Raw genomic sequence first — 225661 nt, 5'->3', positions numbered from 1 at the left:
GGTCCTCAACAACGCGACCGTCGGCGGGGACATCCATCTCGACAGCAGCTTCGTCAAGGCGACCGGCGGGGACTGCGGAGTGCTGATGCTCGACGGGAGCGCCGGTGCTCTGCACATGATGGGCGCGGTGGTGCGCACCGCCGCGCACTGCGGGATCTGCCTCGACGGCAGCCGGTTCCAGGCCGACGTACGGCTCAACGACGGCTTCGACGCGCGCTCGACGCGGGCCCCGCTCGCAACGATCCGGATGGTCGACACCCGGATCGGCGGCAGCCTCCTCGTCCAGGGGTCGATCCGCAACGACGAGGGCCCGGCCGTGATCGTGCAGAAGGCTGCGATCGGGGCGACGCTGAACATCAGCGACACCGTGCTCGAGGCCACTGCCCAGCGGCCCGCGGTGGAGATCGACGACACCGACGTGAGCGGCAACCTGATCCTCTGGCCCGAGAAGCTGGTCAACCACGGTGACGGCTACGAGCTCAGCCTGGCCGGCACCGAGGTCGGCGATCTGCTCGTCTTCAACGTCCCCAAGCTGGTGCAGACCGACGTCTTCACCGTGACGGTGAACGGTTTGACATACCCGGAACCCCCGAACGACACCGACGCATGGCTCACCATGCTGCGAAAGCACAACTTCAAGTACGAAGCTCAGCCGTACCAGCAACTCGCCGCCGTGCACCGCGCCGCCGGCCACGAGCACACCGCACGGCGCGTCCTGATCGCCCAGCAGGAGGACCTCCGCCACCGCGGCGACCCCGGCAACAGGCTGTGGCACTGGTTCCTGGGCGTCACGCTCGGCTACGGCTACCGGCCCTCCCGGGCGGTGATTGGCCTACTCGTCACGTTCCTGCTCGCACTCTGTCTAGTGTGGACGGCCGACGCCCATAACGGCCTGACACCGGCCAAGGACCGCCCCGCGAACTCCTGTTCACCTGTGAACAGGATCAGTCTTGCGGCGGATCTCGCAATCCCGCTCGTGAAGCTCGGTGGCACACCGAGATGCGAACTGGCGAACGGACCAGCAGGACAGTGGGCGACCGGAGCAGGCTGGGTCGTGCAGATCCTGGGTTGGTCGTTCGCCACGCTCAGTGTCGCGGGCTTTACCGGACTCGTTCGCAAAAGCTGACGACCGTGCCGCCGGAAATGAGACGAGGGTCCGCCCACCTGGGCGAACCCTCTTCCCCAATAGAGCCGGCGAGGGGAATCGAACCCCTAACCTTTCGCTTACAAGGCGTACCAGCACTAGCGCTGTACTTACCTGGTCAAACGCCAGCATACAGACGAACGCAAGTGGCATGTGTGAGGGGTGAGATGTGGATCTTCAAAGCCACCCCAGAGTCACCTATGAAGCCCTCGCCCGAGCAACCAAAAATCACGAGCCCACGCGACGATGCACGCCGACGAACCCAAAGAAAGAACGCTCGTACACCGAACTAACGGCAGGCATTACTTAGCGACGACAACAATTATCCCCTACAACTCGCACGAGTCGCAGCACGCAAACCGCCCGAGGTAAACGAGTCAGTCTTGTGTTTTGCGTCACTGCATCTGCTCGATGTAGCCGCTACAAATGAGGTCAATTCCCGCTAAGGGTTGACTAACCGTGCCGCGCACGCAAGTAAGCACAATGTAGTCATTCGAACGCAGACGACTTGTCGACAAGTCCTAGAATCTGGGACGCAGTCACGATCTTCCCGTTGCGTCACATGATCTTTGACGCTTCAACCAAGCGCCTCCCTTACGGTTACGCTGCGGCAATGTCTCGCTCCTTGTCATCGACACGACACAGAGAGTGCCGCACACAGCTCGACCCATTCGGCGTAGTCCGTTACGCGAGTACGTGCGTCCTCGGTCCGTTTCGTCAGATGCTTCCACTAACGCAATCGTTGAGCACTGTCCAGATGCGCACGTAGGGTCGTGATCGTGAACGGGAACGTTCCGTACACGAATCGACCTGGGGGGTTGAATGTCTGCGCACGTGCGTGTCCGCCCGGACGCGCTGGAGAGAATCGGGATTGCACAAGGGCTCAAATCAAGGTACGCGCTCGCCAAGCGTCTTGGCGTGTCGCAGTCGACCGTTGGTCGCGTGTTGGACGGAGAGCAGTTGCCGGGCAACTCCTTAATCGCCGCCACCTTGAGCAAGCTCGATGTTTCGTTTGAGGACGTGTTCGAGGTTGATGGGACGGACAGCGGAGCCGCCGCGTGAAGGCATCCGCTGTACGTGTTGGTTCGTTCGAGCCTGGTTCTCGCGAATGGAATGCAGTTCGGTCAATGGGCCTGGGGGGCTCGGAGATCGCTGCGGTTATGAATATCTCACCGTACGAATCAGCGTTCTCCTTATGGAATAGGAAACGGGGCCTGATCACCCCGGCGCCGAGCAATGACGCGATGCGCCGGGGTCATCGGCTTGAGTCGGTCGTCGCCGAGTGGTTCGCCGAGCAGCACCCCGAGTACCGCGTGCGCCGCACGGGCATGTGGGCGAACCGCCAACGGCCGTGGCAGCTCGCGACGCCCGACCGGATGCTGACCGGGCTCGCCGAGCGTTCGGTGCTGAAGGTCAAGACCGCTGCCGACCTGTTCGAGTGGGGTAGGCGTGGCACTGACGAGGTGCCGGATTACGTCCGATGTCAGGTCATGTGGCAGCTCGACGCGCTCGGTTTGAACCGTGCACACGTCGCGGTGCTGACCACGAACCTTGAGTTCCGCGAGTACCTCGTCGAATGGAACCTCACCGAGGCCGAGAAGTTGCGCGCCGCCGCCCGTGAGTTCCTCGACTCGGTCGACCGTGGTGTGCGACCGGAGATCGACGAGCACGCCGCGACGCATCGGGCGGTGCGGGAACTGCATCCGGATATCGACGACACCGAGGTCGAGATCGAGGCAGGGCTCGCCGAGCAATACCGGGCTGCGGTCGCAGACCACAAGCGCGCCGAGGCCGCGAAGCTGCGAGCAACGTCCGAGGTCCTCGACGCGCTCGGACGGCACCGGCGCGCACTGGTCGACGGTGAGTCGGTGGCGATACGGGTGCCTGGTCGCAACGGCGCGGCGCCATCACTGCGCCCATCGCCCATGCGGGCAGGTGCCGCGTGACCGCCGGTCTTGTTCCTGCTGGGGTGGTCGTCGCGTGCTGCGGCGACCACCGCCCCGGCGGCTGCTGCGCGGCCGTCGACTGCGTGCCCCTGCTGCCCCGAGTGCCCGAGCTGTCCTGTGCTCGCCGGGCTCGACCCCGCCGAGCGGGCCGTCGAGGTCGCCCGGCATCACCGCCTGCTCGCCGACCTTGGCGAGTGGGCTCGCTACCTCGACCACAACCCGCCGCGATGGGAGGTACCTCGTGACTGATCAGCTTCAGCTCGGCCTCGCCGACCGCAAACGCGGACAAGAGGCCAACCTCGCCGCCGCCGTGGCCGCGCACCGCCGCTACCGCGAAGCCGCTGAGATCGTGCTCGACGAGTTGGTCGCCTCGGGTCAGCCATTCACCGCCGAGGACATCCGCCGTGGTGTCCCTACGGGGATCGAGCCGCACTCGCCGAACGTGCTGCCGAGTCTGATCGGCAACTGGGCCGCCCGACGCCTAATCGTGCCCTGCGGCGAGTACCGCAGCCGACGCCGTAGTCGGCGAGCAAGCCGTAACCGCGTCTGGGTCGCGAACCCGGCGCAGTCGGCCGCGTAGCCAGTCCCACCCCGCATCACCACGAAGTCCGTCGCCGTCTTGCGGCGGGCGCGATGGCGCACGCCCGCGCTCGCCGCTTCCTGGGGGATTCACCGTGACCATCAGCTCTACCGGCGTGCCCGCCGAGCCGAGGCTGCTCGACGCGCTCGCCGTCGAGGCCGCTCTCGTCGGCCGTCGTCCGCTCGACCAGTTGGCGCCCGCCGAGGTCGCCGAGGTGACGCGCATCCTGCGCCGCCGAGCCGCTTGCACCCGCACACTTTCGGCTCGCTGGGCCGGCAACAGCACCGCGTCGCACCACTCGCGAGGTGCATCCGCATGAGCCGCGAACACGCACGCATCCTCACGGCGATTTGGCGTGACGACGACTTTCGCGCCCTCTCGCCAGAGGCACAGCGGCTGTACTTCCTGCTGCTCTCGCAGCCGACGATCAACCAGGCCGGAGTCTTGCCGCTCACGGTGAGCAGGTGGGCGCGCGGCTGCTCGGCGACCGACGTCGCCGACATCGAGGCCGCGCTCGCCGAGCTGGACCGCACCCGGTTCGTCGTGGTCGACGCCGACACCGACGAGGTGCTCGTGCGGGCATTCATGCGCAAGGACGGCGTAGCCAAGCAACCCAACGTGCTCAAGGCTGCGTTCCGGTTCGCTCTCGCGGTCGAGTCGCCGAGGCTGCGCGCCGTGCTCGCCGACGAGCTTCGTCGCCTCGACCACGTGCACGCCGACGCGGTCGCCGAGACCCTCGACGGCACCTCTACCTACCACCAGACGAAACCCACGAGCTCACGTTCGAACCCGTCCTCGCCTACCCCTGATGAACCTCCGTCGGAAGGGTTCGCAGAACCCTTCGCCGAAGGGTTCCCGTCAAACGCGGGGGTAGGGGGTAAGGGGAGTAGTCACCCAGACTCACTACCAACTCAAGAAAAGCGTCACGCGCGCACACGCACGCGAGGCGCCGGGGTCACCGCGGGCACTCTCGCCGCGACCGCCGTGCGCCCGGACGCCTACCGGCTCACCGCCGGGTGGCACAGCTCGGTCGGCACCCCGTACCCGACGAAAACCGTGCGGGCGCTCGGTAAGCAGGTCGACGGGCTGCTCGCCGACCGCGCCGACCCCGACACGGTCACGGCCGCGCTCGACCTGTGGCACGGCCGCCCCGGAGCCGCGCCCGGTCTGCTGCCCCACCTGTACGCCGACGCCGTCCGTACCCGGCACGTCGAGACCACGCCTCCGCCCGCCGGACTGTCCAAGCGGGATGCCAAGGCCGCCGGGTGGTTCGCGCTCGCAGCCGAATTCGAGCACGAGGGCCAGGACGACGGGCACGTCGTCGACGGCACGCTGCTCATGCTCGACGGGCCTCGGCGATGAACGCCGCCGAGGTCGCCCGGCTGCTCGGCATCGCCTCAACGCTCGACAACAAGATCAGCGCCGGAAGCACGATGCAGGTGCGGACGTGGGCGCACGTGCTCGACGACGTGCCGTACTCGGCCGCCGAGCGAGCGCTGCGCGAGCACTACCGCCGTAGCACCGAAACCGTGATGCCCGCCGACATCGTCGAGTCGTGGCGCAACGCCCGACGCGAGGACGCCGAGCGCGAGCACAACGCCGCACTGCGCGCCCGCAGCATTGAGCAGCGGCCCGAGGACCTCGTGCGCTCGATCCGCTCCGGAGTCGCACGCGTCACCGCCGCGCTCGCCCTCGCCCGTGGCGCTGATCCCGAGCACGTCGAGGCCGAGGCCGAGGCCCGCCGCGTGTACCTCGCCGTGCCCTGCCCGTGGTGCAAGGCCCAGCCGGGCGCCCGCTGCACCGGACCGGGCGGCAAGCCGCTCACCAAGCAACCCGCGCACGACGCCCGGCTCGCCGAGGCGTTCACCGCCGCGCGATGACTCACGACCTGGGGGACGAGATGGACACGCACAAGGATTTTGGGGCGGCGGCGCAGACCGGTCGCGGGCCGCTCCGCGCGCACGCGAGCGCGGTCTCACCGAACCTGGCATCGCCGCAGCCCGACGAGGCCTCGCCAGATTCACCACGTCCGGCGCCAACTTCGGTGAGACGAGACAACGTCGGCGACGCTGCTCGGCGCGAGGTCTGGCCGCCGGTAAGCCTCATTTATCGGAGGCCAGAAACACCCACCGGAACGGGCTCGGCGAGCGTCCTCGGCAACGTCGATCTGCTCGGCGACAACCCGACGATCGGGTCGTTGTTCTCCGGGTTCGGCGGGCTCGACCTCGGCGTGCAGGCCGCGCTCGGCGGCACCATCGCGTGGCACGTCGAGAACGACCCGGACGCTTCGGCGGTGCTCGCGCACAGGTTTCCGGGCGTGCCCAACCTCGGTGACATCACGGGCGTGGACTGGGAGCAGGTCGAGCGCGTCGCCGTGCTGCTCGGCGGGTTCCCCTGCCAGGACTTGAGCGCAGCGGGCCGGCGGGAAGGCCTGCGCCCGGACAACCGTTCGGGGCTGTGGTCCCAGATGGTCTACGCCGTGAGCGTCCTGCGTCCTCGGCTGGTCATCGCCGAGAACGTGCGAGGTCTACTGAGTGCGCGAGCCCATAGCCAGGTGGAACCCTGCACGTGGTGTCTGGGAGACGACGCAGGCCCAGCTATGCGGGCACTCGGCGTTGTTCTCGCGGACCTGGCCGACCTCGGGTACGACGCGGCGTGGTGTGGCTTACGCGCTGCCGAGGTGGGCGCCCCTCACGAACGCTTCCGGGTCTTCGTCGTTGCTGCCGACTCCGACCTCGTCGGATCGCTTCGGGCCGGGACACCACGGGGACGGCAGTCCGAACCTGCGCACGATGGTGCAGCTCTTGCCGACCGCGAGCGCCACCCCCTACGGCACCAACCAGTCGCCGACGCCCGGCGCGGCGGTGCGTCCGTCATTGGAGACGATCGCTCGCGAGTTCGTCGCGTCGACGCCGCTTCTGCCGACGCCCCGCACGGCGACCAAGCGCACCGGGGTCCGGTGGGCGCAGCGTCCAGCCGAGCAGGGCGGCGCCTCGGGGGCGAGCCTCGAACAGGCTCTCGAACTGGCCGCCGGGACGCTGCCGCACGAGTTCACGAGCTGGGACCAGGTTCCGGCCGCGTGGATTTCGGCGGCTACGCACCCGCCATCGCGAGATGGGAACACCTCCTCGGACGAGTCGCCCCTGCACCCACTGTGGACGGACGACGAGCCGACCGGGTCCTGAACCCGGCGTTCGTCGAGTGGATGCAGGGCGTTGAACCGGGCTGGGTAACTGCTGTGCCCGGCATCTCGCGCAGTGCCGCGCTGCGGATTCTCGGTAATGGCGTTGTGCCGCAACAGGTTTCGGCGGCGTTGCCGTGGCTGTTGGCCGCGCTCGCCGAGCCGGCAGGCGAGGCCGCGTGATGACCGACGAGACCCGCGCCGCGCTCACCGGCGTGGCCAAGACCCTCGACCGCGCGCTCGCCCACCACCAGGCCCGCGACCGGCACGACGCCGAGGTCGCGCTCGCGCGGCTGGTCGCCTACTCCCCGATCACGCAAGCGATCGACGACGCGCTCGACATCGTGCGGAGGCTGCTCGATGCTGCCCCGACTGCCTGAGTGGCAGATCCGAGCGGCGTGCAAGGGCCGCATTGACCTCGACTTTATCGAGCCGAAGTCGCCCGCCGAGGACGCCAAGTGTCGCGCGCTGTGCGCCGGGTGCCCGGTGCGCGAGCAGTGCCTCACCGCCGCGCTCGCGTCCGGCGAGGCCTGGGGGTTGTGGGGTGGGCTCGACGCCGAGGAACGCCTGCGGGTCGCCGAGCGCGACGGGCACGAGTTGCCCGCGGTGCTGCCCGCGCACGGCACGAACCCCCGCTACGCCAAGCACGGGTGCCGCTGCGACCTGTGCCGCACCGCCCACACCGACTACGAACGCACCCGCCGAGCCCTACGCCGTCGCCGGGCCGAGCCTGAACCCGAGCCGATCATGCTCGCCGAGGCGGTGCGGATCGGTCGCGTGTGGGCGGGCGCCGGGCAACTCTTGCTCCCCCTTCCCGGCGTGCCGAGGCCTCGCGAGGCGGAGCCCGTCGAGCTGCTCGCCTCGGCAGCGTGAGCCGAACCGGTGCGGTGCCGTCCGCGACAAGCTGCGGACGGCACTGTCTCCAGTTAGAACACACCGCTTTCGTGCAGCTTCACGACGGCGAGGACAAGGCCAGCGAGTCCCGTAGTACCCCACACCAACTTGAGTACCTTCACGGCGTCCGCTCGGCGTTGCTTGTCCGAATTGGACAGAGCGACGCGGGCGGCACAGCCGCTCACCGCGATGACAAAGACAACGCAGGCGACCAGCAGGGACAGAAGCAACATGGACACTCCCAGGACGGATGGAGTGTCCCGCCGCCTACGCCTCGCCTGCCGATCCGGCTTCGTAGTGCTGGGACTGCAATGGCTCCAGGGTCCTGGGTACCTGCAACGCTGGGACTCGGGCACGATCCCGTACTGCGCGTGCACCCACGAGGGTACCCCCGTACCCGACGACGTAGAGGCGTACGACGGCGTCGAGCTTGCAGAACAGAGCACACGGAACGCAGTATCGAACACATGGTCGACGTCCAAGCGGAGCAGCCCTCACCGCTGTGGCGTGTGTGCGATCCGCCCGAACTGGTGTGGGTCGACGTCGCCGAGGTCCACAAGAGAGCGATCGGGCAAGCCGTCGGAAGGCCGACAAGCCTGATCGCACATCGAGGCTTCAGCCCGCGAGCCTTGGCCGTGACCGACGGGCAGGGCTTCGCGAAGGGCGAGGTACACCGGTGGCTACGAGTCGCGAACAACTCATGGATGGGCCTGACCGCGTACCAACCGGGTGTGCCGTTCTTCGGCGAGGACTGGGTGCGTCACTGGGTCGCACGCGACTTCCTGCGTCCTAGGGCCGAGAGCGACGACGTCCCGCCGTTCTGATCGCTTCGCAGCCACAGATAGAGATGACTAAGTTACCTGCCGATCAAGTTAGACAACTCCATCTCTAACCCCATCTCTAACTTGACGGACAGACATCATGACGTCTGTCCAGACTTCATCGCTGGTCAAAAGCTGCGTAATAACATCGCACCTAACTTGACCTCATAACATCACGCCATTAATAGGTGCGGTAGTGTGATGCCGTCTCGGAGGTTCCGTAACGTTTCCGCTCTGAGCAACAGGGGGCAGCGACCGGACATCTCCCGGCCGAGGTGTTGCATCACCTCGACCGAGACCGGTCACCGCCCCCGTCAGGAAAGCGCTCGTGCTGCTAGGCCACCAGCGGGTAGCCGCTCTGTCCTAGCAGCGCGAAGCCCTGCAACACCAGGGCGCCCGCCAGGACCAGCGCGAGCCGCACCGTTCGGTGCACCTCGACGCAGCAACACTCCTTGGGTTTGCTTCCCATTCCACCTCCCTCTGCCGTCGACGATCTGACCACAGCAGATTAGTGTTGGGGTTTCGTGCCCACGAAACCGGGGTCCCATCCGAGTTTCGTTCGGACGAAACCCAGAACGTTTCGAGTTTCGCGTAACTCGAAACTCCGGGACGACCTCTGTTCAATTGAACGCAGAGCACCGCAGAGCACCGCAGAGCGGCACCGCCAAAGGGTTATCCACACCGGACTAAGGCGACGGCCGCACGTCCTCGTCGATGCAGGTCACGACCTCCGAGCCGGTGACATCGGCGGGCGACGGTCACAGGGTGATCACCTGTACCTCGCCGACCTGCGAGCACCCGACCGACCCCGAGGCCTACGTGTGCGGGGTGTGTCTCGGCAGGCTCGACGGCGACCTCGCCGACGTGGCCGACCTCGCCGAGGAACTCGACACCACGATCGCCCGGCAGGCGCGAACCGGGATGCCCGTCGGTTCGCGCAGTGCCGAGGTAGGGCTGCCGTACAACGACGGCGCCGCCGAGGTCGGTCGCGACCTGCGGTCGGTTCTGTCGACCTGGGTCCGTGACCTGTGGGAGACGCACGGGCCACGCCGCGTGGTCATCACCGCGGACAAGACCAGGGCGACCGAGCTGGACCCGCTGGACCTCGACGACACCCTCGCGGAGATGGCCGCGTGGTTGCGGCGCCACCCGTCATGGATCGAGTACCACCCTGCGGGCGGCGAGCTGGTCGACGAGATCGCCGACGCCGTCGAGCGGACCCGCCGAGCGGTCGACCTGGCTCCGGCACGGGTCTACTGCGGGCCGTGTCCGGACTGCGGCGCCGATCTCTACGCGCGCCCGGACCGCGAGACGGTTCGGTGCCGCGAGTGCGAAACCCGACACGAGGTCGAGGCGCTGCGGGCCGAGTTGCTCGATGCCGCGCGCGGGCACCTCGGAACGGCCGCCGAGATCGCCCGCGCGTTGCCGAAGCTGCTCGGCCGCGAGCTGTCGGCAAACTCGCTGCGCACGTGGGCACGAAGCGGCAAGCTCACTCGACGTGCGCCGGACGCGCAGGGCCAGCCCCGGTACCTGGTCGGCGAGGTGATCGACGTCGCGCTCGCGACCCCGACGAGGTCGCGTGTCACCCGCGCTGAGTCTTCATGTGCCTAAACTGCGAAACCGCAGCGGGTGAACTGTGCCCATCTCCCGGCACAACGGCCCCGAGACCCACCTCCCCCGGTCTCGGGGCCGTCGCATTTCTGGCCGCAGGCGAGGTGATTTCCCTTGCCTCGCAACCTGGTCACCGACGCCGACCGCGACCGCGTGCGCGAGTTGCACTCGGAAGGCAAGAGCCGCAACGACATCGCCCGTGTAACCGGGCGCTCGGCATCGACGGTGACCGTGATCGCCCGCGAGTTGGGCCTGTCGTTCGACCGCAGCAAGACGGCCGCCGCGACGCAGGCCCGGCAGATCGACAACCGCGCCCGGCGCACGGAGATCACCAGCAGGCTCTACGGCCGCGCCGAACAGGTGCTCGCCCGACTGGAGTCGCCGGGCTACAAGTTCACCGCGACGACGGTGCATGGCATCGAAACCAAGACCCTCGACCACGTGCCCGCGCAGGACGAGAAGTCACTCGCGAGCGCGCTGTCGACGCACCTCGGCGCAGCCGCCCGGCTCGAAGCGATCGACGCCGAGAAGGGCAGCGAGGGCGCCAAGAGCATGTTGGGCGGGCTCGCCGTGGCCCTGGGAATCGTCACCGCGCCGTAGGGTTCGCGGGTGACCGCCGATCAGGAGAGAAGCTCTGAATACTGGGCCGCGCGCGACCTCGCACAAAGTTGGGCGCAGGGCACGGCCCGCCAGGTGCAGCGACTTCGTGCAGCCGTCGAGCGGGCTTCCGCGCTCGACGATGCGTTCGCACGTGGTCAGGCTGGAGACCTCGACGCCTTCGACGATGCCGAGGTGTTCGGCGCTGCGTGGGTTGAGCAGCACCTGCTCGCCGTCGCCGTTCAGCAGTTCCACAAGTGGGCCGGACGAATGCTCACGGCGCGCGGAGAGGTGAGCCCGACCGAGGACCGGCTGATGCGCCTTGTGCGCAACAGCCTCGAACACCTCGACGAGGCTGTGCTCACCGGTGACGAGGCGTTGCCTGGTCCTACCGGCAATAGCTCGCTGCGCAGCCTGCCCGGTAGTCGTCTGTCTCTCCGCGTCGCGACCGGAACCGACCGCCTCATGATCTGCGGACTCGTCGACGTCGAGACGATCGAGCAGGCTTGCCGCGCTCTCGCCGAGGAGATCATCGACGACATCCTCGGTCCGTCTGACGATCTGTCGTTCGATCCGGCCGCCTTCATGTCGCCCGAGACCGAACCCGATAGGTAAGGCCGGTGAGGTGAGTCGTTGCAGGTCGACTCACCTTTATCACCGAAACAGCTCGAATCGCTGCGCGAGTCGACGACGCGCGTGTCGATCTGGTCCGGGGCTATCCGCAGCGGCAAGACCATCGCAAGCCTGCTGCGCTGGTTGATCTACGTCGCGAACGCGCCGCGTGGTGGTCAGCTCGTAGTCGTCGGCCGCACGCGGGACTCGGTGGCGCGCAACGTGTTCGCACCGCTGCAGGACCCGTCGCTGTTCGGGCCGATCGCCGATCTTGTGCACTACACGCCGGGGGCGCCTACCGCGCGCATCCTCGACCGCGTCGTGTACGTGCTCGGCGCGAGCGACTCGAAAGCCGAGAAGGTGCTGCGCGGCCTGACGTGCTGCGGTGCCTACGTCGACGAGCTAACCGTTATCTCAGAAGAGTTTTTCGTGCAGTTGCTCGGCCGGATGAGCGTCCCCGGTGCGCAGCTTTTCGCCACGACGAACCCTGACTCGCCGGCCCATTGGGTGCGGCGCCGCTACCTCGACCGGCTCGCCGATCTGCCCGACTGGCGATCGTTCGCGTTCACGCTCGACGACAACCCAGCGCTGACGGAGTCCTACAAAGACTCGATCCGCCGCGAGTACACGGGCCTGTGGTTCCGGCGGTTCGTCAAAGGCGAATGGGTCGCGGCCGAAGGGGCTGTGTTCGACATGTGGTCGCCCGCCGAGCACGTCGTGCCGTGGGCCGAGCTGCCCGACATGGCCCGACTGCTCGCCGTCGGGATCGACTACGGCACCACGAACCCGACGTCGGCGATTCTGCTCGGCGAGGGTATCGACGATCGGCTGTACCTGGTCGACGAGTGGCGCCACGACCCGGCGCACGCGCAGGCGCGGCTCACCGACGCGCAGCTGTCCGCCGGGCTGCGCGACTGGCTCACGCTTCCGCATCTGCCGCGCCCGAGTGCGCTGCGTCCGCAGTGGATCGTTGCCGACCCGTCGGCCGCGTCGCTGCGGGTGCAGCTCCACAACGACGGCGTCACCACGGCCGCCGCCGACAACGACGTCGCATACGGCATCCGCGTCGTATCGAGCCTGCTCGCCGAGAAGCGGCTCAAGGTCGCTGACCGGTGTACCGGGTTCGTCGCCGAGGCGCCCGGCTACGCGTGGGACGACAAGGCGACTACCAAGGGCGAGGACCGCCCGATCAAGGTCGCCGACCACTCGCTCGACGCCGGTCGCTACGCCATCACCACCACTGAGAACCTGTGGCGAGCAACCTTGGCGCTCGCCGCCTAACCGTCACGTCGAACTGTCAGACCTATCGGCTATCTTCCGTCGATCCAAGTCGATGTAGAGCCGTGGGAGTGTTCCAGTGACGGACTGGACTCAAGTTGGTGCCATCGCTACTGGCGCCGGAGCGCTTGTGACGGGTTTGAGCGCTGGGTTGATCGCCTGGCAAGCAAAGGAAACGAGGCGAACAGCCGAGGCAGGTAATGCCGGGGTCGAGGTCGGCCGTCGCTCACTTGAGGTTTCACAAGGCGTCGCAGTCGATTCGACGAAGGCCCGCCTCGATGCCCGCGCACCGCGTCTTTGGGTCAGGGCAGCGTCGACTCGCAATGAGGTCGTCATGGGTCATGGTGGAAGCGGACTTCCACAGCCGTGGCCAACAGAGCGAAGCTTTCGCCGGACGGATGACGACTTTCAGCAACTAATCTTGGGCGCTCAAGTCGATGTCAAGAACGAGGGAGATCGTTCGCAGCGTGTCTGGATCGATGGCGACACCGAGCTTCTCCGTCCTGAGGGCGGCAACATCACGCCCGGTTCAGGTCGCATCACTGTTTTCTTGAATCCAGGCGAAAGCTGCGAGTTCAGGCTGACAATCTCAAAGCCGCTTCACGAGTGGGCCGCAGCGTGGGACGCGCGCAAGGGAGGCAACACAGACGCAGCGAAGACCGTTGGCCACGTGATATGCAGCGATCCGTATGACGAGGGAGTGATCGACCGCTGGGCCATCGAGTTGTGGGCCTATCCGGTCGAGAACATCCCCGGTGATCTGGCGGGATGGAGGATCCGGAACGGCGGGACGAATCCGCCACTTGTCGATGTCGCCGTGTTGCAGCAGACGCGCGTCTACTACCTTTCAAAGCACGAAGATCGCAGGCTGGAAACACCGGCCTTGCCCGCGTGACTCGAACCCTCAATAGAGGAAAAACCAAGAAAGACAACTGAATACTGAATCACACGTTCACCTCCTCCTAGTAAGAGATTGGAGGGGTGAACGGTGAACTCATGGCCGCCTAAGCCTTTCGATCAGGCTGCGACCAAGATGCGCGAGTGGAACGCCTGGTACGTGGGCAAGGCCGAGGACCTCGCCGCGCACTACGGCAATGGCCCGGTGGTCCACTCGCGACCGTCGCAGTACCGGGGTGGCCTGGTCGGTGCGGTGAGCCGCTTCTTCTGGGGGCGCCCGGTCTCACCGCGTGGCCAGCAACGAACCCGCGTGCACATCCCGCTCGCCTCGGACCTGGCAACCATGTCGTCCGACCTGCTGTTCGCCGAGCCGCCCCGCGTGCGCGTCGAGAACTCCAGCGCGCAGGCGCGGCTCGACCGGATCATCAACACCCCGCAGACGCACAGCGCGTTGTTGGAAGCGGCCGAGGTCGCCGCCGCGCTCGGCGGGGCGTACCTGCGGGTGGTGTGGGACGGCGACGTTCGCCCGCACGCGATGCTCGACGCGGTCGACGCCGACGCCGCCGTGCCCGAGTGGCGTTGGAAGACGCTGCACGCGGTCACGTTCTGGCAGACCGTCGCACAGTCGGACGGCGCCGAGGTGCTGCGCCACCTCGAACGGCACGAAGCGGGCCGCATCGTGCACGCATTGCACCTGGGCACCGAGGATGAGCTCGGCCGCGCGATCCCGCTCACCGAGCACCCATCGACGGCGTGGGCCGCCGAGCTGGTCGACGCCAACGGGGCGATCGAGACCGGCACACGCCGACTGACTGCGGCCTACTGCCCGAACATCCGGCCGTCACGTGAATGGCGGTCGGTGCCCGCGCTGCGTCCGTTGGGGCGCAGTGACTTCGACGGCGTCGAGCCGCTGCTCGACGTGCTCGACGAGGTCTACTCGTCATGGGTCCGCGACGTCCGGCTCGCCCGCGCACGGCTGATCGTGCCAGCCGGATTCCTGCAACCGCTCGGCCCCGGTCAGGGCGCAATGTTCGACGACGACCAAGAGGTGTTCACCGAGCTGAACATGCTCACCGGTCGCAGCGAGTCCAAGCCGATCACCGCGACGCAGTTCGAGATCAGGGTCGCCGAGCACAAGGACACGGCCGAGCAGATCACGCACGACATCTTGCGGGCCGCCGGGTACTCGCCGTCCAGCTTTGGCGAGACCAACGGCCGCGCGACCGGGGTCACCGCGACCGAAGTCGTCGACCGGCGCGAACTCTCGGAGACCACTCGCGACAAGAAGTCGCGTTACTGGTCAGCTGCGCTCGCACAGATCACCGCGGCGTTGCTCGACGTCGACCGGCACGTGTTCGGCACGCCCGGCGTCGCCCTGGACGAGGACCCGGTCGTGAGCTTCGGCGACCAGGCGCAGGCCGACGTCGGCGACCTGGCGCGCACCGCGCAGGCGTTGCTCGCCGCCGAGGCCGCGTCGACCGACGTGCGGGTGCGGATCGTGCACCCCGACTGGGACGACGACCAGGTCGACGCCGAGGTCGCCCGGATCTTCACCGAGACCGGCCGCAACGTTCCCGACCCCGCCACCTGGCGAGGCCCGCAGGACGGGGGCGCTAATGGCCTGGGAACCGTCGCCTGAGGCCGACCCGCGCGACGTCGTCGAGCAGCTCGCCCGCGACATCCTCGCCGTGTTCACCGAGGCCGAGGCGCGGCTGCTCGCCGATATCGCCCGCCGCGCCCGCATCGGGCACGACGTACCGGAGTGGGCCGCTCAGAAAGCCTCTGCGGTGCGCGAGGTCCGGCTCGCCGTCGAGCGGATGCTCACCCAGCTACGCGCCGAGACCGGGACGGCCGCCGCCGAGGCGGTGCTCGCCGCCTGGCGCGCGGGCGCCGCCGCAGGCCTCGCGCAGCTCGCCGACGCCGGGGCACTCGACCGCTCGCAGCTCGCCGCACTGCGCGACGTGATCCCCGGCATGGACGCCGCCGCACTGCTCGCGGCCGACCTGACGTCGCGCCTCGACGCCTTGTATCTGCGGGTGCTGCGGTGGGCGCAGGACGCCTACCAAGTCGCGGTAGCCGCAGCAGCGCCGTTGCAGTTGCTCGGCATGGCGACGACCCGCTCGGCGCAACGCTCCGCCTGGGACCGGCTGGCCGCGCAAGGCGTGACCGGGTTCGTTGACCGGTCCGGCCGTGCGTGGAACCTGGCGAGCTACACCGAGATGGCCACCCGGACCGCGACCGCGCGAGCGTGGAACGACGGGCACCTCGCGCGCATGGAGCAGCTCGGTGTCGAGCTGGTCACCGTCTCGAACACCACCGACGGGTGCGAGCTGTGCTCTGTGTGGCAAGGAAAAATCCTTGCCAGGGCCGGCGATGCAGGCCGGCGGACCGTCGAGAACGAACTCACCGGCGAGCCGATCGAGGTCGAGGTCGCCGCCACCGTGGAGCAGGCCCGCGCCGCCGGGCTGTTCCATCCCAATTGCAGGCACACGCTGCTCCCGTACATCCCCGGCGTGACCCGGCTCGCCGCACCGGCCGAGCACGACCAGGCCGCCGAGGACGAACGCGAGCACCTGCGCGAGCTGGAACGCAAGGTACGGCGCGAGAAGCGCAAGGAGTCCGGCGCGCTCGACGACACCGACGCGCGCAAGGCGCAGGCCCGTATCCGCGAGCTGCAAGCCGAGATCCGCGAGCACGTCGACGCCACCGGGTTGAACCGCAAGCGCTACCGCGAGCAGACCAACCTCGGCCACGGCACCGCGGGCACAGCCCGCGCCCGCCGCAAGTCCGTCGACGAGCAGGTCGCCGAGGGCACCGTCGAGCAGGCGCGACTCGACGCCGTCGCAGCCGAGCAGGCACGGCGACGCGAGCAGGAACGCCTCGCCGCTGAGCAAGCCGAGCAGGCGGCGCGCGAGCAGCTCGCCACCGAGCTGGCCGCGCTCACCGACGACGACCTCGACGCCCGACTCGCCGAGGTCGCCGACGACGAGGACGCAGTCGACGCGGTGCTCGCCGAGATGGACCGCCGACAGGCCGAGGCCGACGCCGCCGAGGCCCGCCGCGAACGCGACCGGGAACAACGCGAGCAGCAGCGCGAGCAACGCCGCGCCGAGCAGCTCGCCGAGTACGAACGCCTTGTCGCCGACGGCATGGACGACGAACAAGCGTGGGCGCAGGCCACCGGCACCACGGTCGAGAAGCTGCACCGTGAGGACGCCATCCGGCGACTACGCGCCGACGGCTACACCGGACGAGGGTTCGACGAGTTGGCCCGTGCCGCGTATCGCGACTACGTCGCCGAACAGGTTTGGCAGGCCGAGGCCGACACCAACGGCTACCTGCTCAACAACGCAGGCGAGGCCGCAGGCGTCGACCCGCGCGAGCTGTTCACCGGCCCCGTTCGCCGGGCGCGCAAGTGGGCATCCGACGAGCTGCTCGGCTGGTGGGACGACCACGGCCGCATGTCCTTCGACGAGTACGCCGCATGGCTGCTCGGCAACGCCGCCATCGCCCGCGACGCCGGGCGCCGCACCGGCGGGGAGGACTGGTTGCAGTGACCCGCACCGCCGATGTCCTCGCCGCCTACGACGCCGGACGGCTCGCCGCCGAGCAACGGCGACCAGCCTCGAACCCGTACCGGACCGCTGAGGGGGCAACTCGAGCTCCCGCTCGATCGCTCGCTATCGCGTGGCGGGCCGGGTTCCGCCGAATCACCGCCGCGTTGCCCGTCGACTACGCGACCTAGCCGCGCGACCGCTTTCTCCCCACAAGATGTGGTCAATACCCCTGGGTATCAACCACATCTTGTGGTGCGCCCGCCGCTCGGCTCGGCGCACTGTCTCCCCTTCCCCACTGCTGGCCTAGGAGGTCTGCCCATGTCCGCACCCGTCTCCGCCGAGACCGGCGAGGGTGCCCCGACCGAGACGTTGCCGGAGTCCACCGGCGACCCGATCGCCCCGCCGCCTGGCGACGAGGGCACCGGCGCAGCGACCACGCCGCCGGAGCAGAACGCGCCGGACGTCGAGGCGCTGCGCGCTGAGCTGGACGAGTGGCGCAGCAAGGCCGAGGGGCAGCAGGGCGTCGTCGACAAGATCGCCGCCGCACTCGGCATCGGCACCGCGGGCACCCCGCCGACCGTCGAGCAGGTCACCGACCAGCTCACCGCCGCGCAGACCGAGGCGCGCGAGCGCGCGGTCGACCTGGCCGTGTTCCGAGCCGCGCCCGCCGCGAACGCCGACCCCGACGCGCTACTCGACTCGACCGCGTTCCGGCGCCGCGTCGCCGACCTCGACCCCGCCGACGCGAAGTTCGGCGAGCAGGTCGCCGCCGCCATCGCCGACGCCGTGAAGGCAAACCCAAGGCTCGCAACAACTCCCGCCGCTCCGCAGCGCAGCGGCGGAGAGATCACCGGCGGCTCGCCGACCACCTCCGACGACCTCGGCTCGCTGTCGGTCGAGGACTACATCAAGCGCACCCGGAAGAGGGGTAACTGACCTTGCCCAACCAGCTTCTCACCGTGGACGTGATCGCCCGCGAAGCGATCGCGACCCTGTACGAACAGACCGTCATGGCAGGGCTCGTGCACCGTGACTACGAAGGCGACTTCACGGGCAACAGCGGTGACACGATCACGATCCGCAAGCCTGCTGTGTTCCAGGTCAACGAGTTCAACCGTCAGACCGGAATCCAGTTGCAGGAGGCCCGCGAGGGCTCGACCACGCTCACGCTCGACAAGGTCCCCGACGTGTCGTTCGCGGTCACGTCCGAGGACTGGACGATGCGCATTACCGATTTCCGTGAGCAGTTCCTACAGCCTGCGATGGAGGCCATTGCGCAGTACGCCGACCGGCTCGTGCTCGGCCTGCGCGCCGACATCACGCAGACCGTCGAGTACAACGCGACGGCACCTAACCCGTCGGATGTACTGGTGGACGCCGGGCTGATCCTCAACAGCGCGAACGTTCCGACCGCTGAGCGCCGGGCGGTCGAAAGCCCGACGTTGACGGCACTGTTCCAAAAGGACCCGCTGTTTGTTCAGGCGCAGCAGGTCGGCGACGACGGGACCGCGCTGCGCGAGGCCTCGATCGGCCGCAAGCGTGGTTTCGACAACTACATGAGCCAGAACATCAAGGACGACGTTTCGGTCGCGTTCCGGCGCGAGGCGTTCGCCCTCGCAACCCGCACGATGGCGCTACCGCGAGGCATCGGCGCCGGGCAGGGCTCCGTCGTGAACTACAAGGGCCTTGGCCTGCGGGTGATCTACGGCTACGACATGAGCAAGAAGCAGGACGTCGTCAGCATTGACGCGCTCATGGGCGTCAAGACGCTGGACCCCAAGCGCGCCGTTCTGATCAAGCGCAAGGCGGGTGCCTGATGCTCTCCTACCGCAACCGCCGCACCGGCGAGGTGCACGTGCCCGAACCGGGCTCGTGGATGGCCGACCGGCTCGACGGGCTCCCGCAGGTGTGGGAGCCCGTCGAGTCCGTCGAGGGCACCCTGCCCCCGGTGAGGCCGGCCCGCAGCGCCCGCAAGTCCGAATGGGTCGCCTACGCCCTGACGCGCGGCTACACCCGCGAGGACGCCGAGAGCCTCTCGCGCGACGACCTCGCCCGGCTGCTCGACGACCCCGACGCCGAACCCGAGGCGTAGCCGTGCGGGTGTACGCCACTGTGGACGAGCTGCGCGACTACGCGGGCGCCCACGTGGTCACCGAGGACTCGCCGCGACGCCTCGCCCGTGCCTCGGAGCTGGTCGACTCGCACCTGCTCGCCGCCGTGTACGCGGTCGACGCGCAGGGCTACCCGACCGGCGCCGAGGAACGCGACGCGCTGCGCCGCGCGACCTGCGCGGTGGTCGAGTGGTGGCACGAGACCGGCGACCCGGTCGGCGCCGCCGGGCAGTACAGCGAGTCGCAGATCGGCACGGTTCGGCTCAAGCGTGCCGACCCCGCCGTGCCGTCCGACATCGCACCGAACGCGGTGCGCATCCTCACCACGGCTGGGTTGCTCTCGCAGTTCCCGATCGCGCCGGATCGGTGGGCAACTGGTTACGGAAAACCACTGTGACACAACAGGTTACGAGGTGAAGCCGTGCAGATTCCCGCCGTGCTGCTCCCGCACACCGTCACCGTTCGCCCCTACCTCGGCACCGGCGCCTACGGCGACGTGTGGGGCGACCCGGTCGTCGTCCGCGAGGTGTTCGTCGAGGACCGGCGCCGCCTGGTCCGCAACCAGTCCGGCGAGGAACTCGTGAGCGAGTCCACCGTGCGCACGCGACCGGGCGTGCGCATCCCGGTCAGCTCGAAAGTCACCGTCTGGCAGGGAACACCGCTCGAACGCACCGGGCGCGTGATCACCACGAGCGTATTCGAACACCTGTCGACGTGGTCGCACATCGAGATCGCGCTGTCGTGACCGCGACCGACGAATCAGTCCTCGGGCAGGTTTTGCATTTTCCAGTTCATCGCTTCGTCGTCGGCGATAGCAGCACTTCGCGTGTAGCCGCATACGACACAGGTACCGGCACCGATTCCCATTCCAAACACGTCGGAGCTGCCGCATACCATCGTGTCGTTCCAACACACCGGGCACTCCTGAAGTGGCTCGGAAGTCAACCGGTCCTTTGGGTCAAACGGCAGGTAGTCATCAGCGGTTTCGATTCTACGCGCGACCTCCTCGTCACCTAGGAATGTCACGTAATCAGCTGCACTGCCCTGTAGCCACGCGTCACGAGCGTGTTCCGTTAGCAACTGGTCGTCAATTTCCTCGTTTAGGAATCCGCCCAATATCGGGTGTTCGGACAGCGCGACGAGAGCCTCAACGTGGGATATGTTGAGTTCGCCTTTCGAAAGTCGGCCATGACGTACCGGGTAGACGATCTCGATCGCAGCACGCAGGGTCACGGTGTCGATCTTCACCACGTCATGCGGAGGATAACTGTCCCAATGCGGAATCTGAGACGGCTTCGGCTCATCGACCGCAGACCACCGCGACACCGTAAGCGTGATGACACCCGCGCTGTCTACACTGATTCCAACCACGCGCACCCGATAACGATCCAGTTTTTCGGTCGGATCGGTTGTGGAACCGTTCTTCGCTTTCTCTGAAAGAACATCCAGAAGACCCTTTGCCGCTTTCACCTGTTTGCCGGAAAGTTCGTCACCCGGCCACGCGCTAGCGACAATCGCCGCCAAACCGTTGTTGAGCGCAGTGTCGTAGAGCGCCTCAACGCCCGCGACATCGCGACTCTTCTTCACAACGTAGGCACATCTCGAATAGTGGTAGCTCCGATAGAACTCGATTGACGGCTGGTGCAGCGGCGTTTGCGGGGTCGACATCGGTCAATGATGCCCCTCCGGCGCGCCTTCTTCCAGCGAGATTCACGGCAGGAGGAGAACGTGCCAGTAGAGGTCACGGGCAGTGGTCAGGTGCGCGTCGAGTGGAGCGGCGCGGCTGTCACTGAGCAGGCCCGCCAGGGCGCCGCGCGCGGCCTGGCGCTCGGCGCCGAGCACGTGCGCGGCGTGTCGGTGGACCTGGCGCCGCTGGACACGGCGGCGCTGCGGAACTCGGCGACGGCGAGCCACGACCCCGACGCGCTCACCGCGGCCGTTTCCTACGACACCCCGTATGCCGCAAGGCAGCATGAGGAACTCGACTACCACCACCGCACCGGTGGGCCGAAGTACCTCGAACGTGCGCTCGCGTCCGAGGCCGACGTCGTCGCCCGCCTGGTGCAGGCGCAGCTACGCAAGGCGCTCGGCACGTGAGCTGGACGCGCACCCTCGCGCACGGCCTCGCCGAGCACCTCGCCGCCGAGGGCATCGGGATCTACCGCCGGGCCGGCAGCTACCTCGAATCCGAGGTCGGCATCGTCATCGGCACCGTGCCCGCCGCACCGGCGCGGGTCCTGGTGCTCTCCCTGTATCCGCTGGTCGACGACGTCGACCAGGCCGACAGCGTGCTCGGCCTGCAAGTCCGCACCCGCTGCGGCGGACCCGACCCGCGCGAGGCACTCGACCGACTCGACGACGTGTTCGACCTACTGCACGGCGCGACTCACCTCGACCTCGGCGGCGCCTTGGTCCACCTCGCGATGCGCACCTCGTCGGTGCCGATGAGCCGCGACCAGTCCGGCCGCTACGAGCACGCCGACACCTACCAACTGACCGCCCATCGGCCCAGCCGACACCGCAGCTAGGAGGCTGCCTAGTGGCTCTACGTTCTTTGCTGGCAAAGGATTGGACCCTTGAAGTCGACACCCGTGCCGCAGGGGCGACCGCACCCCAGTGGACGCGCATCGGTGGCTTGACCAGCTTCACCGAGACCACCGACGACAACACCGAAGACGACGGCTCGTTCGACGATGACGGCTGGGGTAGTTCCGTTGTCACACAACGGACCTGGTCGATCGAGGCCGAGGGCAAGCGCAAGCGCACCGACGCGCAGGCGTTCACCCCGGACCCCGGACAGGAAGCCATCCGCAAGGCCGCGCGCATCGTCGGGTTCGCCGCGAACCTGCACGTCCGCTGGTACCGCAAGGACGGCTCACCCGACGCCTACGAGGGCACCTCGACGGTGTCCGGGTTCACCAAGGGTGGCGGCAAGACCGACCTTGAGCCGTTCAACTTCACCCTGAACGGGCAGGGCGCCCCGGTCGAGATCCCCAACCCAGCAACAGCCCCGGCGGGCACGAGCGTCGCCGAGACGGGCAAGGAGGTCGCCTGATGGCGTTCGTTGATCTGTCAGAGGTGCTCGACGCTGATCTGTCGTTGCCCTACAAGGGAAAGACCTACGTCGTGCCACCGGTGGACGCCGAGACCGGTCTGCGGTTTCAGCGGCTCGCTGCTGTGGCGGCGCAGGCCGCGAAAGCCGCCGAGGCCGGCATCTCGTTCAACCCCGACGAGGTCGCGCTCGACGACGACGAAGAGGCCGACCTGTTCGCGCGGGCGCTCGGCCCGGTCTACGACGAGATGCTCGCCGACCGGGTGCCGTGGCCGGTGCTCAAGGTCGCGGGCATGACGGCGTGGCTCGATGCCGCGTTCAACCGGGAGACCGCAGAGGCCTACTGGAACGCGGCAGGCTCCCCAAACCAGACGGCCGGGAATCGGACGACGCGACGCGCGGCGGACCGATCGACCCGGCGACAGGGCTCCGCGAGTGGTACGACCCGGACCCGCTCGACCACGACGAAGGCGACGGCCGCACGTGGGCGGAAGTCCTAGAACGCCGGCAGCTCGTCGAGGCTGACCTGCATCAGGTCTACGGCGTCGACGTCGAGTCGGGCATTCTCGCCGCCCGGTCGTGGCGGTGGCTGCGGGTCCGCGTCGCCGGGCTGCTGTCCTGCGAGTCCAGGCTCGCCCGCGCGTTCGCGCCCCCGGAACACCAGCCGCGCCACCGGTAGGCGCCCGTCCAGCCGCCGGGGGTGATGCCCCGTGGCGTTGACCATCGGCGAACTGGTCGGGTTCCTCAAGATCGACGGAAGCGGCTGGAACCGAGGCCTCGCCAAGAGCCGAGGCGACCTCGACAAGTTCAGCCGCGACGCCAACGGCCGCCTGCGGGACCTGCGCGGGCGGTTCGTCGCCGAGGGCGAGGCCTCGGGCAAGGGGTTCGGCGCCGGGCTCGGCAGGCTCCGCGAGTACGCCGACAAGGTCGAGGACGTCGGCAACCGGGCGGGCACGTCGTTCGGGCGCCTCGCGCTGTCAATGTCCAACGTGGCGACCGCGTCGTCGGTCGTGCACGGGGTCGTGCCGATCGTCGCCTCGCTCGGCGGCGCCCTGGCGCTGCTGCCCGCTATCGGTGTCGCGGTCGGTGTCGGCATGTTCGCCGCCAAGGTCGGCATGTCCGGGTTCGGCGATGCCATGTCCTCAATGGACGATCCGGAGAAGTTCGCGCAGAGCCTCGAAAAGCTCTCGCCCGCAGCACGTTCTACCGCGCTCGCCGTGCGGGACCTCGCTCCGGCGTGGAAGGCCGTCAAGCAGGAGACGCAAGAGAACCTGTTCGCCGGGCTCGCCGACGACATGCGGGCACTCGGCAGCGGCTACCTGCCCGTGCTGAAATCCGGGCTATCGGGGATCACCGCGGAGTTCAACACCGCAGCGCGCGGGACGGCCGGTTTCCTCGCCGAGGCCAACCAGGTACAGACCGTCTCGGGGATCTTCGGGCAGATCCGGACGTCGATCGGCAACACCACCACGGTGGTGCAGCCGCTCGTGTCGATCCTGCTCGACCTGGTCGCGGTCGGGACGACGTTCCTGCCCGGCATGACGGACGGGTTCGGCTCGGCCGCACAGTCAGCGGCCGAATTCGTAAGCCAGGCAAGGGAAAGCGGTCGGCTCGGCGAGTGGATCTCGGCCGGCATTTCCACGCTGGGGCAGCTCGGCGACGTGTTCGGCAACCTGTTCGGCATCGTGGGCGCCGTCTACGGCGCGTTGGACACCGGCGGGGCGAGCCTGCTCGACACGCTCACGCGGGTCACGGGCATGGTGCGCGGGTTCCTGGAGTCGTTCGAGGGACAGCAAGCGCTCGCCTCGCTCGCGTCACTGCTCGGCACGGTCTCGGGCGTGGTCACCGGCGTGGTGCTGACCGCGCTGCGGCAACTCGCCCCGGTGGTCGTCGCGCTCGTGCCCGGTTTCGCGCAGCTCGCGACGCAGCTCGGTTCGGTGCTCACCGCCGCCCTGATCGTCGCTACTCCGCTGCTGCTGGACCTGGCGACGTTCCTCTCGGAAAACATGGTGTGGCTCGGCCCGCTCGCGATCGGTCTTTACGCTGCGGCGCAAGCGTTTCAGGTCGTCGGCGTCGCCGTCCGCGTGCTGAACGTCCTCATGATGATCAACCCGTGGGCGCTGCTGGTCGCGGCAACGATCGCACTCGTCGTGCTGATCGTGACCAACTGGGACACCATCGTTGCGGCCGTCGGCGCCGCCTGGGACTGGCTGGTTCAAGCCGGACGCACAGCGTGGGAATGGATCGTCAACGCCGTGAAGTCGGCCGTCGACTTCCTGCTGTGGCTGTTCCTCAACTGGTCCCTGCCGGGCCTGATCATCAAGCACTGGGACCTCATCGTTGCCGGGGTCCGGCTCGCGGTGCAGTGGGTGCTCGACGCGGTCGGCTGGCTCGGCTCGCTGCCCGCCAAGGTGGGCGCCTGGTTCGGCCAGGTCAAGGACTGGATCGTTCAGAAGTGGTCCGAGGCGGTCGACTGGCTGCGGGGCATCCCGCAGCGCATCCTCGGCGCGCTCGGCGACCTCGGCCGTCTGCTGCACGACACCGGCGTGAACATCATCCGAGGCCTGCTCAACGGCTTCTCCTCGATGGCGGGCGCCATCCGCGACAAGCTGCTCGGGATGGTCAAATCGGCGTGGGGGTCGGTGCTGGACTTCTTCGGCATCCGCTCACCGTCGAGGCTCGCAGCCGAGGCAGGCGTGCACGTCGGCGAGGGGCTCGTCGTCGGACTTGGCCGCATGTCGGGTGCGGTGGACCGCGCTTTCCTTGACATGGCAGCACTTCCGCCGATTCCCAAGGTGGTCATTCCGGCGCCACGGCTTGCCACGCCGACCGGTACAGGCTCGGGCTCGCTGGATCCGTTCGACCCGCGTCGTGCTGCGGGTCCGGTGGTGCACGTGACCAACCACTACCCGCAGGCCGAACCGACCTCGACGACGGTCAACCGATCGTTGCAGTACGCGGGCGCGCTGGGGGTGATCTGACCTGGCGACGTACACAGTGGACGGTGTCACGCTCGATCACCCCTCGGGCTGCTGGAAGTTGCTCACCGGGACGCAGGTCCGCCCGTTGCCCGGCGTGCGGGCCGCGTCCGTCGCCGTGCCCGGTCGCGCTGGTGTGCTGCCGATGGTCGGCGAGGACGTCGAGGCGACCACGATCGGCCTGCACCTCGGAGTGCGGGGCGTCGGCCCAGACGGCGTCGACCGTGGCGCCGCCGGGCTCGACGCCAACCTGCAAGCCCTGTACGCGCTGTTCGGGGTGCGGCACCGGCTGCTCGACGTCCGATACCGGGCCGCACCCGGTACCGGCGAGGTCGCCGCCGAGGCCGCGGTGATCTCCGCGTCCGAACCGCAGGTGTGGATCGGTGCCGCTCGTGCCCGGCTCGCCGTGGTGCTGCGCGTGCCCGGCGTGTACTGGCGCGATTCGACGGCGTCCGCCTGGACCACGCGCACGATCGGCGCAGTTCAGCGGGTCGAGATCCTCGACGGAGCGACCGCGCCCGTCGTCGACGCCGTCCTGCGGATCACCGGACCGGTGACCGATCTGCGGATTACCGACACCGCCACCGGCGGATGGGTCGGCTACTCCGGCGCCCTCGCTACCGGGCGGGCGCTGCGCGTGCACTGCGGACGGATGGATGCGCACGAGGCGCCGTCGGTGTCGCTCGACGGCACCGAGGCGAACGCGACCGGGCGCGTCGTCACCGGTGGCCCCGGCTCGGGCTCGCGGTTCCTGGCGCTCACACCACGGGCGGTGACATCGGCACACGACCGTGGTGTGCAGGTGCTCATCGAGGGCACCGGCACAAGCGACACCACGCTCGTCGAGCTGCGAGCGAGAAGGGCGTACCTGTGAGCTTCGACGTGCGTCTCGTCGCACACGCGCCGAACGGTCCGCGTCTCGGCGTGCTGCCGACGCCGCTCTCGCTCGACGTGGCCGTGCCGCTCGACGACGTCGGCTCGCTGCGGCTGTCCTACGCGCTCGGCGCACCGGGCGCCGCCCTGCTCGCGAACCCGGTCGAGGTCGCCGTCGAGGCCTACGACCCGACCGCCGGGGCATGGTCAGAGATCCTCGGCGGGCGGTTCCTGCGCATCAAACGCACGGGCAACGTCGTTGACCCGACCGGGACGCGGTCGTTCGAGCTGCCCGCCTACGCGTGGATGCTGCGTAAGGCCCGGTTGTTCTCCTCCCAGCACGACAACGCCGAGGGCAAGCGCCCGTTCCTGTCGGCGACGGCGGGCACCGTGCTCGCGACGCTGCTCGGCGAGGCCAAGGCCCGTGGCGTGCTGCCTGGTCTCGCGGTCGACTTCACGCCGAGCACCGACAGCGGCGGGCAGCCGTGGGCGAAAGTGCTCACGATCGCTTACGAACCCGGTATCGACGTGCTGACCGTGCTCGACAATCTCGCCGAGCAGGGCGTCGTCGACTGGGTCATGACCGGCCGCACGCTGCGGGTTTTCAACGCCGACACCGTGCTCGCCCGTGACCTCGCAGCCGGCGACGCACCCGTCGACCTGCGCCTCGGTCGCGACGTCACCGACGCCCCGGACGAGGGCACGTTCGAGGAACTCGCGTCCGCTGTCTACGTCAAAGGCGAGGGCACTGCCCGGCTCGAACTCACCAACCCCAACGCTCCAACCCCCTGGGGCCGTTGGGAAAGCTTCATCACTCAAGGCGGCGTGCGCGACGAGGGCACCATGCGGCTGCTCGCGCAGGCCGAACTCGACCGCACCGGCCGCGAACGCGTGCAGATCACCCGCGCCGTGTCCTTCGGTGCCGCGAAGTGGTTGCCGCTACGGGACTACCAGCCCGGCGACTACGTGCTCGCCCCCGGCGACGGCGGGGTGCTCGCGTCACTGCGGGTCCGGCAGATCACCCTCACCCGCGACCAGGCGGGCACGCTCGGCGGCAACCTCGTCTTGAATGACCGGTTCCTCGAACGAGACTTGCGGCTCGCCAAGCGCACCGCGGGCATCGTCGGAGGCTCGACCGCAGGCGGCGGCTCGGGCACCCGTCCGGCACCGGAAGGCCCGGACCCGCGCGACCCCGCCGCACCGGCCGGGCTGATCGTCGCGACCTCGGCCTACCTCGACTCCGACGGCGCCGCGCGAGGGCAGATCACCGCCACGTGGGGCACCGTCGATAAGGCCACCGACGGCACGGCGATCGAGGTCGCTCGCTACGAGCTGTACCAGCGGCCCAACGTCGCCGGGCTCACCTGGTCCAAGCTCACCGAAACCCAGCATCCCGACAACACAGCGACCAGCTCGCCCTACGACGTCGGCACCGAATGGGCGTTCAAGGTCCGCGCCATCAGCCGCGCCGGGGTCATCGGCCCGTGGTCGAACACCTACGCCGTCACCATCGCCGCCGACGCCGAGGCACCACCGCGGCCATCGGCGCCGCGCCTGTCGACCAGGCTCGGCGTAATCCATGTCGACTGGGACGGCAAGGGCGCCGCAGGTGAAGTCATGCCGAGCGACTTCTCACACGTCGACGTGTGGATGCAGGCGAGCAGCGACGCCCCACTGTGGTCGGACACCTGGACCTACAGCGACAACAAGCTCGATCCTGCACTGTGGACGGTCCTGCACTCCTCCAGCGGTGGAGCGCCCGCGTACACCGTGGCGGGCAACAAGCTCACCATCACCGGTGGCTCGGACCTGTTGGCGACCAGGGATACCGGAGCGCGGGACTACACGGTCACCGCCGCTGATCTCAAGGTCGGCACGCAGTACCGCGCCGGGGTCTACGCCCGGTACGCCCCAGGACCGTCACAGGAGTGGCCCTACAAGGAACGGGCCGTGTATGCGTTGGTACGCCGCAACAACACGGCGAACCCACTTGTGCTCTACGTCGACGCTGCGACCAGCAACCGCGAGGTACTGCTGACGTTGCCCGCCGGGGCATCGCTCGACGGGCTCACGCTCGCCCTAGCGGTGCGCGGCCGTGCGGTTGAGGTGTTCGTCAATGGAACTTCCGTGCACACCGACACGCTCACCGAGTCCGAGGCCGCCGAGCTGGACGGCACGGCCGCCGGGGTTTACCTCGAATGGCCGCAGGCATCCGTTGGCACGCTCACCGTGCAGCCGCCCGCCTCGACCGGTCCGGTACGCGTCGGGCAGCTCGAAGGCGCCGGGGGCATCGTCGTCACCGACCAGCCGTACAACCAGGGCCGCCGCTTCCTCTTCATCGCCGCCGACCGCAGCGGCAACACCTCGGCCGCGTCCGACCCCGCGACGATCAGCACGCGCCCGCTCGTGCCGCCCGACCTCGTCGGCAAACCGATCTACGGCGACAAGATCGTCGCGAACAGCATCACCGTCGATCAGCTCGCCGTCGGCTCGGTCACCGCCGGAGCCATCCGCGCCGGAGCGATCACCGCGAGCAAGATCGCCGCCGATGCTATCGACGGCAAGACCATCACCGGCGCCACGCTCCGCACCTCGGCCGACGACCCGCGCGTGCAGCTCGACGAGGACGGCATTCACGCGTGGAACTCCGCCGGGACCCGCACCGTCGAGATTTCCGGGGCGACCGGCGCCGCCGACATCGCGGGCACCCTGCGCACCGGAACGACTGGTGTCCGGGCAATCGTCACGTCGAGCGCGTTCGGCGGCTATCCCGGAATCCACTTCACGGGCCTTGCCGGGGCACCAGGGTTCGAGCCGACTGTGCACGCTCGTGAGGACGGCACTCTGTGGGCGCTGTCCGCCGAGCAGGTCGGCAACAGCTCGGGCCGCGTTGACCTGATCCTGCGCAAGGGCGGCTCTTGGTTCCTGGGCAAACAGTTCGGCGACGCCAACGCCTCGGCGAGCCTGAACGCCGAGGGCGGCGGAAAGCTGTTCATCGACGGCGTGATGCCGCGTGGCATGTCCGCCACGCGCATGATCGGCGTCGGTCTCCTCCACATCGCGCCGGGCGCGTTCTCGGTGCGGATCGACTACGGCGCAGCGATCACCGTCGGCAGCCCGGTCCCGCACTGCTCCCTCATCACTGGTGCGCCGCAGGACGGCGTCACGTGGGGAGTCAGCCGCTACGACAACCGGGGTTTTCAGTTCAACTGGTCTCGCGGCGCCGAGATCGACATCCATTGGCTAGCCGTGAGGAGTGCCTGAATGCGCGTCGAGATCATCGGCACCGAGATCACCGACGAACCGGGCCTCGGCCCGTCCTACCGGATCACGCAGCGAACCGACCTCGGGATCGAGCTGTACGTGCTGCCACGCTCGGCCCTCGCCGCCGACCTTGAGCTGTACGGCGTCGACAACCCGCTGATCGTCCTCGACTGGCGCCTGCACGGCTACCGAGGCGAACCACTTCCCCCAGGAACGATCGAGGCCTCGCTCTACACAGCCGCCGAGGCGCAGCAGGCACGCGTGTTCGCCCTGTACGCGCGGGCGCACCTCGGCGGTGCCACGGCCGGCAGCGACACCGAAATCAGCGACGACCTGCGAGCGAGGATCACGCAGGAAATCGAGCTAGCCGAGACCGACGTCGAGGACCTCACCGCCAAGGCTCGCCGGATGCGCGCCGACGAGATCGACGCCATCCGCGCGAGCGTGACCATCGTCGACGACCGCGGGCTCGCCGAGCTGCGCTCGCTCGTCGCCCGCGACGCCGAGCAGATCGCCGTCGACCGCAACGTCGTGCGCGAGCAGCTCGCGCCGAGCCTGCACACCGGCACCTAACCCAGCCTCGCCGACCAGCCGACGCACGCGGTGCGTCGGCTGATGTCGCGCGCCCTTCAACAGTCCCGACCGGAGAGGAACGCATGACCGCACCGACCCCCGACACCGGCGACGTCGTCGGCCACGACGCACCCGACGTCACGCCCGAACCGATCACCGACCCGGCGCACGCCGACTACGTCGAACCGTTCGCCGACGCCACCCCCGTCACCGAGGAGGCCTGAACATGGGCATCTACAGGGGATACGAGGGAGCGAGGTCCTGCACCGGAGGACCCACCAGCGGCGCGCAGTCGCTCATGGCGTGGCTCCTCGGCGCCTACGGTAAGCAGGGCGGCTACAACCTCGGCATCTACAACTGCGCGACGATTCCCGGCAGCAACACGACCAGCCTGCACGGCGAGGGCCGCGCGACCGACCTCGGCGTGCCCGTCGGCGCCGGATGGGCGCAGGTGCTCGCCGGCAAGCTGATCAACAGCTCGGCCGAGCTGGGTGTGCAGTGCGTCATCTACAACCGGCGCATCTGGTCCGGCTCCTACCCCGATGCCGGGTGGCGCCCGTACAGCGGCACTCACCCGCACCACGATCACCTGCACGTCGAACTCTCGTGGAACTCCGCGCGCACGCTCACCGCGCAAGGCGTGCAGCAGGTTCTCGGCGGTGGTGGCGGTGGTGGTGCACCGACGCCACCGACGCCCGGTCAGCGGCCAACGATCCGCCGGGGCTCGACCGGTTCGGTGGTGCGCGAGGTGCAGCGCATCCTCAACGCCTGGTATCCGAGCCTGCCCGCGCTCGACGTCGACGGCGATTTCGGGCCGCTCACCGACGCTCGCGTGCGCTACATGCAGAGCCGCGCCGGGCTCGCCGTCGACGGCGTTGTCGGGCCGGCAACGTGGCGCCGACTGCTCGGCGGATGACCGCCGTGCGCACCGCGGTCATCGCCGCTTTCGCCCTGGTCCTCGTGCTGCTCGGCGCGCACGCCTGGCGCCGTGTCGGCGAGATCGAGGAGTTGATTCGCGCAGCCGAGGAAGAACTCGCGCACCGCGACTGACCCGAAACCGCCGAGCTCACGTTCGCGCTCGGCGAACCCAAACCGCAACAGGAGGACCATGTCCGACAACGTCATCGCGTGGCTTCGCACCGTCGTACCCGGCGCGTGGGCCGCACTCATCACCGGCCTGGTGAGCATCGGCGCACCGGCCTACCTCACCGATGCACTCGGCAACGCGACCAACCTCGTCGTGCTGCCGATCGTGCTCAGCGTCGTGTACCCGCTGCTGCGGAAGATCGAGGCGAGCCTCCCCGACTGGCTGACTCGCATCCTGCTCGGCTCCGCACAGCCGCCGAGCTACCTCGGCAAGCACGAGACCCCGTAACGACGAACGCCCCGCGCCCATCATGGGCGCGGGGCGTTTCTCTCGTGTTCAGGGTCAGGCCGAGGCGAGCTGTCCGTCGGCCCACTGGCGAGCAGCGTCCGCCATGCGCTGTTTCCACGGCTGCGGGTCACTGGCTGCGATGTCGGTCCACATGTCTACGTTGGCACGGGCGAACACGCCGACCGCCGTTCGAGGCGCAGAAGCCCATGCGCGCGTGCGGCTCACGAGTTGCTCGGCCTCTGCGGCAGAGTGTCCGGCAGCAATCAGCCGGAGCGCGAGACAGCACGGGTCGATCCATGCGGCTCCACGCGTCGGCCACGCCCAGTCGATCATCCGGGCCGCGCCGTTCTGAGGGATCAGGATGTTGTCCGGGTTGTAGTCGGTGTGCAGCAGCGTCTCGCCGCCGAGCTGCTCGGCCTCGGCTGCGTCGAGGTACCGGCTCCACCTTTGGCGTGCGTCCTTCAGCGGCAGGTCCGGCAACGGAAGCGACGCCAGAGTGTCGACGGCCGCCAGGACGGCCGGGAGATCCGGCGAGCCGGGGGCGTAGCTCGGGTGACGTCCCTCGACGTACTCGAACGCGAGCACGTCCCAGCCGTCGGCGTCATCGAGCCGCCACAACAGGGCGGGGGCGAGTGGCCGCACGTGCGGATTGATCGTCGCTTCCCGTTGCTGCGCAACGACACCAGGGTGATCGGTGCGGATGCCCTTGACGAACACCTGCCCGCCGACGGTGTCCAGCACAGCGGCGAGAGCTGAGTTCATCCCCTGCGAGAGAGTGCGAGCCGCTGTGATCTGCCCGGCCTGCTCACCGATCGCGTTGCGCAGACCGGCGGGAAGGCTGTCCCACTCGATGCGTTCTTGCATGATCCTCAACCATCGTCGTTCGCCCGTGAACGGGGCGAGGCTAGCCGACATGACAAAGGGTGGCCGGACGCAACGCGCGTCCGGCCACCCGGTTTGGCGACTACCCGATCAGTACGGGTTGTCGTCCGATGCTTCGCAGTTGCAGCGCGCGTATGCGCCGAGCACCTCGACGTCGTCGAGCATCACGACGGCGTCAGGTGCGACGCGCGGTGCGACGGGCATCTGTGCCGCCGCCTGCCTTTCCTCCTCCTGCGTCTCGTCGACCTCGCGGTCGGGAGCAGCCGAGGGAGGCAGCAGTTCGAGCATCACCACGGACATGTGTTCACCTCCCCCCATGTTGGCAGTAGCGCTCAAGGGGGGCGTTCGCCGTCTGGTACAGCTTCGCCAGAGGACGGCAGGTGAAGCAGCTCCCCGACAACTTGCAGCCGGAGCAGCCGCCGGTACGCCCCATCAGCGAGTCGGCGACTCCGGCGAGTTCTCGCAGCGCATCGAGGCCCTTCTCGACGAGCGAGAACTGCGCGTCGCGCCCGACCTTGCAAATGCTCGCCAGGCCGAACGGGTCCACGTGAAAGTGCGTGTGTCCAGCACCGCACCCGGTGAACGGCTTGCGAGTGTGCAGGAACTCGGACGACTGCGACGGCAGCGTTTCCGCGCCGCCGTAGATCGTGGGCGAAATCTTCGAGTACACGTGGTACGAGACGCCGAGGTCCTCGGCAAACGCCTTCATCTCGTCGAGTTCGTGGGCGTTCCGATCCGTCATCACGAGGTTGAAGCGCAGCGGCAGCCCGTTCTCGTGCGCTGCCTTGATGCCCTTCCTGAACAGCTCATGCGAGCCGGACCGTTGAGTGACCTCGTCGTACACACTCGCGCTCGCGCCATAGACACTCACGGTGATCCGATACGGACGCCGTTCGGTCAGCAGGTCGAGAATCCGAGGCGCGTGCAGGGCAGACCCGTTGGTCGACAGGGTGATCATCATCCCGAAGTCCCAAGCGGTCGTGTAGACCTGCGGGAACAGCTTGTCGACCGTCGGTTCGCCGCCGGTGATCTGGAACCACAGTGCCCCGGAGTCACGGACCGTGTGCAGCATCTGCTCGCGCTCGGACCAGGCGAGTCCCTCGAACGTCTTCGTTCCGAGGTAGCAGTGCGGGCACTTGTAGTTGCAGCCGAGGTTCACCTCGTAGGACGCGCGGCCGTACCCAAGTGGCGACGGCTCGCGCACCTTGACCGACTGCGCGAGCGGACCACATGTGAGATCGAGGTCCCAGCGCTTACGAGCTGCGTCAACGAGCCACTGTGGGCAAGAGGCGTCCGGGCGTGACGACGCGACGAGCAACTCGTCGAACAAGTCGGAGCCGATTTGGACTGCCCCCTGTTCATCTGGTTTCACCACAACGAAGTCAGTCAGAAACGGACTCGCGATGAGCGTGTGCATCAATGTCCCCCGATGTGGGCGCTAGGAGTTCCCTGCACCTCGACCACGTTGGGCCGCAATGCAGTCAGGACACGCGTGGTCTGGATCGGTCGGCTCTTTCGGCGAGACGGTCGGCACGAACGGCTCGCGGTCACACAGTGGGGTGACTTCCCGACCACTGATCGACCGTGCTCGGTGCAGATCACCGGTGCGGATTGACGCGCTATGCCAGCGATCGTCGGCAGCGCGGAGCTTGGCAGCCATGTCCTACGCCGCAACCAGTTCAGGCAGCGTCCACACTGATGCTGGAGGTTCTCGCGGCGGCTCAGGCAGTCTCGGGAACAGTCGCTCTGGAGAGATTGGTCGGGTCGTATCGACCAACACCTGTACCTCAGCCCTAATCCTGTCTTCCAGGGCTCCAACAGAAACCGCCTCGTTCCTTGCCCCGGCGTGCCGCCCGTACGCCCCGGTGACGACCCACCAAAGAATGAGTGCGGCCACCGACAACACGCCGAGCACGTACACAGCGGTAAAGAGCAGAGCATCACCGAACACGTCGATCTCCTTGCGTAGTTGGGGTTCCATCACTGCCACTACCTCAAGTGGTCACCTGGAGGGGTCCACAGGAAGCGCTGTTCGAACGCAGCGGCGAGTGGTTCGAGTGGCATCGGGCGAACAGGCCCCCCGGCCGTCGGCGTGAAGGGGCTTTCCCACGCCCGCTGCGGAGGCAGGCGCGTCGCAACCGCGTAGTCATCGTGAAAGACGGCGACAACGTCGAGGTACAGCCGGTTCGGGTCCCAGCGCCAGAACTGCAACGCGTGGTCGACGCCGTCTCGATCAAGCAGGGGCAAGACGTCGAAGCCGACAGCCCGGAGGCGTCCGACACTTCCGTTCGAAGTCACCGCGGTTTCCTTCGCTTGGCGTGCGTCACTGCCGGCGCAGGCCACTGCGTCGGTGGAAGCGGAACCGGCGACCGCGTCCGTGTTCCCGTCGCCGGTCCCGCTTGCTCACCATCCCGAACCGACTGATCGAATGCAAGCAATCCGAGCAATCTTGCGCATACTTGCCCCAGTTGGCTTACGTGATGACTACTCAGAGCAGCAACCAAAGCACGAGGTCACTCGGTATGGCGTTGACTCAGAGAGAGATTGCGCAACAGGATGCAAGCAAGCGCGCAATCTCTGGAGGAGACATGAAACTGGAGTTCCTCGGCACGACCAGCAACAGCGGGTCCTGCCCGACCTTGTTCCTGACTGACCGTGGTACCGCCGTCGTGCAGGGGTACGTCGTCACCGACCCCGAGGCCATCGCGACGGCTCAAGCCCGCGAGGGCGGGTTGCCCGATGGAGAGATGCTCGTCGAGGTCCCGGTCGAGCTGCTGAAGTTCGCCCCGCAGGGCGTGTAATGCCTGAACTGATCAGCGGCGAGGCGTTCAGCGCACTGTTCCGCGAGTTCGACAGTTCGGCATGGCGGTGGGAGGCGCAGGGAACCTACAACCAGCCTGATGAAGTCGAGCCCTGGCAACGATGGCGGGATGGCGTTCCCGTCCTTCAAGACCTCGACTGGCTGCGCCCCTGGCTCGACGAGATCCGGGCTGCGACCGAGAGCGGCAAGGTATTCCAACGCGTTCGGATGCTCACCGAGCCGTTGACGGAGTACCTGCGTTGGCAGATGGAGGTGACCCCAGCCAACCTCGCAGCCGGGGAGGAAATCTGGCTGCTCACGCAGGCTGCGGCGTCGCGCCTCGGGCTACCAGAGCACGACTTCTGGATCTTCGATCGGGTGAAGGTCGCGGTACTCCACTACGGGGCACAAGGCCTCATAGGCGCGGAGATCGTGACCGAACCCGCTACGGTGGCGCGGTACGAGCAATGGCGCAAGATTGCTTGCGTTGAGGCAGTCTCGTACGAGGATTTCGTCAAGACCTAGCCACCCACGAGGAGCCCGTGAGCACGCCAGAGGAGCGCCGCGCCGAGTTCGCCGATGAACTTAAGCGAGTGCGGGTCGAGGTCGCCAAGCTGAACGGCAAGGACTTCGCCGCTCGGCTCGGTTGGGGTGCGACAAAGGTCTCGAAGATCGAGAACAAGCGGCAACCTCCCACTGACGCCGATGTCCTCGCCTGGATGACCGGGGCGGGGGCATCGGCTTCTGAGGTCGAGCACATGCGCTCGTGGCTGCGCGGCATCGTCATGGACGAGGCGTCATGGAAGACCCAGCTACGTAAGGGACACAGCGCCAGACAGACCTACAGCAAGCATGTCGAGGCATCGGCAAGACGCATCCGAGTGTTCGAGTTGGTCATCGTGCCGGGGCTCGTGCAGATCGCCGAGTACGCGCGCCACGTCTTCGACACCGCCGCCGCGTTCCAGCAAGTGCCCATCGACACCGAAGAGGCGCTCAGCATCCGTATGGAGCGGCAGCACGCTCTGTACGACAACGCGAAAGAAATCGAGCTACTCATCTGCGAGTCGGCTCTGCTCTATTACGTTTGCCCACCAACCGTGATGGTCGCGCAGATCGACCGATTGCTCGCGTTGCTCGGTCTTCGACCACGGTTCGGGATCATCCCGTTGGGCACCCGCCTCCCGGTCGTGCCGCCTAATGGCTTCTGGATCGTCGGCGAGAGGGTGCTGATTGAGACCGTCGATACGGAGATCAACACCGAGACGCCCTCCGACATCGAGACCTACAACCGTCTTATGGACGAGTTGTGGACCGTGGCGGCGGAGGGCGACGAGGCTCGCAAGATCCTCGTTCGTTGCTCGGAAGCCGCAGCAGCCGCCGCCACGGCTGTCAGCGTCTCGCCACAGGAGGTAACCAGCTAGATGGACCATGTGCAGTTCAAGAAGTCGAGTTACAGCGGCGGGAATCCCGAGGCGTGCGTCGAGGTCGGGTTCGGTACCTCTGGCGTGCTCGTGCGCGATTCCACCGACCCAGAGCTAGCAACGGTGCCCTTCAATCGTTCTGCTTGGGCCTGTTTCGTCGCATCCCCCAGCATCACGAAGTCGACCTCTGCCTGACGCGCCCGCCGAGTTCGTCGAGGCTCGGCGGGTCGCTTCATCGGCCAGGCCGCCATCACGCGTCGGCCTGAGAGCCCCTCTGGCGCGATCTCGCACTGAGGAAGGCCATCCGCGTGTAGTGCTCGCGTTCAAGAGCCTGTGCGCGCTCCTCGACCATCTCAGGCGGCAGCACGCCGTCAGGGTCTGCCAGGACCCGAAACCGGTTCTTAGCTGCCTTCCGGGCTGCGTCGGTGCGAGCCGTACGGTTTGTCGTGTTGGCCCACGACGTGTAGGCGCCGAGCTTGGCGCGCAAGGTGCGCTGTGCTGGTGTCAGTTCCTCACTCACTGCATCAGCACAGCGCACCTGTGTCACCTAGGTAGCTCACTACTTCCGGCTAGACCCGATCGCCGAGCCCCATCGAGCGGTGAGACGAGTGCGCCCGCTCGTCTGCTGCACTGGCTCCGTAGCGTCGCAACATTTGATCCGACTTCCACCCCATAATCCTCATGAGGTCCGTTTCGTTTCCGCCCTTGAGTTGCCAGGTGTGCGCGAAGGTGTGTCGCAGCCTATGCGCGAACATGTTGCCGATCCCCGCCTGCTGACCGCGACGTTTGATCATTTGCTTGATTCCGTCCGCAGTCATCGGCCCGCGCAAGCCGAGCCACAGGTCGGGCTTGCCCGCGTGCTTGTGCTTGGCACGCGCTTTCAGATACCGGGTGATCGCCGTACCGGTCTTGGGACCGAACGGGATCGTTCGATGCCTGCGTCCCTTGCCAAGTACGCGAATCACGTCGACATCGAGGTCGAGGTCGTCGAGGTTGATCACCGCTTCGGAGAGTCGAGCGGCCGTGTCGAAGTACAGCCGGATGATTGCGGTATCCCTGACCGATTCGAAGTCCTTGCCCTTGCAGACGTTCAGCAGTTCCGTCATGCCTCCATCGGTGACGATCGGCACGGGCTGCTCAGGCAGGTCAGGAGCCTTCGTGCGGTCCATCGGCGAACGGTCCATCTCTTCTTCGGACTCGACCATCCACTTGAAGAACGTCCGCAAGGCTCGGTAGTTGGTGTGCCCGTTCGGCGCCGACGTCTTCTCGATCAGAGCAGCGATGAATTGGTTGATGTGGTCCGGCGTGGTCTCGTCAGCCTCGAACGGCTCGGCTTGCGAGCAGGCCCACTCTCCGAGCTGACGCACCGCATAGATGTAGATACGGATCGTGTTGTCGGACTTGTTCTGAGCCTTCAGTGCGCGGTGCCATCCACGCGCGTGGAGTCCCCAGCCACCAGCGGGGAAGATGATCGACTTCGTCACGCTCAAACCCTCCAAGCGGAGTGTCACTGAGCGCTGTGCTTGGAAGCACCTTGAGCGAGAGTGCTCCCTGACCAACCGTCGTTGCTGGTCAGGGAGCGAGTTGAGCCGGCGAGGGGAATCGAACCCCTAACCTTTCGCTTACAAGGCGAGTGCTCTGCCAATTGAGCTACGCCGGCCGGCCAGTGTTCGCGAACATCGTAAGCGCCCGTTGCGGGTGCTACCTGCGGCGAACGGTCTGCTCTCAGTGTGATCGGATTGCTCCGACAGGAGTCAGACCAACCAACCGAGTGGATCAGTGCGTCGCGATGACCGCCTTGACCAGGTCAGGAGGGTAACCAACAGACAGTGATCATGTCCTCCTTTTCGGGTCGCCCGATCGGAGGTGGCAGACGACACAGCAACAGTCGAAGGCCCTGTCACGATCACACGACGGAGGTGCCCAAGATTTCCACTAACAGCCTGCATGGCCCGGCTCTGCCCGATGACACCACGGTTCACCTGGTACTCGATCTCGCCCTCAAGATCGGTGAGGTCCAAATGGCCAGTGGGGCCGGTGCGGCCGATGTGACAGCCACGATTCTCTCGGTCACCGAGAGCTATGGACTCCCGCACACCGAAGTCGACGTGATCTACACCTCGATCAGCGTGTCGTGTCATCGCGGCACGGAGGCGTTGCCGATCACGTCGATTCGCGTCGTCCGGCAGCGCGGTCTCGACTACACGCGGCTCGCCGATGTCGAACAGCTGGTGCGCAATCTGGGGCCGATCGAAGAAGCCCACGCACGGCTCGAAGACATCACGAACGCCAAGCACCCGTACCCGCGCTGGATCGCCACCGTGGCATGGGGCGGAATGGCGGCCGCGGTCGCGTTCCTCGTGGGCGGCGGGCTCGTGCTCGCGCTCACCGCCGCGGTCATCACGGCGGTGGTCGACCGGGTCGGCCGCATCCTCAACCGCCGCAACCTGCCGTTCTTCTTCCAGCAACTCGTCGGCGGCGCGCTCGGCACGGCTGCCGCACTGGCGATCTACTCGACCGGCTTGCTGCCGGTGCGGCCGAGTCTGCTCGTGGCCGTCGGCATCGTGGTGCTGCTGTCCGGGCTCGCACTGGTCAGCACCGTGCAGGACGCGATCTCCGGCTACAACGTCACCGCCGCGGGCCGCACGGTCGAGACCGTGCTGCTCAGCGCCGGCCTGATCGCCGGTGTCGCGCTGGCGATCCGCGCGGCCGTCCACTTCGGACTGGACATCCGGCTCAGTGACCCGTTGCCCGCCCTGATCTCCGCGGTGCCGATGCAGTTCGCGGCCGGAGCGGCGACCAGTGCGTTCTTCGCACTCGCCTGTTACGCACGGCCACGCGCGCTCGTCGCCGCCGCCATCTCCGGCGCGATCGGCACGGCCGCGTACGGCCTCATGACGAGTCTCGGCCTCGACGCGCTGCTGAGTTCCGCCGTGGCGGCCGCGATCACCGGGTTCGGCGGCGCCACGATGACCCGCCGGTTGCGCATCCCGACGCTCGTCGTCGTCCAGGCCGGCGTGGTCCCGCTGCTGCCCGGCTGGACCACCTACCGAGGCCTGTTCCAGCTCACCGCCGAGGGCGATCCGGCCGGTTTGAGCACGCTCGTCTTCGCGAGTGGCATTGCTCTCGCACTGGCCGGAGGTGTCGTGTTCGGCGAGTACCTGGCCCAGCCGGTGCGTACCGGACTGGGGCGTTTGGAGCGTAAGTTCGCAGGTCCGCGTATGTCCGGGCCGCTCAAACCCAGCAAGCGTCGTTTGGAGTGAAACTCGCTGTGACGGGGGTTACACGACACGCCGAGAGCACGGGTCCGCACTAGCCTCGTTTTCGTGAGCATGGACATTGGCGAGAACGGGGCGGAATTCGTAGTCGTGGCCAACCGGCTGCCGGTTGACCTGGAGCGCTTGCCCGACGGAACCGAGCGGTGGAAACACAGCCCGGGCGGGCTCGTGAGCGCGCTCGAACCGTTCCTCCGCTCACACAGCGGCGCCTGGGTCGGCTGGCCCGGCGTCTCGGACACCGAGGTGCCGCCGTTCGAGGACGACGGCCTGCTGCTGCACCCCGTCGAGCTCTCGGCCAAGGAGGTCGAGGACTACTACGAGGGCTTCTCCAACGGCACGCTCTGGCCGCTTTACCACGACGTCGTGGCGCAGCCCGCGTTCCATCGGCACTGGTGGAACGCCTACGTGAAGGTCAACCAGCGGTTCGCCGACGCGACCGCGAAGGTCGCCGCCCAGGGCGCGACGGTGTGGGTGCAGGACTACCAGCTGCAGCTCGTCCCGGCGATGCTGCGCGAGCAGCGGCCCGACCTCAAGATCGGCTTCTTCCTGCACATCCCGTTCCCGCCGGTCGAGCTGTTCATGCAGCTCCCGTGGCGTACGGAGATCATCCGCGGCCTGCTCGGCGCCGACCTGGTGGGCTTCCACCGGCCCGGCGGCGCGCAGAACTTCCTCTGGCTGGCCCGCCGGCTCGTCGGCCTGGAGCCCAGCCGCGGCACCGTCGGTGTCCGGACCCGGCCAGGTGTCGTGCAGGTCGGCGACCGCACCGTGCGCGTCGGCGCGTTCCCCATCTCGATCGACAGCGCGGGCCTCGACGCGGTGGCCCGGCGCAAGGACACCCAGGCCCGCGCGAGGCAGATTCGAGAGGATCTCGGCAACCCGAAGCGCATCCTGCTGGGTGTGGACCGCCTCGACTACACGAAGGGCATCGACGTCAGGATCCGCGCTCTGTACGAGCTGATCGCGGACGGACGCGTGGACCCGGAGGACGTCGGGATGATCCAGCTCGCGACACCCAGTCGTGAGCGGGTCGACCACTACAAGACGATGCGCCAGGACATCGAGCAGTCGGTCGGGCGGATCAACGGTGAGTTCGGACGGGTCGGCAAGCCCGTCGTGCACTACCTGCACCAGTCGGTGAACCGCGAGGAGCTCGTCGCGTTCATGAGCGCGGCGGACGTCATGGTCGTCACGCCCGTTCGGGACGGTATGAACCTCGTGTGCAAGGAGTACGTGGCCTGCCGATATGATCTTGGTGGAGCTCTGGTGCTCAGCGAGTTCGCCGGCGCTGCCGCAGAACTGACCAGTGCGTTCCTGGTGAACCCCCATGATCTGGACGGTGTCAAGAACGCACTGCAGGCCGCCCTCGACATCGATCCCGCAGAAGGCCGCCGTAGGATGCGCGCGCTGCGCCGTCAGGTCCTCACCCACGACGTTGACCGTTGGGCAAGGTCGTTCCTGGAGGCGTTGGGCACGCAGACCTCGGTCTGAATCCTTTCAGATCCCATGACCCATCGAGTGCTCCAGGAGGGGCGTTGACCGCCGAGGCCCTCCCCGCCGAACTGCGCCGTGCCATCGTGCAGCTGGCCAGGACCCCGCGACTGCTGGTCGCAAGCGACTACGACGGAACACTCGCGCCGATCGTGAGCGACCCGGAGCAGGCCCGCCCGCTCCCGGAGTCGGTGAACGCGCTGCGTTCACTCGCGTCGCTGCACGAGACCACATCGGCCGTGATCTCGGGTCGCGCGCTGCGCGACCTGGCCACCCTTTCCCGCCTGCCGGGCGAGGTCCACCTGGTGGGCTCGCACGGCTCCGAGTTCGACGTCGGTTTCGTGCACGCGCTGGACGCCGACGCCAAGGCGTTGCTGCGGCGCATCGAGACCGACCTCGAAGAGATCGTCGACGGCCAGGAGGGCGTGCACCTCGAGGTGAAGCCCGCCTCGATCGCCGTGCACGTCCGCCGTGCGGCGAGCGAGGCCATCGGCGCGGCGGTGCTCGACGCCGTCCGCTCCGGCCCGTGCACCTGGGAGGGTGTGCAGGTCACCGAGGGCAAGGCCGTCATCGAGCTCGCCGTCGTCGAGACCAACAAGGGCCACGCCCTCGACATCCTGCGGCACCAGGTGGGCGCCACCGCGGCGATCTTCCTGGGCGACGACGTCACGGACGAGAAGGCGTTCGAACGCCTGCACGGCCCGGACCTCGGCATCCGCGTGGGTGCCGGTGAGTCGCTGGCCCAGCACTACGTGGCCGATCCCGCCGACGTGGCGACGGTGCTGGCGTTCCTCCTGGAGGAGCGCCGCGCGTGGCTGCACGGCGATCAGGCCGTGCCGATCGAGCGCCTGACCATGCTCGCGAACGAGCGGTCCGTGGCTCTCGTGACGCCGGACGCCAAGGTCAACTGGCTGTGCCACCCCGAGCCGGACTCCGCGGCGATCTTCGCGGACCTGCTCGGCGGCCCCGCCGCGGGTCACTTCTCGATCAAGCCGGAGCACGGGTCGCTGCCGCTGGGCCAGCGCTACCTGCCGGGCACGATGATCGTCGAGACCCGCTGGTCGCGGCTCCTGGTGTCGGACTACCTGGAGCACGACCTGGCCTCGCACCGCACGGACCTCGTCCGGCGGATCTCCGGCTCGACCAACGCGGTGATCACGTTCGCGCCGCGCCCCGAGTTCGGGCAGGTGCCGGTGCGGCTGCTGCGCGAGCGCGACGGCCTGCGCATCGTCGGCACGTCGGACCCGATGGTGCTGCGTTCCCCCGGTGTCGACTGGGAGATCACCTCGGACGGCGTGCAGGAGACCGCACGCGCCGTGGTCCGGCCGCGCGAGGGTGCGCCGGTGTTGCTGGAGCTGCGGTGCGGCACCGACGACCTCTCCGAGCACGCCCAGCCCGAGTCCGTGCGCCGTGACCGCGCCGCGGGCTACTGGTCGGACTGGGCGGCGGGCCTTCGCCTGCCGACCGTGCAGACGGACCTGGTGCTGCGTTCGGCACTGACGCTGCGCGGCCTGGTGCACAAGGACTCCGGCTCGATCATGGCGGCGGCCACCACGTCACTGCCCGAGGAGCTCGGCGGCGTCCGGAACTGGGACTACCGCTACTGCTGGCTGCGCGACGGCGCGATGACCGCCGCCGCGCTGGTGTCGGTGGGCTCGTACGCGGAGGCCGACGGCTTCCTGCTGTGGCTGCACGGCGTCCTGGAGACCATTCCCGGCCCGGAGCGGCTGCACCCGCTGTACACGCTGCACGGCACCCAGCTGGGCGCCGAGGCCGTCATCGAGTCGCTGCCCGGCTACGCGGGCTCGCGTCCCGTGCGCGTCGGCAACCTCGCGAACCAGCAGGTGCAGCTCGACGTGTTCGGCCCGGTCGTCGACCTGGTCGTGCACCTGGCCACCGCGCGCGGTGCGTTGTCGGACGCCGACTGGGCGATGGTCCAGGCGATGGCCGAGGCCGTCTCCCGCCGCTGGCACGAGCCCGACCACGGCATCTGGGAGGAGCGGCACGCGCCGCGCCACCACGTGTACTCCAAGGTCATGTGCTGGCTGACCATCGACCGCGCCATCAAGCTCGGCGAGCAGTTCGGCCGCGAGCTGGACCCGTCGTGGGTGCCGCTGCGCGACACGATCTCCAACGACGTGCTCAAGAACGGCTGGAACGACGAGGTCCAGTCCTTCACCACGGCCTACGACGGCGACGACCTGGACGCCGCCTCGCTGTTCGTGGGTCTGTCGGGTCTGATCGACCCGGCCGACGAGCGCTTCCAGTCGACGGTGACGGCCATCGAGGCGGAGCTGCGGTCCGGCTCGACCGTGTACCGCTACCACCGCGACGACGGCCTGCCGGGCGACGAGGGCGGCTTCCATCTCTGCGCCGCCTGGATGATCGAGTCGTACCTGCTGACCGGTCGCCGCGACGAGGCCGAGGAACTGTTCGCGCAGATGGTGGACGCGGCCGGCCCCACCGGCCTGCTGCCCGAGGAGTACGACCCGGTCGCCGAGCGTTCGCTGGGCAACCACCCGCAGGCGTACTCGCACCTCGGGTTGATTCGGTGCGCCCAGCTGCTTTCGCAGTGATTTAGAGGTTCTGCCGCCGCCGCCGCGGTCCTGTTTTCAGGGCCGCGGCGGCACTTTTTCGATGATCTTCGCGGTGCCCGGTGAGCCACCGAGCAACGTGATCACGTCGCCGCGGATGAGATGCGCCCACGCCGGCGGCACGAACGGCCTCAGCCGTGCCGTGGCGCGTTCACCCGGACCCAGCACGGGCTTGGACTCGATCCACAGCGCGGCCACCCGCTGGTGCTGGCCCGTGACGTCCCACATCGGACGTTCTCCCCTGGCCTGCAACGGTTCCGCGGCGACAGCCAGCGTCAGCTCGACCCGCAGCACGCCTTGGATCGACTCCACGCACCGCCACTGGAACCAGGCGTCGTCCTGGTCCATCTCGGTCGCCGCCTCGGCCAGCAGGGCCCAGTAGCGCGGTGTCTGCCAGGTGTGGCCGTCGAACTCCCCCAGCAGCTGGAGGACCAGCTCCCACTCCTCGAGGTCCAGGTAGTCGAGCAGGTCGGCGCTCTGCACCTCCGAGGGCACCAAGGCCGCTGCGAACCGCAGTAACTCACCGATCTCGCTGTCGTGTCTCCCCAACACCCGCGTATTCGATCACGGCCTGCGCAGCCGCACGCGCCCGGCCGCTCGTGAGCGCGGTGGGCTCAGTCGTCGTCGGTGTCGCTCTCGTCGCCCTTGGCCTCGCTGCCCTTGCTGCTGTGCCGCCTGTTCAGCCCCAGCACCTCCAGCGCCGACACCAGGTCGTGCGCCACCAGCGCCCGCACCCCGTCCGGCAGCGGCCCGTGGTCCGGCGGCACCAGCGCCTTCTTGAAGCCGAGCCGCGCGGCCTCGCTGAGCCGCTTGCCGACGCCGTTCACGCGCCGGATCTCACCGGCCAGCCCCACCTCGCCGAGCACCACCAGGTCGGCCGGCAGGGCGATCTCGCGTTCCGCCGACGCCACCGCCAGCACCACGGCGAGGTCCGCGGCCGGTTCGACCAGGCGCATGCCGCCCACGGTCGCGGTGAAGACGTCCTTCTGGAACAGGTTGACCTTGCCGCGCTTCTCCAGCACCGCCAGCGCCATGGCGATCCGCGCGGAGTCGAGCCCGCTCACCGCGCGGCGGGGCGCCGGGAGGTTCGTCTTCGCCACCAACGCCTGCACCTCGCCGAGCATCGGCCGCTTGCCCTCGACGATCACCGTGACGCAGGTGCCCTCGACGGCCTTGTCGCGCCGCGTGAGGAACAACCCGGACGGGTCCGGCACGCACGCGATGCCGTCGTCGCGCAGCTCGAAGCATCCCACCTCGTCCGCCGCGCCATAGCGGTTCTTGATGCCGCGCAGCAGCCGCAGACTGGAGTGGCGATCACCCTCGAACTGCAGGACGACGTCGACCAGGTGCTCCAGCACCCTCGGTCCCGCAACGGATCCGTCCTTCGTGACGTGTCCGACCAGGACGATCGGCAGCCCGCGTTCCTTGGCCATCGCGATCAGCCCGGAAGCGACGGCGCGCACCTGGGTCACGCCTCCGGGCCCGCCCTGGGCACTCATCGTCGACATGGTCTGGATGGAGTCGACGATCAACATCGACGGCTTCACCTCGTCGACCTGCCCGAGCAACGCGCTGAGCTCGCTCTCGGCCGCCAGGTACATCTCGCCGTGGAGGTTGCCGGTGCGTTCCGCGCGCAGCCGCACCTGCCCCGCCGACTCCTCACCCGTGACGTAGAGACAACGCCCGTGGCTCTCGGCCCACCGGTGCGCCGCCTCCAGCAACAACGTCGACTTGCCCACGCCGGGCTCACCGGCGAGCAGCACGACGGCACCGGGCACCAGCCCACCGCCCAGCACCCGGTCGAACTCGCTGACGCCCGTCGGGAGCGCCCGCGCCGACTCGATGTCGACCTCGCCGATCGGCCGGGCGACCGACGACGGCGCGCCCGCCACCACCCGCGTCACCGGCGCGGTGCCTCGTTCCTCGATGCTGCCCCAGGCCTGGCACTCGGGGCAGCGGCCGAACCACTTCGCCACCTCGTGCCCGCACTCGGCACAACGGAAGATCGGCCGCGCTGTCTTCACCACGAGCCGAACGTTAGAGCACGGGTACGACAAGATTTTTGCCGCTGCTGCGCAGACGGCGGCGAGTTCGCCGGGAAGTCGGTCGCGAACTCGCGATCGCTGGTCAGGGTGGGCGCGGAAAACTTCTCAAGATTTCTGAGGGTCTGTGTCGATCCGGCACGGGGGCCGTTCGACGCATCAGTGGAAGGACACGACACACCTGGAGGACACAGTGAGCACCGCAACCGCTTCCGCGACGAAGACCCGCAAGTTCGCCATCGGCCGCTACGCCACCGTCGTCACCCGCGTGCTGACCGGCCTGCTCTTCGCCACGACCGGCCTGAACGGCTTCATCATGTTCATGCCCGCCCCGGACCCCAGCACGATGGCACCCGAAGGTGTGGCCTTCAGCGGCGCCCTCTACGCGACCGGGTACATGTTGCAGCTCGCGTCCGGCGTCCAGTTGCTCTCCGGCATCCTGCTGATCGTCGGCCGGTTCGTGCCGCTGGCGCTGGCGCTGCTGGCACCGATGGTCGTGAACATCTTCCTGTTCCACGTCTTCCTGGAGCCCAGCGGCATGGTGATGGCGCTGCTCGTGGTCGCCGCCGAGATCGGCCTCGCGTGGGCCTACCGCGACAAGTTCCGCCCGATGCTGCAGGCCTCCTGAACGCACGAAAACGCCGCCCCCTGATGTCAGGAGGCGGCGTTTTCGTGCGTCGGAAGGCTAGTGGCCGCCCGACTCGTGGTTCTCGCTCGTGCGCTTGTGGTCGGACGGCGCCATGGGCACCTCCAGCGTCAGCGAGCCGGCCTTCTCGAAGAGGAACGTGATCTTGATGGTCTGGGCCGCCACGACCTCGCGGTTCAGGTTCTTGAGCGTGCAGCGGATCTGCAGCACCTCAAGATCCGGGTCCACCGCCGTCGGCGCGGCGGAGGAGTTCGACGGGCGGCCCGTCGAGGACGCGGCGGACGACGCAACCGAGGACGGCGGCACCGAGCCGGTGGACGAAGGCGCGCCAGACGAGGACGACGGCGGCACCGAGCCGGACGACGACGGAACACCCGAGGTCGGCGCGACCGACGAGGCAGCGGAGGACGAAGGCGCGGAGGTCTTCGCCGGCGCCTTCGAGGCGTCGTACTCGGCCCGCAGCGCGTACTGCGCCGGGATGTCCTTCGAGCCGACGACCTCTGCCTCGGCGTCGGAGGCCTCGGACTTGATCGACAGCAGCTTGTCCGGGGTGGACCCGGTGTTCGCGATGACGAACGTCAGCGGTACGTCCTCACCGTCCTTGTACCGGTTGCCGTCCGCGGGGAAGGCGAGCATGGCGTTGCGCACCGCGATCGGGCCGGCGTTGCCGCTCGCACCGTCGACGGCGGCCACCTGGGTGTCGGTCTGGGTGACCTGACCGGCGCTGCAGCCGACCGCCACCAGGCCGAGGCCAGCGGCCAGCGCTGCCGTCACGATAAACCGGCGAGACACTCCTGAATTCACGGCTCCAGCGTCCTTCCTAGGGAACAACCACCAGGCAAGGAGCCTAACCGGGACCCGAATCGAGGCCGCGTCGGGCTGCCAGTCGATCTTCGATGAGACGTACCTTGCACGCGAACAGGTGGTTTGTCAACCCCCCGCATGGCCCTGACCAGCACTAACGGATCTTCGAGCAGCAATCGGAGGGTTGCTGGACGTGTTAGGATGGAGGCATCGAAAGGGGCAGAGGACACATGGTTTTCAAGGTCGGAGAGACCGTCGTCTACCCGCACCACGGTGCCGCTCTCATCGAAGCAATCGAGACCCGCGTGATCAAGGGCGAGGAGAAGAAGTACCTCGTTCTCAAGGTAGCGCAGGGCGACCTCACCGTTCGGGTTCCCGCTGACAACGCCGAAATCGTAGGCGTGCGTGACGTTGTCGGCCAGGAAGGGCTCGACAAGGTTTTCGAGGTCTTGCGTGCTCCCCACACCGAGGAGCCGACCAACTGGTCTCGGCGGTACAAGGCCAACCTTGAGAAGCTCGCCTCCGGCGACGTGAACAAGGTTGCGGAAGTGGTGCGCGACCTCTGGCGGCGCGAGAAGGATCGCGGGCTTTCCGCCGGCGAGAAGCGGATGCTGGCGAAGGCGCGGCAGATACTGGTCAGCGAGCTGGCGCTGGCCGAGGGCACCGACGAGGACAAGGCCGAGGTTCTCCTCGACGAAGTTCTCGCCACTGCCTCATAGTTCTCGACAAGTTCTCAACAAGAGCATCGGATGTAAGTCGCGAACATGAGTGTTGTCGCGCTCGTGCCCGCGGCAGGGCGAGGTGAGCGTCTGGGCTACGGGATGCCCAAGGCGCTCGTGCCGGTCAACGGTGTACCGCTGTTGACGCGTGCAGTGCAGGGTCTGTTCGAGTCAGGCCAGGTTCAGCACGTGGTCATCGCCGCTCCACCGTCCGATGTGGATCAAGTGCACACCGCAACCGCCTCGCTGGCCCCGGCCGGCGGGGCGGTGCACGTGCTTCCAGGGGGCTCGCAGCGCACCGACTCGGTGCGGCTCGCCCTCGAACACGCGCTCCGCGTGATTCCGGACACCTCGATCGTGCTGGTCCACGACGCTGCTCGTGCCTTCACCCCTCCCGAGGTCATCGCCGGTGTCGTCGCCGCCGTGCGCGGCGGGTACGACGCCGTCATCCCGGTGCTTCCGGTCGCCGACACGATCAAGCAGGTGGACGAGGCCGGAGTGGTCGTCTCCACACCTGATCGAGCCGCGCTGCGGGTCGTACAGACCCCGCAGGGTTTCCGCGCCGAGACTCTCAAAGCCGCCTATTGCTCCGGTATCGCCGCGACTGACGACGCTGCTCTCGTAGAGCAGAACGGTGTCGCGGTCCACACCGTTCCCGGGCACCCCCACGCCATGAAGATCACCACGCCGTTCGACCTCGCGGTCGCGGAAGCACTGTTCAGCGGAGGCCAGGAGTGAGGATCGGCCAGGGCGTCGACGTCCACCCGATCGAAGCGGGTCGTGAGTGCTGGATCGCCGGGCTGCTGTGGGAGGGCGTCGACGGGTGCGCAGGCCACTCCGACGGCGACGTGGCCTCCCACGCGCTGTGCGACGCGCTGCTGTCCGCGGCGGGCCTGGGCGATCTGGGCGCCGTCTTCGGCACGTCGGACCCACGCTGGTCGGGCGCGCACGGCGTGGTCCTACTGACGGAGGTGCGTCGCCTCATCGAGGAGGCCGGCTTCCGTGTGGGAAACGCCACAGTGCAGGTCATCGGTAACGAGCCGCGCATCGGCAAGCGCCGCGAAGAGGCCCAGCAAACGCTTTCCGACGCGATCGGCGGCCCGGTCTCGGTGGCCGGCACCACCACGGACGGCCTGGGTCTCACCGGGCGAAACGAGGGCATCGCGGCGATCGCGACAGCCCTGCTGTTCCCCCTGGCCTGACCACCGCCTAACGCGGCTGCCTCTGCGCGGGCACCTTCAGCACGGCCGTGCCGCCCTCGAGGTCCACCCGGCTGCGCGGCGGTGCGTGGTCGCCCTCGTCGTCGCGCAGCTGCCGTTCCTCCTTGCGGAACTCCAGTTCGTCGCGCTTGCCCGCCTCGAAGGTGGCGCCGAGCTCGCTGATCCCTGCCGTCGACATCGGCGTCCCCTTCCTGCCGCGGAAGAACCGCTCGATGACCGCGAGGAAGAACAACGCCGCGACCAACGCGGGTAACGACATCGCGAAAAGGAACCCCAGGCTCATACCTACCCAACTCCCCGCACAGCGGTGTGGTTCCCGCCACTAACATGCGCCTCGTGCCCAAGTACGACGTGTGCCTCTCCTTCGCCGGCGAAGACCGCCCCTACGTCGACGAGGTGGCCCGCCACCTCACCGAGCTGGGCGTGACCCGCTTCTACGACACCGACGAGCAAGCCGATCTCTGGGGCAAGAACCTCATCGAGCACCTCGACCAGATCTACCGCCACGACTCGCGCTTCTGCGTGATGTTCGTGTCGGAGCACTACGCCAGGAAGATGTGGACCAAGCACGAGCGGCAGTCCGCGTTCGACCGCGCGCTGGTCTCCGACACCGAGTACGTGCTGCCGGTCCGGTTCGACGACACCGACCTCCCGGCGCTGCGGGTCGGCACCGGTTACCTCGACCTGCGCCGCCTCACCCCGCGCGAACTGGCCGGGATGATCGCGAAGAAGGTCGGCGCCGCGGTCGCCGCACCGCCGGCGGGCTGGGAGTACCAGCTGTTCTCCGACACCGTGGGGCTGCACATGCGCAACCTCAAGGACAAGCGGATCAGCCACGAGATGGGCTTCGCCGCGGCCGGACGGACGATCACCACGGACACCGACGCGCTGGACTACTTCACGGCGCGTTCGCGGACGTTCGACGGGATCATCAACGCCATCTCGGACCTGCTCTCGCCGGGCAGGCAGCAGTGGGCGTTCGGACCGGCGGGCCGGCCGGGCGACAAGGACAAGATCCGCCTGCTGGCGAACCGCTTCGTGGAGCAGTACGAGAACCTGCTCGACTGGTCCGCCGACCTGCGCGGCACCACGACGCCGGACCGGTTCACCGCCCTCTACGCCACCGCCGCGCAACTCCCCGACCAGCCGCTCAAGCAGATCGAGCAGTTCGTCGAGGAGTTCACGGCCGCCAGCGAGCGCGGTGCGGGCGATCTGGAGCTCACCCTGTCCTACGACATGTCACCGGTCGAGGCCGAGCTCAAAAAGGTCCAGACCACCTAGCCGTTCGGCACGTAGAGTCGGGGGCGTGACGATCCGCGCCGCGCTCTTCGACTTCTCCGGCACGCTGTTCCGGCTCGAGCATCCCGAGCTCGAGTCCAACGGTGCCCTGATGCGTGCCCTCACGGCCCCGGTCGGCATCGCCGACGGCATGGACCCCGAACTGGTGGACGCCTGGCACCGCCGCGACCTCGACCCCGACCTCCACCGCTGGGTCCACGTCAGGGTCCTGAAGGACTCCCTGGTCGCGGACGCCGAGGCGTTCTACGACCAGCTGCTGAACCCGGAGTCGTGGGTGCCCTACCCGGACACCAGGGCCACGCTGGAACACCTGAAGGACGTCCCCGTCGCGGTCGTCAGCAACATCGGCTGGGACATCCGCAGCGTCTTCGAGCTGCACGGCCTGACGCACCTCGTGGACGAGTTCGTGCTGTCCTACGAAGAAGGCGTCATCAAGCCGGACCCGAAGATCTTCACCACCGCGTGCGAACGGCTGGGCGTCGATCCCCGCGACGCCGTGATGGTCGGCGACAGCGAGGAGGCGGACGGCGGAGCCGAGGCGATCGGTTGTGCCTTCCGGCTCGTCAACCCGGTTCCTACGAGTGACCGGCCAAATGCGCTGTTGGATGTGGCCCGTACCATTCCCGTGTGAGCCTCCACATCTACGACACGGCGAGCCGGTCCATGCGGGAGTTCCACCCGCAGGTCAACGGAACGGCGTCGATCTACGTGTGTGGGGCGACCGTGCAGGGTGTGCCGCACATCGGCCACGTCCGCAGCGGCCTGAACTTCGACGTCCTGCGCCGCTGGCTCGCCCGCGACGGCGCTGACGTCACGCTGGTCCGCAACGTCACCGACATCGACGACAAGATCCTCACCAAGGCCGCCGAGCACGACCGGCCGTGGTGGGAGTGGGCGTACACGCACGAGCGCGCCTTCGAGGCCGCCTACGACGCGCTGGGCTGCCTGCCGCCGTCGTACGCGCCGCGCGCCACCGGCCACGTCACGCAGATGGTCGAGCTGATGCAGCGGCTGATCGACAAGGGCCACGCGTACGACGTCGGCGGCGACGTCTACTTCGACGTGCGCTCGTTCCCCGAGTACGGCGCGCTGTCCGGGCAGCGGCTCGACGGCGTGGAGCAGGGTGAGACGGCGGTGCGCGGCAAGCGTGACCCGCGCGACTTCACGCTGTGGAAGGCCGCCAAGCCCGGCGAGCCGTCCTGGCCGACGCCGTGGGGCGACGGCAGGCCCGGCTGGCACCTGGAGTGCTCGGCGATGGCCACGACGTACCTCGGCGGCACGTTCGACATCCACGGCGGCGGGCTCGACCTGATCTTCCCGCACCACGAGAACGAGCAGGCCCAGTCGCGCGCGGCCGGTGACGGCTTCGCGAACTACTGGATGCACAACTACTGGGTGACGCTGTCCGGCGAGAAGATGGCCAAGTCGCTCGGCAACACCGTCTCCATCCCCGCGATGCTGGACAAGGTCCGCGCGCAGGAGCTGCGGTACTACCTGGTGGCGCCGCACTACCGTTCGCACATCGAGTACTCCGAAGAGGCGTTGCAGGAGGCGGTGACGTCCTACGGGCGCATCGAGTCGTTCCTGCGCCGTGTCGCGGAACGCGTCGGCCCGATCGAGCGCGAGGGCGACATGTGCCCGGACTTCGTCGTGGCGATGGACAACGACCTGAACACGCCCCAAGCCGTGGCGGCACTGCACAACAAGGTGCGCCAGGGCAACACCGCACTCGCCGACGGCGACCACGAGACGGCCCGTGCGGCCGCCGAGTGCGTGCGCCGGATGGCTGACATCCTCGGCGTCGACCCGTTGTCGCCGAAGTGGAACGACGCCTCGTCTGCCGATCTCGGCATGCGGCAGGCGTTGACCACCCTGGTGGATCGGCTTCTCGTCGAACGCCAGGACGCCCGCAAGAGCAGGGATTTCGCGCGCTCCGACGCACTGCGCGACCAGCTGCACGACGCGGGCATCGCCGTCGAGGACACCCCCGACGGTCCGCAGTGGACTTTGAAGGACGACTGACTTCCGTGGCTGGCAATTCCAAGCGCAAGGGCGCGATGCGCAATCCGGGCTCGAAGAAGGGCGCGGTCACCGGCTCCGGCGGCCAGAAGTCCAAGGGCCTGCAGGGCAAGGGTCCGACGCCGAAGGCGGTCGAGCGACCGAACCACCCGGCGTACCGGAACGCCAAGATGGCGGCGAAGTCCAGTGCCGCCAGGACCCAGCGCAGGCAGACGAAGGAAAAGGCCTCCGCCGAGACCGTGGCGGGCCGCAACCCGGTCGTGGAGTGCCTGCGCGCGGGCACGCCCGCTACGGCGCTGTACGTGGCTCTGGGCATCGACTCGGACGACCGCGTGGCCGAGGCCGTGAGCCTGGCCGCCGAGCGGGGAATCTCCGTGCTGGAGGTGTCCCGCGGTGAGCTCGACCGGATCACCGGCGGCGCCATGCACCAGGGCCTCGGCCTGCAGGTGCCGCCGTTCGAGTACGCAACCCCGGACGAGCTGCTCGAACTCGCCCAGCGCGCCGGTACGCCGCCGCTGCTGGTGGCGCTCGACGGCGTGACGGACCCGCGCAACCTGGGTGCCGTGGTGCGGTCCGCCGCGGCGTTCGGCGCGCAGGGCGTCGTGGTGCCACAGCGCCGCAGCGCGTCGATGACGGCGGTCGCCTGGCGCACGAGCGCGGGCACGGCGGCGAAGATCCCGATCGCGATGGCCACGAACCTCACCCGCACGCTGCGCGACTGGGCCGAGGCCGGCCTGATGGTCGTGGGTCTCGACGCGGACGGTGACGTCGACGTCGACGGTCTGGACCTCGCGACGGGCCCGCTCGTCGTCGTGGTGGGCTCGGAGGGCCGCGGCCTCGGTCGTCTGGTCAAGGAGACCTGCGACCAGACCGTGTCGATCCCGATGGCCACCGGCGTCGAGTCGCTCAACGCGTCCGTCGCGGCGGGTGTCGTGCTGGCCGAGGTCGCCCGCCGCCGCCGTATTGCGGCCAAGGGCTGAAAACCCTACTGACGGGGCTTGTCCGACAGTTGTCTGACGTTATCGGCCGGTGCGCGACGCCAATCGCGTTCATTGCCGACGTTAGTGATCGTTTTCCCGCCTGCGAAACCGGTTTCGTCACGCGGGCGGGGAAACGAGATCTCCACACTTGCCAGAACTTCACGACTGATCGCGATGACAAACGGCGTGGCCCATTTCGCGCCGCTCCCGGGCGCGGGTACCTTCATCTTGATCGCAATTCACCTGTCCGGCCGTGCCGGAGTCGGGGCTGGTTGGACCGGTTGGCGGAGCAACGGACACCCGTTTGGCACCAGCTGACACACAACGTGACCATTTGGGGTCCAATCAGGCGAGCCCGAGGTCAACTGTGAAGAAGATCAGCTAGACGTTTTGCTATTGTAACTACTTTAGGTAACTGCCCTGCTCCGTTTAGGTACACACTGTGGTAGGACAGACGTTGAACGGTCAGGCAGCTTCTACCGTGATTGTCGATAGGAATTGATTACCACCGGCGGGGGCGACGTGACTCGGCGTAGGACGAATCGGGACGTGCCGATTCACCGCGCGCGGGCAGCGACCCCGCGAGGTACCGCATGACGACCCGCGGCACCCTGCGCGAGCTCGTGGCTTTGCGCGAGTTCCGCGCCATGTGGATCGGTTCGACGGTATCGACCGCCGGTGACCAACTCGCGGCGGTCGCACTATCACTGCTCGTATTCGAACGAACACGATCCGTTGCCGCGACCGCCCTCACGTGGTCGCTGACGCTCTTCCCGCCGTTGATTTCGGGCCCGTTGCTCGGCTGGGTGGCCGACCGGTTCCCGCGCCGCACGGTAATGGTGACGACGGCCTGGTTGCAGGCAGGGTTCATGGCGGCGATGGCCATTCCGGGCATGCCGCTGTGGGCCATGATCGTGCTGCTGGTGGTGGTCCTGGCGATCTCCTCGCCGTACCTCGCGGCCCAGGAGGCGAGCCTCCCGCACGTGCTGCCGCCGAAGCGCTACGACGACGGGGTGGCGTTGTTCGGCACGTCCGTCGACATAGCGCAGATGGCAGGCCTGGCGGCCGCCGGCTTCCTCGTCGCGCACACCAGTCCGGGCCTGGCGCTGGCGGTCAACGCCGTCACGTTCGCCGCCCTGGCGATCCTGGTGCAGACGTCCGTGAAGCACCGCCCGGCGGCGGACCCGCTGGGCCGCAAGAAGAAGGACGACGAGGAACAACCTCGCGGCGTGCTGACGCTGATGGTGTCCGAGCCGCGCCTGAGGACCCTGCTGGGCGTCCGCATGCTCGCGGGCCTCGCGATGGTCCCGGAAGGCCTCGCGATCCCCCTGGCGGCCAGTCTGAACGCGGTCTGGGCGGTCGGCCTGATCCTCGCCATCGAACCCGCCGCGAACGTGCTGGGCGTGGCGCTGCTCTTCCGCCTCGTCCGGGATCCGGCTAAACGAGAACGGCTCATCGGCCCGCTCGCGATCCTGTCGCTGGCGCCGTTGATCCTGTTCGCTCTCAACCCGAACCTGACCTGGACGATCGTTTTGCTGGTGTTCGCCGGTATAGGCGGGGCTTATCACACACCCGCTCGTTCGGCGTGGATGCGGCTGCTACCGGACCAGTACCGCGGCAGGGCCTACGGCATTGGGCGCGCGGCGCTGCGTTCGAGCCAGGGCGGAGGAATGGCGCTGGCCGGTGTCGTCGCCAGTTCCATCGGATCGGTGACTGCCACGATCGCGGGAGCGGGCGGAATCGGACTGCTGCTGGCGACGCAGGCGACCTTCGCCTGGCGACGTGCCCGGGGTCGCGACGACACGAAGGCGGTGGCAATCTGAAACAGAACGGTCACCAATAGCGATATCCGTCGTAGAGGCACCATGATGATCGAGGTGCGAGAGTGAAGCCGAGTAGAGGAAGGGCGGCGTTCAGAAGTCCCGGTTACACATGGAAGGACACCTCCTCGTTGCGACGAGCGGCAGCGTGGTGGTCTACGACCTGGTCAGCGGCGGCTTGGCTCATGACGTTCCATGAGCGTAGGGGGTCGTGGTGAAGAACAGTTTGACTGATCGCAGGCGATCGCGGGCATTGGGCTTGACTCCGATTCGCAACTGGGACCTTTGGACCGTTGCGCCTAGTGCGATCGCGTACTTTTTCGTGCTCGAAGCGGCCGTAGCCGTAGCCGCCATTTGGCTCCTGACGAGGCTTACCGCCGTTTCGACCGACGACTGGCTCCGCTTCGGCGCGCTCATCGCCGCGATCACCATCCACCTGACCGTCGTGCGCAGAGCCGAAGAGGCACGCCGCAACGAGGCCTCAGGCCCCCACATCGACCTCACCTCGGTCTGGACCTTCGCCGCCGCGGTGGCACTTCCCGGCGGCCTGGCCGTGATCGCCACGATCTGGATGCGCATCCTGATCCAGCCGATCGCCCGCCGTCAGCCCTACCGCTTCGTCTTCGGCACCGCCTCCATGCTCGCCTCCACACTTCTGTCGTGGGCATTGGTGCACCTGTCGGGTGTTTCTCTGGCGGCCACCGGAAACATCCCGACGGACCTGAGCCTCGTCCTGATCCTCGCGATAGCCGCGGTCGTCTACTGGTTCGTCCAGGTGATGACCGTCGCGGCCGCCTTCAAGATCGTGACGCCGAACTCGAAGGTCCTCGACTTCCTCGGCTCCAAGGTCGACAACATGCTCGAAATGAGCACCCTCGGCGCCGGCGCCATGCTCGGCATGCTGATGACGAGCCACTGGGTGGGCCCTCTGCTGCTCACCGTCCCGGTGATCCTGGTGAACGCGTTGTTGTCGAGGGCAGGCGAGCGCCGAACCCACCTGGAACGCCTGCTGCGCGAGCAGGAACAGCTGCACCAGCGCCTGGCCGCGGACGCCCACACCGACTACCGGACGGGCCTGCTGAACACGAACGGCCTGGCCGAGTACGCGGGCCGCCTGGCCGAACGCTGCCGCCTGGACGGCGAACCGATGACCGTCCTGGTCATCGACCTGGACCACTTCAAGCGCATCAACGACACCTGGGGCCACCCGGCGGGCAACGCCGTGCTGGCGGAGGTGGGCCGAATCCTCCGCGAAAAGCTCCGCCCTGGAGACGTGGCGGGCCGGGACGGCGGCGAGGAGTTCGTGGTAGCGCTGAAGAACACCCCGGTGGCCCAGGGCGTGACGATCGCCGAACGTATCCGCGAGGCCATCGGCTCCCTGGCCGTCCCGACGACCGACAAGCACCGCAACGTGGTCACGCTCTACGGCCGCGAGATCCAGCCCCCGGAACCGGAAGGCGAGTCGCTGCAGGCGATCTCGGCCTCCATCGGCGTGGCGGTGATCCCGGACAACGGCCCGGACATGGCCATGGCCCAGCACTCGGCGGACGCAGCCCTGTACAAGGCCAAGGAGAACGGCCGTAATCAGGTGCGGGTGGCAGGCCTGGACATCCCGCCGCGGCTGATGCCGGCGCCCCGCCAGGACGAGGCGACCAAGCCGATCACCTCACGCACTGCGTGAACGTCGCCAGGACACGGCCCGGCAGACCAGGTAGATCACGAAGCTCACGGCCGTCACGAGGGCGCTCACGGGAAGCGCCGGTACGAGCGACAGCAGGATTCCTCCCACCGCCGCGAGCTCGGCGAAGACGACGGAAAGAACCGTGGCTCGCAACGGCGACGCGGTGAGGCGCATCGCGGCGGCCGCCGGCGTGATCATCAACGCCAGCACCAGCAACGCGCCCACGACCTGAACGGACAGCGCGGTCGCGACACCGACCAGCACCGCGAACACGACCGACAGCGTTCGCACCGGAATCCCGCGCGACACCGCCACGTCCGGGTCCACCGACGCGAAGAACAACGGCCGGTAGATGAACGCCATCACCACCAGGACGGCGATGGACGAGATCACCAGCAGCTTGAGGTCCGTCGAGTCGACCCCGACGATCTGACCGGTCAGCAGACCGAACTTGTTGGACGCACGCCCTTTGTAGAGCGCCAGCATCAGAATGCCCATGCCGAGCCCGAACGCGAGGATCGCGCCGATCACCGAGTCGCGGTCGCTCTCGCGCCGCGACAACACCCCGAGCAGCACCGCGGCGATGATCGACCCGGCCAGCGCGCCGTACCCGATGCCGATGCCGAGCAGCAACGCCGCCGCGCCACCGGTGAACGCGAGCTCGCTGGTGCCGTGCACGGCGAAAGCCATCTTGCGGGTCACCACGAGCGGCCCCAGCACGCCGGCGACCAGGCCCAGCACGGCGGCCGCGATCAGCGCGGTCTGTACGAAGTCCAGTTCGAGCAGGTCGAGAAAGCTCACGACGCGGCCTCCGCCGACAGGTGGTGCGTCTGCTCCTCGCAGGCGCCGGCGCCGACCACCAGGATCTGGTCGCGCACCCGCACGACCTCGACCGGCGTCCGGTACAGCTCGGACAACGTGCGGGAGTTCATGACCTCTTCCGGCGTACCGATGCGGAACCGCCCGCCCACCAGGTACAGGACCCGATCGACGAGCGGCAGCACGGGATTCAGTTCGTGCGTCACAAAGAGGACGGCGGTGTCGGACTCACGACGCCGCTTGTCGATCAGTTCGGTGACGACCCGCTGGTTCGCAAGGTCCAGCGACAGCAACGGTTCGTCGCACAGCATCACGGTCGGGTCGCCGACCAGGGCCTGCGCGACGCGCAACCGTTGCTGCTCACCGCCGGACAGCACCCCGATGGGCGAGTCCGCGTACCGCGTACCGTCCACGGCCTCGATGGCCGCGTCGACCCGGATCCTGCGGTCCTGACGGCCGCGCAGCCCGAAACCCCACCGGTGGCCGTCCAGGCCCAGCCCGACGAGATCACGGCCGCGCAACGTCATGGACTGGTCGAGCGCTCGCTGCTGCGGGATGTACCCGATGGCCTGGTTGCCGCCGGCGATCGAGACCGTGCCCGCGGACAACGGCTGCAAGCCGAGCAGCACCCGCATCAGGCTGGTCTTGCCGGAGCCGTTGGGCCCCAGGACGGCGAGGAACTCACCGGGTTCGACGTCGAGGTCGAGCCCGTCCCACAGCACTCTGTCCCCGTAGGACAGCCGGGCCCCGCGCAGCGAGATCGCGCTCATGCCTTGAGCGCCCGCGAAAGCTCGTCGACCTGCTTGCTCATCCAGTCAAGGTAGCCGGTCACACCCTCGGGCAGCGTCTCGGTGACCGCGACGACCGGCACGCCCGCCGCCTTGGCCTTCTCGACCACGCTCTTCGTGACCTGGTTCTCGGTCTGGGTGTTCTCCACCAGCACGTTGATCTGCTTGCCCTCGACCAGCTGGTTCATCTCCGCGAGCGCGGCGGCCGGCACGTCCGACTCCTCCTCGATGGCCTTGCTGAACGCCTCGGGCGTCACGTCCTCGGCGCCGGACTCGTCGAGCAGGTAGTGCGCGATGGGCTCGGTGGCGGCGACCTTCTTGCCCTGGCCGACGCCGGCGATCTTCTTCTCGAGCTCCTCGAGCTTGGCGGTGAAGTCCGCCGTGTTCTTCTCGAACGTCGTCTTCTTGTCCGGCGCGATGGCACCGAGCTCGTTCGCCGCGGCCTCGGCCACCGCCTGCACGGTGTGCAGGTCGTACCAGACGTGCTCGTTGACGCCGTGGTCGTGACCGTCGGCGTCGGGCGCCCCGGTCTGCGGCTCCGCGTGGTTGTCGCGCAGCGGGAAGGCCTCGATCTTCCTGGTGGCGTCGCTGGTGATCAGCTTCGCGAAGAAGTCGTCGTAGCCGCCGCCGTTGAACACGACCAGCTTGGCGTCCTTGACCAGCGCCGCGTCCGCGGGCTTGCTCTCGTACGAGTGCGGGTCGGCCGACGGGTCGTCCAGCAGGGCCTTGACGTCGACCTCGTCGCCGCCGACGGCCTTGATGACGCTGCCCCACACGTTCGTCGAGGCGATGACCTCGATCTTGCCGCTGTCAGCGGACGGCGTCGTCGTGCCGCAGGCGGCCAGGCTTGCGACGGCGAGAGCGCCGACCAGAGCGTTGCGGAGAGTCATCACGCCGTCCCTCGATCAGGTAATGGAAACCGTTGTCGAGTTCAGTTTACGACACGAAAAAGCCCCCGACGGTCACGCCGGGGGCTTTTCGAAGTGACTCACGCCTCCAGGCGCTCGCCCGACTCGGGGTGGAACAGGTGAATCTCGGTGGTGTCGCGGACGGCCACCTTGACGTGCTGGCCCAGGGTCGGCGGCGTGCGACCGTCGACGCGGACGACGAAGCGCTGCGACGCGTCGCCGATCTTCACCGCACCGTGCACGAGCGCGTCGGCGCCGAGCTCCTCGACCAGCTCGACTGTCATGTCCATGCCCTCTTCGCCCGACGGCACGATGCCGAGCGCCTCGGGCCGGATGCCGAAGGTGACCTCGTCCAGACCACCGGCGGCGTCGAGCGCGGAACGGGTCAGCGGCACGATGATGCCGTCGAGCTTCGCGCCCTCGGCCGAGATCGGCACGGTCTTGAGGTTCATGGCCGGCGAGCCGATGAAGCCCGCGACGAACGCGTTGGCCGGGCGGTCGTACAGCGCGCGAGGCGTGTCGCACTGCTGCAGCAGGCCGTCCTTGAGCACCGCGACCCGGTGGCCCATCGTCATGGCCTCGACCTGGTCGTGCGTGACGTAGATCGTGGTGGTGCCGAGGCGCTGCTGGAGGGCGGCGATGTTCGCACGCGTCTCGACACGCAGCTTGGCGTCCAGGTTGGACAGCGGCTCGTCCATGAGGAACACGGAGGGCTCACGCACGATGGCGCGGCCCATGGCGACACGCTGACGCTGACCGCCGGAGAGCGCCTTCGGCTTGCGCTCCAGGTACTTCTGCAGGTCGAGCATCTTGGCGGCCTCTTCGACCTTCGCCTTGATCTCGGTCTTCGGCACACCGCGCAGCTTGAGCGCGAAGCCCATGTTCTCCGCGACGGTCATGTGCGGGTACAGCGCGTACGACTGGAACACCATGGCGATGTCCCGGCCCTTCGGCGGCACGTTCGTCACGTCCTTGCCACCGATGTGGATGGCGCCCTCGTCGATGTCCTCCAGACCCGCGAGCATGCGCAGCGCCGTCGACTTACCGGAACCGGACGGACCGACCAGCACCAGGAACTCGCCGTCGCTCACCTCGAGGGAGAGCTCGTCGACCGCCCGCACCGGCGGGTTGCCGGAGAAGATCCGCGACGCCTTGACGTAGGACACCTCTGCCATGTGACGCACCTTTCACCGCTTGTCTGGGCGCGACGTTATGCATTGCAAGCGCTTACGGGAACAGACGTAAGCGCTTACGTTTCGCGGCGGGACAACGTAAGCGCTTACGTCCTCTCAGCCCTTCACGGCGCCGGACGCGAGGCCCTGCACCAGGAACCGCTGCACCAGGTAGAACACGACGATCGCGGGAATCGCGACCAGAATGGACGCGGCGGCGAGGTGCCCCCACTCCGTCCTGTTCTGCTGCACGAACACCTGCAACCCCACGGCCAGCGTCTTCGACTCGTCCGCCGCGGACAGGAACGCCGACGCGAACGCCACCTCGCCCCACGCCGTCAGGAACGCGTAGAACGACGTGACGGCGAGACCCGGCTTGGCCAGCGGCATGATCAGCCGCCAGAACACGCCGAACGGCGACAGGCCGTCCACCCGGCCGGCCTCGTCGATGTCCGACGGCACCGTGTCGAAGTAGCCCTTGAGCATGTACGTGCAGAACGGCACGGCGGTCGTGCAGTAGACGAGCACCAGGCCGAACGAGGTTCCGTTGAGCCCCAAGGCGATGAGGATGTTGTACAGCGGCACGATCAGCACCGCGAACGGGAACATCTGCACCAGCAGGAACGACATCATCAGGCCGCGCTTGCCGGGGAACCGGAACCGCGAGGCCGCGTACCCGGCGGTGGCCGAGATGAAGACGCCGATCACCGTGGTCATCAGGGCGATCACCACGGAGTTGCCGAACCAGGCGAGGAAGTCGCCCTTCTCGCCCGACAGCACACGGGTGTAGTTGTCCAAAGAGGACTCGTTGAACAGCTTCGGCGTCGGCTCGACCGCGCGGGCGTCCGGCTTCAGCGAGGTGACGAACACCCAGAAGACCGGGAACACCGCGATGATCGACGCGACGATCAGGGTGGCGTGCAGGGCGACGGAGGCGCCCTTGGACCGGTCGGTCCTGCGCAGCCGGTTGCCGCCGGCCTGAACGACCTTCAGCGACGATGCGTCGAGCGTCATCACCACACCTCGCCCTGCTTGCGCAGCGCTCGCCGGTAGATCGCGGCGAACACCAACAACACCGAAAGGATCAGCACGCCGTAGGTCGACGCGATGGCGTAGTCGCGGGACGCGCCGGAGAAGAACCGCTCGAACGCGTAGGTGACCAGGATCCGGGCGTTCGGGTTCGGTCCGGCGATCAGGTAGATCACCGGGAACATGTTGAACGTCCAGATGATGCCCAGCAGCACCACCGTCGACGACACCGAACGCAGGCCGGGCAACGTGACGTGCCGGAACCGCTGCCACGGCGTGGCACCGTCCATTTCGGCCGCTTCGTAGAGGTCGCCCGGAATCGACTGCAGGCCGCCGAGAAGCGCCACCATCATGAACGGAACGCCCAGCCAGACGTTGACGATGATCACCGACACCAGCGCCCAGTCCGACTGGCCGAGCCACACCGGGTCGGGCAGGCCGACCGAGCGCAGCAGCTGGTTGATGATCCCGTACTGCGCGTTGAACATGTACTTCCACGCGAACGCGCTGATGAACGCGGGCACGGCCCACGGCAGGATCAGCAGCACGCGGTAGAGCGCGCGGCCGCGCACCTGCCGGTTCAGCAGCAGCGCCAGGCCGAGACCGACGGTGTAGTGCAGGAACACGCAGGAGAAGGTCCAGATCAGCGTGCGGACCAGCGTGCTCCAGAACGCGCCGTACGACTCGCCGCCGGACAGCACGTTGAGGTAGTTCTTGAAGCCCACCACGTCGTAGGTGGCCGGCCGATCGAGGATCGGGTTGGCGATGTTGCCTTCGTTGATGTTCGTGAAGGTGAAGAACACGCCCTGTGCGAGCGGGTAGAGCACCAACACCGCGATGACCACCACGACCGGCAGCACCATCGCGTACGCGTACCAGTACCTGTCCAGGAACCGACGCACCGGGACTCTCCTTCCGGCGAACGGCCGGGGCGGTGAGGCCCCGGCCGTTCAACACGATCAGCCGATCGAGTACTCGGTGACGACCTTCTCCTGGTACGCCTTCGCGACGTCGTCAAGGGCGGTCTTGGCGTCCTTCTTGCCGGCCAGGAAGTCCGCGTAGCCGATCTTCAGCGGGTCGAACAGCTCGCCGCCCTCCGGGATCCACGGACGCTCGTGCGCGACCTTGGTGACCGGCTCGAACGCGGCGACGACGGCGTTGGCCTTGACGTCGGGGTTCTGGTAGGCCGACTTGCGGGTCGGCAGCAGGCCCAGTTCCTTGGCGATGGTCGCCTGCGACTCGACCGAAGCCATGCACTGGATGAACTTGATGGACGACTGCTTCGCCTTGGTGCCCTGGCGGATCACGTAGTCGTGGCCACCGACCGGCGCGCTGCCCTTGCCCGCGGTCGGGCCGGGGACCGCGGCGATGCCGAGGTTCGAGGCGTCGGTGAACGCGGCGCCCTTGAGGTAGTCGGCGACGGCCCACGGACCGTTGATGACCATGGCGGCCTCACCGCTGGAGAACGCGGCCTGCATGTTCGAGTAGGAGTTCGTCGCGTCGAGCGCCGTGGTGGCGGCCTTGGCGTCGAGCAGGCCCTTCGCGGTCTCCAGCGCCTTCACGTTCTGCGCGGAGTTCACGACGATCTTCTTGGCGGACGCGTCGACCAGGTCGCCGCCCTCGCCGTAGATGAACGGCAGCGCGTAGTACGCGTCGTTGTTGAGGAAGAACGCCTTCTCGCCACCCAGCTTGGGGGCGGCGGCCTTGAGCTCGTCCCACGTCTTCGGCGGCTCGACACCGGCGTCGGCGAGCTTCTTCTTGTTGTAGAGCAACGCGAGCGAGTCGGTCACCTGCGGCACCGCGTAGGTCTTGCCCTCGTACTTCGTGGAGCCCAGCGGGGCCTCCAGGAAGTCGGAGGTGTCCTTCGCGAGGTCGGTGTCGGACAGGTCGGCGACGTAGCTCAGCTTCGCGAGCTGCGGCACCCACGCGACCTCGGAGCGGAAGACGTCGGGGCCCTGGCCACCCTGGGCCGCGGTCTTGTAGTTGTTGAGCGCGCCGTCGAAGGCCTGCGTCTCGACCTTGACCTTGTAGCCGTCCTTGGTGGCACAGCCTTCCGCGATCTTCTTGAAGACCGGGCTCTCGTTGGGACCACTGGTGTCCCAGAAGGTCACCTCGCCCGAGTCGGATCCGCTGTTGCTGCTCGATCCACCGCTTCCGCAGGCGGTGAGCACGAGGGCGACACCCGTCGCCATGGCGGTCACGAGGGTTGTCCGTCGCATCGTTGCTGCCGTTCCCTCCAGCTGGGGCCTCATCTCCGAGTGAGACGAGGGTCTTGCAAGGTTTTGCGAAGATGTTGCGGGCGATTTCACTACCAGAACCATGGTCAGGTCAAGACATGGACCGTAACCAAGCCGTAACGGCTCCGTCTTGCAAACGCGCGTTGCAAAATTTTTCCTAACACGGCAGGCTTGCGCCGAACCTGATCTGAGCTGGGAGGCAACGTGTCCGGACTGTCCGAGATCGCGAGGGCAGCCGGGGTGTCCATCTCGACCGTGAGCCGTGTTCTCAACAGGCGCGCCGGTGTGAACGAGGAGACCCGGCAGCGGGTGCTGTCGGTCCTCGCGGAGATGCCGTACACCCCGCGCGGCCTCGGTGCGTTGCAACGCACCGGCGTGATCGGCCTCCTCGTGCCGGAGCTCTCGAACCCGGTCTTCCCCGCGTTCGCCGAGGCGCTGGAGACGCGGGCCGCGCGCCTGGGCTACTCGTCGCTGCTGTGCAACACCCGCAGCGGCGCCCCGATGGGCGAGGAGGAGTACGTCCGGATGCTCCTGGCCCGCGGGGTCGAGGGCATGGTGTTCGTGTCACCGGAGATCACCAACGTCGAGGTGCCGCTCGGCCAGGCGCCGCGGCCGAGCTACTACGCGAAGCTGCTGGCGGACGGCGTCCACATGGTGTTCCTGAACGGCGCCACGCCCGCGCTGGACGTGCCCGACGTGACGGTCGACGAGCAGCTCGCGGGCTACATGGCGACCAGGCACCTGATCGAGCTCGGGCACCGGCGGATCGGGTTCGTCTCGGGCCCCGCGCGTTCGCTGCCGTCCCGGCTCAAGCGCGCCGGCTGGGCCGCGGCGCTCGAGGAGGACCACCTGCCGGCGGGTTCGGAGTACGTCTCACACGCGTCGTTCAGCGCGGAGGGCGGCGGTCAGGCCGTGGCGCGACTGCTCGACACGGTGAGCCCGACGGCGGTGATCTGCTCCTCCGACCACATGGCGCTCGGCGTCATGCGGGAGGCACACCAAAGAGGGATTTCGGTACCCGGGGAGCTGTCGGTCGTCGGGTTCGACGACATTCCATTGGCTGCCTATTCGTCGCCCGCTTTGACCACGCTCGCGCAGCCGATCGAGGAGATGGCGGCGGCCGCGATCGACGAGCTCGTGCTGCGTCTGGACCCGGATCGCCGCAGGCAGAGCACCGACAACTACACCCGTGTCTTCCGGCCGCGGCTCGTCGTCAGGGAATCGTCTGCGCCTCCGAAACGAGATGACCGATTGCCCTAATTGGTCTGGACCAACTTCTGAACAAGGCAGATGGGCCAACCAGGGCGGATGCGTCATTTGAGGGACGCAGGTCACCCTGACTTCACGTATTGGTTCTGAACCGTTACGGTCCTTTCATGGCGCGGTCGATGCATGTGCGACGTCCGGCAACGTTGGCCTCTCTGGCCGCTGAGCTGGGCGTTTCCCGGACAACGGTGTCCAACGCGTACAACCGGCCCGACCAGCTCTCTCCCGAGCTGCGTCGGCGGGTGTTGGACACGGCCCGAAGGCTGGGTTATCCCGGCCCGGATCCTGTGGCGCGCTCGTTGCGCACGCGCAAAGCCGGGGCGGTGGGTCTGTTGCTCACCGAGAACCTCTCGTACGCGTTCCGCGACCCGGCCGCGATCGGGTTCCTGGAGGGCCTCGCGCTCGCGTGCGAGGACGCCGGAACCGGTCTGCTGCTGGTGCCCGCCAACCCCGAACGCGAGGACGTCGCGTCCGTCCACCGCGCCGGTGTCGACGGCTTCGTCGTCTACTCGGTGCCGGACGACGACCCGCACCTCGCCGCCGTGCTGGAACGCCCGGTGCCCACCGTCGTCTGCGACCAGCCGGACCTCGGCACCGTGGACCGCGTCGGCATCGACGACCGCGGCGCGATGTACGAGCTCGCGAAGCACCTCATCGGGCTGGGCCACCGCCGCATCGGCGTCGTGTGCATGCGTCTCGCACGTGACCGCAATGACGGCTTCGTGACGCCGGACCGCCAGCACGCCGCCCACTTCCACGTGCAGCGCAACCGCCTGTCCGGCCTGGCCGAGGCGTTCAGCGAGGCCGGCGTCGACTGGTCGCAGGTGCCCGTGGCCGAGCGCTTCGACCACAACACGGCCTCCGGCGCGTCCGGTGCGGCCCAGGTCCTCGACCGCGACCCGCAGATCACCGCGCTGATCTGCACCTCGGACGTGCTCGCCCTGGGCGCCATGACCGAGGCCGGCCGCCGTGGCCTGCGCGTGCCGCACGACATCACCGTGACCGGCTTCGACGGCATCCGCGCCGGCGAGGAGGCCGGGCTCACCACGGTCCGTCAGCCCGTGCTGGAGAAGGGCCGGGCGGCGGGCAAGCTGCTGCTCGACGCGAACGAGCGGACGCGCCCGCGGTCGGTGAACCTCGCCACCGAGCTGATCATCGGCAAGACGTCGGCGCCGCCGCGCGGTGGTGCCGAGGAGCGTTGGTTCGGGCCGTGATCAGTGCTCGCGAGGACTAGTGCTCGAGCCTGAAGACGGTGGGTGAGCTGGCCTTCCCGGCCAGCTTCGCCACCAGCAGATAGTCACCGGGCCCGACGCGCGTGTGGGCCCCGCACCCCGGCTTCGAGGTGGAGCCCGCCCACTTCGTGCCGTAGTTGAAGGTCTCCTTCGGCTGCATCACGCGGGTCTCCGTGCCCACCGCCGAGAGGCAGTGGTTGCTCGACCACAGCACCGTCGCGCCGTCCGCGGTCAGCACCGTGAGCTCGCGGTGCTGGCGCCCGATGTCCCTGATGCACGGCACCGGCCCGGTGTTGACCACGTCCATGGACAGTTCCGGCTGGTCACCGATGGTGTAGAAGGGCTTGTTCGCCTTCGCCACGACCCCGATCACGTCGTCCGGGCAGGGCTGCGGCGGTCCGGGAGGCGGGGGCGGCGGCGTGGTCTCCGTCGGCGAGGGCGGCGGGGTCGTTGATGAGGACGACGCGGCCGCAGGACTCTCGGACAGGCTCGGCGGCGGGTTCGAGGACGACGCCGCGGCGGCGTTCGTGGGCTGCGTGGTCTCGGCGTCGGAGCCGAACATCCCGACGATCCAGATCACGACCAGGAGTGTGACCAGCGCGGCCCCGATCGCGGCGAGACGGCGGCGCCAGTACACCGTGGGCGACAGCGGACCTGTGGGCTCGATCACGGCCCGAACGTAACTCGACCAGGTCTGATCCAGCGGTAGGCGAGCATCGCTCGATCCGGTGAACGTGATATTGAGCGGAAACCCCTTGTGAACGTGCGCTAACTCCGGTTCCAATCGACGCGGGGTCCGCCGGTAGGCCATGGAGGTGTGTCACATGACCGCGATCGACGAACTGCTCAAGCGGAACTACGAGCTCGGGAACGTGGTTCCCGGAGACCGTTCGTCCGCGAAGCCGTCCCTGCAGGTGGCGATTCTGACCTGCATGGACTCGCGCATCCGGGTGTTCGAGATCTTCGGTTTGAAGCAGGGTGAGGCGCACGTGCTGCGCAACGCGGGTGGTGTCGTCACCGACGACGCGATCCGATCGCTCGCGCTGAGCCAGCGCAAGCTCGGCACGCGCGAGGTCCTGCTCGTGCACCACACGAACTGCGGCCTGGAGATGGTGACCGAGGACGACTTCAAGGACGAGCTGGAGGCCGACACCGGTCTTCGCCCGACCTGGGCCGTCGAGGCGTTCAAGGTCGTCGAGCAGAGCGTGCGCGGGTCGATGGCCCGCCTTCGCCACAGCGCGTTCATTCCGCACACCGACAAGGTCCGCGGGTTCGTCTACGACGTGCACACCGGTGAGCTGCGCGAGGTCGACGCCGCCGAGTCGCAGGCCGCCTGAGGTTTCGTTGTGAAGGGCCCCCTTCGGGGGGCCTTTTCGTTGCGCGACAATGGCGGGCGATGAATCACGAGTTGCTGCTGGGCTGGTGGGACACCGCGGCCCGAGACCTGCCGTGGCGCCGTCCTTCGTGCACCGCCTGGGGTGTGCTGGTCAGCGAGATCATGCTGCAGCAGACGCCCGTCTCCCGCGTCGAACCGATCTGGCACGAGTGGCTGGCACGCTGGCCCGTGCCGTCCGCGATGGCGGCCTCCTCGCAGGGTGAAGTCCTGCGGATGTGGGGCAAGCTCGGCTATCCGCGGCGTGCCATGCGGTTGCACGAGGCCGCCACCGCCATCGCCCGCGACCACGGCGACGTGGTGCCGTCGGACATCGAGACGCTGGAGTCACTGCCCGGCATCGGCAGCTACACGGCTCGTGCGGTGGCCACGTTCGCGTACGGGCAGAAGTGTGCCGTCGTCGACACGAACGTCCGGCGCGTGGTCGCGCGCGCTGTGCACGGGGCCGGGGACGCGGGGCCGCCGTCCACCAAGCGCGATCTCCGTGACGTCGAGGCGATCCTGCCCTCGTCGCGGGAGGACGCTGCGGTGTTCTCGGCGGCGTTGATGGAACTCGGCGCGTTGATCTGCACGGCGAAGAACCAGAAGTGCGCGGACTGCCCGTTGTTCGCCGAGTGCGCGTGGCAGCTGGCTGGGCGGCCTGCCTATGCGGGGCCGGAGAAGAAGGTGCAGAAGTTCGCCGGCACCGACCGTCAGGTGCGGGGCAGGCTGCTGGACGTGCTGCGGGGTGCGCCGGGGCCGGTGCCCAAGATCCAGCTCGACATCGTCTGGAACGACGTGACGCAGCGCGAGAAGTGCCTGGTCTCGCTGCTGGACGACGGCCTGGTCGAGCAAACGCGGGACGGCCTGTTCGCGCTACCTGGGGAGCACTGAATGCACGCGCTGGTGGCGTTCTTCGACGACGAGGCGGACAAGAAGGTCCGCGACCTGCAGCAACGCATCGGCGCGAAGCACAACTACCCGCCGCACCTCACCTACGCCGTCGCGAGCGCCATCGGCCCCAAGGTCCGCAAGGAACTGCGAGAGGACCTCGGCCGGCTCTGGCTGCCGGACCTCTACCTGCACTCCCTCAGCACGTTCTCGACGGCCGACAACGTGCTGATGCTGTCGGCCGTGGTGGACACCGAGCTGCTGGCCGTGCACTCCGCCATCCACGACGTGCTGGCGAGCAACGTGAAGAACCCGAGCGCCTACTACCTGCCGGGCAACTGGGTGCCGCACTGCACGCTCGCGCACGACATCGACGACGACGCGATGAAGGCCGCGTTCGCCGCGATCTTCCCGGTCGAGCCGATCCGCGCGAAGGTCCGCGAGGTGTCGATCGTCGACACTCAGACCGGCGAGATCGACGTGCTCAAGAAGGCCTCCACAGCACCCCGGTAGACCCACGGCGCGCTGTCGTGCACGACGTGCCCGGCCTCCTCGACGTAAAGGTAGTGGCCTCGGGAACGCCGCGCTGCCTCCTCCATCTGCCCTGGTAGCTGGCCGCCCCTGCCCGCCTCGATCACCAGCGACGGGCACTCGACGGCGTCGATGAAGTCCCAGTACGCCCGCGTGCCCCAGTGGCCGGCGATCTCGTACAGGTCGTCCATCTCGGCGATCAGGTGCCAGCCGTCCTCGCGTTCCTCGAAGTACTCGGCGAACAGCGGCGCGCCGAAGTACGACGTCACGTGCCCGAGCGACTGGAAGGGCACCGGCCAGGCGTCGAAGAGCCACTTCCACTCGTCGATCGTCCTGCCCCTGTTGTCCGGGGCGAAGTCCTCGACCACAATCGCGCTCACCAGGTCCGGTCGGGTCGCCGCGAGACACCACGCGTGCAGCCCGCCCATGGAGTGCCCGATCACCACGGCGGGCCCGAGGTCGAGGTCCTCGATCGCCGTGGCGGCGTCAGCGACGAAGTCCTCGGTGCGGAACGGTCCCCGCCGCGGGTTGCGGCCGTGCCCGCGCTGGTCGAAGCCGACCACGCGCCCGAACGGCCTGAGCCACTGCGCGACCGGCCACCAGGCGGTGGCCCTGCTCATCAGACCGTGCAGGAGCAGTACGCCTTGACCCGTTCCGCCGAACTCCACCACCGACACAGGGATGATTAACGCATGAAGGCCCGCCCGTACCTGATCGCCCTGGTGTTGGTCGTGCTCGTCGCAGGTCTGCTCGTGGTGTTCAGAACGCCGGACGGCGGCCCCGCGCAGCAGGCGCGCCAGGAGACGTCGCCGCAGGCCGCGGTGGAGGCAGGGGCGGGCGCGGGCGACGCGTACTACCCGACGGACGGCAACAGCGGCTACGACGTCACGCTCTACGACCTGGCGATCACCTACGACCCTGGGTCCAGGAAGCTCGACGGCGTCGCCACCATCACCGCGACCGCGGCCCAGGATCTCTCGCGCTTCAACCTCGACCTCGAGGGCCTGAAGGTCAGCGAGGTGAAGGTCGGCGGGCAGCCCGCGAAGTTCGTGCAGGAAGGCGACCACGAGCTGGTGATCACGCCTGCCTCGCCGCTCGCGAAGAGCAAGCCCTTCACCACCGTCGTCACCTACGGCGGCGAGCCCACGACGATCAACGACGCCTCGCTGGGCCGCAGCGGCTGGCAGATCTCGTCCACCGGCGGCGCGTTCGCCGCAGGTCAGCCGCACTCCGCGACGACGTGGTTCCCGGCCAACGACACCCCGCGCGACAAGGCGGCGCTGAAGGTCGCGGCCCGCGTCCCGGACGGCTGGACGGCGATCTCGAACGGCCTCGAAGGCCCCGCGACCCGCGACGGCGGCTGGACGACGTTCACCTGGTCGGAGGAGACGCCGCTCGCGACCTACCTGGCCACCGTGGCGATCGACAAGTTCGAGGTCGTGCGCTCGAAGCTGCCCGACGGCACGCCGGTCGTCGACGCGTACGCGCCCGGCACGTCCGCCACCAAGAAGCCGATCCAGTCGCAGGGACCGGAGGTCCTCGCGTACCTGGAGACGAAGTTCGGCCCGTACCCGCAGCGCGCGGCGGGCAGCATCTGGGTCGCGGACCAGATCGGGTTCTCGCTGGAGACCCAGACCCGTCCGATCTACGCCGCCTGGGCCGACCTGGAGACGGTCGTGCACGAGAACGCCCACCAGTGGTTCGGCGACTCGGTGTCGATCGAGAACTGGGCGGACATCTGCCTGAACGAGTGCCTCGCGTCCTACGCCCAGTGGCTGTGGCTGGAGAAGGAGGGCACGGACCTCGACCAGCGCTACCGCGACAACGTGGAGCAGCGGCGCGACCGGGCGGCGTTCTGGGCGCCGAAGCTCTACGACATGGGCAAGGGCAACGAGTTCCGCGGCGTCTACGACAAGGGCCTGATGGGCATGCACGCGCTGCGCAAGCAGGTCGGTGACGACGTGTTCTTCAAGGCGCTGCAGACGTGGCTGGTGAAGCACCGCGACGGCAACGCCTCGTGGCCGGAGTTCGAGGAGCACTTCAAAGCCGCGTCCGGGCAGCCGCTGGACGGGTTCTTCGCGGCGTGGTTCCGCGAGTCGGGCATTCCGGAAGATCAGTACCTGCTGCCTGTCGGTGTTCGTCGCTAGGCTGGTCGGCATGGCAGTCGTGAAGATCAACGCGATCAAGGTTCCCGAGGGCAACGGCCCCGAGCTCGAGAAGCGGTTCGCCGCCCGGCTGGGCGCGGTCGACAACCAGCCCGGCTTCCTCGGCTTCGAGCTCCTGCGCCCCGTCGCGGGCGAGGACCGCTACTTCGTCGTCACGCACTGGGAGACCGACGAGGCCTTCACCGCGTGGCGCGACGGTGAGGCCGGTGCGGCCGCTCACTCGGGTGAGCGCGCACGGCCCGTGTCGAGCGGTGCCGACCTGCTGGAGTTCGAGGTCGTGCTGGGGAGCAAGCCCAAGAAGTGATCGAGGAGGCCTACGACAGAGCCGCCGAGCTGATCGCCGGCGCGGACGCCGTGCTCGTCTGCGCCGGTGCCGGCATAGGGGTCGACTCGGGTCTTCCCGACTTCCGCGGCACCGAGGGCTTCTGGCGGGCGTACCCGCCCTACGAGCGGCTCGGGCTGAAGTTCGAGGAGATCGCCGACCCCGTGCACTTCGCCGACGATCCCGCGCTGGCGTGGGGTTTCTACGGCCATCGGCTCGGCCTGTACCGCGCGACCGTGCCGCACGAGGGTTTCGCCGTGCTGCGGTCATGGGGTGCGCGCGTTTTCACGTCCAATGTGGACGGACAGTTCCAGAAAGCGGGTTTCGCGGACGTCGCCGAGGTCCACGGGTCGATCCACCACGCCCAGTGCGTGGAGCCGTGCACGGACGAGATCTGGGAGTGCTCGTTCGACGTCGCAGTCGATCCGGCGACGATGCGGGCGACCGGCGAACTGCCGTCGTGCCCGTCGTGCGGCGGGCTGGCGCGGCCCAACATCCTGATGTTCGGCGACTGGGGCTGGGTGCCGCACCGCAGCCAGCGGCAGCTGGACGAGCTGACGGCGTGGCGCAGGAACCAGCGCAGGCTCGTCGTGGTGGAGGTCGGTGCCGGCACCGCCGTGCCGACCGTGCGGCGTCACGCCGAGTTGGCCAGCGCGGCGAACGGTGCGTTGATCCGGATCAACGTCCGCGAGCCGGAGGTCCGGCACGGCCGCGGGGTGTCGCTGCCGGTCGGCGCGCTGGAAGCCCTCACAGCCTTGGCACGACGAACTGCGTGACGACGGCCCGGTGGTCGCTGCCGGGCACGTCGAACACGTCCAGCGTGTCCACCAGAATCTTCGAGTCCACCAGCACGTGGTCGATGGTGACCGGCGGCGGCCAGAACCCGCTGGCACTCGGCCAGGTGTGGATCAGCCCCTTGCCGACCTGGTCGGCCGCGTCCACGTAACCCTTGTTCAGCAGCCGCGTGAGGCCGACATGGTCAAGCGTGGCGTTGAAGTCGCCGGCGAGCACCCTGATCGCACCGGTCGAGTCGGGCGCGGGCAACCCGGCGAGCTCTCGTTGCCACGGCTCGGGTCCGTCGGTGACGACCGGCGGCAACGGGTGCACCGAGACGACCTCGATGTCCTTGCCCGGCAGGTCGACGAGCGCACCGGCCTGCTGCAACGAGCCCGGCGGCGTCAGGTTGCGCCGCGAGAGCGGGAACCGGGACGCGATGCCGCTGCCCGACCCGCCCGGTTCGTCGAGGAACACCCGGTTGGGCAGCACCTGGCGCAGACCCGCCCGGTCGAGGTCGCCCACCATCTGCGGCGTCAGCTCCTGCATCGCCAGGATGTCGATGTTGCGCTTCCTGACCTCCTGCACGATGAACTGCGCGTCCGCGATGCCGGTGAGCAGGTTCGACGTCATCAGTCTGACCTGCTGCCCCACCCCGTTCGGCCGTGCGTCGGAGAACGCCCGCGGCGCCACGTTCGCGGCCAGCACGACCGCCACCAGCGTCATCGTCAGCCCGATGACCCACCGCTTGCGGAACAACGCGAACAACCCGATGACCAGGCCCACGACGGTGATGTACGGGGTCAGCGACGTCGCGGCGATCATGTACCGCGTGCCGTCGATGCCGAGCAGCCTGACCAGCGCCGCCATGACGAACGCCATCGCGCACACGACCAGCAGGAACGTGGCGAAACCGCTTCGGGCCGGCTTCACCTCGGTGGTGACCACGCCGTGCAGTGTGCCCGAGCGCGCGTCGGTCTCCGGTGTGGTGTGCACAGCCAAGAGACGGTCGATGGCGGGGTTCCGTTGCCTCAGGCAGTGACCTCCGGATGCGTCGGCTGAGCACCGGGCATGCGTTCGAGCAGCCCGGTGATCGCGTCGACGGTCTGCAGCACGACCTTCGGATCGATCGGCCCCACCGCCACCGAGTAGGCGATGCCCGCTTCGACCGTGAGAGGCCGCAGGTTGGACGCCCGCGACTCACCCAGCAGCCGGTCGACGGCCGCGGGGGTGAACATCGCGGCCGCCCGGTGCGGATCGGCGGTGAACACCAGGAACAACTGGTCCGCGCTGGCGGGCAGCCTCAGCTCCTGCCACTGCGGCTGCGGGCCGGCGGCGACGGTCTGGGGCATCTCGCCCACCCAGCTCCGCGCGCCGCTGCCCCCTGCCCAACTGCTGGAGACGAGCTTCAGCGGCACCAGGTTCGCCGTCGCCACCTCGATCCGGTGCTCGACATGGGTGACCACCTTGTCCTGCGTGGACGCGCTGTCCAGCTCGATCGACGCCTCGGTCACCCGCACCCGCCAGCCGTGCCGGTCGAAGTCGAGCGCGTGGTCGAACCTCGCCTCCGACGCCCGGCGCAGCCAGCCGAGCACGTTGCCGTGCTCCTGCGCGAACGGGCGGCGCAGGTCAGCGGACCAAGCGCTCGCGACCGTGAGGGTCCCGCCCATGCTCGCCGCGAACTTGGCCAGCCCGGCCGCGTGGTCGAGGGCCTCCTTGCGGTCCGCGCGCCACCGCCACCAGAACATCAGTGCCAACAGCGCCACCAGGATCAGCACGAGCAGTCCGAGCTTGAGCTTCCACGGTTCCATGTCGTCGGTTCCTCGATCGATCAGATGTCGAGGTAGCCCTCGATGCGCTGCTTCGAGTGATCAGAGCCGGTCTGGTCGTACGAGTTGGCCTTGTCGTTCATGCCCTGGTTGCGCAGGCCCTTCTCGTGCGTCGGGTTGACCTGCGCCAGCGCCTCGTTGCCGGCGGCGTCCACCATCGACTTGCCGAAACCCTGCTGCACCCGCTCACCGATCATGCCGTCCTTGCTGTTCAGACGGGTGATCGGGTTGGTCTTGATCTTCTGCAGCTTGCTGAGACCCTCGAGCTTCACGTCGGCCGCCTGGCTCGCGACCTTCTTGTCCGCCATGGACTTCTGGAACGCGGTCTTCACGTTCTTGAGGCGGGCGCCGAGGTTGCGGAGGAACTGCATGATCTTCTGCAGGAACTGGCGCAGCTTGGCGACGATGCGGGACACGCGACCTGCCGTCGACGCCACGCGGACGCCGGTGGCGGCCCCGGCCGCGGCGGTGGAGGCGCCGAAACTCGGTACCGCGGCGGCCAGTGCCGGGATCCAGATCATGATCAGCCAGGTGATCAGCTCGGTGAGGATGGCCTTGATGATGTCCTCGATGATCGTCATGATCATGCTGGAGATCATCAGCATCTCGGCCAGCTCACCGGCCTGGCCAGCCACGCCGTCGATGCCGTTGGCGAACTCGCCCAGCTTCGTGCTGGCGACCTCGGACGTCTCGCCGCCCCAGCTCTGCACGGAGCTCGACAGGTCGGAGTCGAACGTCTCGCGCAGCTTGCCGATGCCCTCGGCGATGGCACCGTAGTTCTCGCCCGCCTGGGACAGTGCCGGGCCGTCGCCGCTGACGAAGTGGATCGCGTCTTCCAGCGGCTGACACACACTGATCAGGAAGTTCAGCCCCTGACCGACCAGCCAGCCGATCGGGTCCATCGCGATGCCCTGGGCGGCGGTGCCGACCGCGCTGATCAGCGCGCTGCCCTCGGAGGCCAGCGCGGCGCTGCCTCCGGTCTCGTTGCTCTTGCCCAGTGCCTCTTTCGTCTTGAGATAGCTGCCGTAGAAGGGCGCAGCCTCGGCCGCTTTCTGGCCGGTGGTCTTCTCGCCAACGGTGATCTTGACCCCGCCGGCCTCGAAATCCTCTTCCGCCATGCCGACGCCCTACTTCCCGCTGATCTCGATCTGGACGCCGTTGAAGATCGCCTCCAGCGCGTCCTCCTGGTCCTGGTAGCCCTGCGCGGTGCCGCGGAACTTGTCGCCGGCCGACTGCAGACCGTTCTGCAGGTCCTTCATCAGTTCCTTGAGGTCGCCGAGCATCTGGTCGTACTCGTCCTTGACGAACAGGCCGACGATGCCCCACGACTTCTGGCCGACGTCCGCCTTGTCCACGAGCCCGGCGATCTCACCAGCCGTGCCCTTGTGGCCGTCCAGCTTGCCCGCGAACGCCCTCAGTTCCTCGGGGTTGACTTCGAAGGTGCCGCTCATCGCCCGTCCTCATCGTCGTAGAGGTTCAGGTAGCCGCCCTGCTTCGGCGGCGCCGGGGGCGGCGGCTGGGGCGACCGCGACTGCCACGAGTCGCCGCGGAGCACGTTCTGGTCGGAGAAGTCCTCGCCGGACTCCGGGGCCTGCCTGCGCGGCGGCGGAGGAGGCGCCTGGCGGACCGGCCCTCCCTGCGGCGCGGGCGGAGGCGGCGGAGGCATCGGGGGTCGTTGCGGCGCAGGGGCCGCCGTCTCCTCCTCGGTCACCCGCTGAAGGTCCTCTTTGGACATGCCGAAGAGCTGCGCCTGGGTTTCCAGGACCTGGTCCTTGAGGTGCATGTCGTCACCCAGCGCACCCTCGACGATCCCCGCCTGGCGGCGCGCGGCTTCCGCGACCGCCTTCTGCAGCGTGGACATCAGCTCGGCGGCCAGCGCGTGCGGTGGGCGGCGCATGGCCTGGTCCGTGAGCCTGATGTCCTTGATCGAACCGGACGGTCCCGCAACGACGGTGACTGCTCTGTCGGACGACGTGGCCACGGCTTCCATGTCCGCCAACTGCTGTTGCATCTCGTCGATGTTGGCGAACTGCTGGTCCACGCGATGCATCTGGGACTGGAACCGCTCGAACTGAGCGACCAGCTGGTCGAACTCGGCCGACACTCTGAGACCTCCCTCAAGTTCTCTCATAGTCACCGTGAGCAGCGATTGTCGACAACGATCGGCCGCCTTGGAGGCGGAACGATCAAATCCACACTGCGTTGTGATCCGACGAACTGGGCGCCGATCCGGTTCCACACAGACGAAACGGCCCCCAGGATTCCTGGGGGCCGTTCGCGTAATGCTGGTCAGGTCACTCGGACTCGTTCGCCGGAGCGTCCTGCGACTCGGCGGCGGGCGCCGAGGCGGTGAGGTCGACGGGCGGGGCGTCGGGCACGCGGTTCGGCTTGGCCTCGCCGCGGAACACGAACTTCGCCTTGTCGTGCTGGTCGGACTCACCGTCCCAGCCCTCGACGTCGGTGAGGATGATCTGGCCCGGCTGGATCTCGCCGAACAGGATCTTCTCCGACAGGGTGTCCTCGATCTCGCGCTGGATCGTCCTGCGCAACGGGCGGGCGCCCAGCACCGGGTCGAAGCCGCGCTTCGCGAGGAGCATCTTCGCGCGATCCGTGAGCTCGATCGCCATGTCCTTGTTCTTCAGCTGCGTCTCGACGCGGGCGATCATCAGGTCCACCATCTTGATGATCTCGTCCTGAGTCAGCTGGTGGAAGACGATGATGTCGTCGATGCGGTTGAGGAACTCGGGCCGGAAGTGCTTCTTCAGCTCGTCGTTGACCTTGTTCTTCATACGCTCGTAGTTGGACGCGGTGTCCTGACCCGAGGTGAAGCCGAGGCCGACGGCCTTGCTGATGTCCGACGTGCCCAGGTTCGACGTGAAGATGATGACGGTGTTCTTGAAGTCCACCGTCCGGCCCTGACCGTCGGTCAGGCGGCCGTCCTCCAGCACCTGGAGCAGCGTGTTGTAGACCTCCTGGTGGGCCTTCTCGATCTCGTCGAACAGCACGACGGAGAACGGCTTGCGGCGCACCTTCTCGGTGAGCTGGCCGCCCTCTTCGTAGCCGACGTAACCGGGAGGGGCACCGAAGAGCCGCGACGCGGTGTACCGGTCGTGGAACTCGCCCATGTCGATCTGGATGAGCGCGTCGTCCTCGCCGAACAGGAAGTTCGCGAGCGCCTTCGAGAGCTCGGTCTTACCGACACCGGACGGGCCGGCGAAGATGAACGAGCCCGAGGGACGCTTCGGGTCCTTCAGACCGGCGCGGGTGCGGCGGATCGCCTGCGACACGGCCTTGACCGCGTCGACCTGGCCGATGATCCGCTTGTGCAGCTCGTCCTCCATGCGGAGCAGACGCGTGGTCTCCTCCTCGGTGAGCTTGAACACCGGGATGCCGGTCCAGTTGGCGAGGACCTCGGCGATCTGCTCGTCGTCGACCTCCGCGACGACGTCCAGGTCACCGTCCTTCCACTGCTTCTCCCGCTCGGCCTTCTGGCCCAGGAGCTGCTTCTCCGCGTCACGCAGCTTCGCCGCGCGCTCGAAGTCCTGCGCGTCGATCGCGGACTCCTTGTCGCGACGGACGTCCGCGATCTTCTCGTCGAACTCGCGCAGGTCTGGCGGCGCGGTCATCCGGCGGATGCGCATGCGCGCGCCGGCCTCGTCGATGAGGTCGATCGCCTTGTCGGGCAGGAACCGGTCGTTGATGTACCGGTCGGCCAGCGTGGCGGCGGCGACCAGCGCGGAGTCGGTGATCGAGACGCGGTGGTGCGCCTCGTACCGGTCGCGCAGGCCCTTGAGGATCTCGATGGTGTGCTCGAGCGACGGCTCGCCCACCTGGATCGGCTGGAAGCGGCGCTCCAGCGCGGGGTCCTTCTCGACGTGCTTGCGGTACTCGTCGAGGGTGGTGGCACCGATCGTCTGCAGCTCACCACGAGCCAGCATCGGCTTCAGAATGCTCGCGGCGTCGATCGCGCCCTCGGCGGCACCCGCACCGACGAGGGTGTGGATCTCGTCGATGAACAGGATGATGTCGCCGCGCGTGCGGATCTCCTTGAGGACCTTCTTCAGGCGCTCTTCGAAGTCACCGCGGTAGCGCGAGCCCGCGACCAGCGAGCCGAGGTCGAGCGTGTAGAGCTGCTTGTCCTTGAGCGTCTCGGGCACCTCGCCCTTGACGACCATCTGCGCCAGCCCCTCGACGACGGCGGTCTTGCCGACGCCGGGCTCGCCGATGAGGACCGGGTTGTTCTTGGTGCGGCGGGACAGCACCTGCATGACCCGCTCGATCTCCTTGGCCCGCCCGATGACCGGGTCGAGCTTGCCTTCACGGGCAGAGGCCGTGAGGTTGCGCCCGAACTGGTCGAGCACCAAGGACGACGACGGCGTGCCTTCGCCACGACCGGTCGACTCCGCCGCGCCCTTCTCGGTGGAGTAACCGGACAGCAGCTGCAGCACCTGCTGACGCACCCGGTTGAGGTCGGCCCCGAGCTTCACGAGGACCTGGGCGGCGACGCCCTCGCCCTCGCGGATCAGGCCGAGCAGGATGTGCTCGGTGCCGATGTAGTTGTGGCCGAGCTGAAGCGCCTCGCGCAGCGAGAGCTCCAGGACCTTCTTCGCACGGGGGGTGAAGGGGATGTGTCCACTCGGAGCCTGCTGGCCCTGGCCGATGATCTCCTCGACCTGCTGGCGGACGCCCTCCAGCGCAATCCCCAACGACTCCAGCGCCTTGGCGGCGACACCTTCACCCTCGTGGATCAGACCCAGGAGGATGTGCTCGGTGCCGATGTAGTTGTGGTTGAGCATCCGTGCCTCTTCTTGGGCAAGGACAACCACCCGCCTCGCGCGGTCGGTGAACCTTTCGAACATTCGCACTCCCTGACTGCTGCGTCGGCGGTCCTCGGCTCCACCGATCTACCCTGGTGAGCGCGGCACCGTGGCTCCACTGTAGTGGGCGGTCCCGAGGCCTGTGGCTCCCATCAGCGGCAAGCCGCGTCCGGCGAACATTGACATCGGCATCAACGCAGGTCGGAAGCAACGGATTCCACAGATCGGGCGATGTCCGCTCAACGCGAACAACCGACCATTGAGCGATACTCCTGTGACCGGGCACACCTGAAGAGGCGAAGGAAGGGAGATCCCAGGTAAGGTTAGGCAAGCCTGATACGCATGAGATTGGACTTGCGCGTTGACCGTACCTGCGAGGGTCTCACAGCAGAACCCGCGTGCGCTCACGCCACTGGCCGAATCCATCGCCCGCCTGCGGACCGGCACCGAGATCGTCTTCGGCACCCCGCCCGACGACTGGACGATCTGCTCGGACCTGCTGGCGGAGCCCACCCGGTTCGACCTGTGGCGCAAGGACCTCGCGGAGTGGATGGTCGAGCAGTACGGCGAGTCCGACGACCGCGCGACCGCCGGCTACGTAATGGGCTGGTACCTGCACCAGCCCGGCTACCTGGCAGGCCTCCTCTTCCACACGGCCCGCCGCGTACCAACCCTCAAGCCTTCAGACATGGCGTTCCACCTCAACACGGCAGGCCGCCCGCACCCCGACGGCATGGCCCTGATGTGCGACGAGTTCGCCTGCCTCCCGGACGACCCGGCGTCAAACCACCCAGCAGCGACCGTAGTAGCCAACGAAGCAGCCCTGGCAGCAATCCTGCGCGCCCGCTACGCAGCACACGCAGCCCAGTTCGTAGCCTCGTTCGGCCAGGTGGTCCGCTTCGGCCGCCGCCAACTCTGGGCAGCAGCAACCGACATGCTCGAATACGGCCCGTGGGCAGCAGGCCGCCTGTTCGGCGACGAGAACGCAGGCGTAACCGACGCCGCGATGATCCTCCCCGAAAAACTGGAACCGTTCGTGGCAGCCTCGTCCCTGCACTTCACCGACGAGGGCTGGAAGCGCAAGCGAAACAGCTGCTGCTTCCACTACGTCCTGCCAAACGCAGAACCGTGCACGGCTTGCCCCCGCACCACCTGCAACAACTAACGCCCGCCTGATCGCACGCGACGCCGCAGGCGAGCCGTCCTTACCGCGCGGGCCAGGCGGTGGGGTCCCATCACGAGTCGCGCCATAGCTCTTGCTGCATGCAGGTAGGGGTGTCAACTCGACACGCTTTTCGTCGAGTTGACACCCCTACCTGCATGTGGCCCGCTCTTGGCTCGGCTCGTGATGGGACCCCACCGCCAACGCAACCCTCAAAGCAACAGGCAGCCGCCCACAGCAACAGGCGTGCCATCAACCCACAGGCGGCGCTACCCCCTGATCAGATTGCCGGGGGTCTGGGGGCAGCGCCCCCAGGGGAAGCACGCAACCGCAACCAGGCCGCCCGCAACCCCAACCACCCACAAGTATCGCGACCCACCTACGGCACCCGATGCCGAGACCCAACAGGCACAACCAACGGCGTCCCAGAAACCGGATCCTCGACAACCCGAGCATCCAACCCGAACACCTCCAACAACATCCGCTCAGTCAAAACCTCAACAGGCGCCCCCTGCGACACGACCCGCCCATCCCGCATGGCCACGATGTTGTCCGCATACCGAGCAGCCAAGTTCAAGTCATGCAACACCATGACAATCGTCCGCCCCATGGAAACATGCAGCTCCTGCACCAAATCCAGCACATCAATCTGATGAGCAAGATCCAGATAGGTGGTCGGCTCGTCCAGCAGCAACAGATCAGTCCCCTGAGCAAGAGCCATGGAGATCCAAGCCCGCTGCCGCTGCCCCCCGGACAGCTCGTCAACAGTCCGCTCAGCCAGATCCAGAATCCCGGTCATAGCCAACGCGGCATCAACAGCAGCAGCGTCATCAGAAGACCACTGCCGATACCAGGACTGATGCGGATGCCGCCCCCGAGCCACCAGATCAGCCACAGTCAGCCCCTCAGGAGCAGACGGAGCCTGAGGCAACATCCCCAGAACCCGGGCAACATCCCGAGTGGACATCGAATCGATCTGCCGGCCGTCCAGCAACACCGCACCGGACCGAGCAGGCAGCAACCGCCCCAACGCCTTCAGCAGAGTCGACTTGCCACACCCGTTGGGCCCGATCACCGCGGTAACCGTGCCACCGATGATCGACAGATCGAGCGAGTCGACGACCTGCCGTTCCCCGTAGCCCACGCACAACGACGAAGCCTCAAGACGCACACTCATACCCGCGCCTCCCGGCGGCTTCGGATCAGCAGGAACATCAGATAGGGCGCACCCAGAACCGCGGTCACGACACCGACCGGCAGTTCGGTGCGGTAGATGGTCCGCGCCACCAGGTCCGACAACATCACCAGCGCACCGCCGACCACCACCGAACCGAACAACGGCGGCTGAGCGGTCCCGGACAGCCGTAGAGCGATCTGCGGCGATGCCAAAGCCACGAACGTGATCGGACCGGCCGCGGCGGTGGCCACCGAGGCCAGCACGATCGCCACGATGATCAGGAACGACCGCGCGACGTTGACTCGCACGCCGAGCCCGCGCGAGGTCTGGTCGTCGAACTGCAAAGCCCCGAGAACATGGCCGCCGATCAGGGCCACGGGGACCAGCACGACCAGCGCCAGGGCGACCGGCACGACGTGCTCCCAGCCGCGGCCGTTCAGCGAGCCGGTGATCCACACCATCGCGCGGCCCGCGTCCTGCACGTCGCCGACGGTCAGCAGGTAGTGCGTGAAGTTGCCGGCCACGGCGGTGATGCCGATGCCCACCAGCACCATCCGGAAGCCCTCGATGCCCTGCCGCCACGCCAGCGCGTAGACCAGCAGGCCCGCGAGCAGACCGCCGGTCAGGCCCGCCAGCGGGAGGCCGATCGAGGCCGCGCTGCCGGTCACCACGCCCAGCGAACCGGCGAAGGTGATCACCGAGACCGCGCCGGCGCCGGCTCCCCAGGTCACGCCGAGGATGTCCGGCGACGCCAGCGGGTTGCGCACGATGGCCTGGAAGATCGCCCCGGAGAGTCCGAGAGCGCCTCCGACCAGCAGGCCCGTCAGTGCTCGCGGCATCCGCAGTTCCATCACCACGAACTGGTCGCGGCGCGTGCCGCCACCCAGCAGCGTGTCGACGACCTGGGTCACCGTCAGCGGGAAGTCGCCGATCACGATGTCGGCGACCAGCAGCGCCGCCAGGACGACCAGCGAGGCCGCCACCACCAGCAACGGCCGGCGGCGGAGCCTGAACGAGGCCGCGCCCAGCCTCAGGGCGGGCGCCTTGGCCGCGGGAGTCTTCACAGCGGTCGTCAAATCTTCACCAGCCTCTTGCGCCGGACCAGGAAGATGAAGAACGGAGCGCCGATCAGCGCGAGCATCACGCCGACCTCGACTTCGGACGGGCGGGCGACCACTCGTCCGGCGATGTCGGCGAACAGGATCAGGATCGCTCCGAGCAGGGCCGAGTACGGCAGGATCCAGCGGTAGTCGGGGCCGGTGAACGCGCGCGCGACGTGCGGCACCACGAGCCCCAGGAACCCGATCGGCCCGCACGCGGCGACGGCCCCGCCGACCAGCAGCGTGATGGCGAAGATGCCCAGCGAACGCGTCCGGCTGACGTTCACGCCCAGCGACTTCGCCACGTCCTCGCCCAGCGACATGGCGTTGAGCCCCGGCGCGTTGAACGCGGCGATGAGCAGGCCGGCCAGCAGGAACGGCAGCACCTGCGTCAGCACCGTCAGGTCGCGGCCGGCGATGGCGCCGACCTGCCAGAACCGGAACGCGTCGAGCGACTGCTGGTCGAGCAGCACGATCGCCGACACCAGGCCGTTCATCAGCGCGGAGACCGCGGCACCGGCCAGCGCCAGCGTCACCGGAGACGGCCCGCCCCGCCCGGCCGACCCGAGCAGGAACACCAGGACGCTCGCGAGCATCGCGCCGGCGAAGGCGAACCAGATGTAGCCGACCAGCGAGTTGACCCCGAGCAGGAAGATCGAGAGCACGACCGCCAGCGCCGCGCCCTGCGTGACGCCGAGGATGCCGGGATCGGCCAGCGGATTGCGCGTGTGGCCCTGCATGAGAGCGCCACCCACACCGAGTGCGATGCCCACCGCGATGCCGAGCAACGTCCGCGGGACCCGCAGCTCGCGGACCACCACGTCGTCCTCGACGCCCGTCGGTGTGAAGAGACCGTGCCACACCCCGGAAAGCGGGATCTCCTTCGAGCCGATCGCGATGCTCGCCAGGCACACGGCGACCAGCACGACCAGCAGGAAGAGCAGGCCGAACGACCTACGACCCACGGCCTACCCTCCTCAACCCAAGACAGGAGAGGTAAGCCTAACCGAACCACCTCGCCGCACCGAGGTCGAGGGCGCCGATTCCGGTCACATCACCGGCCTCACCGGCGGAAGAACGAGCCAAAGAAGATCATCGAACAATATTCAGTCAACCCGTTGTCGGGTCAACCAAAAAGTCGGCAGCAAGAGTGTTCTCGATCTCGTTTGGATAGCACCGTTCCACGATCGGGGCACCGAACGGTAGTTGATCGGTCACTCAAATAGCACGAAGGGGTTCCGGGGAATCTTCCCCGGAACCCCTTCGTGTTTTGCCGAATTTCAGCCCTGCTGGTGGTAGGCGTCGAGCACCTCGGCCGGGATCCGACCGCGGTCCGACACCTTCATGCCCTGCTTGCGGGCCCACTCGCGAATGGCCTGGTTCTGCTCACGATCCGCCGATGCGGGGCGCGCCTTCACGCTGCCGGCCGGACGGCCGGGCCCAAGACGCTTACGGCCACCCGCACGACGTGCACTTCCCACGAAGTCGGCAAGAGCGTCCCGCAGTTTGCCCGCATTGCCCGAGGAAAGGTCGATGGTGTAGCTGACACCATCCAGTCCGAACTCGACGGTCTCCTCAGCGGTGGAACCGTCCAGATCGTCGACGAGGGTCACCGTGACCTTCTGCGCCATGCGTATCCTCCTGGACCCCGAATGCGCGGTCACCCGCGTCGCCAACTAAAGCCTTCTGCGAGGCAGGTTAGCGCACGGGTGCCGCATTGCACCTATCGACATCCGGAAAGTTACTCATTCAGGGCGAACGAGCGGGAACAAGATGGTCTCCCGGATACCCAGACCGGTGAGCGCCATCAGCAGCCGATCGATACCCATTCCGACACCACCACTCGGTGGCATTCCGTACTCCAGTGATCGCAGAAAGTCTTCGTCGATCGGCATGGCCTCGTGGTCACCGGCGGCCCCAAGACGCGCCTGTGCTTCCAGGCGTTCCCGCTCGATGACCGGGTCGACCAGTTCGGAGTAACCGGTGCCGAGTTCGAATCCGCGCACGTACAGATCCCACTTTTCGGCCACCCCCGGCTTGCTGCGGTGCTGCCTGGTCAGGGGGGACGTCTCGATGGGGTAGTCCCGCACGAACGTCGGCGCGTGGAGCGTGTCGCACACCAGGTGCTCCCACAGCTCCTCGACCAGCTTGCCGTGCCCGAACTTCGGGTTCACCTCGAGTTCGTGGCGGTCACAAAGCTTGCGCAGCGTCTCGGCGGGCGTCTCGGGGGTGATTTCCTCACCAACAGCTCCGGACAACGACTCGTAGATGCTCAGCGTCGTCCATTCACCCGAGAGGTCGTACTCGCTGCCGTCCGCCAGCGTGACGATCTGAGAACCCGTCACGGCTTCCGCCGCTTCCTGGATCAGCTCGCGCGTCAGTACCGCGTTCGAGTCGTACGTGGCGTAGGCCTCGTAGTACTCCAGCATCGAAAACTCGGGCGAATGCGACGAGTCCACACCCTCGTTGCGGAAGTTGCGGTTGATCTCGAAGACCTTCTCGATGCCACCGACGACGCAGCGCTTCAAGTACAGCTCCGGCGCGATGCGCAGGAACAGGTCGATGTCGAGCGCGTTCGAGTGCGTGATGAACGGACGCGCGGACGCACCACCCTGCAGCGTCTGCAACATCGGCGTCTCGACTTCGAGGAATCCGCGCCGGTGGAACGACTCGCGCAGAGAACGAACGACGTTCGCACGGGTCCGAACAGTGTCACGCGCCATCGGCCTGAGGATCAGGTCGACGTATCGCTGACGAATACGGGTTTCCTCGCCGAGTTCCTTGTGCGCTACCGGCAACGGACGCAGCGACTTCGACGTCAGCTGCCACCCGTCGGCCATCACGGAAAGCTCGCCACGACGTGAGCTGATGACCTCACCGCTCACGAAAACGTGGTCGCCGAGGTCGACGTCGGTCTTCCACTCGGAAAGCGCTTCTTCACCGACACCGGCGAGGCTGAGCATCGCCTGCAGTTCGGTGCCGTCGCCTTCGCGCAACGTCGCGAAGCACAGCTTTCCGGTGTTACGCATGAACATCACGCGTCCGGTGACGCCGACCTGCTGCCCGGTCTGGGTGTCGGGTTCCAGTTCGGGATGCGCGTCGCGAATCTCGCGCAACGTGTGCGTGCGCGCGACTTCGACGGGATAGGGCTCCTTACCGGAAGCGAGCAGCCGCGCACGCTTCTCCCGGCGCACGCGCATCTGCTCTGGCAGGTCTTCTTCGCTGGTCACGAGGTTTTGCTTCGGCTGCTCACTCACGCGGAGAAGGGTACGGAAAGGCGGGAAGGCAAAGCGAACCGGATACCCCTGTGGATCCGCGACGGCCTAAGTTGGACGGATGGATCTACACGCGAGGCGAGCGGACTCGTTCGGCGCGCAGGCCGGGGCCTACGCCGAACACCGGCCTGACTATCCCGTGGCGGCGATCCGGTGGGCCCTGGAGCCACTAGGCACGTCGGAGCGGCTGGACGTGCTCGACCTCGCCGCCGGCACCGGCAAACTGACCTCGGGCCTGGTCGCCGAGGGACACCGCGTAACAGCCGTGGAGCCCAACGAGCAGATGCTGTCCGAGCTGGTGCGCCGCGTTCACGACGTGCGCGCGCTGCCCGGCCACGCCGAGCACATCCCGGTTCCGGACAGCACCGTCGACGCCGTGTTCGTCGGCACCGCGTTCCACTGGTTCGACCAGGAGAAGGCGCTGCCGGAGATCGCCCGCGTGCTGCGGCCCGGCGGCGTGCTGGCAGCCCTGTGGGTCGAGACCGTCCCGGACGTCGAATGGGTGAGCGAGCTCGAACAGCTCTCGGCGAGCAGCGTCGAGTCCCGGCGCGGCGACCCGACGGAGATCATGGCGCACCCGTCGTTCGGGCCGGTGGAGCGCAACGTCTTCCCGCACACGCAGCGCAGGGACTCGCCGGAGGCGCTCATCGCCACGACGAACACGTACTCGCGCATGATCGTGATCGACGAGGAGGAGCGGGCCGCGATCAACGAGAAGATGCTCGCTTTCCTCCGCCAGCGCCCGGAGACGTCGAACGGGCCGTTCGACGTCCCCCTGCGCTCGGAGGTCTACCGGATGGTGCGCGTCAGCGAGTAGCGGGCATGTTGCGCTCGAACACCATGCGCAGGCCCAGCAGGGTGAGGTCGGGCACGTGGTGCGCGATCGTCGAGGACTCGGAGACCACCAGAGGGGCGAGCCCGCCCGTGGCGATTACCGTCACGGGACCGGGGTCGGTCTGCTGGAGCTCCTCGGTGATCTTGCGCACCAGTCCGTCCACCTGGCCGACGAATCCGTAGACGATGCCGGACTGCAGGCACTCCACGGTGTTCTTGCCGATCACGTTGCGGGGCCTGACCAGCTCGACCTTGCGGAGCTGGGCGGCGCGGGAGGCGAGGGCGTCGACCGAGATCTCGATGCCCGGTGCCAGCGCGCCGCCGAGGAACTCGCCGCGCGACGAGATCACGTCGAGGTTCGTGGACGTGCCGAAGTCGACCACGATGCACGAGGTCGCGTAGAGGTGGTGGGCGGCCAGCGTGTTGATCACGCGGTCCGAGCCCACCTCCTTCGGGTTGTCGACGAGCAGCGGGACACCGGTCTTCACACCCGGCTCCACCAGGATCTTCGGCACCGCGTCGTAGTAGCGGCCGAGCATGACCCGCAGCTCGCGCAGCACCGCGGGCACGGTGGACAGCGCGGAGATCCCGGTGATCTTGTCGGCGTACTCGCCGAGCAGGCCGCGCATGGTCAGCGCGAGCTCGTCGGCGGTCATCCTGGCGTCGGTGCGCATCCGCCAGTCGCGCACGAGCGGGGCCGAGTCGCCGACCCCGTCGTACAGACCGAGCACGATGTTGGTGTTGCCGACGTCGATGGCGAGCAGCACGTTGCGTTTCCTTAGTTCTCGGCCTGGATCAACGCGTCCAGCGCTGTCGCTTCCACGGTCTCAGAAGAAGGCGCGCTCGTGGAGCCGTTCACCAGACCGGACCCCTCCGGGGCGTGCGCGGGGTCGCTGCCGAGGTCGACGACCTTGTTGTCAGCGTCCACGAACACGACCCGCGGCTGGTAGGCGCGCGACTCCGCGTCGTCCATCTGCCCGTACGCGATCAGGATCACGATGTCGCCGGGGTGCACGAGGTGCGCCGCGGCGCCGTTGATGCCCAGCACGCCGGTGCCGCGCTCGCCGGGGATGACGTAGGTCTCCAGGCGCGCGCCGTTGGTGACGTCGACGATGGCGACCTGTTCGCCCGCCAGCAGGTCGGCGGCCTCCATCAGGTCCTCGTCCACCGTCACCGAGCCGACGTAGTGCAGGTCGGCCTGCGTCACGGTGGCGCGGTGGATCTTGGACTTCAGCATCGTGCGGAACATGTCATTCCCCCTTTTCGTCGCCTTCGCCGAGCAACACCGCGATGTTGTCGATCAGGCGGGTGGCACCGACGCGGGCCGCGACCAGCAACCGGGCGTCGCCGTTCTCCGGTGCGGGACCGAGGTCGACCCCGCGCAGCTCCAGGTAGTCCACTTCGACCTCGGGCGTCTGCGCCAGCACGTCGTGCGCGGCCTTGAGCACCGCGTCCGCCCCCTGCGACGACACGTGCGCGCCGGCGGTGAGCGCGGCCGACAGCGTCACGGCGTGGTGGCGCTGTTCCGGGCTCAGGTAGGCGTTGCGCGACGACAGCGCGAGGCCGTCGTGCTCGCGGACGGTCGGCACGCCGACGACGTCGAGCGGGAAGTTGAGGTCGCGCGCCATCTTGTGGATGAGCTGCAGCTGCTGGTAGTCCTTCTGCCCGAACACCGCGTACGTGGGCTGCACGATGTTGAACAGCTTCGACACGACGGTGAGCACGCCCTCGAAGTGGCCGGGTCGGACAGCACCCTCGAGCTCGGCGCCCAGCGGGCCGGGATGCACGGTGACCTGCGCGCCCTCGGGGTACATGTCCTCCACGGACGGCGCGAAGACGATGCCCGCCCGCTCCGCGCGGCAGATGTCCACATCGGACTCGAACTGGCGCGGGTACTTCGCGAGGTCCTCGTTCGGCCCGAACTGCAACGGGTTCACGAAGATCGACACGACGACCACCGTGTTCTGCATGACCTGCGCCTCGCGGATCAGCTGCCGGTGGCCCGCGTGCAGCGCGCCCATCGTGGGCACCAGCGCGACGTTGCGTCCGGCGTTGCGCAGCGCCCTGATCACCCTGTTGAGGCGAGCCGGGTCGCGGTGCACCGTGACGTCGTCCGGGCGGTAGTCGTCCTTGGTCAGTGGCTTCGTCACGTCAGTCCTCAAGAGTGGTGCGAACGTCGTTGGCCGCGTCGGGCTTGAGCAGCCCGGAGTCCTCGGCCCGCTCGGCGGTGCGGCGGGCGAGCACGCGGTAGCTGGGAAGGATCTCGGGTGCCTGTCGCGCGAGCACGTCGAGGTGCTTGCGCAAGGTACCCGTGTCGCCCCGGGCGACCGGACCGGTCAGGGCACGGTCGCCGTGGCGCAGCGCGTTGTCGAGCGCGGCGGACAGCAACGGGCCGAGCAGGCGCTCGGCGTTGGCGATTCCGGAGCCGGTGAGCAGGTCCGCGGCGTCACGGACCAGCGTGATCAGGTGGTTGGCGCCGTGGGCCAGCGCCGAGTGGTAGAGCGGGCGGACGGACTCGGGGACCCTGACCGGTTCCGCGTCCATCTCGACGACCAGCGCCTCGCCGACGCTCCAGGCCACCTCGTCGCCGTCCGCGGCCGTGACGCCGACGCACGCGGCGCTCATCCGCTGCAGATCCTCCGGGCGCCCGGTGAACGTCATGACGGGGTGCAGCGCGAGCGTGAGCGCGCCCAGCCCGGCAGCGGGTTCGAGCACCTGCACGCCCATCGCGCCGCTGGTGTGCACGACGATCTGGCCGGCGCGCAGCGACTCGGTGGCCACGAGGCCCTTGACCAGGCCTTCCAGCTCGTCGTCCGGCACGGCCAGCAGCACCAGGTCGGCGTGCGCGGCGACCTCGGTGGGGTCGGCGATCGGGACGCCGGGCAACAACTCGTCCGCGCGGTTGCGGGAGACCTGCGAGACGGCGGAAACGCCGGTCACCACGTGGCCCGCCCTGGCCAGCGCGGCGCCCAGCACGGAACCGACGCGGCCTGCCGAGATGACACCGACGGCGAGCCTCGCCGGACGTGGGGTCGCGTCCATGCGACTAACTCCTTCTGACGTTCCAGGCCCTGGTGCGGGTACCGGACGACGCCGCCGAGGGTAGCTCCGCCGAGTGCCCGTGCACCCGCTCGGTGACCGGATTCACCGGCGGGCGGCGGTCCTGGCGGCGTGCAGCGAGTCGAGCAGCACCCCGTGGCGTTGCTCGGCGCTCTGGCCAGCCGTTCCCTGCTCGATGCGGTGCCGCAGGAAGGCCAGTTCGGTGACGGCGATCTGGTAGCTCTTCACGGCCTTGACCGACGCCTCACCCGACTTGCGCTTGACCGCCCGCAGCCAGTTCCGGCGGCCGTTGAGACTGGCCAGCAGGGCTACCTCGCTGTTGGCGATCCACCGGTTCTGCGCCATCGCGGCGAGCTGCCCGGCGACGATCCGCTGTTCGCGTCTGCGCTGCCACACCACGATCGCGACAGCGCCGGCGAACACCGGGACCATGATCAGGAAGTACAGGTTGATGAAGGCCGAACCGGTGCCGACGGTGGTCGAGAAGTTCCACAGCGAGTGCAGCCCCACGGCCGTGAGGTAGCCACCGATCGGCGCGATGACACGGACCGTGGCGTTGCCGGTGGTCGCCGCTATGCCGACACCGATGCCCGTCATGGCCGTGAACAGCGGATGCGCGAACGGCGAGAGCACCCCGCGCAACACGAACAGCGCGATCACGCCGCCGCTCATGTCGCCGAGACCGTTCTCCAGGAAGACCCGGCCGAAGTACCAGATGTTCTCGGTGAACGCGAAGCCCGCGGCCGTGATGCCGGCGTAGACCATGCCGTCCACGACCCCGTCGAACTCGTGGCGGCGGCGGAGGAACACGGCGATGAGGAACGCGGCCTTGGTGGCCTCCTCGACGATCGGCGCCCCGACGACGGCCGTGAACGTCGTGCCGTCGTCGGTCAGCAGGTCGCCCAGCACCCTGGACGTCTGGTTGAACGCGAGCGAGCTGATGGTCGCGCCGCACGAGCCCCAGACGAACGCGAAGAGCAGCATCTTCGCCGGTTCCGGTTCCCACCGGTCGATCCAGAGGAACGCGCTCACCACGAACGCGACGGGGATCAGCGCCGCGGCGGCACCGACCAGCAGCGGCTCGATGCCGATGCTCGACGTGCCCAGTGCGAACAGCACGAGCCCGGCCGCGGCGAGCGCGATCAGCGCCACGACGGGGAACAGGACGGTCCAGCGGCGCTGCTCGATGCGCTTCTTCGTCGGCGTCGGCATGGGGTCGGCGTCGGTCACGGGAAATGACCTTAGATGCACACTTGTCCGATGTTCGACTGGGAAGCCGCTTGGCACGCCGCGTTGTACGGTCCCGGTGGCTTCTTCGCCCGCGGCGAGAAGCCGTCCGCGCACTTCCGGACGGCTCCGCTGGTCGGTCCGGAGCTCGCGGAGGCCCTGCTGACGTTGCTGTCGCGGGTGGACGCCGCGCTCGGATTTCCCCCGGTCGTGGACTTCGTGGACGTGGGTGCGGGAGGGGGCGAGCTGGCGTTCGCGGTGCGCTCGCTGGCGTCCGCGTCGCTGGCGTCCGGGCCGCTGGCGTCCGGGCCGCTGGCGTCCGGGTCGCTCACGTCCGGGTCGCTCACGTCCGGGTCGCTCACGTCCGGGTCGCAGGCATCCGGCCCGCAGGCATCCGGCTCGCAGGAGTCCGGGTCGCAGGAGTCCGGCTCGCAGGAGTCCGCGTCGCTGGCGGCGCGGCTTCGGGTGACCGCGGTCGAGGTCGGTCCTCCCGTTGAGCTGCCTGGGGTTCGGTGGACCTCGTCCGTGCCCCCGTGCGTCGGGCTGCTGGTCGGGCACGAGTGGCTCGACGCGATCCCCTGCCCGGTGGTGACCGGGCCTTCCGCCGACCCGTGGATCACCCGGTGGTGGCCAGCGCTTGCCGATGGCGCCCTGGCCGAGGTCGGGGCACCCCGGGACGAGGCTTGGGCGGCGGCGGTGTCGTCGGTGCGGGGCGCGGCGTTGGCGATCGACTACGGGCACCTCGTGTCGTCGCGGCGGTTCACGCTGACCGGGTACCGGGGCGGGCAGCAGGTGGAGCCCGTGTTCGACGGGTCCTGCGACATCACGGCGCACGTCGCGTTCGACGCGTGCGCTGCGGCGGCCGGTGGGGACTTCGTGCTGGTGTCGCAGCGGGATGCCTTGCGCGCCTTGGGGTTGAGCGGTGCTGTTGGTGGTTCCGGGTGGGACTGGCTGGAGTCGGCCGCGCGGGCCGGGCGGATCGCCGAGCTGCGTGACCCGTCTGGGCTTGGTGGCTTCGGGTGGCTGCTGCACGGCAATGGGGTCGCGGTGGCGGACCTGCTGCCGGAGCTGCCGCCCTGGCGTCCGAATCCCGCCAGCTTTTCCACCGGCTGACGACGATCGTCGTCTTCATGCGAATCCACACCGTGTCGCCGTCCGACTCGTTCTCCGACCCCGGCCGTGAGTACCGCGCCTCCGAGCCCGGCGTGCCGTTGCGCTGCTGTCTGCGGAAGTCACTGGAGGCTGAGCCGGTGTGGCTGTTCCGCTACTCGCCTTCGTCCGGGAAGGGCCCGTACGCCGAGGTCGGCCCGGTCTTCACGCACGTGGACTGCCCGGAGGCGCCTTTGTTGGATCGTCTTCCTGTTGAATTGTTGAACAATCCTCGGATCCTACGTTCCTACAACGCCGCAGGTCAGATCGTCGACGGCGAGGTGGCGGAGCCGGGATCGTTCGATCGTGTGATTGCGGGATTGTTGAACGATCCTGCAATCGAGTCGGTGCAAGTCCGCAGCGTGTCGCACGGCTGCTTCTTCTTCGCGGTCACCAGGGCATGAGTCGGATGCCTGAGCGGCCGACGCCTGACTGACCGATTCGACGCCCATCGGGATCAGAATGTTCGTGCACAAGCGGCCCGCACATTCATCCGCCGATCACCCATGGGGAGAAGACACGATGCCCAAGTGGATCGCTTTAGGCGCCGCAATCTGCTGCACCGCACTTGCGCTCTTCCTCCCGTGGGCCCGCTACGGCGACACAGACGTCTCGCTCTACCGCTTTCCCGCCTGGTACGTCTACGTCGCCGCCGCGCTGGCCATGCATGGCTGCGTCCCGCTCCGCTCGACCATCGGCCGCATCGCCGGCGCTGTCGCCTCCCTCACCGCGGCGACCACCGCCGTCCTCCTGCTCGTCAACCCCGGCTGGGCCGACTTCCCGTTCGGCGGCGCGGACTCCCCGGTTCCGGCCGTCGCGGCCGGCTCGTCGGCCGGGGCACTTCTCGCGCTGGCAGGCGTCCTGACCAACGCCGCCGCCCTGGCTCTGCCACCCCGAACTGCGTGAGCTTCGCCGGTGCCGACATGACACGATTGCCGGCGTGAGCGAGCAGATCACCGTCGGCGTAGGCGCAGGCGCCCGCTACCTGGGTGTCGACCGCGTGATCGACCTGGGCCCACTGCACCCGTCGGCCCACGGCGCCTACCGCCTGCGCCTGACCGTCACGCCGGACCTCGTGATCACCGCCGCCGAACCGCTGGTGGGCCACCTCCACCGCGGCGCCGAGAAGCTCTTCGAAGTACGCGACTACCGGCAGGTCCTGACGCTCGCCAACCGCCACGACTGGCTTTCGGCTTTCTGCAACGAACTCGCTGTCGCACTGGCCGTTGAACGCATGACGGGCATGGACGTCCCGGCCCGCGCGCAATGGTTGCGAGCTCTACTGTGCGAACTGAACCGCCTGATGGCGCACATGGTCTTCCTGACCCCGTTGTCCCCCAACGCCGCCACGTACCGCGAGGGCGTGCAGGCACTGATGGAAGAGGCGTCAGGCGGACGCATCCACTTCATGTTCAACAGGATCGGCGGCCTGCGCGAGGACGTCCCGGCCGGCTGGACCGAGCGGGTCGCCGCCTTCCTGTCCACTGTGGATACAAAAACGCTGACCATCGATTTCGGTGCACTCGAAGGACTCGGAGTGCTGCCGCACGAGGACGCGCTGGCGTACGGGGTCACCGGGCCCATCGGGCGGGCCAGCGGAGTGGACTTCGACCTGCGCCGTGACGACCCGCTGCCTGCTTACAAGGCGTTGGACTTCTCCCCCGTGGTGCGGACCGAGGGCGATGCGGCGGCGCGGGTCCGGTGTCTTCTCGACGAGGTCCAGAAGTCGGTGGAGCTGGCGCGCGCGTGCCTGGAGCAGTTGCCGCAGGGGCCGGTGAACGTCCGGCTGCCCAAGGCCATCAAGGCACCCGAGGGTTCCGTCTACACGCGCGTCGAGGCGCCGCTGGGCACTTCGGGCGTGCACCTGTCGTCGCGCGGCGAGAAGACGCCGTGGCGGCTCAAGCTCCGCACGCCGTCGTTCAACAACGTTCAGGCGCTGTCCGCGCTTCTGCCCGGCACGAAGGTGGACGACCTGCCGGCCGTGCTGAGCTCGTTCGCCGTCGTCGTCGGCGACATCGACAAGTAGCCGCCGGCCCTAGTCCTCGCGCCGGCGCCGGCGACGAGGTGCGTCGCCTCCGCCCAGCGACGCCAGCAGTTCGCTCACCGACTTGCCGTCCGCATGCGCGCCCGACGCGTCTTCCGGCGCGGCGCGGCGGCCCGTCGAGACCGCGGGCAGGCGCGTGGACGAGTCCTCGGCGACCCGGCGGCCGGAGACCGGGGCCTCCTCGGCAGGGGAACGCCGGGGCGAGACCGCCGGGAGCCTGGCCGACGACTGCTCGGCGGCGGAACGGCGGCCTGCCGGGGGCAGTGACACCAGCGAGTCCTCGGAGGCGGTGCGGCGGGGTGTCCGCTCGTCGGAGCGGCGGCCGGGGGCCGGGGCGTCCGGCTTCAGGGTCTCCCACGAGCCGCTGTCCTGCACCGGAGCCGGAGTCTGAGCCGGGCGGTCGTCCGCCCGGCGGCGGCCTCCGCCGGCCGCCAGGGCCTTCGGGTCGATCATCTCGGTGCGCTCGGCGACGCGGGAACGTGGTTCGGGCTTGCGGGTCTCGACCGACTTCGCGACTGCCGCGGGGGCCTTCGGGGGCTGCTCCGGGCGCGACAACGCCTCGGTGCGGGCCGGGGGCTGCGGCGGGCGCTGCACCCGTTCGGTGCGGTGGACCTGCGCCTGCACCGGCTGGGCCTTCACGGTGGGGGGCGGCGGGGCCTTCTGGGGAGCCGGGGTGGCGCCGCTGAGCCTGGCCGAGACGGCGGCCGCCGCCGAGGCGGGGCGGGGCTGCGGCCTGGCCGGTTCCTGCTTCGCGGCCTTCAGCGGCTCGCGGCGGACCACGGCGGGCTGCGGGCGGGGCGAGTTCCTGGCCGGGTCCGGGCGCACGGGCTCGGGGCGCGCCTGCTCGCGGCGCGGGGGCTGCATCTTGGCGTCGTGGGCCACGCGCTCGATCAGTTCGGTGCGCTCGGACGGCTTCTCCGAGGTGACGGACGACGTCGCGGTGATCATCGGCTTGGCGTTGATGACGCGCTGTTCGGGCGCCGCCGCCAGCCGTGCCGCTTCCGAGCCGATCGAACGCAGGCGGGTCGACTCGGCGCGCAGGGCCACGCGTTCGACGAGGACGTCGCCGCCGAGCAGGGCCTGGAGGTTGTCGCGCAGCGCGTGCAGATCGGCGCGCAGGGCCTCGATGTCCGCGCGCGACTCTTCCTCGATGCGCTTGCGGGTCTCCGACTCGATCTCGAGCTCGTACTCGCGGCGGGCGGCGACCTCGCGCTCCAGTTCCAGTTCGTAGACGGACTGGAGATCGGCCACCTCGTCGTCACGTTCCGTGACCTGCCTGCGGTACCTCGCAGCGAGGAAGGCACCCACCAGAGCCGCCCACAACGCGGCCACCACGGCCAGACGCAGCATGCGGGCGCTGTCACTCAGCACGAGCACCGCCGCGGCCACGAGGGCGAGCGCCAATGCCGCTACCAACAGCAATCGCCCTGAGCCACGACCGTGATCATCTCGCTCGTCGTCGGTCGACGCGCCTCGCCCGGTCATGCGCACTACGGTACCGCGTAGTTATGTGACTGAGACCTATGGCCGGGTATCTAATCCTTCCCGGAACCCTCTTCCGGCGTCTTGCAGCAAAGCTCCAGCCAGAGCGCCGCAGCCGTCAGCGCGACCGCCGCGATCACCCCGACAACGGCCGCCACCAGGTCGTTCGAGGCCGCGGGGAACGAGTCGCGAACGGGCAGGACGAAGATCAGCAAACCGCTCCAGGCACCGAACATCAGAGCGCCCAGAACGGACGAGGCCTTCGCCAGCACGACCGCTCGGGCGGCGGTCAGCGGCTGCACCGGACGCGCGCCCCGCCGGCGCTGGATCCTGGCCCGCAACGAGAACCCGAAGACCGCCTCCACGACCGCGATGACGAACAGCGTCGACCCGGCCAGCAGAGGCAACGGCGGCAACGAGTCGTACGTGAGCCGCAGCAGCAGATGCGCGAGCAGACCGCCGATGATCGCAACGGCCGCAAGGTCGCGGGGACGGGTGAACTTCACGCTTCCATCCAACCCGAAAGCACGAGATCGTCGCGCCGCCGCACGCCCTCGGCCGAAAACTCCAGGCTCGCAACGGGTCCGTGGCCCGCCAGCACCGCGTCCGGCTCCACGTCGAGCCACGGAATGAGAACTGTTGCGCGCTCAAACGCCCCAGGATGCGGCAGCAGCAGGTCCGGGTGGTCCGAAGTCACCCCGTCCACCGAAACCACGTCCACGTCCAACGTGCGGGGGCCCCAGCGCTTCTCCCGCACGCGTCCGGCGGCGTTCTCCAGCGCCTGACCGCGCCGCAGCCAGCCCCACTCGTCCACGTCGTCCGAGGAGACGATCACGATGGCGTTCAGGAAGTCCGGCTGGTCCTCGACGCCCCACGCCGCCGTCTCGTACACCGGCGACACAGCGACGACGAACGGCCGCAGCCCGTCCACGACGGACTGCAGGAACGCGAACCGGTCGCCGACGTTCGAGCCGATCGAGAGGACCGCGCGGCTCACCGGGCTTCCTTGGGCAGCGGCGCGGCCAACCGGCGCGACCGGCGGATCGTCACCGACACGTCGGCGAACGTCAGCGGGATCGGCGCGGACGGCTTGTGCAGCGTCACCTCGACCGCGTGCAGCCGTGAGTCCGCCATCGCGGCGTCGGCGATCCGGCCGGCCACGGTCTCGATGAGATCGCACGGCTCGCCACCGATGATGCCCGCGGCCATCTCGGCCAGTTCGCCGTAGTGGTAGGTCTCTTTCAGGTCGTCCGTGCGGGCCGCCGCGCTCAGGTCCAGCCAGAGCGTGACGTCCACGACGAACTCCTGCCCGTCGCGCTTCTCGTGCTCGAACACCCCGTGGTTGCCGCGCACCCGCAGGCCCGTCAACGTGATCCGGTCAGCCATGTCCCCGCCTCCACGCAGCGGCGACGGCGACCGCGTCCAGCGTCCGGTCGACGTCGTGCACCCGCACACCCCACGCTCCGTTGAACGCGGCCAGAGCGGACACCGCCGCGGTCGCGTCCTCCCTGCCGTCCGGTGGACGGTTGCCGAGCAACGTGCCGAGGAAGCGTTTGCGCGACGCCCCCACCAGCACCGGGAAGCCCAGCTCGACCAGTTCGTCCAGGCGCTGCAACAACTCCCAGTTGTGGTCGCCGAGCTTCGCGAACCCCAGCCCCGGATCGAGCACGATCGACGACTCCGCGACACCGGCGGCCAGCGCGGCCTCGACGCGCTCCAGCAACTCCGTGCGAACGTCCGTCACCACGTCGTCGTACGCCGCCAGCGTGTCCATCTCCGTGCTGTGCCCACGCCAGTGCATGAGCACGTACGGAACTCCGGCCGCGGCGACGACGGCGGCCATCCCTGGATCGGCCAGGCCACCGGACACGTCGTTCACGATCGACGCACCTGCCTCCAACGCTGCCGCGGCAACGGAAGCGCGCATGGTGTCCACACTGACCGGCACGCCCTCACCGGTCAGGGCCCTGATCACCGGCACGATGCGGGCGATCTCCTCGGCCGGCTCGACACGCTCGGCGCCGGGCCGGGTCGACTCGCCACCCACGTCGATCATGTCCGCACCGCGCTCGAACATCTCGACGCCGTGCGCGACCGCGTCCCGCCGGTCGATGTAGCGGCCGCCGTCGGAGAACGAATCGGGCGTCACGTTCAGCACGCCCATCACGACACAGCGGCCGGGACGAGGCAGACCGTTCACCTCGACCGGCCCCTGATCAGTTCGATCGCTTCCGCCCGTGAGGACGCGGACGTGCGCAGCAACCCCCGCACCGCCGACGTCGTCGTGCGGGAACCGGGCTTGCGCACACCGCGCATGCCCATGCACAGGTGCTCGGCCTCCATCACGACTATCACGCCGCGCGGCTCCAGCTTGCGCACCAGGGCGTCCGCGACCTGCGACGTGAGCCGCTCCTGCACCTGCGGACGCTTCGAGTAGAGGTCGACGAGCCGCGCGAGCTTCGACAACCCCGTCACGCGGCCGTGCTCGTTCGGGATGTACCCGACGTGCGCGACGCCGTGGAACGGCAGCAGGTGGTGCTCGCAGAAGCTGAACATCGGGATGTCCGTGACGAGGACGAGCTCCTCGTGGCTCTCGTCGAACGTCTTCGCGAGGACGCTGTCCGGCTCGGTGTAGAGCCCGGCGAACAACTCCCGGTAGGCACGCGCCACCCGTGCGGGTGTCTCGCGCAGACCCTCCCGGTCCGGATCCTCACCGCACGCGATCAACAGTTCGCGCACCGCAGCCTCCGCGCGCGCATGGTCGAAGACCCGCCGCGCGGAGACGCCGGCCTCCCCGTCGTGGGTGAGGCCGGCGTCTCCGTCGAGCTGGTTCTGCTCGGTCACTGCCGCTCGTCCTGGTCGGGCTGCGCCTTCTTCGGCTCCCAGACGTTGTGCGGCTTGCCGCCGGGCACCGTCGCCGGGGTCCATCCGGGCGGGGCGCCGTAGTTCGGCGGGCCCGCCTGGTTCGCAGGCTGACCGGGCTGGTGGACACCGTTCGACCCGTTGGGCGACGGCAGCGCCTCGGTGGCCGGTGCCGCGGCAGCGGGATCTGCCTGCTGCGGGTCCGGCTCGTCGTCGAGGGTGTCCTCGACGACCGGGGGCCACGGCTCGCCGCGCTCCCTGGCGAGCTCACCAGGGGTCTTGATCGGCGGGATTTCGGACGGCCTGCGGTCACCGAAGTCGTTGAACTGGGTGATGCGCGGCCGCTTCTCGACGCGGGCGAAGATCCGCTCCAGTTCCTTCTGGTGCAGGGTCTCCTTCTCGATCAGCTCGAGCGTGAGGTCGTCGAGGACGTCGCGGTAGGTGACGAGCACCTCGTACGCCTCGGTGTGCGCGGCCTCGATGAGCTTGCGCACCTCCTCGTCGATCTCGTGCGCGACCTCCAGCGAGTAGTCCGCCTGACGACCGGCCGAGCGTCCGAGGAACGGCTCGCCCTGCTCCTGCCCGTACTTCACGGCGCCGAGCTTCGCGCTCATGCCGTACTCGGTGACCATCGCGCGGGCGATCTTCGTCGCCTGCTCGATGTCGTTGGACGCACCCGTCGTGGGCTCGTGGAAGACGAGCTCCTCGGCGGAACGGCCACCCAGTGCGAACACCAGTCGCGCGATCATCTCGGACCTGGTCATCAGGTCCTTGTCCTCTTCCGGCACCGACAGGGTGTGACCACCCGTGCGGCCGCGGGCGAGGATCGTGACCTTGTAGACCGGGTCGATGTCCGGCATCGCCCACGCGGCCAGGGCATGCCCGGCCTCGTGGTACGCGGTGATCTTCTTCTCCTTCTCGGAGATGATCCGGCTCTTGCGGGCCGGACCGCCGATCACTCGGTCCACGGACTCCTCGAGCGCCGCACCGTCGATGGTGTGGCCGTTGTGCCGCGCGGTGAGCAGCGCGGCCTCGTTGATGACGTTCGCGAGGTCGGCGCCGGAGAACCCGACGGTGCGCTTCGCGAGGCCGTCGAGGTCCGCGTCCGCGGCCAGCGGCTTGCCCTTCGAGTGCACCCGGAGGATCTGCTTGCGGCCCTTCAGGTCCGGTACGGACACCGGGATCTGACGGTCGAAGCGGCCGGGGCGCAGCAGGGCGGGGTCGAGGATGTCGGGACGGTTCGTCGCCGCGATCAGGATGATCCCGCCGCGCGAGTCGAAGCCGTCCATCTCGACGAGCAACTGGTTGAGGGTCTGCTCGCGCTCGTCGTGACCGCCGCCCATACCCGCGCCGCGGTGGCGGCCCACCGCGTCGATCTCGTCGACGAAGACGATGCACGGCGCGTTCTGCTTGGCCTGTTCGAACAGGTCACGCACACGCGAGGCACCGACACCGACGAACATCTCGACGAAGTCCGAACCGGAGATCGAGTAGAACGGCACGCCCGCCTCGCCGGCGACGGCTCGGGCGAGCAGCGTCTTGCCGGTGCCCGGCGGGCCGTAGAGCAGCACGCCCTTCGGGATCTTCGCGCCGAGTGCCTGGTAGCGGCCGGGGTTCTGGAGGAAGTCCTTGATCTCCTCGAGTTCCTCGACGGCCTCCTCGGCACCGGCGACGTCGGCGAACGTGGTCTTGGGCATGTCCTTGGACAACTGCTTGGCCTTGGACTTGCCGAAGTTCATGACGCGGTTGCCGCCGCCCTGGGCGTTGTTCATCATCCACATGAGCAGCAGCAACAACAGGCCGAGCGGCACGAGGTAGATCAAGATCTGCATCAGGATGGACTCCTGGCTGACCTTGGTCTCGACGGTCGGCTTGTTGCCGGCCTGGTCGAGGACGGTGAAGATCTCGTCCGTCGAGCTGGCCGGGAACTGCGTGATCAGGCGGTTGCTGCCCTCGAAGGTGGTGCCGTCGGTGAGGGTGAGTCGGAGCCGCTGCTCCTTGTCCTCGATCGTGGCTTCCTTGACCTTGCCGTCCCGCACCTGTTGGAGTGCTTGGGACGTCTTGACCGGGTGGTAGCCGCGTGCGTCGTCGAAGAGCACGGTGAAGACGAAGTAGAGCAGCAACACCGCAGCGATCCACAGCAGCGGGTTGCGAAGCAGGCGCTTGCGGTCCATGCACTTACGGCCGGCGGGCGGCCTCGACCCTCCCTGACTTGCGCGTCGGGCAGTGGAAGACCCACATACCGCGTCCGACCAGCCTACCGCTCGCTGGCCGGGTACTGAGCAACCAACGGGCGGGGGCGATCCGTGGTTCCCTCAGGTGACCCCCACCACGCATGTTCACGCAGTTTGGTTCATCCGGAACAAATACGGCCGTCCAGACGAGTGACGCAGGTCACGCCATCTCATTACGTTTGCGGGTCACATGTCATCCTCATTCATCCCCCGAGTGTTCTCCCGCCACTCGAAAGAGTGAACACGTGACCGAAGGTAAGTAACTGTATGTCAGCACGTCATACGTCCCCCGGATTGTTCCGGCGGGTGGCCCTCCCCGTGGCCGCCCTGCTCGGGGTGGTCGCGGCGGCGGGCGTCACGGTCGTGGCACTGCGTGCCACCAGCGGTGCCGACTGCTCCGGCGCACTGCCGTTGAAGATCGCCGTCACACCGGCCGCCCTGGATGTGGTGAACGCGGCGGCGCAGGACTACCAGCGATCACAACCGGTCGTGCGCGGCCGGTGCGTCCAGGTCCAGGTCGAGTCGCGCAACGCGGCCGACGTGGCGAACGAGCTCCCCACCGCGCAGATCAACCCCCACTCCCTCTGGATCCCGGACTCCTCGATGTGGGCGGCCGAGGCCCAGCGTCAGGCCGCCGAGACCGGCCCGGAGGCCCCGAAGCTCGACATCAAGCCCTCGCTGGCGTCGAGCCCGCTGGTGATGGCGGGCTCCGAGCAGGCGATGGCCAAGATCGGCTTCCCGATCACCCCCGTCTCGTGGGCCAGGGTCGTGGACCCGAAGGTCCAGATCTCCATGAGCGACCCGACGATGACGTCCGAGGGCCTCGCCTCGCTGTTCGTGATCCGTACTTTGCTGGGTAACCCGGACGGAACGCCCAAGCCCGAGCTGGTCGGCACCCTCCTGCGCGTGGGCCGCAGCGCCGTCCCGTCGGTCCGCGACTCGTTCGGCAAGGTCACCACCGACGCGGAGAAGGCACCGCTCTTCGCCGCCACCGAACAGTCCGTGGTCGCCAACAACCGCTCGGCGAAGGACAACGCCGTCCTGGGCGCCCCGCCCAGGGAGGGCACGCTCTCGTTCGACTACCCGCTGGTCCGGGTCTCCCGCCCGAACGAGACGGAGGGCATCGGCGAGGCAGCGGCCGAGTTCGAGAAGGCCCTGCGCTCCGGCGAGACCTCCAAGCGCTTCGGCGAGGCCGGCTTCCGCACGGTGGGCGGCGCCGCCCCCGCGAAGTGGAGCACCGACGTTGAAGGCGTGCAGGCAGGCGACGTCAAGCTGATCGAGACCCCGGACGCGAACCAGGTCTCCGAACTGCTGCGCACGTGGGGCGCCATCAGCCTGGACATGCGCATGCTGACGGTCATCGACGTCTCCGGCTCGATGATCGAGAAGAGCGGCAACGGCAAGACCCGCGTGGAAGCCGCCACCCAGGCGTCCATGACCGCTCTCTCCATGCTCCCGGACACCACGGCGATCGGCCTGTGGGCGTTCTCCACCGACAAGAAGCCGCCGAACGACTGGATCGAACTGGTCCCGATCGGCCCGCTGGGCGAACCCCTGGCCGGCGTGACCCGCCGCAAGCGCCTGGAGGCAGGCGCCTCCCAGCTGCCAGGCCTCGTAGGCGGCGGCACGGCCCTGAACGACACGACCCTGGCCGCGTACCGCCACGTCCTGAAGGGCTACGACCCGTCGAAGGTCAACTCGGTCGTCCTGATGACCGACGGCCGCAACGACGACATCTCGTCGATCGACACCAACGCGCTGATCGAGACCCTGAAGCGGGAGTCCGACCCCGCGAAGCCCGTCCCGGTCATCATGGTCGGCCTCGGCGACGAGGTGGACATGGAGGCGCTTCGCGCGATCTCCGCCGCCACCGGTGGCAAGGCCTACCAGGCGCCGAACCCGGAGGACATCCGCGGCGTGCTGCTGGACGCCGTGTCGCAGCGGCGGTGCCGTCCGAACTGCTGATTCTCGTGTGACCGCACAGCGCCGGGCTTCCTTCGGGAGGCCCGGCGTTGTCGTTGGCGGGGGTCCCACTGGAACGCGACCGCGCGCACGCAGAGCCACCCTCCGCTGGAACAGGAACCAGCCACCGCAAACAGACCCGCGCGGTGCCACCAGGCACCCGCCAACGCAAAGCAACCACGTACGAAACCTGGCGTGGCGATGCGAAGCGAGCCGTCCGAACCTAGAGCGCCGGGTAGCGGTTCGGGTCCGCTCACGGCGATTGGGGCTTTACCTTGAGTGGGCGGGATGCTCCCCTCATGGGCACGGCCGGGCGCTTTCAGCCCGGCCTTTTCCGGCCGTCAAGCATCCCGCCAGAGGCTCAAGGTCAAGCCCCAATCGCAACCCCGCGCAGTTCCGTCACGACCTGACGGACCACCCTCGCAAGGCGACCTCTCGCGCGCCAGCGCAACCACCCCGCTGGAACGCGACAAACGCCCGCAAGCCGACCCGCACGCCAACGCAAAACGGGGGCGCTGCCAGTCCCGGCAACGCCCCCGCCTCACACAAAAACTCAGCTGGAGTAGACCTTCGGATCCAACGTGCCGATGTACGGCAGATCCCGGTACCGCTCCGCATAGTCCAGCCCGTACCCGACGACGAACTCGTTGGGGATGTCGAAGCCGACGTACTTCACCGGCACCTCGACCTTCACCGCGTCGGGCTTGCGCAGCAACGTGCACACCTGCAGCGACCGGGGCTTGCGCGACTGCAGGTTCTTGAGCAGCCACGACAGGGTCAGTCCCGAGTCGATGATGTCCTCGACGATCACCACGTTGCGGTCGGCGATGTCGCGGTCCAGGTCCTTCAGGATGCGCACCACGCCGGAGGACGACGTGGACGACCCGTAGGACGAAACGGCCATGAATTCGAGCTGCACCGGAACGGGCAGCGCGCGGGCAAGGTCGGCCATGAACATCACGGCGCCCTTGAGCACAGTGATCAGCACGAGGTCGGAGTCACCTTCTGGGTGATCAGCCGCGACCTGCTTGGCGAGTTCGGTGACCTTGTCGCTGATCTCCTGCTCGGTGATGAGCACGGATGCGATGTCGCCGTCGTACACGGACAGGTCCCCTCTGCTTAAGACTGTGGTTCCACAACGAGCCTGCCATGCGCGCGCCGCACGACAAAGCCGCCAGGTAGCCAGACACCGCCCTGACCGCGCCATTCACTCACCAGTGCGTCAACGCGGCGCAGATGCGAATCGGACAGTTCGGGCACGCCTTCGTCGATCAGCCACGCCCTGACCACTCTGCGTCGCAAAGCGGCGGGCAACTCTGCGATGTCGTCGACGGCACAGCAGTCGCCGACGAAGGCTTCCGCGAGAGAGTCGAGTGCGTCACAGTCCTCACGCAACTGAGCCGCCGTGCGCGCCAGCGACGAGGCCACGCCGCCTTGCAGCACGTTCTCCAGCAACGGCAGGACCTCGGTCCTCAACCGCACACGTGTGAACGACGGGTCGAGGTTGTGCGGGTCCTCCCACACCTCGATGCCCTGCTCCGCACACGCCGCACGGGTGACGGCGCGCGACACGCCGAGCAGCGGACGGCCCCACGGCGGGTCGAACGCGCGCATGCCGGCGATCGAGCGAGGGCCGGATCCGCGCCCCAGGCCCAGCAGCACGGTCTCCGCCTGGTCGTCCAGGGTGTGGCCGAGCAGCACGACGCCGGACGACGGCTTCAGGGCCGCGTAGCGGGCTTTGCGGGCCGCGGCCTCGGGCCCGCCGCCACCTTCGACGAAGACCGGCTCCACCCGCGCTACGAGACCAAGCTCCGAGCACTGCCGGGCCGCCTTCAGGGCCACGTCGCCCGATCCCGGCTGCAGCTGGTGGTCCACGACGACCGCGGATGCGCCGGGCACCAGCCGTGCCACGGCGGCGGCCAGGGCGAGCGAGTCCGCGCCGCCGGAGACGGCGACCGTCACGTGCTCCGGCCGCACCTCGTCGAGGAAACGGCGGACCGCCGTCCTGATCTCGGCGACCGGTCCGTTCACGGTGACACGCGGCGCAGCCAGCTCATGGGCTCGGCGATCTCGGCGCGGGTCGGCAACGTGTCGGCGGACGTCCAGATCGTGTTGAAGCCGTCCATGCCGACGCGCTCCACCACGTACTCGGTGAACTCCGCGCCCTCCTCGTATTGCCGCACCTTCGCCTCGACGCCGAGCACCGTGCGCAGGATCCGGTCGAGCAGGCCGCCGCCCTTGCGCCGCGCGCTGAAGCGGGTGCGGATGGTCGACACGGACGGGACCACGGTGGGCCCCACCGCGTCCATCACGTGGTCGGCGTGGCCTTCGAGCAAAGTGGACAGTGCGATCAGCCGGTCCAGGATGGCTTTCTGCTGTGGCGACTGGATGAGCTCTATCAGTCCCATCGGGCCGTCGCCGGCGCGCAGCTTGTTGCGGAAGTCGCGGATCACGTCGGTCAGCGGCGCGCGCTCTTCATCCATTGAGGACAGCAGCGCCGTGACCTGGTCGGAGAAGTACCTGCGCAGCCACGGCACGCCGGTGAACTGCAGCCGGTGCGTGCACTCGTGCAGGCACACCCACATGCGGAAGTCGTCGTCCGGCACGTCCAGGGCCTGTTGCGCGCCAACGATGTTCGGCGCGACGAGCAGCAACCGCCCGGCGAGCTGCTCATTGGGGCTGAACGGGTCGTACTGGCCCAGCACCCGCGAGGACAGGAACGCCAGCACGACGCCCGCCTGCACACCGGCCGTACCGGCGAGGATGCCCGCCATCGGACCTGTCTGGCGCGGCATCGCGGGCGCTGTCAGCGCGGCCAGGCCCTGCGCGGCGGCCGCGACCCACGCCGGCCTGTCCACGACCTCGCCCGGCAGCAGCGGCAGTCCCTGGCCGAGTCCGGTCAGCTCGCGGACGTGCACCTCCGCCCGGGGTGCGAGCTCACGAAGTCTGCCTACGACGTGGTCGGCCTCGTCCTTGCCGATCACGGGGCCCGGCCGGACGAGCCGCACGGCGGTCGAAACCGCCAGCTCCCAGTCCACCGGGCCGAGCTCTGCCTCCGTCGCGCCGTTCACGTTTCCGACGCTACCTGCGCCCGGCCCACTACGAACAGCCACAGCCCCGCAACGCGGCGGCCAGCACGTCCAGTGCGGGCCGCACCTCGGTCTCCGGGTTGCGGTTGCTCGCGGACATGAACGAGAACACGAGCACGCGGCCGTCCACGTCGACGACCATGCCGGCGAGCGCGTTGACGCCGGTGAGCGTGCCGGTCTTGGCCCGCACCCAGCCCTTGCCCGGTGCCGCGGTGCCGTCGTAGCGACCGGCGAGGGTGCCGCTGCCGCCCGCGACCGGCAGTGCCGTCAGCAACGGCCGCAGCTTCGCGGTGCGCGCGTCGTCCAGCGTGGGCTTCGCCGCCGTGGTGAGCACGTCGGTGAGCAGCTTGGGCGGGATCTTGTTCGTCGCGGACAGCCCGCTGCCGTCCACGAAGTTCGCCCCGGTGAGGTCGAAACCGTTCTTGGTGAGCACGTCCCGCACGGCCTTCACGCCGCCCGCGAACGACGGCTCGTTGCCCGTCTTGATCGCGATCTCGCGGGCGATCGCCTCGGTCAGCACGTTGTCCGAGATCTGCATCATGTTGTCGACGAGCTGCTCGATCGGCGCCGACTTGATCTCGCCGAGCACCTGCGCGCCCGCCGGGGCCGTGCCTGCCGTGGCCGCGGGTGCCCCGATGCGCTGTGCGAACGCGTCCGCCGCGGCCTGGGCCGGGCTGCCGGTGCGCGTGCCGTTGATGTTGGTCTGGTCGAGTCGGCCGCCGTCGAGCATGAACGGCACGATCGGCGCGACCGAGCCGCCCGCGATGTCCACCGACTCCCACTGCGGCCCGAGCGGCTCGCCCGTGTACCGGCTGAGGTCGAACTGGACCTTGGTGACCGGGCCCTTGGCCTTGACCTGGCCGACCAGGTCGTCGAGCGTCGCGGCGCCGGGGTAGACCGACCGGCCGGGAGCGCCGGAGATCGTCGGGTCGCCACCGCCGACGATGACCACGGTGCCGGGCTCGGCACCCTGGACGACCTTGGTGGACAACTGGTCGGTCTTGTCGAGGCTCAGCAGCGCCGCGGCGGCCGTGAGGATCTTGAGGCTCGACGCCGGGGTCGCGGGCGTGGTGTCGCCCTGCTGCCACAGCGCGGTGCCGCTGGCAGGGTCGATGACGCTGCCGGTGAGCGTGCCCAGCGCGCTGTTGCCCGCGGGTCCGGCCAGCGCCCGCTTCACACCGGCGGGGGTCGGTGCCGGTGCGCCCGCGGTGACCGCCTTGACCAGCGGCTGGACGTTCGCGGGTGCGGCCGGGGGCCTGGTCTCGATCGCCTCGGCGCCGCCGAACTCCTTGACCGCGTAGATCGTGGCGCCGGCCAGGGCCGCGACGACCAGCAGACTCAGGACCGCGAACAGCGGCTTGCGGCTCTTCCTGGGCTCGTCGGCGAGGCGGTCCTCGGGTTCCTCCTCGTAGCCGGTGACGGGTAGGTCCCGGGGCTCCTGGCGCGGAGGCGGCGGTACCGGACGGGCCGGCTCGGCACGTGGCGGTTCCTGACGCTGCGGTTCCTGACGTGGGGGTGCCTGGCCCTGGAGCTGGTCGACGCGCTTGGTCTGCTCGGGACGCGGCTGCCGGTCGGACCTGACCTGCTGGTCGAACCACGACGGTTCCAGGTGCGGCAGCTGGTCGACGCGCGCCGTCTTGCCGGGAGGCACGGAGAGTTCCGCGGTCCTCTGCTCCGGCCTCGGCACGACACGGGTCTGGTCCTTCTTCGGCTCGACGCGCACCGGGACGGCCCGAGGTTGGCCGACTTCTGGACCAATCGCCCCGTGAGACTTCCCACCGGCGGTGTCACCGGAAGGCCTGCCGGAACCGCCGGAACCGGCCGTTGGCACACCTGGGGCGGCGTGACCCGGCCCGGTGGCGTTCGGGGCGGAACGGATCGGCGACGAGCGCGGCGGCTCCTGAGTGGACGGTGCCGAGAGCACCGCGGCGAGCGGCAGACGCATCGTCGGCTGATCCACGGACGGGCGGTTGACCTGCACCGTTGGCTGTGAGGCGGCAGCGACCGACTCGGCGTCGTCGTCCTCGGTCGGCCACTGGGGGTCGTCCGGCAAGAGAGCCTCCGTCAGCTCGGTACGGGCAATCTCACACCCACCAACCGCCGCTCCGATGAGGGTTGACAAGGCGTCGTGGTCCACACTAGTGGGCGTCACGAATGGGCTACATGAGCGAGGACCAGTGGAGTTCGACGTCCTGATCGAGATCCCCAAGGGCGTGCGCAACAAGTACGAGGTGGACCACAAGAGTGGCCGCATCCGCCTCGACCGCACGTTGTTCACGTCGACGCAGTACCCGGCCGACTACGGGTTCATCGAGAACACCCTGGGTGAGGACGGCGACCCGCTGGACGCCCTCGTCCTCGTCCAGGAACCGACGTTCCCCGGCTGCCTGATCGCCTCCCGCGCGATCGGCATGTTCCGCATGACGGACGAGAAGGGCGGCGACGACAAGGTTCTGTGCGTCCCGGCCTACGACCCTCGCCACGAGCACCTGCGGGACATCCACCACCTGGCGGAGTTCGACCGCCTGGAGATCCAGCACTTCTTCGAGGTCTACAAGGACCTGGAGCCCGGCAAGAGCGTCGAGGGCGCGACCTGGGTGGGCCGCACCGAGGCCGAGGCCGAGATCAAGCGCTCCTACCAGCGTCTGAAGGACGCCGAGGCCAGGGGCGAGACGTTCCACTGAGCACGACGAAAAGAGGGGGCCGCTCGAAGCGACCCCCTCTTTTTCATGTCCTGCCCTAGACCGCGATCGCCTCCGCGTCCGCCACGCGCTCCAGGCCCGACCGGGTCGAGAGCGGCTTCTCGCGCAGGAACCACACGAGCACGAACGCCACGATCATCACGATGCCGCCGGTCAGGAAGACCGTGTCGATCGCGCTGGAGAAGCCGTCGAGGAACGGCTTGGCCAGCACCGGGTCGAGGCCGTTGAGGAACTCGGTGTTGTTGATGTCCACACCGCCCCCGCCCTGCAGCATCTTCGCGAACTCCGGGTTCTGCGCCAGAGCGGCCTTGAAGGCGTCGGTCTGCAACGCGGACCGCAGCCCGGAAGCGATCTTGTCGCCGACCGTGGTGAACAGGATCGACAGGAACACCGCGGTACCGACGGTGCCACCGATCTGGCGGAAGAACGTCGCCGAGGCGGTCGCCACGCCCATGTCACGCGGCTCGGCGTCGTTCTGGATCGCCAGCAGCAGCGTCTGCATGCACTGGCCGAGGCCCGCGCCCATGACGAACATGTAGACCATGACCAGCCAGCTCGGCGTGTCCGTGCCGATGGAGCTGAGCAGGAACAGCGCGATCGTCATCAGGCCGGCGCCGATGATCGGGAACATCTTGTAGCGCCCGGTCTTCGACGTGACCCTGCCCGCGATCGCGGTGGCCGACATGATGCCGAACGTCATCGGCAGCAGCATCAGACCGGCCGTGGTGGGCGTGACGCCCTTGACGATCTGCAGGTACAGCGGGATGGAGACCATGCCGCCGAACATGCCGATGCCGAGCACGAAGTTGATCGCGTTGCCCAGCGAGAAGGTGTGGTTGCGGAACATCCGCATCGGCAGCAGCGCCTCGTCGCCCATGCGGTTCTCGACCCACACGAACGCCACCAGGCCGAGCGCGCCGATCACGTACATGGCGATCGACGTCACCGACGCCCAGCCCCACTCGCGGCCCTGTTCGGCCACGATCAGCAGCGGCACCAGGCCGACCGTCAGCGCGATGGCGCCACCGAAGTCGATGCGGTGGTTCACCCGCTGGTGCGGGATGTTGAGCACGCGGGCGACGACGAACAGCGCGAGCAGCGCGATCGGGACGTTCACGAGGAACACCCAGCGCCAGCCGGTGACACCGAGGAACGTGGGGAGACCGGCGAACACGCCGCCGATGACCGGCCCGAGCACGCTGGCCGAACCGAAGACCGCCATGAAGTAGGCGGAGTACTTGCTGCGCTCCCGCGGCGAGATGATGTCCGCCATGATCGCGAACGCGAGCGACATCAGACCGCCGGCGCCCAGGCCCTGCACGGCGCGGAACGCGGCCAGCTCGTACATCGACGTCGCGATGCCCGCTAGCAGCGAGCCGACCAGGAACAGCGAGATCGCCGCGAGGTACATCGGCTTGCGCCCGTAGATGTCCGACAGCTTGCCGTACAACGGAGTCGTGATGGTCGCGGTGATCAGGTAGGCGGTGGTCGCCCACGCCTGCAGCGTCTGTCCGTGCAGCTGGTCCGCGATGGTCTTCATGGCGCTGGCGACGATCATCTGGTCCAGCGCCGCGAGGAACATGCCCAGCAGCAGGCCGGACAGGATCGTCATGATCTGGCGATGCGTCAGGGAAACCCCTGGCGTGGGTGTCGCACCGGTTGTGGTTGACATTTCTAGTTTTCCCCTCCTGCGCGGGTCCCCATCCCGCGTGCGGTCAAAAGCGCCGGAATCGTGCGCTCGTAGTCCTGGACGAAGCGTTCGAACAGGTCCGCGAAGCCCCTGAAGTCCTCGTCGACCCAGTCCGCGAACACCTGCTCGATCGCCTCGTTGCGCTGCCGGCGCCGGCTCAGGATCAGCTCGCGGCCCGCTTCGGTGACCGCGAGAACGCTGGCCCGGCCGTCCGCCGGATCAGCTCGCCTCTCCACGAGTCCGTCCTTCACGAGCCCGGCCACCTGCCGGCTGATCGTGGACGGATCGGAGAGCACCGCCTCCGCGAGCGCACTCGAGCGGCACTCCCCGAGGCCGGAGAGCGTCGCGAGAAGTACGAAGGCGGACTTGTCCATGCCCTGCTTGGCCATCTGATGGCTGACCTGGGCGTGCATCTTGTTCAGCCGCACCATCGCCATGCCGACTCGGTCCGCGAGCTCGTGCTCGGGATCGACGCCGGTACCGAAGCACCTGCCCGGATCGACCATCTGACACCTCGTTGCTTGTATCACCCAACTAGTTGCTCGGTACAAGCATCCATCTCGGTCCACTGATACGCAAGTGAGTTCCGAGTCTCACTCCACAGCGGAGTGGTACGGACGCGCCGAGTAGTGGTTACCGACGGGTAGCAACTTGGGTTACTCGTCGGTAGCATCGCTCTCATGAGCCAAGACGTGTCGTTCATCGCCGATGCCATGAAGCAGGCGGTGCCTTACGTGAAGAACACGGGCATCGAGTTCGAGGAGGTCTCCGCCAGCCGCATCGTCGCGTCGCTGCCGGACACCCCGACGCTGCACAACCACATCGGCGGGCCGCACGCCGCCATGATGTTCGGCCTCGGCGAGTCCGCGTCCGGTGCCGTCGTGATGGCCGCGTTCGCCGCGCACCTCGGCAAGGCCACGCCGCTGGCCGTCCGCGCGGAGATCGCGTACAAGAAGATCGCGATGGGCCCGTTGCGCGCGGAGGCCGTGCTGGGACGCTCCGCGGACGAGGTGCTGGCCGAACTGGAGTCCGGCACGCGGCCCGAGTTCCCCGTCACGATCACGATCACCAACGCCGAGGGCGTGACCACCGGCGAGATGACCGTCGTCTGGACGCTGAAGCCCGTACGCTGAACTGGGCATCTCCGTATCTCAGTTCGGAATCGCGGTGAACCGATCCGATCCGAATACGTAACCTTGGCCACACCGCTCCGGGCAGGCAGTATTCCGGGTCATGTCGGGGTGGAGAAGTGTGGGCGGAGTCGTGCTGGTCCTGCTCACCGCAGGATGTGCCGCACAGGTGCAGTCGAGGCCCGTTGCGGTGGAGAAGCCGGCCGAGGACGCGCCGGTGACGGCGTCGTCGTCCGCGGTGATCCCGCCCGCCCAGCTGGGCATCAGCGTGGCGTCGATCGTCGACGGCCGTTCCGTGATGCTCTCCGACGGGTCGAAAGCCGAGGTCAGCGGCCTCGCACAGCCGGGGCCGTGCTGGGCTGAGGCCGCCGGCAGCTTTGCCAAGGCGATGCTGCTGAACCAGCAGGTTCGTTACGACCGCGCGACCGGCGCGCTCAGCCTCACGGACGGCACCGACTACGCGTTGCTCGCGCTGGGCAACGGCGCCGGGCGCACCGCGGGCGCGCCGACACCGGGCCAGAAGGAAGCCGAAGGGGCCGCACAGCGCGTCCCGATGGGCCTCTGGGGAGCGCCGTGCGGTGGCAAGGACGCCCTGGAGACCTCCACTCCCCCGCCTCCGCCACCACCGCCGGCCCCGACCACGACGACGAAGCCGCCCGCGCCGCCCAAGCCGAAGCCCGTCTTCTACGCGAGCTGCGACGAGGCACGCTGGGCAGGCGCGGCGCCGCTCTACTGGGGCCGGCCTGGCTACCGCATCGAACTCGACGGGAACCGCAACGGCGTCGCCTGCGAGTCCCGCTACAGCAGCGGGTATCGCTGACCGGCGGGCAATAGCCTCAGCGGCATGAAGCTGGACAGCGCTGCCGTCGACTACACGCCAGGCGAGGCCGGGGCCATCGCGAAGCGGGCGGAGGACCGGGGTTACGACGGGTTCTGGCTCGCCGAGACCAAGCACGACCCGTTCCTCGCGCTGGCCGGCGCCGCCGCGTCGACCGAGCGGATCGAGCTCGGCACGGCGATCGCGGTGGCGTTCGCGCGCAACCCGATGACCGTCGCGACCACGGCCAACGACCTCCAGTTGCTCTCCGGGGGCCGGTTCAACCTCGGGCTGGGTTCGCAGGTGGAAGCCCACATCACCAAGCGCTTCGCCATGCCGTGGGGCAGGCCGGCCGCGCGCATGCGGGAGTTCGTGCTGGCGATCCGCGCCATCTGGCACGCCTGGGAGACCGGCGAGCGGCTGGCGTTCCGCGGCGAGTTCTACCAGCACACGCTGATGACGCCGTTCTTCGATCCCGGCCCGAACCCGCACGGCACCGCGCCGATCTACCTCGCGGGCGTCGGCGGACTGATGACCGAGGTGGCGGGCGAGGTCGCGGACGGCTTCCTGTGCCACAACTTCACGACCGAGCGGTACCTGCGCGAAGTCACGCTGCCCGCGCTCGAACGCGGCCGCGCGAAGGCCGGGAAGACGTTGGAGGGCTTCGAGATCAGCGGCCCGGTGTTCGCCGCGACGAACGACCAGGAGATCGCCGACGTCAAGCGGCAGATCGCTTTCTACGGGTCGACGCCCGCGTACCGGCCGGTGCTGGACCTGCACGGCTGGGGCGCGCTGCACGAGGAGCTGCACCGCATGTCACGGCGGCAGCAGTGGGCGGAGATGAGCGAGCTGATCACGGACGAGGTGCTGGCCGAGTTCTGCGTTCTCGGCACCCCGGAGACCGTCACGGCCGCCCTGCTGGACCGGTACGGCGACGTCGTCACCAGGGTTTCTCCGTCGAGTGCGGTGCTTCAACGCCCGGAGAAGTGACTGAGCCCCTGACGTGCCAGCTCGGCGTGGAACGCGTCGAGCTCGGCGCGCACTCTCGAGACGCCCCTCTTGCGGATCCACCGGCGTCTGCCGACGGTGGCCGCGGTCAGGGCGAAGGGCAGTGCCAGCAGGGTCAGGGCCAGCATCATGATCATGTTGTCTCCTCAAGGGTTGCGAACAAGCAACGACCAATCGAGACATCGCTTACGGTACCGGCTCGAACGCCACCCAGGTGGAGCAAAGTCACCGACAGCAACTCAGTTCTTGACTAATTTTGTTTTCGGTGTGACGCTGGGGCCATGTTCGAAGTGGCGGTGATCGAGGATCCTTCCGCGGCCGAGGTGTCGCTGGACCCGGTGCGGGCGCGACTGCTCGCGGAGCTGGTGGAGCCCGGATCGGCGACGATGCTCGCCGCGAAGGTCGGGCTGCCCAGGCAGAAGGTGAACTACCACCTGCGCACGCTGGAGCAGCACGGCCTGGTGGAGCTCGTCGAGGAACGGCGCAAGGGCAACGTGAACGAGCGCCTGATGCAGGCGACCGCCGCGTCCTACGTCATCTCTCCGATGGCGCTCGCGGCCGTGCAGCCGGACCCGGCGCGGTCACCCGATCGGCTATCCGCCCGATGGCTGCTGGCGGTCTCCGCCAGGCTGGTGCGCGACGTCGGCACGTTGCTCACGGGCGCGACCAAGGCGAAGAAACGGCTCGCGACCTTCGCGCTGGACGGCGAGGTCAGGTTCGCCACGGCGGCGGACCGCGCGGCGTTCGCCGAGGAGCTCGCCGGGTTCATGACGCAGCTGGTCGCCAAGTACCACGACGAACAGGCCGAAGGAGGGCGCCCGCACCGAGTCGTCGTCGCCCTGCACCCCAGCGTGAACGCCAAGGAGGAAGAGTCGTGACGCACGAGTTCGAGATCAGCAAGGAAGTCGAGGTCGACGGAACTCCCGAGCAGGTCTGGGACGCCATCGCGACCGGGCCGGGCATCGACTCGTGGTTCATGGGCCCGCACACCGTCGACGGGCGCCTGGGCGGCCGCATGTCGCTCGACCTGGGCTTCTTCCAGGAAGCCTCGACGATCACGGCGTGGGAGCCCGGCAAGCGCCTTGCCTACGAGGGCGACAAGGGCGAGGACGGCACGTTCCACGCGATGGAGTACCTGATCGAGAGCCGGGAGCAGGGCTCGACCGTGCTCCGGTTCGTGCACAGCGGCATCCTCGCCGACGGCTGGGGCGACGAGTTCGTCGACCAGCAGTCGAAGGGCTGGGACATGTACCTGTTCACGATGGCCGAGTACGTGAAGCACTTCGCGGGCAAGCACGGCGTGTACGTGTTCGCCCAGTGGCCGCCGCAGCCCGAAGGGGCCGACAACTGGCCGGTGCTGCTCAACGCGCTCGGCATCCCCGAAGGCGCGCAGGTCGGCGACAAGGTCACCCTCGAACCGTTCGGCATCCACGGCGTCGTCGACTACCTGGTCGAGCACGACCAGCACAACTTCCTGGGCGTGCGCGGCCCGGAGGGCATCTACCGGTTCCACGGCACCAACGCCGTCGGCCACCACCTGTTCGGTGACGCGACCGGCCAGGCCGAGAAGTGGCAGGCGTTCCTGAATCAGACCGTCGGCGGACAGACCTCGTAGACGTAGTCCGCGTGCCCGTACGGCACCACGTTCCGGTCGCGGCGGATCACCGAGACCCGTCCGCCGCGATCGGCGCAGGACTTCCGGAAACCCTCGTCGGTGTACTCGATCTGGAAGAAGTCGTTGCCGAACGCGTCGGCATACGCGTTGCACTCGTCGCGAGCCTGGCAGTCCTCGGCGATGGCGAAGTCGAAGCCGATCTCCTTCTTGCCCGCGTCACCGAGTTCGGCGGTGTTCTTCTGTGCCACCGCAAGGCCCTGTTCGTGCGCGTACCTGACGAACGCCTTCATGAACTCCTTGGTGGCGTTGAGGTCGAACGCCCCCTCGGCCCTCGTGTAGGAGTCGAGGTTGTCCGGCTCGACGCCCTTGTAGAAGGCCGTCTTGCAGTCCTTGATCCACTTCTTCTGGATCTCGAGGATCCTGTTCCGCTTCTCCCCGGTGGAGATGTCGAGAATGCCCTCGGCCCACTCCGGGTCGATCGCGACCTCACCGTCCGGCTTCGTCACCAGCAGGTCGGCGTGGTTCTTGCGCCACCAGTCGAGCCCGCCCTCCATCGAACTGGGCTGCGTCTGCAACGCGTTGAGGTAACAGATGTTGTAGCGCCGACCGTCGATGATCTTGCTCCGGTCGCGCACGACGATCTTGACCGGCACGTCCGGCTGGTAGGCGCCGCCGAGCTGGTAGTCGAGCTGCCCACCGGCCGGCGGCAACTCGCGCGGCGGCAGGTCCGGCTCGCCCGAGCAGGAGGCGACCAGCAGGAGCAGGGCGGCCACCACCGCGGTGGTTCTCATGCGCGGCAGTCTGTCACTCGCGGAGTTGCGCAGGCGTAACAGCACAGCACTCCGTTGCTCTTGAATGAGATCCAGCTTCCTGGTTACGCCGTTGGGCGGCCATCACGCCTTTCACGGCGGGTACGCCCTTCTCATGCGGTGGCTGTTGCTGATCGTCCTGCTGACCGGCTGTTCCGCGATACCCCTGTCGTCCTCCGCACCACAGGTGGACCGGGTACCGACCGGCACCCTCGACGCCGCCACCGCGCGCACGTCGCTCACAGCCCTGCCGGTCGCCGCTCCGGGCCGGATGGACGGATACGCGCGCGACTGCACGGACGGCAAGGCGTGCGTGTTCGGCCAGCCGTGGTTCGACACCGACGGCGACGGCTGCGACCAGCGCAGCCAGGTCCTGGCCCGCGACCTGACCGGCGTCGAGCGCAAGCCGGGCCGCTGCGGCGTCCAGGCAGGCACGCTCGACGACCCCTACACGGGCTCGCGCGTCACCGGCGTCTCGAAGATCCAGGTCGACCACGTGGTGCCGTTGGCGGAGATGTGGCGCAGCGGCGCTTCGGCGTGGGCGCCCGAACAGCGCCTGGCCGCGGCCAACGACCTGCGCAACCTTGTCGCGGTTTCCAGCAAGGTCAACCGGTCGAAGAGCGACAAGACGCCCGACGAGTGGATGCCGCCCAATGCCGGGTACGCGTGTTCGTATGGGCGGATCTACGTGACGGTGAAAGCCGCTTACGGGTTGTCGGTGGCACCGGCGGAACGTTCGGCGTTGGAGAACGCGCTTACGACGTGCGGTTAGAGAAAGGCAGAAGGGCCAGGTCAGCGAGTGACCTGGCCCTTCCGTCTCACCGAGCCGCCTATCGGAATCGAACCGATGACCTGCTCATTACGAGTGAGCTGCTCTGGCCGACTGAGCTAAGGCGGCGAGACGCGATAACTATAACCGACCCGCAACCGCGTTACTCACAGGGGTCGGCATCGTTGTATGGACCGTGACCGACGTCACGACCTCCTAACCGCCAGGGAGAGGTTCATGCGCCGTTCGTTGTCCGTGCCGCTGGCCGGGTTGCTGCTCGCGCTCGTCGCGGCTCCCGCGCTCGCGCAGCCTCCGACCACTCCGGTTCCGGGGCCGCGCGATCCGAACCAGCCGCCGGCGTCGGCGCCGAACGGGCCGCAGCCCCTTGCGCATGCCGTCGGTGATGCCGGGACCGGGCTCACCGTGGTGCGGCTCGGGCCGCAGGGGGTGCCGACGAACACGATCCTGCCTGGGCTCGGTGAGCAGTTGCCGAAGCAGTCGGTGACCGAGTTCGGGCTGGGGCTCGCGAGTGCGCAGGTGAACACCGAGGCGTTCCTCAGTACCGAGCGGGTGGTGACGCAGGCGAATCCGTTCGGGTTCGCGGTGGCGGGGCGGTCGCCGCAGTCGCCGGGGACGCTGGTGCAGACGGCTATTCCGGACAACCCGCAGCCGACGAACGGCGGGCTGCCGATTCCGGAGACGCCGCTGGCGAAGCTGAAGTTGCTCAACGGCAGTGTGCACGCTCGGTGGGACGAGAAAGTCGGGCCGTGCATCAGCCCGCTGGCCACGGCGAGGACGTCGCTGGCCGGCCTCGAGGTGTTGAGCGCGTTGCCGGCCGAGGTGCCGTTGCCGGTGAAGACCAGTCTGATCAGCATTCCGGACACGTTCGAGGCGAGTTCCGTCGTCAGGCTCGTCGACCTGCCAGGCAGCAAGAACAAGGCCGTCGAGTCGACGTCGACGATGCGCGCGGTCAGCATCGAGCTGGCCGGTGGCATCAAGATCGACGTCGCCAGCCCGCCGACGCTCACGGCCACGGCCACCGGGGACGAGGCGACCTCGAAGATCACCTACACCGCGCCGGTGCTGAAGGTCAGTCAGAACGGTAAGGAGCTCGGCACGCTCGACGCCGCGCACCCGGCCCTCGACATCCCGTTGCTGCTGGACCTGGTCGTGGTGAAGCTGCAGATCGCGGGGCTCAACGAGAAGAAGGCGGCCTTCACGGGCACCGGGTTCAGCGGGTTCCAGCTCGGGGCCACCGCGCGGATGCTCGACGTGCAGGTGCTGCCGACGGACAAGTTGAAGCTGCCGAACCTGCCTACGGCGCTCGCGCAGATCTCGCTGGGCGAGCAGATCGTGCGGGCCGCGGCACCGCAGGGTGGCGTGATCTGCGGGACCTCGCAGCCGCCGCAGACGACCGTGCCGCAGCAGCCCGGCGCACCGGTGGCGGCACCGCCCAAGGGGGCCCCGCCGCTGGCTTATACGAACGCCGCGTACCAGTCGATCCCGCTGTTCTGGACCGGCACGGCTCTGCTGCTCGCCGGAGTGGTGATCTTCGCCGCGCTGCCGGCCAGGCGCAGGTCGTCCTAGGGCACGAGGTAGCGGCCTCGCTGGGCCTGGTGCAAGGCCTCAGCCGCGGTGCAGCGTCGTCACCATCGCCTCGATGGCGATGCGGGGCTTCACGTTGACCTCGATGGCCTCCCGGCAGGCCAGCACGGCCTCCAGCCGCCGCAGGATCGACTCCGACGACCACTGAGCGGCGGCGGTCCGGGAGTCCTGGGCCCGGTCCGGGTGCATCAACGCCGCCTCGGAGCCGGTCCGGACCACCAGCGCGTCGCGGTAGAACGCGGCCAGGTCGACCAGGGCCATGTCCAGGGAGTCGCGCTGGGTCCGGGTGGCCCGCGACTTCTGCCGCTTCTCCAGGTCCTTCAACGCGCCCTTGGCTCCGCGGGAGGCGGCGGCGGTCCCCTTGCCCGTTCCGCCGGCCCCCATCGCGGTCTCCAACGCCTCCCGCTCGGCCTCGTTGCGGGACTCGTTGGCGGTGGAGGCGTCGTCCTCCGCGGCCTTGATCAGTTCGTCGGCGCAGGTGAAGACGTCGGCGGGCTTGCGCAGCGCCAGCGGGATCCGCAGCACGGCCTCGCGCCGGGACCGCGTCTGCTCGTCCGAGGCCAGTCGGCGGGCCCGTCCGACGTGCCCGCCGCAGACCGCGGCCGCCCACTGCGCCATCTCCGGCGACACCCCGTCGACGGCCTCCAGCGCCGAGGCGATGGCGGCGGGCCGGGGCGATCCCAGCGACACGAGCCGGCAGCGGGAGCGGATGGTCACCGACACGTCGTCGGGGTGGTCGGACGGCGCGCACAGCAGGAACACGGTCCGCTCCGGCGGCTCCTCGACGGCCTTCAGCAGCGCGTTGGCCGCGCCCTCGGTGAGCCGGTCGGCGTCCTCGATGATCACCACCTGCCACCGGCCCGACGTGGGACGGCGAGCGGAGATCTGGACCAGGGAGCGCATCTCTGCGACGGAGATCGACAGGCCTTCTGGCGCCACCACGCGCACGTCGGCGTGCGTGCCGTGCAACGTCGTGCGGCAGCCGGAGCACTCGCCGCAGCCGGGGCGGTCGTCCGCCACGATGCACTGCAGCGCACCGGCGAAGGCGCGGGCGGTGGACGAACGGCCGGAGCCGGGTGGACCGGTGAAGAGCCAGGCGTGGGTCATCACGCCGGGTGCCGGGGTGCCGCCCGCGACGATCATGGCCGCTGCCTCCGCGGACGCCGACAGCATCGCCACCGCCTCGGGCTGGCCGACCACCTCGTCCCACACGCTCATGGGTGCAGTCTTCCAGCGACGGATCAGACCGCGGCCTGGGGGACCGCGCGCTTGCGCCCGGCCAGCAGCGGGAGCACGGAGGAGCGGACCCGGTCGGCCACCTCGTCGGCGTCGCCCTCGGCCTCGACCACGACGTAGCGGTCCGGATCGGCGGCGGCCATCTCGCTCAGCAGCCGCTGCACGCGCCAGTGGTGTTCCGGGCCGATGCCCTTGGCGTCGGCGCCGGGGCGGTCGAGCAGGACGGTCAGGTCCGGGCGCAACCGGCCGGTGGCCCAGTCGACCAGGCCTTCGAGCTCCTGGTGTTCCAGCGTGCTCGTCGCGGTGAAGTGCGCGAGCGGCGAGTCGACGTAGCGCTCCATCACCACGATGGAGCCGCTGTCGAGCGCGGGGCGCACCTGCCGTTCGACGACATCGGCACGAACTGCGGCGGCTACCAGTGCCTGCGCGCGCACGCCTGCCAGTTCGGCGGACGACAGCATCGTGCGCAGGCGGCGTTCGTCGTGTTCGGGGTCGGCTGCCAGCAGCACGTCGAGGCCCTCGGCGCGCAACGCGGCGGCCAGGCGGCGGGCCTGCACCGACGTGTCCTCGCGGGTGTCGCCCTCGACCGCGATCAGCATGCCCTTGGTGTGCCGGCGGCCGCGGATCGCCGCGAACAGCGACGACAGCACCGGCTCCTCGCGGCGGTCGTCCATCTGCCGGTACGCGACGAGCCCCAGGACGATCGCGATCGCGGCGCCGCCGAGCATCACCGGCCGGGTCGCGTCGACCTCCATCGGATGGCCGAACACGCTGACCTGCCGTTTCTGCAGCAACGCGACCAGCAGCGGCGCACCGGCCGAGGCACCGAACAGCACGATCTTCAGCAACGACTGGATCAACGCGACCGTGCGGCCGCGCATGGCGTCCTCGACCTGCGAACCCACGATCGTCAGGCCCGTCAGGAACGCCACACCCGCGCACGCGCCGACCAGCGCGACCGTCAGCAGCGCGATCCACAGGTGCGGGGCCAGCGCGACCAGCACCAGCGAGATGCCGGCGAAGACGATCGTGACGCCGAACAGGCGGTTGTAGGCGAGGCGCTGGGCCAGCCGGGGCGCGGTCGCCATGCCCACCGCGAGCCCGAAGAACACGGCCACGAACAGCAGGCCGAACGTCGAGGCGCCGCCCAGCAGCGACTGCGCGTAGAGCTTCGCCGTCGCGATCACGACACCGGCCGCGGCGAACGCGCCGATCATGCCGATGACCAGGCCGCGGACCAGCGGCGTCGCGGCGGCGAACTTCAGGCCCTCGCGGAACATCGCGCCGAAGCCGGGCTTGTCGCCGTCCTCCTCCTTCCTCGGGGCGGAGGAGACACGGCCGGACAGCTCCGGCAGGCGGGTCGCGACCAGGATCGCGGAGGTGAAGTAGAGCAGTCCGTTGATCACCACCGCGATCGTCGCGATGTTGAACTCGAGGTTCCCGCCCTGCAGGTTCAGATACGCGGGAATGCCCGCGATCAGCGAGTACAGGCCGAAACCGCTGATCGTGGAGATGCCGTAGGTCATCACCAGGCCGAGCTGGTTCGCCGACTCCACCTGGTCGGGGCGGCGCAGCAGGTTCGGGACCGCCGACTCCTTGGCCGGGATCCACAGCATCGCGCAGCAGCCGACCAGGAAGTTCGCCACGAAGAGCCAGATCGGCGAGCCGATCAGCGCGATCGAGATGAACAGCGACCCGCGCAGGACGTCGCAGATGACCATGACCTTGCGGCGGTCGAACTTGTCCGCGAGCACGCCGCCGATGGGCGCGAAGAGGATGCCCGGCAGCAGCTGGGTCAGCACGACCAGCGACAGCGCGAACGACTGCCACTGGTAGCTCTTCATCATCTCGGAGACCAGACCGGTCAGCGCGAGCAGTGACAGCCAGTCACCAACGCTGCACAGGTAGGTGACGAGCCAGAGCCGCCGGAACGGCCTGATGGCCAGTACCGATCGAAGCCGGTGAACCGTGGACACGCTGGACTGGGCCTGCCCTGCCTGGCCTGCCTCGGTCGCCGGTGTGTCCGCGTCCTGAATTTCAGTCACCCCTAAGTCGCCACTCCCGTGCGGTCAGCGTAACCGGATGTGGTGACTCAGGATGCCGGACTCACAGCATGGCTAGCTGAAGATCGCTCCGAGAATACTGACCGCGACCAGGACGAAGAACCCGATGACGACCAGGCAGCCGATGAACGCGGCCACGCCGCTCGTCTGCTTCGCGGGCAGCTGCTGTTGCTGCTGTTGTTGTGGCGCAGACATTTGGTTCGTCGGCGCGAACTGCTGGACCGCGTACTGGTGCGCCGGCTGAGGTGCTCGCTGCGCCCGGCCACGCGGCCGGCGCTGCTCCTGCTGCATCTGCGACCAGACGGCCTGCCGCAGTTCCTCGGTCGGCTCAGGAGGTGTAGGCACCGCCACACGTGACCTGAGAGACGTCCACTGAGGAGCGACGAACTTGTCAGCCGTCACCAGCCCCGCGAGCGGGTCGGGGTACAGCCGGGGAGGCGGCGGGGCCTGAGTCCCGTCGGGTCCGAACTCGTTGATCGGCACCGCCACCCCCTGATCAGCTCTTGGACTTGGCCGGAGCCTTCTTGGCCGCGGGCTTCTTCGCCGCCGGCTTCTTGGCCGGAGCCTTCTTCTTGACCGGGCCCTTGGCGCGCTTCTCGGCCAGCAGCTCGGCCGCGCGCTCGTCGGTGATCGACTCGACGCTGTCCGTCTTGCGCAGCGACGCGTTCGCCTCACCGTCGGTGACGTACGGGCCGAAGCGGCCCTCCTTGATCACCATCGGCTTGCCGGACACCGGGTCGTTGCCCATCTCACGCAACGGCGGCGCGGCGGCGGCGCGACCGCGCTTCTTCGGCTCGGAGTAGATCTTCAGCGCCTCGTCGAGCGTGACGGTGAAGATCTGGGACTCGTCGACCAGCGACCGCGAGTCCGTGCCCTTCTTCAGGTACGGGCCGTAGCGGCCGTTCTGCGCGGTGATCTCGGCGCCCGTCTCCGGGTCCTTGCCGACCACGCGCGGCAGCGAGAGCAGCTTCAGCGCGTCGTCCAGCGTGACCGAGTCCAGCGACATCGACTTGAACAGCGAGCCGGTGCGCGGCTTCGGCGCCTTCGCCTTCGACGGCGTGCCGTTCTCCGACGGCTCGGGCAGGACCTCGGTCACGTACGGGCCGAAGCGGCCTTCCTTGGCCACGATCTCGTTGCCCGAGACCGGGTCGGTGCCCAGCGAGCGGCCCTCCTGCGGCGTCGAGAAGAGCTTCTCGGCGATCTCCGCGGACAGCTCGTCCGGCGCCAGGTCGTCCTGGACGTTCGCGCGCTGCGCGACCCCGTCGACCTCGCGCTCCAGGTACGGCCCGAAGCGGCCGACGCGCACGACGACCGTGCGGCCCTCGGCGTCGCTGAACAGCGGGATCGAGTTGACCTCACGCGGGTCGATGTCCTCGACACCCGTGCCGACCAGCTTCTTCAGGCCGCCGGAACGGCCGATCGAGCCGTCGGGACCGATGCTGCCGCCGAAGTAGAACCCGGACAGCCAGTTCGTGCGGCCCTGACGACCTGCGGCGATGCCGTCCAGCTCGTCCTCGAGCGCGGCGGTGAAGTCGTAGTCGACCAGGCGGCCGAAGTGCTGCTCCAGCAGCCCGACCACGGCGAACGCCACCCAGGACGGGACCAGCGCCGCGCCCTTCTTCCACACGTAGCCGCGGTCCTGGACGGTGCTGATGATCGACGAGTAGGTGGAGGGACGGCCGATGCCGAGCTCCTCCATTGTCTTGATCAGCGACGGCTCGGTGTAGCGCGAGGGCGGCGAGGTGGAGTGACCGTCCGCGGACAGCTCCGCGATCGTCAGGTCCTGGTCCTTGACCAGCAGCGGCAGGCGCGACTCCGCGTCGTCCGACTCGCCACCGGCCTCGGCGTCGACGGTCTCGACGTAGGCCTTGAGGAAGCCGGCGAACGTGATCGTGCGGCCGGACGCGGCGAACGTGACCTCCTGGCCCGTTCCTGCCCGGCCCTGGATGCGGATGCTGGTCGTGTTGCCCCGCGCGTCGGCCATCTGGGACGCGATCGTGCGCTGCCAGATCATCTCGTAGAGCTTGAACTCGTCCGAGTCGAGCTCGGCGGCCACCTGGCCAGGCGTGCGGAAGACCTCTCCGGCCGGCCTGATCGCCTCGTGGGCCTCCTGCGCGTTCTTGACCTTGCGCGTGTACTGGCGCGGCTGCGGCGAGACGTACTGGGCGCCGTAGAGGTCCGTGGCCTGCGTGCGCGCCGCGTTGATCGCCGTCTCCGACAGCGTCGTGCTGTCGGTACGCATGTAGGTGATGTAGCCGTTCTCGTACAGCTTCTGCGCCGTGCGCATCGTGCGGTCGGCGGAGAACCGCAGCTTGCGGCCCGCCTCCTGCTGCAGCGTCGAGGTCATGAACGGCGCGTACGGCTTGCGCGTGTAGGGCTTCTCCTCGACCGAGGAGACCTTGACCGGCGCGTTCTGCAGTCCGGCGGCGATGGCGCGGGCCTGCGCCTCGTCCAGCACGGTGACGTCGGACTTGCCCGTCAGCTTGCCGTCCGAGCCGAAGTCGCGGCCCGTGGCGAGACGCGTGCCGTCGACGGCCACGAGACGCGCGCCGAACTGACGCGGCGCGGCGTCGGCACCGGCGTCCATCTGCGCGGAGATGTCCCAGTAGCTCGCGGAGACGAACTTCATCCGCTCGCGTTCGCGCTCCACGACCAGACGCGTCGCCACGGACTGCACGCGGCCTGCCGAGAGCTTCGGCATGACCTTCTTCCACAGGACCGGGCTGACCTCGTAGCCGTAAAGGCGGTCGAGGATGCGCCTGGTCTCCTGCGCGTCGACCAGGTCCTGGTCGAGGTCGCGGGGGTTGGCCGCGGCGGCCTGGATCGCGGACTCGGTGATCTCGTGGAACACCATCCGGCGAACCGGGACCTTCGGCTTCAGCGTCTCCAGCAGGTGCCACGCGATGGCTTCACCCTCGCGGTCACCGTCTGTCGCGAGGTAGAGCTCGTCGACGTCCTTCAACGCTTCCTTGAGCTCGGAGACCAGCGACTTCTTGTCCGCGGAGACCACGTAGAGAGGCTCGAAGCCGTGGTCGACGTCCACGCCGAGCCTGGCCCAGGCCTGGCCCTTGTACTTCGCCGGAACGTCGGCGGCACCGCGCGGCAGGTCCCGGATGTGTCCCCTGGAGGACTCCACGACGAAGTTGGCGCCGAGGTACGAGGCGATCTTGCGCGCCTTCGTGGGCGACTCGACGATCACCAGTCGTCGGATGCTGCCCTCGCCTCCGCTGCTCTTCTTCGTCCGTGTCGATCCAGCCACTCGCCGTCCCGCTCTCTTCCAAACCCGGTTCCCAGGCCCGCCAGTGTTGCCCAGCGTCGGCCGAAAAGCACACCATCCGTCATGTCTCCGCGACGCCCGTACGACGAGACAGAGTGACACAACCATGCCGGACGCCCCGCTCAGGCCGCCGGCCAGGTGCTCATCGCCACTCCGTGCGGAGGGCTTCCGACCAGTTCGGCCAGCCGCGCCAGCCTTCGCCGACCGGTTACCCGCAACGCCGGAGCCCCTACCAGGGTGCACGGAAGTCCGGATGCAAGCAGCGCATTTTGCAACGGTGCGTGTGTCTGCGGTGCGTTGGGGTCCAAACCGAGCAAGTATGCGGACTCCATCCAGCTGCCGGCGGCCAGCGCCCAGACGCGCAGCACCGCTCCGTTCAGCTCGAAGTCCGGCGGCACCGTCTTGGCAGATCCGTCCAGCCAGCGAGCGGCCAGAGGGGTGAGGTCGGTGCGGAACGGCGTGCGGACGAAGTGCGTGCCTTCCCCGTTGACGCACAGCTCAGTGGTGACGCCACGGTCGGCGCAGGCCTGCTTGAGGGGACGCAGCCGCCACTCGTCGCGCAGCTCGGTGTACACGCGGGCGGCCGTGCCGCGCGCGAAGCTGACGGCCTGGCCGGGCCCGCAGAGGAAGCCGGCGAGATCCGCCTTGGCCGGGGTGCGCGCCTCGGCCGAGAAGAAGGACAGCTGCCCAACCACGGCCAACAGGGTAGAACAGACGTTCGAGCAGTGCTAGTGAACGAGTAGCCAGTACAGGCAGGGTGTTGCCCAAGCGAGCGCCGGGGCGCCTGAACTGGCTACCAGCGTGACCTACTGCTGCCCGACCTCCTGCCCCTTGGACCTGATCTCCGAGCACGGCTGCGACTTGGCCAGCGCGTCGGAGTACTTGGGCCGTTTCTGCAGCTCCTGGAAGGTCGCTCGGAGGTCTTCCGGACTGGTCACGACGTTGGTGTCGGCCAGCGCCTTCTCCGCGCCCTCCAGGAACTGGGCATTGGGTTCCAGCGCCTGGACGGACGCCTGCGCGTCGTCGTACGACTTCGCGGACTCCGTGACGAACTTGACCAGCTGTTCGTGCACGTTCTCGAGGTCGTCCTCGGGCGCGCCGAGCTCCTTCAGTTTCTTCTCCGCGCCGGCGAACGCGGTGGCGTTGGACGTCAGCAGGCCGAGGTAGGCGGTCTTGACCGCTGCGAAGTCCGCCGGGTCCTGTTTGCGCAGCTCAAGGCCCGCTTCCAGGCCCGGAAGGACACCGCCGCAGAACGCGTCGACCCACTGCCGTTGTGCGTCGGTGATCGGCTTGTCCGCCTCCGAACCGCAGGCGGTCAGCACGACGGCACCAGTCAGCACAGCGAGCAGGCGTGTCCTCATCCGTCCTATTTTCCTGGATGCCGAACGGTACCCGTTCGGGTGATCCGATGAGCTTGTTCCCACTGGTCAGGGCGTAGGAGGCGACGCCTGCAGGCCCTTGCAGTTCGACGCCTTCTGCGCCGCTCCCGCGAGGCCCGTCTCGTCGAACTTCTTCTGCACGTCGGCGCCCGCATTCTCCAGTTCGGCCGCCTTCGCCACCATCTCGGTGAAGGCGGTGACGACCTGGGTCGAGTCCGTCGACGAGTCCAGCTTCGACTTGGTGTCGGCGAGCAGGGTCCTGACCTGCCCCATGCCGGCCTGCGCGGCGGTGGCCAGCTCCTTCGACCTCGGGTGCGGGCCGTTCTCCAGCGCCTTGAGGTCCGCGATCGACCTGTCGGCCACGGACACCTTCGATCCGAGCCAGTCCGACAGGCCCGTCTTGAGCTTCGACGGGTCGCTCATGTCGATCGGCGGCTCGTCGGCCATGGTCTTCACGGTGCCGTCGACGGCACCGCAGACCTTGTCCATCCACGCCACGACGTCCGCCTCGCTGGCGGTGGGCGTCGACGAACCTCCGCCGGTGCACGCGGTGACCGCGAGCAGGCAGCTGGCCATGACTGCGATGAGTGTGCGGCGCATGGGCCGGAAGTTACTCCGAACGGCCGCGCTCAACTCGTCGGCGTGACGTCGAGGCGCTGCATCTCCTGGCACTTCTGTGCCGACTGCGTGGCCTTCTGCAGCTCGGGGACGTCTTTGAGGTCACGCAGCGGGTCGGCGAGCTCGGAGAGCTTCGCGATGGCCTCTCCGGCGGCCTGGAGGCCTCCGGTGGCGTTGTTGGCGTCCGCCTGCTCGACCTTGACCTTGGCGTCGGCGAACACGGCGCTGAGCGAGGTGAACGTCTCACCCATCTTGGTGACGGCCTGCTCACCGCCCTCGACGGGCGACGGGCCGACGTTCTTCAGGCCCTCCGCCGACTTCGCGAAGGCGTCGGCGAGCTGGCCCATGTACGCGGCCATCTCGGCCTTGAGCTTGCTGGAGTCGCCGGCGTCGAGCTTGGGGGCCGTCTTCTCGATCTTGGCGAACTCGGATGCCGCACCGCACACCTTGTCCATGTAGGCGACGGCCTGGGGGTTGGCCGCGCCGCTGGTGGGTGTCGTCGAAGTGCCGGAGTTGCCACCGTTGGTGCACCCGGCCAGCGCAAGCGCGGCAACAGCGGCAGTGGCGACGAGGCTGCGCCTCATGTCGTGACTCCTCGGTCGGGGTACGTCTGGGGGAAGACCCGAACGTACCCCGACCGGAGCTGGATCTACGCGGCGCCGTTGCTGACGGTCTCCGCGGGTGCCTCCGCGATCGAGGTGCCTCGACGCTTGGACACGACCACCGCACCGACGATGATCAGGGTCGCGACCAGGGCGATCGCGATCCGGATCGGGTCGGACGCGCTGTCACCGATGGAGAAGGTGACGATGGCCGGCGCGATCAGCACCGAGACCAGGTTCATGACCTTGATCAGCGGGTTGATGGCCGGACCGGCGGTGTCCTTGAACGGGTCGCCGACCGTGTCACCGATCACCGTGGCGGCGTGGGCGTCGGAGCCCTTGCCACCGTGGTTGCCGTCCTCGACCAGCTTCTTGGCGTTGTCCCAGGCACCACCGGAGTTGGCCAGGAACACCGCCATCAGCGTGCCGGTCGCGATCGCACCGGCGAGGTACCCGGCCAGCGGGCCGACACCGAGGCCGAAGCCGACGGCGACCGGGGCGAGCACGGCCATCAGACCGGGAGTCGCCAGCTCACGCAGCGAGTCCCTGGTGCAGATGTCGACGACGCGGCCGTACTCCGGCTTGACCGAGTAGTCCATGATTCCGGGGTTCTCGCGGAACTGACGGCGCACCTCGAACACGATGGCGCCGGCAGCGCGCGTCACGGCGTTGACCGCGAGGCCGGAGAACATGAAGACGACAGCCGCACCGATGGTGATGCCGACGAGGATGTTCGGGCTGAACACCAGGTTGGTGAACGACACGGGCAGATCGCCCGCGACGTTGCCGACCTTGGCGATGGCCTGCTCGATCGCGTCGCGATAGGAGCCGAACAACGCCGTCGCGGCGAGCACCGCCGTCGCGATCGCGATGCCCTTGGTGATGGCCTTGGTGGTGTTGCCGACCGCGTCGAGCTCGGTGAGAATCTGCGCACCCTCGCCGTGCACGTCACCGGACATCTCGGCGATGCCCTGCGCGTTGTCGGAGACCGGGCCGAAGGTGTCCATCGCGACGATGACGCCGACGGTCGTGAGCAGACCACAACCGGCGAGCGCGATCGCGAACAGCGAGACGATGACCGAACCGGACAGCAGGAACGCGCCGTACACGGCGGCACCGATGACCAGCGCGGTGTAGACGGCCGACTCGAAACCGACCGAGATACCGGACAGGATCACCGTGGCGGCACCGGTCAGCGAGGTCTTGCCGACCTCCTGCACCGGCTTGTGCTCGGTGCCGGTGTAGTAGCCGGTCAGCCAGAGGATGACGCCGGCCAGCACGATGCCGATGATCACCGCGACGGACGCGATCAGCGCCGGGTTGCCGCTGGTCGACTTGACCGCGTCACTGATGCCGTTGAGGTCCGCGAAGGAGCTCGGCAGGTACGCGAACGCCGCGATGGTGCACAGCACCGCGGAGATGACCGCGGAGATGTAGAAGGAGCGGTTGATGGCGGCCAGGCCGTTCTCGCCCGCCTTCGCCCGCGTCGTGTACACGCCGATGACCGCGGTCAGCACGCCGATCGCGGGAACGATCAGCGGGAACAGCAGACCCTGCACGCCGAACGCGGCGGTGCCGAGGATCAGCGACGCGACGAGCGTCACGGCGTAGGACTCGAAGAGGTCCGCGGCCATGCCGGCGCAGTCACCGACGTTGTCGCCCACGTTGTCCGCGATGGTGGCGGCGTTGCGGGGGTCGTCCTCGGGGATGCCCTGCTCGACCTTGCCGACGAGGTCGGCGCCGACGTCCGCGGCCTTGGTGAAGATGCCGCCGCCGACACGCATGAACATCGCGAGCAGCGCGGCACCGAAACCGAAGCCCTCCAGGACCTTCGGGGCCTGACCGGCGTAGACGAGCACGACGAGTGCCGCACCGAAGAGACCGAGACCGACGGTGGTCATGCCGACCACGCCACCGGTGCGGAACGCGATGCGCGTCGCCTTTTCGCGACCGCCTTCTTCGTTCGCGGCGGCGGCGACACGCACGTTGGCGCGCGTGGACAACCACATGCCCAGGTAGCCGATAGTCGCCGAGAACGCGGCACCGACGATGAAGAACAGAGATCGGCCGATTCGTTCGGCCAAATCATCTGCCGGTAGCGCGAACAGCAGTACGAACACGATCACGACAAAAATGCCGAGCGTGCGGAACTGCCGGTTGAGGTAGGCCGCTGCGCCCTCCTGAACCGCCTTGGCGATGTCCTGCATCTTGGGGGTGCCCTGGCCTGCGGCCAGCACCTCCTTGAGCAGCACGTACCCGACGGCGAGAGCAGCCAGGGCGACCACGGCGACCACGGCTACGACGCCGCGATCACCCCCGGAGAGCTCGAGGCCCTCCGCGAGGAAATGCCGGGACATCCGTCCTCCTGGTGAGTTGCCATGTGCAGCGCCAAGGCAGTCCAGCCGCCCAGCGCGACGTGACGCATCCCTCATTGGATGCGATGAGCGGGGAGTCTAGGGGTTGCTTGCAACGAGGCAACGAAACGTCCCGATCCGTGCACACACCGTTATCTGCGCAGGAAGTCGAGTACGGCCCGGCCGGGACTGTCGGTGGTGTATGCCAAGCTCGATCCCGTGGTGGATCAGGGACGCCGGTTGCTGGACCGCGTGCTGGCGGGTGTGCCCGCCGGGGAGTCACCCCTCACGCACGCGCGTGATTTGCCGTTACGGCAGGCAGATCACGTGCAGTGGCCTGCGTGGACGGCTCCCGCGGTCGTCGAGGCGTTCGTCGGGACGGGTGTGCGCGAGCCGTGGCGGCACCAGGCCGAGGCCGCCGCGCTGGCGTGGTCCGGGCGGCACGTGGTCCTCGCGACGGGCACGGCGTCGGGCAAGTCACTTGCCTACCAGTTGCCCGTGCTTTCCACTCTTTTGGCGGACACGAAGGCCACCGCGCTGTACCTGTCACCGACCAAAGCCCTTGGGGCGGACCAGCTCCGGTCGCTCGAGGAACTGGGCATCAAGGGGGTGCGCGCGTCGGCCTACGACGGGGACACCCCGATGGCCGAACGCGACTGGGTCAGGGCGCACGCGAACTGGGTCTTCACCAATCCGGACATGCTGCACCGCGGAATCCTTCCGCAGCACCCGAAATGGCTGCGGTTCTTCCGCCGGCTGAAGTACGTGGTGATCGACGAGTGCCATTCCTATCGGGGCGTTTTCGGTTCGCACGTGGCGTTGTTGATGCGGCGCTTGAGGAGGGTCGCGCGTAAATACGGCGCGGATCCGATCTTCGTTCTGGCATCGGCCACTGTGGCTGATCCTTCTGGATCCGCGCAGCGATTGCTGGGCGTCCCGGTTTCCGCTGTCGTGGACGACTTTTCGCCACGTGCGTCGCGCACGGTCGCGTTGTGGGAACCCCCACTGACCTCTCTGGAGGGTGAGAACGGCGCGCCCGTCCGGCGCTCGGCGGGCGCGGAGACGTCGCGCATCCTGGCCGATCTCGTCGTCGAGGGCGCACGATCGCTCGCCTTCGTGCGCTCGCGCCGCGGTGCCGAACTGACGGCACTGGGCACCCAGCGGATCCTGTCCGAAGTGGACGATGAGCTGCCTCCCCGCGTGGCCGCGTACCGGGGCGGGTTCCTGCCGGAGGAGCGGCGGGCGCTGGAGAAGGCGCTGTCCACGGGCGACCTGCTCGGCGTCGCGACCACGAACGCGCTGGAGCTCGGCGTCGACATCGCCGGACTGGACGCGGTGGTGGTGGCCGGTTTCCCCGGCACCCTGGCGTCGTTCTGGCAGCAGGCGGGCCGTGCGGGCAGGTCCGGGGACAGTGCGCTGGTCGTGTTCGTGGCGCGCGACGACCCGTTGGACACGTACCTGGTGCACAACCCGGCCGCGGTGCTGGACAGACCGGTCGAGGCGACGGTGCTGGACCCGCTGAACCCGTACGTGCTGGGCCCGCAACTGGCGTGCGCGGCGTCCGAGATGCCGTTGACACCGGCCTGCCTGGACGACTTCGGCGGGCCGCTCGCCGAGGCCGTGCTCGCCGACCTGGTGGCGGAGAAACTGCTGCGCAAACGGCCTGCCGGCTGGTACTGGGCGTCACACGACCGGCCGCACGCCGGGGTGGACATCCGCGGTTCCGGCGGAGACCAGGTGGCCGTCGTGGAGTCGGACTCGGGCCGCATGCTCGGCACCGTCGACCCGGGATCCGCCTGCTGGCAGGTGCACCCCGGCGCCGTGTACCTGCACCAGGGACGGGCGTACGTCGTCGACGAGCTCGACCTGGACAGCGGTCTCGCGATGGTGCACCGCGAAGACCCGGAGTGGACCACACAGCCGCGTGACTGCGTGGACATCACCGTCGTGCGCGAGGTCGAACGCACCGACTTCGGCGGGGTGTCGGTCTGCCTGGGCGAGGTGGAGGTGACGACCCAGGTCGTCGGCTACCTGCGCCGGCTGCCGTCCGGCGTGGTACTCGACCAGATCCCGCTCGACCTGCCAGAACAGTCGCTAAGGACCCGAGCCGTCTGGTACACCGTCGACGAGTCACTGCTGTTCGACGCCGGCGTGGAGGCAAAACGCGTCCCCGGCGCCCTGCACGCCGCCGAACACGCGGCGATCGGCCTGCTGCCGCTGTTCGCCACATGCGACAGGTGGGACATCGGCGGCGTGTCGACGGCCGCGCACCCGGACACGGGGATGCCGACGGTGTTCGTGCACGACGGCCACCCCGGCGGCGCGGGCTTCGCCGATAGAGGCCACTCGGCCCTGCGGGCCTGGCTGTCGGCGACCCGAGCCGCGATCAGTGCCTGCGGCTGCCCGATGGGCTGCCCGTCGTGCGTGCAGTCACCCAAGTGCGGCAACGGCAACGATCCGCTGGACAAGGCCGGCGCCGTGCTCGTGCTGGACGTGGTGCTGGGCAAAATCGCCTGACCGGGTGGTTGCTCCTTGGCTACCGTGGCGTCGTGAACGCATGCAGCTGCTACGCCGCCGACCGGACCCGTCGCGTCTAGGCGCGGCTGAGCCGGAAGCCCGCCGTGTCCTCTCGCGCGGCTGGGCCTGATCACTCCCGCCGCGCCCGTCCCTTCTGGCCACGGGTTCATTGGAGACTGCCTTGTTCACGCCCTTTCCGACCTCGACACCCTTCTCGCCGACCTCGTCGCGTCCGTGCACAAGATCCTCGGCCCCACCTACGTCGGTGCTTATCTCCAAGGCTCGTTCGCCTTGGGAGCCGGTGACATCCACAGCGACTGCGACTTCATCGTCGCCTGCACCGAGCTGCCGTCCGGCGATCGCGAAGCCGGGCTGCGCGCGTTGCACGCCGAGATCCCGACCCGTCCCGGCCACTGGTCGACGGAGATCGAGGGCTCGTACGCCGACGTGGAGTCACTGCGCTCGGTGGCAGGCCTCGGGGTTCCGTGGCTGTTCAACGACCACGGCACGCGCACCCTGGAGTGGGACCTGCACTGCAACAGCCCGCACGCCCGCTGGATCCTGCACCACCACGGCATCGTGCTGGACGGCCCGCCGATCACCTCACTCGTCGACGAAGTACCGGCTTCCGTGTTGCGCTCGTCGATGCTGGCCGAGTTGCCGCATGTGCTCGACGGCATTCGCGAGTGGGCGCCGATGGGCAACGCGTGGTCGCAGCGCTACATCGTCTCGGCCTACTGCCGCACGCTCTACACCATCCACACGGGAGAGGTGGAGTCCAAGCGCGGCGCCCTGTTGTGGGCGAAGAAAATGCTCGATCAGCGGTGGCACCCGCTGATCGAGCAGGTCTTGCAGGACCGGAACCTCGGCTGGCACGCCGACGCGGTTCCGCGGCCCGGATCCATGGAGGAGACCTTCGCTTTCGCTTCCTACGCGGAAACTCTCCAGCTCTAGGTCTACCACCTTTCCGTGGGGCGCGGCGGGGGCTCACGGGTACCCCCGCCGCGCTCTCCACGTGCCGAACACTGTTTTCCCGCCTGCTACCGCTTCGTGACCGGATCCCTTGGAACATCGGTGGAATCTGGTTCGTTCGTCTCGACAGGACACGCGGGAGGCGACGGTGTCGACTGTCTTCTGACGAACTCCGGGGAGGAGCCGGCTTCACCGACCGCGGCAGAGCTGGTGCTCTGCCACTAACGTCCTCGGCCCGGTCACTGGTGCGGGAGGCTGTCCTTCGGGGTGCGTGTTCGGCTTTTCGCCCGTTCCTCTGCCGGCCCCCGACGTGCGGGGTGCGGAGGCCGATCGTCGGATCGGGCTTGGTGGAACGGCCGTGCAGGGCATCGCCTTCGGGGTTGTCGGGGAGAGTCCACGACGACACCCAGCACGGCCGGGCTTCGCATTCAGTTGTGTGTCAGACGGCTTCGAGCTCGTAGCGCGCCGGGGCGTGCACGGCCTCGACGAGCGCGTCCTGCACGACGTGTGCGTCCGGCAGGTTCCAGCCGCAGACCTGCGGCTTGACCCGCCAGTGCACGACACCGTGCGCCATGGTGGTGGGCGGCAGCGGGATGTACTCCCCCTTGCCGTAGAGGTGCACGTCAGGGTTGTTGGCCAGCTCGGTGTTGAGCGTCGAGCCGGACTTCACGAGGAACATCCAGCGGCCGGACGGGGTCGCGGCGATCGGCACGGGGACGCCGATCGACCGCAGTGCGACGGCCGCGCGGCGGCCGAGGTCGGTGCCGACCTCGATCGCGTCCACGACGTGGCCGGTGGCGACGAGAAGGCTGTACGAGCGGCCCGCCCACCACGTGGCGACCTGGTCGGGACGGGTCCCGACGCGGTCCACCCAGTCGCGGTGCACGGGGATCGGGCCGTGGAGCTCGAGGCCGCTGCGGCCCGCCCACTTCGTGACGCCGTTCTCCGAACCGGCCGGATAGGTGCCGGGCAGTACGGGCCAACCGCGGTACGCGAGGCTCACGGCCTCGGCACGCAGTTCGATGCGGAAGGCCCCGCGCCAGCTATCCGACCAATCCATCTTCCGTCGCCTTCTTCCTAGGCTCTGACTCGACATCAACGTGGTGCCGGTGTTCGTAGGGACACCGCGTCGGTGCCGCCACTACAACTAACGACACCGGCACCGGCCTCCGTAACCCCCGCTCGACAACTGGTAGCTACGGAACGGCGAACGTCCTTTGCTTGACCGGGCAACTGAACTCCGCGCGTTTGGTTCGATCACCGTTCAGCATGTCCCGGCGGCAGTGTGAGTCCGCTCACCGCTGTGAGCCGACCGCTCGTCGTGCTCCAAACGGCTCGATCTTCGGCCGGACCTGCCCTGGCTCGCGCTCTCGCTGGGCCGAACGGCGTAGTCGCCGACACCTCCACAACCACCTCCCATCCGTTCACCGCGCAACTCGTCAGCTCGGCCCGATTCTCCGAGGCCACGCGTTTTGCCTGCTCACAAGCACTTTCATCGCCGTCGACGAGACGAGCGGCCGCCGCGAGCGCCGCCAGGTCGGCGGCACCGGTCACCCGGTGCCGGGCGACGACCGCCGAACCGATCCGTGCACCGGCCACCACGACGATGATCAGCGACAACATCGCCACCACACCGCTCACCGCAGCCGAACCGCGCTCGCAGCCGAACCGTTCGCCGTTCATCGCGGCTCCGGCACGGCGAACGCCCGTGCGCTGAGCGGTAAGCCCAACGGCCCGCGTTTGCTGACCACGACCTCGATCGCATCGTCTTGGGTGTCGATCACGACGCTGGCGCCGGCCACGATCCGCCCGGCTGCTTCCTCACCGCGCTGCTGTTCGCCGCGGGCGGTGAGCCGCGCCGCCTCTCTCGCCGCGTCGGTGCACCGCATCTGTTCGGTGACCGCCGTCAGCCCGTTCGCCCCCAGCCACATGGCCACGAGCAACGCGGACACGGCGATCGCCGCCTCGACCGTGACCATGCCTCGGTCGTCAGACCGAAGACAGTGCACGCTGTATCAGCCGTTCCATCAGTTCCTGCATGAAGTCGCTGGTGAGAAGCACGTAGAGCAGACCGCCGAACGCGGCCGCCGCCGCGCTTATCTGGAGTTAATCGATGTTTTCTCTGTTCAGAGCCCTGTTGTGGTGTGAGGGACGTTAGGCATGTTGTCGTCACGTCGGCTCCCGGTTGTTGTTGCGGATCATGCGGCGGAGGCTGGTGCGTGCGGCGGCGAGGTCGTCTTCGAGGGCGGTCGTGCGCGTTCGCAGGGCGTCGTTGTCGGTGAGGGCCTGGCGCAGCTGGTTGGCGAGTTCCTGGTTGCTGCTGGCGAGTTCGTCGACGCGGGCGATGAGTTCGGCGGCGTTGACCTGTTCGAGTTGCTGGCCGAGGTGCAGGCGTGCGTTGTGCCGGAGCTTGTCGCGTTCGCCGCGCAGTTGCCGGATCTCCTCGCGGGCGAGTTCGAGGTCAGTGCGCAGGCTGGCCGCGCTGGCGGTGAGGCCGGCGCGTTCGTCCCTGGCGGGCTTGTCGGACTGGTGCTGCATGGCCTTGTCGATGTGTTCGCGGACGCCGGGCGAGTAGACGAGCCAGGTGGACACCTCGGCCGCGCGGGCGACTGCGGCGAAGGTGATCCGGTCCCCGGCTTGTGTCATGTCTTCGATCACGCGCTTGACGCGTGCTCGTTTGACCCTGCTGTCGCGGTTGCGGGCTTCCTGAAGTACCTGTGTCGGTGTTCTGCTGGCCGCTGTTGTCGCGTCCGCGGTGTTCTCAGGCGCCATCGGGTGCCTCCCGGTGGATCACGGTCAGCGGCAGGGTCGTCCGGCCCTGGCCGGCGCGGGTCTTGCGCAGAACCGCGCTGGCCTCCTCGATTTCTTGCCGGTCCTGCGGGTCCATTGCCGCTAGGCCTTCGCGCATGGTGTCGCGAACCTGCTCGAAAGAGGTGATCTGCTCGCCGAGGTTGCGGATGACGAAGTCCGCGGCGTCCATCGCGAGCGCGGTCTCGCGGTCGGCGCGCAGTGCGTTGGTGTGTTCCTCGATGGCGGGCAGGTAGGACGGGTCGGGGCGGTAGAACCCGCAGCCGGAGCATTGGAACCTGATGGGGCAGGCTTGCCCGCCGGCCTTGACGTTGGAGGGCTCGATGCAGTTGCCGAACGGGACGGCGACCGAGCGAGCTTCGTAGGCGGTAGCCGAGGTGACGGGTGCTGGATTGCCGTTGCGGTCGACGACCAGTCGGCGCATCGTGTTGACCGCCTCGCGTTTCCGCTTCAGCGAGACGGTGTAGTAGCCCATCGTGGTGTTGATCTGGCGGTGGTCCATTAGCTCTTTGAGCACGTCAACGGCCACTCCGGCGTCGGCGTGGCGTTGGGCGTAGGAGTGGCGGAAGGCGTAGGGATAGATCAGAGACCGGTCGAAGGGCAGAGGTGAACCGTCCCGGCCGGGGACGTTGGAGTCGATCGATGGGAGCGCGTCGACCCAGTCGCGCAACGCCTTGGACAGGTAGCCGCTGGCCATGAAGGGTTCCTTCGCGCCCTCGGTGATGGCAGGGAACAAGTAGTCCGCGGTGCGTTTCGGAGCGAGCAGTTGCTGGCGAACTGGCAGCCAGTCGCGGATGGCCTGCGCGGTCTGCGAGGTGATCGGCAGCCGACGTCGGAGGCGCTTGCCCTTGAAGTTGTTCCAGACGAGGTTGTGGCCGTCGTCGTGCTCCAGGCAGTTCACCCGCAGTGCGCAGATCTCGCGGGGCCTGCGGCCAGTGTCGCGCAGCAGGGTGTAGGCGGTGCGGAACATGTGCCGGATCTCGTCGTCGAGCAGCTTGCCGTAGGGGAAGGAAGTCCCGAGCGTGTCGAGCTGGGTGTCCAGCTGCGCGATCACCGGCTCCGGGATCGCCTTGCCGATCTCGTCCTCGTTCTGCTCCTCGTGAGGGATGACGTGCGACTGGTGTCGGCTGAACCCTCCAGGGACCTCGTCCATGAGCCCGGCCCGGCGGCCGAACTCGAGCAGCTGGAAGAACTTCGCGACGTAGTTGCGCAGAGTGGAGTTCTTGTAGGGCTGGCCATCCTCGCGGCAGGCCTGGCGGAACCCGGCCATCACCGCGTCCATGTCATCCAGGCGGAGCTGGGTGGCGTCATGGCCGCCGCCGGTCCGGCGTTCCAAGGCGCGGGAGGCGATCACCGACGCCTTGATCGCCTCCTTGAGCGCGTCGCTGGTGGGATCGGTCTGGCGTGCCCATTCCAGCGCGACATCTCGCAGCCATGCCTGCGAGATCGTGGTGAAGTCGACCGGTTCTGCGGCGATCCGGCGCAGACGCCCGGACTTGCTGTTCGCGGAGGCGATCTTGGCCGCGGCCATGTCCCACACGTGCTTGTCGGTGGGGCTGATCCCGCACATCTTGTCGTAGCCCAGGTGCAGGGCGCGGTGCAGTTCGGTGAGGTGCGCGAGGTTGTTGGCGGACTTGCGGTGGCCGCTCAGCGCGAGGAGCTCGGCCCGGTTGGTGCCAAGCATGTGCGGCAGGTCGGTGAACGTTCTGACCAGGGCGCGGACGCAGGTGGGATCGACCTTGCCGCCGCGAGCGTCGCGCTGCTGCAGGGCGTAGAGAACTTCCCAGCGCAGCGTCGGATTCAACGGGAGCAGCGAGAAGTGGTGGGCGTAGAGGAACGGCGTTTGTGTCGTGATCCAGCGCTCGACGGGTTCGTGCCGGGCCTCGCGGCGGTACTTGGCATCGTGGTAAATGCAGAGCGTTTTCAGGCCCCAGAGCTCCATGCCGCAGCGCCGGACGGAGCAAGTCCCGGCTCGGCCGGGCCGGGGCTGGGGAACGGTGCTCAGCCACTCGTCCAGGTCCAGCTCTGGCTCGCGTTTCGATGCGGTGTGCCAGGCGTGGTAGTGGTTGACGCAGAGCCGCCGGCAGTAGGACGGGTCAGCGCACTGGGTCCCGTCGCGCTCGACGACGCAGCGGCGCTGGAACCGGCCCGGCGAACCTTTGCGACGCATCGGAACGTAGGTGTCGGCGAACTCCTCGACGCTCAGCCCGGTGGCTGCCTGTTCACGGATGCAGGGCGTGCAGAACCCCCGGCTGTTGCTGATGGAGGTGCAGGCCGTGGTGCGGCACCAGTAGGCGATGGTCTGCTCGTTGTCCGGGTCGCCGACGAAGTACCAGTCCTCGCCGAACCACTCGCCGGACCGCCAGTTCGGGTCGATCTGGTCACGCAACCAGGACACCCACCGCGTCAGGTCCGGGCTGGGCAGCGGCGTGACAAGCGCCGCGACGGGGGCGGTCATCGGGCACCCGCCCGACCGGCCGCGACCCGCTCAACGGCGTCGCGTTTGTCCTGGTCGGTGGGGTGCAGGTAGGGCTCCATCGACGACTGGGACACATGGCCGAGTAGGTGCTGCACGACGTCCCGGTCGACGCCGGCGCGAATCCACGAGGTCGCCGCCGAGTGCCGCAGCATGTGTGGCCGCGCGGTGAAACCGGCCCGCAGAGCGAGCCTGTTGAACAAGTCCTTGGCGTTGTCGTAGCCCATCGGCCTGCCCAGCGGCGGCCGGAACAGGTTCACGAACACCATGTCCGACGCCGCGGCCTCCGAGACCAGGTCTCGTTCGTGCTGGTAGTCCGCATAGTGGGCGACGACCAGGTCGGTGACCGGGATCGACCGGGCGAATCGGGACTTCGCCAGCGCCCCGTTGGGGTTCATCCGCCGCCGGACGTGGACGTGCGCTCCGGTGACCTGGCAGCCAAGGCAGTCGGCGCGGGCGAGGAAGTGCATGTCCTCCCGGCGCAGCCCAAGCGCTTCGCCGATCCGCACCCCGGTGCAGACCAGCAGCGAGACCAGGAACCGGTCCCGCGCCCGCGTGGTCACCGCCAGCAGCCGGTTGAGCTGATCGTCCGCAAGCCACTCGTAGCCATCTTGCGCAACCGCGAACCGCACGGTTTTTGCTTGCACCGTACGAAATTCGCCTTTCTCGCCGGTGTCGAAGCCTGCCGGGACGAACTTCAGGAACTTCGGCTCCGACAACTGCGCGGCCACCTCAACGGGCACCCACTGGTGCACGGCGCCGAACCGCAGGAACTCGCACACCGTGGTCAGCACCGCGTTCGCGGTGCCCTTCGAGCGGTACCTCGTCGTCGATGCCTTCGGCCCACGTGGCGGCAACGGTTCGGCGACCAGCCAGTGCAGGAATCGGGACAGCACCAGCACGCTCGGTGTACGCCAGTCCAGGCCCTGCTTGTCGCAATAGGACAAGTACAACGCCAGTCTGCTCGCGTAGACCCGCTCGGTGTTGATCGACCGGTCCAACGCTCGCAAACCGGCCAGGTACGCCGTCGACTCGACGTGGATCACGAAGTCCTCGTCGATGACGGTCCAGCGGACGGTGCCATCAGTGGGCGAGATCGCCCGCTCGGCTTGGAAGATCACCGCCGGAACGTAGTGAACGTGCCAGAGAACTACCGGATATCTCGCTGTCACGCGCCAGGGTGATCCTTGAACCCACGTGGCAGTCACCGGATCGGCTCCTCCAGATAACCAGCGTCCCGATCGCGTACTCCACCGTGCTCATGCCGCTGTCGTCCTTGAGCAGTTCCATCTGCTTCTCCTAGTTGAGGAATTGGCCGGCCAGCCCCAGCACCACCGGCGCGACGCCGAGGCACAGAAAAGCCGGGAGGAAACACAGTGCGAGCGGCGCCGCCACCGCGACCGCGGCCTGCTGCGCCTTGGCCTCGGCGTCGTCACGCGCCTCGGCTCTGGTCCGTTCGGCGAGTTCAGCGGTCTGCCGGGCCAGTGCCGCACCCGATCGCGCCGTCCGGCGCGCAGCCCTCGCGAGCAGCGCCGTCGCGGGCTGGTCGAGCGCGGACGCCCACGCCGTGACCGGATCTGCGCCGAGCCTGAGCATCTCGGCGACCTGGCTCAGTTCCTTCATCCCGACCGCCTGGATCGCCGTGGGCACCGGCAACCCGGCTTTCAGGCACGCGGCCAGCAGATCCCAGGTCGCCGCCCGTTCGAACGGACCGTCCGGCTTCGTCCTGCCGTGCGGCGGGTCGTGGGACCTGGGCTTGAACCGGTCAATCGATCGTCGTGGCGCCGGTGCCAGCAGGACTGCCAGCGCGAGCAGGAGGAACGTCACGGCTGCACCTCCGTGATCCGCTGCGTCCACCACACCCCCGCAGCCCCGAGCACCGCGCCCAGCGCCAGCAGGAACTGCCCGGCCGCCGTGCTCGTGAGGACGTGGAACGGCCTGGCACCGCTGAACTCGCCCAGCAACACGCCCAGTACCGGAAGCACCGCCAGCACCAGCGCGCTGGCCCGCGGTCCGGCCATCCGCGCGTGCACCTGCCGCGCGAACGCCGCACGTTGATCGAGATCGCGCTTCGTGGCATCGAGGACGTCCGCCAGCGCCACACCGTGCTTCGCCGACACGTGCCACGCCCTGGCCAGCTGGTCCACGGCTTTGTCGAGCAACGGCTGCTTCATCTCGCGCAACGTCCGCTCCACATCGCCACCGAGCCTCGACGCGGCCGCCGCGGCTTTCAGCACCTCCTTCGCCGGCGCAGGCGTGTCCTCCGCCGCGCTTTCGGCTGCCTGGGCCGGGTGCGCACCCACCCGCAGCTCGTCGATCACGCCGCCCAGGCCGTTGCTCAACCCTGCCGCGGCTTGCCGGAGCGCCTTGTTCCGCCTGTGCTGCTTGAGGATTCGCCGCCCGGTCACCGCCAGCACCGCTCCGGCGACCAGTCCGCCCACGCCCGCGACGAGGTAGGTGACCGTCGCCGCGGCCGCCAGCCAGATGTACGGCGGCACAACGACTTCTCTCTTGCTTTGCGGCCTGAGTCTTCGGACCGATCTGAGGTGCGGCCAGACGATCAGCGCCGTCGCCAGCAGCAGAAGGCTCAGCACAGCAACTCCTTCGCGAGCCACCCGCCTTCTCGCGTCCAGACTGGACGGACCGCGAGTTCCGGCGTCCGCTCGAACACCCCGATCTCGTTGAGGTACCTGCTGTTGTCGTCCCGGCGCATGTGGAGCACGACCCGGACCGCCGCCGCGACCTGACTGCGCAACGCTTCGGGTGAGAGCCCACCCAACGCCCCCAACGCTTCGAGCCGCGCGGGCACCTCCGCCGGCGAGTTGGCGTGCAACGTCCCGGCGCCACCTTCGTGCCCGGTGTTGAGCGAGGTGAGCAGCTCCTTCACCTCGGCACCGCGCACCTCCCCGACCACGATCCGGTCGGGCCGCATCCGCAGGGCCTCCCGCACCAGTCCCCTGGTGGTGATCTCACCGGCCCCCTCGACGTTCGCCGGCCGCGCGGTGAGCCGCACGAACTGCGGATGGTCGGGACACAGCTCGCTCGCATCCTCGACACACACGATGCGTTCGGCCGGCGACACACAACCCAGCAGCGCCGACAACAACGACGTCTTGCCCGACCCGGTCCCCCCGATCACCAGGAACGCCAAGCGCTTCCGGACGATCGCCCGCAACGCGTCAGCGATCTCGGCGTCGAACGTGCCGAGTTCCTGCAACGCCCGCAGGTCGTGCGTCGCCGGCCTGAGGACGCGCAGCGACAGGCACGTGCGATCCGCGATGGGCGGCAACACCGCGTGCAGCCGGACCCCGCTTCCGGGCAACCACCCGTCGACGCACGGCGAGGCGTCGTCGAGCCGCCTGCCCGCCGCCACCGCCAGCCGTTGGGCGAGGCGCCGCACGGCGTCCTCGTCGGGAAAGGTGACGCCGGTCCGGCGCAGGCCCGTCGTGCCGTCGACCCACACCTGGTCCGGCGCGGTGACGAGGACGTCGGTGGTGCCGGGGTCGTCGAGAAGCGGGTCGAGGGGCCCGGCACCGCTGAACTCCTGGCGGAGCACCTGGAGTGCTTCGAGGACGTCCGAGTCGGCCAGGACGCCGCCGGCCTCGGAGCGAACCGCATGCGCCACGACGGCCGCGGTCATCTCCATGTCGGCGCCGGCCAGACGGTGGCGGACCCGGTCGATGAGGGCGGAGGTCATGTCGCCTCCGGGCGGTGGGCGTGACGGCCGTAGGTGATCTCGCGGCCGGTGAGGCGGAGCCAGGTTTCCTGGCACCAGATGAGGAAGCGGTTCACTTCGGCTCCTCCTTGAAGATGTAGCGGGGCGGGTAGAGGCGGCGGTAGACGACGAGGTTGCGCAGCATCCGGCCGAGGATGCGAAGCAGGATCACGGCTGGAACTCCTTCGGTGGCAACGGGATGCGGAGGCGCTGACTACGGGCGGAGGGGTCGCTTGGCTGGGGAGACCGGCTGGAGGTCGGAGGTCAGCTGAACGGGCGGTCACTCGGCAGAGGGCTCCTGGGCGGAGGCTTTGAGGCGGCGGAGGGGGTCGTGGAGGCCGTGCGGTTCGCGGGGACGGGGATGTGCGGCGGAAGCTGCTAGGTGGTGGCGCGGAAGCGGTGCGTCCCACAGAGACAAGGCGTGCGGCGGACACTGCGATGCAGTGGCGGAGGCCGTGCGTTCCACGGGCACGGGGACGTGCAGTGCTAGGTGGTGGCAGAGGGTGGATCGGAAGCGGTGCGTCCCACAGGGACAAGGGCGCGCGGCGGAGACTGCGAGGTGGTGGCGGAGGCCGTGCGGCTCGCAGGCACAGGGGCGTGCAGCGGAAGCTGCGAGGCAGTGGCAGAGGGTGACGCGGACGCGGTGCGTCCCACAGGGACAAGGGCGCGCGGCGGAGACTGCGAGGCGGCGGCGGAGGCCGTGCCGTTCGCAGGCACAGGCACGTGCAGCGGAAGCTGCGAGGCAGTGGCAGAGGGTGACGCGCACGCGGTAAGTCCCGCAGGGACAAGGGCGCGCGGCGGAGACTGCGAGGCGGCGGCGGAGCCCGTGCCGTTCGCAGGCACAGGCACGTGCAGCGGAAGCTGGGAGGCGGCGGAGGAGGGTGACGCGGACGCGGTAAGTCCCGCAGGGACAAGGGCGCGCGGCGGACACTGCGAGGCGGCGGAGGAGGCCGTGCCGTTCGCAGGCACAGGGACGTGTAGCGGAAGCTGCGAAACGCCAGCGGGCGGTGACGTGGAAGCGGTGCGTCTCGCGGAGCCAGGGGCGTGCGGGCGGGTGCTGGTCTGAGCCGGAACCTGCTCTGCCGCAAGGAAGTGGTGGGAGGAACGGGGGTGCGGGGCCTCCGCCCCGTCGCCGCGCAGGACCGGGATGCAGCCGCAGCCGAAGGAGTCCGTCGACACGGTCTCGGTGTCTCCCGTGGCGAGCGCGGAGTACTTGGCCTCGGCGGCCACCACGACACTCGCTGCGGCTTCCGGGGCGCTCACGGGCGGAGCTCCTTCAGGACCACGCGGGCCGCGGTGGCGAGCGGGCCCTTCGGGTTGCGGGGGAAGCGGCCCCGTTCGAGCACCTCGGACAGGCCCGGTTCCGGGCGCATCGAGGTCAGGAGGGGGACGCCGATCACGTCGGCCATCTCGGCCGGCTGGAGGTTGCCTGGGGACGGGCCGCGGACCACCAGGCGGAGGTTGCGGCCGTTGGTCAGGAGGGTGGTGGCCACTCGGCTGGCGGCCGCGGTGGCGCGGACCTCGGCCGGGACCACGAGGATCGTCAGGTCCGTGCGGTCCAGGGCTGCCGAGGCGGAGGCTGTGGGGAAGCGCGGGAGGTCGCAGATCACCGTGCAGCCCGCCCTGCGGCCCGCGTCCAGGACTGCCGCCACCGCTGCCGGTTCCGGGTCCGGGGCGGACCTGTCGCAGGCCAGGACGGTCAGGTTGCCCGTGGTCGGCAGGGCGGCTCGCAGGGCCGACATCGGGACCCTGCCGCCGGTGGCGTGCACGCCCGGCCAGCGGGCGCCCTGGTCGGACTCGGTGCCCAGGGCCAGGTCTATGCCTCCGCCGAGGGGGTCGCAGTCGACCAGCATCGCTTCGCCGCCCAGGGCCACCGCCTCGCGGCCGCAGGCTATGGCGAGGGTCGAGGCTCCTGCGCCTCCTCTGCCGCCGATGAACGACACCACGCGGCCCCGGTCCGAGGGCGGGCCCTCGCCCAGGTCGCTCAGCGCCGAGACCAGGGAGCGGCCCTCCGCCGGTAGTTCCAGGACGCCGTCCGCGCCCAGGGCCACGGCCGGTGCCCACGGCGGGTCGCCTCCGTGGACCACGAGGACGCCGGTGCGGCGGGGGAAGCCCGCGTCCAGGCAGGCGGAGACCGCGGCGGGGTCGAGGAGGACCAAGGGGGCGGTGTGCCACTGCGAGCGCAACGACGTGATGTCGGGGGCGCAGGAGAGCGGGCAGTCGGCCGCGGCGGCGACGCGGAGGACCTCGTCGAGCAGGTCCTGGTCCGTGAGCAGGGTGATGGGGTGGGTCATGGGACTGACCGTGGCTGGTCGTGATGAATGACACAACGGGGTGAAGATCCACTTGTGGACAACACGGCGACTGTGGACAAGTCGCGATCTTGGAAGCCTTGCCGGGCCGGAACTGTCGGACCCGTGTGGGAGCCTGAAGGGTTGGGCACTCGGCGCTCGGACAGGAGCGGCAGAGGTCCAGTCGCACCGAGGCGGAAACGGGGTCCGGATATGGGACGACCCCCGCCAGGGGGGAGGGACGGGGGTCGTCAATGGTTCAGTCCCGGGGGGTCGGACTGAACCCGTCCGTCGAACCGGACTCTCCTACTGTATCCCCATGCGCCAGTGCTGCGCGCAACTTCCGCAACAGCTGAGGGCCAAGTTTCGGTAACCGTGAAGCACCAGGGTTTCGTACACGAACGAAATGCCGCCCGAACGGCCTACTGGCGAGTACACCTAAGCTGAGGCACATGAGCCGGATCGCCGCCTTCTTCGACCTCGACAAGACCGTCATCGCGAAGTCGAGCACGCTGGCGTTCAGCCGGCCCTTCTTCCAGGAGGGTCTGATCAACCGCCGCGCGGTGCTGAAGAGCGCATATGCGCAGTTCGTGTTCATGCTCGCCGGCGCGGACGCGGATCAGATGGACCGCATGCGCGCGCACATCACGGCGCTCGCCGCCGGCTGGGACGTGGAGCAGATTCGCAGCATCGTCAACGAGACGCTGTTCGACATCGTCGATCCTCTTGTCTACAAAGAGGCGACACAGTTGATCGCCGACCACAAGGCGGAGGGCCACGACGTGGTCATCGTCAGCGCGTCCGGCGAGGAACTGGTCGCCCCCATTGCCCAGATGATCGGGGCGGACTACAGCGTCGGCACGAAGATGGTGGTCCACGACGGCCGCTACACCGGTGACGTCGCCTTCTACTGCGCCGCCGACAACAAGGCGGTCGCGATCAAGCAGCTGGCCGCCGAGCACGGGTACGACCTGTCGAAGAGCTACGCGTACTCGGACAGCGTCACGGACCTGCCGATGCTGGAGGTCGTCGGCCACCCGACGGCCGTGAACCCCGACCGGGGCCTGCGCCGCATCGCCGTCGAGAAGGACTGGCCGGTGCAGCAGTTCGTCGACCCGGTGAGCCTGCGCTCCCGCATCCCCACCCCCTCGGGCAAGGCGGTCGCGGTCACGGCCATCGGCATCGGCGCGGTCGCGGCGGCCGGAGCGGCCTGGTACGGCCTGCGCCGCAAGCGGTCCCGCGACTGAAGTCAAGCCCCGGCGGCCACATTGCACCGAGAAGAGACGGGTACCGGCGAGTAGCGGCAACGCGCCGCACACGTGGTGCCCCCGGTGGGTGTCCGGCGCCGCCCGCCCGGCGGTACCGAACACGAACACAACCTCACAAATCCAGAAACCCCAGTACTTTCACTACTGAACGTGGCTTGACCGGTGCACCCGTCCGAGCCCTTGCTGTGACCGGGCCCACGCACTTAAATAGGTGGTGCGGACCTGGGGTCGGCCAGGGGCCAGACGAAGAGAAGTCAGGATCCACCCCGACCAAGCTCCGTGCGCGGACTTCGAGTACCCACGCGCAGCACGCCGCGGGAGGCTTGTCGTCTAGGGCCTGCGTACCGGGACGCCGGACGCCGAGGCCAGGGTTGTACGACTGGAGTTGCACGCTTGGTAACTCGCAAGCCCGCGCTGAAGACGGGGCACCCTTTCGAGGGTGCCCCGTCTGCTTGTGCGTGAAAAACTCCCACCGAACGGCAGAATGTGCGCCCGTTGACCCACCACGCAGTCGTGAGTAACTTGCGAAATACGCCAGTTACCTGTGGGAACATCACCGGGAGGCACGGACAAGTGCGGAAGTTCGCCGCGTTGACGCTGGTCACAGCCATGGTCGCCCTCACGCCGGTGGCGAGAGCGGACGCCTCGGTGACCACACTGCGCGGGATGTCGCTGGAACAGAAGGTCGGCCAGCTCTTCGTCACGTACGTCAACGGCCAGGCCGCCGACGTCCCGCACCCCAAGAACCAGACCGACTTCGGAGTGGCGACGGCCGCGGACATGGTGCGCAAGTACCAGCCCGGCGGCGTCATCTACTTCAACAACTCGAGCCGCGACAACATCGACACCCCCAAGCAGATCGCGCAGCTCTCCAACGGCCTGCAGAAGGCCTCCAAGATCCCGCTGCTCATCTCGACCGACCAGGAGACGGGTCTCGTCACGCGGATCGGCCCGCCGGCCACCCAGTTGCCGGGCGCCATGGCCCTCGGCGCGGGCCGGAGCACCGAGGACGCCGAAGAAGCCGCGCGCATCACTGGCCGGGAGCTCCGCGCGATGGGCATCAACCAGAACTTCGCGCCGGACGCCGACGTCAACTCCAACCCGGCGAACCCCATCATCGGCGTGCGCAGCTTCTCGAGCGACCCGAAGCTCGCCGCCGACATGGTCGCCGCCCAGGTGCGGGGCTACGAGGGCCGCCGCTGGTTCGACATGACCTCGGTGACCTCGACCGCCAAGCACTTCCCGGGCCACGGCGACACGTCCGAGGACAGCCACACCGCCCTGCCGGTCTCGAACCGCAGCCTCGACCAGTGGCGCCAGATCGACGCGCCGCCGTTCTCCGCCGCCATCGCCGCCAAGATCGACTCGATCATGACCGCGCACATCCAGGTGCCGCAGATCGACCCGTCGGGCAACCCGGCCACGCTCAGCCCGAAGATCATCACCGGCCTGCTGCGCGACGAGCTCAAGTACGACGGCGTGGTCGTCACCGACTCGCTGGAGATGGCGGGCGTCCGCAAGCTGCACTCCGACGCCGAGATCCCGGTGCTGGCCATCAAGGCGGGCGTCGACCAGCTGCTGATGCCGCCGAACCTCGGCCTCGCGATCGACAGCGTCGTCAAGGCCGTCCGCAGCGGTGAGATCACCGAGCGGCGCATCGACCAGAGCGTCCTGCGCATCCTCAAGATGAAGCTCCTGCGCGGCGTCATGCTCACCGCCGAGGTCGACGTGAACAAGGTCGACCAGATCGTCGGTTCCGGCACGCAAGAGGCCCAGGCCATCGCCGACCGCACCATCACGGTCGTCCGCAACGACGCCCAGGCGCTCCCGCTGAACGCCACCGCTCCCCTGGTCGTCGGCACCAGCGACGCCACCACCACGGCCCTCGCCACCAGGCTCAAGGGCACCAGGTTCGTCACCGCGACGAGCCCCACCGCCGCGCAGATCCAGCAGGCGGTGGCCGCGGCGGCCAACGCGGACAAGATCGTGGTGCTGACCAACAACGCGAGCACCAGGCCCGCCCAGGTCGACCTGATCAACAAGCTCGTCGCCACCGGCAAGCCCGTCGTGGCGGCCGCCACCGGCAACCCGTACGACGTCGCCCACAGCGGCGCCAGGACGTGGCTCGCCACCTACTCGACCACCACGGTCTCGATGGAGGCGCTGGCCAGGGTCCTGCTCGGCGAGGTCAAGCCGCAGGGCAAGCTCCCGGTCGACGTGCCAGGCCCCACCCCCTACCCGTTCGGACACGGAGTGACCTGGTGAGAAGGCGGAGCTTCCTCGCGGCAGGCGCCCTGTCCATCCCTCTCGCCGGCACCGCCAGCGCCGGCGCGACCCCGAAGCTCGCCACCGCGGCCGAACAGCTCGCGCAGGACGGCTGGCGCAAGCTCAAGGGCCGCAAGGTCGGCGTGCTGACGAACCCGACGGGCGTCCTCAAGGACCAGACGCACATCGTCGACTCGATGGTCGCCCACGGCGCCAAACCGACCGCCGTCTTCGGACCGGAACACGGCTTCCGCGGCACGGCGCAGGCAGGTGGCTCCGAAGGCGACTACGCGGACCCACGCACCGGTATCCCGGTATACGACGCGTACAGCGCCAACGCCGCAAAGCTCCAAGCGATGTTCACGAAAGCGGGCATCGACACGGTCGTGTTCGACATCGCGGACGTAGGCGCGCGCTTCTACACCTACATCTGGTCGATGTACGTGGCGATGGAGGCCGCGCCGAACCTGGACTTCATCGTCCTGGACCGCCCGAACCCCATCGGCGGCACCGCGCACGGCCCGCAGCTCGACCCCGCCTACGCGACCTTCGTCGGACTGAAACCGATCGTGCAGCAACACGGCATGACGGTCGGCGAACTGGCGCGCTACTTCAAGGGCGAGTTCGACCTGGCCACGAAACTCGACGTGGTCAACGTCCGGGGCTGGCGCAGGAACCAGCTCGACACCGGCCTGCCGTGGGTCCCGCCGAGCCCGAACATGCCCACCCCGGACACCGCGCTGGTCTACCCCGGCACGTGCCTGTTCGAGGGCACGGTCCTGTCCGAGGGCCGCGGCACCACCCGCCCGTTCGAGACCGTCGGGGCGCCCGGCATCGACTGGCGCTGGGCCGAGGCCCTGAACGCCCTGGACCTCGGGGGCGTCCGGTTCCGCGAGACCTACTTCTCGCCCACGTTCAACAAGTTCCAGGGCAAGACCTGCGGCGGTGTCACCCTGCACGTCACCGACCCGCGGAAGTTCGACGCCATCAAGGCCGCCGTGGCCATGCTGATCACCGTGAAGTCGTTGTACCCCGGCGTGTTCGCGTGGCGCCCCGACAACTGGATCGACAAGCTCAGCGGCTCCGACCGGCTGCGCAGGATGATCGACGCCCAGGCTCCCCTGGCCGAGGTCGTCGGCGCGTGGCAGCAGGAGCTCCAGCAGTTCCGCCGCACCCGCCTGCCCTACCTGCGCTACCGGTGAGGACGCCATGCTCATCCCTGCCCTGGCCACCGCACTCGTGACAGCCATGGTCCCCGGCCACTTCGACCAGCCCCAGGACGGCTTCGCACACCAGTGGACGACGCTGCGGGCGTCGAACCCGTTCTGGGCCGGCCTCGACCCCGAGCCGATCAACACGGCCCTGCTCCAGCTCCGCGACTTCACGAAACCCCAGGCCAACGGCAAGCCGCTCTACGCAGGCGCGGTCACGATGTACGTGCACGACGGCAAGATCGTCACACACAACCGCACGGGCTACGCCGTTCTCTACCAGGATCAGCAGACCCAGTTGCCCGAAGCCGAACGCGTCCCGATGAAGAAGGACACGATCTTCGACTTCGCCTCCATCTCCAAGCTGTTCACGTCGATCGCGGTGATCCAGCAGGTCGAGCAGGGCCGGGTGGGCATCGACGAGAAGGTCGCCACCTACCTGCCCGAGTTCGGAGTGAACGGCAAGGAGAACATCACCGTCAAGCAGCTCCTCACACACACGAGCGGCCTCGAACCGTTCATTCCTTTGTGGAAGCTGTACCCCGACGTCCCGTCACGCATCAAAGCCGTGATGGACGTGAAGCCGAAGTCCACGCCCGGCACCACGTACGTCTACTCGGACCTGAACCTGATCACGCTCGGGGAGCTGGTCTTCAAGGTCAGCGGCAAGAAGCTCGACCAGGCGGTGCGCGACGGCATCACCAGGCCGCTCGGCATGAAGGACACCGGCTACAACCCGAAGGCCAAGGACCGCACGGCCGCAACGGAGTTCCAGTCGGCACCGCCACGCGGCATCGTCCGGGGTGAGGTGCACGACGAGAACGCGTGGTCCCTCGGAGGAGTAGCGGGCCACGCCGGTGTGTTCGGCACGGCCAAAGACCTCGCCATCCTCGGCCAGGCGATCCTCAACGGCGGCACCTACCAAGGTCGCCGAATCCTCAGTGAACACTCGGTCGAGCTGATGCTCACGAACTTCAACCAGCAGTTCCCCGACAACGCCCACGGGCTCGGTTTCGAACTCGACCAGCGTTGGTACATGGGCGCGCTGAGCGGCCCGGGAACCGCGGGCCACACCGGTTACACCGGCACGTCGTTCGTCATCGACAAGGCCTCGCGCTCGATCGCGATCCTGCTGACGAACCGCGTGCACCCGAGCCGTGACTGGGGCAGCGTCAACCCGGCCCGCCGCGTCGCCGCCGACGGCCTGGCGAACGCCCTCGCCGTCAAGTCACACGGAAAGCAATGGCGCGCAACGACTTCCGGCGGCACCCTCACCGCGGAGCGTCCGGTCGAGGTCTTCGTGGACGTCGACAAGGGCGACAAGCTGACCGTCCAGCACTGGAACGGCACGGACTGGCAGGACGCGCGCACCATCACGACGACCGGACGCCGTTGGGTGCCAACGGAATCCGTGAAGACCAGGTTCGTCTACACCAAGGCGGGCCAGTACGACGGCCGCGGCGTCTACGTGCACGCACGCGGCGACGTCACGGCCGAAGGCTGGTCAGTGGCACGCCGCTAGCACCTCGGTGAACAGCGGGAGCGCCCGTGCAAACGCGGGCGCTCCGAAGCTCACCACGATCCCCGTGCGGTCGTCGTCGCTCAGCTCGTGCCGGAACCACGAGAGAGGGCTGAGCTCGATCCCACGTTCACGCGCGGTCCGCACGATCTCCGCTTCGTGAGGCGTGTCAAGCACTGCGTGCATCCCGGCCGCGATGCCGGACACCGACGCGTACGGCGAGACGGCTTCCACCAGCCGGTCACGGCGCCGCTGGTACTTCGACCGCATCCGGCGCACATGGCTGTCGTACGACCCAGACTCCAGGAAGTCGGCCAACGTCAACTGGTCGAGCATGCTGATGTGCTGTTCGCGAGCGGTCTTCAACGCCAGCACGGGGTCCACGAACCGGTCCGGCAGCACCATCCACGCGATCCGCAGCGCCGGTGACAACGCTTTGCTGGACGTGCCCAGGTACACGACGTGCTCCGGGTCGAGCCCCTGCACGGCGCCGACGGGCTGCCGGTCGTAGCGGAACTCGCCGTCGTAGTCGTCTTCCAGCACAAGGCCGTCCACGCGCCGTGCCCACTCCACGGCCGATGCACGCCGCCGTGGGTGCAACGGGCCGCCCAACGGGAACTGGTGCGCGGGGGTCAACACACACGCCCGCAGGTTGTCCGGCAGTTGCTCGGTGTTCGCACCGTGGTCGTCCACCGCCAACGGCACGGTCGACGTCCACAGCGACCGGTGGAAGCCCAGCCCGTACTCCTCGACGACGACCGGCGGCGTCAGCAGCCGGTCGAACATCTGGACCGCACCCCCGAACCCCGAGCACACCACGATCCGCTCGGGATCGGCACGCACGCCCCGCGCCCGCGCGAGGTACTCGGCCAGTGCCGTCCGCAGCTCGATCCGGCCCTGCGGATCTCCCGGCCCGAACGCCTCCGAAGGCGCCGCCGTGAGCGCCCGCCGCGTCGAACGGATCCACTCCGCGCGCGGGAACTCGGTGACGTCCGGCGTGGAGACCCTGAGGTCGAACCGCACCTCGGCGTCCACAGCCCGGCGGGCGACTGGACGAGGAGGCTCGACTCGTTGCGCCACAACGGTTCCCGAACCCTGACGCGCGGTCAGCCAGCCTTCCGCCACCAGTTCCGCATAAGCCTCGGCGACGGTGTTGCGCGCGATCCCGAGGTCGAGCGCGAGCGACCGCGAGGCCGGCAGGCGGGTGCCGGGCGGCAGCCGCGCCGACCGCACCGCCTCCCGCAACGACGCCGTCAACCGGTGCCGCAGACCACCCGGGCCGGACAGGTCCAGGTGGAAGTCAAGATTGGCCCACGATTCCACGATCAGATTGCACCATGCACAGGGCCAATCAGCGCCATAGGTTTGAGCCATGACGAACCGCATCGACCTCGCCAAGAAGGCACCGAAGGTCTACCGCGCCATGATCGCCCTCGACGCCGCCGCCCGCGAGGGTCTCGACGAGCAGCTCGCCGAGCTTGTGCGCATCCGCGCCTCCCAGCTCAACCACTGCGCCTACTGCCTCAACATGCACACCGTGGACGCCCGCAAGGGCGGCGAGTCCGAGGCCCGCATCTACCTCCTCAACGCGTGGGAGGAGGCCGGCGACCTCTACACCGAGAAGGAGCAGGCGGCACTGCGGCTCACCGAGGCCATCACCGTCATGAGCAGCCACGAGTACGTCAGCGACGAGGTCTACGAGCAGGCCGCGAAGCACTTCGGCGAGGAGGAGCTCGCGCAGCTCATCGCGTTGATTTTCACCATCAACTCGTGGAACCGGATCGCCGTGTCGACCAGGAAGAAGCCCGCCGTCCAGTGAGCCGTTCCGGGCCGAGAGGGTGACTTTCGGACACACTCCGTTGACCCTTGGAGTGGCGGTTAGTAAGTTTCCCACGTGTCCACTGAAAGCAGTGCCGAGTCCAGTCCACTGGTGAAGATCCGGTCGTTGCTGCCGGGTCTCGCGCGCGCCGAGCAGCGCGTCGCGAAGGTGGTGCTGGAGAACCCCGGAACTGTCGCGCACCGCAGCATCACCGAGGTCGCCGAGCAGGCGGGCACGAGTGAGACGACGGTGACGCGGTTCTGCAAGGCCATCGGCGTCGGTGGATATCCGGAACTGCGCATCGCGCTCGCCGCCGACACGGCCCGCAACCAGGTCAGGGCCAACCACGACATGGGTGGCGACATCGGACCGGGCGACGACCTCAAGCAGGTCGTCGGCAAGGTCGCGTTCGCCGACGCCCGCGCCGTCGAGGAGACCGCCGAGCAGCTCGACATCGAGTCGCTCGACAAGGTCGTCCAAGCGGTCGCGGGCGCCCGTCGTGTCGACGTCTACGGCTTCGGCGCGTCCGCGTTCGTCGCGTTCGACCTGCAGCAGAAGCTGCACCGCATAGGGCTCACCTGCTTCGCGTGGAACGACACGCACATCGCGCTGACGTCGGCCGCCGTGCTGACGGCCGCGGACGTCGCCGTGGGCATCTCACACACCGGCTCGACCGCGGAGACCGTCGAGGCCCTGCGCGTCGCCCGCGAGACCGGCGCCACCACCGTCGCGCTGACGAACTTCCCGCGCTCGCCCATCACCGAGGTCTCCGACCACGTGCTGACCACGGCCGCGCGCGAGACCACGTTCCGCTCCGGCGCGATGGCGAGCCGCATCGCCCAGCTCACGGTGATCGACTGCCTGTTCATCGGCGTCGCCCAGCACCACGTGGACACGGCGAAGATGGCGCTGGAGGCGACCTACGAAGCGGTGTCCGGCCATCGGCTCGGTGCCAGACCAGACGGCCGGCGGCGGCCGCGGGAGACGACTAAATGATCTCCCCCCGGAACGGTGTGGTGGTGCGCGTGGAATCTCCGACCGAGCAACGGAACCCGCGCACCGCGGACATCGACCGGGTCTCCACGATCGACGTGCTGCGCATGATCAACGAGGAGGACCGCACGGTCCCCGCGGCGGTCGCGCAGGCACTGCCGGAACTGGCCGGCGCCGTCGACCTGGGCGTCGCGGCGATCATGTCCGGTGGCCGCGTGCACTACGTCGGCGCGGGCACGTCAGGGCGTCTGGCGACGCTGGACGCCGCTGAGCTCGTACCGACGTTCAACGCCCCGGCCGACTGGTTCGTCGCCCACCACGCCGGCGGTCCGGAAGCCCTCGTCCGTGCCGTCGAAGAGGTGGAGGACCACTCGGGCGCCGCCCTGATCCGCCGCCACGCCACCGCGAAGGACCTGGTCGTGGGCGTGACGGCGTCCGGGCGCACGCCGTTCGTGATCGGCGCGCTGCAGGAGGCGCAAGCGCTTGGTGCCCACACCGTGCTGGTGTCGAACAACGCGTCGGTGCCCTTCACGCCCGATGTCCTCGTCGCGCTGAACACCGGCCCGGAGGCCATCGCCGGCTCCACACGGATGAAGGCGGGATCGGCCCAGAAGCTGGTCCTGACATCGTTTTCCACGGCGGTGATGATCAAGCTCGGCCGCACCTACTCGAACCTGATGGTCAGCATGCGCGCCACCAACGCGAAGCTGCGCGGCCGGACGATCCGGATCCTGCACGAGGCCACCGGCCAGCCCGAGAACGCGTGCGAGCAGGCGCTGGCGGACGCGGACGGCGATCTCAAGGTGGCGCTGGTCCACCTGCTCTCCGGCGCACCGACCGAACGTGCGGCCGCTGCCCTGCAGGACACCAAGGGCCACGTCCGCCACGCCCTGGACCGGCTAGCTGGTTAGATCCGGGCCGAACACCTCGTAGTGGATGTCGGTGACACCCGCTTCGAGGAGCTGGGCCCGCATCGCGCGCAGGAACGGCACCGGCCCGCACAGGTAGGCGATGGTGTCCCGCGGGAGCTCGACCCCGCCGAGATCGACCAGCCCGGTCCGCTCGGCGGGCCAGTCGCCGAGCGGCCGCTCGTAGAAGACGTGCGCCCGCGCGTTCTCCAGCTTGGCGACGAGCTGGGCGAGTTCCGCGCGGAACGGGTGCGTGAGCTGGTCGCGGTCACCGTGGACGGCGACGACCTGCCGGGGTGAGTCCGTGGCGGCCAGCTCGGCGAGCATGGAGATCATCGGCGTGCAGCCGATGCCCGCCGACGCGAGCAGCACCGGACCGTCGCCGGGCTGCAGCGTCAGGTCCCCTGCCGGGTGGCTGACCAGCACGGTGCTGCCGACGGGCGCGGAGTCGTGCAGGTGGTTCGACACCTCGCCGTCGCGTTTCACCGAGAACTGCAGTGCGTCGTCGGACCGTCCGGACAGGCTGTACTGGCGGATCTGCCGGGCGCCGTCGGCCAGCGGGACCTGCACCGAGACGTACTGCCCCGGCTCACCCGCGCGCACTTCCCCGTCGACCGGCCTGACCACGAACGTCACCACGTCCTCGGTCTCCTGGAACCGGGCGATCACCCGGTGCTCCTGCTGCCCCTGCGGCAGGAACCGCTCCAGGCCGATCAGCGTGTCGGCCATCAGCCAGTAGACCTCGCTCCAGGCCGCCGTCACCTCGGCCGGGACGTCCAGGACGTCGGCGACGGCCCCGAGCAGGTGCTTGTGCACGACCGCGTACTGGCCGGGCGTGACGCCGACTGAGACGTGCTTGTGTGCGATCCGCCTCAGCATCGCGTCGGGCGTCCGACCGGCGAGCAGGCCGGAGGCGAACGCGGCGATCGACCCGGCCAGCGCCTGGGACTGCGTGCCGTTGGCCTGGTTGCCGCGGTTGAACACGTCCCGCAGCAGGATCGGGTGCTCGGCGAACATGCGCTCGTAGAACAGCGCGCTGATCTCACCGATGGCGGCGCCGACCGCGGGCAGGGTGGCTTCGAGAAGTTCGGCCGACTTCGGGGACAACATCGAGGATCTCCTCACCTCAGCCGCAGGCTGAGCAGGACAGGACCGGTGGGATCAGCGACGAGGTCCTCGACGCTCAGCGGATCGAGCGAGGCGTAGAAGGCTTCCTGGGCCTGGCGCAGCGCTTGGCGCAGGCGGCAGGCCGTGCTCAGCGGGCACGGCGCGTCGCCCTCGCAGTCGACGACGTCGCCCTCGCCCTCCAGCCGGCGCACGAGCCACCCCACCGAGACGGACCGTCTGGTCTCGGCGAGCGCCAGGCCGCCACCCCTGCCGCGGCGGGCCACGACCACGCCGAGGTGCTGGAGCTGGGCCACGACCTTGGCCGCGTGGGTGTACTGCACGCCCATGACCTCGGCGACTTCCCGTGTGGTCGGGTTCGCCGAGGCGTCGGCAACGGCCAGCCGCATCACGATCCGCAGCGCGATGTCGGTGCTCTTGGTCAGCCTCACAAGATCGAGAATAGCTTAATTGGAATCTGAGATGCGTGTTATCCAGGCAACACCGGACGCCACGGGATGGGCGTCGACAGCACCATTGCGCTGGACGTCTCCCCGTGTGCGGCCAGCCGGACCAGCAGCCGTTCCAACTCGACGATCGACGTGGTGACGACCTTCACCACCGAGCAGATGTCTCCGGTCAGCCGGACGACCTCGACCACTTCGGGGAGATCGTCGAGCAGTTCGGGGTGCACGGTGATGCACCGCGGGCCGTAGCACTTCATGCGCACCAACGCGACGACCGGACGTCCGACGACGGTGGGGTCGACCACGGCGCGATAGCCGGTGATCGCGCCCATGTTCTCGAGCCGGCGGACCCGCTGCGCGACCGTCGGCGGTGAGACGTGGACCCGGCGGGCCAGTTCGTTGTACGACAGCCGCGCATCCTCTTGGAGTGCCTCCAACAGGGCCTTGTCCACCTCGTCCAACATGAACGCAAAGCTACTCGGCGATCCGTTTTGCGATTGGAAGAAGTTCGCGCCGAACGCCTTTCGTCGCCCATTCAGGTGACGGGCCGTTCCGGCGACGATTGAGCCATGAGCTGCCCCGTATCCCCCAAGCTGGATTTCGGCGGCACCACGCCGTACGAGGACTACGTGCACGCGTCGGTGCTGCACACCCTTCAACAGCAGTGGTCCAAAGATCCCCGTGAGATGTCGTTCCTGGTCATCACGCAGGTGATGGAGCTGTACTTCGGCCTGCTCTGCTTCGAGTGGCGGCAGGCCCAGACCGAACTGCGTGCCGATGACCTGAAAGCCGCCGTGCGCACGCTCCGGCGTTCCGACCTGCACCTCCAGGCGCTCTCGGCGGCGTGGCGGCCGATCGCGCGGATGACGCCGACCGAGTTCAACTCGTTCCGCGACGCGCTCGGCGAGGGGTCGGGCTTCCAGTCGGGCATGTACCGCGAGATGGAGTTCCTGCTCGGCGAGAAGTCCGCGTCGATGCTCGTGCCGCACCGCGCGGTGCCGGCGATGCACGACCAGCTGGAGAAGTCGCTGGCCCTGCCCTCGCTCTACGACGACGTGCTCGCGGCCCTCAAGCGCAGGGGTTTCGACATCCCGCAGAGCGTGCTGGACCGCGACCTGACCAAGGCCTACGAGCCGTCGGCCGAGGTCGAGCAGGTGTGGGCGACGATCTACCGAGGCGACGACCGCGACCTGCTGGAACTGGGCGAGGCGCTGACCGACATCGCCGAGGAGTTCGCGCGCTGGCGCTACGACCACCTGCTGGCGACCCGCCGTTCGATGGGCTCGAAGGTCGGCACCGGCGGCTCCGCTGGTGTTGCATGGCTGGAGAAGCGCACCCAACGAGCGGTGTTCCCCGAGCTGTGGACCGCGAGGAGCTACGTGTGAGGCGCGAGCTGTTCGACATCCCCGAAGGCGTCATCTACCTCGACGGCAACTCGCTCGGCGCGCCGCCGAAGCACGTCGCCGAGCGGATGCAGGAGGTCGTGAAGCACCAGTGGGGCACGCGGCTGATCAGGTCGTGGAGCGAGGGCTGGTGGGAGGCGCCCCAACGGATCGGCGACCGGATCGGCCGGCTGATCGGAGCCGCTCCCGGTCAGGTCGTCGTCGGCGACTCGACGTCGGTCAACGTCTTCAAGGCGTTGATGGGCGCGGTGAGGGGCACGAGCCGCACCGAGATCGTCGTGGACGAGTCGACGTTTCCGACCGACGGCTACATCGCGGAGTCGGTGGCTTCGCTGACGGGACTGAAGATCCGTGCCGCGCATCCGTCCTCTTTGGACCTGAGCGAGGACACCGCCGTGGTGCTGCTCAACCAGGTCGACTACCGGACCGGCGCGCTGCACGACATGAAGGCGCTCACCGAGCAGGCGCACGACGTCGGCGCGCAGGTGGTCTGGGACCTCTGCCACAGCGCCGGCGTGCTGCCCATCGAACTGGACGCCCTCGAGGTCGACTTCGCGGTCGGCTGCACCTACAAGTTCCTCAACGGCGGACCGGGCTCGCCGGCGTTCGTCTACGTGCCGCACGCCAGGCAGGCGACGTTCGAGAACCCGCTGTCGGGCTGGAACGGCCACCGCGAGCCGTTCGGCATGAAGCCGTCCTACGAGCCGGACCCCGGCATCGTCCGCGCACGGGTCGGCACGCCGGACATCCTGTCGATGCTGGCGCTCGACGCGTCCCTGGACGTCTGGGACGACGTCGACCTGGCCGAACTGCGGCAGCGCGGCCTGGCACTGACCGCGCTGTTCCGCGAGCACGTCGAGAAGCTCACGAACCTCGAGGTGATCACGCCGGAGCAGCGGGGCAACCAGATCTCGGTGCGCTGCCCGGACGCCAGGGCCGTGATGGACGAACTGATCGCGCGCGGCGTCATCGGCGACCACCGGCCGCCGGACATCCTCAGGTTCGGCTTCGCCCCGCTCTACGTGACCGACGAGGACGCGATCAGGGCGGCCGAAGTGCTGGCGGACATCACCCGGTGAGTGCGGCGTCCGCGATGCTCTTCGCCTCGCGGGCGCCCGCCTCCAGCGACGAGCAGACGAACAGGATCCACTGCGCGAGACCCTCCAGGGACCCCGACGCGAACGCCACGGACGCGGCCTCGTACTCCGCCGAACGGCGCAGGCACGCCACTTCCGGCACGCCGAGGCCCTTGGGGTCGAGACCGGTGGAGATCGACGTCATCCGCGCGGCCGCACGGGCGACCACGCCGTTCGCGACGTCGAACGGCGCCAGCCCGAGCAGTTCACCGTGCACCACCGCGACGACGATCGGCGCCGGCACGGACGTGCCGCCGGTGACCAGCGAGCCGAGCATGTCGAGCCGTTGCGACACGTCCTCGGAGACACGCGGGCGTCCGACGTCGGTCGTGAGGTCGGCGGCGGCGAGAACGTGCAACCGCGCGAGGGCCTGCAACGGCGCGCGCTGCCACGTGGCGACGAGCCCGCCCAGTGCCTCCGCGATCCGCAAAGACCCTGCCAGCACGGGTTCCGAGACCTCGCCGGACTCCGGGATGTCGGTCGGACCGCCCTCCAGAGCCGCCGACGCACGGGCCGCGCGGACGGACGCTTCGGCCGCCGTCGTGGCCCAGCCGCGCAGGTTCACCCGATGGCGGTGCACCTGGAAGACGGCGTCCTTGGCGGCGCTCGCGGCGTCTGCCACGCCAGGCAAGGAAAGCAGCGGTGCGAGAGGATCGGTCACGGTCGCGCAGAGTACCTGACCAGGTGAAACGGGTGATCCAGCTCACTGCCCCAACCGTTGGGCGCGCAACTGCGCCCGTTCAACGCGCCACACGTGCCTGGACCAGACAAAACGGGTTACACAATGACAGCCGTGTAACCAACCTCCCAAGATTGGTCTGAACCTTTTGAGGGAGGAGCCTGTTGGAAGTGAGCTGGCTCGCACTACGGTCAGTACCCGCATCCCCAACCGGTCTGGACTTTCCAGGAGGTCTCGCACCATGACGCAGTCGCCAGGCCAGGGCAACGCTCTGGACAACCTGCTCACGGAGAGCAGGACGTTCCCGCCTTCCGACGAGTTCGCGGCACAGGCGAACGCACAGCCCGCGCTGTACGAGGAGGCGAAGGCCGACCGCGAGGCGTTCTGGGCCAAGCAGGCGGAACGGCTGCACTGGGACACCCCGTGGAACCAGGTACTCGACTGGTCCGACGCTCCCTTCGCCAAGTGGTTCGTCGGCGGCAAGCTCAACGTGGCCTACAACTGCGTGGACCGCCACGTCGAGTCGGGCCACGGCGACCAGGTCGCCATCCACTGGGAGGGCGAGCCCGGTGACTCCCGCGCCATCACCTACGCCGAGCTGCAGCGCGAGGTCTCCAAGGCCGCGAACGCGTTGACGTCGCTGGGAATCGGCGCGGAGGACCGTGTCGCGATCTACATGCCGATGGTCCCCGAGGCGATCTTCGCGATGCTGGCGTGCGCCCGCGTCGGCGCGATGCACAGCGTCGTGTTCGGCGGGTTCTCCGCCGAGGCGCTGCGCACCCGCATCGAGGACTCCTCGTGCCGGCTCGTGATCACGACCGACGGCCAGTACCGCCGCGGCACCCCTGCTCCGCTCAAGCCCGCCGTGGACGAGGCCGTCGCCGCCGCGCCGTCCGTGGAGAAGGTCATCGTCGTCAAGCGCACCGACACCGAGGTCGCGTGGACCGACAAGGACGTGTGGTGGCACGAACTGGTGGACTCGCAGTCCGACCAGCACACCCCCGAGGCGTTCGACTCGGAGCACCCGCTCTTCATCCTCTACACCTCGGGCACCACGGGTAAGCCGAAGGGCATCCTGCACACGTCCGGTGGCTACCTCACGCAGGCGTCGTACACGCACAACTACGTGTTCGACCTCAAGCCGGACACCGACGTGTACTGGTGCACCGCGGACATCGGCTGGGTCACCGGCCACAGCTACATCGTCTACGGCCCGCTGTCGAACCGCGTGACGCAGGTCGTCTACGAAGGGACGCCGAACACCCCGAACGAGGGCCGGCACTGGGACATCGTGCAGAAGTACGGCGTCTCGATCTACTACACGGCGCCGACGCTGATCCGCACCTTCATGAAGTGGGGCGCGGACATCCCGGCCAAGTACGACCTCAGCTCGTTGCGCGTGCTGGGTTCGGTCGGCGAGCCGATCAACCCCGAGGCCTGGATCTGGTACCGCGAGAACGTCGGCGGCGGCAAGGCCCCGATCGTCGACACGTGGTGGCAGACCGAGACCGGCGCGATCATGATCTCGCCGCTGCCCGGTGTCATCTCGGCCAAGCCCGGTTCGGCGCAGCAGCCGCTGCCCGGCATCGGCGCGAAGGTCGTCAACGACGAGGGCGTCGAGGTTCCGGCCGGTGGCGGTGGCTACCTGGTGCTGGACGAGCCGTGGCCGTCGATGCTGCGCGGCATCTGGGGCGACGAGGAGCGCTACCGCGACACGTACTGGTCGCGCTTCGGCGAGCAGGGCTTCTACTTCGCCGGTGACGGCGCGAAGTACGACGCCGACGGCGACATCTGGCTGCTCGGCCGCGTCGACGACGTGATGAACGTGTCCGGTCACCGCATCTCGACCACCGAGGTCGAGTCGGCGCTCGTGTCGCACCCGACCGTGGCCGAGGCCGCCGTCGTCGGCGCGTCCGACGACACGACCGGCCAGGGCATCGTGGCGTTCGTGATCCTGCGCGGTGGCGCGGGTGCGGACGCCGGTGGCGCGGACGCGATCAAGGCGTTGCGCGACCACGTGGCCAAGGAGATCGGCCCGATCGCGAAGCCGCGGCAGATCATGGTCGTGCCGGAGCTGCCGAAGACGCGCTCGGGCAAGATCATGCGCCGCCTGCTGCGCGACGTGGCGGAGAACCGCGCGGTCGGCGACGTGACGACGCTGGCCGACTCGTCGGTCATGGACCTGATCTCGGCCGGTCTGCAGTCGGGCAAGTCCGAGGACTGATTTCTGCTGCAAACGTGACGGGCGTCCTCACCTGAGGGCGCCCGTTCGCGTTAAGATTCCATCTTGGTGAGCCGGGAAGTCTGGTCGGCAGGAGTATTTCGCGTACCCGCTGATCGCCCCAGGAGCCATTTTGTCGCGTAAGAAGGCCGCAGTCGCCGATTTCGCCCGTTACCTGCGCACGGAAACCGTGGGCGGCACCGTGCTGCTCATCGCCACCGCCATCGCACTGTTGTGGGCGAACTCGCCGCTCTCCCCCTCTTACTTCGGCCTGCGGGACCTCCACCTGGGACCGTTGTCGGTCGGCGACTGGGCCAAGGATGGTCTGCTGGCCATCTTCTTCTTCGTCGCCGGGCTGGAGCTCAAGCGCGAGCTCGTCGTCGGCGAACTGTCCAACGTGAAGGCCGCGATCCTGCCGATCGTCGCGGCCGTCGGCGGGATGGTCGTGCCCGCGCTGGTCGCGTTGTCGATCGGCTGGGGGCAGCCGGGGATCGAGAAGGCGTGGGCGATTCCGGTGGCGACGGACATCGCGTTCGCGCTCGGGGTGCTGGCGCTGACGGCGTCGGGGCTGCCGTCGAGCCTGCGGGTGTTCCTGCTGTCGCTGGCCGTCGTGGACGACCTGGGCGCGATCATCCTGATCGCCATCCTGTTCACCGCGAAGTTCAACCTGCTCGCGGCGGGCGCGGTCGTGCTGCTGCTGGCGCTGTACTGGTTCCTGCAGCGCAAAAGGATCACCAGTCCCTGGATCTACGTGCCGATCGCGCTGGGCACCTGGTGGTTCATGCACGAGTCGGGCATCCACGCCACGATCGCGGGCGTCGCGCTGGCGTTGCTGACGCGGGTGCGGCGCGACCCGTACGAGCAGGAGGCGCCGGCCGTGCGGCTGGAGCACCGGCTGCAGCCGTGGTCGGCCGGGGTGGCCGTGCCGGTGTTCGCGCTGTTCGCGGCGGGGGTGCCGGTGGGCGCCGAGGCGTTGGGGAAGGTCTTCGAGGACAAGATCGCGCTCGGCGTGATGGTGGGACTGGTCGTCGGCAAGGTGATCGGCATCGTGGGGGCGTCGGCGCTCGCGGTGTGGTTCAAGGCGGCGGTCTGGCCGTCCGGCGCGGGGCCGCGCGACATCGTGGCGGTGGCGACACTGGGCGGGGTCGGGTTCACCGTCAGCCTGCTGATCGCGGACCTCTCACTCGACGAGCCGGAGACCGCGAAGGCCGCCGTGCTGATCGCCTCGATGATCGCGTCGCTGCTCGCCGCGGTGTTGCTCATTCGTCGTAGCCGGGCTCATGGCACCATGTCCGAGTGACCACCAGGGAGCACATCGCGTCGATTCCGCTGACCGCAGACGACCCGACGGCCGAAGCGTCGATCGGCGGTCTTGTCCGTGATGCGACCGCCCACGTGTCGACTTTGGTCAGAGCAGAGGTCGAGCTCGCCAAGGGCGAGATCGCGGCCGAGATCAAGAAGGGCGTGAGGGGCGGCGTCTTCTTCATCGTCGCGCTGACGATCCTGTGCTTCGCTCTGTTCTTCCTGTTCATGACCCTCGGCTTTGGCTTCGCGCAGTGGTTCGGCTGGCACACCTGGGGTGGATTCGCCCTGGTGTTCGTCGTGATGGTGCTGAGCGCCATCACCTTCGCCCTGCTCGGCTACCGCAAGGTCAAGAAGATCAGGGCGCCGGAGAAGTCGATCGCGGCCGCGAAGGACACGGTCGCGGCCCTCACGCGCAGGGGCGACGACAACTGAGCCGCAAACCCGACCCGTCCGTCGTGCGGGTCGCGGGTCCGTGGACGCACCGCGACGTCTCGGCCAACGGCATCCGCCTGCACGTCGCCGAGCTCGGTGAGGGCCCGCTCGTGCTGCTGCTGCACGGATTCCCCGAGTTCTGGTGGTCGTGGCGGCACCAGCTGACCGCACTGGCCGAGGCCGGCTATCGCGCCGTGGCCGTGGACCTGCGCGGCTACGGCGACTCGGACAAACCTCCGCGCGGCTACGACGGCTTCACCCTCGCGGGTGACATCGCCGGTCTGGTCAAGGCGCTCGGCGCTCCGCGCGCGCACCTCGTGGGTCACGCGTGGGGAGGCGCAACGGCGTGGACGGTCGGCGCCATGCACCCGCGCGTGGTCTCGTCGATCTCCGTGCTGTCCGCACCGCACCCCCTGGTGACGCGCCGGACGTTCCGCAGGCATCCCCGGACGAACTCGCACGTGCTGCGCTTCCAGCTGCCGATCCACCCGGAACGCTGGCTGACCGCCGAGAACGGTCTGCAGGTAGCCAAGCTGCTGTCCGCGTGGTCCGGCCCGAAGTGGCGGTCGGCGCCCGAGTTCGACGAGGTCATCCGCCGCTGCCGCCAGGCGATGACGGTGCCGGGCGTGGCCCACAGCGCGTTGGAGTACTACCGCTGGGCGGTGCGCTCACAGCTGCGCAGCGACGGCCGCCGGTTCGCCGAGGCCGTCGACAAGCCGGTGCAGGTGCCGGTGCTGCAGATCCACGGCGCGCTGGACCCGATCGTCCTGGAGTCCTCCGCACGTGACTCGCTGCCGTGGCTCGGGCCCGAGTCGGAGTTCCGCTACCTGCCGGAGGTGGGGCACTTCCCGAACCAGGAGGCACCCCACACCACCAGCAGGCTGATCACCGAGTTCCTGCAGAAACTGAGCTGAACGCGGTCGCGAGTGCGGCAGCCGGGTCGTCCGGCAGATCCACCGACCGCCAGGCGACGTAACCGTCCGGCCTGATCAGCGACGCACCCTTGGCGGACAGCCCGAACACCTCCAGCTGCTCGATCCGTTCGTACCGGACGGCCAGGCCCGCCACGGCCTCCTCCCACTGCGGGTGGTCGGCGACGAGCACCCAGCCGCGCTGGAACAGGTCCAAAGTGGACCTGCCCGGCCCGATCCATGCGTGCGGCGCCCTGGTGCCCGGCTGGCCGTTCCACTGCTCGGGAAGCTGCGCGGGCGGGAGCTCCGGGCCCGCGCCGAGCACCGCGTCCGAGCGGTAGAGGACGCCGAAGTGCATGGCGTTGTTGTCGTACAGCGGCGCGTCGTCCGGCTCGCCGTCCCGGTTGTGGCCGTCGTTGCGCGCGAAGATCTGCTGGTGGCAGAGGGTCGCGACCGGACGCCGTTCCGCGTCGTAGGTGTCCAGGAGGGACGGTCGTGACTCGCCGTTCAGCACCGCGGCGAGCTTCCACGCGAGGTTGTGCGCGTCCTCGATGCCGACGTTCGCCCCGAACCCGCCGCGACTCGGTGGCAACGTGTGCGCGGCGTCGCCCGCCAGGAAGATCCGGCCCTGGGAGAACCGGTCGGCGACAGCCGCGCTGATCGTCCAGCGACCGGTGGTGATGATCTCGACGTCGAGGTCGTCGCGGCCGATGGCCTGGAAGATCTTCTGCCGCAGTTCCGGCTCGTCGTACTCGCGGTCGTCGAGCATGAGGACCCAGCGGCCGTCGCCGTAGGTGGTCAGGAAGCCGACGCCGTCGATGACGAACTGACCGATCCCGTCCTTCAGGTACTCCTCCAGTGGCGCGCGGAACAGCACGCTGCGGGAGGTGTGCAGGTACCCGCGGCCGGTGCGGCCGATGCCGAGCCGTTCCCGGATCGGGCTGCGGTGCCCGTCGGCCGCGATCAGGTAGTCGGCACGGATCTCGTACGGTTCGCCGTCGCCCCGCACGATCGCCGTGACGCCCTCGTCGTCCTGCGTGAACTCCAGCATCCGGGTGCTCATGCGGATGTCCGCGCCGAGTTCGCGTGCCTTGTCGCGCAGGATCGGCTCCATCCGGTCCTGGGCCACACCGACGCCCGTGGCCGGCGAGCGCTCGACGTCGGAGAGCTCGGCCGGTGGCGTCCAGAACGTCTCGTCGAACTTCTTCCCCACCAGGCTCTCGGCCCTGACCCGTCGGACGCCGAAGCCCTTCGTCATCCTGCTCGGCGGCAGCTCGTCCTCCAGCCCGGCCGCCCGCAGCAACTCGCCGACCCGAGCGTTGAAACCGACCGCTCGCGGGTGCGCCGAGCTGCCCGGATGCTTCTCCACCGACGTCACGGGCACCCCGCGCCACGCGAGGAACAACGCGGCCGACGTTCCCGCCAGGCCTCCCCCGACCACCAACACCGAAGTCTGCACGACCATCCCCTCTCAATACGGCGTATCGCTCAATACACTGTATCGGCAAGAGACGCTGTATTGTCCAGCGCGATGTCGAACGAACCCGTGTGGGACCGCCCAGAGCCGCCCGGCAAGCCGTCACCGACCCCGCTGACCAGGGAGCTGATCGTGAACGCCGCGATCAGGCTCGCCGACGGGGGCGGGCTCGACGACGTGTCGTTCCGCAAGGTCGCCGCCGCGCTGAACGCGGGCCCGATGCGCCTGTACGGCTACGTCGAGACCAAGGACGAGCTGCTGGACCTGATGGTCGACGAGGTCTACGGCGAGATCACGCCACCGCCGGCGAAGGCGGACTGGCGTTACGGGCTGAAGCACGTCGCGCACGAGATCCGGAACGCGGCGAAGCGGCACGAGTGGTTCATCGACCTGCTCGGTGGCCGTCCACACCAGGGCCCGCACTCGCTCACGCACATCGAGTCGACGCTCGCCACGGTCCGGCTCGCCGACATCGACCAGGTGCTCGGCGTGGTCAGCGCCGTGATGGCGTACGTCTTCGGCGCCGTGCGCAGCGAGATCACGGAGCTCCGCGCGGAACGGGCCACCGGCCTGACCGAGGAGCAGTGGCAACGGGCGTCCGGCCCGTACATGGCACGGATGCTCGCCACCGGGCGCTTCCCGCTGCTGGGCAGGGTCATGCACGAGTCCACCGACCGCGACCACGCCGAGGTCTTCGGCACCGGTCTCGACTACGTCCTCGACGGCATCGCCGTCAGGCACGGTCTCTAGCTCGCGCAGCCCTGGGTCGAGGCGCGTTTGGTCAGCGTCGGCGCCTTCTGCACCATCGCCTGCACCTGCTGGGCCGTCAGCACGAAGCCCGTCTCCGGGTCGTCGACCGCGGCGCCGAAGACCACGCCCATCACCCGGCCGTTCGGGTCGACCAGCGGGCCGCCGGAGTTGCCGGAGCGGACCTCGGCACGCACCGTGTAGACGTCACGCGTGACCGTCTGGGCGTCGTAGATGTCCGGGCCGCGCAGCAGCGGAATCCGCTCGCGCACCCGGGCCGGCGAGGCCTTGTACGGGCCGTCGAGCGGGTAGCCGAGCACGATGCCGTCCTCGCCCGGCTGCACCTCGTCCGAACGGAACTGCAGCGGCGTGGCCTCCAGGTCCGGCACCGCGAGCACGGCGATGTCCGTGCGCGGGTCGTAGGAGACGACCGTCGCGTCGAACTGGCCGCGGCCGACCTCGACCGTCACCTCGTTCGTGCCGGCAACAACGTGCGCGTTGGTCATCACGCGTTCCGGCGCGATGACGAAGCCGGTGCCCTCCAGTGCACGGGAGCACGACGGCGCACGGCCGCGGACCTTCAGCACGGAGGCCTTCAGCCGGTTCGCGACCGGCGAGTTCGCCAGCTGGCCGTCCGGCGGCTCGACGTCCTTGAGCGGCGTGCGGTTGAACGGGTCCATCGCCTGCGGGAAGCCCGAGACGTCGAAGAGCTTCTGCAGGTCGCCGGACAGCACGCGGGCGGCCTGCGGCATGGTCTGGTCGACCTTGCCGAGGATCACCGACTGCTTGAGCGACGAGGTGAGGTCCGGCAGGCCGACGACCGAGGTCAGCGGCAGCGCGATCATCCACGCCACGATGAAGACGACGAAGCCCTGCACGATCGCGCCCAGCGCGTTGTCCGCGCCGCGCAACGGCGACGCGTTGACCCGCGCCTTGATCGTCCGGCCGATGTACACGCCGATCGTCTCGCCGAGCGCCACGAGCAGCACCACGACGCCGACCGCGAACACGACCTTGGTGACGACGTTCTCGAACTGGGACACCAGCAGCGGAGCGATCTGTGTGCCGAGGATCAGGCCGACGAGCACGCCGACGAAGGCAGGCAGCGCGACGACCATGCCTTGCCTGGCCCCGGAGACCGCGGCGATCGCGGCAAGGCCCAGCACGAGCAGGTCAACCCAGTTCAACCCGAAACCTCCGCCTCACTGTGTAGCGCGCAACGCTAGTTCAAGGTCACGCACATCGGTCGCATCCCACGGCTGTTCCCAACCGCCGAGTGCGATCAGGCCGCTGATCAACCCCGCGGTGAAACCCCACACGAGCATGCCCGGCGCGGAGAAGGCCGCTCCGACGTAACCCGCGGGGTGACGCACCCGGAACCTGTTGGCAGGATCGGCGAGGTGCGCGACCGGCACCCGCGCGACCGCGGCGGTCTCCGCCGGGTCGACAGGCGCGACGGGGCTCGGCTGTTCCCAGTAGGCGAGCACGGGCGTGACCACGAACCCGGACACCGGCACGTACAGCTCCGGCAGCGTTGCAAGTGGTCTCACTCCTGACTCAAGTACACCTGTCTCCTCGTAAGCCTCGCGTAATGCCGTGCCCACCGGCCCGTCGTCGGTGTCGTCCGACGCGCCGCCGGGGAACGCGACCTGGCCGGGATGCGAGCCCAGCGTGTCCGAACGGCGCAGCAGCAGGATGTCGGGCCCGTGCTCCTCGGAATCGCCGAACAACATCAGCACCGACGCCTTGCGATAGGCACGCGTCGGCGGGCGGGGATCGCGCATGAACGTTCGCGCGTCGATCTCCTCGGTGGCCTTGGCCAGGCGCTGCATCCAGTGGGGTGGCTCTGTCGCCTCCGTCATCGAACCGCCTTCTCCACCTGTTCCGGTGCCGTGAAGTACGGCGGATCGGTGATCTGCCGGACCTGACCGTCCGCTGCTACGTAATACGTGGCGGGAAGCGTCATCGGCGCCTTGACTTGCTTGCGCAGCTCGTCCGCCGCGTCGTGGACCGAGGGCAGCCGCACGCCGAGCCGGGCGAGCAACTCCAGGCCGTCCGCCTCCCTGCTCTCCACGAGAACTGGGACGACCGGGACGGCACCTGGTTGCTTCGCATAGCTGTCCAGCACTGGCAGCTCCTCCTGGCACGGCTGGCACCAGGTCGCCCAGAAGTTGATCAGGAGCGGGCCCTTGAGCGCGAGAGCCGTCCGGGTGCCGTCGCCGAGGCACGTCACGGCGACGCCGCCCTCCGCCCCTGGCACGCACGGCCGGAGCTGGGCCTGCGCGCGCAACGCGGCCATGTCCTGCGTAGGGCGGGACGACGTGGGCGGCGGTCCCGGTGCTTCATCACGGGGCCACAGCGCCACGACACCCGCCACGCCGAGGACAAGCACCACGACGAGCCAGCGCGTGCGGTTGTTCACGCCCCTAGCTTCTCACCGGCCCGTACCCGCTCGGCGAGTTCGATCAGGTGTGGCTTCTCGTCGCCCTTCACGAGCTTGGCGGCCTTGTCCGGGTCTTCCGGGCCGAGGCCGTACGAGGGGCAGTCGTTCATCAGCAGGCAGGCACCGCAGGCTGGGGTTTTGGCGTGGCAGACGCGGCGGCCGTGGAAGACGATCCAGTGCGAGGCCATGGTCCAGTCGCGCTTCTCGACCAGCTCACCGATGGCGTGCTCGACCTTGACCGCGTCCTCCAGGTCGGTCCAGCCCCAGCGGCGCACGAGCCGGCCGAAGTGGGTGTCGACTGTGAGCCCGGGCACATCGAACGCGTTGCCGAGAACCACGTTGGCCGTCTTGCGTCCTACACCAGGGAGCTTGACCAGCTCCTCCAAGGTGCCCGGCACCACACCGTCGTGCTGCTCCACAAGGGCGGCACCGAGACCAAGCAGAGACGTCGCCTTGTTCCGGAAGAAACCGGTGGGGCGGAGCATCTCTTCGAGTTCCGTCCGGTCGGCACCGGCGTAGTCGGCGGCCGTCGGGTACTTCGCGAAGAGCGCGGGAGTGACCTCGTTGACCTTTTTGTCGGTGCACTGCGCGGACAGGATGACCGCCACGACGAGCTCGAGCGGCGTGGTGAAGTCCAGCTCGCAGTGCGCGTCCGGGTATCCCTGGGCCAGCACGCGCACCATCCGGCGGGCCCTGCGGGTCAGGCCGAGTCTGGTTTCCGGTTTCTTGGTTGCGGGCACTGATCCAGAGTAGTCAACACGCCGAACCCGACCCCTAGATCCGCACTCGAATCCCTCATGCGCCACACTTCGGAGCATCATGACTGCCTGGCTTGTGATCGTCGTTCCGATCGTGATCATGTTCTTCGCGCTCTTCATGGAGCGCGTCGAAGCGAAGCTCCGGCACGTTGCCGTGCAGGAGAACGAGGTCGAGGAGTTCCTGGAGTCCGCCAGGCCCGAAGAGGTCAAGGCGCTCTACGGACACGGCATCGGTCGCGCCCTCGACATGTTCCGGCTCCGTCGCCGCGGCCGCGGTGGTCCGCGCAAGCGCGTCCGCTAGATGGCCGCGTGCTGACGTCCACCCGAATGGCGTAGGCTGGCTCGCTGGGCTTCTGGATCGAGCCAGGTGGGTTGTTCCCAGTAAGACGGCGAGCCGAGCGGCGATCCACAAGTGAGCCCTTAGACTGCAACGCAGTGATCGGCGGCACGGCGCTGACTCCACCAAAGATGGTGGTAGGCGTGCCGTCGCGTCGATTAGGAGGGACGAGGTGGACGAGACCCTGGCGCGAGCGGGCATCTTCCAGGGGGTGGACCCGGCAGCCGCAGAGGCGCTGGCGACGACCCTGGAGACGGTGGAGTTCCCGCGTGGCCATGTGATCTTCGCGGAGGGTGAGCCGGGCGATCGCCTGTACATCATCCAGTCCGGCAAGGTGAAGATCGGCCGCAAGTCGCCGGACGGCCGCGAGAACCTGTTGGGGATCTTCGGGCCCTCCGACATGTTCGGCGAACTGTCCATTTTCGATCCCGGGCCCCGCACGTCGACTGCGACGACGGTGACCGAGGTGCGCGCGGTGTCCATGGACCGCCCCGCGCTCCGTCAGTGGATCACCAACAGGCCGGAGATCGCCGAGCAGTTGCTGAGGGCTCTGGCCCGCAGGCTGCGCCGGACGAACTCGATGCTGGCCGACCTGATCTTCACGGACGTGCCCGGCCGCGTCGCCAAGGCGTTGTTGCAGCTCGCGCAGCGCTTCGGCTCGCAGGAGGCCGGCCTGCTCCGCGTCACGCACGACCTGACGCAGGAGGAGATCGCGCAGTTCGTCGGCGCGTCCCGCGAGACCGTGAACAAGGCTCTGGCCGACTTCGCGCACCGCGGCTGGCTACGGCTCGAAGGCAAGAGCGTGCTGATCCTGGACCCGGAGCGCCTGGCGCGCCGAGCCCGCTAGGTCAGAACGCAAGCACCAACGCAGCGGAGCCCCGGGCACTCGACGGGGCTCCAAGCGCATTCAGGCCCCGAGCACGCGCCCAGCACGGCAGGCATCGCGAGTTCGCGGCGCAGCTCCAGCCAACACGGCAGGCATCGCGAGCACGCTGACCAGCACGGCAGGCACCGTGAGCACGCGACACAGCTCTGACCGGCACGGCAAGCATCGCGAGTTCGTGACGCAGCTTTGACCGGCACGGCAAGCATCGTGAGCTCGCGGCGGCGCTCCGACCGGGCGCGGAGTTTCGCGAGTTCGCGCTGGTCGTCCGTTCGCCTCTTCGTCTCGATTCGGCGAAGCCCAATCGGGGCGAAGCGGCGGGCGGATGGCCAGCTTCCCGGCGAACTCGCCGCCGCGCCGGAGGCGCGGCCAACAAGCACAGCGGCCAACAAACACAGAAGGACCGGGCGCCACCCCCGACGTGGCGCACCGGTCCTTCGTGTTCGCGCGGCCCATCCCCCGACGAACCACGCCTTCCAACCCTCTGGCACGCAGGCCCCGACCCTCTGGCCAGAGGTTGGTCTCGGTCGGCGAGTCAACTTTCGCATGTCGGCACCCCGACCACTCAAGCCCTTTCACCCTCAAGGACCTCGTATGTGGCCGATTCGTTGCATGTTTCACCCGGTCATCCCATTCCTGTGACCCAATCGCAACCATCGTGACCCTGCGCACCTGATCTGGTACATCCGTACCAACTTTGGCATACTGGTACACATGTCCCACTCCGCCCGTCTCTCCGACTACCGCGCTGCCCTGACGACCCCCGGCATGCGCGGCCCCGTGGTCGCGTCTCTGCTTGCCCGCCTGCCCATCGCGATGGTCGGGCTCTCGCTGCTGCTCTACGTCGAGCGCGCGACGGGGTCGTTCGCGGTCGCCGGCCTGGTCTCGGCGGCGGCGCTGACGGGTGTGGCACTCGGTTCCGTCATCCAGGGCCGGCTGATCGACCGCTTCGGCCCGACTCGTCCTCTGCTCTGGGTGACCGGGATGTTCGCCGTCTTCGTCACCGTCGCCGTGCTCGCCGTCGAGGCGGGCATGTCGGTGTTCGTGCTGGTCCCGCTGGCCCTCGGGGTCGGCGCGACCGAGCCGATGGTGGGTTCGGCGTCGCGTGCGCTGTGGGAGCGGATGGTGCCGGCCGGGCCGACGCGGATGGCGGGTTACGCCTACGAGGCGATCAGCATGGAGGTCTTCTTCATTCTCGGACCGGGTCTTGCCGGTCTGCTGCTGGCTGCGCCGTGGGCGGGCACCGGTGTCATCGTCGGCGCCGTGCTGATGGTCATCGGTGCGATGTGGTTCGCGTTCAACCCCGTTGTGCGCGCCTGGGGTCCGGTCGTGCAGGCACCGCGCCCGTTGCTCGGTGCGTTCGCGTACCCCGGCATGCGCACGGTGGCGCTGGCCGCGCTGGGCTTCGGTGTGACCATCGGCTTCGTCGAGGTGGCCGTGCCCGCGTTCGCTAAGGCCGCGGGGCACGCCTCGATGGGTGGCCTGATGCTGTCGCTGTGGTCGATCAGCTCGGTGGTCTTCGGTGTGCTCTACGGCATGCGCCCGTGGCCGCGCCCGATGCACCTGCGCCTGCCGGTGCTGCTGGGCGGCTTCGCGCTGCTGACGTTCCTGCTCGCGATCCCGTTGACGCTGATCGGCCTCGCCATCGCGTTGTTCCTGGTCGGCACGCTGATCACGCCGCAGTCGACCGCGCACTCCGCGGCGATCGAGCAGGTCACGCCGAACGGCATGGCCGCGGAGGCGTTCGGCTGGGTGATCACCTCGGTGACCGTCGGTCTCGCCATCGGGCAGGGTCTGTCCGGCCAGCTGATCGAGCACTTCGGCACGCGGCCGGCGTTCGTCGCGGCAGGCGTCGCCGGGCTGCTGATCGCGCTGGCGGTCTGGCTGCTGCGCGGCACCGTGCAGCGCGGCGTGCCCGCCGAGGTGCCGGCCCGGTCCGACATGGAACTCGCCTCGCGCTAGATCCAGTCGCTGAAGGGCTCGGTGTTCGCACCGAGCCCTTCAGTCACGCCACCGAACGCATCGGCACCACGAGATAGGTGAGCTCGACGCCGTCTTCCCCTGGCGGCGACGTCAGCACCGTCGAGCGCAGGCCGTCCTGGATCTTCAGCTCGATCCGGCGGCCGGCGAACGCCTTCAGCGCGTCCGCGAGGTAGCGGGCCTGGAACGTCCTGGTCAGCCGGTCGCCCTCGACCGTGGCCTTGACGAACTCCTCCGACTCGCCCTGCTGCGGGTCGCTGCCCTTGACCCTGATCTCCGAGTCCTCGACCTGGATGGTCACGGCCTGGTGCGGGCCGCCGTAGGGCGTGGCTCTGCGGACGGCGCGCGCCAGCGCGTCGGCGTCCACGAGCACCGTGCTGTCGATGACTGCCTCCAGGAGTCGGCGCGCGCGGTCGTCCGGGAACGGAGCGGCCAAGAGCGCGGTGGAGATCGAGTTGTTGCCCCAGGCGAGGCCGATGCGGTCTTCATTCGCGTGCAGGGCGACCTTGTTCGTCGCTTGCCGGGCCGCCTCGACGATGGCCTTCGCAGGTACCAACAGGTCGAGTTGACCTTGTTGTTCCCACGGCAGTGTGGCGTAGGCCATGCGATAGCGGTCTGTGGCCATGAAGTGCAGCCTGTGGGCGTCCGACTGGATCCGGATGCCGGTGAAGATCGGTAACGCGTCGTCCTTGCTCGCCGCGCCCGCCACGGCCGCGATGATCCGGAGCTTGGCCGCGTCGAGGTGCCCCTGGAGCTCCGGCAGCACCGGGACACCGGGGTGGTGGGCGAGGTCGAGCAACGGGAGCGCGAACCTCGACGTGGGCGTGCGGATTGCCAGCCGCTGCCCCTCGACCTTGAGCCTCACCTGCGGCTCGTCGAGCGCCTGCAGGGTCGCGGCCAGCGGCTTCGCGGGCACGAGCACCTCGCCCTCGGTGTGCACCGTCGCGTAGACGCTCAGGCGCACGCCGTGCTCCTGGTCGCTGCCCGCGACCTCCACGTCGGTGCCGGCCTTCAGCCGAAGCCCGGCCAGCACCGGGTCGAGCACACGGGTCGGCAGCAGCCGCGCCACCTCCGCGGCGGCACCGGCGAGCTCGGCTGTGGTGACGGTGAGGTCCATGCTTCTGGACGCTAGCGGACACCCCTGACAATTTCGGGCGCCCCGGTGACCTCAGGCACCCGCCTTGCGGCGCGCCAGGTCGATGATCCGCTGCAGGTGCAGCCCGCGCCGCACGTCGCATTCGTGCGTGGTGGTACCGCTGTCCACCATCGCCACGAAGTCGTCGAGCAGGTTCGTGAAGCACTCCAGCGCGGGCGTGTCCCGGTTCGTCAGGGTGCGGTGGCCCTCGGTACCGAAGACGGTGAAGTCCGCGAACGGTGGCTGCATCGGCAGCGAGAGGCAGAGCGAGACGGTGCTGGTGGCGCCGCCTGAGTGCTGGAGGATCAGCTGCCACAGGCCGGTGTCCGTGACGTTCGCGGCCAGGACGTCGGTGATCTCGCCCAGGGCGGCGTCGAGCAGGTCGAACGCGTGCGGGCCCACGTCGTCCAAGGCGCCCTTGTCGTGCCGCCACGGGGAGTCCGAGAACGGGCCGTCGAGCAGTGCGCCGGAGATCCAGCGGCTGTCGGCTCCGGTCCAGCCGCCGGTGCGGTGCAGCTGGGCCAGCATCTGCTTGGTCTCGGGGGCGTAGCGGCGGGTCAGCACGACCAGGGACGCGACGCCGGCCTCCTCCACGGCCGCCACGAGCTCCGTCGCCACCTCGGCGTTCTCCGCGATCGGCTTCTCCAGGACGAGGTGCTTGCCCGCACGCGCCGCCTCGATCGCCATCGGGCCCTGCACGCCCGGCGGCACGCAGAACGCCACGGCGTCCACAGTGGACAGCATCGCCGCGTAGTCCTCGAACGGTTCCGCGCCGAAGGAGCCGGCCAGCGAAGCGGCCGCTTCCGGACGGCGCGCCCACACGCCGGTCAGCGTGGTGCCGGGGTGGTTCGCGATTCCGGGGCCGTGGATCATCTGGGCCCACGGGCCCGCACCGACAAGTCCTACGCGCAGCTGTTCGTCCACTCGCACATCCTGCCTCAGGAGTAACTGGCCTTGGGGACGAAGATCTCGCCGCCGTTGGCGAACTTCAGGCGCACGCCGTCCTCGGCGGGCTCACGCTTCGGCTCGTGGCCCCAGCCACCGGGCACCGTCACCACGTAGCCGCGATCCGCCGACGGACCGAGCCAGATCTCGTAGTGGGTGCCGCCGACGACCCGTTCGATCTTCTTCACGTACATGCCCGGCGCGGTGGAGGTCGGCTCGACGCTGGTCATGGTCGTACTGTCCGGCACGAACATCACCACGCCCGCCACCGCGGTGAGGCCTGTGCCCATCACCGCGCCCAGCAGGAACAGCAGGACCTTCACCAGGCAGCCGGAGACGTTCGTCGCCATCACACCATCCTCGAGTAAGCGCGGTCGTACGCTCGGAGGATGCCCGACGACATGACCTTGCCGGGAAACCTGGTACCCGCAACGCCGGTTTCCCAACCCGCCGAGGCACGGGACGCCGTCACCGTGGTGCTGCTGCGCGACGGCGCCGAGGGCCTCGAGGCCTTCCTGCTGCGCCGCGTGAAGGGCATGGCGTTCGCGGGCGGCATGACCGTCTTCCCCGGCGGTGGTGTGGATCAACGCGACGCCGACACGTCCGTCGCGTGGACCGGTCCGCCGCCGGAGTGGTGGGGCGAGATCTTCGACGTCGACGCGGCGACGGCCCGTGCGTTCGTGTGCGCGGCCGTGCGCGAGATGTTCGAGGAGTCCGGCGTGCTGCTCGCGGGCCCCGACGCCACCTCGGTCGTCGCGGACACGAGGGACTACGCACAGGCCCGGCAGCAACTGGTCGACCGCGAGCTCTCCCTCGCGCAGTTCCTCGCGGCGAACAACCTCGTCCTGCGCGCGGATCTCCTGCGGCCGTGGGCGAACTGGGTGACCCCGTACGACGAACCCCGCCGCTACGACACCCGTTTCTTCGTCGCCGCGCTGCCGTCGGGGCAGAAGGCCGACGGCGAGACGACCGAGGCCTCGGACGCGACCTGGCAGACGCCCGCGGCCGCCGTCCAGGACGCGCAGGAGGGCCGCCGCATGCTCATGCCGCCCACCTGGCGCACCCTCGAAGAGGTGGGCGCTCTCGGCAGCGTCGAGAAGGTCATGGCCGAGGAACGCAGCGTCGAGAAGATCATCCCCAAGCTGATCCGCGACGGCGACGTCATCCGGGTGGTGTTCCCGTGAGCGGCTCCCCGCTGATCGGCGCCCGCGCACAGCACCCGCGGTACGGCGAGCTCCGCCAGGTCACCGAGCACGCCGCCGTGCTGCTGGCCGGCAATCCGTCTCCGATGACGCTCGACGGCACGAACACGTGGCTGCTCAAGGCCCCGGACGCGACGTCGTACGTGGTCGTCGACCCCGGCCCGCTCGACGACGCCCACCTCAGGCGCATCGCGGAGATCGGCCCGATCGCCGAGATCCTGCTGACCCACGGGCATCCCGACCACTCGGAGGGCGCGCGGGAGTTCGCGGAACTCGTGAAGGCACCGGTGCGCGCGCTCGACCCGACGTTCACCTACGGATCAGAGGGCCTCACCGACGGCGACGTGATCTCCAGCGCGGGCCTGGAGCTCCGCGTCCTGGGCACGCCCGGCCACACCAGCGACTCGCTGTGCTTCGTGATCGACGGCGAGGCGGTGCTGACCGGTGACACCGTCCTGGGCCGCGGCACGACGATCGTCGCCCATCCGGACGGCAGGCTCGGCGACTACTTCGAGTCGCTCAAGCTGCTCGCCGAACTGCCGGAGAACACCGCTGTCCTGCCCGGCCACGGTCCCGAGCTCGCGGACGCGGGCGAAGCGGCCCGGATGTACCTCGCGCACCGCACGCAACGCCTGGAGCAGGTCCGCAAGGCCGTTCACGCACTCGGCGGCGCACCGACCCCGCGCCAGGTCGTCGAGGTCGTCTACGCGGACGTCGACAGGGTGCTGTGGCCCGCCGCCGAGTGGTCGGTGCGGGCCCAGCTGGAGTACCTGCGGACCGGTTACTGAGGCTGGTGGCCGTTGTTCGAGGCCCCGAACGCCGACTGACGCGACGAGGACCGGTCGATCTGCCAGCGACCGCTGTCGGTGGCCGGTGACCCGGTCTGCTCCCGTTGCGCCAGCTCCTCGTGCAGCTGCTGCAACAGGGCCCGCTCGCGCTCACTGAGGTTCGCGTCCACCGAGGACGGCTCGGCGGGCTCGGCCAGAGCCGCCTGCAGGGCCGCAAGCTCGTCGGGCTTGAGCTCGGTGGTGATCTCGGCCCGGTTGATCGGCATGGGCTCGGGAAGCGTCTCGATCTCGGGCTCCACGGAGGCCATCGGGATGCGCTTCACGGGCTTGGGCGGGAAGGGCTGCGAACCCTCCATCGCCGGAGGTGCGGAACGAGTGCGTCGTGAGCCGGTCTCTTCCAGTTGCTCCGGCGCCGGTGTCGGCTCGGCCACCGGCGCCGGAGCGGGAAGCTCCTCGGCGGGCTGGTCGAACCAGGCTTGCTGCTGCTGCGAGACGTGGTCGGCCATCGAGGCCGGGGCACCGGAGATCGGCACCGCGAGAGACGACGTCACGGCGGCGGCGTGGTACTCGCTGACCTGCACACCGGTCGTCAGGACCTCGACGGCGGCACGGACGCCCGCCTTGCGCAGCACCGAGTCGATCCGGTAGGCGGTCGCGGGCGCGAAGCCCTGCGGACCGATGTCCACCAGCACCACGCGCTGCGGTAACGGGCCCGGCGTGGAGCCCGTCGGCGAGGAACGCCAGACGCACCGCACCGAGCGGATGTCCGGCAGCACCGACACCGCACGGGTCAGGTCGCCGGCGATGTCCGAGGCCGGGTCGGTCTCGGAGGTGAAGCGGTGCCTGACGAACGGCAGCATCTCGACCACCGGCAGGCGGTCGGTCAGCGACGCGTCCGAGCGGACCTCGTGGAGGATCCACGTGATGGAGGCGCGCTCGTCGGGCAGCACCGGGATGCTGCCCGCGACGAGCGTGCCGACGAGCAGCTCGATCGAGCGGTCCAGTTCTCCGACCGCGAGGAACTCGCGGGCCTGCGACAGAGCGGCGTCGTCCACGCGCCCCGCCATCGACAACAGGAGATCGTGGAGACGGACCGGCAGGCCGACACCGTCGTTCGTCACGGCAACTCTCCTTAGCTGAGCACCAGGTGCTCATCGGACTCGGCGCCGGAGCACACCAGCTCGGATGCCGCCAACGCCGCCCGGTGATAGGGCGGAAGGTCCATTCCGGACGACATGACCTCTACGCACGGGTCGTGCTCGCCCAACGCTCGCAGAACGCGCTGCAACTCACCGGTCAGCCGGGCGTGGCCGGTCGTGGCCGCCACCAGCAGGACGCGGTTGATCCCGGAGGGACCGATGCGCCAGCAGGAGCGAACCTCACCGACCCCGTGCCGGCCTCGCAGCGTGGCACCGAGAACGACGGTCGCGGAATCACCCATCAGCACCCGATCGGGTGATTCCGGGGAGAAGGTGTAGTCGGTGGCGGGCAGTTCGTCCAGTCCCTTGACCGAACTGAGCGCACCGGGTTCCGCCCCGTAGGGCACCAGCGCGTCCTGCAAAAGGCGCAGTTCGTGATCGGTCAGAGGGATGCGTCCGTGCAGAAGGGTGCGCGGCAGCGACCGCGCGAGCACCGCGTACGCGTCCGAGGCGGCCCAGTCCCGGTACCGCCACAGCAGCTCGTCCGGGAGGCGCCCGGCGAGCCGCAGCAGCAGTTCGTGGCACGTGTCCGACATGTCACACCCTTCAGCAGAACCCGTAACCCGAACCGGGAACTCAGACCTCGACGATCAGTTCGATCTCCACCGGAGCGCCGATCGGCAGCTCGGCCACGCCCACGGCGGAGCGGGCGTGCTTGCCCTCGTCACCGAAGATCTCGCCGAGCAGCTCGGAGGCGCCGTTGATGACACCCGGCTGACCGGTGAAGCCCTCGGCGGAGGCCACGAACCCGACAACTTTCACGACTCGCTTGATCGAGTCAATCCCCACGAGCGCGTGCACCGCCGCGAGAGCGTTGAGGATGCACGTCGCCGAGTACTGCTTGGCCTCCTCCGGGGAGACCTCGGCACCGACCTTGCCGGTGGCGGGCAGCTTGCCGTCGACGAACGGCAGCTGGCCGGACGTGAACACCCACTGGCCGCTCTGCGTGGCGGGCACGTACGCGGCGAGCGGGGCGGCAACGCCGGGCAGCTCGATGCCGAGTTCCTTGAGGCGGTTGCTCCAGGTGGTCACGCCTTCACCCGCTTCAGGTACGCGACGTGCTGCTCGCCGGTCGGATTCGTCAGCACGGTGACCAGTTCCCAGCCGTCCTCGCCCCACTGGTCGAGGATCTGCTTCGTGGCGTGGATCAACAACGGCACGGTCGCGTACTCCCACTTCGTCATGCGCGGAGCCTAACTTGCCACCCGAGCGGAGCCTGCGCGGTTGGTGCGGTTGGAGCTACCTTGATCACATGGAGACCTGGCGGATCATCGCCACCGGCCTGTTCGCGGTGGGTGGACTGGTGATGGTGCTCGTCGCCATGGCGCAGGTGCGTGATCGCAAGCACAGCCAGCGCGTCGCGGTGGTCCAGGCCGGACTGATCGGACTGGTGGTCGTGGTCGTCATCACGGCCAGCATCGCGCTGTGGCTGCCCTCGGTCGTGGCCTGGGCCTTGGTCGCCGCCACCGCCATGGCCGTTCTCTTCCTCACCATGGTCGATTGACCGACCGGTCCACCTTCGACCGATTTCACACATAGTCTGGACGTGTGACGTCGTGGACCGAGGAGCTGACCCGAGCCCGTCTGCACGTGGTCTCCGGCAAGGGCGGCACGGGCAAGACGACGGTGGCGGCCGCGCTCGCGCTCGCGCTGGCCACCGGTGGCCGCCGGGTGCTGCTGGTCGAGGTAGAGGGCAGGCAGGGCATCGCCCAGCTCTTCGACCGCGCCCCGCTGCCCTACTCCGAGGAACGGATCGCGTCCGCGCCGGGCGGCGGTGAGGTGCACGCGCTCGCGGTCGACGCGGAGGCCGCGCTCCTCGAGTACCTGGCGATGTTCTACAACCTCGGCTTCGCGGGCCGGACGCTGCGCAAGATGGGCGCGATCGAGTTCGCGACCACGCTCGCCCCCGGCCTGCGCGACGTCCTGCTGACCGGCAAGGTCAAGGAGTGCGTGAACCGCACCGGGCCCGACGGCCGCCACCTCTACGACGCCGTGGTGCTGGACGCGCCGCCCACCGGCCGCGTGGTCAAGTTCCTCGACGTCACCAAGGCCATGGCCGACCTCGCCAAGGTCGGGCCGATCAAGGGCCAGAGCGACGGCGTCGTGCGGCTGCTGCACTCCGGCGACACGGCGGTGCACCTGGTGGCGCTGCTGGAGGAGATGCCGGTCCGCGAGACCCTGGACGCCGTCTCCGAACTGGACGGAGCCGACCTCCGTCCGGGCGCCGTGCTGGTCAACCGGGTCCAGCCGGCCCGGCTGCCCGCCCGCTCGCTGCCGGTCGCGGCCGAGGGCAGGCTCGACGAGTCACGGGTTCGTGCGGGGCTCACGGCGGCAGGACTCGATCTCGACGAGTTCACGCTCGAAGGTCTGGTCGACGAGACCGTGGAGCACGCCATCCGGGTGCAGTCACAGCAGGAAGCGAACGAGCTGCTCGGCGAGTCGGACCTGCCGACGCTGGAGCTGCCCGACCTGACCGACGGAGTGGACGTGGCCGCGCTGTACGAGCTGGCCGAGGTGCTGGTCGCGGCAGGAGTCCGATGAACAAGCTCGATTTCGACCCGCTGCTCGACAACCTGGAGACGCGCGTCCTGGTCTGCTGCGGCTCCGGCGGTGTCGGCAAGACGACGACGGCGGCGGCGCTGGCGTTGCGCGCGGCCGAACGCGGCAGGCGCGTGGTCGTGCTGACGATCGACCCGGCACGGCGCCTCGCGCAGTCGCTGGGCCTGCGGGAACTGGACAACCACCCGCGCGAGGTCGTCGTGGACGGCTTCGAGCCCAAGGGCGAGCTGTTCGCGATGATGCTCGACATGCGTCGCACGTTCGACGACATGGTGCTGACGCACGCGGGCCGCGACCGGGCCGACCAGATCCTGTCGAACCCCTTCTACCAGACCATTTCCTCGTCTTTCTCCGGCACGCAGGAGTACATGGCGATGGAGAAGCTGGGCCAGCTGGTGGCGCAGGACGAGTGGGACCTGATCATCGTCGACACCCCGCCGAGCCGGTCGGCGCTCGACTTCCTGGACGCGCCGCAGCGGCTGTCGACGGTGCTCGACGGCAGGTTCATCCGGATGCTGTCGGCTCCGGCGCGGGCGAGCGGCCGCGGGCTGCTCAAGATCGTTGGAACCGGTTTCAGCCTTTTCACGCGCGCCGTGTCGACCATCGTCGGTGGCCAGCTGTTGCAGGACGCGTCGACCTTTGTTCAGGCTTTCGACAGCATGTTCGGGGGATTCCGCGAGCGCGCCCAGCGCACGTACGAACTCCTGCGCTCGCCCGGAACCGGTTTCGTGGTGGTGGCGGCGCCAGAACCCGACGCACTGCGCGAGGCGAGCTATTTCGTGGAGCGGCTCGGCGCCGAGAACATGCCGTTGTGCGGGCTCGTCGCGAACAGGACCCATCCCGTGCTCGCGGCCGATCTGCCCGCGGCGAAGGCGGTCGCGGCAGCGGACGAACTCGACCGCTCCGGTGACGCGCCGCTCGCCGCGGCAGTGCTCCGGCTGCACGCGGACCGGGTGGCAGTCGCCGATCGTGAGAAGCGGCTGCTGGCCCGGTTCACGCGTGCCCACCCCGGCGTTTCGCTGGTCGGCGTGCCCGCATTGCCTGCGGACGTGCACGACCTCGACGGCCTGCGAGAGATAGGTCGTCGACTCGCCGGCGAGTGATCAGCCGACTCGTGTGTCCTCGACGTGTTCCTGACGTGCGTTGTCGAGAAGCTCGTGCCATGAGTCGACGTCCGGACGGCGGCGCAGCAGAGCACGGCGTTCGCGCTCGGTCATGCCTCCCCAGACCCCGAACTCGATCTTGTTGTCGAGCGCTTCGGCCAGGCATTCCATGCGCACCGGGCAACCCAGGCACACGAGCTTCGCCTTGCGCTGCTCCGCACCGCGGACGAAGAGCTGATCTGGCTCTTCATCACGGCACGAAGCGTTGATACGCCAATCCCCCTGGTTCATATCCCCCACTCCTCAGTGCTGTCCAAATGTGGAAATCCGCCACACCCCTGCCACGGATGCCGTAGCGTTCGAGCTACGGCTGCATTCCTTGGACGTTGACGGACTGTAGTGCCGTTCGGTTCCCTGTCCAAGCCTGGGTCACCCGACTGTTACCTGTCTTGCGTATGTCTACTCATGCTGAGTAACGGCACTTACTGATCACCTTCACCCGTTCGTGTACGGCGTACGCTGACCCGCGTGCGAGTCAGGAATGGCGTGCTCAAGATGCTCGGCCTGTGCCTGCTGGCTGGGGTTCTCCTCGCCGGCATGCTGTTCCCAGTCGTGGGTGCGACAGGCCTCGTCTCGAACAGAGCCAGCGACACGGTGGACAGCATCTCGGCCGACCTGGTCACGACGGATCCTCCGTTGATCACCACGGTCACGGACAAGGACGGGGCCCCGATCGCCTACCTGTTCGACCAGTACAGAGTCCTGACACCGCCCGAGAAGATCTCGCCGACCATGAAGGCGGCGCTGATCTCGGTCGAGGACCGCCGGTTCTACGAGCACCAGGGCGTCGACTGGAAGGGCACGATCCGTGCCGGTCTGACGAACCAGGTCAGCGGCTCGGTGTCGCAGGGCGCGTCCACGCTGACCCAGCAGTACGTCAAGAACTACCTGGTCCACGTCGTGGCGCGGAACAACAAGCTGGAGCAGGCCAAGGCCCAGGAGCAGACGATCGCGCGCAAGATGCGCGAGGCCCGGATCTCGTTGCAGCTGGAGCGCAAGCTCGGCAAGGAGGAGATCCTCGCCCGGTACCTGAACGTCGTTCCTTTTGGTTCGACCATTTACGGCATCGCGGCGGCAGCCCAGGCCTACTTCGGTACGACTCCGGACAAGTTGACGGTTCCACAAGCCGCGATGCTCGCCGGAATGGTGAACAGTCCGTCAGCACTCGACCCCGAAGCGTATCCGGACAAAGCTTTGGACCGGCGCAACAAAGTGATCGACAGGATGGTCGAGAACGACAAGCTGTCGCGCGACGCGGGTGAGGCGGCGAAGAAGGAAGGCCTGGGTCTCGCGACTCCGGTGCGCACCCCGCCGAACGGTTGTGTCGGCGCCGGTCCGGAAAACGGCTTCTTCTGCTCGTACGTCGTGAACTACTTGCAGCGCGCGGGTTTCAGCGAGGAACAGCTGCGCACCGGCGGTTACACCATTCAGACCACTTTGGACAGAGAAGCCACCTCGCAGGCGAAGGCCGCGGCGGAGGCCGGCGTTCCCAAGAACACCGAGGGCATCGCGAACACGATGGCGATCGTGAAGCCCGGCAAGGAACGCCACGACGTGCTCGCGCTGGTCGCGAACCGCGACTACGGCCTGAAGTCCGACCTGCGTCAGACCACGTACGACCTGCCCAGCGGTGTGGAGAACAAGTTCGGTGCCGGCTCGATCTACAAGATCTTCACGGCCGCGGCGGCGCTGGAGAAGGGGCTCGGCATCGAGAACGTCATCCCGACGCCGACCTCGCACACGTCCAGGGTCTTCAAGGGCGGCGCCCAGCGCTGCCCGAGCACCGGCGAACCCGGTACGCGCTGGTACTGCCTGTCGAACTTCGACTCGAGCTACCCGTCCTCGATGACGCTGCAGCAGGCCCTCGCGACGTCGCCGAACACCGGCTTCGTGATCCTCGAGGAGCAGACGGGCATGGACGCGGTCGTGGACATGGCCTCGCGGCTGGGCATGCGCGAGACGATGGCGACGAACCTGCAGGGCACCAGGCCCGACCCGAAGGCCAAGGACAAGCAGAACCGCATCTCGCAGACGGAGTTCTACAAGCAGAACGGCGGCAACGCGTCGTTCACGCTCTCGCCTGCGCCGGTGTCCACTCTGGAGCTCGCGAACGTCGTCGCGACCATCGTGAGCGGCGGCAAGTGGTGCCCGCCCACGCCGATCGCGAAGGTGCTGGACCGCAACGGCAAGGCCGTCCCCGTCAACGAGGCCCCGTGCGAGCAGGTCGTCGCCGAAGGGCTCGCGAACGGTCTCGCGGTCGGCATGAGCAAGGACGACGTCGGCAACGGCACCGCCGCGGCCGCCGCCCGTGCCGCCAAGTGGACCCGCCCGATGATCGCCAAGACGGGCACCACCGAGGAGTACAAGTCGGCGGCGTTCATCGGCGCGACCCCGGACTTCGCGGGCGCCGTGCAGACGTTCAACGACGGCACCAACCCGCGCCCGATCTGCATCGGCGGCGCACCCCGGTTGTGCGGCAAGGGCAACATCTTCGGCGGCACGATCCCGGCCAAGACGTGGTTCGAGACGATGACGAGGATGCACGCCTCGATCCCGGTCTCGCAGCTGCCGCAGGTGGAGCAGCGCTACCTCAAGGGCGGCCGCGAGATCCAGGTGCCCGACGTGGTGGGCAAGCAGATCAACGACGCCACGCGGATCCTGAACCAGGCCGGCTACAAGGTGAGCCAGCAGTCGGTGAACTCCGAGCAGCCGAAGGGCACGGTCGTCAGCCAGACGCCGCGCGGCAACGCGTTGCGCGGCACGGTGATCACGCTGTCGGTGAGCTCGGGGTACGTGCCGCCGCCGGTGGCGCCGGAGCCGTCACAGCCGCCGCCCGCCCCCGGCAACCCGACCGAGCAACCACCGATCACACTGCCGACCGAACCGGAGCCCGAGTAGTCACCGGCGGAGCAGCTGCTTGAGCTGCTCCACGCTCACGTCGATGTGCGCCCGGATCTCGGCGACCGCCCTGTCGTGGTCGCCGAGCCGGATCGCGTCGAGGATGACCCGGTGCTGCGCCACGACCTCCTCCGGCGTCTCGGACTTCGAGAGCACCGTGAGGTAGAAGCGCAGTTCCTTGGTCATCGCCGTGAAGAACTCGTCCAGCCTCGTGCTGTCGAGCAGCGCCACGATCGCCTGGTGGAAGGCGAGGTCTCGATCGACGATCCGGCCCGTGTCGCCTTCGGCGGCGGCCTCGGCGATCTCGTCGAACGCCCTGGTGATCGCTTCGAGCTGCTCCGGGCGTGGCGCGCGGATCACCGCCGCCGTCTCAAGGCGTTCGCGAGCGGTGTAGAGCGCCTCGATCTTCTCCGGGGTCGGGGCGATGACGACAGCGCCCCGGTTGACCTCGTAACGGACCAGGCCGGTCAGCTCCAGGATCCGGACGGCCTCGCGGATGGTGTTGCGCGCGACGCCCAGCTCGGCTGCGATCGCGCTCTCCCTGAGCCTGTCACCAGGGCCGAAAGCGCCGGCCATGATCCGTTCGGAGAGGCCGTCGGCGAGCTGCTGGGCCGTCGTGGTGCGGCGCACTTCGAGGCCGTCGAGGGCTGACATGTGGCCAGTCTAACCAGTTGCACTACAGTTGAACTGTACTACAGTTTTCCTCATGGACCTGACGACGTTCAAGGCACTCAGCTTCGACTGCTACGGCACGCTCATCGACTGGGAGGCCGGGCTCATCGCGGTGCTCTCGCCGTGGGCGCGGGAACAGGGACTCTCGCTGTCCGACGAGGAGCTGCTGCTCGCCTACGCCACCGCGGAAGCCGAGGTGGGGACGGCCGAGTTCGCGCTGTACCCGGACGTGCTGGCCGCCGCCTTTCGGCAGGCCGGTTCCAGCCTGGGCCGCGAGGTGAGTGACGAGTGGGCGCGGCGACTGGGTGCGTCCGTTCCGGACTGGCCGGCGTTCCGCGACTCCGCGGACGCGTTGGCGCGCCTGGCTTCCCACTACCAGTTGATCATTTTGTCCAACGTGCACCGCGAGGGGTTCGCCGGGAGCAACCGGCGCCTGCACGGGAACTTCGCGGCGATCATCACCGCGGAGGACGTCGGCGCGTACAAGCCCGCCGAGAACCACTTCCGCGCGCTCGACGCCACGCTCGGCTCGTTGGGGGTGGAGCGTTCGGAACTGCTGCACGTGGCGCAGAGCCTGTTCCACGACCACGTGCCGGCCAAGCGTGAGGGGCTGCGGTCCGTGTGGATCAACCGGCGGCACGACCGGCCGGGCTGGGGCGCAACGCCCAAGCCGTCCGAGGACTTCAGCTACGACCTGGAGTTCGGCTCGATGGGCGAGTTCGCGGACGCGGTGGACAAGGCGTTCTGAACTGGAGTGCCGCAGCGGTCACAGCCGCTGCGGCACCCTCGTGTCAGCCGGCCAGCTTGGCCTTCACCGCGGCGGCCACCCGGCCACCCTCGGCGCGTCCGGCGACCTCGGCGTTGACGGCCTTCATGACCTGGCCCATCTGCCTCTGCCCCGGCGCCTCACCGAGCTGCGCGGCCACGGCGTCGAACGCCTTGTCCACAATGGACGCCAGTTCGGCGTCGTCGAGCTGCTTGGGGAGGTAGGTCTCCAGCACGGCGAGCTCCTGGCGCTCCAGCTCGGCCTTCTCGACCCGGCCGGCACCGTCGAAGGCCTCCGCGGCCTCCTTGCGCTTCTTCGCCTCGCGCGAGAGGACCTTCACGACCTCGTCGTCACTGAGCTCACGGGCCGTCTTGCCCGAGACCTCCTCGTTCGTGACGGCCGTGAGCGCCATCCGCAGCGCACCGGCCGTGACGGTCTCCCGTGCCTTCATCGCGACAGTCAGGTCGTTCTTCAGCCGCGTCTTCAAGTCCGCCATGACGCAGAACGGTACCGCCCGCCGGATGCCGCGCCGATCGAGTTACCGCCCTTCCGTACCCTTGACGTGTGAACAAGCTGGGCCGCGCCCTCCTCACCACGACCGCTCTCGGCGCCGCGACCGTCGCGTACGCGGCGGGAATCGAGAGAAGGCACTGGACCCTGCGCACCGCCACGGTGCCGGTCCTGTCCCCCGGCGCCAAGCCGATCCGCGTGCTGCACATCTCGGACCTGCACATGACGCCGAACCAGGTGTCGAAGCAGCGCTGGGTCGCCTCCCTGGCCGACCTGAACCCCGACTTCGTGGTCAACACAGGCGACAACCTCGCGCACAAGGACGCCGTCCCCGGCACCCTGCGCGCGCTCGGCCCGTTGCTCGACAAGCCGGGCGTCTTCGTGTTCGGCAGCAACGACTACTACGCGCCCAGGCTCAAGAACCCGGTGCGCTACCTGCTGCCGTCCTCCAAGACCAAGCGCATCCACGGCGTGACGCTCCCGTGGCGCGACCTGCGCGCAGGCATGATCGAACGGGGCTGGGAAGACCTCACGCACCTGCGCAAGACCGTCATGGTGAACGGCCAGGCCATCTTCTGCGCGGGCCTCGACGACCCCCACCTGAAGCGCGACCGCTACGCCGACATCGCCGGCACCCCGGACCCGTCCGCGGCACTGAGGCTGGGCGTCACCCACTCACCCGAACCACGCGTCCTGGACCCGTTCGCCGCCGACGGCTACGACTTCGTGATGGCCGGCCACACCCACGGCGGCCAGCTGCGCATCCCGTTCTACGGCGCCGTTGTGACGAACTGCGAATTGGACCGGGGCCGAGCCCGCGGAGTTTCGCGCTGGGGTTCGCACATGTGGATGAACGTGTCCGCCGGCATGGGCACTTCGCCGTACGCGCCGGTGCGCTTCTGCTGCCCTCCCGAGGCTTCCCTGCTGACCTTGGTTCCGCGGCCCGTCACGCCTGCTCAGGGGCGCAATGAGGGGGTCCGATTCGGAGCTGGCGCGGACATGATGTAGAGTTCTACATGTTCCCAGCCGGGGTGTGGCGCAGCTTGGTAGCGCGCTTCGTTCGGGACGAAGAGGTCGCAGGTTCAAATCCTGTCACCCCGATTGAATAACACAGATCAGCCTCTGTCGCAGAAATGCGGACAGGGGCTGTTTTGTTTTTGTGGCCGTTTCCGGAGAAGTTGGGGTCAAGTCCCGATAAGTCACCCAATCGTGTGACGAAGCTCGACACGCGCGGCCGTAGACGGGACCGTTCTTGCATGGCACAGCGCCATCGTTCCGCACCAAACTTTACGAACGACCACGTAACGTCAACTCCTCAGGGTGAAGGTTGACGGTTCAACTCACGTTGCGTAACTGCCGCCTTGATCCGTGCCACGAAGGCAGTGGTTCAGGCATCGTGGATATGTCGGGAGATGTTCGTGATGGATTCCGCCTCCGCCGCCAACCCGTCTCACCGGTCGTGGATCGTCATTGCGGCCAAGGCAATTGTGGTGCTCCAGTGCCTGGGGATCGTTTTCATGCTCACTTCTGCCTGGGTGACGGCCGTGGTGGCCGTCGGGTTCATCGTGGTCTTCGTCGCGATCAGGGCGCTGTCGCGCACATCGAGGCAGGTCGACCAGATCTTCGACGAGGAGCTCGGCCGCCAATAGGGGTTCCCGGACGAGGACGCGTACCTGCAGCAGCCGCTGGCGCTGCGGCACTTCCGGCACGTGAGCTGACTCAGCCGATGAACCACGCGGCGCGGTGTTCCAGTGCCTCGCCGGCGGCCAGGATCCAGTTCAGCACCGCGAGCAGGCGGCTACTGGTACCCGTGACCAGGTGCCGGGACTCTAGTGTTGAACCGTGACCACGCACCCTTCTCCCGACATCCCGGAACAGCTCTTCGAGGACCCGGCCGCCGAGACCCGGTGGCGTGAGCGGTTCACCGCTCCCCGGATGAGCCTGCCCGGCTGGGCCGACGACGCTCCGGACCGCACCCTGTACGTCTCCAACGCCAGTGGCGTGTGGGAGATCTACGCCTGGGACCGCGCCACGGACGAGCACCGCAAGGTCACCGACCGCCCGAACGGCACGTCGCACGCCACGCTGAACCCGGACGGCACCGAGATCTGGTGGTTCGACGACCACGACGGCGACGAGTTCGGCGTCTGGGTTCGTGAGCCGTTCAAGGCCGACGGCAGCAAGGCCGAGCCTGCGGTCGCGGACGTGACGGCCGGTTATCCGGCGGGTCTGGAGATCGGCCGCAGCGTCACGGCCGTGGCCGCGTCTACGGACGACGGCACCACGGTCTGGCTGACGCGCGACGGCCGCAGCGAGGTGCTCTACCAGCACGTCAACGACGCCGGCGTCACCGCGATGGCCAAGGACGAGTCGATCGTCGTGATCGCGCACTCCGAGCACGGCGACAACCGGCACATGGCGTTGCGCGCGCTCAACGCGGAGGACGGCGGGACGATCGCCGAGAAGTGGGACGGCAAGGGCAAGGGGCTCGACGCCATCTCGTTCAGCCCGGTGCGTGGCGACCAGCGGCTGCTGGTGCTGCACGAGCGCCGCGGCCGCGAGGAGCTGCTGATCTGGGACGTCGCCGCCGGCACCGAGCAGGAGATCGTCCTCGACCTGCCGGGTGAGGTCGCCGCGGACTGGTACCCGGACGCGTCCGCGTTGCTGGTCGTGCACACGCATCACGCCCGCAACACCGTGCACCGCTACGACCTCGCGACCGGAGAGCTGTCCACTCTGGACACCGCGCCCGGCGTGATCGGCTCGGCGGGCGTGCGGCCGGACGGCACGATCGAGTACTCGTGGTCGTCCGCCGAGAGGTCCACGGTCATCCGCGCGCTGGCCACCGACGGCACCGAGCGCGTGCTGGTCGAGCCGCAGGGCGCCGTGCCCGCGACGTCGCACAAGCTGGAGGACGTGTTCGTCGGCGACGTGCACGCGCTGGTCTCGAAGCCCGCTGGCGAGGGTCCGTTCCCGACCGTCTTCCTGATCCACGGCGGCCCGCACTCCTCCGACGAGGACCGCTTCTCCGCCTACCGCGCGGTCTGGCTCGACGCCGGCTTCGCCACCGTGCACGTGAACTACCGCGGTTCCAGCGGCTACGGCTCGAAGTGGCGCGACGCCATCGAGGGCAGGCCGGGCATCACCGAACTCGAGGACATCGCCGCCGTGCACGACTGGGCGGTCGAGTCCGGTCTCACCGACCCGGCGCAGTCGGTGCTCAACGGCGCCTCGTGGGGCGGCTACCTGACCCTGCTCGGCATCGGCACCCAGCCCGAACGCTGGGCCGTCGGCGTCGCGGGCGTTCCCGTCGCGGACTACTTCGCCGCCTACGAGGACGAGATGGAACCGCTGCGGGCGTTCGACCGCGCGTTGTTCGGCGGCTCCCCGGAGGAGTTGCCCGAGCTGTACAAGGAGTGCTCGCCACTCACGTACGTCGACCAGGTCACCGCTCCGGTGCTGATCCTCGCGGGCGAGAACGACCCGCGCTGCCCGATCCGGCAGATCGACAACTACCTCGACGCCCTCGCGGCTCGCGGCCACACCTACGAGATGTACCGCTACGACGCGGGCCACGGCTCGCTGGTCGTCGCCGAGACGATTCGGCAGACGGCGGCCGAGGTGGACTTCGCAAGGCGGCACCTTTCGAAGTAACCTGGTGACGGCGCCGCCGAGCGCCTCACCTCCTGATCGGTCACCCACGCTGGCCGGCGTCGCGGAGGCAAAGGGGACTCCTGTCCTCCCGGCGCCGGTCAGTCGTGTGCACGTACGCAGCCCGGACGAGCGGAGCCAGGCGTGGGGAACGGCTGCTGCGCGTCCGCGAAAGGCACGCCATGACCGAGCAGAAGTCGTTCAAGCGCCTGGTTCGCGCCCGGATGGAGCGCACCGGCGAGTCCTACACCACCGCCCGCAGGCATGTGCTGAAAGACGCGCGACCCACCGGGATGATGCACGACTCCTGGCTGCTGCGGGAGGTGCTCGACGACGAGTGGTCCGAGGCGATGCTGGCCGGGCTTGCCGGCGGCATCGGGTTCATGTACTTCGTGTTCGAGTACAAGGGTCACACGCCCACGATGACGATCGTGGCGCGGCATCACCCGGCGCCGTTCATCCCGACGGCGCTCATGCATGCCGGCATCGCGCACGAGGTCACCAGCACCACCTCCGCGCGCAAGGCCGAGCAGCAGTTGCGATCGGCTGAGGGGCCGGTGATCTGCTTGCTGGGCAAGGAGAAGCACCCGGTCGGGGTGCTCGGCACGGATGGCGACACCGTCACGGTGCACGACCGCGGCACGCACCAACAGCCGCTCGCCGAGTTCATGACGAGCTGGGGGCAGGGCAAGCACGAGATGATCAGCATCGGTGAGCGCCGGGGCGAGCCGGACGTCGCGGCGGCGGTGCGGATGACGTGCGAGCACCTGACCGGGCCGGTGCTGGGCAACAACTTCGACGTGAACTTCGGCTTCTCCGGGATGCGCAGGTTCGCGGAGCAGTTGCGCGACAAGGGAAAGAAGGGCTGGGCCCAGCGCTGGGCCGACGATCCCGCGTTGCCGCAGAAGCGCCTGCACGACTGCCTGGAGGTCGAGTACACGGCACCGGGTGCCACGCGGCCGCTGTACGCGGAGTTCCTGAGCGAAGCCGGACTTCCTGGCGTACAGGAGTTCCAGGAGTCCGGCAGGCTCTGGTCGGAGATCGCCAGGGGTGGCGACTACGACGAACTGGCCCGGAAAGTCGACGAGGCCCGTTCCATCGAGGAACGGGCCGTCCGCCGGCTGATGTCGAGCTGACGGCTAGGCCGCCTGGGCCTGCCACATCCAGTGCGCCTGCTCCAGTTCCTGCGTGATGCCGATCAGCAGGTCCTGGGTGACGAGGTCGGGCTTGTCGGTCTCGTCGATGCGCGAGCGCATGCGGGAGATCAGCGACGCCAGTGAAGCCGTGATAGCCGTGACGACCTGGTCCTCCTTCAGCCAGCCGGTCTTCATCTCGGGCACGCCGGACGACGCGGCGATGGTCTTCGCCGTGCCGTTCGGCGTGACGCCGAGAGCGGCCGCGCGTTCGGCGACCTGGTCGGCTGCGTTGCGCGCGAGGACGACCAGTTCGTCGAGCTGCAGGTGGACGCTGCGGAAGTTCTTGCCGATCACGTTCCAGTGCGCCTGCTTCCCGATCAGGGAGAGGTCGACGAGGTCGACCAGGGTCGCCTGCAGAATGGCTCCGACGGCGTCGCGGTCGGCGTCGGCGAGCGGGCTGGTGATCGGGTTCTTGGCCATGGTGAAACGCGCCTCCTCAGACGGTGACGGTGAGCGCCACCTCGATGTTGCCGCGCGTCGCGTTCGAGTACGGGCAGACCTGGTGAGCCTGCTCGACGAGCTTCTCCGCGACCGCCTGGTCGAGTCCGGGGATCTTCACCGCGAGCTCGACGGCCAGCTGGAAGCCGCCGGTGCCGTTGGAGCCGATCCCCACCTTGGCGGTTACCTCAGAAGAAGCGACCTGAATCTTCCCGGCACGCGCGACCGCGGCGATGGCGGAGTTGAAACACGCCGAGTAACCGGCTGCGAAGAGCTGCTCGGGGTTGGTCGCGTCACCACCGGGGCCGCCCATCTCCTTCGGGATCGACAGCACCTCGTCGATCACACCGTCGGAGGAACGAACCTCACCGTTGCGGCCTTCTCCGTAAGCAGTCGCCTCAGCCGTGTACAGCGCTTCCATTCCGCTCTCCCTTGAGTGAGTGATCAAAGCCTTTCACTCAGGGAGAACGCATCGTGCACGACTTAAATGCCCCAGGGTGACTCAGTTCACGTCCGAGATGGGACGGCGCAACGCGAACTCGGCCACCTGGCGGCCGATCATCCGCAGGTTGCGGTCGACGTCGGCGTCCGAGCAGGCACCGTCACCGTCGAACTTGACCTGCGCGGAGTTGATCGCGGAGCCCAGCGGGGTCGGCCAGCCGCGCAACGCGTGCACGATCGAGCGAACCGCCGCGAGCGTGTTCACCGCGGCCTGCCAGCCGTACGCGGCGGTGATGGTGCCGACCGCGCGGCCGTCGAGGTACGGACGGTCGTCGTCGCGCAGGTCCTCGATGTAGTCGAGGGCGTTCTTGACCAGGCCGGACACGGTGCCGTGGTAGCCGGGCGACACGACGATCACGCCGTCGCACCGGCGCAGGTCCTCGACCATCCGGAGGGCGACGTCCGTGCGGTCCGGCACCGACGGGTCGTAGAACGGGAGCACCAACTCGGGGCCGCTGTATTGAATCGTTCGCGCACCGAGCTCACGAGCACCCTCCAGAGCCACCCGCAACGCCCGTTCGGACTGCGAGTCGGACCTGATCGAGCCCCCGATGCCTACCACCGTCACCGTCATGCCAACGATCCTTTCACCTCCAGCTACCTGGAGATCCAGCACTACTCGCGAGTAACCTGCACCACATGTCGAACTTCCAGGCGGCCGTGCTGGCCGGTGCTCTGCGCTTCGCGTTCGGCCTCCCCGGCCCCGTGCGCCGTCTCCTCGCCGGTGCGCCGATCCGTCTGGACGGCCAGGACCTGCATCCCGAGGCGCAGTTGCTGCTCAGGCTCCAGCAACTGTCCGGGACGGGTTGGCGCACGAGGACAGCATCCGAGAGCCGACTGGACCTGGAGTTGAGTTCGAAACTCGTCTCCGGTCCGAAGATCACCGGAGTGGGTTCGCGCGATCTCACGATCGGGGAGTTCGCCGGGCGCCTCTACACGCCGGACGGCCTCGCGGAAGGCTCCCCGCTGTTGATCTTCTACCACGGTGGCGGCTGGGTGACCGGAAGCCTGGAGAGCCACGACAACCTCTGCCGCTTCCTCGCGCGGGAGGCGGGCATCCGGGTGCTCGCGGCCGACTACCGGCTCGCCCCGGAGGCCCCGTTCCCCGCCGCGGCCGACGACGCCGCGGAGGTGCTGCGCTACGCCGTCACGAAGGCCGAGGACCTCGGCATCGACCCGAAGCGGATCGCTCTCGGTGGCGACAGCGCGGGCGGCAACCTGGCCGCCGTCACGGCCCACAGCGCCGAGATCGACCTCGCGTTCCTGCTGCTCCTCTACCCCGGCGTGGACGCGTCGGTGCGCCGCCGGTCGCGGGAGATCTTCGGCAACGGGTTCTTCCTGACCGACGAGAAGATCGACTGGTTCCTCGACCAGTACACCTCCGGCGGCAAGGACCGGCACGACCCACGCCTGTCGATCATGCTGGCCGAGGACCTGTCGAACCTGCCGCCGACCTACATCGCGACCGCGGGCTACGACCCGTTGCGCGACGAGGGCGAGGCCTTCGCGGAACGGCTGGCCGCCGAGGGCGTGCCGGTGGTGCTGCGCCGGCACGAGGGCCTGTTCCACGGCTTCGCGAACGTGCTCGGCGTCGGCGGGATCTTCCGCGAAGCCGTGTCCGAAGCAGTCGGTGCGCTCCGGACCGGCTTCGCGCTGGCCAACTCCGCTCAGGACGTGGAGGAGACCGCCTGACGCTGGCGTGACAGCACCCAGCCGACACCGGCGACCAGCAGTCCGGCCAGGCCCGCCACGACGAAGCCGAGCGGGGGTCCGCTGTGATCGACAGCGATCCCCGCGAGCGGCTGACCGGCGGCGACGCCGAACGTGAAGGCGGAACCCTGCAGTCCCAGTGCGAGCCCGCGGGCCGTGGGCGGCGCGTTCTTGGCGATCAGCTCGGACGACGCCGTGATCGTCGGCGCGCAGGCGAGGTTCATCGGGATCAACGCGAGCGCCAGCAGCCACACGTTGCCGTCGCCGAGGCCGACCGGTATCTCCAGCAAAGCCATGCACGCCAGCAGGAACACACCGGTCGGCACCCGTTTGAGGCTGCCGTAGAAGAGCCCGCCGAGGGCCGAGGCCGCGCACATCACCACGAAGACCAGGCCGAGCCAGCTCTGCTGACCCGAACGCTCCAGCGAGGCGATCGCCGAGATCTCCATGCCGGACAACACCATCGTGGCGCCGAACGGGACGATCAGCGCCGCGATCATCGGCCCGCGCAGCCACTGCCGCAACGGGGGCGGCGGGCCCTCGGTCACGTCGTCCTCGTGCAGCAGCACCGGGTTCACGACGAACAGCACCGCGCTCGCGGTCAGGATCGCCACGCCGATCACGATCAGCGCCGTCCCGGTCGAGTACTTCGTCGCGATCAGCACGCCCGCGGCGGGCCCGACCATGAACGACAGCTCGACCGAGATCGAGTCGAGTGAGAACGCGGGCCTGCGCTGCGGTTCGGGCACGATCGCGGTGAGCGCCTGCCGTCCGATCGACATCACCGGCACGGCCACGAGCCCGTTGGCGAACGCGAGCACAAGCAGCAGGTAGTAGTCCATCAGCGGCGCCGTCACCCAGAACGCGCCCTCGAGCAGGCTCAGTGCCAGCACGAACCGCAGGCCCTTGGTGTCGACCAGCTTGCCCATCAACGGCGATCCGAGCCCGAGGCCGACCATGGTCGCGAAGCCGACCGTGCCGGCCGCCGCGTAGCCCTTGTCGAGCGTCGTGACGACGTGCAGCGTCACCGTGACGCCCGCCGCCGTCGGAGGGATCCTGGCGAACAGCATCAGCAGCATCAGGGGACGAACCCCCGGCAGCGCCAGGACCGATCTGAACGGGGCGAGGTTCACGAGGACATCGTCACCTGGCTGGCAACGGGTTTGTTCTGCCGCGAGAGCAACCAGGCGACGCCCGCGACCAGCAGGCCGATCACGCCGACGATCGCGAACCCGGCCGGTGCCCCGCCGCGGTCGATCGCGACGCCGGCGATCGGTGCACCGATCGCGTTGCCGACGGTGAACGCCGACCCCTGCAGGCCGAGCGCCAGGCCACGGGCGGCAGGCGGCGCGAGCCTGCTGATGTGTTCACCGGAGGCTGCGATCAACGGCGCGCACATGAGGTTCATCGGCACGAGGAGCAGGCACAGCAGCAGCACGTTCCCGTCGCCCAGGCCCACCGGAATCTCCAGAGCGGCCATCAGGACGAGCAGCACCAGCACGCTCGGCACCCTCTTCACGCCGCCGTAGACCAGGCCGCCGACGATCGACGCCGCGCACATCGCGAAGAACACCGCGCCGAGCCAGCTCTGCTTGCCGATGTGCTCCAGCGACGCGATCGCCGAGACCTCCATGCCCGCGAGGCACACCGTCGCCCCGACGCACACGACCAGCACGCCGACGATCCGTCCGCGCATCCACTCGAACACGCGGGGCTGCGGCCCGTCGACGACCTCGTCCTCGTGCACCATCGGCGGGTTCGCCCAGTACAGGAGCACCCCGGCGACCAGGATCGAGACGCCGATGAACACCAGTGCGGCGCTCGTGGAGAACCTCGTCGCGACGAACACGCCGAGCGCCGGCCCGCCCATGAACGACAGCTCGACCGAGATCGAGTCGACGGACAGCGCGATCCGGCGCCGGCTCTCCGGCACGAGCGCGGTGATCACCTGCCGTCCGATCGACATCATCGGCACGCCGAGCAGCCCGACCAGGAACGACGTCACCAGCAACGTCCAGTAGCCCATCAGCGGCGCCGTCAGCCAGAACGCCGCCGAGGCCGTGACGCTCACGCCCAGCATCGACCGCAGACCCCGCGAATCGATCAGCCGGCCCATCAGCGGGGCGCCGAGGCCCATGCCGATCGTGCCCGCCGCGCCGACCAGCCCCGCCGCGCCGTAGCCCCGGTCCAGCGTGACCGCGACGTGCAGCATCAGGATCACGCCCGTGGCCGCCGGAGGCATCCTCGCGAAGAACATCAGCAGTGCGAACGGACGGACTCTGGGCAGCATCAGGACGTGTTTGAACGGGGCGAGGTCCACACCGCCATCCTCACGTGGATGGCAAAAGGTTTTCTTTGCTAACGATGTGATTCGCCGTACAGGTCTTCCAGCGCCCGGTAGGCCTTCACGACGAACGGCCGTGCGTTCGCGTACCTCTCGACCAGCCCCTCATCCGGCGTGATCGTCTGCGTCGGCCGCACGAGATCGACGGTCAACGACTCGATCTCGTCCAACGCCCGCCACGCCAGCAGCGCCGCGCCCACGGCCGAACCGCCACTGTCCTCGGTGAGGTGCAACGGCATGCCGAGCGTGTTCGCCAGCGTCTGGGCCCAGATCGGAGCGCGGAACGCACCGCCGGTGATCCGCAACGACTCGACGTGCGGCACGGCGTCCAGCACGAGCGCCAGCTGCTGACACACACCCTCGACCAGTGCCTTGGTGATCTGCTGAGGGGTGTGTTCGCGCCGGAGGCCGAGCAACGCGGCGTGCGCGGTCGGGTCCCACCACGGTGCCCGTTCGCCCAGCAGATACGGCAGCGCGACGAGCCCATCGGAGTCGACGTCGGCGGCCTGGGCGAGCAGGTCGCCGACCGGAATGCCGAACGTCTCCGCGGCCCACTGGGCGACCACGCCACCGTTGCTGATCGCGCCACCACGAACCCAGAGGCCCTCGCCGATGGCGTAGCTGAACGTGCGGCCTTCGTCGTCGACCCCTGGCCCCTGCTGCGCCACGCGGAGTGCGCCCGAGGTGCCGAGCGAGACCGCGCCCGCACCAGGCCTGGCCGCGCCGACGCCGAGGTTGCCCAGCGGCCCGTCGCCACCGCCGACGATCACCGGGATGCCGGGGCGCAGTCCGGGGATCACGGCCGTCAACGGCGTCGAGTGGGTGGGCTCGACCAGCGGCGGGAGCTGGTCCGCGGTGACGCCGGCGAACTCCAGCGACGGCTCGTGCCACTGCAGGGTGTGGATGTTCATCAGGCCCGTGCCGGAGCCGGACGAGTGCTCGTTGATCAGTGCGCCGGTCAGGTGCAGGTGCACGAAGTCCTTGATCTCGCACCACTTCGCGGCGCGGACACCGTTCTCGTGGAACCAGGCGAGCTTCATCAGCGGGGTGAACGAGTGGATCGGCGCGCCGGTCGCCTGGTGCAGCACGCGGCCTTCCTCGGTCCCCCGCAACCGTTCGGTCTGCTCGATCGCACGGTTGTCGGCCCAGCTCAGCGCGTCCGTGATCGGACTCAGGTCCGCGTCCAGACCCATGATCGAGTGCATCGCACCGGTCAGCGCGATGGCCCGCACGTCCTCCGACGCCAGTTCGCGGAGGGCGTCGAGCGCGGCGTCGAGCACCTGCCGCGGGTCGTGCGTGGCTTCGAGACCGCTGGTGTGCATGGGATAGCGGCGTTCGGTCGAGGCGACGACACGAGCCTGCGCGTCGACCGCGACGACCTTGGTCGCCGAGGTGCCGAGGTCCACCGCGAGAACGATCACCGAACGCCTCGCACGGCCGAGAAGGCAGCGAAGCTCGGGGACTGCCGCAACGGTCCCCAGAACTCCTCGCCACGGTCGTCGACCGGCGTCACGGCGGGCTCCCGCGTGACTTCGAGACCCGCTCGGGTCAGCGCGCCGTCGAACACGCCGCGTTCCCAGTAGAACGAGTCGAAGTCGAACGGCGGATCGCCCAGCACGTGCACGCTGACCGGCTGTTTCACGTTCATCGGGCCGGTGCGGGTGACTTCGTAGCCGTAGCGGCCGTACTGCGCGAGCAGGTCCCAGTCCGCGTCCGGGTTCGGCACCAGCACGACGAGCCGGCCGTCGGGAGCAAGGTTCGCGGTCAGGTTCGCGATCATGGCGTCCATCGCGGACTCGTCGTCCGCGTAGCCCAGCAGCCACACGGCCGTCACGACGTCGAACTCGCCGAGCACCGGCAGATCCGTCGCGTCGTGCTGCTCGTAGGTGATGCCACGCGGTTCGCGTTCCTCGACGTGGCGCGCATAGCCGATCATCTCCCCGGCCGAGTCGACGCCCACGACCTTCGTCGCGCCGAGGTCGTGGAAGAGCCGGGCGTAGAACCCGGTTCCGCAGGCCACGTCCAGCACCGAGCGGCCCAGCAGGTCACCGACCGCGGACAGCAGCGTCGCGCGCTCGGCCAGTCCGGTCGGGATGTGCTTGGCGCGCTCGTAGATCGCGCCCAACGCGTCGTACTGATCGTCGCTCTCCGCCATGGATCACACCTTAGGGTCTGTTTCACAGGTCTCGTTCGATGAGAGTCGAGCCTGGCCCGGCTATCGCGAACACGGACCTGTGAAACAGACCCTAGGACGGCGGATACCGGGCGAACCACTCCTGGGTCATCGGCGGGTTCGGGCCCGTCTCGGTCTCCCAGTCCGCGACCATCTCGTCGATGACGTCACGGAACTGCACGCGCTCCACCCAGTCCGGGCGGATCTTCTCGACGCCGTGCAGCGCACCGACGAGGTTGCCGCACAGGGACGCCGTCGAGTCGTTGTCGCCGCCGTGGTTGACCGAGATCAGCAACGCCTCGTTCGGATCGTCGGTGACCAGCGCCGAGTACAACGCGATCGCGAGCGCCGTGTCACCGACGCCGCCCCCGCCCAACTCCTCCACGCGCGCCACGCTCGGTTCTCCGAGCGCGGCGAGCTCGATGGCGTGCTCGACGGCGGCGACGACCTCCTCGTGGCCCTCGTGCCGCACGACCGCTTTCATCGCCGTGTCGACGCCGTCGAGCAACCCCTTGCCCCTCAACGCCTCCCAGACGAGTACGGCGAAGAACCCGGCGGACAGGTACCCGCTCGGATGGCCGTGCGTGAGCTCGGCGGCGCACTTGGCCAGCGCGAAAGCCTGCGAAGCGTCGTCGGCGTAGAAGGCGATCGGTGCGACGCGCATGACGCCGCCGCAGCCCTTCGAGTCGTTGGCCGGGTTCTCGGCCGTGGCCATCACGCCGGTGCGGCCGTACTGCTGCAACGCCGACGTCACGGTGAGACCGGGCGCCCGCAGGCGGAACAGGTCGCGGTGGCCGATCAGACGGCCGTCCGGCTCGTCCAGAGTGGACAGTGGTCCGCGTGCCTTCTCCCACGGCGTCTTCTGGGTGTGCAGCCAACGCTGGTAGGCGTGTTGCACAACCGCGACGATCCCGCCGTTACCGGTGGTCCGCTCACGCACATGGGCCCTGATCATGGCCTCGAACGTGAACAGTGTCATCTGGGTGTCGTCGGTGATCGCCGGGTCGTCGGGCAGGTCGGTGATGCCCTGCGGACCGTGGCGCTCGTAGACGACCTCCATCGGCAGGTTCTCGGTATTGGCGCCCAGCGCGTCACCGATGGCACCCCCGATCAGGCAGCCGCGCAGCTTTCCGTTGTCCTGACCCGCTTCCCGCTCCCGTACGACGAACCTGCGACCCTGCTCGTCGACGCCCAGCGTGAACTCGACCTTGACGGTGCGCACCGGCACGGCGTGGACCGGGCCCGAGCTCACGATGTGGTCCAGCGTCGCGATGTCCGCCCTGCTCAGCCACGGCGAGCGCTCGACCTTGAACGCGCCGTACTGCGCGCAACCGCACATCCTGAGGTGCTGGGCGGCCTCGTCCACGAAGGTCCACATCCGCAGCTCGGTGTCGAAGGACAGGCCGGGGTTGATGTGCAGGTGCTGTGGCCGGGTGCCGGAGAAGTCGTCGCCGGCGAAGACCTTGCTGATGAACGTGTTGAGTGCGACCCGTGTCCACACCGCCGTGCCGGCGGGCAGCAGGTCCGGCCTCGTGAAGACCGGGAGGGTCTCCGGGTAGTCGAACCGGGTCGCCGGCACTTCCCCGGGGATGAGGACCTCGCCGTGGACGCCGTTGTGCCCCAACTGGTCCAGGCCGTACCAGCCGCGTCCGACGTAGTCGAGGAACCGCTCCATCGGGGTGAGCGGCAGAGGGTCGCCGGCCGCGATCGGGCCCGCTATCCGCGCCGGGTTCGGGTGAAACTCACCATCGGCGGTCCAGCCGGCGACGGCGGTGAAGTCCGGGTCGGTGCGCATGCCCGGCATGGAGATCAGCTCCGGATCGACCCGCGCCTCCCACGGCCGGTCCTTGACGCTGCCGTCCTCGATGACGGCCGTGGTGCCGAGCACATGCACCTCGACGCCCTGCCTGGGCCACCTGCCACCGGCGCGGACCTTGCCGTCCTCACCCGGAACGGCGTAGCCGATCTCCCAGCCGTCCCGCGTGCGGAACACGCTGTCCTGGTCGATCCGGAACTCCTCGCCCCGGTGCTCCAGGATCCACCGCTCGGCGATCGCGAGCGCCTCGTCCCTGTTCACCACGACCTCCGGTGCAGCTCCTCGGCGACCTTCCGGACGTCGTGCTCCGGCCCGCCCCTGAGCGCTCCCGCGATCGCCCGCGCGACACCTCGGCCTTCACCCCGGACGGCCTGTGCCAACGCCCCCGCCGCGGTCGACGGGTCGGCGTCAGGAGCGTCGAGCTGCTCGGGCTCGAAGAGGTGTTCGGCCAGCATGATCACGGCATCGGCGGCCGGCGAGTCCTTGCCGTGCGTGAGGGCGACGAGCTCGCGGACCTGGTCTGCCTCGAGGCGCCGGACGGCGGCGGGCAGCGCCCAGACCAACGCACCAGGCCCCTGCGATCTGACGCCGTTTCCCGCCTGCCGCGACACCAGGTCCGGTTGGACGGACGGCTGCGTGGCCCACTCGGCCAACGCCGTCAGCGGATCTCCTGCCGAACACGCGACCAGCTGGTCGACCAGTCCTGTCCGGACACCCGCGCCGTGCGCGAAACCCTGATAGGCGGCCACGACCTGAGAAAGTCGCGGCGGCCTGATCCATTCGATCTCCCCCATCGCCGTCCGACCATACCCGGACGGACGGCGTCACCAGATGACAATGCCGCCACCGGCGCCCAATGCCCAGCCCGCCGCGATCTGGATGTCGGCCAAGCGCGCGGAGATCCCCTCCAGGTACCACTCGCGGGTGCGGCGTTCGTCGACGCCCTGCGGCGCGAAGGAGGCCAGGTTCGCGCGGAGGACCTTCGTCTCCCGGATGAAGTCCGGAATCTGGACCGGCGTCACGTAGAGGTCGTTCTCCGCCAGCACCGGGAAGAACCTGGCGCCAAGAGCACGCACGGCCTCGTTGCCCCACACCTCGGTGCGCCAGCTCTCGAACCCCGCGAGCTCCTCGCAGGCGGCCGGGGTCTCCGGGAACTGTCTGTCGCCGTTCTCGTCGAGGAGGTAGACGGACACAAGCAGGCTCATGCGGACAAGTAGAAGGCCCCTGCCGTTTCGCACCGGCAGGGGCCCTCGACTCACGTCGTTCAGAGGCGCTTCGCGAGCTCTTCCGCGACCTCGTAGGTGTTCAGCGCGGCACCCTTGCGCAGGTTGTCACCGCACACGAAGAAGTCCAGCGTGTTCGGGAAGTCCAGCGCCTGGCGCACGCGGCCGACGTACGTCGGGTCCTCGCCCACGGTGTCCGCGGGCGTCGGGAACTTCTGCGCGGCCGGGTCGTCGACCAGGACGATCGTCGGCTGCGACTCGAAGATCTTGTGCGCGGCCTCGACCGTGATCTCGCGGGCGAACGTCGCGTGGACGGATAGCGAGTGGGTCGTGACGACCGGGACGCGGACGCACGTCGCGGAGACCTTGAGGTCCGGGATGCCGAGGATCTTGCGGGCCTCGTTGCGGACCTTCAGCTCCTCGGACGACCAGCCGCCGTCCTTCAGCGAACCGGCCCACGGCACCACGTTCAGCACCAGCGGAGCGGGGAACGGTGAGTCCTCGGCGGACAGACCGGCGGCGGCCAGCGCCTGCGCCACGTCGCCCGCCGACACACCCGCCTCCTTGCCCGCCAGCGCCGCGATCTCGGCGTAGAGGCGGTCGATGCCGGACTGGCCGGCGCCGGAAGCGGCCTGGTAGGAGGCCACGACGAGTTCCTTGAGCTCGAACTCGCGGTGCAGTGCGCCCAGCGACGCCATCATCGACAGCGTCGTGCAGTTCGGGTTCGAGATGATGCCGCGCGGACGCTCGTTGATCTGGTCCGCGTTCACCTCGGGCACGACCAGCGGCACGTCGGCGTCCATCCGGAACGCACCGGAGTTGTCGATCGCGACGGCGCCGCGCTCGACGGCGATCGGCGCCCACTCGGCGCTGACCTCGTCCGGCACGTCGAACATCGCGATGTCGACGCCGTCGAACGCCTCGGACGACAGCGCGACGACCGTGACGTCCTGGCCGCGCACGTTGATCTTCTTGCCCGCCGAGCGCGGGGACGCAATCAGCCTGATCTCGCCCCACGGCACGGAGGAACGGGTGTTGATGATGTCGATCATCACGGTGCCCACGGCACCGGTCGCGCCCACGAGCGCGAGAACGGGGGCGGTCATCGTCCAGTCCCTGCGTAAACGACGGCCTCTTCGTCGGTGCCCAGGTCGAACGCGTCGTGCAGGGCACGGACGGCGTCGTCGAGCTGGGTGTCGCGGCAGATGACCGAGATGCGGATCTCCGAGGTGGAGATGATGTCGATGTTGACGCCGGCCGTGGCCAGCGCCTCACAGAACGTCGCCGTGACGCCGGGGTGCGAACGCATGCCCGCGCCGATCAGCGACACCTTGCCGACGTGCTCGTCGTAGAGCACCTGGTCGAACCCGATCTCGCCGCGGGACTTCTCCAGGGCCGCCACCGCGCGCGGGCCGTCGACCTTGGCCAGCGTGAACGTGATGTCCGTCCGGCCGGACGCCGCCTGCGACACGTTCTGCACGACCATGTCGATGTCGAGCTCCGCCTGCGCGACGACGCGGAAGATCTTGGCCGCGATGCCGGGGTGGTCGGGGACGGCGGTAACGGTGATTTTGGCTTCGGACCGGTCGTGCGCGACGCCGGTGATCATCGCCTGTTCCACGTGAAGGTCCTCCACTGAACCGGACACGATGGTTCCGGTCTTGTTGCTGAACGAAGAGCGGACATGCACGGGCACGTTGTAGCGGCGGGCGTACTCCACGCAGCGGAGCATCAGCACCTTGGCGCCACACGCGGCCATCTCGAGCATTTCCTCATACGTGATCGTGTCGAGCTTCTTCGCGTTCGGCACGATGCGCGGGTCGGCGGTATAGACGCCGTCCACGTCGGTGTAGATCTCGCACACGTCGGCTTTCGTCGCGGCCGCGAGCGCCACCGCGGTGGTGTCGCTGCCGCCACGGCCGAGCGTGGTGATCTCCTTCGAGTCCTGGGAGACGCCCTGGAAGCCCGCGACGATCGCGATGGCCCCCTCGGACGTCGCGTCCTGGATCCGGCTCGGCGTCACGTCGATGATCCGCGCTTTGCCGTGCACCGAAGTCGTGATCACGCCGGCCTGCGAGCCCGTGTACGAGCGCGCCTCGGCACCGAGTGTGTTGATCGCCATCGCGAGCAGTGACATGGAGATCCGCTCACCGGAGGTGAGGAGCATGTCGAGCTCACGGGCGGGCGGCACCGGCGAGACCTGGCGGGCGAGATCGAGCAGCTCATCAGTCGTGTCACCCATGGCGGACACGACGACGACGACGTCGTTCCCCGCCTTTTTGGTCGCCACGATGCGCTCGGCCACGCGTTTGATCCGCTCGGCGCTTCCAACCGATGAACCGCCGTACTTCTGGACGACGAGCGCCACCGACCTGACCTCCTTCGCGCGACTAAAACCCCACGTCGAAGGCAGCCTACCCGGACCACCTGGTGAGACTCTGGAGCCGTGATGCGCGTGACTACTCTGTCCGGGTGTCGTCGAGTACCGATGTCGTGGAGGCCCCAGCAGCCGTGCATCAGAGCAGTGCGCGCTCGCGGATGGCCGAAGCGCTCAGACACCCGGCGGCGCTCTGGACCGCTCCCGCGCTCATCTACCTGTTCGTCCGGCAGGTCGGGCTCTTCGTCCTGCAGCTCGTCGTGGAGTACCAGAACAAGCTGACCGGCAAGGCCGACACCTCGGCCGGCAACCTGAGGTCGTGGGACGGCGACTGGTTCCTCGGCATCGCGTCGGGCGGCTACAACGGCGTCCCGGCACAGCTGTACGACGCGTTCGGCCGCCGCACCGCCGAGACCCCGCTCGCCTTCTTCCCCGGCTACCCGGCGTTGGTCAGGTGGGTCGACGGGCTGCCGGGCGTGGACGTGGTCGGCGCCGCCTTCGCGGTCAGCCTGATCAGTGGGCTCTTCTGCGCGTACGGCCTGTTCGTCCTGGGCCGGGCCGTCCGCGACGGCTCGAACCGCGCGGGCCTGATCTTCGTGACGCTGTTCGCCGCGTCCCCGATGGCCGTCGTGCTCTCGATGACGTACTCCGAGGCCACGTTCTGCGCGTTCGCCGTCTGGGCGCTGGTAGGCGTGGTGAAGAAACGCTGGATCCTCGCCGGCGTCTGCGCCGCGGCGGCAGGCCTCGTCCGCCCGACCGCGGCGGCACTCATCGTCGCCGTCGGCCTGGCCGCACTGGTCGCCGTGCTGGCCGACCGGAAGGACTGGCGGGCCTGGGTGGGCGGCGCCATCGCCCCTCTCGGCCTGCTCGGCTACCTGGGCTGGGTGGCCGTCCGCACCGGCGACCTCATGGGCTGGTTCGGCGTGCAGCAACGGGGCTGGGGCTCGAAGTTCGACGGCGGCGCGGCCACCTGGGAGTTCGCCCTGGGCCACCTCGGCAACCCGCGCTCGTTGCTGGAGACCGGCACCGTCTGGCTCCTGGCCCTCGCGATCGTCCTGGTCTTCTACGCCTTCCAGCGCCGCCTGGAGTGGCCGCTGGTCGTCTACGGCCTCGCTGTCCTGGTCATGGACCTGGGCTCGAACGGCCTGATGAACTCGAAGGCCCGCCTGCTGCTCCCGGCCTTCACCCTGCTGCTCCCCCTGGCCCTGGTCCTGGCCCGCCGCCGCCCGTCCACCGTCCTCACGATCCTGGGCATGGCAACGCTCTTCAGCGCATGGTTCGGCGCCTACTCACTGGCCGTTTGGCAGTATGCGATCTGATGAACGAGCTGATCTCGAAGCGCTGGAGCCCGCGCGCCTTCTCCGCTGACGCGACGGTGTCCGACGACGAACTCCGCACCGTGCTGGAGGCGGGCCGCTGGGCCCCGTCCCACGGCAACAGCCAACCGGCACGCTTCATCGCAGGTCACCGCGGCACCGAGACGTTCGACGCGATCTTCGAGACCCTGACCCGCGGCAACAAAACCTGGGCCTTCCGCGCCTCGGTCCTGCTGATCGGCTGCGTGCTCACCACCGACCACAGAGGCGACATCCCGAACGTGGAGTTCGGCCTGGGCCTCGCCATGGAGAACATGGCTCTGCAGGCCGTCGACCTGGGCCTGATCGCGCACATGATGGGCGGCTTCGACAAGGAAGCGGCCCACCAGACGTTCTCCATGCCCGCCGACGTCCGCCCGCTGGTGGCCATGGCACTGGGCAGGCACGGCGACCTGTCCGCCCTCCCCGAGGACCTTCAGGCCCGTGAGCAGCGCGAACGCCAGCGCCTGCCGCTCTCCGAGACCGTCTTCACCGACACCTGGGGCAAGTCACAGTTCAGTTGAGAAGTACTTGGTCGCAACGTCGTTGTGCAGCGGAAACGCCAACGGCACGCAGTCAAAGATGACCTTGCGCTCGGAAGCCTCGTCGTTGGGCACGAACGGCGGCATGTCCTCGGCATTGATCGCAGGCGCGGTAGCGAACATCAACACCGTCCCACCGTCCGGCGTGGACACGAAGTGCAACGGCCGCAGATCCTCCGGCGGAATGCGCACGTTGGCTTCTTCCTCAAGCTCCCGCACGGCACTCTGCTGCCAGGACTCACCGCGATCCATGAAGCCACTGACGAACGCCAGCTCACCGACAGGCGGAATCGCCCGGCGCACAGTCAACAGCCCAGTCCGGGGCCCGTCCTTCACAGGCACAAGCAGCACCACCACCGGCGAGGGGTTCGCCCACACCATGTGCCCGCAACCGACGCACCTACGCGGGTACGCGGACGTGTCGGAGTACCGAGTGCCACAGCTGCTGCAGAAGTCGTCGCGCGCCATGACCAGGAACCTAGTTCAGCCGCCTAACGAGCTTAAGGACGATCGCTCGAACGCCCAGCCAGAACAACGCGGCCAGCCCGAAGTTCACGATCACCCGCAACTTGGCGTCCTCGGGCGAGAAGAGGTCCTTGAACGCCAACGCCACCGGCTCGGCCACCGACCTGACCGTGCTGGTGATGGGGTTGCCAGGGTTGGCCCCGCCGACGGTCAGCACGACATGAACGACGAGCAAGACCGCCAGCGCAAGGCCGACCCAACTGATGACTCCGGCGGCGATACCAACCACACGCGTCCGCATACCGCCGGAATCTACTACTCAGTAGCGCGATACCGCACGCGCGATCAAACCGGTCACAACCAGCCAGAACACGGCAGCAAGACCGTAGTTGAGGAAGACGTCGAGGTTGTAGTTGCCAGTCGCGAAGAGCCCCGGGAAGAACAGGGCGAGAGGCTCGGCGAGGGACGCGATGAACTTGAAGAACGCGTTCCCCTGGTTCGCGCCCAACACGATCATCAGGATGTACAGCACTTCGATGAGGGCGAAGAGCGCACCGATGCCGCTGATCACGCGGGAAGCCGTGCCGCGACCGCTGGAGGTACGTAATCTGGACATACATGAACGATTCCCAGGTCCAAGCAAACCAAAACTTGCAGGTTGACCTGCATCCGCAGCCGACCCACACGCGACGCCGCAGGCGAGCCGTCCTTCCATACGGGGGCCGGGCGGTGGGGTCCCATCACGAGTCGCGCCATAGCTCTTGCTGCATGCAGGTAGGGGTGTCAACTCGACACGCTTTTCGTCGAGTTGACACCCCTACCTGCATGTGGCCCGCTCTTGGTGCGGCTCGTGATGGGACCCCACCGCCAACGCACTCTCTAAGCAACCGGCGGCCGCCCAACGCAACAGGCGTGCCATCAACCCGCAGGCGGCGCTACCCCCTGATCAGATTGCCGGGGGTCTGGGGGCAGCGCCCCCAGGGGAAGCACGCAACCGCAAGGTCGCCGCCCGCAAGGTGACCACCCGCCCGGTCGCGACCCGCAAGCCCCAGCCCCCCAACGCCGCAAACATCCCACGATCCGGTCGCCAAGTTCCACCAACCCCCGATCTGTGGCTACTCTGTCCGACGTGTGGCGTTCCCTCCTGCTTCGCTGCCGTGACGGGGTCTGATCAGACCGGCCCCCCGTCGCGGGCTTCAGCGTTGCCGCCGGTCGTTCCCGACAAACGACCCGCAGGAGCACAACCCCCATGACCTCGAACGAGGCTTTCACCACCACGACCCCAGACGGGGCAGACGCCTACACCTCAGGCACCAGCCGAATCCGCAAGCCGTCCCGCCCGGCCCCGGACACCCAGCAGTCCTGGAACCGCCAACTGGGCAGCAGCATGCCGTTCCACCGCTACCGCCCGTTCCAAGACCTGGTAGAGGTAATCGACGTACCGGACCGCACCTGGCCGACGAAGAAAACCACAACGGCCCCCCTGTGGTGCGCGGTAGACCTGCGAGACGGCAACCAGGCCCTGATCGACCCGATGTCCCCGGCGCGCAAGCGCAAGATGTTCGACCTCCTGGTCCGCATGGGCTTCAAGGAGATCGAGGTGGGCTTCCCGGCGGCCAGCCAGACGGACTTCGACTTCGTCAGGGAGATCATCGAGGACGGCGCCGTCCCGGACGACGTCACGATCCAGGTGCTGACGCAGTGCCGTGAGGAGCTGATCGCCCGCACGTTCGAGTCGCTCCGGGGCGCGAACAAGGCGATCGTCCACTTCTACAACTCGACGTCGATCCTGCAGCGCCGCGTCGTGTTCCGCAGCGACCGGGACGGCATCAAGAAGATCGCCGTCGAGGCGGCGAGGTTCGCCAAGCAGCAGGAACAGGGCTACCCGGAGACCGACTTCCGCTACGAGTACAGCCCCGAGTCCTACACGGGCACCGAGCTGTCCTACGCCCTGGAGGTCTGCAACGCGGTCCAGGAGGTCATCCAGCCGACGCCCGAGAAGCCGCTGATCATCAACCTGCCGGCGACCGTCGAGATGGCCACGCCGAACGTCTACGCCGACTCGATCGAGTGGATGAGCAGGAACCTCGCCAACCGCGAGGCGATCATCCTGAGTCTGCACCCGCACAACGACCGCGGCACCGGTGTCGCCGCCGCCGAGCTGGGTTACCTGGCCGGTGCGGACCGCATCGAGGGCTGCCTGTTCGGCAACGGTGAGCGGACCGGCAACGTCTGCCTGGTCACGCTGGCGATGAACATGTTCAGCCAGGGCATCGACCCGCAGATCGACTTCAGCGACATCGACGAGGTCCGCCGCACCGTCGAGTACTGCAACCAGCTGCCGGTACCCGAGCGCCACCCGTACGGCGGTGACCTGGTCTTCACCGCGTTCTCGGGCTCGCACCAGGACGCGATCAAGAAGGGCTTCGAGGCCCTGGAGGCCGACGCCAAGGAGGCCGGCCAGCACGTCGACGACTTCCTGTGGGAGGTCCCGTACCTGCCGATCGACCCGAAGGACGTCGGCCGCAACTACGAGGCCGTCATCCGGGTCAACTCGCAGTCCGGCAAGGGTGGCGTGGCGTACCTGATGAAGCAGGAGCACCACCTGGACCTGCCGCGGCGGCTGCAGATCGAGTTCTCGAAGGTGATCCAGGAGGTCACCGACACGCAGGGCGGCGAGATCAACCCGAAGGAGATGTGGGACGCCTTCGCGGAGGAGTACCTGCACGGCAAGGTGCCGCTGTACCTGCTCAAGCACAGGGCGCTGGCGGACGGCAGTGGCCGCGAGGAGATCACCGCGACGCTGCTGATCGACGGCGACGAGCAGGAGATCACGGGCTCGGGCAACGGTCCGATCGCCGCGTTCGTCGACGCGCTCGCCTCGGTGGGCTACGACGTGCGGGTGCTGGACTACGCCGAGCACGCGCTGTCCGCCGGTGACGACGCCCGCGCGGCCGCCTACGTCGAATGCGCCGTGGGCGACCGCGTGCTGTGGGGCGTGGGCATCGACTCCTCCACGGTCGCGGCGTCGTTCCGCGCGATCGTGTCGGCGATCAACCGCGCACAGCGTTAGCCAAGAGCAACCGACGGGGAGGACGCGTGCGGCACCAGTTGCCGCGGCGCGCCCTCCCCGTTCGCCTGCACGGCCCAGATGCCCTCACCCGGCAGGCCGTACGCGATGGTGTCGTTGTCGAGCCACACGACCTGGTCGTCGATCCCACGGGTCTCGGCCAGCGGTGTCTCCACCATCGTGGTCAGGTCCAGCACGTGCTGGCGCCACGGTCGCGCGCCGTCGCCGGGCACGCGCTTCTTGAACGCCACGCGCTTGCCGTCCGGGGAGAGCGACGGGCATTCGGCGTTCTCCCGCAACGTCTTCGCCGACTCGTCCACCGCGTCGCCCTGCACCAGGTACGTCTTTCCTGCGGTGCTCATCGTCGCGTAGTACGTGCGGTCGTCCGAGGCGAACGTGACGCCCCACCAGTTCATGTCGTTGACGGTCTTCATGCCCGCGACGGACGTGCCCTCGATGTTGCTCGCGTAGGCCTCCGTCTGCTGGTCGAAGATCGCGGTGCGGGTGGAGAACGTGCCTGCCTGCGCATACGAGTCGCCGGTGACGAACGTCGTCCACGACGCCATCCGCCCGTCCGCCGACAGCTTGGCGCGGTTGGGCACGCCGTCGATCTCGACGCGGCGGCGCTCGGCCAGTCCCCGGTCGACGAACACGGCGGTCGAGCCGGGCAACGGGCCGGAGGCGTCCGCGAGGCACAGCCCCTGCCCACCTGCCGTGAAGAACCGCTTGCAGGACAACGAACTAACCCGCCGCGGACCGGACGGGTCGGTCAGCGGCACCGACGCAACCCTGCCGCTCACCTCGTCCACGAACATCAGCCGTCCGGACGAGAGTTCGACCGGACCCTGTTCCACGGCAACGGAAATCTCGGCCGGAGCGCGCAGGGCGTAGGCGGTGGCGCCCGCGCCCAGCGCGATCACGGCGGCGATCACGATCAGGATCCTCACCAAGCGAACCACGTCCAAAGAGCACCGAAGAGAACGGAAGAGGCGGCGCGGGCGAGCACCTGCCCGGTCTGCAGCAGGGCCAGACCGGACGTGCGCAGCTCGTCCGGGATCATCGGCCCGGCGACGGCCATGAGCACGCCGTCGGTGCACGCGTAGAAGAGCCCGTGCAGCACCAGAACGCCGACCAGCAGGGAGATCCCCGAAACACCGGCGAGCAGCACGTACGCGCCGAGCAGCGCGAGATGGCCGAAGAGGAAGATCTTCCACCGACCCACGCGATCGGCCAGTGAACCCAGCGGCACGGCGGCGAGCAGGTACACACCGGCCGTGCCGAGGGGCAGCAACGCGATGTAGGCGAGCTCGACGTCGAGCTTCTTCTGCAGCAACAGGTAGATGAACCCGTCGCCCAGCGTCAGGAACCCGAGCCCGCACGCGACCAGGCAGACCCGCCGGAACGGCCTGGACCGCAACAACCCGAAAGCCGATCGCAGCGACACCGCGACGCGTGGCAGCACGTCACGGTGATCACGCACGAAGAGCACCAGAACCAGAAAACCCAAGGCCGCGAAGCAGAAGCTCACCACGAACACCACGTCGTAGCGCGCCGGCAGCGTCCACAGGAGACAGAACGCCAGCAGTGGGCCGAGGAACGCGCCCACGGTGTCCATCGCGCGGTGGACACCGAAGGCCCGCCCCAGCGCCGAAGGCTCGCTGCTCAACGTGATCAGCGCGTCCCTCGGCGCGGTGCGCAGGCCCTTGCCGGTCCGGTCCCCGGCCAGCACGAGCCCCATCGCGGTGGCCGAGGTCCCGGCGGCGAGCAGGCCGAGCTTGCCCAGCGCCGAGATCCCGTATCCGAGTCCGGCCACGAACTTGCGCCGTTGCCAGCGGTCCGCGGCATGACCGCCCACAACGCGGACCAGTGCCGTCACACCGGTGTAGATGCCGTCGAGCACACCGAACTGCAGTGGGGAGAACCCCAGTCCCAGCACCAGGTACAGCGGCAGGATGGCGGTGACCATCTCGGACGAGACGTCCGTGAGCAGGGACACCGCGCCCAACGCGAGCACGTTCCCCGCGATCCTGCCGGTGCCACCAGATGCCGGAGCTTGTCTAGCGGTAGCGATGTACACGACGGCCTCCGATCAACAGCCAGATCCGACTAGCTGCCAGAACCGATCAACGACAGTTGTAAGGACCGGCCTTGTCGCGCACCTTGCCCGCCGTGTCGATGACCTCCCACGAGTAGGAGCGACCGGACAGGGTGAACTTCACGACGCCGTGCGAGTCGGCGAACCAGTTCTCCACGCCCGCACGAGGCTTGACGTTGGAGTAGAGGTAGTCACCACCGATGCCGATGATCGCGGAGCGCATGCCGTTGGTCCGGTCGATCGATCCGCTCTTGTTCAGCGGGGCCAGTCGCTCGTAGTGGTGGTCGTGACCGCTGAGCACCAGGTCCGCCTTGGCGTCGGCGAAGGCGTTCCACACCGTCGACATCTTGGACTTGTCGCCGTACTCACCCGAGTTGAAGCGCGGGTGGTGCCAGTAACCGACGACGCACGCCTTGGTGTTCGCGGCGAGGTCGGCCTTCAGCCAGCTCATCTGCGTCGAGTCGGCACCCGTGTCGTACATCTTCTGGGAGTCGATCGAGACGAAGTGGAAGTCGCCGGCTTCCCAGCTGTAGTACGGCTTGCCCTGGGGGTAGGCCTGGGCACCGAAGTAGGACTTGTAGCCGTTGAGGCCGTCCTCCCACTCGTGGTTGCCGGTCGCGGGGTGGGTGATGCTCTTGTACCTGCCCCACGACTTGTCGTAGTGGTTCCGGAACTCCGTGATCGTGCCGCTGTCGTACTGGTTGTCGCCGACCGTGAGGATGTGGTTCGGCTTGATCTGGTCGATCAGCCTCGCGGTCTCGTAGTGCTCCCTGTTCGTCAGCGACGCGATGTCACCGGCCGCGACGACCGTGATGGTGTCGCCGGGGAGGGCAGGCTTGGTGGTCGCCTGCACCGAGTTGCTCGCGGGCCCGAGGTTGCCTGCGGCGTCACGGGCACGAACGGTGTAGGTGAACGCCGTGCCGGAAGCCAGACCCGTGTCGGTGAAGGTGGTGCCGGTGGGCGTGCCGACGACGCTGCCGTTGCGCAGGACGTCATAGCCGGTCACGCCGACGTTGTCGGTCGCGGCCGTCCATTGCAGACTGACCGAGTTCGACGTCGTGCCGGTGCTGACGAGCCCGGACGGCGCGGTCGGCGCCGTGTTGTCACCGTTCGGGTTGCTGCCCCAGACCTCCAGCTCGAAGATCGAGTAGCCCCACGGCGTCCCGCGCTTGGTGCCGTAGATCCGCACGTAGCGGCCTGACGTGCTCAGGGTCGTGTCGTCGATGCCACCGTTCTGACCGGTGAGGGTCTTCTTGGTGCTCCACGACGAGCCGTCGCTGGAAGTCTGGATCCTGTACTCGGAGGCGTACGCCGCCTCCCAGTTGATCTTGACCCGGGAGATGGTGGCGGCGGCACCGAGGTCGACGGCGATCCACTGCGGATCGACGCCCTCGAGGCTCGCCCACCGGGTGGTCGAGTTCCCGTCGACGGCGTTGGCGCCGCCGAAGGTCTCGGCCTCGACGGACGAGACGGTGGTGGGTTTGTTGGCGGACAGCAGGGAGTCAGCCGCATTGGCCGTACCCGACGCGGCGATCTGGGGGACCACCAACGCGAACAGGGCTATCGCGACACCAGCTCTGGTGTGCTTTTTGATCACTTCGTTCCTCCTGGGCAAGGGCGGCGGCTCGAAGGATTGGTAAACAAGCTTTCCAATTGAGTTCGGACGTTAACGGCGGCCGAACACGCAGGTCAACGGCAGAAGCACTGGATGAATCGATGACAGGTCGGAGGTCTTCCGGCAGAACCGAGCGGTCATCGGCAGTCACGACGTGACCGCTCGACGCATATGGCCTGGATCACACCTGGCCTGCTGGCATGTGCGGCCCTCGAACGGATCACGCACCCGTCCGGGGAGAAGGCCGGCGGCGACCGGGATTGGTGCCGGGAAACCTTCCCGGGTCACGCCCAGTCATGCCCTTTCGGTCAACGGACAGGGCCGTTCGGACGAGCCGGGCGTGCTACCTGTGGGCACGCTGAAGAAACACCCAGGTCGGGATTGTTCACCTGGGTCACGTACGTTCACCGATCATGAGCACCGCAGCCAGCCTCGTAGTGCTGTTCCTGGTCGCCGTCGTGCCGCTGGCACCGACGGAGGCCGTGCTCATCGGCGCCGGCGTCCTGGCGGCGTCCGGTGAGGTGCCGCTCTACCTGGTCGTGCTCGTCGCCGCGGCCGGCTGCCTGCTCAGCGACATGATCAACTTTACCGCGGGGCGCCGGATGGGGATGCGGGCCCTCGACAAGGTCAACAGGAACGCCAAGGCGCGGTCGATGGTCGTCTGGACGGCCGACCAGCTCGCGACGAAGGGCGAGACGATCCTCATCGCGGCACGGTTCCTGCCCGCGGGTGGCATCGTCGGGGCACTGCTGACGGGGGCGCTGAAGTGGCCGCTGCGCCGGTTCGTGCCGGTCGCGGCGCTCGGGTCGGCGCTGTGGAGCCTCTACCCCGCCACCGTGGGGTACATCGGCGGTCAGCTCGTCGACGAGACGTGGCTCGCGATGCTGTTGTCGTTCGGCGTGGCCACGCTCATCTCCGTCCCGATCGGCATGGCGATCCGTGCGCGCAACGCCAACCGCACTCTCTCGTACGCCGAGGCGTCGTCGTAGAGCACCGCGAACCGGTCCGCGGCCGCCAGCAGGGCGTCCACCTCGAACGCCAGCTGGGCGTCGCCGCACAGCCGTTCCAGCAGTGAGATCCAGCGCAGGTTGAAGAGCATCAACGCGTCGCGCACGCGGCCGGGACGAGCGGCGAACTCCGAGCGGGTCACGACGAAGAAGCAGCCGCCGGGGAACACGCGCCGCTTCGAGTAGTCGAGCCAGCGTTCGCTCAGGTCCAGGAGCGTTCCGCCCGCCATCACGACCTCGCGCGCGAAGATCTCCGCGGCCGTGTGCACGGCGCAGATCTGCAGTTCTTCCTTCGCGCCGAAGTGCGAGAACACCCCGCTCTTGCTCATGCCGAGCTCGACCGCGAGCCGCCCGATCGTGACTCCTTCGAGCCCGTCGACGGACGCGATCTCCGCAGCTCTCAGAAGGATCGACCCACGACTGTCCATCCACCGAGGACAACGCAGTGCCCTGGAGAAACGAACGGGGCCACCTCGAAGTGAGGTGGCCCCGGCCGGAGAACACGAACTACGGGTTGAGCGCTTCGGTCACCGAAGCCGGTCCCACGAGCGGGACGTCGGGCGACAGGCCGTCGCCCTCCTCCACCAGGATCGGCTGCACCTCGTGCGGCTGGATCTGGCCGGACTGGATCTGCTCGGCCCAGTGGCACGCCACCTTGTGACCCGGCTTGAGCTCGCGCAGCACCGGGCGTTCGGTGTCGCAGCGAGTCTCCTGCCGCCACGGGCACCGAGTGTGGAACCGGCAGCCGCTGGGCGGGTTCGCCGGCGACGGGAGGTCGCCCGCGAGCAGGATCCGTTCGCGCCGGTCCTCGACCACGGGGTCGGGCACCGGGATCGCCGACAGCAGCGCCCGCGTGTACGGGTGCAGCGGCTCCGCGTAGAGGTCCGCGGCGGAGGCCTCCTCGACCAGGCCGCCGAGGTACATCACGCCCACACGGTCGGAGATGTGCTTCACGACCGCGAGGTCGTGCGCGATCACCAGGTAGGTCAGGCCGAACTGCTCCTGGAGCTGCTCCATCAGGTTCACGACCTGCGCCTGCACCGACACGTCCAGTGCGGACACCGGCTCGTCGGCGACGATCAGGTCCGGCTCGAGGGCCAGGGCCCGCGCGATGCCGATGCGCTGCCGCTGACCACCCGAGAACTCGTGCGGGTACTTGCGCAGCGCCGTGGTCGGCAGGCCGACGGCCGTGAGCAGGTCGCGAAGCCGCTTGTTGGTCGACTCCTTGCCCTTGTCCAGGCCGTGCGCCCGCAGGCCCTCGATCAGGATGGACTCCACGGACTGCCGCGGGTCCAAAGAGGACAGCGGGTCCTGGAACACCATCTGGATCCGGCGCCGCATCCTGCGCAGCTCCTCGCCCTTGAGGGCGGAGAAGTCCTGACCGTCGAAGACCATCTTGCCCGCGGTCGGCTCGTTGAGCCGCAGCATCGCCCGCCCGAGGGTGGACTTGCCGCAACCGGACTCGCCGACCAGACCGTACGTCTCGCCGCGCTTGATCTCCAGGTCGACGCCGTCGACCGCGTAGACGTAGCCGACGGTGCGGTCCATGAACACGCCCCGCTTGATCGGGAAGTGCACCTTCATGTCCTGCACGGAAACCAGGGTCTCGCTCATACCGGCACCTCCTCGGCGGCGGGAGTTCCCGGCACCACCGGGTTGTGGCAGCGGAGCAGACGACCCAGCTGGTCCTCTTCCGCGGGCGTGACCTGAACGCACACGTCCAGCGCGTTCGGGCACCTGGGTGCGAACGCGCAGCCCTGAGCCCACGGGATGTTGTCCGCGACGGAACCCCTGATCGGCGTCAGCTTCTCGCCGGGCGCCGCGTCGAGGCGCGGAATCGAGGCCAGCAGGCCGTGCGTGTACGGGTGGCGCGGCTCCGCGAAGAGCGGGTGCCGGTCGGCCTTCTCGACCACCTTGCCGCCGTACAGCACGTTGACCTCGTCGCACAGGCCCGCGACGACACCCAGGTCGTGGGTGATCATCACCAAGGCAGTGCCGAGGTCCTGCACCAGTTCCTTCATCACAGCCAGGATCTGGGCCTGGATGGTCACGTCCAGCGCCGTCGTCGGCTCGTCCGCGATCAGCAGCTTCGGCCGGCACGCCAGCGCGATCGCGATGAGCGCGCGCTGCCGCATACCGCCGGAGAGCTGGTGCGGGTACTCCTTGAGCCGGCGGTTCGGGTCCGGGATGCCGACCTTGTCGAGCAGGTTCTTCGCCTCGATCATGGCTTCCTTGCGGGCCAGGCCGCGGTGCCGTTCGAGCACCTCGGTGACCTGCAGGCCGATCGGGATGACCGGGTTGAGCGACGACAGCGGGTCCTGGAAGACCATGCCGAGCTCACTGCCGCGCTTGTCGCGCATCTGCTTGTCCGACAGCTTCAGCAGATCCGTGCCGTCGTAGGTCACGGTGCCGGTGACCGTGGCGCCGCGCTTGGGCAGCAGACCCATGATCGCCAGCGAGGTCACCGACTTGCCGCAGCCCGACTCGCCGACGAGGCCGACGGTCTGGCCGGGCTCGACGTCGAAGCTGACGCCGTCGACCGCGCGGAACGGTTCCTCGCCACGACGCTGGAACACGACGGTGAGGTCACGAACTTCGAGGAGTGCCACGACGACTCACCGCCTGTTCTTCGGGTCGAGGGCTTCCCGCAAGGTCTCGCCCATGAGCGTGAAACCGAGCGCGACGATGATGATGCAGACCGCGGGCCACGCGGCGAGGTGCGGATGCGTGTCGAAGACGTTCTGCACGTCGCCGAGCATCTGCCCCCACTCCGGGATCCGGTCGTCCGGGTTGCCGAGACCGAGGAACGACAGCGCGGCCGCCTCGATGATCGCGGTGGCCAGGACGAGCGTGGACTGCACGATCACCGGGCTGAGCGAGTTCGGCAGCATGTGCCGGAACACGATCGCGCCCTTCTTGACGCCGAGCGCCGTGGCCGCCAGCACGTGATCGCTGTGCCGTTGCGCGAGCATCGACCCTCTGAGCAATCGCGCGAACACGGGTATCTGCACGATCGCGACCGCGAGGATCACGGTGAACTGGCTCGGCCGCGCGAACATCGCCGCGATCGAGAACGCCAGCAGCAGCGACGGCAGCGACAGCATGACGTCGACCAGGCGCATGACGACCGAGTCGACCCAGCCGCCGATGGCGCCCGCGAGCGTGCCCAGGATCAGGCCGCCGGTGAGACCGATCAGCGTCGCGCCCACACCGACGATCAACGTCTGCTGCGAGCCGACCAGCAGGCGCGAGAAGAAGTCGCGGCCCTGCAGGTCACCACCGAGCGGGTGGCCCGGCTGGGCGGGCGGGATCTCGTTGCGCGCCTTGACGACCTGTTCGATCAGCATCTTGTCGGACGGGTCGTGCGGGGCGAGCCACGGCGACAGCAGCGACACCATGATGAAGATGCCGATGATGGTCGCGCCGATGAGGAACACCGGGCTGCGCCGAAGCCGCTTCCACGCGCTGGCCGCGAGCGACACGCCCGCGGTGTCGGCGAGGTCGTCGATCTTTTCCTTCTTGGAGACTCCGAGTGCCACTGCGCTCACCTCGTCCTGATGCGCGGGTCGATGAGCGCGTACGAGAGGTCGACCAACAGGTTGACCACGACGTAGACGATCGTGGCCATGATGATCAACAGCAGCAGCACCGGGTAGTCACGCCGTTCGAACCCGATGGCCAGCGCCTGGCCGACCCCTGGGATCACGAACACCTTCTCGGTGAGCACCGCGCCGGAGAGCAGTGCGCCGGTCTGCAGACCGATCGTCGTGACGACCGGCAGCATCGAGTTGCGCAGCACGTGCCGGCGGCGGATCACCGATGCGGTGAGGCCCTTCGACTCGGCGGTGCGCACGAAGTCCTCGTCGAGCACGTCGAGCACGGCCGCCCTGGTGATCCGGAAGATCACCGCGAACGGGATCGTGGCGAGTGCGATGGCCGGCAGGATCAGGTGCTTCAGCGCGTCGAGTGTCGCGTCGAACTCACCGGTGATGATGCCGTCGAGGGTGAAGAAGCCGGTGACGCGTGTGGCGTTGATGTCGCCCTGGCGGCCGAACGAGGGAAGGCCGAGAGCGGCCGAAGCCGCGTCCTTAAGCACGTAGGCCAGGAAGAACACCGGCACGGCAACGCCGATGAGCGAGCCGACGACGCTGAGGTTGTCGAACAGGCCGCCGCGACGCTTCGCGGCGAGGTAACCGAGCGGAACGCCGACGAGGATCGCGATCACGATCGCGAAGAAGCTGAGCTCGATCGTCGCGGGGAACCGCTGGACGAAGATGTCGAGGGCCGAGTCACCGGGCTGAACACCGGTGGAGACGCCGAAGTCACCGGACGCCGCACGCCCCAGGAACTTGAAGTACTGCACGATGATCGGCTGATCGAGGCCGAGTTGCTTGGTGAGGGCTTCTCGCGACTCCGGCGTAGCGCGCTCTCCCAGGAGGGCCGAAACCGGCCCTCCTGGGAGGAGTCGCATCCACGCGAAGAGCAGCAGCGAGAGCACCAGCACCACGCCGACCAGCTGGATCAGCCGTCGAATGGTGTAGCGGAGCACTTGAGCTACCCCGTTGTTCTCTTGTGGTGGGAGCTAGTTCGCTCAGCCTTTCGAGGCCGAGCCGAACCTCTCGTCGGTCAACGGGCTGGGCACGACACCCTTGATGTCCGACTTCAACACCAGAGCGGGCGGGGAGTGCGAGACCGGGACGGCGGGAAGGTACTCCTCCATGATCTTCTTGTTGAGGTCCTCGTACATCTGGGTGCGCTTGGCCTCGTCCGGCTCGGAGCTGGCCTTCGCGAGCTCGTCCGCGAGCGTCTTGCCCCACGGCGACGCGCCGGTGTTGAAGCGGTTGTCGGTGCGGCCGAAGAACGTGCCGACCCAGTTGTGCGCGGTGCCGTTGTCGCCGGTCCAGCCGAGCAGGTGCAGGTCCGGAATGCCCTGGTCGACGTCGGTCAGGTAGCCGCCGTTCCACGGCTTGGTGACCGTCTCGATCTTGATGCCCGCCTTCTGCAGGTCACCGGAGATCGCACCGAAGATGTCCTTCGGCGACGGCATGTACGGGCGGGTGACCTCGGACGGCCAGTAGAACTTCAGCGTCAGGTCGGACGCGCCCGCCTCGGCCAGCAGCGACTTGGCCTTCTCGAGGTCGTACTTCACCTCGGGGACCGACTTGTTGTAGCCGTTGACGGTGTCCGGCATGAACTGCGTGGCGACCTTGGCGCCCTCCGGCAGCTGCGACTTGACCAGCTGCTCGCGGTTGATCGCGTACATCAGCGCCTGGCGGACCTTGAGGTCCTGCAGCTTCGGGTTGTTCTTCTGGTTGATGCCCAGGTAGAGAACGTTGAACGCCGGACGGATCGCGACGTTGAAGCCGTCGGTCTTCAGACCGGCCCAGTCGGCGGCGTTCGGCAGGTCGTAACCGTCGATGTCGCCGGCCTTGAGCGCCTGCTTACGGGCGGTCTCGTCCGGGATGATCTTGAAGACGATCTTGTCCAGCTTGGCCTTGGTGCCGTGGTAGTCGTCGTTCTTCACGAGCTCCACGGTGTTGTTGGCCTTGTCGTACTTGCCGAACTTGAACGGGCCCGTGCCGGTCGGGTGCTCGTTCGCGTAGGCCGGGTAAGTGAACGCGTCACCGGCGGCCTGGACGTTGTCGGCGTCGTACTTCTTCAGCGCCTCGGGGCTCGACATCGAGAACGACGTGAAGCCGAGGACCGACGGGAACTGCGAGGTGACCTCGTTCAGCTCGACCACCGCGGTCTTGGCGTCCTTGGCCGTGCAGGCCTTGAACAGCGAGGGCTTGTCCGGCGTGGTCGCGAACCCGCCGAAGTTGTCCAGCCAGTACTGCGAGACGGCGTCGGACTGGCCGGCGCCCTTCTGGTTGTACCAGCGGTTGAAGTTGAAGCAGACGGCCTCGGCGTTGAACTCGGTGCCATCGTGGAACTTCACACCCTCCTTGAGGGTGAACGTCCACGTCTTGCCGTCGGCGCTCGGCTCGTACTTCGTGGCCAGCGCGGGCTCGACCTCGGCGGTGCCCGGCTTGAAGCCGACCAGACCTTCGAACATCTGGCGGGAGACCCGGAAGGTCTCGCCGTCGGTCGCGTAGAACGGGTCGAAGAGCTTCGGCGCGCCGGCAGCGCCGAAGGTCAGCGTGCCGCCTTCCTTGCCGCCGCCGCCAGAGTCGCGCTGGGATTGCGCGCAACCGGACAGGGCGAGCGCGCTGACGCTGAGGAAGCCGATCGCGGCGACCCAACGGCGGCGAGCCGTTACTGAGTGGACCATCAAACACCCCTTGGACAATCCGCACATCTCACGGTGTGGTCGCCGACCATAACCGTTGTAGATACCCCCTCCGGGGTTACTCAGGTCACGATCCGGCCACTAGACCAGGCATTCTGATACGTCCGGCGCATGCCCGCTGACCCAACGTGACCACGTCTGATGCGTCGAACGCTCTCCTAGGCTGTAGAAACAACAACGACACGCGGAGGAGGTCCCATGAGCAGACTGGTCGAGTTCCGCGTGCTCGGCCCCCTCCAGGTCCTCCTCGACGCCGAACCACTGCTGGTCAGGGCAGGCCGGCAACGAGCGTTGCTCGTGTCGCTGTTGCTGCGCGCGGGCACGTCGGTGTCCGTCGACGAACTCGCCGCCAACGTGTGGGGTGAAGATCCACCCGCACGGGCGAGAGCGACACTTCAGACATATGTGATGCGTCTCAGACAGCTGCTCGGGCCGTCCGTGCCGATCAGGACCGTGCCCGACGGGTACCTGATCGACGTCGACGAGAAGACCATCGACCTGATGCGCTTCGAACCCCTGATCGACCAGGGCGAGCAGGAGCGCGCCGCCGGGAACCTTCGGGCCGCGTCGGCCGCGTTCGCCGCCGCGCTGGGCCTGTGGCGAGGTCCGGCCCTGGTCGACGTGCCGTCGGAGATCCTGCACCGCGACGAGGTGCCGCGGCTCAACGAACGCCGCCTGCACGTGCTGGAACGCCGGGTCGAGGTCGATCTCGAACTGGGCCGCCACGGCGAGCTGGTCGCGGAGTTGTCCCGGCTGACCAGCGAACACCCGTTGCGCGAACGGTTCTGGGCGCAGCTGATGGTCGCGCTGTACCGGTCCGGCCGCCAAAGTGAGGCGCTGGCCGCCTACCAGCGCGTTTCGCGGTTGCTGGGCGACGAGCTGGGCATCGATCCCGGCGACGAGCTGCGGCGCGTGCACGGCCAGGTGCTGTCCGGGTCGATCGGCACGGTGGCGGCCTCGGCCGGTGCGCCCGTGGTGACCGCGAAGCCGGAACGGGTCGTGCCCTCGCAGCTGCCCGCGGACATCCCCGACTTCGTCGGCCGCGACGAGGCCGTGTCGCTGATCGTGGCCCTGCTGCGGACCGCGCAGGGCGTGCCGGTCGTGACGCTGGCCGGGCCTCCGGGCGTGGGCAAGACGGCGTTGGCCGTGCACGCCGCGCACCGGATGCGCGCGGACTTCGCGGACGGTCAGCTGTACGTCAACCTGCGCGGATACGCCCCGGGACCGCCGTTGAGCGCGGTGGACGTGCTGCCCCGGTTCCTGCGCGCCTTGGGGACCGAGCCTGACCAGGTGCCGTTGGACCAGGACGAGCAGGAGGCGATGTTCCGGTCCACGCTGACCGGTCAGCGGGTCCTGTTGCTGCTGGACAACGCGTCGTCCGCCGAGCAGATCCGTCCCCTGCTGCCCGGCTCGCCGGGGTGCGCGGTGCTGGTGACCTCGCGCGACACGTTGCGCGGCCTGGCCGTCTCGCACGCGGCGTCGAACGTGCGGCTCGACGTGCTCGACTGGCACGAGACGAAGTCACTCCTCGCAGGCATTCTGGGTGCGGACGAGGTGGCGTCCCAAGAGGACGCCGCGGTGGAGCTGGCGGCCCTCTGCGCGCATCTGCCATTGGCTTTGCGTATCGCAGCCGCGAACCTCGTGTCGCGCCCGGAACTGTCCATTGCGGACTACGTGGAGGAGTTGCGGGCCGGCAACCGGCTCGCGGCGCTGGCCGTCGAGGGCGACGAACGGGTCGCGGTGCACGCGGCGTTCGACCTCTCCTACACGGCGTTGAAGCCCGAGCTCGCGCAGATGTTCCGGGTGCTGTCGCTGGTTCCCGGCACGGACTTCACGCCCGAGATGGCCGCCGCGCTGAGCGGGCTGACCACTCAGGACGCTCGCCGGCGGCTGGACCGCCTGGCCACCGCGAACCTGATCTCGAACCACGCGCCGTCGCGCTACCAGTTCCACGACCTGCTGCGCGACTACGCGGCCGAGCGCCTGGCGTTCGAGGAGGGCCGTGCCGACGCGCGGCTCGCGTTGCGGCGGCTGCTGGACTGGGCGGTGCGCTCGGTCGACAACGCCACCTCGGCGATGAAGTCGACGCTGTTCCGCTTCCCCCGCCCGGCCCCGCTCGACGGCGTGGTGCCGCGGACGTTCAGCACCTCCACCGAGGCCCTGACCTGGCTGGACGTCGAACGCGCCAACCTGGTCGCGCTGGTGGCGCACTCCGTCGAACGCGATCCCGAGAACTCGCCGTGGCAGCTGGCCGACGCCCTGCGCGGCTACTTCTACACGCAGTCGTTGACGGCGGAGTGGCGCGAGACGGCGAAGGCCGGCCTGCTGGGTGCCCGCGCGCCCAGGGACGAGCTCGGCCAGCTCGCGATGCTGTCGTCCCTGGGCACGCTGTACTGGGTGACCGGGCAGCACCGCAACGCGCTCGGCTACTACCAGCAGGCCATCGTGCTGCAGGAACAGATCGACCTGCCCCAGGCCGAAGCCGCGGTCCTGTCCAACGCGGGCAGCGTCCACATCGACCTCGGCGAACTCGAACACGCCGCCGACCACCTCGAACGCGCCCTGGTGATCGCCCGCCGGGTGGGCGCGCCCCAGCTGCTCGCGAACGCGCTGTTCAACCTCGGCGGCGTCTACATGCAGCTCGGCCAGCTCGACCGCGCCGCGTCGACGTTCGAGGAGGCGCTGGAGGACGGCAAGCGCCTCGACTCGTGGATCCTGCAGGCGAACTCGATGCGCGCACTCGGCGAGGTGCAGGCCTGGCGCGGCAAGCCGGACCTCGGCGAGGACTACTTCGTGCGCGCACGTGAGCTCTACGAACGTGCGGCCGCACGGAACTTCGGGCACACCATGCACGAGGGCATGGCCATCACGCTGATCATGCGCGGCCGTTACGAGGAAGCCGCTCTTGAAGCGTCCGCCGCCATGCAGATCGCGCAGGACCTGGAGAACGTCAAGAGCGTCTGCGACGCGCAGAACCTGCTCGGCCGCGCGCTGGAAGGCGGCGGCCGCTACGAGGACGCTCTGGAGCAGTTCTCGTCCGCGCTGGCCATCGGCCTGGAGACCGGTTACTCGTGGGGCATCTGCTCGGCCCGCCGCGGCCTGGCCTCCTCCTACCGCGCGGTCGGCCGTTACGAGGAAGCTCTGTCGACGGCCACCGCGGCGCTGGTCGAGGCAGGCAAGTCGCAGTTCCGCCTGGCCGAGATGGAGGCGTTGCTCGTACTGGGCCGCACCCACCTCGACACTCTCGACCCCGCTGAAGCCCTCGAATGCGCCCTACGGGCCGTCTCGGTCGGCTCGGACTCCGGGCACCGCTGGGTGTTCGGCCGCGCGCTGCAACTGGCCGGCGACGCTTCCTCCGCGTTGGGTGACGCCGCTGGCGCCCGGTCGTACTGGTCCACGTCGCTGGAGGTCCTCAGCGCAATCGGGACTCCCGAGGCTTCCGTCGTCCAGGCTCAACTGCTTGACGTGACAACGTAGTCAGCTCTGGTTTTCGTTTCGTCGACCGCGAACCAGCCTCGTTCGTACTGCTGCCAGCGGATGAAGTGTGCTCGCTGGTGCTCGCCGTCGCGTTGGATGGCGCGTTCCAGCCTCGCTTGTTCGTCCTCATGGTCCACGAAGATCGCGAGGCTCAGCCGGGTGTTCGCTTTCCTGGCCGAGGAGAAGCCTTCCAGGATGATGGTCCTTTGTGGAGTGATGACGACCTCGTCACCTTCTCCGATGCACGGAAACCCTTGGGACCAGTCGGTTTTCCGGTAACGACCCTCGCGGTTCTGTGCCACCTCATCGAGTGCTCGTTGCAGCCGTGGCCACCACTGCGTCGTGGGGTCGTCCCACGTGGCGAAGTGGTCGGTGCTGATGAGCTGGGCGCCGAGCTCGTGCGCCAGGTTCCTCGCGAACGTCGACTTGCCCGCACCCGACGGACCGTCCACCGCGACCAGCCGGGTCTCGCCCAGCCGCGGTGGAGTTCCCGCTACATGCTCCGGCGACCAGATAGCGCACGTCCCAGCGTCAACTCGTCCGCGAACTCCAGGTCGCCGCCCATCGGCAGCCCGCTGGCGAGCCGCGTGACGGACAGACCGGGAAAGTCCCTGAGCATCCGGACGAGATAGGTGGCCGTGGCCTCGCCCTCGGTGTTCGGGTCCGTGGCGATGATGACCTCGGAGATGTCGACACCGTCGACGGCCGTGCCGATGCGGTTGAGCAGCTGCCTGATCCGCAACTGGTCCGGGCCGACGCCGCTCAGCGGATCGAGCGCGCCACCCAGGACGTGGTACCGGCCCCTGAACTCCCTGGTGCGCTCGATCGCCTGGACGTCCTTGGGTTCCTCGACCACGCAGACCAGACTCAGGTCACGCTTGGGGTCGCGGCAGATGCGGCACCTGGTCTCCGCACTCACGTTGCCGCAGACATCGCAGAAGACGACGCCTTCCTTCACCTTCTGCAGTGCCTGCTGGAGCCGCTCGATGTCAGCGGGTTCCGTTGCCAGCAGGTGGAAGGCGATGCGCTGGGCGCTCTTCGGACCAACGCCCGGGAGCCTGCCCAGTTCGTCGATCAGGTCCTGTACCGGGCCTTCGTACATGTGATTAGCCGAGCAATCCGCCGAGGCCGCCCTGGGCGAGCGGGCCGAGCTTCTGCTCCACCAGCTCCTGCGCCTTGGCGTTGGCGTCCTTGATCGCGGCGATCACCAGGTCCTGGAGGGTGTCCACGTCCTCCGGGTCCACGATCTTCGGGTCGATGGCGAGGTTGATGAGCTCGCCGCCGCCGGTGACCGTCGCGGTGACCAGGCCGTTGCCCGCGTTGCCGGTGACCTGCGTTTCGGCCAGCTGCTGCTGGGCGTCCGCCATCTGCTGCTGCATGTTCTGGGCCTGCTGGAGAAGGGCCTGCATGTCGAACTGACCGGGTTGCACCGCTGGTCCTCTCGGATGGGGTTCGTTCTGGTCCAGCGTACGGGGGGTTTGGTCGCGTCTGTTGCGTGGCCGTCACTGCTCCTGGGGCTCCGCCCCAGACCCCGCCAATCTGATCCAAAGCCGGGGTCCACGCCACGAGCGGGTAGATGGCACGCCTGACGCTCCTATAGATGTCAAGCAGTGAGTGCGAGGTCTTTCATGATCGCTGTGTGGGCTTCGCGGAGGATATAGCGCTTGAGGCAGCGGATGATGTCGCGTTTGGTGAGGCCTTGTTCGGTGCGTCGTTGCAGGTAGGCCTGGGTGCGTGGGCAGTAGCGCAGGCGGACGACGGCGACGATGTGCAGGACGCGGTTGGCTTGGCGTTCGCCGCCTTTGTTGAGGCGGTGGCGGTCGGTTCGTCCGGATGAGGCGGGTAGTGGGGCGACGCCGCAGAGTTTGGCGAAGGAGGCTTCGCTGTGCAGGCGTTCGGGGTTGTCGCCGGCGGT

General features: G+C 68.6%; 233 protein-coding genes, 4 tRNA genes and 2 pseudogenes (1 of these 239 cut by a window edge). 114 read left to right on the top strand and 125 right to left on the bottom strand.

Translation table 11 applies throughout. The features are described from left to right. On the top strand, positions 1-1126 hold the 3' portion of the coding sequence (locus tag BLR21_RS21755) for a hypothetical protein (RefSeq protein WP_143027815.1). 575 nt of this gene lie to the left of the window's left edge; 1126 of the gene's 1701 nt are visible here — the last part of the coding sequence; the start codon falls outside the window, past its left edge; the stop codon is at positions 1124-1126. 63 nt (positions 1127-1189) lie between these two features. On the opposite strand, the gene BLR21_RS42650 is transcribed toward BLR21_RS21755, so the two are convergent. Beyond that, positions 1190-1274: transfer RNA gene (locus tag BLR21_RS42650), tRNA-OTHER, on the bottom strand. A 692-nt stretch (positions 1275-1966) separates the two neighbouring features. Here BLR21_RS42650 and BLR21_RS21750 point away from each other — a divergent pair. The 10 genes from BLR21_RS21750 (at position 1967) to BLR21_RS21710 (ending at position 7724) form a co-directional block, all read left to right on the top strand. Further along, positions 1967-2206 (top strand): helix-turn-helix domain-containing protein, encoded by a 240-nt coding sequence (locus tag BLR21_RS21750; RefSeq protein WP_090007639.1) that lies wholly within the window; start codon positions 1967-1969, stop codon positions 2204-2206. Continuing rightward, positions 2203-3090 carry a YqaJ viral recombinase family nuclease gene (locus BLR21_RS21745; protein WP_256334848.1) on the top strand — a complete coding sequence of 296 codons (888 nt, stop codon included), beginning with the start codon at positions 2203-2205 and terminating at the stop codon, positions 3088-3090. Before BLR21_RS21750 ends, BLR21_RS21745 begins: the two co-directional genes overlap by 4 nt. A gap of 117 nt (positions 3091-3207) precedes the next feature. Further along, positions 3208-3339 (top strand): hypothetical protein, encoded by a 132-nt coding sequence (locus BLR21_RS43900; protein WP_256334847.1) that lies wholly within the window; start codon positions 3208-3210, stop codon positions 3337-3339. After that, positions 3332-3670, top strand: coding sequence for a hypothetical protein (locus BLR21_RS21740; protein WP_090007637.1), 339 nt, complete (start codon positions 3332-3334; stop codon positions 3668-3670). The genes BLR21_RS43900 and BLR21_RS21740 overlap by 8 nt, the downstream gene beginning before the upstream one ends. Positions 3671-3764: 94 nt before the next feature. Further along, positions 3765-3989, top strand: coding sequence for a hypothetical protein (locus BLR21_RS21735; RefSeq protein ID WP_143027814.1), 225 nt, complete (start codon positions 3765-3767; stop codon positions 3987-3989). After that, entirely contained in the window at positions 3986-5032 is a 1047-nt protein-coding gene (locus BLR21_RS21730) for a hypothetical protein (protein ID WP_090007635.1), read from the top strand. The genes BLR21_RS21735 and BLR21_RS21730 overlap by 4 nt, the downstream gene beginning before the upstream one ends. Further along, entirely contained in the window at positions 5029-5550 is a 522-nt protein-coding gene (locus BLR21_RS21725; RefSeq protein ID WP_090007634.1) for a zinc finger domain-containing protein, read from the top strand. Before BLR21_RS21730 ends, BLR21_RS21725 begins: the two co-directional genes overlap by 4 nt. Then, positions 5547-7034 (top strand): DNA cytosine methyltransferase, encoded by a 1488-nt coding sequence (locus tag BLR21_RS21720; RefSeq protein WP_218130922.1) that lies wholly within the window; start codon positions 5547-5549, stop codon positions 7032-7034. Before BLR21_RS21725 ends, BLR21_RS21720 begins: the two co-directional genes overlap by 4 nt. Next, positions 7034-7231 carry a hypothetical protein gene (locus BLR21_RS21715; RefSeq protein ID WP_090007633.1) on the top strand — a complete coding sequence of 66 codons (198 nt, stop codon included), beginning with the start codon at positions 7034-7036 and terminating at the stop codon, positions 7229-7231. Before BLR21_RS21720 ends, BLR21_RS21715 begins: the two co-directional genes overlap by 1 nt. Continuing rightward, a complete protein-coding gene (locus BLR21_RS21710; RefSeq protein WP_176929733.1) occupies positions 7212-7724 on the top strand; it encodes a WhiB family transcriptional regulator in 513 nt (170 codons plus the stop codon). Before BLR21_RS21715 ends, BLR21_RS21710 begins: the two co-directional genes overlap by 20 nt. Before the next feature lie 53 nt (positions 7725-7777). Here the strand turns inward: BLR21_RS21710 and BLR21_RS21705 are convergent, their stop codons facing one another. After that, positions 7778-7978, bottom strand: coding sequence for a hypothetical protein (locus BLR21_RS21705; RefSeq protein ID WP_143027813.1), 201 nt, complete (start codon positions 7976-7978; stop codon positions 7778-7780). Positions 7979-8212: 234 nt separating this feature from the next. Between BLR21_RS21705 and BLR21_RS21700 the strand changes: the two genes are divergently transcribed. Continuing rightward, positions 8213-8569 (top strand): hypothetical protein, encoded by a 357-nt coding sequence (locus tag BLR21_RS21700; RefSeq protein WP_090007631.1) that lies wholly within the window; start codon positions 8213-8215, stop codon positions 8567-8569. A gap of 331 nt (positions 8570-8900) precedes the next feature. Here BLR21_RS21700 and BLR21_RS43895 read toward each other — a convergent pair whose 3' ends face one another. Next, positions 8901-9035: a hypothetical protein gene (locus BLR21_RS43895; protein WP_256334846.1), complete on the bottom strand. Its 135-nt coding sequence runs from the start codon at positions 9033-9035 to the stop codon at positions 8901-8903. A 296-nt stretch (positions 9036-9331) separates the two neighbouring features. Here BLR21_RS43895 and BLR21_RS21695 point away from each other — a divergent pair, with 296 nt between their 5' ends. From BLR21_RS21695 to BLR21_RS21640, 13 genes are all read left to right on the top strand, one after another. Beyond that, a complete protein-coding gene (locus BLR21_RS21695) occupies positions 9332-10177 on the top strand; it encodes an adenylate kinase family protein (protein ID WP_143027812.1) in 846 nt (281 codons plus the stop codon). A gap of 114 nt (positions 10178-10291) precedes the next feature. After that, entirely contained in the window at positions 10292-10777 is a 486-nt protein-coding gene (locus BLR21_RS21690) for a helix-turn-helix domain-containing protein (protein ID WP_090007629.1), read from the top strand. A 9-nt stretch (positions 10778-10786) separates the two neighbouring features. Then, on the top strand, positions 10787-11389 hold the full coding sequence (locus BLR21_RS21685; protein ID WP_143027811.1) for a hypothetical protein: 603 nt from the start codon (positions 10787-10789) through the stop codon (positions 11387-11389). An 18-nt stretch (positions 11390-11407) separates the two neighbouring features. Then, positions 11408-12667, top strand: a complete 1260-nt coding sequence (locus BLR21_RS21680) for a PBSX family phage terminase large subunit (protein WP_090007627.1) — start codon at positions 11408-11410, stop codon at positions 12665-12667. Positions 12668-12743: 76 nt separating this feature from the next. Beyond that, positions 12744-13559 carry a hypothetical protein gene (locus BLR21_RS41740; RefSeq protein ID WP_143027810.1) on the top strand — a complete coding sequence of 272 codons (816 nt, stop codon included), beginning with the start codon at positions 12744-12746 and terminating at the stop codon, positions 13557-13559. Between the two features lie 138 nt (positions 13560-13697). Then, entirely contained in the window at positions 13698-15200 is a 1503-nt protein-coding gene (locus BLR21_RS21670) for a phage portal protein (RefSeq protein WP_090007625.1), read from the top strand. After that, positions 15178-17118, top strand: coding sequence for a phage minor capsid protein (locus BLR21_RS21665; protein WP_090007624.1), 1941 nt, complete (start codon positions 15178-15180; stop codon positions 17116-17118). Before BLR21_RS21670 ends, BLR21_RS21665 begins: the two co-directional genes overlap by 23 nt. Continuing rightward, a complete protein-coding gene (locus tag BLR21_RS41735; RefSeq protein ID WP_143027809.1) occupies positions 17115-17306 on the top strand; it encodes a hypothetical protein in 192 nt (63 codons plus the stop codon). The genes BLR21_RS21665 and BLR21_RS41735 overlap by 4 nt, the downstream gene beginning before the upstream one ends. A 130-nt stretch (positions 17307-17436) precedes the next feature. Then, complete coding sequence (locus BLR21_RS21660) at positions 17437-18054, top strand: hypothetical protein (protein ID WP_090007623.1); 618 nt, start codon at positions 17437-17439, stop codon at positions 18052-18054. Between the two features lie 2 nt (positions 18055-18056). Beyond that, the gene (locus BLR21_RS21655) at positions 18057-18935 is read left to right on the top strand and encodes a major capsid protein (protein WP_045311419.1); all 879 of its coding nucleotides are present in this window, start codon (positions 18057-18059) and stop codon (positions 18933-18935) included. Next, the gene (locus BLR21_RS21650) at positions 18935-19210 is read left to right on the top strand and encodes a hypothetical protein (RefSeq protein WP_090007622.1); all 276 of its coding nucleotides are present in this window, start codon (positions 18935-18937) and stop codon (positions 19208-19210) included. Before BLR21_RS21655 ends, BLR21_RS21650 begins: the two co-directional genes overlap by 1 nt. Positions 19211-19212: 2 nt before the next feature. Continuing rightward, the gene (locus BLR21_RS21645; RefSeq protein WP_143027808.1) at positions 19213-19626 is read left to right on the top strand and encodes a hypothetical protein; all 414 of its coding nucleotides are present in this window, start codon (positions 19213-19215) and stop codon (positions 19624-19626) included. Positions 19627-19650: 24 nt separating this feature from the next. Beyond that, positions 19651-19974, top strand: coding sequence for a hypothetical protein (locus tag BLR21_RS21640; RefSeq protein ID WP_090007620.1), 324 nt, complete (start codon positions 19651-19653; stop codon positions 19972-19974). A gap of 14 nt (positions 19975-19988) precedes the next feature. On the opposite strand, the gene BLR21_RS41730 is transcribed toward BLR21_RS21640, so the two are convergent. Next, on the bottom strand, positions 19989-20897 hold the full coding sequence (locus tag BLR21_RS41730; protein ID WP_143027807.1) for a hypothetical protein: 909 nt from the start codon (positions 20895-20897) through the stop codon (positions 19989-19991). 60 nt (positions 20898-20957) lie between these two features. Here BLR21_RS41730 and BLR21_RS21630 point away from each other — a divergent pair, with 60 nt between their 5' ends. Genes BLR21_RS21630 through BLR21_RS42645 form a run of 4 tightly spaced genes read left to right on the top strand, consistent with a single transcriptional unit; the run spans position 20958 to position 22781 of the window. Next, positions 20958-21326 (top strand): minor capsid protein, encoded by a 369-nt coding sequence (locus tag BLR21_RS21630; RefSeq protein ID WP_218130921.1) that lies wholly within the window; start codon positions 20958-20960, stop codon positions 21324-21326. Continuing rightward, a complete protein-coding gene (locus BLR21_RS21625) occupies positions 21323-21757 on the top strand; it encodes a minor capsid protein (protein ID WP_090007617.1) in 435 nt (144 codons plus the stop codon). Before BLR21_RS21630 ends, BLR21_RS21625 begins: the two co-directional genes overlap by 4 nt. 11 nt (positions 21758-21768) lie before the next feature. Continuing rightward, entirely contained in the window at positions 21769-22284 is a 516-nt protein-coding gene (locus BLR21_RS21620) for a phage tail tube protein (RefSeq protein ID WP_420843902.1), read from the top strand. Next, entirely contained in the window at positions 22284-22781 is a 498-nt protein-coding gene (locus BLR21_RS42645; RefSeq protein ID WP_176929732.1) for a DUF7426 family protein, read from the top strand. The genes BLR21_RS21620 and BLR21_RS42645 overlap by 1 nt, the downstream gene beginning before the upstream one ends. On the opposite strand, the gene BLR21_RS42640 is transcribed toward BLR21_RS42645, so the two are convergent. Further along, a complete protein-coding gene (locus BLR21_RS42640; protein WP_156213033.1) occupies positions 22778-23005 on the bottom strand; it encodes a hypothetical protein in 228 nt (75 codons plus the stop codon). The two genes, BLR21_RS42645 and BLR21_RS42640, sit on opposite strands and share 4 nt — an antisense overlap. On the opposite strand from BLR21_RS42640, the gene BLR21_RS21610 reads away from it, so the two are divergent. From BLR21_RS21610 to BLR21_RS21585, 8 genes are all read left to right on the top strand, one after another. Further along, the gene (locus BLR21_RS21610; RefSeq protein ID WP_090007614.1) at positions 22992-25262 is read left to right on the top strand and encodes a phage tail protein; all 2271 of its coding nucleotides are present in this window, start codon (positions 22992-22994) and stop codon (positions 25260-25262) included. The two genes, BLR21_RS42640 and BLR21_RS21610, sit on opposite strands and share 14 nt — an antisense overlap. 16 nt (positions 25263-25278) lie before the next feature. Further along, complete coding sequence (locus tag BLR21_RS21605; RefSeq protein ID WP_090007613.1) at positions 25279-26133, top strand: hypothetical protein; 855 nt, start codon at positions 25279-25281, stop codon at positions 26131-26133. After that, positions 26130-29396, top strand: a complete 3267-nt coding sequence (locus BLR21_RS21600) for a hypothetical protein (RefSeq protein WP_090007612.1) — start codon at positions 26130-26132, stop codon at positions 29394-29396. Before BLR21_RS21605 ends, BLR21_RS21600 begins: the two co-directional genes overlap by 4 nt. Next, the gene (locus BLR21_RS21595; protein WP_090007611.1) at positions 29397-29969 is read left to right on the top strand and encodes a hypothetical protein; all 573 of its coding nucleotides are present in this window, start codon (positions 29397-29399) and stop codon (positions 29967-29969) included. Between the two features lie 83 nt (positions 29970-30052). After that, the gene (locus tag BLR21_RS42635) at positions 30053-30193 is read left to right on the top strand and encodes a hypothetical protein (protein WP_176929731.1); all 141 of its coding nucleotides are present in this window, start codon (positions 30053-30055) and stop codon (positions 30191-30193) included. Between the two features lie 2 nt (positions 30194-30195). Further along, the gene (locus BLR21_RS21590) at positions 30196-30885 is read left to right on the top strand and encodes a peptidoglycan-binding domain-containing protein (protein ID WP_218130920.1); all 690 of its coding nucleotides are present in this window, start codon (positions 30196-30198) and stop codon (positions 30883-30885) included. Beyond that, positions 30882-31019, top strand: coding sequence for a hypothetical protein (locus BLR21_RS42630; RefSeq protein ID WP_176929730.1), 138 nt, complete (start codon positions 30882-30884; stop codon positions 31017-31019). Before BLR21_RS21590 ends, BLR21_RS42630 begins: the two co-directional genes overlap by 4 nt. A 58-nt stretch (positions 31020-31077) precedes the next feature. Next, the gene (locus BLR21_RS21585) at positions 31078-31344 is read left to right on the top strand and encodes a hypothetical protein (protein ID WP_090007610.1); all 267 of its coding nucleotides are present in this window, start codon (positions 31078-31080) and stop codon (positions 31342-31344) included. A 54-nt stretch (positions 31345-31398) separates the two neighbouring features. Here BLR21_RS21585 and BLR21_RS21580 read toward each other — a convergent pair whose 3' ends face one another. From BLR21_RS21580 to BLR21_RS21570, 3 genes are all read right to left on the bottom strand, one after another. Beyond that, the gene (locus BLR21_RS21580; RefSeq protein ID WP_256334845.1) at positions 31399-32208 is read right to left on the bottom strand and encodes a phosphotransferase family protein; all 810 of its coding nucleotides are present in this window, start codon (positions 32206-32208) and stop codon (positions 31399-31401) included. A gap of 108 nt (positions 32209-32316) precedes the next feature. Beyond that, entirely contained in the window at positions 32317-32526 is a 210-nt protein-coding gene (locus BLR21_RS21575) for a hypothetical protein (protein ID WP_090007609.1), read from the bottom strand. A 4-nt stretch (positions 32527-32530) separates the two neighbouring features. Next, positions 32531-33556, bottom strand: a complete 1026-nt coding sequence (locus BLR21_RS21570) for a radical SAM protein (protein ID WP_218130919.1) — start codon at positions 33554-33556, stop codon at positions 32531-32533. Positions 33557-34814: 1258 nt separating this feature from the next. Between BLR21_RS21570 and BLR21_RS21560 the strand changes: the two genes are divergently transcribed. From BLR21_RS21560 to BLR21_RS21545, 4 genes are read left to right on the top strand one after another with little or no spacing between them, the layout of a single operon-like run. Further along, positions 34815-35027 (top strand): hypothetical protein, encoded by a 213-nt coding sequence (locus tag BLR21_RS21560; protein WP_045311404.1) that lies wholly within the window; start codon positions 34815-34817, stop codon positions 35025-35027. Further along, entirely contained in the window at positions 35027-35551 is a 525-nt protein-coding gene (locus BLR21_RS21555) for a DUF6879 family protein (protein ID WP_090007607.1), read from the top strand. Before BLR21_RS21560 ends, BLR21_RS21555 begins: the two co-directional genes overlap by 1 nt. 17 nt (positions 35552-35568) lie before the next feature. Then, entirely contained in the window at positions 35569-36447 is an 879-nt protein-coding gene (locus tag BLR21_RS21550; protein WP_090007606.1) for a helix-turn-helix domain-containing protein, read from the top strand. After that, positions 36448-36642, top strand: coding sequence for a DUF397 domain-containing protein (locus BLR21_RS21545; protein WP_045311402.1), 195 nt, complete (start codon positions 36448-36450; stop codon positions 36640-36642). Positions 36643-36697: 55 nt separating this feature from the next. Here the strand turns inward: BLR21_RS21545 and BLR21_RS21540 are convergent, their stop codons facing one another. The 3 genes from BLR21_RS21540 to BLR21_RS21530 all read right to left on the bottom strand — a co-directional run bounded on the left by BLR21_RS21540 (position 36698) and on the right by BLR21_RS21530 (position 38107). Beyond that, positions 36698-36967 carry a hypothetical protein gene (locus tag BLR21_RS21540; RefSeq protein ID WP_256334844.1) on the bottom strand — a complete coding sequence of 90 codons (270 nt, stop codon included), beginning with the start codon at positions 36965-36967 and terminating at the stop codon, positions 36698-36700. A 49-nt stretch (positions 36968-37016) separates the two neighbouring features. Further along, on the bottom strand, positions 37017-37931 hold the full coding sequence (locus BLR21_RS21535; protein WP_176929729.1) for a tyrosine-type recombinase/integrase: 915 nt from the start codon (positions 37929-37931) through the stop codon (positions 37017-37019). 103 nt (positions 37932-38034) lie between these two features. After that, positions 38035-38107: transfer RNA gene (locus BLR21_RS21530), tRNA-Thr, on the bottom strand. Between the two features lie 388 nt (positions 38108-38495). Here BLR21_RS21530 and BLR21_RS21525 point away from each other — a divergent pair. The 3 genes from BLR21_RS21525 to otsB all read left to right on the top strand — a co-directional run bounded on the left by BLR21_RS21525 (position 38496) and on the right by otsB (position 43789). Continuing rightward, positions 38496-39710 carry a threonine/serine exporter family protein gene (locus BLR21_RS21525; RefSeq protein WP_420843901.1) on the top strand — a complete coding sequence of 405 codons (1215 nt, stop codon included), beginning with the start codon at positions 38496-38498 and terminating at the stop codon, positions 39708-39710. A 69-nt stretch (positions 39711-39779) separates the two neighbouring features. Then, the gene (locus BLR21_RS21520; RefSeq protein WP_090007605.1) at positions 39780-41213 is read left to right on the top strand and encodes an alpha,alpha-trehalose-phosphate synthase (UDP-forming); all 1434 of its coding nucleotides are present in this window, start codon (positions 39780-39782) and stop codon (positions 41211-41213) included. 44 nt (positions 41214-41257) lie between these two features. Next, positions 41258-43789, top strand: a complete 2532-nt coding sequence (gene otsB / locus BLR21_RS21515) for a trehalose-phosphatase (protein WP_090007604.1) — start codon at positions 41258-41260, stop codon at positions 43787-43789. A gap of 36 nt (positions 43790-43825) precedes the next feature. Here otsB and BLR21_RS21510 read toward each other — a convergent pair whose 3' ends face one another. Then, positions 43826-44359 (bottom strand): hypothetical protein, encoded by a 534-nt coding sequence (locus BLR21_RS21510; protein WP_090007603.1) that lies wholly within the window; start codon positions 44357-44359, stop codon positions 43826-43828. A gap of 62 nt (positions 44360-44421) precedes the next feature. Further along, positions 44422-45834 carry a DNA repair protein RadA gene (radA, locus tag BLR21_RS21505; protein WP_090007602.1) on the bottom strand — a complete coding sequence of 471 codons (1413 nt, stop codon included), beginning with the start codon at positions 45832-45834 and terminating at the stop codon, positions 44422-44424. A 208-nt stretch (positions 45835-46042) separates the two neighbouring features. Here radA and BLR21_RS21500 point away from each other — a divergent pair, with 208 nt between their 5' ends. Continuing rightward, on the top strand, positions 46043-46477 hold the full coding sequence (locus BLR21_RS21500; RefSeq protein ID WP_090007816.1) for a hypothetical protein: 435 nt from the start codon (positions 46043-46045) through the stop codon (positions 46475-46477). Positions 46478-46534: 57 nt separating this feature from the next. On the opposite strand, the gene BLR21_RS21495 is transcribed toward BLR21_RS21500, so the two are convergent. Continuing rightward, positions 46535-47269: a hypothetical protein gene (locus BLR21_RS21495; protein WP_090007601.1), complete on the bottom strand. Its 735-nt coding sequence runs from the start codon at positions 47267-47269 to the stop codon at positions 46535-46537. A gap of 260 nt (positions 47270-47529) precedes the next feature. On the opposite strand from BLR21_RS21495, the gene BLR21_RS21490 reads away from it, so the two are divergent. From BLR21_RS21490 to ispF, 3 genes are read left to right on the top strand one after another with little or no spacing between them, the layout of a single operon-like run. After that, positions 47530-48018 (top strand): CarD family transcriptional regulator, encoded by a 489-nt coding sequence (locus BLR21_RS21490; RefSeq protein ID WP_012782996.1) that lies wholly within the window; start codon positions 47530-47532, stop codon positions 48016-48018. A gap of 45 nt (positions 48019-48063) precedes the next feature. Beyond that, positions 48064-48756, top strand: a complete 693-nt coding sequence (gene ispD / locus BLR21_RS21485) for a 2-C-methyl-D-erythritol 4-phosphate cytidylyltransferase (RefSeq protein WP_090007600.1) — start codon at positions 48064-48066, stop codon at positions 48754-48756. Then, positions 48753-49220, top strand: coding sequence for a 2-C-methyl-D-erythritol 2,4-cyclodiphosphate synthase (ispF, locus tag BLR21_RS21480; protein WP_090007599.1), 468 nt, complete (start codon positions 48753-48755; stop codon positions 49218-49220). The genes ispD and ispF overlap by 4 nt, the downstream gene beginning before the upstream one ends. 7 nt (positions 49221-49227) lie before the next feature. Here ispF and BLR21_RS21475 read toward each other — a convergent pair whose 3' ends face one another. Beyond that, complete coding sequence (locus BLR21_RS21475) at positions 49228-49521, bottom strand: DUF6191 domain-containing protein (RefSeq protein WP_090007598.1); 294 nt, start codon at positions 49519-49521, stop codon at positions 49228-49230. A gap of 53 nt (positions 49522-49574) precedes the next feature. Here BLR21_RS21475 and BLR21_RS21470 point away from each other — a divergent pair, with 53 nt between their 5' ends. From BLR21_RS21470 to BLR21_RS21445, 6 genes are all read left to right on the top strand, one after another. After that, positions 49575-50519, top strand: a complete 945-nt coding sequence (locus BLR21_RS21470) for a toll/interleukin-1 receptor domain-containing protein (protein ID WP_176929728.1) — start codon at positions 49575-49577, stop codon at positions 50517-50519. A gap of 25 nt (positions 50520-50544) precedes the next feature. Further along, positions 50545-51168, top strand: a complete 624-nt coding sequence (locus tag BLR21_RS21465) for an HAD family hydrolase (RefSeq protein ID WP_090007596.1) — start codon at positions 50545-50547, stop codon at positions 51166-51168. Further along, on the top strand, positions 51165-52559 hold the full coding sequence (gene cysS, locus BLR21_RS21460; protein WP_090007595.1) for a cysteine--tRNA ligase: 1395 nt from the start codon (positions 51165-51167) through the stop codon (positions 52557-52559). The genes BLR21_RS21465 and cysS overlap by 4 nt, the downstream gene beginning before the upstream one ends. A gap of 5 nt (positions 52560-52564) precedes the next feature. Next, a complete protein-coding gene (gene rlmB / locus BLR21_RS21455; RefSeq protein WP_090007594.1) occupies positions 52565-53536 on the top strand; it encodes a 23S rRNA (guanosine(2251)-2'-O)-methyltransferase RlmB in 972 nt (323 codons plus the stop codon). A 593-nt stretch (positions 53537-54129) separates the two neighbouring features. Beyond that, a complete protein-coding gene (locus tag BLR21_RS21450; protein WP_090007593.1) occupies positions 54130-55359 on the top strand; it encodes an MFS transporter in 1230 nt (409 codons plus the stop codon). Positions 55360-55678: 319 nt separating this feature from the next. Then, complete coding sequence (locus BLR21_RS21445) at positions 55679-57037, top strand: GGDEF domain-containing protein (RefSeq protein ID WP_256334842.1); 1359 nt, start codon at positions 55679-55681, stop codon at positions 57035-57037. On the opposite strand, the gene BLR21_RS21440 is transcribed toward BLR21_RS21445, so the two are convergent. The 7 genes from BLR21_RS21440 to BLR21_RS21410 form a co-directional block, all read right to left on the bottom strand. Next, positions 57023-57838, bottom strand: coding sequence for a metal ABC transporter permease (locus BLR21_RS21440; RefSeq protein ID WP_090007592.1), 816 nt, complete (start codon positions 57836-57838; stop codon positions 57023-57025). The two genes, BLR21_RS21445 and BLR21_RS21440, sit on opposite strands and share 15 nt — an antisense overlap. Continuing rightward, positions 57835-58626 carry a metal ABC transporter ATP-binding protein gene (locus BLR21_RS21435; protein WP_090007591.1) on the bottom strand — a complete coding sequence of 264 codons (792 nt, stop codon included), beginning with the start codon at positions 58624-58626 and terminating at the stop codon, positions 57835-57837. The genes BLR21_RS21440 and BLR21_RS21435 overlap by 4 nt, the downstream gene beginning before the upstream one ends. After that, positions 58623-59534, bottom strand: a complete 912-nt coding sequence (locus BLR21_RS21430; RefSeq protein WP_090007590.1) for a metal ABC transporter solute-binding protein, Zn/Mn family — start codon at positions 59532-59534, stop codon at positions 58623-58625. Before BLR21_RS21430 ends, BLR21_RS21435 begins: the two co-directional genes overlap by 4 nt. A 98-nt stretch (positions 59535-59632) precedes the next feature. Next, positions 59633-60727 carry an ABC transporter ATP-binding protein gene (locus BLR21_RS21425; RefSeq protein ID WP_090007589.1) on the bottom strand — a complete coding sequence of 365 codons (1095 nt, stop codon included), beginning with the start codon at positions 60725-60727 and terminating at the stop codon, positions 59633-59635. Positions 60728-60841: 114 nt separating this feature from the next. Next, positions 60842-61738 carry a sugar ABC transporter permease gene (locus BLR21_RS21420; RefSeq protein WP_090007812.1) on the bottom strand — a complete coding sequence of 299 codons (897 nt, stop codon included), beginning with the start codon at positions 61736-61738 and terminating at the stop codon, positions 60842-60844. Then, positions 61738-62655, bottom strand: coding sequence for a carbohydrate ABC transporter permease (locus tag BLR21_RS21415; RefSeq protein WP_256334841.1), 918 nt, complete (start codon positions 62653-62655; stop codon positions 61738-61740). Before BLR21_RS21415 ends, BLR21_RS21420 begins: the two co-directional genes overlap by 1 nt. A gap of 57 nt (positions 62656-62712) precedes the next feature. After that, complete coding sequence (locus BLR21_RS21410; protein WP_090007588.1) at positions 62713-63972, bottom strand: extracellular solute-binding protein; 1260 nt, start codon at positions 63970-63972, stop codon at positions 62713-62715. Positions 63973-64194: 222 nt separating this feature from the next. On the opposite strand from BLR21_RS21410, the gene BLR21_RS21405 reads away from it, so the two are divergent. Further along, on the top strand, positions 64195-65250 hold the full coding sequence (locus tag BLR21_RS21405) for a LacI family DNA-binding transcriptional regulator (protein ID WP_090007587.1): 1056 nt from the start codon (positions 64195-64197) through the stop codon (positions 65248-65250). A 116-nt stretch (positions 65251-65366) separates the two neighbouring features. Then, positions 65367-66470 carry a LacI family DNA-binding transcriptional regulator gene (locus BLR21_RS21400; RefSeq protein WP_090007808.1) on the top strand — a complete coding sequence of 368 codons (1104 nt, stop codon included), beginning with the start codon at positions 65367-65369 and terminating at the stop codon, positions 66468-66470. A 16-nt stretch (positions 66471-66486) separates the two neighbouring features. Here BLR21_RS21400 and BLR21_RS41725 read toward each other — a convergent pair whose 3' ends face one another. Continuing rightward, positions 66487-67158: a hypothetical protein gene (locus BLR21_RS41725; RefSeq protein WP_143027806.1), complete on the bottom strand. Its 672-nt coding sequence runs from the start codon at positions 67156-67158 to the stop codon at positions 66487-66489. Between the two features lie 154 nt (positions 67159-67312). Between BLR21_RS41725 and BLR21_RS21385 the strand changes: the two genes are divergently transcribed. Genes BLR21_RS21385 through BLR21_RS21375 form a run of 3 tightly spaced genes read left to right on the top strand, consistent with a single transcriptional unit; the run spans position 67313 to position 69264 of the window. Beyond that, the gene (locus tag BLR21_RS21385) at positions 67313-67825 is read left to right on the top strand and encodes a beta-class carbonic anhydrase (protein ID WP_090007584.1); all 513 of its coding nucleotides are present in this window, start codon (positions 67313-67315) and stop codon (positions 67823-67825) included. 59 nt (positions 67826-67884) lie between these two features. Then, positions 67885-68754 carry an HhH-GPD family protein gene (locus BLR21_RS21380; RefSeq protein ID WP_090007583.1) on the top strand — a complete coding sequence of 290 codons (870 nt, stop codon included), beginning with the start codon at positions 67885-67887 and terminating at the stop codon, positions 68752-68754. Beyond that, positions 68755-69264, top strand: a complete 510-nt coding sequence (locus BLR21_RS21375) for a 2'-5' RNA ligase family protein (protein ID WP_090007582.1) — start codon at positions 68755-68757, stop codon at positions 69262-69264. On the opposite strand, the gene BLR21_RS21370 is transcribed toward BLR21_RS21375, so the two are convergent. Beyond that, positions 69213-69959: an alpha/beta fold hydrolase gene (locus BLR21_RS21370; protein ID WP_030480512.1), complete on the bottom strand. Its 747-nt coding sequence runs from the start codon at positions 69957-69959 to the stop codon at positions 69213-69215. The genes BLR21_RS21375 and BLR21_RS21370 overlap by 52 nt on opposite strands. Before the next feature lie 15 nt (positions 69960-69974). Between BLR21_RS21370 and BLR21_RS21365 the strand changes: the two genes are divergently transcribed. From BLR21_RS21365 to BLR21_RS21355, 3 genes are read left to right on the top strand one after another with little or no spacing between them, the layout of a single operon-like run. Next, positions 69975-71429 carry a M1 family metallopeptidase gene (locus tag BLR21_RS21365; RefSeq protein WP_090007581.1) on the top strand — a complete coding sequence of 485 codons (1455 nt, stop codon included), beginning with the start codon at positions 69975-69977 and terminating at the stop codon, positions 71427-71429. A 10-nt stretch (positions 71430-71439) separates the two neighbouring features. After that, positions 71440-71751, top strand: a complete 312-nt coding sequence (locus tag BLR21_RS21360; RefSeq protein ID WP_090007804.1) for an antibiotic biosynthesis monooxygenase family protein — start codon at positions 71440-71442, stop codon at positions 71749-71751. Then, the gene (locus BLR21_RS21355) at positions 71751-72545 is read left to right on the top strand and encodes an SIR2 family NAD-dependent protein deacylase (RefSeq protein ID WP_090007800.1); all 795 of its coding nucleotides are present in this window, start codon (positions 71751-71753) and stop codon (positions 72543-72545) included. The genes BLR21_RS21360 and BLR21_RS21355 overlap by 1 nt, the downstream gene beginning before the upstream one ends. Here the strand turns inward: BLR21_RS21355 and BLR21_RS21350 are convergent. From BLR21_RS21350 to BLR21_RS21325, 6 genes are all read right to left on the bottom strand, one after another. After that, a complete protein-coding gene (locus BLR21_RS21350; protein WP_256334840.1) occupies positions 72517-73539 on the bottom strand; it encodes an endonuclease/exonuclease/phosphatase family protein in 1023 nt (340 codons plus the stop codon). The genes BLR21_RS21355 and BLR21_RS21350 overlap by 29 nt on opposite strands. 35 nt (positions 73540-73574) lie before the next feature. Then, on the bottom strand, positions 73575-74354 hold the full coding sequence (locus tag BLR21_RS21345; RefSeq protein WP_090007580.1) for a hypothetical protein: 780 nt from the start codon (positions 74352-74354) through the stop codon (positions 73575-73577). Between the two features lie 20 nt (positions 74355-74374). Continuing rightward, entirely contained in the window at positions 74375-75490 is a 1116-nt protein-coding gene (locus BLR21_RS21340; protein ID WP_090007579.1) for a hypothetical protein, read from the bottom strand. A 9-nt stretch (positions 75491-75499) separates the two neighbouring features. Beyond that, positions 75500-75823 carry a WXG100 family type VII secretion target gene (locus BLR21_RS21335; protein ID WP_090007578.1) on the bottom strand — a complete coding sequence of 108 codons (324 nt, stop codon included), beginning with the start codon at positions 75821-75823 and terminating at the stop codon, positions 75500-75502. Then, positions 75820-76476, bottom strand: coding sequence for a YbaB/EbfC family nucleoid-associated protein (locus tag BLR21_RS21330; protein ID WP_090007577.1), 657 nt, complete (start codon positions 76474-76476; stop codon positions 75820-75822). Before BLR21_RS21330 ends, BLR21_RS21335 begins: the two co-directional genes overlap by 4 nt. A gap of 190 nt (positions 76477-76666) precedes the next feature. Next, a complete protein-coding gene (locus BLR21_RS21325; protein WP_090007576.1) occupies positions 76667-79231 on the bottom strand; it encodes an ATP-dependent Clp protease ATP-binding subunit in 2565 nt (854 codons plus the stop codon). Positions 79232-79550: 319 nt separating this feature from the next. Between BLR21_RS21325 and BLR21_RS21320 the strand changes: the two genes are divergently transcribed. Further along, on the top strand, positions 79551-80354 hold the full coding sequence (locus tag BLR21_RS21320; protein WP_090007575.1) for a (2Fe-2S)-binding protein: 804 nt from the start codon (positions 79551-79553) through the stop codon (positions 80352-80354). A 376-nt stretch (positions 80355-80730) separates the two neighbouring features. Here the strand turns inward: BLR21_RS21320 and BLR21_RS21315 are convergent, their stop codons facing one another. From BLR21_RS21315 to lysS, 5 genes are all read right to left on the bottom strand, one after another. Next, positions 80731-81528 (bottom strand): ABC transporter ATP-binding protein, encoded by a 798-nt coding sequence (locus BLR21_RS21315; RefSeq protein WP_090007574.1) that lies wholly within the window; start codon positions 81526-81528, stop codon positions 80731-80733. Further along, complete coding sequence (locus BLR21_RS21310) at positions 81525-82604, bottom strand: FecCD family ABC transporter permease (protein WP_256334839.1); 1080 nt, start codon at positions 82602-82604, stop codon at positions 81525-81527. The genes BLR21_RS21315 and BLR21_RS21310 overlap by 4 nt, the downstream gene beginning before the upstream one ends. Continuing rightward, positions 82601-83593 carry a FecCD family ABC transporter permease gene (locus BLR21_RS21305; RefSeq protein WP_090007573.1) on the bottom strand — a complete coding sequence of 331 codons (993 nt, stop codon included), beginning with the start codon at positions 83591-83593 and terminating at the stop codon, positions 82601-82603. The genes BLR21_RS21310 and BLR21_RS21305 overlap by 4 nt, the downstream gene beginning before the upstream one ends. A gap of 315 nt (positions 83594-83908) precedes the next feature. Then, positions 83909-84259 carry a histone-like nucleoid-structuring protein Lsr2 gene (locus BLR21_RS21300; protein WP_030477509.1) on the bottom strand — a complete coding sequence of 117 codons (351 nt, stop codon included), beginning with the start codon at positions 84257-84259 and terminating at the stop codon, positions 83909-83911. A 114-nt stretch (positions 84260-84373) separates the two neighbouring features. Then, the gene (gene lysS, locus BLR21_RS21295; protein ID WP_090007572.1) at positions 84374-85828 is read right to left on the bottom strand and encodes a lysine--tRNA ligase; all 1455 of its coding nucleotides are present in this window, start codon (positions 85826-85828) and stop codon (positions 84374-84376) included. A gap of 136 nt (positions 85829-85964) precedes the next feature. Between lysS and BLR21_RS21290 the strand changes: the two genes are divergently transcribed. Further along, positions 85965-86720, top strand: a complete 756-nt coding sequence (locus tag BLR21_RS21290) for a class I SAM-dependent methyltransferase (RefSeq protein WP_090007571.1) — start codon at positions 85965-85967, stop codon at positions 86718-86720. On the opposite strand, the gene BLR21_RS21285 is transcribed toward BLR21_RS21290, so the two are convergent. The 5 genes from BLR21_RS21285 to BLR21_RS21265 all read right to left on the bottom strand — a co-directional run bounded on the left by BLR21_RS21285 (position 86710) and on the right by BLR21_RS21265 (position 91009). Then, complete coding sequence (locus BLR21_RS21285; RefSeq protein ID WP_030477513.1) at positions 86710-87504, bottom strand: type III pantothenate kinase; 795 nt, start codon at positions 87502-87504, stop codon at positions 86710-86712. The genes BLR21_RS21290 and BLR21_RS21285 overlap by 11 nt on opposite strands. Positions 87505-87515: 11 nt before the next feature. Next, positions 87516-87986 carry an aspartate 1-decarboxylase gene (panD, locus tag BLR21_RS21280; RefSeq protein ID WP_090007570.1) on the bottom strand — a complete coding sequence of 157 codons (471 nt, stop codon included), beginning with the start codon at positions 87984-87986 and terminating at the stop codon, positions 87516-87518. A gap of 1 nt (position 87987) precedes the next feature. Beyond that, positions 87988-88887 carry a pantoate--beta-alanine ligase gene (panC, locus tag BLR21_RS21275; RefSeq protein ID WP_090007569.1) on the bottom strand — a complete coding sequence of 300 codons (900 nt, stop codon included), beginning with the start codon at positions 88885-88887 and terminating at the stop codon, positions 87988-87990. 1 nt (position 88888) lies between these two features. Beyond that, complete coding sequence (locus tag BLR21_RS21270; protein ID WP_090007568.1) at positions 88889-89779, bottom strand: Rossmann-like and DUF2520 domain-containing protein; 891 nt, start codon at positions 89777-89779, stop codon at positions 88889-88891. Between the two features lie 102 nt (positions 89780-89881). Continuing rightward, positions 89882-91009, bottom strand: coding sequence for a PrsW family intramembrane metalloprotease (locus BLR21_RS21265; RefSeq protein ID WP_090007796.1), 1128 nt, complete (start codon positions 91007-91009; stop codon positions 89882-89884). Positions 91010-91057: 48 nt separating this feature from the next. Between BLR21_RS21265 and BLR21_RS21260 the strand changes: the two genes are divergently transcribed. The 4 genes from BLR21_RS21260 to BLR21_RS21245 all read left to right on the top strand — a co-directional run bounded on the left by BLR21_RS21260 (position 91058) and on the right by BLR21_RS21245 (position 94199). Next, complete coding sequence (locus BLR21_RS21260; RefSeq protein WP_090007567.1) at positions 91058-92137, top strand: SAM-dependent methyltransferase; 1080 nt, start codon at positions 91058-91060, stop codon at positions 92135-92137. A gap of 17 nt (positions 92138-92154) precedes the next feature. Next, on the top strand, positions 92155-92577 hold the full coding sequence (locus tag BLR21_RS21255; RefSeq protein ID WP_090007566.1) for a DUF1203 domain-containing protein: 423 nt from the start codon (positions 92155-92157) through the stop codon (positions 92575-92577). Positions 92578-92695: 118 nt separating this feature from the next. After that, the gene (locus BLR21_RS21250) at positions 92696-93079 is read left to right on the top strand and encodes a hypothetical protein (RefSeq protein WP_090007565.1); all 384 of its coding nucleotides are present in this window, start codon (positions 92696-92698) and stop codon (positions 93077-93079) included. A gap of 34 nt (positions 93080-93113) precedes the next feature. After that, positions 93114-94199 carry an NADH-quinone oxidoreductase subunit D gene (locus BLR21_RS21245; RefSeq protein WP_090007564.1) on the top strand — a complete coding sequence of 362 codons (1086 nt, stop codon included), beginning with the start codon at positions 93114-93116 and terminating at the stop codon, positions 94197-94199. A 9-nt stretch (positions 94200-94208) separates the two neighbouring features. Here the strand turns inward: BLR21_RS21245 and BLR21_RS21240 are convergent, their stop codons facing one another. Genes BLR21_RS21240 through ftsH form a run of 7 tightly spaced genes read right to left on the bottom strand, consistent with a single transcriptional unit; the run spans position 94209 to position 100735 of the window. After that, positions 94209-95702, bottom strand: coding sequence for a DUF6779 domain-containing protein (locus BLR21_RS21240; RefSeq protein WP_143027805.1), 1494 nt, complete (start codon positions 95700-95702; stop codon positions 94209-94211). Between the two features lie 50 nt (positions 95703-95752). Further along, positions 95753-96205 (bottom strand): DUF3180 domain-containing protein, encoded by a 453-nt coding sequence (locus BLR21_RS21235; RefSeq protein ID WP_090007562.1) that lies wholly within the window; start codon positions 96203-96205, stop codon positions 95753-95755. Continuing rightward, on the bottom strand, positions 96202-96696 hold the full coding sequence (gene folK / locus BLR21_RS21230) for a 2-amino-4-hydroxy-6-hydroxymethyldihydropteridine diphosphokinase (protein ID WP_090007561.1): 495 nt from the start codon (positions 96694-96696) through the stop codon (positions 96202-96204). Before folK ends, BLR21_RS21235 begins: the two co-directional genes overlap by 4 nt. Beyond that, entirely contained in the window at positions 96693-97085 is a 393-nt protein-coding gene (folB, locus tag BLR21_RS21225) for a dihydroneopterin aldolase (RefSeq protein ID WP_090007560.1), read from the bottom strand. The genes folK and folB overlap by 4 nt, the downstream gene beginning before the upstream one ends. Then, the gene (folP, locus tag BLR21_RS21220) at positions 97078-97863 is read right to left on the bottom strand and encodes a dihydropteroate synthase (protein WP_090007559.1); all 786 of its coding nucleotides are present in this window, start codon (positions 97861-97863) and stop codon (positions 97078-97080) included. Before folP ends, folB begins: the two co-directional genes overlap by 8 nt. A 32-nt stretch (positions 97864-97895) precedes the next feature. Then, entirely contained in the window at positions 97896-98543 is a 648-nt protein-coding gene (gene folE, locus BLR21_RS21215) for a GTP cyclohydrolase I FolE (RefSeq protein ID WP_090007558.1), read from the bottom strand. Then, on the bottom strand, positions 98540-100735 hold the full coding sequence (gene ftsH / locus BLR21_RS21210) for an ATP-dependent zinc metalloprotease FtsH (RefSeq protein WP_090007557.1): 2196 nt from the start codon (positions 100733-100735) through the stop codon (positions 98540-98542). The genes folE and ftsH overlap by 4 nt, the downstream gene beginning before the upstream one ends. Positions 100736-101101: 366 nt before the next feature. Between ftsH and BLR21_RS21205 the strand changes: the two genes are divergently transcribed. Next, positions 101102-102760: a substrate-binding domain-containing protein gene (locus BLR21_RS21205; protein WP_256334837.1), complete on the top strand. Its 1659-nt coding sequence runs from the start codon at positions 101102-101104 to the stop codon at positions 102758-102760. Between the two features lie 550 nt (positions 102761-103310). On the opposite strand, the gene hpt is transcribed toward BLR21_RS21205, so the two are convergent. From hpt to dacB, 4 genes are read right to left on the bottom strand one after another with little or no spacing between them, the layout of a single operon-like run. After that, positions 103311-103859 carry a hypoxanthine phosphoribosyltransferase gene (hpt, locus tag BLR21_RS21200; RefSeq protein ID WP_030477529.1) on the bottom strand — a complete coding sequence of 183 codons (549 nt, stop codon included), beginning with the start codon at positions 103857-103859 and terminating at the stop codon, positions 103311-103313. A 17-nt stretch (positions 103860-103876) separates the two neighbouring features. Next, positions 103877-104788: a tRNA lysidine(34) synthetase TilS gene (gene tilS, locus BLR21_RS21195; RefSeq protein WP_090007555.1), complete on the bottom strand. Its 912-nt coding sequence runs from the start codon at positions 104786-104788 to the stop codon at positions 103877-103879. Beyond that, positions 104785-105828 (bottom strand): zinc-dependent metalloprotease, encoded by a 1044-nt coding sequence (locus BLR21_RS21190; protein ID WP_090007554.1) that lies wholly within the window; start codon positions 105826-105828, stop codon positions 104785-104787. The genes tilS and BLR21_RS21190 overlap by 4 nt, the downstream gene beginning before the upstream one ends. Positions 105829-105856: 28 nt before the next feature. After that, the gene (gene dacB, locus BLR21_RS21185) at positions 105857-107899 is read right to left on the bottom strand and encodes a D-alanyl-D-alanine carboxypeptidase/D-alanyl-D-alanine endopeptidase (RefSeq protein WP_143027804.1); all 2043 of its coding nucleotides are present in this window, start codon (positions 107897-107899) and stop codon (positions 105857-105859) included. A 124-nt stretch (positions 107900-108023) separates the two neighbouring features. On the opposite strand from dacB, the gene BLR21_RS21180 reads away from it, so the two are divergent. Then, positions 108024-108530, top strand: coding sequence for an inorganic diphosphatase (locus BLR21_RS21180; protein ID WP_090007794.1), 507 nt, complete (start codon positions 108024-108026; stop codon positions 108528-108530). 55 nt (positions 108531-108585) lie between these two features. On the opposite strand, the gene BLR21_RS21175 is transcribed toward BLR21_RS21180, so the two are convergent. Together BLR21_RS21175 and BLR21_RS21170 are read right to left on the bottom strand one after the other, a co-directional pair. Further along, positions 108586-110220 carry an MDR family MFS transporter gene (locus BLR21_RS21175; RefSeq protein ID WP_090007552.1) on the bottom strand — a complete coding sequence of 545 codons (1635 nt, stop codon included), beginning with the start codon at positions 110218-110220 and terminating at the stop codon, positions 108586-108588. A 2-nt stretch (positions 110221-110222) separates the two neighbouring features. Beyond that, positions 110223-110744 (bottom strand): MarR family winged helix-turn-helix transcriptional regulator, encoded by a 522-nt coding sequence (locus BLR21_RS21170; RefSeq protein WP_090007551.1) that lies wholly within the window; start codon positions 110742-110744, stop codon positions 110223-110225. Between the two features lie 174 nt (positions 110745-110918). On the opposite strand from BLR21_RS21170, the gene BLR21_RS21165 reads away from it, so the two are divergent. From BLR21_RS21165 to BLR21_RS21155, 3 genes are all read left to right on the top strand, one after another. After that, entirely contained in the window at positions 110919-111371 is a 453-nt protein-coding gene (locus BLR21_RS21165; protein WP_090007550.1) for a DUF4442 domain-containing protein, read from the top strand. 118 nt (positions 111372-111489) lie between these two features. After that, positions 111490-112188 carry an excalibur calcium-binding domain-containing protein gene (locus tag BLR21_RS21160; RefSeq protein ID WP_218130918.1) on the top strand — a complete coding sequence of 233 codons (699 nt, stop codon included), beginning with the start codon at positions 111490-111492 and terminating at the stop codon, positions 112186-112188. Positions 112189-112212: 24 nt separating this feature from the next. Beyond that, positions 112213-113175, top strand: a complete 963-nt coding sequence (locus BLR21_RS21155; protein ID WP_090007549.1) for a TIGR03617 family F420-dependent LLM class oxidoreductase — start codon at positions 112213-112215, stop codon at positions 113173-113175. Here the strand turns inward: BLR21_RS21155 and BLR21_RS42625 are convergent. Next, complete coding sequence (locus tag BLR21_RS42625; RefSeq protein WP_157512937.1) at positions 113157-113330, bottom strand: hypothetical protein; 174 nt, start codon at positions 113328-113330, stop codon at positions 113157-113159. The two genes, BLR21_RS21155 and BLR21_RS42625, sit on opposite strands and share 19 nt — an antisense overlap. Before the next feature lie 144 nt (positions 113331-113474). Between BLR21_RS42625 and BLR21_RS21150 the strand changes: the two genes are divergently transcribed. Together BLR21_RS21150 and BLR21_RS21145 are read left to right on the top strand one after the other, a co-directional pair. Continuing rightward, on the top strand, positions 113475-114071 hold the full coding sequence (locus BLR21_RS21150) for an ArsR/SmtB family transcription factor (protein WP_176929727.1): 597 nt from the start codon (positions 113475-113477) through the stop codon (positions 114069-114071). Further along, on the top strand, positions 114068-114808 hold the full coding sequence (locus BLR21_RS21145; protein ID WP_090007548.1) for an SRPBCC family protein: 741 nt from the start codon (positions 114068-114070) through the stop codon (positions 114806-114808). The genes BLR21_RS21150 and BLR21_RS21145 overlap by 4 nt, the downstream gene beginning before the upstream one ends. On the opposite strand, the gene BLR21_RS21140 is transcribed toward BLR21_RS21145, so the two are convergent. Continuing rightward, entirely contained in the window at positions 114781-115599 is an 819-nt protein-coding gene (locus tag BLR21_RS21140) for an endo alpha-1,4 polygalactosaminidase (protein ID WP_143027803.1), read from the bottom strand. The genes BLR21_RS21145 and BLR21_RS21140 overlap by 28 nt on opposite strands. Before the next feature lie 133 nt (positions 115600-115732). Between BLR21_RS21140 and BLR21_RS21135 the strand changes: the two genes are divergently transcribed. Beyond that, on the top strand, positions 115733-116389 hold the full coding sequence (locus BLR21_RS21135) for an HNH endonuclease family protein (protein ID WP_143027802.1): 657 nt from the start codon (positions 115733-115735) through the stop codon (positions 116387-116389). Between the two features lie 52 nt (positions 116390-116441). Here the strand turns inward: BLR21_RS21135 and BLR21_RS21130 are convergent. Further along, positions 116442-116515: transfer RNA gene (locus BLR21_RS21130), tRNA-Thr, on the bottom strand. Positions 116516-116623: 108 nt separating this feature from the next. On the opposite strand from BLR21_RS21130, the gene BLR21_RS21125 reads away from it, so the two are divergent. Next, positions 116624-117973 (top strand): hypothetical protein, encoded by a 1350-nt coding sequence (locus BLR21_RS21125; RefSeq protein ID WP_090007545.1) that lies wholly within the window; start codon positions 116624-116626, stop codon positions 117971-117973. A gap of 39 nt (positions 117974-118012) precedes the next feature. On the opposite strand, the gene BLR21_RS21120 is transcribed toward BLR21_RS21125, so the two are convergent. From BLR21_RS21120 to BLR21_RS21080, 9 genes are all read right to left on the bottom strand, one after another. Continuing rightward, complete coding sequence (locus BLR21_RS21120; RefSeq protein WP_090007544.1) at positions 118013-119209, bottom strand: DNA polymerase III subunit delta'; 1197 nt, start codon at positions 119207-119209, stop codon at positions 118013-118015. A gap of 23 nt (positions 119210-119232) precedes the next feature. After that, a complete protein-coding gene (locus tag BLR21_RS21115) occupies positions 119233-121272 on the bottom strand; it encodes a bifunctional MFS transporter/dTMP kinase (RefSeq protein WP_090007543.1) in 2040 nt (679 codons plus the stop codon). A gap of 72 nt (positions 121273-121344) precedes the next feature. Next, positions 121345-121635, bottom strand: a complete 291-nt coding sequence (locus tag BLR21_RS21110; protein ID WP_143027801.1) for a hypothetical protein — start codon at positions 121633-121635, stop codon at positions 121345-121347. 151 nt (positions 121636-121786) lie between these two features. Beyond that, entirely contained in the window at positions 121787-124549 is a 2763-nt protein-coding gene (gene topA / locus BLR21_RS21105) for a type I DNA topoisomerase (protein WP_090007541.1), read from the bottom strand. Between the two features lie 140 nt (positions 124550-124689). Next, the gene (locus BLR21_RS21100) at positions 124690-125262 is read right to left on the bottom strand and encodes a hypothetical protein (RefSeq protein ID WP_090007788.1); all 573 of its coding nucleotides are present in this window, start codon (positions 125260-125262) and stop codon (positions 124690-124692) included. A gap of 111 nt (positions 125263-125373) precedes the next feature. Continuing rightward, complete coding sequence (locus BLR21_RS21095) at positions 125374-125928, bottom strand: hypothetical protein (protein ID WP_143027800.1); 555 nt, start codon at positions 125926-125928, stop codon at positions 125374-125376. Positions 125929-125994: 66 nt separating this feature from the next. Then, positions 125995-126546: a hypothetical protein gene (locus BLR21_RS21090; protein WP_090007539.1), complete on the bottom strand. Its 552-nt coding sequence runs from the start codon at positions 126544-126546 to the stop codon at positions 125995-125997. Positions 126547-126575: 29 nt separating this feature from the next. Beyond that, complete coding sequence (locus tag BLR21_RS21085) at positions 126576-127148, bottom strand: hypothetical protein (RefSeq protein WP_090007538.1); 573 nt, start codon at positions 127146-127148, stop codon at positions 126576-126578. A 65-nt stretch (positions 127149-127213) separates the two neighbouring features. Next, positions 127214-129523 (bottom strand): sodium-translocating pyrophosphatase, encoded by a 2310-nt coding sequence (locus BLR21_RS21080; protein ID WP_090007537.1) that lies wholly within the window; start codon positions 129521-129523, stop codon positions 127214-127216. A gap of 216 nt (positions 129524-129739) precedes the next feature. Between BLR21_RS21080 and BLR21_RS21075 the strand changes: the two genes are divergently transcribed. Together BLR21_RS21075 and BLR21_RS21070 are read left to right on the top strand one after the other, a co-directional pair. Further along, positions 129740-132037, top strand: coding sequence for a DEAD/DEAH box helicase (locus tag BLR21_RS21075; RefSeq protein ID WP_256334836.1), 2298 nt, complete (start codon positions 129740-129742; stop codon positions 132035-132037). A gap of 234 nt (positions 132038-132271) precedes the next feature. After that, positions 132272-132991, top strand: a complete 720-nt coding sequence (locus tag BLR21_RS21070) for an aminoglycoside adenylyltransferase domain-containing protein (RefSeq protein ID WP_256334835.1) — start codon at positions 132272-132274, stop codon at positions 132989-132991. Between the two features lie 457 nt (positions 132992-133448). On the opposite strand, the gene BLR21_RS21065 is transcribed toward BLR21_RS21070, so the two are convergent. The 12 genes from BLR21_RS21065 to ssd form a co-directional block, all read right to left on the bottom strand. Continuing rightward, positions 133449-134069, bottom strand: coding sequence for a bifunctional DNA primase/polymerase (locus tag BLR21_RS21065; RefSeq protein ID WP_090007534.1), 621 nt, complete (start codon positions 134067-134069; stop codon positions 133449-133451). Positions 134070-134266: 197 nt separating this feature from the next. Next, a complete protein-coding gene (locus BLR21_RS21060) occupies positions 134267-134692 on the bottom strand; it encodes an Rv3654c family TadE-like protein (protein WP_090007533.1) in 426 nt (141 codons plus the stop codon). Continuing rightward, entirely contained in the window at positions 134689-134988 is a 300-nt protein-coding gene (locus tag BLR21_RS21055; protein ID WP_090007532.1) for a TadE family type IV pilus minor pilin, read from the bottom strand. The genes BLR21_RS21060 and BLR21_RS21055 overlap by 4 nt, the downstream gene beginning before the upstream one ends. Before the next feature lie 10 nt (positions 134989-134998). After that, positions 134999-135109 carry a DUF4244 domain-containing protein gene (locus BLR21_RS21050; protein WP_090007786.1) on the bottom strand — a complete coding sequence of 37 codons (111 nt, stop codon included), beginning with the start codon at positions 135107-135109 and terminating at the stop codon, positions 134999-135001. A 69-nt stretch (positions 135110-135178) separates the two neighbouring features. Further along, complete coding sequence (locus BLR21_RS21045; RefSeq protein ID WP_176929724.1) at positions 135179-135781, bottom strand: DUF6262 family protein; 603 nt, start codon at positions 135779-135781, stop codon at positions 135179-135181. Continuing rightward, complete coding sequence (locus tag BLR21_RS21040) at positions 135771-138275, bottom strand: tyrosine-type recombinase/integrase (protein WP_090007531.1); 2505 nt, start codon at positions 138273-138275, stop codon at positions 135771-135773. The genes BLR21_RS21045 and BLR21_RS21040 overlap by 11 nt, the downstream gene beginning before the upstream one ends. After that, positions 138272-139414 (bottom strand): tyrosine-type recombinase/integrase, encoded by a 1143-nt coding sequence (locus BLR21_RS21035; RefSeq protein WP_218130917.1) that lies wholly within the window; start codon positions 139412-139414, stop codon positions 138272-138274. The genes BLR21_RS21040 and BLR21_RS21035 overlap by 4 nt, the downstream gene beginning before the upstream one ends. Next, positions 139377-139583, bottom strand: coding sequence for a DUF4244 domain-containing protein (locus tag BLR21_RS41720; RefSeq protein WP_143027799.1), 207 nt, complete (start codon positions 139581-139583; stop codon positions 139377-139379). The genes BLR21_RS21035 and BLR21_RS41720 overlap by 38 nt, the downstream gene beginning before the upstream one ends. Before the next feature lie 9 nt (positions 139584-139592). Beyond that, entirely contained in the window at positions 139593-140120 is a 528-nt protein-coding gene (locus BLR21_RS21030) for a type II secretion system F family protein (RefSeq protein WP_090007530.1), read from the bottom strand. Next, on the bottom strand, positions 140117-140887 hold the full coding sequence (locus BLR21_RS21025) for a type II secretion system F family protein (RefSeq protein WP_256334834.1): 771 nt from the start codon (positions 140885-140887) through the stop codon (positions 140117-140119). The genes BLR21_RS21030 and BLR21_RS21025 overlap by 4 nt, the downstream gene beginning before the upstream one ends. After that, positions 140881-141990, bottom strand: coding sequence for a TadA family conjugal transfer-associated ATPase (locus tag BLR21_RS21020; protein ID WP_090007529.1), 1110 nt, complete (start codon positions 141988-141990; stop codon positions 140881-140883). The genes BLR21_RS21025 and BLR21_RS21020 overlap by 7 nt, the downstream gene beginning before the upstream one ends. Before the next feature lie 1277 nt (positions 141991-143267). Beyond that, positions 143268-144302, bottom strand: coding sequence for a septum site-determining protein Ssd (gene ssd, locus BLR21_RS21015; RefSeq protein WP_090007528.1), 1035 nt, complete (start codon positions 144300-144302; stop codon positions 143268-143270). A gap of 449 nt (positions 144303-144751) precedes the next feature. Here ssd and BLR21_RS21010 point away from each other — a divergent pair, with 449 nt between their 5' ends. The 4 genes from BLR21_RS21010 (at position 144752) to BLR21_RS20995 (ending at position 150565) form a co-directional block, all read left to right on the top strand. Then, entirely contained in the window at positions 144752-145546 is a 795-nt protein-coding gene (locus tag BLR21_RS21010) for an HAD family hydrolase (RefSeq protein ID WP_090007527.1), read from the top strand. Between the two features lie 630 nt (positions 145547-146176). Further along, on the top strand, positions 146177-147832 hold the full coding sequence (locus BLR21_RS21005; RefSeq protein WP_090007778.1) for a glycoside hydrolase family 3 protein: 1656 nt from the start codon (positions 146177-146179) through the stop codon (positions 147830-147832). Further along, entirely contained in the window at positions 147829-149034 is a 1206-nt protein-coding gene (locus BLR21_RS21000; protein ID WP_090007526.1) for an exo-beta-N-acetylmuramidase NamZ family protein, read from the top strand. Before BLR21_RS21005 ends, BLR21_RS21000 begins: the two co-directional genes overlap by 4 nt. Positions 149035-149041: 7 nt before the next feature. Beyond that, positions 149042-150565 carry a serine hydrolase domain-containing protein gene (locus BLR21_RS20995; RefSeq protein WP_090007525.1) on the top strand — a complete coding sequence of 508 codons (1524 nt, stop codon included), beginning with the start codon at positions 149042-149044 and terminating at the stop codon, positions 150563-150565. On the opposite strand, the gene pdxR is transcribed toward BLR21_RS20995, so the two are convergent. Beyond that, a complete protein-coding gene (gene pdxR, locus BLR21_RS20990) occupies positions 150548-151885 on the bottom strand; it encodes a MocR-like pyridoxine biosynthesis transcription factor PdxR (RefSeq protein ID WP_256334833.1) in 1338 nt (445 codons plus the stop codon). The genes BLR21_RS20995 and pdxR overlap by 18 nt on opposite strands. Positions 151886-151934: 49 nt before the next feature. Between pdxR and BLR21_RS20985 the strand changes: the two genes are divergently transcribed. The 3 genes from BLR21_RS20985 to BLR21_RS20975 all read left to right on the top strand — a co-directional run bounded on the left by BLR21_RS20985 (position 151935) and on the right by BLR21_RS20975 (position 154285). Continuing rightward, a complete protein-coding gene (locus BLR21_RS20985; RefSeq protein WP_090007523.1) occupies positions 151935-152381 on the top strand; it encodes a carboxymuconolactone decarboxylase family protein in 447 nt (148 codons plus the stop codon). 75 nt (positions 152382-152456) lie between these two features. Next, complete coding sequence (locus BLR21_RS20980) at positions 152457-153377, top strand: MurR/RpiR family transcriptional regulator (protein ID WP_256334832.1); 921 nt, start codon at positions 152457-152459, stop codon at positions 153375-153377. Further along, positions 153374-154285: an N-acetylmuramic acid 6-phosphate etherase gene (locus BLR21_RS20975; RefSeq protein ID WP_090007521.1), complete on the top strand. Its 912-nt coding sequence runs from the start codon at positions 153374-153376 to the stop codon at positions 154283-154285. The genes BLR21_RS20980 and BLR21_RS20975 overlap by 4 nt, the downstream gene beginning before the upstream one ends. Here BLR21_RS20975 and BLR21_RS20970 read toward each other — a convergent pair. From BLR21_RS20970 to BLR21_RS20960, 3 genes are read right to left on the bottom strand one after another with little or no spacing between them, the layout of a single operon-like run. Then, complete coding sequence (locus tag BLR21_RS20970) at positions 154274-155392, bottom strand: globin domain-containing protein (RefSeq protein WP_090007520.1); 1119 nt, start codon at positions 155390-155392, stop codon at positions 154274-154276. The two genes, BLR21_RS20975 and BLR21_RS20970, sit on opposite strands and share 12 nt — an antisense overlap. Before the next feature lie 11 nt (positions 155393-155403). Next, positions 155404-155838, bottom strand: a complete 435-nt coding sequence (locus tag BLR21_RS20965; protein WP_090007519.1) for an RrF2 family transcriptional regulator — start codon at positions 155836-155838, stop codon at positions 155404-155406. A 38-nt stretch (positions 155839-155876) separates the two neighbouring features. Further along, positions 155877-156317 carry an Lrp/AsnC family transcriptional regulator gene (locus BLR21_RS20960; protein ID WP_211257779.1) on the bottom strand — a complete coding sequence of 147 codons (441 nt, stop codon included), beginning with the start codon at positions 156315-156317 and terminating at the stop codon, positions 155877-155879. Between the two features lie 105 nt (positions 156318-156422). Here BLR21_RS20960 and BLR21_RS20955 point away from each other — a divergent pair, with 105 nt between their 5' ends. After that, positions 156423-157238: a tryptophan 2,3-dioxygenase gene (locus BLR21_RS20955; RefSeq protein ID WP_090007518.1), complete on the top strand. Its 816-nt coding sequence runs from the start codon at positions 156423-156425 to the stop codon at positions 157236-157238. Further along, on the top strand, positions 157235-158335 hold the full coding sequence (gene kynU / locus BLR21_RS20950; protein ID WP_256334831.1) for a kynureninase: 1101 nt from the start codon (positions 157235-157237) through the stop codon (positions 158333-158335). Before BLR21_RS20955 ends, kynU begins: the two co-directional genes overlap by 4 nt. On the opposite strand, the gene BLR21_RS20945 is transcribed toward kynU, so the two are convergent. Continuing rightward, the gene (locus tag BLR21_RS20945; protein WP_090007516.1) at positions 158325-159053 is read right to left on the bottom strand and encodes an oxidoreductase; all 729 of its coding nucleotides are present in this window, start codon (positions 159051-159053) and stop codon (positions 158325-158327) included. The genes kynU and BLR21_RS20945 overlap by 11 nt on opposite strands. Positions 159054-159312: 259 nt before the next feature. Between BLR21_RS20945 and acs the strand changes: the two genes are divergently transcribed. The 4 genes from acs (at position 159313) to BLR21_RS20925 (ending at position 163943) form a co-directional block, all read left to right on the top strand. Continuing rightward, on the top strand, positions 159313-161295 hold the full coding sequence (gene acs / locus BLR21_RS20940) for an acetate--CoA ligase (RefSeq protein ID WP_090007515.1): 1983 nt from the start codon (positions 159313-159315) through the stop codon (positions 161293-161295). Between the two features lie 130 nt (positions 161296-161425). Next, entirely contained in the window at positions 161426-162592 is a 1167-nt protein-coding gene (gene nhaA, locus BLR21_RS20935) for a Na+/H+ antiporter NhaA (RefSeq protein WP_090007514.1), read from the top strand. Beyond that, positions 162589-163029, top strand: a complete 441-nt coding sequence (locus tag BLR21_RS20930) for a phage holin family protein (protein ID WP_218130916.1) — start codon at positions 162589-162591, stop codon at positions 163027-163029. The genes nhaA and BLR21_RS20930 overlap by 4 nt, the downstream gene beginning before the upstream one ends. Next, entirely contained in the window at positions 163026-163943 is a 918-nt protein-coding gene (locus BLR21_RS20925; RefSeq protein WP_030477581.1) for an alpha/beta fold hydrolase, read from the top strand. The genes BLR21_RS20930 and BLR21_RS20925 overlap by 4 nt, the downstream gene beginning before the upstream one ends. Here the strand turns inward: BLR21_RS20925 and BLR21_RS20920 are convergent. Beyond that, on the bottom strand, positions 163915-165399 hold the full coding sequence (locus BLR21_RS20920; RefSeq protein WP_256334830.1) for an FAD-dependent monooxygenase: 1485 nt from the start codon (positions 165397-165399) through the stop codon (positions 163915-163917). The two genes, BLR21_RS20925 and BLR21_RS20920, sit on opposite strands and share 29 nt — an antisense overlap. A 72-nt stretch (positions 165400-165471) precedes the next feature. Between BLR21_RS20920 and BLR21_RS20915 the strand changes: the two genes are divergently transcribed. Next, a complete protein-coding gene (locus BLR21_RS20915) occupies positions 165472-166167 on the top strand; it encodes a TetR/AcrR family transcriptional regulator (RefSeq protein WP_090007512.1) in 696 nt (231 codons plus the stop codon). Here BLR21_RS20915 and BLR21_RS20910 read toward each other — a convergent pair. The 4 genes from BLR21_RS20910 to nth are packed head-to-tail and all read right to left on the bottom strand — an operon-like array spanning position 166164 to position 169290. Beyond that, entirely contained in the window at positions 166164-167351 is a 1188-nt protein-coding gene (locus BLR21_RS20910) for a MarP family serine protease (RefSeq protein ID WP_090007511.1), read from the bottom strand. The genes BLR21_RS20915 and BLR21_RS20910 overlap by 4 nt on opposite strands. A 15-nt stretch (positions 167352-167366) precedes the next feature. Then, on the bottom strand, positions 167367-168026 hold the full coding sequence (locus tag BLR21_RS20905) for an NUDIX hydrolase (RefSeq protein WP_090007510.1): 660 nt from the start codon (positions 168024-168026) through the stop codon (positions 167367-167369). Then, the gene (locus BLR21_RS20900) at positions 168023-168586 is read right to left on the bottom strand and encodes a TlpA family protein disulfide reductase (RefSeq protein ID WP_090007509.1); all 564 of its coding nucleotides are present in this window, start codon (positions 168584-168586) and stop codon (positions 168023-168025) included. The genes BLR21_RS20905 and BLR21_RS20900 overlap by 4 nt, the downstream gene beginning before the upstream one ends. After that, on the bottom strand, positions 168583-169290 hold the full coding sequence (nth, locus tag BLR21_RS20895) for an endonuclease III (RefSeq protein WP_256334855.1): 708 nt from the start codon (positions 169288-169290) through the stop codon (positions 168583-168585). Before nth ends, BLR21_RS20900 begins: the two co-directional genes overlap by 4 nt. A gap of 136 nt (positions 169291-169426) precedes the next feature. Here nth and BLR21_RS20890 point away from each other — a divergent pair, with 136 nt between their 5' ends. The 3 genes from BLR21_RS20890 (at position 169427) to BLR21_RS20880 (ending at position 172547) form a co-directional block, all read left to right on the top strand. Beyond that, the gene (locus BLR21_RS20890) at positions 169427-169666 is read left to right on the top strand and encodes a hypothetical protein (RefSeq protein ID WP_089908116.1); all 240 of its coding nucleotides are present in this window, start codon (positions 169427-169429) and stop codon (positions 169664-169666) included. Between the two features lie 208 nt (positions 169667-169874). Further along, entirely contained in the window at positions 169875-170549 is a 675-nt protein-coding gene (locus tag BLR21_RS20885; protein WP_030477589.1) for a Crp/Fnr family transcriptional regulator, read from the top strand. 750 nt (positions 170550-171299) lie between these two features. Then, positions 171300-172547: an MFS transporter gene (locus tag BLR21_RS20880; protein WP_090007508.1), complete on the top strand. Its 1248-nt coding sequence runs from the start codon at positions 171300-171302 to the stop codon at positions 172545-172547. 43 nt (positions 172548-172590) lie between these two features. Here the strand turns inward: BLR21_RS20880 and dnaN are convergent, their stop codons facing one another. From dnaN to BLR21_RS20865, 3 genes are read right to left on the bottom strand one after another with little or no spacing between them, the layout of a single operon-like run. Beyond that, the gene (gene dnaN, locus BLR21_RS20875; protein ID WP_090007507.1) at positions 172591-173682 is read right to left on the bottom strand and encodes a DNA polymerase III subunit beta; all 1092 of its coding nucleotides are present in this window, start codon (positions 173680-173682) and stop codon (positions 172591-172593) included. A 51-nt stretch (positions 173683-173733) separates the two neighbouring features. Next, the gene (locus BLR21_RS20870) at positions 173734-174624 is read right to left on the bottom strand and encodes a Gfo/Idh/MocA family protein (protein ID WP_090007506.1); all 891 of its coding nucleotides are present in this window, start codon (positions 174622-174624) and stop codon (positions 173734-173736) included. Between the two features lie 14 nt (positions 174625-174638). Beyond that, entirely contained in the window at positions 174639-174995 is a 357-nt protein-coding gene (locus BLR21_RS20865; protein ID WP_090007505.1) for a hypothetical protein, read from the bottom strand. A gap of 39 nt (positions 174996-175034) precedes the next feature. On the opposite strand from BLR21_RS20865, the gene BLR21_RS20860 reads away from it, so the two are divergent. Beyond that, the gene (locus BLR21_RS20860) at positions 175035-175829 is read left to right on the top strand and encodes an NUDIX hydrolase (RefSeq protein ID WP_090007504.1); all 795 of its coding nucleotides are present in this window, start codon (positions 175035-175037) and stop codon (positions 175827-175829) included. Then, on the top strand, positions 175826-176635 hold the full coding sequence (locus BLR21_RS20855; protein ID WP_256334829.1) for an MBL fold metallo-hydrolase: 810 nt from the start codon (positions 175826-175828) through the stop codon (positions 176633-176635). Before BLR21_RS20860 ends, BLR21_RS20855 begins: the two co-directional genes overlap by 4 nt. Here BLR21_RS20855 and BLR21_RS20850 read toward each other — a convergent pair. From BLR21_RS20850 to BLR21_RS20835, 4 genes are read right to left on the bottom strand one after another with little or no spacing between them, the layout of a single operon-like run. After that, the gene (locus BLR21_RS20850) at positions 176629-177756 is read right to left on the bottom strand and encodes a hypothetical protein (RefSeq protein ID WP_090007503.1); all 1128 of its coding nucleotides are present in this window, start codon (positions 177754-177756) and stop codon (positions 176629-176631) included. The two genes, BLR21_RS20855 and BLR21_RS20850, sit on opposite strands and share 7 nt — an antisense overlap. 11 nt (positions 177757-177767) lie before the next feature. Then, positions 177768-178370, bottom strand: coding sequence for a hypothetical protein (locus tag BLR21_RS20845; protein ID WP_090007502.1), 603 nt, complete (start codon positions 178368-178370; stop codon positions 177768-177770). 40 nt (positions 178371-178410) lie between these two features. Further along, positions 178411-178866, bottom strand: coding sequence for a RidA family protein (locus tag BLR21_RS20840; RefSeq protein WP_030477598.1), 456 nt, complete (start codon positions 178864-178866; stop codon positions 178411-178413). Further along, the gene (locus tag BLR21_RS20835; protein WP_086668176.1) at positions 178863-179018 is read right to left on the bottom strand and encodes a Sp36 family protein; all 156 of its coding nucleotides are present in this window, start codon (positions 179016-179018) and stop codon (positions 178863-178865) included. The genes BLR21_RS20840 and BLR21_RS20835 overlap by 4 nt, the downstream gene beginning before the upstream one ends. Positions 179019-179086: 68 nt before the next feature. On the opposite strand from BLR21_RS20835, the gene BLR21_RS20830 reads away from it, so the two are divergent. From BLR21_RS20830 to bagB, 3 genes are read left to right on the top strand one after another with little or no spacing between them, the layout of a single operon-like run. Next, on the top strand, positions 179087-179338 hold the full coding sequence (locus tag BLR21_RS20830) for a hypothetical protein (RefSeq protein WP_090007501.1): 252 nt from the start codon (positions 179087-179089) through the stop codon (positions 179336-179338). Positions 179339-179382: 44 nt separating this feature from the next. Further along, on the top strand, positions 179383-180375 hold the full coding sequence (gene bagA / locus BLR21_RS20825) for an ATPase BagA (protein ID WP_090007500.1): 993 nt from the start codon (positions 179383-179385) through the stop codon (positions 180373-180375). Beyond that, on the top strand, positions 180372-181496 hold the full coding sequence (gene bagB, locus BLR21_RS20820; RefSeq protein WP_090007499.1) for an ATPase BagB: 1125 nt from the start codon (positions 180372-180374) through the stop codon (positions 181494-181496). Before bagA ends, bagB begins: the two co-directional genes overlap by 4 nt. Here the strand turns inward: bagB and BLR21_RS20815 are convergent, their stop codons facing one another. After that, complete coding sequence (locus tag BLR21_RS20815; RefSeq protein WP_030477602.1) at positions 181497-181787, bottom strand: WhiB family transcriptional regulator; 291 nt, start codon at positions 181785-181787, stop codon at positions 181497-181499. 237 nt (positions 181788-182024) lie between these two features. On the opposite strand from BLR21_RS20815, the gene BLR21_RS20810 reads away from it, so the two are divergent. Beyond that, a complete protein-coding gene (locus tag BLR21_RS20810; protein WP_090007498.1) occupies positions 182025-184454 on the top strand; it encodes a penicillin-binding protein in 2430 nt (809 codons plus the stop codon). Here BLR21_RS20810 and BLR21_RS20805 read toward each other — a convergent pair whose 3' ends face one another. Continuing rightward, the gene (locus BLR21_RS20805) at positions 184455-185108 is read right to left on the bottom strand and encodes a GntR family transcriptional regulator (RefSeq protein ID WP_090007497.1); all 654 of its coding nucleotides are present in this window, start codon (positions 185106-185108) and stop codon (positions 184455-184457) included. 52 nt (positions 185109-185160) lie between these two features. Between BLR21_RS20805 and BLR21_RS20800 the strand changes: the two genes are divergently transcribed. Next, positions 185161-185874 carry an HAD-IA family hydrolase gene (locus BLR21_RS20800; RefSeq protein WP_090007496.1) on the top strand — a complete coding sequence of 238 codons (714 nt, stop codon included), beginning with the start codon at positions 185161-185163 and terminating at the stop codon, positions 185872-185874. A 43-nt stretch (positions 185875-185917) separates the two neighbouring features. Here BLR21_RS20800 and BLR21_RS20795 read toward each other — a convergent pair whose 3' ends face one another. Next, positions 185918-186388: a GatB/YqeY domain-containing protein gene (locus BLR21_RS20795; RefSeq protein ID WP_030477606.1), complete on the bottom strand. Its 471-nt coding sequence runs from the start codon at positions 186386-186388 to the stop codon at positions 185918-185920. 68 nt (positions 186389-186456) lie between these two features. Here BLR21_RS20795 and BLR21_RS20790 point away from each other — a divergent pair, with 68 nt between their 5' ends. From BLR21_RS20790 to BLR21_RS20770, 5 genes are all read left to right on the top strand, one after another. Next, positions 186457-187410 carry a metallophosphoesterase gene (locus tag BLR21_RS20790; protein WP_176929723.1) on the top strand — a complete coding sequence of 318 codons (954 nt, stop codon included), beginning with the start codon at positions 186457-186459 and terminating at the stop codon, positions 187408-187410. A 19-nt stretch (positions 187411-187429) separates the two neighbouring features. Then, positions 187430-187503: transfer RNA gene (locus tag BLR21_RS20785), tRNA-Pro, on the top strand. Between the two features lie 416 nt (positions 187504-187919). Then, positions 187920-188051 (top strand): hypothetical protein, encoded by a 132-nt coding sequence (locus BLR21_RS43890; RefSeq protein WP_256334828.1) that lies wholly within the window; start codon positions 187920-187922, stop codon positions 188049-188051. 193 nt (positions 188052-188244) lie between these two features. Next, positions 188245-190056 carry a prolyl oligopeptidase family serine peptidase gene (locus BLR21_RS20775; protein WP_256334827.1) on the top strand — a complete coding sequence of 604 codons (1812 nt, stop codon included), beginning with the start codon at positions 188245-188247 and terminating at the stop codon, positions 190054-190056. Positions 190057-190235: 179 nt separating this feature from the next. Next, the gene (locus BLR21_RS20770; RefSeq protein ID WP_090007494.1) at positions 190236-191189 is read left to right on the top strand and encodes a DUF4872 domain-containing protein; all 954 of its coding nucleotides are present in this window, start codon (positions 190236-190238) and stop codon (positions 191187-191189) included. A 3-nt stretch (positions 191190-191192) separates the two neighbouring features. Here the strand turns inward: BLR21_RS20770 and BLR21_RS20765 are convergent, their stop codons facing one another. From BLR21_RS20765 to BLR21_RS20755, 3 genes are all read right to left on the bottom strand, one after another. Continuing rightward, positions 191193-191669 (bottom strand): Dps family protein, encoded by a 477-nt coding sequence (locus BLR21_RS20765; RefSeq protein WP_090007493.1) that lies wholly within the window; start codon positions 191667-191669, stop codon positions 191193-191195. A gap of 16 nt (positions 191670-191685) precedes the next feature. Beyond that, entirely contained in the window at positions 191686-192108 is a 423-nt protein-coding gene (locus BLR21_RS20760) for an organic hydroperoxide resistance protein (RefSeq protein ID WP_030477612.1), read from the bottom strand. 81 nt (positions 192109-192189) lie between these two features. Beyond that, positions 192190-192762 carry an NADPH-dependent FMN reductase gene (locus BLR21_RS20755; RefSeq protein ID WP_030477613.1) on the bottom strand — a complete coding sequence of 191 codons (573 nt, stop codon included), beginning with the start codon at positions 192760-192762 and terminating at the stop codon, positions 192190-192192. A gap of 65 nt (positions 192763-192827) precedes the next feature. On the opposite strand from BLR21_RS20755, the gene BLR21_RS20750 reads away from it, so the two are divergent. Further along, a complete protein-coding gene (locus BLR21_RS20750; protein WP_090007492.1) occupies positions 192828-193880 on the top strand; it encodes an alpha/beta hydrolase in 1053 nt (350 codons plus the stop codon). On the opposite strand, the gene BLR21_RS20745 is transcribed toward BLR21_RS20750, so the two are convergent. From BLR21_RS20745 to BLR21_RS20705, 9 genes are all read right to left on the bottom strand, one after another. Beyond that, entirely contained in the window at positions 193856-195031 is a 1176-nt protein-coding gene (locus BLR21_RS20745; protein WP_090007491.1) for an MFS transporter, read from the bottom strand. The genes BLR21_RS20750 and BLR21_RS20745 overlap by 25 nt on opposite strands. Further along, positions 195028-196218 (bottom strand): MFS transporter, encoded by a 1191-nt coding sequence (locus BLR21_RS20740; RefSeq protein ID WP_090007490.1) that lies wholly within the window; start codon positions 196216-196218, stop codon positions 195028-195030. The genes BLR21_RS20745 and BLR21_RS20740 overlap by 4 nt, the downstream gene beginning before the upstream one ends. 38 nt (positions 196219-196256) lie before the next feature. Next, a complete protein-coding gene (locus BLR21_RS20735) occupies positions 196257-197663 on the bottom strand; it encodes a gluconokinase (RefSeq protein ID WP_090007489.1) in 1407 nt (468 codons plus the stop codon). Then, on the bottom strand, positions 197660-198397 hold the full coding sequence (locus tag BLR21_RS20730; RefSeq protein ID WP_090007488.1) for a class I SAM-dependent methyltransferase: 738 nt from the start codon (positions 198395-198397) through the stop codon (positions 197660-197662). The genes BLR21_RS20735 and BLR21_RS20730 overlap by 4 nt, the downstream gene beginning before the upstream one ends. A 91-nt stretch (positions 198398-198488) precedes the next feature. Further along, positions 198489-200492, bottom strand: a complete 2004-nt coding sequence (locus BLR21_RS20725) for an ADP-ribosylglycohydrolase family protein (RefSeq protein ID WP_143027798.1) — start codon at positions 200490-200492, stop codon at positions 198489-198491. Beyond that, on the bottom strand, positions 200489-201025 hold the full coding sequence (locus BLR21_RS20720; protein ID WP_143027797.1) for a hypothetical protein: 537 nt from the start codon (positions 201023-201025) through the stop codon (positions 200489-200491). The genes BLR21_RS20725 and BLR21_RS20720 overlap by 4 nt, the downstream gene beginning before the upstream one ends. 30 nt (positions 201026-201055) lie before the next feature. Beyond that, complete coding sequence (locus BLR21_RS20715; protein WP_090007485.1) at positions 201056-201436, bottom strand: hypothetical protein; 381 nt, start codon at positions 201434-201436, stop codon at positions 201056-201058. 59 nt (positions 201437-201495) lie between these two features. Beyond that, entirely contained in the window at positions 201496-202560 is a 1065-nt protein-coding gene (locus tag BLR21_RS20710; protein WP_090007484.1) for an aspartate-semialdehyde dehydrogenase, read from the bottom strand. After that, positions 202557-203822, bottom strand: a complete 1266-nt coding sequence (locus BLR21_RS20705) for an aspartate kinase (protein WP_090007483.1) — start codon at positions 203820-203822, stop codon at positions 202557-202559. The genes BLR21_RS20710 and BLR21_RS20705 overlap by 4 nt, the downstream gene beginning before the upstream one ends. A gap of 104 nt (positions 203823-203926) precedes the next feature. On the opposite strand from BLR21_RS20705, the gene BLR21_RS20700 reads away from it, so the two are divergent. Further along, positions 203927-205150: a glycosyltransferase family 39 protein gene (locus BLR21_RS20700; RefSeq protein WP_256334826.1), complete on the top strand. Its 1224-nt coding sequence runs from the start codon at positions 203927-203929 to the stop codon at positions 205148-205150. Continuing rightward, positions 205150-205710 carry a nitroreductase family protein gene (locus tag BLR21_RS20695; RefSeq protein WP_090007481.1) on the top strand — a complete coding sequence of 187 codons (561 nt, stop codon included), beginning with the start codon at positions 205150-205152 and terminating at the stop codon, positions 205708-205710. Before BLR21_RS20700 ends, BLR21_RS20695 begins: the two co-directional genes overlap by 1 nt. On the opposite strand, the gene BLR21_RS20690 is transcribed toward BLR21_RS20695, so the two are convergent. The 3 genes from BLR21_RS20690 to BLR21_RS20680 are packed head-to-tail and all read right to left on the bottom strand — an operon-like array spanning position 205696 to position 206809. Next, the gene (locus BLR21_RS20690; RefSeq protein ID WP_090007480.1) at positions 205696-206196 is read right to left on the bottom strand and encodes an NUDIX domain-containing protein; all 501 of its coding nucleotides are present in this window, start codon (positions 206194-206196) and stop codon (positions 205696-205698) included. The two genes, BLR21_RS20695 and BLR21_RS20690, sit on opposite strands and share 15 nt — an antisense overlap. A 10-nt stretch (positions 206197-206206) precedes the next feature. Continuing rightward, complete coding sequence (locus tag BLR21_RS20685) at positions 206207-206494, bottom strand: hypothetical protein (protein WP_090007479.1); 288 nt, start codon at positions 206492-206494, stop codon at positions 206207-206209. A gap of 18 nt (positions 206495-206512) precedes the next feature. After that, positions 206513-206809 carry a hypothetical protein gene (locus BLR21_RS20680; RefSeq protein ID WP_090007478.1) on the bottom strand — a complete coding sequence of 99 codons (297 nt, stop codon included), beginning with the start codon at positions 206807-206809 and terminating at the stop codon, positions 206513-206515. A gap of 633 nt (positions 206810-207442) precedes the next feature. Between BLR21_RS20680 and leuA the strand changes: the two genes are divergently transcribed. Then, the gene (leuA, locus tag BLR21_RS20675; RefSeq protein ID WP_090007477.1) at positions 207443-209266 is read left to right on the top strand and encodes a 2-isopropylmalate synthase; all 1824 of its coding nucleotides are present in this window, start codon (positions 207443-207445) and stop codon (positions 209264-209266) included. On the opposite strand, the gene BLR21_RS42620 is transcribed toward leuA, so the two are convergent. The 3 genes and pseudogenes from BLR21_RS42620 to BLR21_RS20665 all read right to left on the bottom strand — a co-directional run bounded on the left by BLR21_RS42620 (position 209263) and on the right by BLR21_RS20665 (position 212955). Continuing rightward, positions 209263-210129, bottom strand: a complete 867-nt coding sequence (locus BLR21_RS42620; protein WP_420843903.1) for a TolB-like translocation protein — start codon at positions 210127-210129, stop codon at positions 209263-209265. The genes leuA and BLR21_RS42620 overlap by 4 nt on opposite strands. Before the next feature lie 6 nt (positions 210130-210135). Continuing rightward, positions 210136-211340, bottom strand: a pseudogene (locus tag BLR21_RS42615) (MFS transporter); the annotation flags it as partial. Positions 211341-211386: 46 nt separating this feature from the next. Continuing rightward, entirely contained in the window at positions 211387-212955 is a 1569-nt protein-coding gene (locus tag BLR21_RS20665; protein ID WP_338061058.1) for a discoidin domain-containing protein, read from the bottom strand. 431 nt (positions 212956-213386) lie between these two features. Here BLR21_RS20665 and BLR21_RS20660 point away from each other — a divergent pair. Further along, positions 213387-213806 (top strand): annotated as a pseudogene (locus BLR21_RS20660) (DedA family protein); the annotation flags it as partial. Positions 213807-213826: 20 nt separating this feature from the next. Here BLR21_RS20660 and BLR21_RS20655 read toward each other — a convergent pair. From BLR21_RS20655 to BLR21_RS20630, 6 genes are all read right to left on the bottom strand, one after another. Further along, positions 213827-214408, bottom strand: coding sequence for a TetR/AcrR family transcriptional regulator (locus tag BLR21_RS20655; protein WP_090007476.1), 582 nt, complete (start codon positions 214406-214408; stop codon positions 213827-213829). A 79-nt stretch (positions 214409-214487) separates the two neighbouring features. Continuing rightward, positions 214488-215594: an ABC transporter ATP-binding protein gene (locus tag BLR21_RS20650; protein WP_090007475.1), complete on the bottom strand. Its 1107-nt coding sequence runs from the start codon at positions 215592-215594 to the stop codon at positions 214488-214490. Beyond that, positions 215591-216589, bottom strand: coding sequence for an ABC transporter ATP-binding protein (locus tag BLR21_RS20645; RefSeq protein ID WP_090007474.1), 999 nt, complete (start codon positions 216587-216589; stop codon positions 215591-215593). Before BLR21_RS20645 ends, BLR21_RS20650 begins: the two co-directional genes overlap by 4 nt. Positions 216590-216595: 6 nt before the next feature. Beyond that, positions 216596-217519: an ABC transporter permease gene (locus BLR21_RS20640; protein WP_176929720.1), complete on the bottom strand. Its 924-nt coding sequence runs from the start codon at positions 217517-217519 to the stop codon at positions 216596-216598. A 5-nt stretch (positions 217520-217524) separates the two neighbouring features. Further along, the gene (locus BLR21_RS20635; RefSeq protein WP_090007472.1) at positions 217525-218529 is read right to left on the bottom strand and encodes an ABC transporter permease; all 1005 of its coding nucleotides are present in this window, start codon (positions 218527-218529) and stop codon (positions 217525-217527) included. Between the two features lie 42 nt (positions 218530-218571). Next, the gene (locus tag BLR21_RS20630) at positions 218572-220251 is read right to left on the bottom strand and encodes an ABC transporter substrate-binding protein (protein ID WP_090007471.1); all 1680 of its coding nucleotides are present in this window, start codon (positions 220249-220251) and stop codon (positions 218572-218574) included. A gap of 216 nt (positions 220252-220467) precedes the next feature. Between BLR21_RS20630 and BLR21_RS20625 the strand changes: the two genes are divergently transcribed. Beyond that, a complete protein-coding gene (locus tag BLR21_RS20625; RefSeq protein ID WP_090007470.1) occupies positions 220468-223746 on the top strand; it encodes an AfsR/SARP family transcriptional regulator in 3279 nt (1092 codons plus the stop codon). Here BLR21_RS20625 and BLR21_RS20620 read toward each other — a convergent pair. The 4 genes from BLR21_RS20620 to BLR21_RS20605 all read right to left on the bottom strand — a co-directional run. After that, on the bottom strand, positions 223722-224198 hold the full coding sequence (locus BLR21_RS20620) for a uridine kinase family protein (RefSeq protein ID WP_256334824.1): 477 nt from the start codon (positions 224196-224198) through the stop codon (positions 223722-223724). The genes BLR21_RS20625 and BLR21_RS20620 overlap by 25 nt on opposite strands. Positions 224199-224239: 41 nt before the next feature. Further along, on the bottom strand, positions 224240-224848 hold the full coding sequence (gene recR, locus BLR21_RS20615) for a recombination mediator RecR (protein ID WP_030477642.1): 609 nt from the start codon (positions 224846-224848) through the stop codon (positions 224240-224242). Positions 224849-224852: 4 nt separating this feature from the next. Further along, entirely contained in the window at positions 224853-225155 is a 303-nt protein-coding gene (locus tag BLR21_RS20610; RefSeq protein WP_176929737.1) for a YbaB/EbfC family nucleoid-associated protein, read from the bottom strand. A 194-nt stretch (positions 225156-225349) separates the two neighbouring features. Next, on the bottom strand, positions 225350-225661 hold a 312-nt coding region (locus BLR21_RS20605), incomplete at its 5' end, for a transposase (RefSeq protein WP_143027796.1).

The sequence above is a fragment of the Lentzea albidocapillata subsp. violacea genome (assembly GCF_900100275.1).
Lineage (GTDB): Bacteria > Actinomycetota > Actinomycetes > Mycobacteriales > Pseudonocardiaceae > Lentzea > Lentzea violacea.
This window is presented reverse-complemented; position numbering and strand designations above follow the sequence as displayed.

Excerpts from the sequence above, each read along its gene's own strand:
- BLR21_RS21715 (WP_090007633.1), top strand. The coding sequence starts at position 7,034 with ATGACCGACGAGACCCGCGCCGCGCTCACCGGCGTGGCCAAGACCCTC.
- dnaN (WP_090007507.1), bottom strand. The coding sequence starts at position 173,682 with ATGGACCTCACCGTCACCACAGCCGAGCTCGCCGGTGCCGCCGCGGAG.
- BLR21_RS21345 (WP_090007580.1), bottom strand. The coding sequence starts at position 74,354 with ATGGAACCGTGGAAGCTCAAGCTCGGACTGCTCGTGCTGATCCTGGTG.
- BLR21_RS21065 (WP_090007534.1), bottom strand. The coding sequence starts at position 134,069 with ATGGATTGGTCGGATAGCTGGCGCGGGGCCTTCCGCATCGAACTGCGT.
- BLR21_RS20815 (WP_030477602.1), bottom strand. The coding sequence starts at position 181,787 with ATGAACCAGGGGGATTGGCGTATCAACGCTTCGTGCCGTGATGAAGAG.
- BLR21_RS20755 (WP_030477613.1), bottom strand. The coding sequence starts at position 192,762 with ATGACGGTGACGGTGGTAGGCATCGGGGGCTCGATCAGGTCCGACTCG.
- BLR21_RS20770 (WP_090007494.1), top strand. The coding sequence starts at position 190,236 with ATGACCGAGCAGAAGTCGTTCAAGCGCCTGGTTCGCGCCCGGATGGAG.
- BLR21_RS21260 (WP_090007567.1), top strand. The coding sequence starts at position 91,058 with ATGTTCGACTGGGAAGCCGCTTGGCACGCCGCGTTGTACGGTCCCGGT.
- BLR21_RS21425 (WP_090007589.1), bottom strand. The coding sequence starts at position 60,727 with ATGGCAGAGGTGTCCTACGTCAAGGCGTCGCGGATCTTCTCCGGCAAC.
- BLR21_RS21270 (WP_090007568.1), bottom strand. The coding sequence starts at position 89,779 with ATGGACGCGACCCCACGTCCGGCGAGGCTCGCCGTCGGTGTCATCTCG.
- BLR21_RS21010 (WP_090007527.1), top strand. The coding sequence starts at position 144,752 with ATGAGCCGGATCGCCGCCTTCTTCGACCTCGACAAGACCGTCATCGCG.
- BLR21_RS21545 (WP_045311402.1), top strand. The coding sequence starts at position 36,448 with ATGGACCATGTGCAGTTCAAGAAGTCGAGTTACAGCGGCGGGAATCCC.
- BLR21_RS21125 (WP_090007545.1), top strand. The coding sequence starts at position 116,624 with ATGCGCCGTTCGTTGTCCGTGCCGCTGGCCGGGTTGCTGCTCGCGCTC.
- BLR21_RS21665 (WP_090007624.1), top strand. The coding sequence starts at position 15,178 with ATGGCCTGGGAACCGTCGCCTGAGGCCGACCCGCGCGACGTCGTCGAG.
- BLR21_RS20730 (WP_090007488.1), bottom strand. The coding sequence starts at position 198,397 with ATGGCGGAGAGCGACGATCAGTACGACGCGTTGGGCGCGATCTACGAG.
- BLR21_RS21150 (WP_176929727.1), top strand. The coding sequence starts at position 113,475 with ATGTTCGAAGTGGCGGTGATCGAGGATCCTTCCGCGGCCGAGGTGTCG.
- BLR21_RS20610 (WP_176929737.1), bottom strand. The coding sequence starts at position 225,155 with ATGCAGGCCCTTCTCCAGCAGGCCCAGAACATGCAGCAGCAGATGGCG.
- BLR21_RS21710 (WP_176929733.1), top strand. The coding sequence starts at position 7,212 with ATGCTGCCCCGACTGCCTGAGTGGCAGATCCGAGCGGCGTGCAAGGGC.
- BLR21_RS20625 (WP_090007470.1), top strand. The coding sequence starts at position 220,468 with ATGAGCAGACTGGTCGAGTTCCGCGTGCTCGGCCCCCTCCAGGTCCTC.
- BLR21_RS21055 (WP_090007532.1), bottom strand. The coding sequence starts at position 134,988 with ATGGTCACGGTCGAGGCGGCGATCGCCGTGTCCGCGTTGCTCGTGGCC.
- BLR21_RS21005 (WP_090007778.1), top strand. The coding sequence starts at position 146,177 with ATGGTCGCCCTCACGCCGGTGGCGAGAGCGGACGCCTCGGTGACCACA.
- BLR21_RS20960 (WP_211257779.1), bottom strand. The coding sequence starts at position 156,317 with ATGTTGGACGAGGTGGACAAGGCCCTGTTGGAGGCACTCCAAGAGGAT.
- BLR21_RS21120 (WP_090007544.1), bottom strand. The coding sequence starts at position 119,209 with ATGAGCGTGTGGGACGAGGTGGTCGGCCAGCCCGAGGCGGTGGCGATG.
- BLR21_RS21340 (WP_090007579.1), bottom strand. The coding sequence starts at position 75,490 with ATGGCGGAAGAGGATTTCGAGGCCGGCGGGGTCAAGATCACCGTTGGC.
- BLR21_RS20715 (WP_090007485.1), bottom strand. The coding sequence starts at position 201,436 with ATGAGCCTGCTTGTGTCCGTCTACCTCCTCGACGAGAACGGCGACAGA.
- BLR21_RS20860 (WP_090007504.1), top strand. The coding sequence starts at position 175,035 with ATGCCCGACGACATGACCTTGCCGGGAAACCTGGTACCCGCAACGCCG.
- BLR21_RS20720 (WP_143027797.1), bottom strand. The coding sequence starts at position 201,025 with ATGGGGGAGATCGAATGGATCAGGCCGCCGCGACTTTCTCAGGTCGTG.
- BLR21_RS21360 (WP_090007804.1), top strand. The coding sequence starts at position 71,440 with ATGGCAGTCGTGAAGATCAACGCGATCAAGGTTCCCGAGGGCAACGGC.
- BLR21_RS20915 (WP_090007512.1), top strand. The coding sequence starts at position 165,472 with ATGTCGAACGAACCCGTGTGGGACCGCCCAGAGCCGCCCGGCAAGCCG.
- BLR21_RS20630 (WP_090007471.1), bottom strand. The coding sequence starts at position 220,251 with ATGGTCCACTCAGTAACGGCTCGCCGCCGTTGGGTCGCCGCGATCGGC.
- BLR21_RS42640 (WP_156213033.1), bottom strand. The coding sequence starts at position 23,005 with ATGGTCAACGCCACGGGGCATCACCCCCGGCGGCTGGACGGGCGCCTA.
- BLR21_RS20985 (WP_090007523.1), top strand. The coding sequence starts at position 151,935 with ATGACGAACCGCATCGACCTCGCCAAGAAGGCACCGAAGGTCTACCGC.
- BLR21_RS21020 (WP_090007529.1), bottom strand. The coding sequence starts at position 141,990 with ATGACCTCCGCCCTCATCGACCGGGTCCGCCACCGTCTGGCCGGCGCC.
- BLR21_RS21140 (WP_143027803.1), bottom strand. The coding sequence starts at position 115,599 with ATGAGAACCACCGCGGTGGTGGCCGCCCTGCTCCTGCTGGTCGCCTCC.
- BLR21_RS43890 (WP_256334828.1), top strand. The coding sequence starts at position 187,920 with ATGCTCACTTCTGCCTGGGTGACGGCCGTGGTGGCCGTCGGGTTCATC.
- BLR21_RS21580 (WP_256334845.1), bottom strand. The coding sequence starts at position 32,208 with ATGCAAGAACGCATCGAGTGGGACAGCCTTCCCGCCGGTCTGCGCAAC.
- BLR21_RS20830 (WP_090007501.1), top strand. The coding sequence starts at position 179,087 with ATGGAGACCTGGCGGATCATCGCCACCGGCCTGTTCGCGGTGGGTGGA.
- bagB (WP_090007499.1), top strand. The coding sequence starts at position 180,372 with ATGAACAAGCTCGATTTCGACCCGCTGCTCGACAACCTGGAGACGCGC.
- BLR21_RS21435 (WP_090007591.1), bottom strand. The coding sequence starts at position 58,626 with ATGAGCGCGATCTCGCTGCGCGGGGCCCGGCTGTCCTACGGGGACAGA.
- BLR21_RS20650 (WP_090007475.1), bottom strand. The coding sequence starts at position 215,594 with ATGAGCGAGACCCTGGTTTCCGTGCAGGACATGAAGGTGCACTTCCCG.
- BLR21_RS21315 (WP_090007574.1), bottom strand. The coding sequence starts at position 81,528 with ATGAGTGTGCGTCTTGAGGCTTCGTCGTTGTGCGTGGGCTACGGGGAA.
- BLR21_RS21650 (WP_090007622.1), top strand. The coding sequence starts at position 18,935 with ATGCTCTCCTACCGCAACCGCCGCACCGGCGAGGTGCACGTGCCCGAA.
- folB (WP_090007560.1), bottom strand. The coding sequence starts at position 97,085 with ATGGCTGACCGGATCACGTTGACGGGCCTGCGGGTGCGCGGCAACCAC.
- BLR21_RS21595 (WP_090007611.1), top strand. The coding sequence starts at position 29,397 with ATGCGCGTCGAGATCATCGGCACCGAGATCACCGACGAACCGGGCCTC.
- BLR21_RS21590 (WP_218130920.1), top strand. The coding sequence starts at position 30,196 with ATGGGCATCTACAGGGGATACGAGGGAGCGAGGTCCTGCACCGGAGGA.
- BLR21_RS20685 (WP_090007479.1), bottom strand. The coding sequence starts at position 206,494 with ATGCGGACGCGTGTGGTTGGTATCGCCGCCGGAGTCATCAGTTGGGTC.
- lysS (WP_090007572.1), bottom strand. The coding sequence starts at position 85,828 with ATGCGCGTGCGCCGGGAGAAGCGTGCGCGGCTGCTCGCTTCCGGTAAG.
- BLR21_RS21090 (WP_090007539.1), bottom strand. The coding sequence starts at position 126,546 with ATGCGCCGCACACTCATCGCAGTCATGGCCAGCTGCCTGCTCGCGGTC.
- leuA (WP_090007477.1), top strand. The coding sequence starts at position 207,443 with ATGACCTCGAACGAGGCTTTCACCACCACGACCCCAGACGGGGCAGAC.
- BLR21_RS20765 (WP_090007493.1), bottom strand. The coding sequence starts at position 191,669 with ATGGCCAAGAACCCGATCACCAGCCCGCTCGCCGACGCCGACCGCGAC.
- BLR21_RS20955 (WP_090007518.1), top strand. The coding sequence starts at position 156,423 with ATGAGCTGCCCCGTATCCCCCAAGCTGGATTTCGGCGGCACCACGCCG.
- BLR21_RS21095 (WP_143027800.1), bottom strand. The coding sequence starts at position 125,928 with ATGAGGACACGCCTGCTCGCTGTGCTGACTGGTGCCGTCGTGCTGACC.
- BLR21_RS21475 (WP_090007598.1), bottom strand. The coding sequence starts at position 49,521 with ATGAGCCTGGGGTTCCTTTTCGCGATGTCGTTACCCGCGTTGGTCGCG.
- BLR21_RS20680 (WP_090007478.1), bottom strand. The coding sequence starts at position 206,809 with ATGTCCAGATTACGTACCTCCAGCGGTCGCGGCACGGCTTCCCGCGTG.
- BLR21_RS42645 (WP_176929732.1), top strand. The coding sequence starts at position 22,284 with ATGGCGTTCGTTGATCTGTCAGAGGTGCTCGACGCTGATCTGTCGTTG.
- BLR21_RS21290 (WP_090007571.1), top strand. The coding sequence starts at position 85,965 with ATGGATCTACACGCGAGGCGAGCGGACTCGTTCGGCGCGCAGGCCGGG.
- ftsH (WP_090007557.1), bottom strand. The coding sequence starts at position 100,735 with ATGGACCGCAAGCGCCTGCTTCGCAACCCGCTGCTGTGGATCGCTGCG.
- BLR21_RS20890 (WP_089908116.1), top strand. The coding sequence starts at position 169,427 with ATGACTGCCTGGCTTGTGATCGTCGTTCCGATCGTGATCATGTTCTTC.
- ispD (WP_090007600.1), top strand. The coding sequence starts at position 48,064 with ATGAGTGTTGTCGCGCTCGTGCCCGCGGCAGGGCGAGGTGAGCGTCTG.
- BLR21_RS20800 (WP_090007496.1), top strand. The coding sequence starts at position 185,161 with ATGGACCTGACGACGTTCAAGGCACTCAGCTTCGACTGCTACGGCACG.
- BLR21_RS20710 (WP_090007484.1), bottom strand. The coding sequence starts at position 202,560 with ATGACCGCCCCCGTTCTCGCGCTCGTGGGCGCGACCGGTGCCGTGGGC.
- folP (WP_090007559.1), bottom strand. The coding sequence starts at position 97,863 with ATGGGCGTGCTGAACGTGACGCCCGATTCGTTCTCCGACGGCGGCCGC.
- BLR21_RS21155 (WP_090007549.1), top strand. The coding sequence starts at position 112,213 with ATGAAGCTGGACAGCGCTGCCGTCGACTACACGCCAGGCGAGGCCGGG.
- recR (WP_030477642.1), bottom strand. The coding sequence starts at position 224,848 with ATGTACGAAGGCCCGGTACAGGACCTGATCGACGAACTGGGCAGGCTC.
- BLR21_RS21430 (WP_090007590.1), bottom strand. The coding sequence starts at position 59,534 with ATGACTCTCCGCAACGCTCTGGTCGGCGCTCTCGCCGTCGCAAGCCTG.
- BLR21_RS21300 (WP_030477509.1), bottom strand. The coding sequence starts at position 84,259 with ATGGCGCAGAAGGTCACGGTGACCCTCGTCGACGATCTGGACGGTTCC.
- BLR21_RS21585 (WP_090007610.1), top strand. The coding sequence starts at position 31,078 with ATGTCCGACAACGTCATCGCGTGGCTTCGCACCGTCGTACCCGGCGCG.
- BLR21_RS21325 (WP_090007576.1), bottom strand. The coding sequence starts at position 79,231 with ATGTTCGAAAGGTTCACCGACCGCGCGAGGCGGGTGGTTGTCCTTGCC.
- BLR21_RS21255 (WP_090007566.1), top strand. The coding sequence starts at position 92,155 with ATGCGAATCCACACCGTGTCGCCGTCCGACTCGTTCTCCGACCCCGGC.
- BLR21_RS41720 (WP_143027799.1), bottom strand. The coding sequence starts at position 139,583 with ATGGAACTGCTCAAGGACGACAGCGGCATGAGCACGGTGGAGTACGCG.
- BLR21_RS21085 (WP_090007538.1), bottom strand. The coding sequence starts at position 127,148 with ATGAGGCGCAGCCTCGTCGCCACTGCCGCTGTTGCCGCGCTTGCGCTG.
- BLR21_RS21560 (WP_045311404.1), top strand. The coding sequence starts at position 34,815 with ATGAAACTGGAGTTCCTCGGCACGACCAGCAACAGCGGGTCCTGCCCG.
- BLR21_RS21170 (WP_090007551.1), bottom strand. The coding sequence starts at position 110,744 with ATGGTCGATCCGGGCAGGTGCTTCGGTACCGGCGTCGATCCCGAGCAC.
- BLR21_RS20905 (WP_090007510.1), bottom strand. The coding sequence starts at position 168,026 with ATGACGGAGGCGACAGAGCCACCCCACTGGATGCAGCGCCTGGCCAAG.
- BLR21_RS21720 (WP_218130922.1), top strand. The coding sequence starts at position 5,547 with ATGACTCACGACCTGGGGGACGAGATGGACACGCACAAGGATTTTGGG.
- BLR21_RS21080 (WP_090007537.1), bottom strand. The coding sequence starts at position 129,523 with ATGTCCCGGCATTTCCTCGCGGAGGGCCTCGAGCTCTCCGGGGGTGAT.
- BLR21_RS21375 (WP_090007582.1), top strand. The coding sequence starts at position 68,755 with ATGCACGCGCTGGTGGCGTTCTTCGACGACGAGGCGGACAAGAAGGTC.
- acs (WP_090007515.1), top strand. The coding sequence starts at position 159,313 with ATGACGCAGTCGCCAGGCCAGGGCAACGCTCTGGACAACCTGCTCACG.
- BLR21_RS20880 (WP_090007508.1), top strand. The coding sequence starts at position 171,300 with ATGTCCCACTCCGCCCGTCTCTCCGACTACCGCGCTGCCCTGACGACC.
- BLR21_RS21175 (WP_090007552.1), bottom strand. The coding sequence starts at position 110,220 with ATGTCAACCACAACCGGTGCGACACCCACGCCAGGGGTTTCCCTGACG.
- BLR21_RS21450 (WP_090007593.1), top strand. The coding sequence starts at position 54,130 with ATGACGACCCGCGGCACCCTGCGCGAGCTCGTGGCTTTGCGCGAGTTC.
- BLR21_RS20970 (WP_090007520.1), bottom strand. The coding sequence starts at position 155,392 with ATGTTGTCCCCGAAGTCGGCCGAACTTCTCGAAGCCACCCTGCCCGCG.
- BLR21_RS20795 (WP_030477606.1), bottom strand. The coding sequence starts at position 186,388 with ATGGCGGACTTGAAGACGCGGCTGAAGAACGACCTGACTGTCGCGATG.
- BLR21_RS20805 (WP_090007497.1), bottom strand. The coding sequence starts at position 185,108 with ATGTCAGCCCTCGACGGCCTCGAAGTGCGCCGCACCACGACGGCCCAG.
- BLR21_RS21700 (WP_090007631.1), top strand. The coding sequence starts at position 8,213 with ATGGTCGACGTCCAAGCGGAGCAGCCCTCACCGCTGTGGCGTGTGTGC.
- BLR21_RS21660 (WP_090007623.1), top strand. The coding sequence starts at position 17,437 with ATGTCCGCACCCGTCTCCGCCGAGACCGGCGAGGGTGCCCCGACCGAG.
- BLR21_RS21165 (WP_090007550.1), top strand. The coding sequence starts at position 110,919 with ATGAGCCAAGACGTGTCGTTCATCGCCGATGCCATGAAGCAGGCGGTG.
- BLR21_RS21730 (WP_090007635.1), top strand. The coding sequence starts at position 3,986 with ATGAGCCGCGAACACGCACGCATCCTCACGGCGATTTGGCGTGACGAC.
- BLR21_RS21380 (WP_090007583.1), top strand. The coding sequence starts at position 67,885 with ATGAATCACGAGTTGCTGCTGGGCTGGTGGGACACCGCGGCCCGAGAC.
- ssd (WP_090007528.1), bottom strand. The coding sequence starts at position 144,302 with ATGACCCACCCCATCACCCTGCTCACGGACCAGGACCTGCTCGACGAG.
- BLR21_RS20845 (WP_090007502.1), bottom strand. The coding sequence starts at position 178,370 with ATGTCGGACACGTGCCACGAACTGCTGCTGCGGCTCGCCGGGCGCCTC.
- BLR21_RS42625 (WP_157512937.1), bottom strand. The coding sequence starts at position 113,330 with ATGATCATGATGCTGGCCCTGACCCTGCTGGCACTGCCCTTCGCCCTG.
- BLR21_RS43895 (WP_256334846.1), bottom strand. The coding sequence starts at position 9,035 with ATGGGAAGCAAACCCAAGGAGTGTTGCTGCGTCGAGGTGCACCGAACG.
- BLR21_RS21705 (WP_143027813.1), bottom strand. The coding sequence starts at position 7,978 with ATGTTGCTTCTGTCCCTGCTGGTCGCCTGCGTTGTCTTTGTCATCGCG.
- BLR21_RS21060 (WP_090007533.1), bottom strand. The coding sequence starts at position 134,692 with ATGAACGGCGAACGGTTCGGCTGCGAGCGCGGTTCGGCTGCGGTGAGC.
- panD (WP_090007570.1), bottom strand. The coding sequence starts at position 87,986 with ATGTTCCGCACGATGCTGAAGTCCAAGATCCACCGCGCCACCGTGACG.
- BLR21_RS20760 (WP_030477612.1), bottom strand. The coding sequence starts at position 192,108 with ATGGAAGCGCTGTACACGGCTGAGGCGACTGCTTACGGAGAAGGCCGC.
- BLR21_RS21265 (WP_090007796.1), bottom strand. The coding sequence starts at position 91,009 with ATGCCGACGCCGACGAAGAAGCGCATCGAGCAGCGCCGCTGGACCGTC.
- BLR21_RS20750 (WP_090007492.1), top strand. The coding sequence starts at position 192,828 with ATGTCGAACTTCCAGGCGGCCGTGCTGGCCGGTGCTCTGCGCTTCGCG.
- BLR21_RS20835 (WP_086668176.1), bottom strand. The coding sequence starts at position 179,018 with ATGACGAAGTGGGAGTACGCGACCGTGCCGTTGTTGATCCACGCCACG.
- BLR21_RS21420 (WP_090007812.1), bottom strand. The coding sequence starts at position 61,738 with ATGACGCTCGACGCATCGTCGCTGAAGGTCGTTCAGGCCGGCGGCAAC.
- BLR21_RS20975 (WP_090007521.1), top strand. The coding sequence starts at position 153,374 with ATGATCTCCCCCCGGAACGGTGTGGTGGTGCGCGTGGAATCTCCGACC.
- BLR21_RS21750 (WP_090007639.1), top strand. The coding sequence starts at position 1,967 with ATGTCTGCGCACGTGCGTGTCCGCCCGGACGCGCTGGAGAGAATCGGG.
- BLR21_RS21575 (WP_090007609.1), bottom strand. The coding sequence starts at position 32,526 with ATGTCCGTGGTGATGCTCGAACTGCTGCCTCCCTCGGCTGCTCCCGAC.
- BLR21_RS21520 (WP_090007605.1), top strand. The coding sequence starts at position 39,780 with ATGGACATTGGCGAGAACGGGGCGGAATTCGTAGTCGTGGCCAACCGG.
- nth (WP_256334855.1), bottom strand. The coding sequence starts at position 169,290 with ATGGTGCGCGTGCTGGCCCAGGGATACCCGGACGCGCACTGCGAGCTG.
- BLR21_RS21240 (WP_143027805.1), bottom strand. The coding sequence starts at position 95,702 with ATGACCGGGCGAGGCGCGTCGACCGACGACGAGCGAGATGATCACGGT.
- BLR21_RS21385 (WP_090007584.1), top strand. The coding sequence starts at position 67,313 with ATGACCGCGATCGACGAACTGCTCAAGCGGAACTACGAGCTCGGGAAC.
- BLR21_RS20695 (WP_090007481.1), top strand. The coding sequence starts at position 205,150 with ATGAACGAGCTGATCTCGAAGCGCTGGAGCCCGCGCGCCTTCTCCGCT.
- BLR21_RS20995 (WP_090007525.1), top strand. The coding sequence starts at position 149,042 with ATGCTCATCCCTGCCCTGGCCACCGCACTCGTGACAGCCATGGTCCCC.
- BLR21_RS21555 (WP_090007607.1), top strand. The coding sequence starts at position 35,027 with ATGCCTGAACTGATCAGCGGCGAGGCGTTCAGCGCACTGTTCCGCGAG.
- BLR21_RS42630 (WP_176929730.1), top strand. The coding sequence starts at position 30,882 with ATGACCGCCGTGCGCACCGCGGTCATCGCCGCTTTCGCCCTGGTCCTC.
- BLR21_RS21040 (WP_090007531.1), bottom strand. The coding sequence starts at position 138,275 with ATGACCGCCCCCGTCGCGGCGCTTGTCACGCCGCTGCCCAGCCCGGAC.
- BLR21_RS21365 (WP_090007581.1), top strand. The coding sequence starts at position 69,975 with ATGAAGGCCCGCCCGTACCTGATCGCCCTGGTGTTGGTCGTGCTCGTC.
- BLR21_RS41730 (WP_143027807.1), bottom strand. The coding sequence starts at position 20,897 with ATGTCGACCCCGCAAACGCCGCTGCACCAGCCGTCAATCGAGTTCTAT.
- BLR21_RS20655 (WP_090007476.1), bottom strand. The coding sequence starts at position 214,408 with ATGGACAGTCGTGGGTCGATCCTTCTGAGAGCTGCGGAGATCGCGTCC.
- BLR21_RS20865 (WP_090007505.1), bottom strand. The coding sequence starts at position 174,995 with ATGGCGACGAACGTCTCCGGCTGCCTGGTGAAGGTCCTGCTGTTCCTG.
- BLR21_RS21045 (WP_176929724.1), bottom strand. The coding sequence starts at position 135,781 with ATGGCGCCTGAGAACACCGCGGACGCGACAACAGCGGCCAGCAGAACA.
- BLR21_RS21490 (WP_012782996.1), top strand. The coding sequence starts at position 47,530 with ATGGTTTTCAAGGTCGGAGAGACCGTCGTCTACCCGCACCACGGTGCC.
- BLR21_RS21250 (WP_090007565.1), top strand. The coding sequence starts at position 92,696 with ATGCCCAAGTGGATCGCTTTAGGCGCCGCAATCTGCTGCACCGCACTT.
- BLR21_RS21725 (WP_090007634.1), top strand. The coding sequence starts at position 5,029 with ATGAACGCCGCCGAGGTCGCCCGGCTGCTCGGCATCGCCTCAACGCTC.
- BLR21_RS21410 (WP_090007588.1), bottom strand. The coding sequence starts at position 63,972 with ATGCGACGGACAACCCTCGTGACCGCCATGGCGACGGGTGTCGCCCTC.
- BLR21_RS21400 (WP_090007808.1), top strand. The coding sequence starts at position 65,367 with ATGGCGCGGTCGATGCATGTGCGACGTCCGGCAACGTTGGCCTCTCTG.
- BLR21_RS42635 (WP_176929731.1), top strand. The coding sequence starts at position 30,053 with ATGACCGCACCGACCCCCGACACCGGCGACGTCGTCGGCCACGACGCA.
- BLR21_RS21335 (WP_090007578.1), bottom strand. The coding sequence starts at position 75,823 with ATGAGCGGCACCTTCGAAGTCAACCCCGAGGAACTGAGGGCGTTCGCG.
- BLR21_RS21670 (WP_090007625.1), top strand. The coding sequence starts at position 13,698 with ATGCGCGAGTGGAACGCCTGGTACGTGGGCAAGGCCGAGGACCTCGCC.
- BLR21_RS20690 (WP_090007480.1), bottom strand. The coding sequence starts at position 206,196 with ATGGCGCGCGACGACTTCTGCAGCAGCTGTGGCACTCGGTACTCCGAC.
- BLR21_RS21135 (WP_143027802.1), top strand. The coding sequence starts at position 115,733 with ATGCGGTGGCTGTTGCTGATCGTCCTGCTGACCGGCTGTTCCGCGATA.